This is a genomic window from Pseudomonas sp. PSPC2-3 (assembly GCF_049898265.1).
GTDB classification, from domain to species: Bacteria; Pseudomonadota; Gammaproteobacteria; order Pseudomonadales; family Pseudomonadaceae; genus Aquipseudomonas; species Aquipseudomonas veronii.
Window position 1 is genome coordinate 56,889 of record NZ_JAFCXJ010000003.1, and the last position, 224,411, is coordinate 281,299.

General features: G+C 60.7%; 216 protein-coding genes, 7 tRNA genes and 4 pseudogenes (2 of these 227 cut by a window edge). 122 read left to right on the forward strand and 105 right to left on the reverse strand.

All coding sequences use genetic code 11. From position 1 onward, the window contains the following. The 3 genes and pseudogenes from ACP7E3_RS07590 to ACP7E3_RS07600 form a co-directional block, all read right to left on the reverse strand. Positions 1-227 (reverse strand): annotated as a pseudogene (locus ACP7E3_RS07590) (hypothetical protein); its annotated part reaches 277 nt to the left of the window's first position; the annotation flags it as partial. 12 nt (positions 228-239) lie between these two features. Beyond that, positions 240-1,394, reverse strand: a complete 1,155-nt coding sequence (locus ACP7E3_RS07595) for a Fic family protein (protein WP_108525214.1) — start codon at positions 1,392-1,394, stop codon at positions 240-242. Positions 1,395-1,700: 306 nt separating this feature from the next. Then, positions 1,701-2,219 (reverse strand): carboxymuconolactone decarboxylase family protein, encoded by a 519-nt coding sequence (locus tag ACP7E3_RS07600; protein WP_017844477.1) that lies wholly within the window; start codon positions 2,217-2,219, stop codon positions 1,701-1,703. A gap of 129 nt (positions 2,220-2,348) precedes the next feature. On the opposite strand from ACP7E3_RS07600, the gene ACP7E3_RS07605 reads away from it, so the two are divergent. After that, positions 2,349-3,173, forward strand: a complete 825-nt coding sequence (locus ACP7E3_RS07605) for an AraC family transcriptional regulator (RefSeq protein WP_079442785.1) — start codon at positions 2,349-2,351, stop codon at positions 3,171-3,173. Between the two features lie 64 nt (positions 3,174-3,237). Here ACP7E3_RS07605 and ACP7E3_RS07610 read toward each other — a convergent pair whose 3' ends face one another. Beyond that, on the reverse strand, positions 3,238-4,116 hold the full coding sequence (locus tag ACP7E3_RS07610) for a LysR family transcriptional regulator (RefSeq protein ID WP_079442786.1): 879 nt from the start codon (positions 4,114-4,116) through the stop codon (positions 3,238-3,240). A gap of 109 nt (positions 4,117-4,225) precedes the next feature. Here ACP7E3_RS07610 and ACP7E3_RS07615 point away from each other — a divergent pair, with 109 nt between their 5' ends. Both ACP7E3_RS07615 and ACP7E3_RS07620 read left to right on the forward strand, forming a co-directional pair. Further along, complete coding sequence (locus ACP7E3_RS07615; protein WP_046384790.1) at positions 4,226-5,227, forward strand: zinc-dependent alcohol dehydrogenase family protein; 1,002 nt, start codon at positions 4,226-4,228, stop codon at positions 5,225-5,227. 419 nt (positions 5,228-5,646) lie between these two features. Beyond that, complete coding sequence (locus ACP7E3_RS07620; protein WP_426122756.1) at positions 5,647-6,588, forward strand: DHH family phosphoesterase; 942 nt, start codon at positions 5,647-5,649, stop codon at positions 6,586-6,588. A 150-nt stretch (positions 6,589-6,738) separates the two neighbouring features. On the opposite strand, the gene ACP7E3_RS07625 is transcribed toward ACP7E3_RS07620, so the two are convergent. The 3 genes from ACP7E3_RS07625 to ACP7E3_RS07635 form a co-directional block, all read right to left on the reverse strand. After that, positions 6,739-7,227 carry a hypothetical protein gene (locus ACP7E3_RS07625; protein ID WP_102618051.1) on the reverse strand — a complete coding sequence of 163 codons (489 nt, stop codon included), beginning with the start codon at positions 7,225-7,227 and terminating at the stop codon, positions 6,739-6,741. Positions 7,228-7,242: 15 nt separating this feature from the next. Continuing rightward, positions 7,243-7,659: a hypothetical protein gene (locus ACP7E3_RS07630; protein WP_017844470.1), complete on the reverse strand. Its 417-nt coding sequence runs from the start codon at positions 7,657-7,659 to the stop codon at positions 7,243-7,245. A 467-nt stretch (positions 7,660-8,126) separates the two neighbouring features. Next, positions 8,127-8,369 carry a hypothetical protein gene (locus tag ACP7E3_RS07635; RefSeq protein ID WP_169865220.1) on the reverse strand — a complete coding sequence of 81 codons (243 nt, stop codon included), beginning with the start codon at positions 8,367-8,369 and terminating at the stop codon, positions 8,127-8,129. Between the two features lie 214 nt (positions 8,370-8,583). On the opposite strand from ACP7E3_RS07635, the gene ACP7E3_RS07640 reads away from it, so the two are divergent. After that, complete coding sequence (locus ACP7E3_RS07640; protein ID WP_169865217.1) at positions 8,584-8,802, forward strand: hypothetical protein; 219 nt, start codon at positions 8,584-8,586, stop codon at positions 8,800-8,802. Positions 8,803-8,966: 164 nt separating this feature from the next. Here ACP7E3_RS07640 and ACP7E3_RS07645 read toward each other — a convergent pair whose 3' ends face one another. Next, on the reverse strand, positions 8,967-10,181 hold the full coding sequence (locus ACP7E3_RS07645; RefSeq protein ID WP_057005660.1) for an aldose 1-epimerase family protein: 1,215 nt from the start codon (positions 10,179-10,181) through the stop codon (positions 8,967-8,969). A 618-nt stretch (positions 10,182-10,799) separates the two neighbouring features. On the opposite strand from ACP7E3_RS07645, the pseudogene tnpC reads away from it, so the two are divergent. Continuing rightward, positions 10,800-11,753: pseudogene (gene tnpC / locus ACP7E3_RS07650) on the forward strand (IS66 family transposase); the annotation flags it as partial. A 293-nt stretch (positions 11,754-12,046) separates the two neighbouring features. Here tnpC and ACP7E3_RS07655 read toward each other — a convergent pair. The 3 genes from ACP7E3_RS07655 to ACP7E3_RS07665 all read right to left on the reverse strand — a co-directional run bounded on the left by ACP7E3_RS07655 (position 12,047) and on the right by ACP7E3_RS07665 (position 14,420). Next, positions 12,047-13,492 carry a P-loop ATPase, Sll1717 family gene (locus tag ACP7E3_RS07655; RefSeq protein ID WP_426122759.1) on the reverse strand — a complete coding sequence of 482 codons (1,446 nt, stop codon included), beginning with the start codon at positions 13,490-13,492 and terminating at the stop codon, positions 12,047-12,049. A gap of 439 nt (positions 13,493-13,931) precedes the next feature. Continuing rightward, a tRNA-Met gene (locus ACP7E3_RS07660) sits at positions 13,932-14,008 on the reverse strand. A 172-nt stretch (positions 14,009-14,180) separates the two neighbouring features. Then, positions 14,181-14,420, reverse strand: a complete 240-nt coding sequence (locus ACP7E3_RS07665) for a hypothetical protein (RefSeq protein WP_046384782.1) — start codon at positions 14,418-14,420, stop codon at positions 14,181-14,183. Between the two features lie 417 nt (positions 14,421-14,837). On the opposite strand from ACP7E3_RS07665, the gene ACP7E3_RS07670 reads away from it, so the two are divergent. Then, positions 14,838-16,034, forward strand: coding sequence for an MFS transporter (locus tag ACP7E3_RS07670; RefSeq protein WP_046384781.1), 1,197 nt, complete (start codon positions 14,838-14,840; stop codon positions 16,032-16,034). Positions 16,035-16,084: 50 nt separating this feature from the next. On the opposite strand, the gene ACP7E3_RS07675 is transcribed toward ACP7E3_RS07670, so the two are convergent. After that, positions 16,085-16,636, reverse strand: a complete 552-nt coding sequence (locus ACP7E3_RS07675; protein WP_026139726.1) for an RNA polymerase sigma factor — start codon at positions 16,634-16,636, stop codon at positions 16,085-16,087. Next, the gene (locus ACP7E3_RS07680; RefSeq protein WP_426122761.1) at positions 16,612-17,121 is read right to left on the reverse strand and encodes a hypothetical protein; all 510 of its coding nucleotides are present in this window, start codon (positions 17,119-17,121) and stop codon (positions 16,612-16,614) included. The genes ACP7E3_RS07675 and ACP7E3_RS07680 overlap by 25 nt, the downstream gene beginning before the upstream one ends. Here ACP7E3_RS07680 and ACP7E3_RS07685 point away from each other — a divergent pair. From ACP7E3_RS07685 to sctU, 11 genes are read left to right on the forward strand one after another with little or no spacing between them, the layout of a single operon-like run. Further along, positions 17,095-17,958, forward strand: a complete 864-nt coding sequence (locus ACP7E3_RS07685; RefSeq protein ID WP_232591228.1) for a TyeA family type III secretion system gatekeeper subunit — start codon at positions 17,095-17,097, stop codon at positions 17,956-17,958. The genes ACP7E3_RS07680 and ACP7E3_RS07685 overlap by 27 nt on opposite strands. Then, entirely contained in the window at positions 17,955-20,048 is a 2,094-nt protein-coding gene (gene sctV, locus ACP7E3_RS07690; protein WP_017844429.1) for a type III secretion system export apparatus subunit SctV, read from the forward strand. The genes ACP7E3_RS07685 and sctV overlap by 4 nt, the downstream gene beginning before the upstream one ends. A gap of 37 nt (positions 20,049-20,085) precedes the next feature. Next, positions 20,086-20,988 carry an FHA domain-containing protein gene (locus tag ACP7E3_RS07695; RefSeq protein WP_288076726.1) on the forward strand — a complete coding sequence of 301 codons (903 nt, stop codon included), beginning with the start codon at positions 20,086-20,088 and terminating at the stop codon, positions 20,986-20,988. Next, positions 20,985-22,343: a FliI/YscN family ATPase gene (locus ACP7E3_RS07700; protein WP_046384778.1), complete on the forward strand. Its 1,359-nt coding sequence runs from the start codon at positions 20,985-20,987 to the stop codon at positions 22,341-22,343. Before ACP7E3_RS07695 ends, ACP7E3_RS07700 begins: the two co-directional genes overlap by 4 nt. Continuing rightward, on the forward strand, positions 22,330-22,758 hold the full coding sequence (gene sctO / locus ACP7E3_RS07705; protein ID WP_169885995.1) for a type III secretion system stalk subunit SctO: 429 nt from the start codon (positions 22,330-22,332) through the stop codon (positions 22,756-22,758). The genes ACP7E3_RS07700 and sctO overlap by 14 nt, the downstream gene beginning before the upstream one ends. Then, positions 22,755-23,210, forward strand: a complete 456-nt coding sequence (locus ACP7E3_RS07710; protein ID WP_046384776.1) for a type III secretion system HrpP C-terminal domain-containing protein — start codon at positions 22,755-22,757, stop codon at positions 23,208-23,210. The genes sctO and ACP7E3_RS07710 overlap by 4 nt, the downstream gene beginning before the upstream one ends. Continuing rightward, entirely contained in the window at positions 23,207-24,220 is a 1,014-nt protein-coding gene (locus tag ACP7E3_RS07715) for a FliM/FliN family flagellar motor switch protein (protein ID WP_057005747.1), read from the forward strand. Before ACP7E3_RS07710 ends, ACP7E3_RS07715 begins: the two co-directional genes overlap by 4 nt. Beyond that, on the forward strand, positions 24,217-24,870 hold the full coding sequence (gene sctR / locus ACP7E3_RS07720) for a type III secretion system export apparatus subunit SctR (protein ID WP_046384774.1): 654 nt from the start codon (positions 24,217-24,219) through the stop codon (positions 24,868-24,870). The genes ACP7E3_RS07715 and sctR overlap by 4 nt, the downstream gene beginning before the upstream one ends. Before the next feature lie 7 nt (positions 24,871-24,877). Next, on the forward strand, positions 24,878-25,141 hold the full coding sequence (gene sctS / locus ACP7E3_RS07725) for a type III secretion system export apparatus subunit SctS (RefSeq protein ID WP_017844422.1): 264 nt from the start codon (positions 24,878-24,880) through the stop codon (positions 25,139-25,141). A gap of 9 nt (positions 25,142-25,150) precedes the next feature. Then, positions 25,151-25,939: a type III secretion system export apparatus subunit SctT gene (sctT, locus tag ACP7E3_RS07730; RefSeq protein WP_017844421.1), complete on the forward strand. Its 789-nt coding sequence runs from the start codon at positions 25,151-25,153 to the stop codon at positions 25,937-25,939. Next, the gene (gene sctU / locus ACP7E3_RS07735) at positions 25,936-27,033 is read left to right on the forward strand and encodes a type III secretion system export apparatus subunit SctU (protein ID WP_046488028.1); all 1,098 of its coding nucleotides are present in this window, start codon (positions 25,936-25,938) and stop codon (positions 27,031-27,033) included. The genes sctT and sctU overlap by 4 nt, the downstream gene beginning before the upstream one ends. Here sctU and ACP7E3_RS07740 read toward each other — a convergent pair whose 3' ends face one another. The 11 genes from ACP7E3_RS07740 to ACP7E3_RS07790 all read right to left on the reverse strand — a co-directional run bounded on the left by ACP7E3_RS07740 (position 27,034) and on the right by ACP7E3_RS07790 (position 34,203). Beyond that, positions 27,034-27,405 carry a hypothetical protein gene (locus ACP7E3_RS07740; RefSeq protein WP_017844419.1) on the reverse strand — a complete coding sequence of 124 codons (372 nt, stop codon included), beginning with the start codon at positions 27,403-27,405 and terminating at the stop codon, positions 27,034-27,036. Further along, positions 27,402-27,605: an HrpT family type III secretion system protein gene (hrpT, locus tag ACP7E3_RS07745; RefSeq protein ID WP_017844418.1), complete on the reverse strand. Its 204-nt coding sequence runs from the start codon at positions 27,603-27,605 to the stop codon at positions 27,402-27,404. The genes ACP7E3_RS07740 and hrpT overlap by 4 nt, the downstream gene beginning before the upstream one ends. Next, positions 27,602-29,743 carry a type III secretion system outer membrane ring subunit SctC gene (gene sctC, locus ACP7E3_RS07750; protein WP_017844417.1) on the reverse strand — a complete coding sequence of 714 codons (2,142 nt, stop codon included), beginning with the start codon at positions 29,741-29,743 and terminating at the stop codon, positions 27,602-27,604. Before sctC ends, hrpT begins: the two co-directional genes overlap by 4 nt. A gap of 14 nt (positions 29,744-29,757) precedes the next feature. Continuing rightward, entirely contained in the window at positions 29,758-30,150 is a 393-nt protein-coding gene (locus ACP7E3_RS07755) for a hypothetical protein (RefSeq protein WP_046384772.1), read from the reverse strand. A 1-nt stretch (position 30,151) separates the two neighbouring features. Then, positions 30,152-30,370, reverse strand: coding sequence for a hypothetical protein (locus tag ACP7E3_RS07760; protein WP_026139725.1), 219 nt, complete (start codon positions 30,368-30,370; stop codon positions 30,152-30,154). Positions 30,371-30,456: 86 nt separating this feature from the next. Continuing rightward, positions 30,457-31,053, reverse strand: a complete 597-nt coding sequence (gene sctL, locus ACP7E3_RS07765) for a type III secretion system stator protein SctL (RefSeq protein WP_046384771.1) — start codon at positions 31,051-31,053, stop codon at positions 30,457-30,459. A gap of 2 nt (positions 31,054-31,055) precedes the next feature. Further along, complete coding sequence (locus ACP7E3_RS07770) at positions 31,056-31,613, reverse strand: hypothetical protein (protein WP_046488039.1); 558 nt, start codon at positions 31,611-31,613, stop codon at positions 31,056-31,058. After that, positions 31,606-32,412 carry a type III secretion system inner membrane ring lipoprotein SctJ gene (sctJ, locus tag ACP7E3_RS07775; protein ID WP_426122771.1) on the reverse strand — a complete coding sequence of 269 codons (807 nt, stop codon included), beginning with the start codon at positions 32,410-32,412 and terminating at the stop codon, positions 31,606-31,608. The genes ACP7E3_RS07770 and sctJ overlap by 8 nt, the downstream gene beginning before the upstream one ends. Before the next feature lie 6 nt (positions 32,413-32,418). Then, a complete protein-coding gene (locus ACP7E3_RS07780; protein WP_232925850.1) occupies positions 32,419-32,781 on the reverse strand; it encodes a hypothetical protein in 363 nt (120 codons plus the stop codon). Between the two features lie 111 nt (positions 32,782-32,892). Beyond that, on the reverse strand, positions 32,893-33,096 hold the full coding sequence (locus ACP7E3_RS07785) for a hypothetical protein (RefSeq protein WP_017844410.1): 204 nt from the start codon (positions 33,094-33,096) through the stop codon (positions 32,893-32,895). Between the two features lie 180 nt (positions 33,097-33,276). Beyond that, entirely contained in the window at positions 33,277-34,203 is a 927-nt protein-coding gene (locus tag ACP7E3_RS07790) for a sigma 54-interacting transcriptional regulator (protein ID WP_017844409.1), read from the reverse strand. A gap of 559 nt (positions 34,204-34,762) precedes the next feature. On the opposite strand from ACP7E3_RS07790, the gene ACP7E3_RS07795 reads away from it, so the two are divergent. The 7 genes from ACP7E3_RS07795 (at position 34,763) to ACP7E3_RS07825 (ending at position 43,062) form a co-directional block, all read left to right on the forward strand. After that, positions 34,763-36,040, forward strand: a complete 1,278-nt coding sequence (locus ACP7E3_RS07795) for a cystathionine gamma-synthase family protein (protein WP_426122774.1) — start codon at positions 34,763-34,765, stop codon at positions 36,038-36,040. A gap of 151 nt (positions 36,041-36,191) precedes the next feature. Further along, positions 36,192-37,622 carry an amino acid permease gene (locus tag ACP7E3_RS07800; protein WP_046384766.1) on the forward strand — a complete coding sequence of 477 codons (1,431 nt, stop codon included), beginning with the start codon at positions 36,192-36,194 and terminating at the stop codon, positions 37,620-37,622. Positions 37,623-37,673: 51 nt separating this feature from the next. Next, complete coding sequence (locus ACP7E3_RS07805; RefSeq protein ID WP_046384765.1) at positions 37,674-38,564, forward strand: LysR substrate-binding domain-containing protein; 891 nt, start codon at positions 37,674-37,676, stop codon at positions 38,562-38,564. A 16-nt stretch (positions 38,565-38,580) separates the two neighbouring features. Further along, a complete protein-coding gene (thrC, locus tag ACP7E3_RS07810) occupies positions 38,581-39,960 on the forward strand; it encodes a threonine synthase (protein ID WP_046384764.1) in 1,380 nt (459 codons plus the stop codon). A gap of 22 nt (positions 39,961-39,982) precedes the next feature. After that, entirely contained in the window at positions 39,983-40,420 is a 438-nt protein-coding gene (locus ACP7E3_RS07815; RefSeq protein WP_046384763.1) for an Lrp/AsnC family transcriptional regulator, read from the forward strand. Between the two features lie 175 nt (positions 40,421-40,595). Continuing rightward, positions 40,596-41,639: a homoserine dehydrogenase gene (locus tag ACP7E3_RS07820; RefSeq protein WP_046384762.1), complete on the forward strand. Its 1,044-nt coding sequence runs from the start codon at positions 40,596-40,598 to the stop codon at positions 41,637-41,639. A gap of 10 nt (positions 41,640-41,649) precedes the next feature. Then, positions 41,650-43,062: an aldehyde dehydrogenase family protein gene (locus tag ACP7E3_RS07825; RefSeq protein WP_128191612.1), complete on the forward strand. Its 1,413-nt coding sequence runs from the start codon at positions 41,650-41,652 to the stop codon at positions 43,060-43,062. Between the two features lie 183 nt (positions 43,063-43,245). Here ACP7E3_RS07825 and ychF read toward each other — a convergent pair whose 3' ends face one another. The 8 genes from ychF to ACP7E3_RS07865 form a co-directional block, all read right to left on the reverse strand. Then, a complete protein-coding gene (gene ychF / locus ACP7E3_RS07830) occupies positions 43,246-44,346 on the reverse strand; it encodes a redox-regulated ATPase YchF (RefSeq protein ID WP_046384760.1) in 1,101 nt (366 codons plus the stop codon). Between the two features lie 22 nt (positions 44,347-44,368). After that, entirely contained in the window at positions 44,369-44,953 is a 585-nt protein-coding gene (pth, locus tag ACP7E3_RS07835) for an aminoacyl-tRNA hydrolase (protein ID WP_017844407.1), read from the reverse strand. Between the two features lie 166 nt (positions 44,954-45,119). Beyond that, positions 45,120-45,719 (reverse strand): 50S ribosomal protein L25/general stress protein Ctc, encoded by a 600-nt coding sequence (locus ACP7E3_RS07840; RefSeq protein ID WP_017844406.1) that lies wholly within the window; start codon positions 45,717-45,719, stop codon positions 45,120-45,122. Positions 45,720-45,857: 138 nt separating this feature from the next. Next, on the reverse strand, positions 45,858-46,799 hold the full coding sequence (locus ACP7E3_RS07845) for a ribose-phosphate pyrophosphokinase (protein ID WP_017844405.1): 942 nt from the start codon (positions 46,797-46,799) through the stop codon (positions 45,858-45,860). A 46-nt stretch (positions 46,800-46,845) separates the two neighbouring features. Next, positions 46,846-46,920 (reverse strand) — tRNA-Gln (locus ACP7E3_RS07850). 37 nt (positions 46,921-46,957) lie between these two features. Further along, the gene (ispE, locus tag ACP7E3_RS07855) at positions 46,958-47,761 is read right to left on the reverse strand and encodes a 4-(cytidine 5'-diphospho)-2-C-methyl-D-erythritol kinase (protein WP_186354582.1); all 804 of its coding nucleotides are present in this window, start codon (positions 47,759-47,761) and stop codon (positions 46,958-46,960) included. Between the two features lie 49 nt (positions 47,762-47,810). Continuing rightward, a complete protein-coding gene (lolB, locus tag ACP7E3_RS07860) occupies positions 47,811-48,428 on the reverse strand; it encodes a lipoprotein insertase outer membrane protein LolB (protein ID WP_017844403.1) in 618 nt (205 codons plus the stop codon). A 4-nt stretch (positions 48,429-48,432) separates the two neighbouring features. After that, the gene (locus tag ACP7E3_RS07865) at positions 48,433-50,157 is read right to left on the reverse strand and encodes a tetratricopeptide repeat protein (RefSeq protein WP_108525293.1); all 1,725 of its coding nucleotides are present in this window, start codon (positions 50,155-50,157) and stop codon (positions 48,433-48,435) included. 182 nt (positions 50,158-50,339) lie between these two features. Here ACP7E3_RS07865 and hemA point away from each other — a divergent pair, with 182 nt between their 5' ends. From hemA to ACP7E3_RS07895, 6 genes are all read left to right on the forward strand, one after another. Next, positions 50,340-51,626 carry a glutamyl-tRNA reductase gene (gene hemA / locus ACP7E3_RS07870; protein WP_017844401.1) on the forward strand — a complete coding sequence of 429 codons (1,287 nt, stop codon included), beginning with the start codon at positions 50,340-50,342 and terminating at the stop codon, positions 51,624-51,626. Then, the gene (gene prfA, locus ACP7E3_RS07875) at positions 51,626-52,708 is read left to right on the forward strand and encodes a peptide chain release factor 1 (RefSeq protein ID WP_017844400.1); all 1,083 of its coding nucleotides are present in this window, start codon (positions 51,626-51,628) and stop codon (positions 52,706-52,708) included. The genes hemA and prfA overlap by 1 nt, the downstream gene beginning before the upstream one ends. Further along, the gene (prmC, locus tag ACP7E3_RS07880; protein WP_017844399.1) at positions 52,709-53,539 is read left to right on the forward strand and encodes a peptide chain release factor N(5)-glutamine methyltransferase; all 831 of its coding nucleotides are present in this window, start codon (positions 52,709-52,711) and stop codon (positions 53,537-53,539) included. Continuing rightward, a complete protein-coding gene (locus tag ACP7E3_RS07885; RefSeq protein ID WP_017844398.1) occupies positions 53,533-54,288 on the forward strand; it encodes a molybdopterin-synthase adenylyltransferase MoeB in 756 nt (251 codons plus the stop codon). Before prmC ends, ACP7E3_RS07885 begins: the two co-directional genes overlap by 7 nt. Next, complete coding sequence (gene murI, locus ACP7E3_RS07890; RefSeq protein ID WP_046384756.1) at positions 54,281-55,075, forward strand: glutamate racemase; 795 nt, start codon at positions 54,281-54,283, stop codon at positions 55,073-55,075. Before ACP7E3_RS07885 ends, murI begins: the two co-directional genes overlap by 8 nt. A gap of 113 nt (positions 55,076-55,188) precedes the next feature. Continuing rightward, positions 55,189-55,707, forward strand: coding sequence for an acyloxyacyl hydrolase (locus ACP7E3_RS07895; protein WP_046384755.1), 519 nt, complete (start codon positions 55,189-55,191; stop codon positions 55,705-55,707). A gap of 255 nt (positions 55,708-55,962) precedes the next feature. On the opposite strand, the gene ACP7E3_RS07900 is transcribed toward ACP7E3_RS07895, so the two are convergent. From ACP7E3_RS07900 to ACP7E3_RS07950, 11 genes are all read right to left on the reverse strand, one after another. After that, positions 55,963-56,268: a YkgJ family cysteine cluster protein gene (locus ACP7E3_RS07900; protein ID WP_026139835.1), complete on the reverse strand. Its 306-nt coding sequence runs from the start codon at positions 56,266-56,268 to the stop codon at positions 55,963-55,965. 75 nt (positions 56,269-56,343) lie between these two features. Further along, on the reverse strand, positions 56,344-57,615 hold the full coding sequence (locus ACP7E3_RS07905; protein WP_017845512.1) for an SAM-dependent methyltransferase: 1,272 nt from the start codon (positions 57,613-57,615) through the stop codon (positions 56,344-56,346). Next, entirely contained in the window at positions 57,602-58,411 is an 810-nt protein-coding gene (locus ACP7E3_RS07910; RefSeq protein ID WP_108525297.1) for a DUF1365 domain-containing protein, read from the reverse strand. The genes ACP7E3_RS07905 and ACP7E3_RS07910 overlap by 14 nt, the downstream gene beginning before the upstream one ends. Then, a complete protein-coding gene (locus tag ACP7E3_RS07915; protein ID WP_232566226.1) occupies positions 58,408-59,655 on the reverse strand; it encodes an NAD(P)/FAD-dependent oxidoreductase in 1,248 nt (415 codons plus the stop codon). Before ACP7E3_RS07915 ends, ACP7E3_RS07910 begins: the two co-directional genes overlap by 4 nt. Beyond that, a complete protein-coding gene (locus tag ACP7E3_RS07920) occupies positions 59,652-60,434 on the reverse strand; it encodes an SDR family NAD(P)-dependent oxidoreductase (protein ID WP_046384752.1) in 783 nt (260 codons plus the stop codon). Before ACP7E3_RS07920 ends, ACP7E3_RS07915 begins: the two co-directional genes overlap by 4 nt. Continuing rightward, a complete protein-coding gene (locus ACP7E3_RS07925) occupies positions 60,431-60,853 on the reverse strand; it encodes a nuclear transport factor 2 family protein (protein ID WP_017845508.1) in 423 nt (140 codons plus the stop codon). The genes ACP7E3_RS07920 and ACP7E3_RS07925 overlap by 4 nt, the downstream gene beginning before the upstream one ends. Then, the gene (gene phrB / locus ACP7E3_RS07930; protein ID WP_426122784.1) at positions 60,846-62,291 is read right to left on the reverse strand and encodes a deoxyribodipyrimidine photo-lyase; all 1,446 of its coding nucleotides are present in this window, start codon (positions 62,289-62,291) and stop codon (positions 60,846-60,848) included. Before phrB ends, ACP7E3_RS07925 begins: the two co-directional genes overlap by 8 nt. After that, positions 62,292-63,221: a MerR family transcriptional regulator gene (locus tag ACP7E3_RS07935; protein WP_261753671.1), complete on the reverse strand. Its 930-nt coding sequence runs from the start codon at positions 63,219-63,221 to the stop codon at positions 62,292-62,294. 15 nt (positions 63,222-63,236) lie between these two features. After that, the gene (locus tag ACP7E3_RS07940; protein WP_017845505.1) at positions 63,237-64,202 is read right to left on the reverse strand and encodes a YbgA family protein; all 966 of its coding nucleotides are present in this window, start codon (positions 64,200-64,202) and stop codon (positions 63,237-63,239) included. A 112-nt stretch (positions 64,203-64,314) separates the two neighbouring features. Beyond that, entirely contained in the window at positions 64,315-64,530 is a 216-nt protein-coding gene (locus tag ACP7E3_RS07945) for a TIGR02450 family Trp-rich protein (protein ID WP_017845504.1), read from the reverse strand. Continuing rightward, the gene (locus ACP7E3_RS07950; RefSeq protein WP_017845503.1) at positions 64,530-65,513 is read right to left on the reverse strand and encodes an NAD(P)/FAD-dependent oxidoreductase; all 984 of its coding nucleotides are present in this window, start codon (positions 65,511-65,513) and stop codon (positions 64,530-64,532) included. The genes ACP7E3_RS07945 and ACP7E3_RS07950 overlap by 1 nt, the downstream gene beginning before the upstream one ends. 211 nt (positions 65,514-65,724) lie before the next feature. Between ACP7E3_RS07950 and ACP7E3_RS07955 the strand changes: the two genes are divergently transcribed. Beyond that, the gene (locus ACP7E3_RS07955; protein WP_046384748.1) at positions 65,725-66,624 is read left to right on the forward strand and encodes a TIGR01777 family oxidoreductase; all 900 of its coding nucleotides are present in this window, start codon (positions 65,725-65,727) and stop codon (positions 66,622-66,624) included. 14 nt (positions 66,625-66,638) lie between these two features. Next, positions 66,639-67,664 carry a ferrochelatase gene (gene hemH / locus ACP7E3_RS07960; protein ID WP_426122788.1) on the forward strand — a complete coding sequence of 342 codons (1,026 nt, stop codon included), beginning with the start codon at positions 66,639-66,641 and terminating at the stop codon, positions 67,662-67,664. 102 nt (positions 67,665-67,766) lie between these two features. On the opposite strand, the gene ACP7E3_RS07965 is transcribed toward hemH, so the two are convergent. Together ACP7E3_RS07965 and algW are read right to left on the reverse strand one after the other, a co-directional pair. Beyond that, positions 67,767-69,863 carry a TonB-dependent siderophore receptor gene (locus tag ACP7E3_RS07965; protein WP_426122790.1) on the reverse strand — a complete coding sequence of 699 codons (2,097 nt, stop codon included), beginning with the start codon at positions 69,861-69,863 and terminating at the stop codon, positions 67,767-67,769. A 114-nt stretch (positions 69,864-69,977) separates the two neighbouring features. Continuing rightward, on the reverse strand, positions 69,978-71,132 hold the full coding sequence (algW, locus tag ACP7E3_RS07970; RefSeq protein WP_017845499.1) for a Do family serine endopeptidase AlgW: 1,155 nt from the start codon (positions 71,130-71,132) through the stop codon (positions 69,978-69,980). A gap of 102 nt (positions 71,133-71,234) precedes the next feature. On the opposite strand from algW, the gene ACP7E3_RS07975 reads away from it, so the two are divergent. The 3 genes from ACP7E3_RS07975 to cysN all read left to right on the forward strand — a co-directional run bounded on the left by ACP7E3_RS07975 (position 71,235) and on the right by cysN (position 74,999). After that, positions 71,235-71,993: a Nif3-like dinuclear metal center hexameric protein gene (locus ACP7E3_RS07975; RefSeq protein WP_017845498.1), complete on the forward strand. Its 759-nt coding sequence runs from the start codon at positions 71,235-71,237 to the stop codon at positions 71,991-71,993. A gap of 180 nt (positions 71,994-72,173) precedes the next feature. Beyond that, positions 72,174-73,091, forward strand: coding sequence for a sulfate adenylyltransferase subunit CysD (gene cysD, locus ACP7E3_RS07980; RefSeq protein WP_010565604.1), 918 nt, complete (start codon positions 72,174-72,176; stop codon positions 73,089-73,091). 9 nt (positions 73,092-73,100) lie between these two features. Beyond that, the gene (cysN, locus tag ACP7E3_RS07985) at positions 73,101-74,999 is read left to right on the forward strand and encodes a sulfate adenylyltransferase subunit CysN (protein ID WP_046488067.1); all 1,899 of its coding nucleotides are present in this window, start codon (positions 73,101-73,103) and stop codon (positions 74,997-74,999) included. Between the two features lie 175 nt (positions 75,000-75,174). Here cysN and ACP7E3_RS07990 read toward each other — a convergent pair whose 3' ends face one another. From ACP7E3_RS07990 to ACP7E3_RS08000, 3 genes are all read right to left on the reverse strand, one after another. Further along, positions 75,175-76,074, reverse strand: a complete 900-nt coding sequence (locus tag ACP7E3_RS07990) for an acyltransferase (RefSeq protein ID WP_046384745.1) — start codon at positions 76,072-76,074, stop codon at positions 75,175-75,177. Next, positions 76,075-78,174, reverse strand: a complete 2,100-nt coding sequence (pta, locus tag ACP7E3_RS07995; RefSeq protein ID WP_046384744.1) for a phosphate acetyltransferase — start codon at positions 78,172-78,174, stop codon at positions 76,075-76,077. A 79-nt stretch (positions 78,175-78,253) separates the two neighbouring features. Further along, the gene (locus tag ACP7E3_RS08000) at positions 78,254-78,544 is read right to left on the reverse strand and encodes a DUF3565 domain-containing protein (RefSeq protein WP_046384743.1); all 291 of its coding nucleotides are present in this window, start codon (positions 78,542-78,544) and stop codon (positions 78,254-78,256) included. Between ACP7E3_RS08000 and ACP7E3_RS08005 the strand changes: the two genes are divergently transcribed. Beyond that, positions 78,543-79,028, forward strand: a complete 486-nt coding sequence (locus ACP7E3_RS08005) for an FKBP-type peptidyl-prolyl cis-trans isomerase (RefSeq protein WP_017845493.1) — start codon at positions 78,543-78,545, stop codon at positions 79,026-79,028. The two genes, ACP7E3_RS08000 and ACP7E3_RS08005, sit on opposite strands and share 2 nt — an antisense overlap. Before the next feature lie 164 nt (positions 79,029-79,192). Here the strand turns inward: ACP7E3_RS08005 and rpsT are convergent, their stop codons facing one another. Next, positions 79,193-79,471 carry a 30S ribosomal protein S20 gene (gene rpsT, locus ACP7E3_RS08010; RefSeq protein ID WP_003215870.1) on the reverse strand — a complete coding sequence of 93 codons (279 nt, stop codon included), beginning with the start codon at positions 79,469-79,471 and terminating at the stop codon, positions 79,193-79,195. Positions 79,472-79,724: 253 nt separating this feature from the next. Between rpsT and murJ the strand changes: the two genes are divergently transcribed. The 6 genes from murJ (at position 79,725) to ispH (ending at position 87,200) form a co-directional block, all read left to right on the forward strand. Continuing rightward, positions 79,725-81,263 (forward strand): murein biosynthesis integral membrane protein MurJ, encoded by a 1,539-nt coding sequence (murJ, locus tag ACP7E3_RS08015; RefSeq protein WP_169865178.1) that lies wholly within the window; start codon positions 79,725-79,727, stop codon positions 81,261-81,263. 120 nt (positions 81,264-81,383) lie between these two features. Continuing rightward, positions 81,384-82,322 (forward strand): bifunctional riboflavin kinase/FAD synthetase, encoded by a 939-nt coding sequence (gene ribF, locus ACP7E3_RS08020; RefSeq protein WP_017845491.1) that lies wholly within the window; start codon positions 81,384-81,386, stop codon positions 82,320-82,322. A gap of 14 nt (positions 82,323-82,336) precedes the next feature. Beyond that, on the forward strand, positions 82,337-85,168 hold the full coding sequence (gene ileS, locus ACP7E3_RS08025) for an isoleucine--tRNA ligase (RefSeq protein ID WP_126588907.1): 2,832 nt from the start codon (positions 82,337-82,339) through the stop codon (positions 85,166-85,168). Further along, on the forward strand, positions 85,161-85,670 hold the full coding sequence (gene lspA / locus ACP7E3_RS08030; protein WP_017845489.1) for a signal peptidase II: 510 nt from the start codon (positions 85,161-85,163) through the stop codon (positions 85,668-85,670). The genes ileS and lspA overlap by 8 nt, the downstream gene beginning before the upstream one ends. A 7-nt stretch (positions 85,671-85,677) precedes the next feature. After that, complete coding sequence (gene fkpB / locus ACP7E3_RS08035; RefSeq protein ID WP_169850802.1) at positions 85,678-86,115, forward strand: FKBP-type peptidyl-prolyl cis-trans isomerase; 438 nt, start codon at positions 85,678-85,680, stop codon at positions 86,113-86,115. A 137-nt stretch (positions 86,116-86,252) separates the two neighbouring features. Continuing rightward, positions 86,253-87,200 carry a 4-hydroxy-3-methylbut-2-enyl diphosphate reductase gene (ispH, locus tag ACP7E3_RS08040; protein ID WP_017845487.1) on the forward strand — a complete coding sequence of 316 codons (948 nt, stop codon included), beginning with the start codon at positions 86,253-86,255 and terminating at the stop codon, positions 87,198-87,200. On the opposite strand, the gene ACP7E3_RS08045 is transcribed toward ispH, so the two are convergent. Next, complete coding sequence (locus ACP7E3_RS08045; protein WP_426122796.1) at positions 87,154-87,735, reverse strand: GspH/FimT family pseudopilin; 582 nt, start codon at positions 87,733-87,735, stop codon at positions 87,154-87,156. The two genes, ispH and ACP7E3_RS08045, sit on opposite strands and share 47 nt — an antisense overlap. Positions 87,736-87,939: 204 nt before the next feature. Between ACP7E3_RS08045 and pilV the strand changes: the two genes are divergently transcribed. The 5 genes from pilV (at position 87,940) to thiO (ending at position 91,252) form a co-directional block, all read left to right on the forward strand. Beyond that, a complete protein-coding gene (gene pilV, locus ACP7E3_RS08050) occupies positions 87,940-88,425 on the forward strand; it encodes a type IV pilus modification protein PilV (RefSeq protein WP_128191603.1) in 486 nt (161 codons plus the stop codon). Beyond that, entirely contained in the window at positions 88,422-89,129 is a 708-nt protein-coding gene (locus tag ACP7E3_RS08055; RefSeq protein ID WP_046384737.1) for a PilW family protein, read from the forward strand. The genes pilV and ACP7E3_RS08055 overlap by 4 nt, the downstream gene beginning before the upstream one ends. A gap of 46 nt (positions 89,130-89,175) precedes the next feature. Next, positions 89,176-89,667, forward strand: coding sequence for a pilus assembly PilX family protein (locus ACP7E3_RS08060; RefSeq protein WP_233098929.1), 492 nt, complete (start codon positions 89,176-89,178; stop codon positions 89,665-89,667). An 11-nt stretch (positions 89,668-89,678) separates the two neighbouring features. Beyond that, the gene (locus ACP7E3_RS08065; RefSeq protein WP_017845482.1) at positions 89,679-90,080 is read left to right on the forward strand and encodes a type IV pilin protein; all 402 of its coding nucleotides are present in this window, start codon (positions 89,679-89,681) and stop codon (positions 90,078-90,080) included. Between the two features lie 62 nt (positions 90,081-90,142). Next, a complete protein-coding gene (gene thiO / locus ACP7E3_RS08070; RefSeq protein ID WP_017845481.1) occupies positions 90,143-91,252 on the forward strand; it encodes a glycine oxidase ThiO in 1,110 nt (369 codons plus the stop codon). On the opposite strand, the gene ACP7E3_RS08075 is transcribed toward thiO, so the two are convergent. After that, positions 91,239-91,472 (reverse strand): PP0621 family protein, encoded by a 234-nt coding sequence (locus ACP7E3_RS08075; protein WP_026139830.1) that lies wholly within the window; start codon positions 91,470-91,472, stop codon positions 91,239-91,241. The genes thiO and ACP7E3_RS08075 overlap by 14 nt on opposite strands. A 125-nt stretch (positions 91,473-91,597) precedes the next feature. Further along, the gene (locus ACP7E3_RS08080) at positions 91,598-92,623 is read right to left on the reverse strand and encodes an outer membrane protein assembly factor BamD (protein WP_017845480.1); all 1,026 of its coding nucleotides are present in this window, start codon (positions 92,621-92,623) and stop codon (positions 91,598-91,600) included. 149 nt (positions 92,624-92,772) lie between these two features. Between ACP7E3_RS08080 and rluD the strand changes: the two genes are divergently transcribed. The 7 genes from rluD to ACP7E3_RS08115 all read left to right on the forward strand — a co-directional run bounded on the left by rluD (position 92,773) and on the right by ACP7E3_RS08115 (position 97,872). Further along, positions 92,773-93,735, forward strand: a complete 963-nt coding sequence (gene rluD, locus ACP7E3_RS08085) for a 23S rRNA pseudouridine(1911/1915/1917) synthase RluD (protein WP_017845479.1) — start codon at positions 92,773-92,775, stop codon at positions 93,733-93,735. Then, complete coding sequence (gene pgeF, locus ACP7E3_RS08090; protein WP_256823102.1) at positions 93,732-94,457, forward strand: peptidoglycan editing factor PgeF; 726 nt, start codon at positions 93,732-93,734, stop codon at positions 94,455-94,457. The genes rluD and pgeF overlap by 4 nt, the downstream gene beginning before the upstream one ends. 131 nt (positions 94,458-94,588) lie before the next feature. After that, complete coding sequence (clpB, locus tag ACP7E3_RS08095) at positions 94,589-97,153, forward strand: ATP-dependent chaperone ClpB (RefSeq protein WP_017845477.1); 2,565 nt, start codon at positions 94,589-94,591, stop codon at positions 97,151-97,153. Positions 97,154-97,457: 304 nt separating this feature from the next. Continuing rightward, positions 97,458-97,533 (forward strand) — tRNA-Asn (locus ACP7E3_RS08100). A 10-nt stretch (positions 97,534-97,543) separates the two neighbouring features. Beyond that, a tRNA-Pro gene (locus tag ACP7E3_RS08105) sits at positions 97,544-97,620 on the forward strand. Positions 97,621-97,625: 5 nt separating this feature from the next. Beyond that, positions 97,626-97,701, forward strand: a tRNA-Lys gene (locus ACP7E3_RS08110). A gap of 94 nt (positions 97,702-97,795) precedes the next feature. Beyond that, positions 97,796-97,872, forward strand: a tRNA-Pro gene (locus ACP7E3_RS08115). 115 nt (positions 97,873-97,987) lie between these two features. On the opposite strand, the gene ACP7E3_RS08120 is transcribed toward ACP7E3_RS08115, so the two are convergent. From ACP7E3_RS08120 to ACP7E3_RS08135, 4 genes are all read right to left on the reverse strand, one after another. Continuing rightward, complete coding sequence (locus tag ACP7E3_RS08120; RefSeq protein ID WP_017845476.1) at positions 97,988-99,286, reverse strand: NAD(P)/FAD-dependent oxidoreductase; 1,299 nt, start codon at positions 99,284-99,286, stop codon at positions 97,988-97,990. A 60-nt stretch (positions 99,287-99,346) separates the two neighbouring features. Continuing rightward, on the reverse strand, positions 99,347-99,520 hold the full coding sequence (locus ACP7E3_RS08125) for a DUF3094 family protein (RefSeq protein ID WP_016976295.1): 174 nt from the start codon (positions 99,518-99,520) through the stop codon (positions 99,347-99,349). Positions 99,521-99,610: 90 nt separating this feature from the next. Beyond that, complete coding sequence (locus tag ACP7E3_RS08130; protein ID WP_017845475.1) at positions 99,611-100,240, reverse strand: DUF1780 domain-containing protein; 630 nt, start codon at positions 100,238-100,240, stop codon at positions 99,611-99,613. A 164-nt stretch (positions 100,241-100,404) separates the two neighbouring features. Continuing rightward, positions 100,405-101,307, reverse strand: a complete 903-nt coding sequence (locus ACP7E3_RS08135; RefSeq protein ID WP_126587497.1) for a GntR family transcriptional regulator — start codon at positions 101,305-101,307, stop codon at positions 100,405-100,407. Between the two features lie 167 nt (positions 101,308-101,474). Between ACP7E3_RS08135 and ACP7E3_RS08140 the strand changes: the two genes are divergently transcribed. The 4 genes from ACP7E3_RS08140 to ACP7E3_RS08155 all read left to right on the forward strand — a co-directional run bounded on the left by ACP7E3_RS08140 (position 101,475) and on the right by ACP7E3_RS08155 (position 103,841). Then, a complete protein-coding gene (locus ACP7E3_RS08140; protein ID WP_102617159.1) occupies positions 101,475-102,224 on the forward strand; it encodes a hydroxypyruvate isomerase family protein in 750 nt (249 codons plus the stop codon). Positions 102,225-102,395: 171 nt separating this feature from the next. Further along, a complete protein-coding gene (locus ACP7E3_RS08145) occupies positions 102,396-102,863 on the forward strand; it encodes an FAD/FMN-containing dehydrogenase (RefSeq protein WP_426122803.1) in 468 nt (155 codons plus the stop codon). Continuing rightward, positions 102,860-103,549, forward strand: a complete 690-nt coding sequence (locus ACP7E3_RS08150; RefSeq protein ID WP_426122805.1) for an energy-coupling factor ABC transporter permease — start codon at positions 102,860-102,862, stop codon at positions 103,547-103,549. Before ACP7E3_RS08145 ends, ACP7E3_RS08150 begins: the two co-directional genes overlap by 4 nt. Positions 103,550-103,625: 76 nt before the next feature. After that, positions 103,626-103,841 (forward strand): hypothetical protein, encoded by a 216-nt coding sequence (locus ACP7E3_RS08155; RefSeq protein WP_003171680.1) that lies wholly within the window; start codon positions 103,626-103,628, stop codon positions 103,839-103,841. On the opposite strand, the gene yacG is transcribed toward ACP7E3_RS08155, so the two are convergent. The 4 genes from yacG to ACP7E3_RS08175 are packed head-to-tail and all read right to left on the reverse strand — an operon-like array spanning position 103,838 to position 106,726. Further along, a complete protein-coding gene (gene yacG, locus ACP7E3_RS08160; RefSeq protein ID WP_017845472.1) occupies positions 103,838-104,038 on the reverse strand; it encodes a DNA gyrase inhibitor YacG in 201 nt (66 codons plus the stop codon). The genes ACP7E3_RS08155 and yacG overlap by 4 nt on opposite strands. Beyond that, the gene (gene coaE, locus ACP7E3_RS08165) at positions 104,035-104,658 is read right to left on the reverse strand and encodes a dephospho-CoA kinase (protein WP_046384731.1); all 624 of its coding nucleotides are present in this window, start codon (positions 104,656-104,658) and stop codon (positions 104,035-104,037) included. Before coaE ends, yacG begins: the two co-directional genes overlap by 4 nt. Further along, positions 104,655-105,521 (reverse strand): prepilin peptidase, encoded by an 867-nt coding sequence (locus tag ACP7E3_RS08170; RefSeq protein WP_426122808.1) that lies wholly within the window; start codon positions 105,519-105,521, stop codon positions 104,655-104,657. Before ACP7E3_RS08170 ends, coaE begins: the two co-directional genes overlap by 4 nt. After that, a complete protein-coding gene (locus ACP7E3_RS08175; protein ID WP_426122810.1) occupies positions 105,518-106,726 on the reverse strand; it encodes a type II secretion system F family protein in 1,209 nt (402 codons plus the stop codon). Before ACP7E3_RS08175 ends, ACP7E3_RS08170 begins: the two co-directional genes overlap by 4 nt. Before the next feature lie 201 nt (positions 106,727-106,927). Here ACP7E3_RS08175 and ACP7E3_RS08180 point away from each other — a divergent pair, with 201 nt between their 5' ends. The 4 genes from ACP7E3_RS08180 (at position 106,928) to ACP7E3_RS08195 (ending at position 109,340) form a co-directional block, all read left to right on the forward strand. Beyond that, positions 106,928-107,341 carry a pilin gene (locus tag ACP7E3_RS08180; RefSeq protein ID WP_017845468.1) on the forward strand — a complete coding sequence of 138 codons (414 nt, stop codon included), beginning with the start codon at positions 106,928-106,930 and terminating at the stop codon, positions 107,339-107,341. Positions 107,342-107,376: 35 nt separating this feature from the next. Then, complete coding sequence (locus ACP7E3_RS08185) at positions 107,377-108,786, forward strand: O-antigen ligase family protein (RefSeq protein WP_426122812.1); 1,410 nt, start codon at positions 107,377-107,379, stop codon at positions 108,784-108,786. 39 nt (positions 108,787-108,825) lie between these two features. Then, positions 108,826-108,901, forward strand: a tRNA-Thr gene (locus ACP7E3_RS08190). 133 nt (positions 108,902-109,034) lie between these two features. Further along, a complete protein-coding gene (locus tag ACP7E3_RS08195) occupies positions 109,035-109,340 on the forward strand; it encodes a DUF6388 family protein (RefSeq protein WP_426122814.1) in 306 nt (101 codons plus the stop codon). A gap of 43 nt (positions 109,341-109,383) precedes the next feature. Here ACP7E3_RS08195 and nadC read toward each other — a convergent pair whose 3' ends face one another. After that, entirely contained in the window at positions 109,384-110,232 is an 849-nt protein-coding gene (nadC, locus tag ACP7E3_RS08200; RefSeq protein ID WP_046384727.1) for a carboxylating nicotinate-nucleotide diphosphorylase, read from the reverse strand. A 242-nt stretch (positions 110,233-110,474) separates the two neighbouring features. On the opposite strand from nadC, the gene ACP7E3_RS08205 reads away from it, so the two are divergent. From ACP7E3_RS08205 to ACP7E3_RS08230, 6 genes and pseudogenes are all read left to right on the forward strand, one after another. Continuing rightward, positions 110,475-112,625, forward strand: coding sequence for a DUF1631 domain-containing protein (locus ACP7E3_RS08205; protein WP_426122817.1), 2,151 nt, complete (start codon positions 110,475-110,477; stop codon positions 112,623-112,625). A 61-nt stretch (positions 112,626-112,686) separates the two neighbouring features. After that, positions 112,687-113,250 (forward strand): 1,6-anhydro-N-acetylmuramyl-L-alanine amidase AmpD, encoded by a 564-nt coding sequence (gene ampD, locus ACP7E3_RS08210; protein ID WP_017845463.1) that lies wholly within the window; start codon positions 112,687-112,689, stop codon positions 113,248-113,250. Then, positions 113,247-114,083 carry a regulatory signaling modulator protein AmpE gene (gene ampE, locus ACP7E3_RS08215; protein WP_046384724.1) on the forward strand — a complete coding sequence of 279 codons (837 nt, stop codon included), beginning with the start codon at positions 113,247-113,249 and terminating at the stop codon, positions 114,081-114,083. The genes ampD and ampE overlap by 4 nt, the downstream gene beginning before the upstream one ends. A gap of 1,132 nt (positions 114,084-115,215) precedes the next feature. Continuing rightward, positions 115,216-115,419: pseudogene (locus tag ACP7E3_RS08220) on the forward strand (HAMP domain-containing protein); the annotation flags it as partial. 153 nt (positions 115,420-115,572) lie between these two features. Continuing rightward, positions 115,573-116,277, forward strand: coding sequence for a methyl-accepting chemotaxis protein (locus tag ACP7E3_RS08225; RefSeq protein WP_370737529.1), 705 nt, complete (start codon positions 115,573-115,575; stop codon positions 116,275-116,277). A gap of 126 nt (positions 116,278-116,403) precedes the next feature. Then, positions 116,404-116,832, forward strand: a complete 429-nt coding sequence (locus tag ACP7E3_RS08230; RefSeq protein ID WP_017845460.1) for a hypothetical protein — start codon at positions 116,404-116,406, stop codon at positions 116,830-116,832. Here ACP7E3_RS08230 and ACP7E3_RS08235 read toward each other — a convergent pair. Then, positions 116,779-117,555 carry a TatD family hydrolase gene (locus tag ACP7E3_RS08235; RefSeq protein WP_169863699.1) on the reverse strand — a complete coding sequence of 259 codons (777 nt, stop codon included), beginning with the start codon at positions 117,553-117,555 and terminating at the stop codon, positions 116,779-116,781. The two genes, ACP7E3_RS08230 and ACP7E3_RS08235, sit on opposite strands and share 54 nt — an antisense overlap. Positions 117,556-117,557: 2 nt before the next feature. Beyond that, positions 117,558-118,553 carry a catabolite repressor/activator gene (gene cra, locus ACP7E3_RS08240; RefSeq protein ID WP_017845458.1) on the reverse strand — a complete coding sequence of 332 codons (996 nt, stop codon included), beginning with the start codon at positions 118,551-118,553 and terminating at the stop codon, positions 117,558-117,560. 295 nt (positions 118,554-118,848) lie between these two features. On the opposite strand from cra, the gene ptsP reads away from it, so the two are divergent. The 4 genes from ptsP to ACP7E3_RS08260 all read left to right on the forward strand — a co-directional run bounded on the left by ptsP (position 118,849) and on the right by ACP7E3_RS08260 (position 126,051). Continuing rightward, complete coding sequence (gene ptsP / locus ACP7E3_RS08245; protein ID WP_193058802.1) at positions 118,849-121,707, forward strand: phosphoenolpyruvate--protein phosphotransferase; 2,859 nt, start codon at positions 118,849-118,851, stop codon at positions 121,705-121,707. Continuing rightward, positions 121,708-122,649 carry a 1-phosphofructokinase gene (gene pfkB, locus ACP7E3_RS08250; RefSeq protein ID WP_046384720.1) on the forward strand — a complete coding sequence of 314 codons (942 nt, stop codon included), beginning with the start codon at positions 121,708-121,710 and terminating at the stop codon, positions 122,647-122,649. A gap of 11 nt (positions 122,650-122,660) precedes the next feature. Continuing rightward, the gene (locus ACP7E3_RS08255; protein ID WP_017845455.1) at positions 122,661-124,379 is read left to right on the forward strand and encodes a PTS fructose-like transporter subunit IIB; all 1,719 of its coding nucleotides are present in this window, start codon (positions 122,661-122,663) and stop codon (positions 124,377-124,379) included. Between the two features lie 130 nt (positions 124,380-124,509). Further along, positions 124,510-126,051, forward strand: coding sequence for an alkaline phosphatase D family protein (locus ACP7E3_RS08260; protein WP_046384719.1), 1,542 nt, complete (start codon positions 124,510-124,512; stop codon positions 126,049-126,051). A 178-nt stretch (positions 126,052-126,229) separates the two neighbouring features. Here ACP7E3_RS08260 and ACP7E3_RS08265 read toward each other — a convergent pair whose 3' ends face one another. Continuing rightward, positions 126,230-128,755, reverse strand: a complete 2,526-nt coding sequence (locus ACP7E3_RS08265; RefSeq protein ID WP_426122822.1) for a PepSY domain-containing protein — start codon at positions 128,753-128,755, stop codon at positions 126,230-126,232. A 134-nt stretch (positions 128,756-128,889) separates the two neighbouring features. Further along, entirely contained in the window at positions 128,890-131,175 is a 2,286-nt protein-coding gene (locus ACP7E3_RS08270; RefSeq protein ID WP_426122824.1) for a TonB-dependent receptor, read from the reverse strand. A 204-nt stretch (positions 131,176-131,379) separates the two neighbouring features. Between ACP7E3_RS08270 and ACP7E3_RS08275 the strand changes: the two genes are divergently transcribed. Both ACP7E3_RS08275 and ACP7E3_RS08280 read left to right on the forward strand, forming a co-directional pair. Then, positions 131,380-132,060: a Fe2+-dependent dioxygenase gene (locus tag ACP7E3_RS08275; protein ID WP_108525355.1), complete on the forward strand. Its 681-nt coding sequence runs from the start codon at positions 131,380-131,382 to the stop codon at positions 132,058-132,060. Positions 132,061-132,062: 2 nt separating this feature from the next. Beyond that, positions 132,063-132,812, forward strand: a complete 750-nt coding sequence (locus ACP7E3_RS08280) for a tetratricopeptide repeat protein (protein ID WP_057005150.1) — start codon at positions 132,063-132,065, stop codon at positions 132,810-132,812. 49 nt (positions 132,813-132,861) lie between these two features. Here ACP7E3_RS08280 and ACP7E3_RS08285 read toward each other — a convergent pair whose 3' ends face one another. From ACP7E3_RS08285 to ACP7E3_RS08305, 5 genes are all read right to left on the reverse strand, one after another. After that, positions 132,862-134,025, reverse strand: a complete 1,164-nt coding sequence (locus ACP7E3_RS08285; protein ID WP_017845449.1) for a type III PLP-dependent enzyme — start codon at positions 134,023-134,025, stop codon at positions 132,862-132,864. A gap of 474 nt (positions 134,026-134,499) precedes the next feature. Next, the gene (locus ACP7E3_RS08290; protein ID WP_017845448.1) at positions 134,500-135,657 is read right to left on the reverse strand and encodes a betaine/proline/choline family ABC transporter ATP-binding protein; all 1,158 of its coding nucleotides are present in this window, start codon (positions 135,655-135,657) and stop codon (positions 134,500-134,502) included. Beyond that, entirely contained in the window at positions 135,654-136,307 is a 654-nt protein-coding gene (locus tag ACP7E3_RS08295; RefSeq protein ID WP_017845447.1) for an ABC transporter permease, read from the reverse strand. Before ACP7E3_RS08295 ends, ACP7E3_RS08290 begins: the two co-directional genes overlap by 4 nt. A gap of 11 nt (positions 136,308-136,318) precedes the next feature. Further along, positions 136,319-137,212, reverse strand: a complete 894-nt coding sequence (locus ACP7E3_RS08300; protein WP_261753682.1) for a glycine betaine ABC transporter substrate-binding protein — start codon at positions 137,210-137,212, stop codon at positions 136,319-136,321. 20 nt (positions 137,213-137,232) lie between these two features. Continuing rightward, positions 137,233-137,949: an ABC transporter permease gene (locus ACP7E3_RS08305; RefSeq protein ID WP_046384714.1), complete on the reverse strand. Its 717-nt coding sequence runs from the start codon at positions 137,947-137,949 to the stop codon at positions 137,233-137,235. A gap of 331 nt (positions 137,950-138,280) precedes the next feature. Here ACP7E3_RS08305 and ACP7E3_RS08310 point away from each other — a divergent pair, with 331 nt between their 5' ends. Next, positions 138,281-139,864 (forward strand): peptide chain release factor 3, encoded by a 1,584-nt coding sequence (locus ACP7E3_RS08310; protein ID WP_017845444.1) that lies wholly within the window; start codon positions 138,281-138,283, stop codon positions 139,862-139,864. 233 nt (positions 139,865-140,097) lie between these two features. Then, positions 140,098-140,364, forward strand: coding sequence for a hypothetical protein (locus ACP7E3_RS08315; protein WP_046488130.1), 267 nt, complete (start codon positions 140,098-140,100; stop codon positions 140,362-140,364). 82 nt (positions 140,365-140,446) lie between these two features. Here ACP7E3_RS08315 and ACP7E3_RS08320 read toward each other — a convergent pair. Further along, positions 140,447-140,551: pseudogene (locus ACP7E3_RS08320) on the reverse strand (dipeptide ABC transporter ATP-binding protein); the annotation flags it as partial. A 188-nt stretch (positions 140,552-140,739) separates the two neighbouring features. Between ACP7E3_RS08320 and ACP7E3_RS08325 the strand changes: the two are divergent. Next, positions 140,740-142,152 carry a DUF6861 domain-containing protein gene (locus ACP7E3_RS08325; protein ID WP_426122829.1) on the forward strand — a complete coding sequence of 471 codons (1,413 nt, stop codon included), beginning with the start codon at positions 140,740-140,742 and terminating at the stop codon, positions 142,150-142,152. A gap of 8 nt (positions 142,153-142,160) precedes the next feature. Further along, the gene (locus ACP7E3_RS08330) at positions 142,161-142,778 is read left to right on the forward strand and encodes a GAD-like domain-containing protein (RefSeq protein WP_108525359.1); all 618 of its coding nucleotides are present in this window, start codon (positions 142,161-142,163) and stop codon (positions 142,776-142,778) included. Positions 142,779-142,951: 173 nt separating this feature from the next. Here the strand turns inward: ACP7E3_RS08330 and ACP7E3_RS08335 are convergent, their stop codons facing one another. The 11 genes from ACP7E3_RS08335 to ACP7E3_RS08385 form a co-directional block, all read right to left on the reverse strand. Then, complete coding sequence (locus ACP7E3_RS08335) at positions 142,952-143,923, reverse strand: peptide ABC transporter ATP-binding protein (RefSeq protein ID WP_017845442.1); 972 nt, start codon at positions 143,921-143,923, stop codon at positions 142,952-142,954. Then, a complete protein-coding gene (locus tag ACP7E3_RS08340; RefSeq protein ID WP_046488134.1) occupies positions 143,923-144,891 on the reverse strand; it encodes an ABC transporter ATP-binding protein in 969 nt (322 codons plus the stop codon). Before ACP7E3_RS08340 ends, ACP7E3_RS08335 begins: the two co-directional genes overlap by 1 nt. A 10-nt stretch (positions 144,892-144,901) precedes the next feature. After that, positions 144,902-145,813: an ABC transporter permease subunit gene (locus ACP7E3_RS08345; protein WP_026139829.1), complete on the reverse strand. Its 912-nt coding sequence runs from the start codon at positions 145,811-145,813 to the stop codon at positions 144,902-144,904. A gap of 10 nt (positions 145,814-145,823) precedes the next feature. Further along, a complete protein-coding gene (locus ACP7E3_RS08350; protein ID WP_046384710.1) occupies positions 145,824-146,834 on the reverse strand; it encodes an ABC transporter permease subunit in 1,011 nt (336 codons plus the stop codon). Positions 146,835-146,910: 76 nt separating this feature from the next. After that, positions 146,911-148,509 carry an ABC transporter substrate-binding protein gene (locus tag ACP7E3_RS08355; protein WP_079442851.1) on the reverse strand — a complete coding sequence of 533 codons (1,599 nt, stop codon included), beginning with the start codon at positions 148,507-148,509 and terminating at the stop codon, positions 146,911-146,913. Between the two features lie 80 nt (positions 148,510-148,589). After that, positions 148,590-149,984 carry an OprD family outer membrane porin gene (locus ACP7E3_RS08360; protein WP_057004239.1) on the reverse strand — a complete coding sequence of 465 codons (1,395 nt, stop codon included), beginning with the start codon at positions 149,982-149,984 and terminating at the stop codon, positions 148,590-148,592. A 169-nt stretch (positions 149,985-150,153) separates the two neighbouring features. Next, positions 150,154-151,698, reverse strand: a complete 1,545-nt coding sequence (locus tag ACP7E3_RS08365; RefSeq protein ID WP_371928142.1) for an ABC transporter substrate-binding protein — start codon at positions 151,696-151,698, stop codon at positions 150,154-150,156. A 363-nt stretch (positions 151,699-152,061) separates the two neighbouring features. Next, positions 152,062-153,690: an ABC transporter substrate-binding protein gene (locus ACP7E3_RS08370; RefSeq protein WP_057004240.1), complete on the reverse strand. Its 1,629-nt coding sequence runs from the start codon at positions 153,688-153,690 to the stop codon at positions 152,062-152,064. Between the two features lie 258 nt (positions 153,691-153,948). After that, the gene (locus tag ACP7E3_RS08375; protein ID WP_426122834.1) at positions 153,949-155,550 is read right to left on the reverse strand and encodes an ABC transporter substrate-binding protein; all 1,602 of its coding nucleotides are present in this window, start codon (positions 155,548-155,550) and stop codon (positions 153,949-153,951) included. 98 nt (positions 155,551-155,648) lie between these two features. Further along, positions 155,649-158,330, reverse strand: a complete 2,682-nt coding sequence (locus ACP7E3_RS08380; RefSeq protein WP_126585821.1) for a hypothetical protein — start codon at positions 158,328-158,330, stop codon at positions 155,649-155,651. Positions 158,331-159,147: 817 nt separating this feature from the next. Then, positions 159,148-159,858, reverse strand: a complete 711-nt coding sequence (locus tag ACP7E3_RS08385) for an SIMPL domain-containing protein (RefSeq protein ID WP_017845432.1) — start codon at positions 159,856-159,858, stop codon at positions 159,148-159,150. Between the two features lie 204 nt (positions 159,859-160,062). Here ACP7E3_RS08385 and ACP7E3_RS08390 point away from each other — a divergent pair, with 204 nt between their 5' ends. The 3 genes from ACP7E3_RS08390 to ACP7E3_RS08400 all read left to right on the forward strand — a co-directional run bounded on the left by ACP7E3_RS08390 (position 160,063) and on the right by ACP7E3_RS08400 (position 163,703). Next, positions 160,063-161,325 (forward strand): ATP-binding protein, encoded by a 1,263-nt coding sequence (locus ACP7E3_RS08390; protein ID WP_017845431.1) that lies wholly within the window; start codon positions 160,063-160,065, stop codon positions 161,323-161,325. Further along, on the forward strand, positions 161,318-161,878 hold the full coding sequence (locus ACP7E3_RS08395) for a response regulator transcription factor (RefSeq protein WP_004372278.1): 561 nt from the start codon (positions 161,318-161,320) through the stop codon (positions 161,876-161,878). The genes ACP7E3_RS08390 and ACP7E3_RS08395 overlap by 8 nt, the downstream gene beginning before the upstream one ends. A 100-nt stretch (positions 161,879-161,978) precedes the next feature. Further along, a complete protein-coding gene (locus tag ACP7E3_RS08400; protein ID WP_057004242.1) occupies positions 161,979-163,703 on the forward strand; it encodes an ABC transporter ATP-binding protein/permease in 1,725 nt (574 codons plus the stop codon). A 198-nt stretch (positions 163,704-163,901) separates the two neighbouring features. On the opposite strand, the gene ACP7E3_RS08405 is transcribed toward ACP7E3_RS08400, so the two are convergent. After that, the gene (locus tag ACP7E3_RS08405; protein WP_003171734.1) at positions 163,902-164,339 is read right to left on the reverse strand and encodes a YhcB family protein; all 438 of its coding nucleotides are present in this window, start codon (positions 164,337-164,339) and stop codon (positions 163,902-163,904) included. Positions 164,340-164,486: 147 nt separating this feature from the next. On the opposite strand from ACP7E3_RS08405, the gene ACP7E3_RS08410 reads away from it, so the two are divergent. From ACP7E3_RS08410 to zapE, 3 genes are all read left to right on the forward strand, one after another. Beyond that, entirely contained in the window at positions 164,487-165,116 is a 630-nt protein-coding gene (locus ACP7E3_RS08410; RefSeq protein ID WP_026139827.1) for an alpha/beta hydrolase, read from the forward strand. A 24-nt stretch (positions 165,117-165,140) separates the two neighbouring features. After that, positions 165,141-166,496, forward strand: a complete 1,356-nt coding sequence (locus tag ACP7E3_RS08415) for a tryptophan--tRNA ligase (RefSeq protein WP_057004243.1) — start codon at positions 165,141-165,143, stop codon at positions 166,494-166,496. Positions 166,497-166,575: 79 nt separating this feature from the next. Next, on the forward strand, positions 166,576-167,670 hold the full coding sequence (zapE, locus tag ACP7E3_RS08420) for a cell division protein ZapE (protein WP_046384701.1): 1,095 nt from the start codon (positions 166,576-166,578) through the stop codon (positions 167,668-167,670). Positions 167,671-167,799: 129 nt separating this feature from the next. On the opposite strand, the gene ACP7E3_RS08425 is transcribed toward zapE, so the two are convergent. Beyond that, a complete protein-coding gene (locus ACP7E3_RS08425) occupies positions 167,800-168,720 on the reverse strand; it encodes a GlxA family transcriptional regulator (protein WP_169850558.1) in 921 nt (306 codons plus the stop codon). 220 nt (positions 168,721-168,940) lie between these two features. Between ACP7E3_RS08425 and ACP7E3_RS08430 the strand changes: the two genes are divergently transcribed. Then, complete coding sequence (locus ACP7E3_RS08430) at positions 168,941-170,077, forward strand: acyl-CoA dehydrogenase family protein (protein ID WP_017845424.1); 1,137 nt, start codon at positions 168,941-168,943, stop codon at positions 170,075-170,077. Positions 170,078-170,191: 114 nt separating this feature from the next. Here ACP7E3_RS08430 and ACP7E3_RS08435 read toward each other — a convergent pair whose 3' ends face one another. Further along, positions 170,192-171,232 (reverse strand): NADP(H)-dependent aldo-keto reductase, encoded by a 1,041-nt coding sequence (locus ACP7E3_RS08435; protein WP_426122840.1) that lies wholly within the window; start codon positions 171,230-171,232, stop codon positions 170,192-170,194. A gap of 248 nt (positions 171,233-171,480) precedes the next feature. Between ACP7E3_RS08435 and rplM the strand changes: the two genes are divergently transcribed. From rplM to ACP7E3_RS08475, 8 genes are all read left to right on the forward strand, one after another. Continuing rightward, positions 171,481-171,909, forward strand: coding sequence for a 50S ribosomal protein L13 (rplM, locus tag ACP7E3_RS08440; protein WP_010568039.1), 429 nt, complete (start codon positions 171,481-171,483; stop codon positions 171,907-171,909). A gap of 14 nt (positions 171,910-171,923) precedes the next feature. Then, positions 171,924-172,316, forward strand: a complete 393-nt coding sequence (rpsI, locus tag ACP7E3_RS08445; RefSeq protein WP_003171743.1) for a 30S ribosomal protein S9 — start codon at positions 171,924-171,926, stop codon at positions 172,314-172,316. Positions 172,317-172,582: 266 nt separating this feature from the next. Continuing rightward, a complete protein-coding gene (gene petA / locus ACP7E3_RS08450) occupies positions 172,583-173,176 on the forward strand; it encodes a ubiquinol-cytochrome c reductase iron-sulfur subunit (RefSeq protein WP_026139825.1) in 594 nt (197 codons plus the stop codon). Further along, a complete protein-coding gene (locus tag ACP7E3_RS08455) occupies positions 173,176-174,387 on the forward strand; it encodes a cytochrome b (RefSeq protein ID WP_017845421.1) in 1,212 nt (403 codons plus the stop codon). The genes petA and ACP7E3_RS08455 overlap by 1 nt, the downstream gene beginning before the upstream one ends. Further along, a complete protein-coding gene (locus tag ACP7E3_RS08460) occupies positions 174,387-175,166 on the forward strand; it encodes a cytochrome c1 (RefSeq protein ID WP_046384697.1) in 780 nt (259 codons plus the stop codon). The genes ACP7E3_RS08455 and ACP7E3_RS08460 overlap by 1 nt, the downstream gene beginning before the upstream one ends. A 146-nt stretch (positions 175,167-175,312) precedes the next feature. After that, positions 175,313-175,930: a glutathione S-transferase N-terminal domain-containing protein gene (locus ACP7E3_RS08465; protein ID WP_010568030.1), complete on the forward strand. Its 618-nt coding sequence runs from the start codon at positions 175,313-175,315 to the stop codon at positions 175,928-175,930. Between the two features lie 17 nt (positions 175,931-175,947). Beyond that, positions 175,948-176,367 carry a ClpXP protease specificity-enhancing factor gene (locus ACP7E3_RS08470; RefSeq protein WP_017845419.1) on the forward strand — a complete coding sequence of 140 codons (420 nt, stop codon included), beginning with the start codon at positions 175,948-175,950 and terminating at the stop codon, positions 176,365-176,367. A 158-nt stretch (positions 176,368-176,525) separates the two neighbouring features. Continuing rightward, positions 176,526-177,275 (forward strand): FadR/GntR family transcriptional regulator, encoded by a 750-nt coding sequence (locus ACP7E3_RS08475; protein ID WP_017845418.1) that lies wholly within the window; start codon positions 176,526-176,528, stop codon positions 177,273-177,275. On the opposite strand, the gene ACP7E3_RS08480 is transcribed toward ACP7E3_RS08475, so the two are convergent. The 3 genes from ACP7E3_RS08480 to ACP7E3_RS08490 all read right to left on the reverse strand — a co-directional run bounded on the left by ACP7E3_RS08480 (position 177,272) and on the right by ACP7E3_RS08490 (position 179,255). Continuing rightward, entirely contained in the window at positions 177,272-177,466 is a 195-nt protein-coding gene (locus ACP7E3_RS08480; protein ID WP_227778786.1) for a hypothetical protein, read from the reverse strand. The two genes, ACP7E3_RS08475 and ACP7E3_RS08480, sit on opposite strands and share 4 nt — an antisense overlap. Before the next feature lie 139 nt (positions 177,467-177,605). Next, the gene (locus ACP7E3_RS08485) at positions 177,606-177,968 is read right to left on the reverse strand and encodes a hypothetical protein (protein ID WP_057004246.1); all 363 of its coding nucleotides are present in this window, start codon (positions 177,966-177,968) and stop codon (positions 177,606-177,608) included. Between the two features lie 114 nt (positions 177,969-178,082). Beyond that, positions 178,083-179,255 carry a phospholipase gene (locus tag ACP7E3_RS08490; protein WP_177030191.1) on the reverse strand — a complete coding sequence of 391 codons (1,173 nt, stop codon included), beginning with the start codon at positions 179,253-179,255 and terminating at the stop codon, positions 178,083-178,085. A 223-nt stretch (positions 179,256-179,478) separates the two neighbouring features. On the opposite strand from ACP7E3_RS08490, the gene kdgD reads away from it, so the two are divergent. The 5 genes from kdgD (at position 179,479) to ACP7E3_RS08515 (ending at position 186,331) form a co-directional block, all read left to right on the forward strand. Next, entirely contained in the window at positions 179,479-180,390 is a 912-nt protein-coding gene (gene kdgD / locus ACP7E3_RS08495; RefSeq protein WP_017845414.1) for a 5-dehydro-4-deoxyglucarate dehydratase, read from the forward strand. A 54-nt stretch (positions 180,391-180,444) separates the two neighbouring features. Then, positions 180,445-181,890 carry an aldehyde dehydrogenase family protein gene (locus ACP7E3_RS08500; protein WP_426122845.1) on the forward strand — a complete coding sequence of 482 codons (1,446 nt, stop codon included), beginning with the start codon at positions 180,445-180,447 and terminating at the stop codon, positions 181,888-181,890. A 316-nt stretch (positions 181,891-182,206) separates the two neighbouring features. After that, a complete protein-coding gene (locus ACP7E3_RS08505) occupies positions 182,207-183,571 on the forward strand; it encodes an MFS transporter (protein ID WP_046384693.1) in 1,365 nt (454 codons plus the stop codon). Positions 183,572-183,583: 12 nt separating this feature from the next. Next, entirely contained in the window at positions 183,584-185,137 is a 1,554-nt protein-coding gene (gene garD / locus ACP7E3_RS08510; RefSeq protein WP_426122848.1) for a galactarate dehydratase, read from the forward strand. A gap of 252 nt (positions 185,138-185,389) precedes the next feature. Next, a complete protein-coding gene (locus tag ACP7E3_RS08515) occupies positions 185,390-186,331 on the forward strand; it encodes an AEC family transporter (protein WP_046384691.1) in 942 nt (313 codons plus the stop codon). Positions 186,332-186,358: 27 nt separating this feature from the next. Here ACP7E3_RS08515 and ACP7E3_RS08520 read toward each other — a convergent pair whose 3' ends face one another. From ACP7E3_RS08520 to gatC, 6 genes are all read right to left on the reverse strand, one after another. Continuing rightward, entirely contained in the window at positions 186,359-186,742 is a 384-nt protein-coding gene (locus ACP7E3_RS08520; protein WP_017845409.1) for a carboxymuconolactone decarboxylase family protein, read from the reverse strand. Then, positions 186,739-187,785 carry a calcium/sodium antiporter gene (locus ACP7E3_RS08525; protein ID WP_017845408.1) on the reverse strand — a complete coding sequence of 349 codons (1,047 nt, stop codon included), beginning with the start codon at positions 187,783-187,785 and terminating at the stop codon, positions 186,739-186,741. The genes ACP7E3_RS08520 and ACP7E3_RS08525 overlap by 4 nt, the downstream gene beginning before the upstream one ends. Positions 187,786-187,843: 58 nt before the next feature. Beyond that, the gene (locus tag ACP7E3_RS08530) at positions 187,844-188,215 is read right to left on the reverse strand and encodes a septal ring lytic transglycosylase RlpA family protein (RefSeq protein ID WP_026139824.1); all 372 of its coding nucleotides are present in this window, start codon (positions 188,213-188,215) and stop codon (positions 187,844-187,846) included. A gap of 157 nt (positions 188,216-188,372) precedes the next feature. Beyond that, on the reverse strand, positions 188,373-189,818 hold the full coding sequence (gene gatB / locus ACP7E3_RS08535; protein ID WP_128191586.1) for an Asp-tRNA(Asn)/Glu-tRNA(Gln) amidotransferase subunit GatB: 1,446 nt from the start codon (positions 189,816-189,818) through the stop codon (positions 188,373-188,375). Between the two features lie 10 nt (positions 189,819-189,828). Continuing rightward, positions 189,829-191,280 carry an Asp-tRNA(Asn)/Glu-tRNA(Gln) amidotransferase subunit GatA gene (gatA, locus tag ACP7E3_RS08540; protein WP_057004249.1) on the reverse strand — a complete coding sequence of 484 codons (1,452 nt, stop codon included), beginning with the start codon at positions 191,278-191,280 and terminating at the stop codon, positions 189,829-189,831. 16 nt (positions 191,281-191,296) lie between these two features. Further along, positions 191,297-191,584 carry an Asp-tRNA(Asn)/Glu-tRNA(Gln) amidotransferase subunit GatC gene (gene gatC / locus ACP7E3_RS08545; protein ID WP_017845404.1) on the reverse strand — a complete coding sequence of 96 codons (288 nt, stop codon included), beginning with the start codon at positions 191,582-191,584 and terminating at the stop codon, positions 191,297-191,299. A gap of 210 nt (positions 191,585-191,794) precedes the next feature. On the opposite strand from gatC, the gene mreB reads away from it, so the two are divergent. The 8 genes from mreB (at position 191,795) to tldD (ending at position 202,981) form a co-directional block, all read left to right on the forward strand. Further along, positions 191,795-192,832, forward strand: a complete 1,038-nt coding sequence (mreB, locus tag ACP7E3_RS08550; protein ID WP_002555108.1) for a rod shape-determining protein MreB — start codon at positions 191,795-191,797, stop codon at positions 192,830-192,832. Positions 192,833-192,972: 140 nt separating this feature from the next. After that, positions 192,973-194,070 carry a rod shape-determining protein MreC gene (gene mreC, locus ACP7E3_RS08555; RefSeq protein ID WP_079442865.1) on the forward strand — a complete coding sequence of 366 codons (1,098 nt, stop codon included), beginning with the start codon at positions 192,973-192,975 and terminating at the stop codon, positions 194,068-194,070. Beyond that, entirely contained in the window at positions 194,070-194,558 is a 489-nt protein-coding gene (mreD, locus tag ACP7E3_RS08560) for a rod shape-determining protein MreD (protein ID WP_046384686.1), read from the forward strand. Before mreC ends, mreD begins: the two co-directional genes overlap by 1 nt. Positions 194,559-194,609: 51 nt before the next feature. Then, entirely contained in the window at positions 194,610-195,206 is a 597-nt protein-coding gene (locus ACP7E3_RS08565; protein ID WP_126587533.1) for a Maf family protein, read from the forward strand. 70 nt (positions 195,207-195,276) lie between these two features. Further along, on the forward strand, positions 195,277-196,734 hold the full coding sequence (gene rng, locus ACP7E3_RS08570; protein WP_046384684.1) for a ribonuclease G: 1,458 nt from the start codon (positions 195,277-195,279) through the stop codon (positions 196,732-196,734). A gap of 75 nt (positions 196,735-196,809) precedes the next feature. Next, positions 196,810-200,625, forward strand: coding sequence for a YhdP family protein (locus ACP7E3_RS08575; protein ID WP_426122853.1), 3,816 nt, complete (start codon positions 196,810-196,812; stop codon positions 200,623-200,625). A gap of 48 nt (positions 200,626-200,673) precedes the next feature. After that, the gene (locus tag ACP7E3_RS08580; RefSeq protein WP_301555796.1) at positions 200,674-201,522 is read left to right on the forward strand and encodes a carbon-nitrogen hydrolase family protein; all 849 of its coding nucleotides are present in this window, start codon (positions 200,674-200,676) and stop codon (positions 201,520-201,522) included. A 16-nt stretch (positions 201,523-201,538) separates the two neighbouring features. Then, positions 201,539-202,981, forward strand: coding sequence for a metalloprotease TldD (tldD, locus tag ACP7E3_RS08585; RefSeq protein ID WP_046384681.1), 1,443 nt, complete (start codon positions 201,539-201,541; stop codon positions 202,979-202,981). Between the two features lie 45 nt (positions 202,982-203,026). On the opposite strand, the gene yjgA is transcribed toward tldD, so the two are convergent. Then, positions 203,027-203,548, reverse strand: coding sequence for a ribosome biogenesis factor YjgA (gene yjgA, locus ACP7E3_RS08590; RefSeq protein WP_010567685.1), 522 nt, complete (start codon positions 203,546-203,548; stop codon positions 203,027-203,029). Positions 203,549-203,656: 108 nt separating this feature from the next. On the opposite strand from yjgA, the gene pmbA reads away from it, so the two are divergent. The 6 genes from pmbA to ACP7E3_RS08620 all read left to right on the forward strand — a co-directional run bounded on the left by pmbA (position 203,657) and on the right by ACP7E3_RS08620 (position 208,912). Continuing rightward, on the forward strand, positions 203,657-205,003 hold the full coding sequence (gene pmbA / locus ACP7E3_RS08595) for a metalloprotease PmbA (protein WP_426122856.1): 1,347 nt from the start codon (positions 203,657-203,659) through the stop codon (positions 205,001-205,003). A gap of 148 nt (positions 205,004-205,151) precedes the next feature. Continuing rightward, positions 205,152-205,547: a hypothetical protein gene (locus ACP7E3_RS08600; protein WP_017845991.1), complete on the forward strand. Its 396-nt coding sequence runs from the start codon at positions 205,152-205,154 to the stop codon at positions 205,545-205,547. After that, positions 205,540-206,916, forward strand: coding sequence for a class II fumarate hydratase (locus ACP7E3_RS08605; RefSeq protein ID WP_301555797.1), 1,377 nt, complete (start codon positions 205,540-205,542; stop codon positions 206,914-206,916). Before ACP7E3_RS08600 ends, ACP7E3_RS08605 begins: the two co-directional genes overlap by 8 nt. A 27-nt stretch (positions 206,917-206,943) precedes the next feature. Then, a complete protein-coding gene (locus tag ACP7E3_RS08610) occupies positions 206,944-207,372 on the forward strand; it encodes a hypothetical protein (RefSeq protein ID WP_426122859.1) in 429 nt (142 codons plus the stop codon). A 1-nt stretch (position 207,373) separates the two neighbouring features. Further along, positions 207,374-207,985 carry a superoxide dismutase gene (locus tag ACP7E3_RS08615; RefSeq protein ID WP_126587537.1) on the forward strand — a complete coding sequence of 204 codons (612 nt, stop codon included), beginning with the start codon at positions 207,374-207,376 and terminating at the stop codon, positions 207,983-207,985. Positions 207,986-208,018: 33 nt separating this feature from the next. After that, positions 208,019-208,912, forward strand: a complete 894-nt coding sequence (locus ACP7E3_RS08620; protein ID WP_057004256.1) for a ZIP family metal transporter — start codon at positions 208,019-208,021, stop codon at positions 208,910-208,912. A gap of 38 nt (positions 208,913-208,950) precedes the next feature. Here the strand turns inward: ACP7E3_RS08620 and ACP7E3_RS08625 are convergent, their stop codons facing one another. The 10 genes from ACP7E3_RS08625 to ACP7E3_RS08670 form a co-directional block, all read right to left on the reverse strand. After that, complete coding sequence (locus tag ACP7E3_RS08625; protein WP_017845986.1) at positions 208,951-209,223, reverse strand: HPr family phosphocarrier protein; 273 nt, start codon at positions 209,221-209,223, stop codon at positions 208,951-208,953. 16 nt (positions 209,224-209,239) lie between these two features. After that, positions 209,240-210,097 (reverse strand): RNase adapter RapZ, encoded by an 858-nt coding sequence (gene rapZ, locus ACP7E3_RS08630; RefSeq protein WP_017845985.1) that lies wholly within the window; start codon positions 210,095-210,097, stop codon positions 209,240-209,242. A gap of 2 nt (positions 210,098-210,099) precedes the next feature. Next, positions 210,100-210,564 carry a PTS IIA-like nitrogen regulatory protein PtsN gene (ptsN, locus tag ACP7E3_RS08635; protein ID WP_057004257.1) on the reverse strand — a complete coding sequence of 155 codons (465 nt, stop codon included), beginning with the start codon at positions 210,562-210,564 and terminating at the stop codon, positions 210,100-210,102. A 12-nt stretch (positions 210,565-210,576) separates the two neighbouring features. Beyond that, positions 210,577-210,882: a ribosome hibernation-promoting factor, HPF/YfiA family gene (gene hpf, locus ACP7E3_RS08640; RefSeq protein WP_017845983.1), complete on the reverse strand. Its 306-nt coding sequence runs from the start codon at positions 210,880-210,882 to the stop codon at positions 210,577-210,579. A gap of 75 nt (positions 210,883-210,957) precedes the next feature. After that, positions 210,958-212,451 carry an RNA polymerase factor sigma-54 gene (locus tag ACP7E3_RS08645; RefSeq protein ID WP_026139902.1) on the reverse strand — a complete coding sequence of 498 codons (1,494 nt, stop codon included), beginning with the start codon at positions 212,449-212,451 and terminating at the stop codon, positions 210,958-210,960. 197 nt (positions 212,452-212,648) lie between these two features. Then, the gene (lptB, locus tag ACP7E3_RS08650) at positions 212,649-213,374 is read right to left on the reverse strand and encodes an LPS export ABC transporter ATP-binding protein (RefSeq protein ID WP_017845981.1); all 726 of its coding nucleotides are present in this window, start codon (positions 213,372-213,374) and stop codon (positions 212,649-212,651) included. After that, positions 213,374-213,907: a lipopolysaccharide transport periplasmic protein LptA gene (lptA, locus tag ACP7E3_RS08655; protein WP_046384676.1), complete on the reverse strand. Its 534-nt coding sequence runs from the start codon at positions 213,905-213,907 to the stop codon at positions 213,374-213,376. The genes lptB and lptA overlap by 1 nt, the downstream gene beginning before the upstream one ends. Further along, on the reverse strand, positions 213,894-214,466 hold the full coding sequence (lptC, locus tag ACP7E3_RS08660; RefSeq protein ID WP_126587539.1) for an LPS export ABC transporter periplasmic protein LptC: 573 nt from the start codon (positions 214,464-214,466) through the stop codon (positions 213,894-213,896). The genes lptA and lptC overlap by 14 nt, the downstream gene beginning before the upstream one ends. An 8-nt stretch (positions 214,467-214,474) precedes the next feature. Next, positions 214,475-214,999 carry a KdsC family phosphatase gene (locus tag ACP7E3_RS08665; protein ID WP_017845978.1) on the reverse strand — a complete coding sequence of 175 codons (525 nt, stop codon included), beginning with the start codon at positions 214,997-214,999 and terminating at the stop codon, positions 214,475-214,477. Beyond that, positions 215,000-215,974 carry a KpsF/GutQ family sugar-phosphate isomerase gene (locus ACP7E3_RS08670; RefSeq protein WP_017845977.1) on the reverse strand — a complete coding sequence of 325 codons (975 nt, stop codon included), beginning with the start codon at positions 215,972-215,974 and terminating at the stop codon, positions 215,000-215,002. A gap of 314 nt (positions 215,975-216,288) precedes the next feature. Here ACP7E3_RS08670 and ACP7E3_RS08675 point away from each other — a divergent pair, with 314 nt between their 5' ends. The 10 genes from ACP7E3_RS08675 to hisC form a co-directional block, all read left to right on the forward strand. Next, on the forward strand, positions 216,289-217,098 hold the full coding sequence (locus ACP7E3_RS08675; RefSeq protein WP_003171811.1) for an ATP-binding cassette domain-containing protein: 810 nt from the start codon (positions 216,289-216,291) through the stop codon (positions 217,096-217,098). After that, positions 217,098-217,895 carry a lipid asymmetry maintenance ABC transporter permease subunit MlaE gene (gene mlaE / locus ACP7E3_RS08680; RefSeq protein ID WP_017845976.1) on the forward strand — a complete coding sequence of 266 codons (798 nt, stop codon included), beginning with the start codon at positions 217,098-217,100 and terminating at the stop codon, positions 217,893-217,895. The genes ACP7E3_RS08675 and mlaE overlap by 1 nt, the downstream gene beginning before the upstream one ends. Further along, entirely contained in the window at positions 217,895-218,362 is a 468-nt protein-coding gene (gene mlaD, locus ACP7E3_RS08685; protein ID WP_017845975.1) for an outer membrane lipid asymmetry maintenance protein MlaD, read from the forward strand. Before mlaE ends, mlaD begins: the two co-directional genes overlap by 1 nt. Before the next feature lie 11 nt (positions 218,363-218,373). Beyond that, positions 218,374-219,021 (forward strand): MlaC/ttg2D family ABC transporter substrate-binding protein, encoded by a 648-nt coding sequence (locus tag ACP7E3_RS08690; protein ID WP_046384674.1) that lies wholly within the window; start codon positions 218,374-218,376, stop codon positions 219,019-219,021. Then, complete coding sequence (locus ACP7E3_RS08695) at positions 219,018-219,323, forward strand: STAS domain-containing protein (protein WP_017845973.1); 306 nt, start codon at positions 219,018-219,020, stop codon at positions 219,321-219,323. Before ACP7E3_RS08690 ends, ACP7E3_RS08695 begins: the two co-directional genes overlap by 4 nt. A gap of 114 nt (positions 219,324-219,437) precedes the next feature. Continuing rightward, positions 219,438-219,677 (forward strand): BolA family protein, encoded by a 240-nt coding sequence (locus tag ACP7E3_RS08700; RefSeq protein WP_017845972.1) that lies wholly within the window; start codon positions 219,438-219,440, stop codon positions 219,675-219,677. A 23-nt stretch (positions 219,678-219,700) separates the two neighbouring features. Next, the gene (murA, locus tag ACP7E3_RS08705; RefSeq protein WP_017845971.1) at positions 219,701-220,966 is read left to right on the forward strand and encodes a UDP-N-acetylglucosamine 1-carboxyvinyltransferase; all 1,266 of its coding nucleotides are present in this window, start codon (positions 219,701-219,703) and stop codon (positions 220,964-220,966) included. A gap of 156 nt (positions 220,967-221,122) precedes the next feature. Then, on the forward strand, positions 221,123-221,758 hold the full coding sequence (hisG, locus tag ACP7E3_RS08710) for an ATP phosphoribosyltransferase (protein WP_017845970.1): 636 nt from the start codon (positions 221,123-221,125) through the stop codon (positions 221,756-221,758). 379 nt (positions 221,759-222,137) lie between these two features. Beyond that, entirely contained in the window at positions 222,138-223,463 is a 1,326-nt protein-coding gene (gene hisD / locus ACP7E3_RS08715; protein ID WP_017845969.1) for a histidinol dehydrogenase, read from the forward strand. Between the two features lie 3 nt (positions 223,464-223,466). Continuing rightward, a protein-coding gene (gene hisC / locus ACP7E3_RS08720) for a histidinol-phosphate transaminase (RefSeq protein WP_057004259.1) crosses the window boundary here: on the forward strand, positions 223,467-224,411 show its 5' portion. Its footprint extends 108 nt past the window's final position; the window shows 945 of its 1,053 coding nt (coding positions 1-945); its start codon is at positions 223,467-223,469; its stop codon lies beyond the right edge, outside the window.

Genomic DNA, 224,411 nt, shown 5'->3' on the forward strand with positions numbered 1-224,411 from the left:
TCTTCTAAATCGTGTTTTAAGTCCAGAAGAGGATCGATTGCCAGATTCCAGAGCTCACGATGGGTGGACGACGTGCTTTCCAGCGAGTCATGGAATTCGTTTACCTTCGCTGGTTCCCAAGGCGACGTCTGCGGGTCGGCTGTAGTTTTCTGATGAGCGTAAAATGCGCTCCAGGGGCGTAATAGCTTCGCCGGGTGGGTCTGTACGATCTCCTGCAGTTCTAGAAATGTAATCGATGCTCAGGGTCTTTCCAGCGGCTCAGGTATGAAGCCTTGCTCCCTGAGGGACTTGATTACACCTCGAATGAGATAGTTGTTGGAAAAACCGATCGTGTACTGCCTCGCGCCGGCGTTCAGCGGTAGAAGCATCCCTTGGTCCACCAGCTTTTTGATCAGGTAAGTCCGTTGATTGCTCGACTGCTGTGGGAGTACGGCTGCTACATCTGCCGATTTTACGACCTTCAGTTTTATTGCGGCCAATAGCACTGCTTCCTCTGTCTCCGTGATCCATTTGCGTTCGCGTGCGAAGGCCACGGCAGGCACGAGTATGCATTTGGTCAGGTATGCGTAGTCTGTGAGGCGATCGACTTTCTCCAGCTCCTCACGAACCCCTTCCAGCACGTAGGTACACCACGCCTCCAGTCCGTCCTTTGTTCCTTTGTCGGCGGTGGCAAGCATTGCGTAATAGCGCTCACGATCGTTGCAGAATACGGCCGTAGGATTCAGGACACGGCCGCCGGCGTTGACGTTGAAACCATACTTGATCAGGAGTGCGTAGGTTAGCAGCCTGACCACGCGGCCATTGCCATTGCCGAATGGATGTATCCATCCAAATCTATGGTGAGCGAGCGCAACCTTCATGAGGTCGTATTTCGGGGGGGCTTCGTGATTCACGAATGCGACAAGTTCCTGCATATACGCTTGAACGTGGATGAAGTCAGGAGGCTGGTGATCAGACTGAGATATTCTGACCTCTCCACTGCGATAGGCTCCGGGCGTTTTGTCGCCCTCACGCACCAGATCGTCGACGGTCATCGCGTGCAGCTCTCGAATCATCTGCTCGGTCAGCGCTGCGCCGGGCGCCATGATCCGCTCAATGTAGTCCATCGCCTTTTCAATATTGGCCACCTCGCGCAACGGGTCCGTGTCCTGGGCCTTACCTTCGACCTTGCTGTCTATATAGTCCGCCAACGTCGTGTGGTTGCCTTCTATGCGGGCAGAACCGAGGCTTTCCAGTGCATGGAAAAGCGATTTGAGTTGGTAGAACACCTGCGGCGGCGTATCACCTTCAAGCCTTAGGCGACGCAGATGCTCCAGTTCGCTCAGTACATCGACAAGGTCCGAGTCAAAGGACGGATTGAGAAGCTCAAGGTCGTGATGGATAAATGTAGGCATATGGAAAGATATCTCAAGCCGGCCGAAAGGTTATCTTGAAAAAAATCAGGGAAGCTACCGTAATTAAGGGTGTTTGCTTAGAGTGCGCTAAACATTATCTTGAATTCAGGCTTAAGCTAACTCAAAAATGAGCAATGATTAAGTGAGAAGTCTCGATGGTTAGCGGAGGGCATGGCGAGGATGTGCTTTCGGCAGGTCTGACTGATGGGGCCTTTGAGCGTCATGAATCGCCGCCAGGCCTTCAAGGTCAGCAGCAAGGGCTGACCTTGGTATTGCAGGTGCTGGAAACTGCTACGGAAATAGCCGTTAGTTTGACGATGGCGGGAAGTCGATATCGGTAGCGGCGATGTTGTTCAAATAGTTGGTCAGGGTTAACAGCGTGATCTGTGCCACCACCTCCACGATCTTGCTATCGGTAAGACCGGCGTTGTGCGCTGCGGTGATCTGGGCATCACTCAATTGTCCGCGGCTTTCGGTGATTTGATGCGCCAGAGCCGCGACCGCGCTGAGTGTGCCCATGCGTGCTTTGCCAACGGCCTCCTCGCTCAAGCCAGCCTTGGCACCAAAGAATGCATGTGCGGCCACGCAGTAGTCGCAACCGTTGACCTCTGACGCAGCGAGGGCAACGACCTCACGCTCAACGGCACTCAGTGAGGTTTTACCCAAGGCCTGAGCGAGGCTCTGGTAACCACTCAATGCGGCCGGGGAGTGAGCCAGGGTTTTAAATACGTTGGGAATAAACCCAAGACCTTTTTGGATACCTTCAAGAGCAGCGCGCGAGCCAGCAGGGGCTTGGTCCAGCGAGAGAGCCGCGATACGAGTCATGGTAATTCTCCAGTAGATTGATTAGCCGGCTTGTCGATCAAGCCTGGTGTCAATATTAGGGAGGCAGACTTTCCTTTCGGATTCAGATCGTCGAACTTATGCAACAGATCGTCTAAATTTGAGCGAGCTATGGACCGATTATCGACACTGCTTAAACACTTCAATCTGCATGCGTCCACGTTTCACCAGGGTGGTTTTTGCGGAACAACCAACCTCTATGGGCAGGGCAGTTTCGGACACGCACATTTACTGCGTTCGGGACGCCTGGCCCTAAGGGACAAGCGCGGCCAGCTCATTGAGTTGACGGAGCCCAGCCTGATTCTGGCGGTGCGCCCGCAGGAGCATCAGTTGCTGGCGATCGAAGCAGATGAAGCGGAGTTGGTCTGTGCAACCTTGCAATTTGATGGCGGGGCGAATAATCCCCTGACTCTGGCTTTACCGGACTTCATCATCAAGCCACTTCGTGAACTGCAGGGGCTGAGTGGCACCCTCGACTGGCTATTTGAAGAAGCCTTCGGCGACGAGTGTGGCCGTGATGTCATCCTCAATCGTCTGTTCGAGCTGATGGTGATTCAACTGCTTCGCCACCTCATCGCCAGTCGTAGCATTGCGTCAGGGATGATGGCCGGATTGGCTAATGCTCAGCTGTCCCGCGCGCTCGTAGGCATCCACAACGAACCACAGCGCAATTGGTCCGTGGCGCAATTGGCGGATCGTTCAGGTATGTCACGCGCCAGCTTTGCTGCGCACTTTCGCGAGACGGTGGGTAGTACCCCGGCAGATTATCTGGCGAACTGGCGAATCAGCTTGACGCAGAAACGCCTGCGTGAAGGGCGCCCCATCGCGTTGATTGCCGATGAGGTTGGCTATGAAAGTCCGTCTGCGTTAGCCCGTACTTTTCGGCGCAAAGTTGGTGCAAGCCCGAAGGAATGGCTCCAGCACACTAGGGGATGACGTCTAACCGATTGGTGGCGCAATCGCGGGAATGATCACGGTCCTGGGCTCAGTGTGGAGACCCTCACAGGTGTGCCCGGAGAAAATCGATGAACGCCATCGTCCGCGCTGAATGTCGCCGCTCACGACTGAACACGGCGCTTACAGGCAGCGCGGTGTTCTGATAATCGTTGAGCACACTACGAACGTTGCCTTGTTCGACGTCAGCTGCGAACAGCCATTCTGGAGAAAGAGAAATGCCCAGGCCGCAGAGGACCATTTCACGGATGGCATCGCTGCTGTTGCTGGTGACGTTGCCTTTGATTGCCACATCGAACTCTCCTGCACCGTGCTTGAAGTGCCAGGTGTCATAGTGCTCCAGCAACGTGAAACCGATGCAGTTGTGGCTTGTCAGGTCATCGGGCTCGCGTGGCAGACCGTGTAGATCCAGATAGGCGGGCGCGGCATAGACCCGCCGCGTGCTGGTACCCAGAGACATTGCCACCAATCCCTCGCTCTTGACCGTCCCGATCCGGATCGCAAGGTCGATGTTTTCCTTGAGCAGGTCTTCATTGTAATCGCTCAGCCGCAGGTCAATCCGGACATCGGGATAGCGCTGCAGAAACGTCCCTACCAGCGGCGCTATGCACAACCTCCCGTAACTGACCGGTGCCGTTACTCTCAGGGGGCCTGCGATCTGCTCCTGGCCGCAGGCAAAGCTAAGCGTGGCGGTTTCGAGGTGGCCGAGAATTTCTTGGCAGTGGCTGTAGAAGCGTTGCCCTTGGTCGGTCAGGGCCAGGTGCCGGGTGCTGCGGGCGAACAATGGCCCGCCCAGATACTGTTCCAGTGCGCGGACTTGCTTGCTCACTGCCGGCTGCCCCATGTTCAGCTCTCGAGCTACCGCAGAAAACGACCCGCGCTCCACGACGCGTACAAAGATGTGCATGTTGTCGAACAGGTCCATCGGCAATTAGGCCTCTTTGTGGAATAAGTCATATGCAAATTCAGTTTCTTATCGGAACAATGAAAGCGCGGCAACCTGTAAGCGTCCATTCAATCATAGGGTTTGCGTCATGAATCACACCATGCTTGCCGCTATCGCCGAATCTGCCCAGGTCCCTCTGACCGTCCGCCACATCGCTCGCCCTGTTCCAGGTAAAGGGCAGGTCCTGATCAGGGTTCACGCCGCGGGGGTCAATCCTCTCGATACCAAGATCGCGATCGGCGCAGGCGCCCACGCCCGTCAGGCGCTGCCGGCAGTACTCGGCCTGGACCTCGCCGGAACGGTCATCGGACTGGGCGAGGCGGTTGAAGGCTTCACCCCTGGCCAGGAAGTCTTCGGTATGGCCGGCGGGATCGGCGGCGCCCAGGGCACTATGGCCGAGTACATTGCTGTGGATGCACGTCTGATCGCGTTAAAGCCGCACAGACTCGACATGCGTGAGGCGGCCGCATTGCCTTTGGTATTCATTACTGCGTGGGAAGGGTTGGTGGATCGCGCCAATGTCCGTGCAGGTCAACGTGTGCTGATTCATGGCGGCGCAGGCGGGGTCGGCCAAGTGGCTGTGCAACTGGCAAAGGCTCGCGGTGCCGAAGTCTATGCCACCGGTTCGGCGGCGAGTCTCGACTTCATTCGCTCACTGGGTGCAACGGCTATTGACTACCGTGCGCAGCGCGTAGATGACTATGTCGAGCAGCATACGGCGGGGGAAGGTTTCGACATCGTCTACGACACGGTGGGAGGCAGCACCCTGGATGCGGCGTTCAAGGCAGTGAAGCCTTATACCGGGCACGTACTGAGCTGCCTGGGTTGGGGGCAGCACAGCCTCGCGCCGCTGTCGTTTAAAAGCGCAACCTACTCGGGCGTATTTACTCTGACGCCGTTGCTCACAGGCAAGGGGCGCGAAAACCACGGGGCTATCCTGCGCGAGGCCGCCGCGCTGGCAAATGCCGGGCAACTGACGATCCGGATAGATCAGCAGCCATTTGGACTGAATGAAGTCAACGAAGCGTTTCGCCAGGTCGCGGAAGGCCGCGGCAAGGGCAAGACGGTAATCCATTTGGTGAGCGAATAGTCCCCAACGACTTCAACGGTGTGCAGCCCTCCGTGAATGGTTCATACCGCATTACGCACTCACATTCGCCGGTCTTCAAAATGCCTTTATTTTGTCATGTTTTTGCAATCAACCCATGCGAGTTTGGTCGCCGGAAAATAGGACGCAACCGAGTGTTTCAGTGCGCTAATACGCTGTTTTAAATATGGAAAATTGATTTTAATGTCGATGTTTTGTCAGCGCATGGATAAGTCTGAGAGTGGTGGGGGCGGGTGCAAAATCCCATCCAGTGTATTGACGAAGATTCTGTCGCAAACAGCCGCGGCCACGCTGCGCATTTCCATCGACGAAGAACCGTGTCAATTGGCGTATGAACGGTTTCTGGAGGGGATCGCCCAAGCGCTGAAGCGGCCTTCGACTGTCTCGGCAGCTCACGTGTCATGAAGGTGGTGACCTCAGGCTCGGCCTACCTGGACATCGACGCGTATGCCTGTTGCATTGCGTACGCCGAGCTGTTGAATCTCCAGGGCGTTGATGCTCGGGCCGTCAGTAGCGCCCCGCTCAATGCCAGCATCTCCAAGACCGTGCTTGGATGGCAATCCTCTCTGGACGATTATCTGCCGAGGGCGGGTGATGAGTTCGTGTTGGTGGATGTCTCCGACTACCAACATTTCGACCCGGCGGTGGTGCTTGAACAGGTGGTGGAGGTCATTGACCATCACCCAGGCTTTGAAAACTATTGGGCGCAGAAGCTCGGATCTGCGGCGGACATCCTGCCGATCGGCGCAGCGGCGACTCTGATTTTTCAGCGTTGGGAGTCGGCAGAGCTGTTGCCGCTGATCAGCAAAAAAAGTGCGGTGTTGCTGGCCACGGCGATTCTGGACAACACCCTGAATTTCACCGGGCAGTTGACCACCCAATCGGATATTCGGGCTTATGAAGTCCTCGCACAGCGGGCGAAACTGGAAGCGGACTGGCCTGAGCGGTATTTCGCCGAGTGCCAAGCCACTATCGAGTCGGACCTGATTAGCGCATTGGCGGTGGATATGAAGCGGCTGAAAGCCGATAGCAACCTGCCGCAGGTTTTTGCGCAGATGGCGGTGTGGGATGCCAGTGCGCTGATCCGAACGCATCGTTCAACGATCGGTCACTGGTTGGCGGCGCAGGGGGGCGACTGGCTGTTGAACGTCATCAGCATCCGCGAGTGCAGAAGCTACTTTCTGGCTGAGCCCTTGGTCAGTCAACAAAAGTTGAGCCAATTGCTGTCGATCGAATGGCATGCCGGAATGGCTGTGCTTGAGCGCGCGCTGCTACGTAAGGAACTGTTGAAGTTGGGCTTGGAGCGCATCTCGGTTATGAGTAAACCCCCTCTGGTTTTGTAGCCACGTCGAAGGGCTGTTTCTGGCTGTTTTCTGCCTGTCGTAACTGCTTGAATCCACCGCCAAAAGACGTCATTCAAAGGTGTCTGGGAACTAGGGGCTATTAGGGGTAGGGGACGGAAGGAGCCACGCTCCTTCCGCGGGTTCAGCTAATCAGTTCGTACCAATGTAGGGGTCCCATTGGATGAAACGTGTCGATGGCCGAAGCCCTCCAGAGGTCACCTTGACCTGGATCTGGTAGGTGGTCTGAGACGATGCGTTGCGAGCCAGGCCCACCCAATAGTTACCTGCGGCACCGACTTGCATCGGGTAGCCATCGCTGCCGAACACACTGCCCTGGGAAATTTGGAAGCCGGTGATGGACACCGTGTCGCCAGCGTTCGGATCGATCGGAACCACCTCGAAGCCGAGGTAGTCCCCGATGTTGCAGTGGGTGCGCAGTTCCAGCGTTCCTTCGCCGCTGCTGTCATTGCTCAGACGATTGTCGAACATGTACACACCGGTGGAAATGTCCCCGCCACCAGTGCCGAGTACATATGCGGTATCGATGGCAATGGTGATTGCGGTTTGCGGATTGGCGATGCCGGCAAGCACCTGCGAATCAGCCGTCCACACCTGGGCAGTACTTTTTTGGCCACTCATTGTCGTGCTCCTTCCTTAGGCAGAGACAGTCACGCTGGGGTTGAGCTTCACGGTGATACCGGAGCCGCCCGCCACCTGTACGTTGAGGGATACCGGGTAGGACGCAGTACCTGCGTTCTGCACGGTGCCGGTGTACGCGCTCGCGTTATCCGAAGCGGTTTGCGGCTGGCCACTGAAGCCCCAGGCGCTCGAGTTACCGAAGGCGGCAATGGAGACCTGCGAGGTCGACTTGGGATTGATCAGGAACACTTGCCAGCAGACATTGCTGCCTTTGGACGCAGCAGTATTCAGGTTGGCGGTGCCTTCGTGGGTGGTGCCAGCAGAGATACGGTTATCGACCAGATAGACCCCAGCGGTGGAGCCATTGGTCACTGCATTGTCGTCGACCCAGATTTGCACCTGGACGTCACAACTGGTGGTAGGAATTGCCATGAGAGAACTCCTTGTAAGGTTTCGACGCAAGCGTCGGGCGTGCCCTATGTCGACCCCACACGCTTACCTGCAGGCGTGGTGCCGAACCACCTTGAGCCTCGTGGTCGCGAGGACCTTGGCAAAGCATCTCGGTCAGGCGAGTGGGAGGATAGACAAAGCAAATAAAGGCAACTTGCCATTACGCTATTAGCAGTAGAGCCATTCGAAATAACTGCCGCGACAGCAGCCTCAAATCGCCTTGGCGAAACCACGGAGTAAAAGGTTCTCGAGATTGCAGGCATGGCAACCTCAATGCCGAAACGGCTGGCGATGACCTTGCACCCGCTCCTCGGCGGGTCAGTGCATGGCTGTCGAGGTTCTGGGTTAGTCACTGGGGATTGATGGCTAACTTCTGTCGATCGCGACGGTAGAAATCGACCCAAAGCGGACGTCGAGGGCGAGCTTCTGAGAATGCTCGCTAAGACGATTTACGCGGCAAAAGTAAGTACTCTTGCCTCTTGAGTATCCGCTATGAACGCATTGACTTGCTCTTGCGGATGCGGGGAAAGTTCTGGGTATTCATCTGCAAGGTATTCGATGACCGTATCTTCTTCCCAAGGGCCGAGCGAAGCCATGTAGTCAGAGTACTGATTTTGAATTTCTCTCCATGATTGGTAAGGATGCTTGGAGAGCAACATGACTGTTCGGGTGTAGATAATATGAATCTGCACTAATCTATTTCCGTATGTTGACGTCTGGGACACCACCAGGCGAGTTTAAATCCTTTTCAAGATTGCCTTCCTGTTTGCAGCTTCTGCCTGAAGAAAAGTGGTGGGCTGGACGTCCGCTCCTGGCTGAAAGGCGCCTGTCCGTGTGAAAGGGTCGAGCTTGAAGGATTGACAGACCGTTTGTACGCTTAAGTCCCTTTAATGTGGCTGCCTGAAGATGGAAAGCAATTTGTCGTTGCAGATCGAACGCGCCGCCTATGAGGAGTTCATCCGGCTGTGGGCCATAGGGAGCTTCGAGCATCAGCGATTGGGCCAAGCGTTCTATAACCATTTCAACCTGCACAAACTCACCGATCAAGCTTCATTGCGCGGCCTCTACGAGGCCGACGGTGAGAAAGCTTCGGGCCTGATCTTAAAGCTCTTCCATCTTCACTAAGCGTCAGCTCTCGGCCAACCGCAGACAGTGACCGAATCGTTGCGAGCAGCCCATCGCCGCTCAAGGTCGCGCGCTTGCTGGTGGACCTTGAACAAGCCGACGGGCTCAGACGCGAACATATGGCCGAGGGGCTGCAATATCGGCCGACAATGCTCCAGCCCGTGTCACCCCTTGGTAAGATCAACCAACGGCGTCTGCCGCACCTCAGTCTCCCGCCCATCCTGAATCTCGCTAACCTGCTTCAAGGCTCTATCCACCGCCGCCTTATCCGCCAACAAGCTATAGCTGATGCGGAACTGCTTGTGTTCCTTGGGCCCAATTGTCGGTACCAGATTCAGTGGCCGCTGATAACGGCGGTTGTAGGAAAAACTTGTCCCCGGCTCCAGCCCCGTGACATAGCCCTGGCCTTGGGTGTCGGTGTTTTTCCACAGGGAAAACACGGGCAGTGTCTGAGTATTGAAGCCGACCGAAACGCCCAGGCTGCCGGCCTTGTTATGCAACACGGTCAACGTATCGCCCTTGGCATCGGCATACGGCACCACGTTGTACACCGTTTCGTCGTAGTCTCTGGTCGGTGCGCGGTAGGTTTGCCAGTCGGGGAGATCGTCCTTGGCCTTGTCGTTGAACGGCGACACCTGTTTCACCGGCGCGGCGAAACGAGCGCCCTGCTCCAGGAACGGGGTGCTGAAGTTGCTGTGATACAGCGCCTGGTATTCCTTCGGATAGTCGCCGTTGTTGGTCAGGGTGTCGTTGAGGGCGAACACGACGCTGCCGGGTTCGGTGACCAGTTCGGTCGCGACCGAGAAGTCGACCTTCTTGAACGCCTGCTCTTTCAGCTCGCCGCGCAGGGTGATGGCGTACGGTGGTTTTTCATCGATATGCAGCGTGACTTTATTCGCAGGAATGTTGGCGGCCCGACCGTGCAGGGTCAGCAGTTCGCCGTTGTCGACGCCGGGGTGGCCGACCCATTCGTATCCGCAGCGGGTGACCAGCTCATTGAAACCTTCCAACCAGCCCAGACCACCGCGGCCATTGAGTTCGATGAAAGACGGATTGACCACTTCCTTGACCGGCGAATCCCAGCCCATGCGTACATTGCCAACCGAGGCCTGCAAGACGTTCATTCCGCGAGTCGGCACTACCGAGAGTTTCATCGTGCCGTTATCGATGTCGACGATGCTGACGCCCTCCTGCCGACCGCCGTGCAAGGTGCGCAAGGTAACGCTGAAGGGTTTGTCGGTTTTTATTCCGAGTTGCTGACTGGTGATCTGCCAGCTCTGGGCGGCTTTGTCAGTGTCGAGCAGAACGTAATCCCAGGCCATGGCGTGGGAGGCAGCGGACAGTGCGCTGATGGCAACAAAAAGTTTGAGCGGGGTCATGGCGGCAGCCTTTCTTGGAGTTGTGCCATTTTTATAAACGTGATGAAACGTTTCAGCAAGCTAAAAGATCGACACGGTAATGTCGCTGATAGCCCATTTCTGCCTTCTGTGACCGGCTAAAATCGACCCTAAGTTGCTCTTCGCGAAAGGCAGCGATCGGCCGATTCTGTTGAAAAAGTCGGCCTTAGTTTCCATGGAAAAAAATAAGCGCCTGAGATTGAAATCCAGAATTTCCGCAGAAGCATTCGAACTGAGAATTCACGTAGCAGCGTGCAAGAAGGAGCTTTCACCGATCAATTTTTCGGCAGTTTGAGAAAACCGACTTTTTCAACACAATCGGCCCAAGCCGGTCAGTCGTGACAGGCAGAAAACGCCCCAGACGTTGAAAACCGCGGGCACAGTCTTGAAGAATGCGTTGCTACGTAAAATCTGTCGGCGTGGGTTGACCAGCAGACACAAAAAATTGTGTAGAAGCGCGATTTTCGTCCCGATCTGACAGTCGAACTGGTCTTAGGCCCCATTGTGTGTCTGGGGGCTCGCGGTCAATCGCGAGCGGGGCGTCAAGGCGGAAATAGGGGGCAGACCACTATTAATAAAAGTGGTCTGACCCCGTTTTTACTGCATCGCTTCGAAAAAGTACTCGGTCGCCACGGCGTCGATATTCCACGAAAAACCTTGGCACGCTGGGTTATCCAGTGCGGCGAACACCTGCAACCCTTGCTCAACTTGATGCGTGATCGACTGCTGGAAAGTCGCGTCATCCACTGCGACGAAACGGGCGTGCAGGTGCTGAAAGAGCCTGATCGAGAGCCGACCAGTCAATCCTGGATGTGGGTGCAAGCCGGCGGGCCGCCGGATCAGCCTGTCATCCTTTTTGACTACTCGACCAGCCGGGCGCAGGAGGTTCCATCGCGCCTGCTCGAAGGTTATCGCGGCTACCTGATGACCGATGATTACGCTGGTTATAACGCCTTGGGCGCGCAATCCGGTGTCGAACGTTTAGGCTGTTGGGCACATGCGCGACGCAAGTTTGTCGAGGCGCAAAAGGTGCAGCCTAAAGGCAAAACCGGGCGTGCTGATATCGCCCTGAATCTGATCAACAAGCTTTACGGTATCGAGCGAGATTTAAAAGAAGTCGGCGATGAACATCGCTACGAAAGCCGCCAGCAAAGCAGCCTGCCGGTGTTGGCGCAGTTGCAAACATGGCTGGAGAAAACCCAGCCACAAGTGACGGCGCAAAATGCACTGGGCAAAGCCATCAGCTACCTGGCCAGCAACTGGATCAAGTTGGTTCGCTACACCGAAGCCGGTTACTTGCCGATCGACAACAACGCCGCCGAGCGTGCGATCCGGCCCTTCGTGATCGGGCGCAAGAATTGGCTGTTCAGCGACACGCCCAAAGGCGCGACGGCCAGCGCTCAACTTTACAGCCTGGTCGAGACGGCTAAAGCCAACGGCCAAGAGCCCTATGCGTGGCTGCGCCACGCACTTGAGCGCCTGCCACAAGCCTTGATCGTAGAAGACTTCGAGGCCTTGCTGCCGTGGAACTGCACGCCGCAAATTCCAAGATAGCCATAGATCCCACCTTTAAAATGTGGGGTTCATGGAGCGCTTACTAAAATCTAAGGCCGTTATCAGTTCATCAGTGGAAGTTAATCACTTCCGGTTTTAAATCCATTTTTGCTTCGTCAGGTAGATTGAAAACTGTCCTCGACGATTCACCGCCTTGGTTTGGAAGCGATCGGTCAAGAGCGTCCGCTGTTGGCCGACTCCTGACCATCGTGATAGGCAGTGAGCGGCCAAAATCTGAGGTTCTACCTCTTCTCCTTTCGACCAATATATGGCCACTTGGATATGATCAGAGATTACTCTTTTAGAGCCAAATGCTCCTTTAATCCTAGGTGTACTTTGAATAAATTGCCCGAACTGTCCCACGCTTCACCTGGTTCGGAGTACCTATAGACCCACTTCTTACCACCATAACCAGATGCCCTGTACGCGCCTAGTACTGAGTACTCGTAAAGCGTCTCCAACGCTTGTTCAGATGTATAATTATTTTCTGCAGTAACGGACTGAGGATAACGATCCTCAAAGCTAACGCGAGCAAATGACAATCGACCCATCTTAGAAATTGCTTTAAGAGAATCTTCCCACTCCGCCCAATGAGGAGATATTTCATCGTGCAACTCTAGCCTAAGATATGTAGAATATTCACGCCTCGACGCCACAATATCTTTGTTTGTAAAGACTGTTACACCACCTTTGGTACTAATACGTTCCTTCGCCTTTGAAAGCAAAATATTTAAAAAGCTGATCACATCGCGCGGACGTAAGAATGTTCTAGCTACTATATAAGAAAATTTTTGCTGACGACCTCGCATAGTAGCTGCATCATGGATCGCATCCCAATTTTTTCCAGCGATACTATTCACCCGAGAGTTCACAACACTCAAGAGAGATTTTTCATCCCAGGAAATATCTAAAACTGAAGTTGTGGTGATTTTGTTTTTATCTGAGAAATTTATTTGGTTCCATAAATCAGTGCGAAGATATACTACTGACTTCAACTTGACGGAGTTCTTGGCCGCCTCTCGGTTAATTGACCTTGTAGCCAAAATCAAACCTGTCAGCATTTGTTGCCGAGGACGATCGAACTTCGACATCCCCTGATCGAGTTCATCAAAGTGAATCAGAACTTTTTCAATTCCTTCACGGCCGCATAGGTACAATGCATTTTTAAGGATGAGATCAGATAGAAGATTTAGCTCTCTTGCCAAACCTCCTTCCTCGCTTTTACGTTCAAGTGTTATGCCCCCTAGTTTAACTCCTAACAGTTGAGGTTCGAATGACGCCTTGGAAAGGCTCAGTTTTTCGGGTCGCAAAAAATCGCCCAAACCTACATCGATGCCTCCATAATTCTGAGAAAAAAACTCGATTAGATTCTTTGCCTCGTCCGTCCATTTCGATTGCCCAGTTAGTCTCTTAGCTACTACTTGGGCAAATTCTACAACTATGAGATAACGCCAGCTAGCCTCATACCGTTCTGACTCGTCTACATCAGAGTCAGAACGCTTGGCATGCAGAGTCCAAGGGTATCCTCGTAGGTTAAGAGCAATTGAAACAAGCCCATTTTGCTTTTTCTCATTAAAATAACGCACAAGGGCTGTCTTTCCAGATCCCTTCCTGCCCAACACTAAAAATTTCTCGCCATCACTAATTTCAGTGACAGCGCTTGTTTCCACAAAGTAATTCAACACGGGCTCATCTTCTGCAGCAACAGCTCCAAAAGTACTGATCGCTCTAACGTCCATGCCTTATCCCTAATTGACCTTAATTTTGAAGCATCTTAACCTTGATAAGCACACGCGTGATAGCCATCTGCCTGTGCTCATAACGGTGTCGAGACTGACCAAAACGGCCAGTGATTGCGAGTGAGCTCGCTTGGCTCGCGAGGCTGATCTAAGGCGCGCCCTTTTCATTGATACGTTCGCATGACTGCTTCTGGCCGATTTCTGCCGGTCATGCCCACGAATCGTGCTGGTCAAATCCGATGCAAATGACTGGTCCGGTCGAATGCAAATGGGTGGGCAAGTCCGTGCACTAACCCCGCTCAGCAATGATCGCCGTTATTTTTGCAGCATGGCCGGATAGGCGTAGACAGAGGTGAACAGCCAGAAACAAGAAAGCCCGCACGAGGCGGGCTTCTTGAGGTGATTCATAGACTGCTGTAGACGTCTATGGATCGGTACTTGGTGGCTACACAGGGACTTGAACCCCGGACCCCAGCATTATGAATGCTATGCTCTAACCAACTGAGCTATGTAGCCAAGTGGCGCGCATTATTCGCGGAGAACGACAAAGCGTCAAGCGTTTTTATTGAATTTTTATCTACGCTTTCAATTGTTTAACGAAAAGCCCTGGCTGGGCCGACGGGTGGCAGGGGGATTTGCAGGTCTTTATGGCACGCCCCGGTCTCCCACATTTGATCGGCGTTGGCTGTCAGGACGTGCGGGGCATGCAGTCGATGGAGCGGTCGACCACGGTCTTGGCCATTTCCAGCAGGTGCCACACGGCGTGGATCTTGGCGCGGTCGTGGGGGGGCAGGTGGTCGCCGCAGTCCAGCACGGTGGCCGAGGCGCTGTGGATCAGGTGGGCGATGTAGAGCTGGGCGTCTTCGAAGCTGAGGTGTTCGTTGACGGCGAGGCAGTCGCTAGGCGGATCGGGGAGTGCTTTGGTCATGGTGTAACTCCTGATTAAGTCAGAAGCCGGCCCCGTCGCGACTAAACGAATGGGTGGCGGCTGTACGCAGGTTAGTCGACCGGCTAATCAGGAAAATCCGGCGCACCCGAAGGTGCCCTGCGCACAACCACCATAAAACTCATGGAGGTGCATGCGCCTGATTAAGAATCCGGGCGACTAAACCCGATCACTGATTCCAGTGACGGATCGAAGACTAGCCAGCGGTTTCCACAGGCACAAGGCGCCGGGGATTGTCTAGGAAACATCCTTCAAATTAAAGCGATCCACCCTGCTGGCCTTTTACAAAGCGTGACCGCTACAGTCGTTAGCTCCCTAACGGGATAGCCTTGCCATGGGCAAAAGTGGCACATTGTCGCACCTGCACCTGTGCATTCCCCCGCTGTACGGAACCCTCTTATGGCTCTTAGCAATTCCCCCGCCGCCGGGCAGACCAGCCCGCTGGTCATGCGGATCATCGGCGCGGTGGCGCTGGCGCATTTGATCAATGACTTGATCCAGTCGGTGCTGCCCTCGATCTACCCGATGCTCAAGGCCAGCTATGGCCTGACGTTCACCCAGGTCGGGCTGATTACCCTGACGTTCCAGCTCACCGCGTCGCTGTTGCAGCCGTGGGTGGGTTATTACACCGATCGGCATCCCCAGCCGTTTCTGTTGCCGTGCGGGATGGTCTGCACCCTGGTGGGGATTGTGATGATGTCCCAGGTCGGCAGCTTCCCGCTGATTTTGCTGGCGGCGGCGTTGATCGGGATCGGTTCGTCGACTTTTCACCCCGAGGCGTCCCGCGTGGCGCGGCTGGCGTCGGGTGGGCGCTATGGCCTGGCGCAGTCGACGTTCCAGGTCGGCGGCAACGCGGGCTCGGCGTTCGGCCCGTTGTTGGCGGCGGCGATCATCATTCCGTTCGGCCAGGGCAATGTGGCCTGGTTCGGCCTGTTCGCGGTTTTCGCGTTGGTGCTGCTGTATGCGATCAGCCGCTGGTATCGCACGCACTTGAACCTGTTCAAGCTCAAGGCCGGTCAGGCGGCGACGCATGGCTTGTCGAAACGGCGCGTGATGGCGGCGCTGGTGGTGCTCGGGCTGCTGGTGTTTTCCAAGTATTTCTACATGGCGAGCATCACCAGTTACTTCACGTTTTACCTGATCGAGAAGTTCGACCTGTCGGTGGCCAGCTCGCAGTTGCACCTGTTTCTGTTCCTCGGCGCGGTGGCGGCGGGCACGTTCTTTGGCGGGCCGATTGGCGACCGCATCGGGCGCAAGGCGGTGATCTGGTTTTCGATCCTCGGCGCGGCGCCGTTCACGTTGTTGATGCCCCATGTGGACCTGTTCTGGACCAGCGTGCTCAGCGTGATCATCGGCTTTGTACTGGCCTCGGCGTTCTCGGCGATTGTGGTGTACGCGCAGGAGTTGGTGCCGGGCAATGTGGGGATGATCGCCGGGGTGTTCTTCGGGCTGATGTTCGGGTTTGGCGGGATCGGGGCGGCGCTGCTGGGGCACCTGGCGGACAGTCACGGCATCGAGTACGTGTACCGCTTATGCGCGTTCTTGCCGTTGTTCGGGCTGCTGGCGATCTTGCTGCCGCGCACGAAAAAGGTCTGATACGGTTGGGCAGATATCCCTCTCGCCCAACGGTTGCCAGCTAGGCTGGACTACGGTTGCAACGGGTTGCGGGTGGCGCGCTTGAGGTGTTCGCGGGCCCGGGACAGGCGTGAACGCACGGTGCCGATGGGGATGTCCAGGGCGTCGGCGGTGTCCTGATAGCTGCCGTCGGTTTCCAGCGAGGCGTACAGGGTTTTGCGCATCTCGGTGGGCAGGTCCTTGATGGCGACCAGGGTTTTTTCCAGGCGGCGGTTGACCTCGAACTCCCAATCCAGGTTCTGGCTGTCTTCCTGGCCGTGCCACAGCGCTTCATCGAATTCACAATGCACCGGTTTGGCGTACATGCGCCGGAAGTGGTTGCGGATCAGGTTCTGCGCAATGCCGCACATCCAGGTGCTAAGGGTTGCCTGGCCGCTGAAACGCTCCCTGCTGCGCCAGGCCTCCAGGTACGTCAACTGCAGAATATCGTCCGCATCTTCCGGGTTGAGTACGCGCTTGTGGATGAAGCGCCGGAGTTTTTTTTGCTGGTCGTCCGTCAGGTGGAGCATGAATTGAGGCGAGTCGCCAACAAAGTGAGCTAAAGCACCAATAGGGATATCCATGATTTTTTCCTCAGGGTGGGCGCGATCGAAATGGTTTCGATGGGAACCCCTTTAGCACCGGCTGTGCCAAACAGAAAAAAATCGCAAGGTGTTGATTTATATAAATAAATATTTTTTGTTCTGAGGGTTTTGTGCGGTTTCTTGCAAAAGCCCAGGCGGGTTTGTGCCGGTAATTTCAAAACACTGCAGAGGGGAAATTTGTTGGAACCGTAAAGCCAGCGTTTGCCACATAGGGACACAATCTCTTTGTCCTGGCCTGCCCCATGAAAGTCGAATCGATCAACGATGTGCAACCGCTCCAACGCGTGGACCCACCCCGCGTCAGCCCTGAAAAAACAGCGGCCGTGGCGACGGGTTTCGATGAGGTTGCGCAGGTTTTCAATCAGGAAGTCGCGCTCAACAATCAAGCGTTGAACCGGCGCTCGATGGGCCTGGCCGTGCCTGCCGTCGAGCAGCTCGTGCGGCTCTATGATCAGCTTGGCCATCCGGCCCAGGAGACCATCGCGTCCATGGCGCGCCGGGTGCGTTCGCAACTGGCGCACAACGTCAGCGCGGACAAGTGGCTGGCGCTGACCGGCGGCGACCCGGCGCGGGCGTTCGTGGTGCTCAAGTATGTGGCCGCGCAAGCCGAAGCCCGCGCCGCCGACGTGGCCTTGGCGCAAGAGGCAATCGATCGGTTGCAGGTGCGCTACAGGGGCGAGATCCAGGCCGGCCTGAACATTGCCGCCGTGCTGGAGCAGGCCGCCGGCGACCCGCAAGAGCGTCAGGCCGTGCGTGGGCTGTATTACGCCAGTGTGGTCACGCGCCAATCCCTGACTTCGATGATGCAATCGTTGTTGGGGCTGTTCGGCGGGGACCGCTTCGCAGACGGCCTCAACGTGATGCGCCGGGCCCTGGCCGATGACATCGCCGCCCACTCGCCTTCGGTGCCCACGGCGCAGTTGCGCACGCTGCTGTTGGGGTTGCAAAGCTGCGCTCAGTTGGGCGGGGCGTTAGCCAATTGCCAGGCATTGCTGCAGCGCCTGAGCACCGATCAGGACTCGGTGAGTCTGTTGCAGCGCCTGTTGGGGTATACCGCCACGGGTGTCGATTCGGGCGAGGTATTGCGCCTGGCCGAAGACCTCGGTGGCGAGCTGGCGAGCGGCCAACTGGTGTCCCTCAACGCCCTGTACCCGGTGATCCAGCGCCTGCCGCAGACCTTGTGGCGTGACAGCCGGGGGCGCCAGGAGGCGCTGCACAAATTCTTGTTGGTGATGGACGAGTTCGCGCGCGTGGAGCGGGGCAGCCCCCGCATTGCCGGCGAGTCGAGGGGGAACGCATGACGGTGCTGGCGACCATCAACGCTGCGTTGCTCAAGGTGGCGCGGCGTGCCGAAGTCTTGGGCGCGGTGGTGGTCATGGCCATTGTGTTCATCTTCATCGTGCCGTTGCCGACCTGGCTGGTGGATATTCTGATCGCGCTGAATATCTGTATTTCCTGCCTGTTGATCGTACTGGCGCTGTACCTGCCCGGGCCGTTGGCGTTCTCTTCCTTTCCCTCGATTCTGCTGCTGACCACCATGTTTCGCCTGGCGCTGTCGATTGCCACCACGCGCTTGATCCTGTTGGAGCAGGACGCGGGCGATATCGTGGAAGCGTTCGGCAACTTCGTGGTGGGCGGCAACCTGGCGGTGGGGCTGGTGATTTTCATGATCCTCACGCTCGTCAATTTCCTGGTGATTACCAAGGGCTCGGAGCGGGTGGCCGAAGTGGCGGCGCGCTTCAGCCTCGACGCGATGCCGGGCAAGCAGATGTCCATCGACAGCGATCTGCGCGCCGGCTTGATCGACGGCGGCCAGGCCCGCGACAAGCGTGAACAACTGGGCCGCGAGAGCCAGTTGTTCGGCGCAATGGACGGCGCCATGAAGTTCGTCAAGGGCGATGCGATTGCCGGGCTGGTCATCGTGGTGATCAACCTGTTGGGCGGGTTTTCCACCGGCATGTTCCAGCACGGCATGAGCGCCGGCGATTCGATGGCGCTGTATTCGGTGCTGACCATCGGTGACGGCCTGATTGCGCAGATCCCTGCGCTGCTGATCTCCCTGACCGCCGGCATGATCATCACCCGTGCGGCGCCGGATGGGCGCAAGGGTGCCAATAACATGGGCGCGGAAATTGCCCGGCAGATGACCAGCGAGCCCAAGAGCTGGATGATCGCGTCGGTGGGCATGCTGGCTTTCGCCGCCTTGCCTGGCATGCCGACCGTGGTGTTCATCCTCATTTCGCTGATGACCGGCGCCCTCGGTTACTACCTGATGCGCCAACGCCAACGCGAGGAACAGCCCGAAGCCGAAGCCACCGAGGCGGTGCGCCCCGAGGACAACGGCGACGAGGATTTGCGTGGGTTCGACCCGTCGCGGCCCTACCTGTTGCAGTTCTCCCCGGTTCTGCAAGGCTCGCCAGAGGTCACGGAACTGATCCACGGGATCCGCCAGGCGCGTAACGCGATGGTGGCCCATATCGGTCTGACGCTGCCGCCGTTCGAGGTCGAACTCGATGCCTCGCTGGCCGACGATGAGATGCGTTTTTGCGTTCACGAAGTGCCGATGATCAAGGCGTCGGTGGTCACGCTCGTGGCGGTGGAGCGCAAGGCGCTGGCGTCCGAGCCGGCCCACGCGGTGCCGGGGTTGCCCGAGCGCGACGAGCAGGACTGGCTCTGGCTGCCGCCCGACGATCCGCTGCTGGATGACCCGCAGTTGGAACGCTTCAGCGCCACCAGCCTGATCATCGACCGCATGAAGCAGGCCATGATGCTCAGCGGCCCTCAGTTTCTCGGGATTCAGGAGAGCAAGGCGATCCTCGGCTGGCTTGAACACAACCAGCCGGAGCTGGTGCAGGAGCTGCAACGGATCATGCCGCTGTCGCGCTTCTCGGCGGTGCTGCAGCGCCTCGCGGGCGAAGGCGTGCCGTTGCGTGCCGTGCGCCTGATCGTCGAGTCGCTGATCGAGTACGGCCAGCATGAACGTGAGCCGGACGCCTTGGCGGACTACGCGCGCATCGCCCTTAAATCGCAGATTTTCCACCAGTACAGCGAGGCGGACGGTCTGCATGCCTGGCTGTTGTCGCCGCAGACCGAAAACGTGCTGCGCGAGGCACTGCGCCAGACCCAGACCGGGGTGTTCTTCGCCCTCGATAACGACAGCAGCGCTTCGCTGATCAACCTGCTTAACCAAGCGTTTGCCGTGCGGCCCAAAAGCAAGCGCGTGATGTTGGTCGCCCAGGATCTGCGCAGCCCCTTGCGGACCTTGCTGCTGGAAGAGTTCAGCCATGTGCCGGTGCTGTCGTTTGCTGAGCTGGGAAGTGCATCGAAGGTCAAGGTGCTGGGGCGCTTTGACCTGGGCCAGGACGAACTGATGCGAGGAGCGGCAGCATGAGTGCAACGTACATACCCACGCCAGGGAGGGCTTGCTGATGTTTGAACTGCGCGTGTTGGAGGGGTTGAATCAGGGCGCTGCGTTGCCGTTGTTTGGCGAGCAGTGGAGCCTGGGTTGTCACACGGACGCCGACCTGCTGCTGACCGACGCCGGCGTGGTCGAGCATCATGCGCGGCTGCGGTTGATCGACGGGTTCTGGTCGGTGCAGGCGGAAGCCGGGCTGTTGCAAAGCAGCACCGGACAGGCGCTGGCACAGATCGCCGACCTGGCGCTCAATACGCCTTTTTCGCTGGGCAGCATTCGCCTGTGCGTCGCCTTGGCCGACCAGCCTTGGCCCCGGGCGGCGGCCGCGCAGGTCACGCCAGCCGCCGAGCCGCGCCAGGAGACGCCGCCCGCGCTGGTGCTGTCGTCCATCCCGCCGTTTCAGCAGAAGCGCCTGATCAGTCTGGTGCTGGTGTGTGCGGTGATTATCGTGGCGGTCGGCATGGCGTCCACCGGCGAGCATGAGGCCCAGGCGTCGTTGATGCCCGTCGAGCCGCAAAAGCCCAACCTCGGTTCGCCGCTCGAGGTGCGTCAGCAGTTGCTCAAGATGCTCGGCGAGCGCGAGCTGGACCATCGCGTCGGCTTGCAGGTGATCAATGGGCAGATCGCCCTCAATGGCGATGTGTCCCAGGAAGAGGTCGAACTCGTGGCGCGCATGCTCAGCCGCTTTGCTGAACAGTTCGATACCGCCGTGCCGGTGATCAGTCGTGTACGGGTACGTGACAGCATCCTGCCGTTCAAGATCTTGCAGATCGTCGGCGGGCCGAGCGGTCATGTGGTGTTGGAACACGGCGACCGTTTGTTCGTCGGCGATGAGGTGGATGGCCTGCGGCTGGTGCTGATCGACAACAGCAAGGTGGTGTTCGACGGCGCGCAACGCTATGAGGTGCGCTGGTGAGCGGCACGGTGCAGGAGCGTCTCGACGCGTGGCAATTGATTCAGTCCCAGGGCCTGGCCCGTTTCGCGCCGGTGTCGATGCGCGGGCGTATCCAGCGTGTCAACGGCATGCTGTTGCAGTGCCGGCTGCCCCAGGCGCGTATCGGTGATCTGTGCCAGGTCGAAAAAAAGCCTGGCGATTACATGCTGGCCGAAATCATCGGGTTCGATCAGCAGGATGCGGTGCTCAGTGCCCTGGGCAATCTGGAGGGGGTGCGCGTCGGCGCCGCGGTGGAGCGCCTGGGGGTGCCGCACCGGGTGCGGGTCAGCGACGAGCTGTTGGGCCAGGTGCTGGATGGTTTTGGTCGGCCGATTGCCGGCGAGGGCCCCAGTGCGTTCGTCGAGGCGGATACGCCCGACGCGACCACGGTGTTGTGCGAGGCGCCATTGCCCACGGAGCGCCCGCGCATCAGTCGCGCGTTGGCCACTGGCGTGCGCTCGATCGATGGCTTGCTGACGTTGGGCGAGGGCCAGCGTGTCGGGCTGTTCGCCGGCGCCGGTTGTGGCAAAACCACGTTGTTGGCCGAGATCGCCCGTAATGTGGAATGCGATGTGATTGTGTTCGGCCTGATCGGTGAACGGGGCCGCGAATTGCGCGAGTTCCTCGATCACGAACTGGATGACCAGTTGCGTGCCAAGGCCGTGCTGGTGTGTGCCACGTCCGACCGCTCCAGCATGGAGCGCGCGCGTGCCGCGTTCACGGCGACGGCGCTGGCCGAAGGTTTCCGGCGCAAGGGCAAGCGGGTGTTGTTGCTGATCGACTCGTTGACCCGTTTCGCCAGGGCCCAGCGTGAAATCGGCCTGGCCGCCGGTGAACCGTTGGGCCGCGGTGGTTTGCCGCCGTCGGTGTACAGCTTGTTGCCGCGCTTGGTGGAGCGCGCCGGGTTGACGCGCGAAGGCGTGATCACCGCGATCTACACCGTGCTGATCGAGCAGGACTCGATGAGCGATCCGGTGGCCGATGAAGTTCGCTCGCTGCTCGACGGCCATATCGTGCTGTCTCGCAAGCTGGCCGAGCGGGGCCACTACCCGGCAGTGGATGTGCTGGCTAGCCTTTCACGAATTTTGAGCAACGTTGCCGAGCCTGGGCACATCCAGTCGGGCACGGCGTTGCGCCGCCTGTTGTCGGCTTACCAGCAGATCGAGTTGATGCTCAAGTTGGGCGAGTACCAGCCCGGCAACGATGCGCTGACCGATCTGGCCGTGGACAGCCGCCAGGCGGTGGATGACTTCCTGCGCCAGGACCTGCGTGAACCCTCGCCCATCGCCTCGACCCTGGATCACCTGATGGAGCTGACTGCCTATGTCCCTTTCTGACGTATTGCCGAGTGACATCGACACCTTGCGGCGCTTGCGTCGATACCGCGCAGACCGCGCCGAGCGGGCGCTGCGCGAGGCCAAGCGGGCGCACCAAACGCTGGTGGTGCATATCCAGCAGGCCCAGGAGACGCTGGAGCAAACGCGCCAGGAAGAGGCCCGGCAATGCGCGCAACTGTTGAGTGAACACCAGGGCCAGGTGGTGACCTTCAAGGCGCTGAAAACCTGGAGCGCCAAGGAGCAGCACTTGTCGGCCGGCACCCGCCGCGAAGAAAGCCAGTTGAAGACCCTGCAAGGGCAACGCGAAGAGCAGGCGGTGCAGGTCGGCAGTGCGCAAAAGCACGTGACCTTGTGTCTGCGCCAGGTGGAAAAAATCCAAGAACTCTCCCATTTACTCGCGCAGGAACCGCTATGAACCACGTTTCAGTCAACCCGTCTGAGCGCCAGTACCCGCTTGAGTTCTGGGGCGACCGTGTGCCGGCAATCGACGCGCTGGCGCCTTGGGAGCAACGGCTGTTTGCCCAGTTGTTGAATGATGACAGCGACGACGCGAGCCAATGGCAGTTCCTGGCCGGAATCAAGGCTTCGGGGGAAACCGCCAGGGTCGATGCGTTGAGCGAGCAATTGGTTTCGCGGATGGACGGCGTGTCGCAGTGGCCGCTGACGGCGGTCTTGTATTTGCCGCACCTGGGGCGGATCGACAGCAGCATCGGCCGAGAGCAGGGCGCCTGGAGGGTTGAGTTGCGCGCCGAGCGAGAGGGCACGACGCGCTGGCTCAGCGGGGTACGGCAACAGTTCGAGCAAAGGCTCGCCGCGAGCCTGGCACGGCCGGTCAGCGTGCATTTGGCACATACGGCGCTGGCATGATGATGCCCTCCCTGGCGTTACCCACGGTCAAGGGCGATGTGGTGGCGGCCCGGCAACGGTTGGGGCGCGGATTGCGCATGTCGTACCAGGTTGGCGAGCTGCGCGGAGAGTTGCGGCTGGAACCCGGGGCGGCCCCCATGGGCGTCCAGCCGCTCTGTTTCGAAACAGCCTGCGGCGTATTGGGGTTCAGTGAGCCGGGGCCGCAATTCAGCTTGCTGGGCGAATGCCCGGTGACGTTGGCGCAGGCGGGCAACGATCCGGACTCCTGGTTCTGGGCCCTGTTTCAACATCATTTGAGTGCCCAGGTGCGGGCGCTGTTGGGGCATCTGCGGCTATTGCCCTCTGCCCGGCCGTTGAACTTCGGTTGCCGGTTGTGCGTGACGCTCGGCGCTTCCCACGTGGTGGGCTATCTGTGGCTGTCGACCGAGAGCTTTCTGGCGTTGTGCGAGGCCGGGCCGTGGCGCCGCATGGCCAGCCCGATGCCGACGCGTTTTCAGTTGGCGCTGCCCGTGACGATCGGGCGCCTGCGCGTGCCCCTCAGCCAATTGCGCGGCCTGCGCGCCGGCGATGTGCTGATGTTCGAGCAGGTGTATTTCCAAGCCCATGGCAACGGCCATGTGCAGGTCGGCAGGCAACGCCTGTGCGTGTTTATTGATGATGAATCCGGGCCTGTCTGCCTGACCCTTACTTCGATCGAGGAAGCGCCTTTGGAAGAGGATTTCGCAACACCGCCCTATGCAGGGCATGAAGACGACACGCCGGTGGTGGATGTCTTCGGGCATGAACCGTTCGACGAACTGAGCATGGCGCTCAATGTGCGATGCGGCACGCTCAACCTGACCCTCGGCGAGCTGCGCAACCTGGCGCCCGGCGCGGTGCTGGGCATTTCCGGGTATGCGCCGGGCATGGCCGGGTTGTATTACGGCGACCGCCCGCTGGGCGTGGGGCAATTGGTGGAGGTGGACGGTCGCCTGGGGTTGCAGATGTCTCGTGTGATTTTTTCCCGATGAGTTTTCAAGGCGTAGACCCGATTGTCCTGGCCGTGTTCGTGGGTGCCTTGTCGTTGATGCCCATGCTGTTGATCGTCTGCACCGCGTTCTTGAAGATCGTGATTGTGCTGATGATTACCCGCAACGCGATCGGTGTGCAGCAGGTGCCGCCCAGCATGGCCATCAACGGCATCGCATTGGCGGCGACGCTGTTCATCATGGCGCCGGTGGGCTATGAGATCGCGGAGGTCGTCAAGGTATCGCCCCTGGACTTGAGCAACGTGAGCACGCTGCAACAGACCGGGCTTGAGGCGGTGCAGCCGTTGCGGACGTTCATGGTGCGTAACAGTGACCCGGACATCCTCACCCACCTGCTGGAAAACACCGCGCGCATGTGGCCGCCGGCCATGGCGCAGGAGGTCCAGCGCGAAGACCTGATCCTGCTGATCCCGGCGTATGTGTTGTCGCAGTTGCAGGCGGGGTTCGAGATCGGCTTCTTGATCTACATCCCCTTTATCGTGATCGACCTGATTGTCTCCAACCTGCTGCTGGCGCTGGGGATGCAAATGGTTTCGCCCATGACCATTTCCCTGCCGCTCAAATTACTGCTGTTTGTGATGGTGTCCGGCTGGTCGCGGCTGCTGGACAGCCTGTTCCTTTCCTATCTCTGAGCTGCCTATGGAACCGATCGTACTGTTCAAACAGGGCATGCTGCTGGTGGTGGTGCTGACGGCGCCGCCGCTGATTGTCGCGGTGATCGTGGGCGTCCTGACGTCACTGATCCAGGCGCTGATGCAGATACAAGACCAGACGCTGCCTTTCGGCGTCAAGCTGGTCGCCGTTGGCGTCACGTTGGTGGTGACCGGGCGTTGGATTGGCCTGGAGTTGGTCCAGTTGATCAACCTGACGTTCGACATGATCGCCCGTTCGGCCTTGAATTGAGGCGTGCCCATGCTGCTCTATCTTGATTTACTGCCAAGCCTGCTGATCGGCATGGCACGCATCTACCCCTGCGCTTTTCTGGTCGCGGCGTTCTGTTTCCAGCACATTCGCGGCATGCCCAGGCACGCCGTGGTGATGGTCATGGCGTTGATGCCCGCGCCGGGTATTCATGCGGCGCTGATGGGGCAGGAACTCTCCGCGATGATGTTGGGCGCGCTGGTGCTCAAAGAGGCGATCCTGGGCGTTTTGCTGGGGGTGTTGCTGTCGATGCCGTTCTGGATGTTCGAGTCGGTCGGGGCGCTGTTGGACAACCAGCGCGGGGCTTTGGCCGGCGGTCAGCTCAACCCGTCGCTGGGCCCCGACGCCACGCCGATCGGGCATTTGTTCAAGCAACTGGCGATTTTTTTATTGATGGCCAGCCTGGGCCTGGGCGCACTGACCCAGGTGATCTGGGACAGCTACCTGATCTGGCCGCCGACCGTGTGGTTTCCGTTGCCGGCGGCCAATGGCCTCAGTGTGTTTGTCGAGTTGGTCGGCGACACCTTCACTCACATGATGCTGTACGCCGCGCCCTTTATCGCCGTACTGCTGTTGCTCGAGTTCGGCGTGGCACTGTTGGGGATCTACAGCCCGCAACTGCAGGTGAGTACGCTGGCCCCGCCGATCAAATGCCTGGCCGGCATCGGTATTCTGCTGCTGTATTTCGCCCTGCTGCAGGACTTGATCGTCGGGCGCATGGCGCTGCTGAGTGACCTCAAGCATTCCCTGGGCCTGCTGTTCAAGGGGCCTTTTACATGAGTGACTCAGGGGAAAAGAAACACCCCGCCAGTGCCAAGAAACTGCGTGACCAGCGCAAGAAAGGCCAAGTCGCGCAGAGCCAGGACGTGGGTAAGTTGCTGGTACTGACGGCCTTGAGTGAGATCGCCTTGTTCACGGCCGACACCAGCATGCAGCGCTTCCAGCAGATGATCGCACTGCCGCTGGCGCGCATAGGGCAACCCTTTGCGCGCGCCCTGGAAGAAGTGCTGACGGAGGCGCTGGTGTTGTTTTTCTCCTTCGGCCTGCTGATGGTCGGGGTCGCGATCGGGGTGAAGCTGATCAGCAGTTGGATGCAGTTCGGCTTGCTGTTCGCCCCCGAATCCCTGAAGTTGGACTTCAACCGGCTGAACCCGCTCACCCAGCTCAAGCAGATGTTCTCCGCCCAATCCCTCATGAACTTGTTGATGGGCATCGGCAAGTCATTGCTCCTGGGCTTGATACTGTACGTGGTGATTGGCCCGTCGCTGGGCGCCCTGATCAACCTTGCCAACAGCGATCTGCAAACCTACATCCTCGCGCTGATCACACTCTTTCGGCACTTGTTGCACGCGTGTCTGGGGGTGCTGCTGGTGCTGGCGCTTATCGACCTGACGTTGCAGAAGTACTTTTTTGCCAAGCGCATGCGTATGACTCAGGTCGAGGTGGTCAAAGAGTACAAAGACATGGAGGGCGATCCCCACGTCAAGGGCCAGCGGCGCTCGTTGGCTTATCAGTTGGCCCAGGAAGAACCCAAGGTCAAGCTGCCCAAGCTGGAGGAGTCGGACATGCTGGTGGTCAACCCGACGCACTTTGCCGTCGCGTTGTATTACCGCCCCGGCCAAACGCCGCTGCCGAAACTGGTGGCCAAGGGCACGGACGCGAATGCGCGTAAGCTGATTGATCGAGCCAAGGCGGCGGATGTCCCGGTGATTCAATGCGTATGGTTGGCCCGCACGCTGTACGAGGCAAAACTGGGGGCGGGCATTCCGCGCGAGACCTTGCACGCGGTGGCGTTGATCTACCGTACCTTGCGCGACCTCGACGATGAGGCCAAGCGTGAAACCCTCGAGTTGCCGGAGCTGGAGCAGCGCTGATCAGCGGTTGGCGAAACCATCCAAGGCGTCGAGGTCGGCCAGCGACAGCATTCGGCTGAGGACTTGATCCACGGCCTGAAGCTCGGCGGGCAGGGCGTGCCAGATCACCAGTGCGCCCTGGGCATCGAGGTAGATATAGCAGCCATCAAATACCACTGCCTGATCGAAACGGCGTTCCAGCACGCGTTGCAGTTGCCCGGCTTGCAAGGCCGCCTGGCTGATGTGCAATGCCAACCCCGGGCGGGCGTTGGCGTGCCGTGTGTGCAGGGCGATGCCCAGGCACAACGGCAGGTGAGCGGCATCGCCGCTCACCAGGCTATCGAAGAATGCCTGCCGATGCCGCTCATCGTCCGGCACCCTCCCGGCGTTCATCGTTCCAGCGACACCGTTTGATAGTCCGAACGCTCCCCGGCCGGGCCGGGTTCGACGCGCATGTGCGGCGGCCACCAGATCACCAATTTATTGCTGGTCGATTGTGGGCGTGAGCAGGAGTCCCCTTTGCAGGTCGGGGTGCAACCGCTGATGAACAACGCGGTAATCATCAGGGTGGCACACAACAGTCTTGGCTTCATGGCGTGGTCTTCCGGGTTGGCGTGAGCAGGGACGGGCGCGGCACACTCAGGTGTTCGTCCTTCACCACCGGGCGCATGGCGATGAACACTTCGGCTTCTTCGCCCGGCTTGAGCCAGGCGCGTGGCCAGACGGTGACCGCCAGGGTCTCGGAGTTGCTGCATTCTTTTTCATCGATGCGGACATTGCGCTTGTACTGATTGCGCAGCACCACCACTGCCACGTTGAACTGCGGGCCGGCATACCACTGGCTGCGCTCGGTATTGAGCGCCAACAGCTCGCGAGGGGTACACAACGTGTTCAGCGCCAGCGGCATCGGTGCGGCCTTGAAGGCTTTGGGCACTTGCCCGCTGACCAGATGCGCCAGGATGCTGGTGATGTCGCTGCGGTTGATCACCGGCTGATGTGGGGCCAAGCGCCGTGCCAGGGGTTTGAGTGCGGCCTGCAACTCGCTCTGGTCGGCCTGCGGCAAGTAACGCGATGGGTCGGACTGATCGCCGATCACGCGCGGGGTGAGAATGAACAAACGTTCGCGCCGGTTGTTCTGGCGTTCCGTCGAAGAGAACAGCGCTTTGCCCAGCAACGGAATGTCCCCCAGCAAGGGGATCTTGTTTTGCTTGTCCGCGCTGTTCGTTACATGGAAACCGCCCACCACCAGGGAGCGTTTTTCCGCCATGACGGCCTGGGTGCTGACCTTGCCCCGACGCACATCGGGGCCGATGCGTTCGGGGTTGGACTCGTCGAAGTTACCGTCTTCGATGTCCACCGCCAGGTGGATCTGATGGCCACCGCGGCTGGTGATGACGCGAGGCACGACCTGGAAACTGGTGCCGACGGTGATCGGCAGGATGGTCGCGTTCTCGTTGCCGGCCGTCAGGTACTGGGTGCGGTTGAAGTCGATCACCGCCGGTTGGTTTTCCAGGGTGAGCACCGATGGGTTGGAGACCATGGTTGCCAGCCCGCGCGCTTCCAGGGCGCGCACGTCGGCGTAAAAGCGGTCGCGGTTTTCGATCGACAATTGTGATGAGGTGCCGGGCGCCATGTTGACCCCGCCGCGGAAGCGACTGTTTTGAAAGCCCCAGTTGACGCCGAACTCACGTAATTGGGTGCGTTCGATGTCGAGGATGATGGCGTCGATTTCCACCAGTTTACGCGCCACGTCGAGCTGACTGATCAGCTCGCGGTACATCCCCTGACGCTCCGGCAGGTCATAGATCAGAATTGCGTTGTTGCGCACATCGGCCTCGACGCGGATTCGGCTGGGGTTGACCGGCGCCCGCGACGTCAGCGCTATGCCGGCGTCCACCGGCCCGGTTGGCGCGGGTGTGCCGAGCATCTGCCCCAGCAGCGGGTTGCTCAGGCGCGGGAACGCCGGCGTCAGGGGCGCGGGCTGGGACTGCGCGGGGGAGCGCTGAGTCATGCCGGTGAGCATCGCGGGATTGCGTGGGTCGAGCAGCCCGCGCAGCATGGTAGCCACGCCGGGGATGGTGATTCTTTCGTTGCGGTATTCCATTTGGCGGTCCGCGGCGTTGGCGAACTTGAGCGGATAGCTCAACACGCTCTGCTTTTCGTCCGGTGAACGGCGCTGGCTGCTGAACTGCTTGATCTGTTCGATATAGCGCCGGGGGCCGGAGACCAGGACGACACCGTCCTCCGGCAATTCGCCCCAGCCGAAACGACTGTCGAGCAGGCCGATATCGGTCAGCGCCTGCTTGAGGTCGGCAATGGTTTCGGACGACACCTCCAGGCGTGCGGACTCTTGCTGATCGAGGGTGCTGATGTGCAGGGTGTTGTTGTAGAGATACCACTGGAAGCGGTGTTCAACGCCCAGCCTGTCGAGCAGCGACTGCGGGGTATTGGCGCGTATCTTGCCGTTGACGTTGCCCTCCAGCAGGCCCTCGATCTGGAGTTGGGTGCCGAAGGTCTGGGCAAAATCTTCCAGGACTTCACGTAACGGCTTGTGCTGGGCTTCATAGGCGTATGCCGTGTTCTTCCATTCGGCGGGGATGGCGGCGAGGGCGCCTGGCGCCGGGGCCAGCAAGCAGGTCAGGGCGATCAGGCACCGCCAATCGGCGCGTCTGGATGAAGTTTCGGGCGGGTCAATGCGCAAGCTGTCGCGCTTGTGGATCTTGTTATGCATAGAAGCTTCTCTGATTAGTACAGCAACGAACGTAGGGAGGTGGGGTTGCGTCGAGGCGCCGATCTGTGGAGGCGCGCGACGGTGGCGCGCCAGGTATCGCGTTGGTTGAGCAGGGACTCGAGGCAGAGCTGCAGCTGCTGTTCGTCGTGCTTGTCATGCAGGCAATGCATCAGCCAGAGCGCGCCACTGGCCGGCGCCTGGGCGAGAGCGCCTGGAAAGTGTTCCAGGCTGACCTCGCCCAGTCGCAGCCAGCTCAGCAGCAATGATTTGTCCGGGCGAAGTGGCGTCAACTGGACACTGAGCAACAGGCTGTTCGAACAATGACGCAGGATAATTTCGTCATTGTTTTCGAATAACCTCAATTCTCCGGAGCCGCGTTTCAAACACTCGGCCAGCAGCGCGTTCAAGTTACTGACCGCTGTCCAGGCCTGACTTCAGGAGCATATGTTTGACGCGGGCATGCTCATTGAAGACGTATTCGGAAGTTCGATGCTTGGCGACAAGATCGAAAAAAAAGGCAAGGTCTTCTTCAGACCCGGAATTGGTTTCTGCGGCGAGGTTGAGGTCACGTTTAACCTCCCTTGCGTCGTTTAAAAGCCGATTGCTGTAACCGTCGTAATAGTTCATGGATTCACTCCGTTGGGATGTTCTCCTTTTTGGTTTGTATTTCGAATTGGTTCCATGTGCGGCAATTTTTATTTCATGAAGTGTGTTTAAAACCCGTTGTCTGAAGGGCTGTCATCGGGCTTCATGAAAATATTGATCAAGGACGTCCAGTCAATCCGGAAGTCCCCTTCTTCGGTGGTCAATATGAGCGATTGCAGTTTGATCGTATCGTCGGCGCGCAGTGTCCAGTGCGTGCTGCCGCGGTTGGTCAGGCATGCCCGCACCGCCTCCAATTCGAGCGGGTGGCAAACCAATGTTGCCTTCACCGCTGGCACATGGCTCGCCAGTAATTGCTTGATCAGGGCGGCCATGCGTTGGGGCGCGGGGGTGTCTTCAAGCAGCAGGTGAATCGCCTGGTTGGCGATCGAGGTGGCGTATTGTTCAAGGCTGTCGCACAGGGCCTGACGCTCGATTTCCCAGCGTTTGAGTTGTGCATTGGCACGTTGCCATACTTCAACGCTGACTTTTTCCAGCAGCGCTTCACGTTGGGTGTGTGCCGTCTTCAGCAACTGCCTGGCCTCGGCTTTTGCCTGGTCCACCACATTGCTGGCCTGGGTATAGCTCGCCAGTGTTTCGCAAGAGATCAGGCTCCCCGGCAGGGGCGGCGCGCCCCCGGGCGAGCTGATTTTATATCGGCATAACATCGTTAATCTCCGTGCCCCTCTGAGGCGGCAGCGCTACTGTTCCTGTTCATCGCGCCAATGCGCCACGCCACCGCATGCCAAAGGGTATCGAGGCGGCTATGGGAGTCGCCGAGCGACAGGGCTTTTTCGTCCAGATCCAAAATGCGCCGGCGCGCAAAACGCAACCGGATGCGCTGCCAGGTGGCCGGCGTGACCCAGGCGCGGAGCAATTGCAGCGGGTCATTATCGGGTTGCACCATATCCAGGGGCAGGGCCTTGGCCAGCCTGTTGCACCACTGTCGATGGTTGTCATCGAGTGCGGTGGCATAGGCGGGACGGCAGATGCCGTCAATCAGGGCGAGCCCCAGGTCGAGTTGATCCGTGGGGGCGAGTGCCAGTTGCAGGAGTGCGGGGTCGGGCATTGGCGGCAGGCAAGGGGCAACGCCATAAGGCGTGCCCGTGACGACCTGCCGGCTGCGGTGCAGCTCATTCAGCGCGGCGTGTTGAACGGGGGCTTTCCAGTCTTCGTGGGCACACAACCAGGGCGCGGACCACCATTGGGCCCATGAGAGATTACTCATTGCGGGCCTGGACAGGCGCATCCGGGGATGGGCCGTCTGACAGCGCGTCTGCGGCTCTTTGTGTGCGTTTATGCCAGAACATGCCCGCCGCGATTATCAGCGCCAGGGCGATCAGCCCGAATGTCACACTGGCCCGCCAAAAACCGATGTCATCTCCCGGAACCAGGAACGGCCCGAAGTAAGCCAACCGTTGCTGCTCTAAGTAAGCGGTTGCCGGCACGAAGACGACCGTCAGCTTTTGCGGGTTTTCCACCGCGGCGGTCATCCCCGGAATACTGCTTGCAACCATCCTGCGCACCCGGGCCCTGATATTGTCGGGGTCGAGTCGCGGGTCATGCTTGATGAACACCGAGGCGGAGGCGGGTTGTACCGGTTCCCCCGGAGCGACGCGCTCGGGCAGCACCACGTGTACGCGAGCCACGATGACGCCATCGATGTTCGACAGCGTGGTCTCCAGCTCCTGGGACAGGGCATAGATGTAGCGTGCTCGTTCTTCAAGCGGGGTGGAAATAACCCCCTCTTTGCGAAAGGTGTCGCCCAGCGTCGCGCGCGCGACCCGCGGGAGGCCGGCGGCCTCCAGCGTTCGCACAGCGCGGCCGATATCGGTTGAGTTGACCACCACCACAACGCCATCTTTCGCGGGAACCTTGGTGGCGCGGATATGTTTGTCCGCCAGTTCCGCAACGACCTCATTGGCCTCTTGTTCGGTTAACTGACGATGAAGTTCGACACGGTCACTGCAGGCATTGAGCAAGAATGAGAGCGACAGGATTACTAGGATAAGCCACGGGCGAGTCATGTTGGCCTACTGGAGGTTGCTGATTTTATCGATGCACTGCGCGGTTTTACCGACGCTCTTCGACAACATGTGCGTCAGCAGGAGTGCGTCGGAAAGTTGCCCCGGATATTTTCGCGCCTCTTCCAGTTTGTTCTTGCTGCTTAATGCCCGCAGGCTTTTGGTCATACGCTCAGTCATGGAATTGAGCTTGCCTGCGGCTTCGGAAAGCACATTCGGTGGCAGCGCATGATCGACCGCGGTATTCGCAACTGGGGAAGGCATGAGCGTTGAGTTGAAAAAGCTGACATCGGTGGCCGAGTGGGAGGCCTCCTGTATGCCCGAGGTGCCAGGGAGTTGATTGATTTCAGTCGTGCGGATGCTGCCTATCATCATGTTGCCCTGTCAGATAAGGGTTAGAAGATGAGCGTGTATATGACAACGCTCGTGGCGGTATGGCCTTCCCGGCATCGACTGTCGAGAAGGCCAGCAAGCGTTCAGCTATTACAGGCGGAGCATGTCAGCGGCTGCTTTAATACCGTTGGTATTAGCGTTCTCTGCTGCTTTATATGCGTTTTTTACGCCATCTTTGCGCTTCTTTGATTCTACAGCCTCCATACCAGCATCTGCCTCATCAGCAGACATATTGTTGGCGTCACCGCCACCATAGGAGGCGCCAGAATACGAGCCAATCGAACCGATAGTCATGTTGTTTTCTCCGTGCTTGACGTTAGTTTTACTGGAGTCAGCGATACATCAAAAGACGCTGTTGCACACCTGTATCGCTGTTCCATGACTTATGTGGCTAAACGGATTCATGCGTTCCATATGTTGCGGGAAGGTATGTTTCAAAAGATGTTATTGCGTTAACAGGGGCGGCACCCTGTTTCAGTTGAGTGATATTCCCAAATGCTTTATTCGGTGGTACAGCGTTCGCTTGGCGACGCCTAAAGCGATTGCCACACTGTCCACACAGTGGTCGTGTTGACGAAGCGATTCTTCAATCAACGATTTCTCCATCTGTTGCAATCGTGTCTTCAGGTTCAATTCAAGTTCATGTCGGTTGATCACCGCGGTGGATAACGGCGGCAGGCCCAACACGAATCGCTTGGCCGTCGAGCGCAGTTCGCGCACGTTGCCCTTCCACGGGTGGCACAGCAGTTGTTGCAATAACTGCTTGCTGGGGGGCGACGGCGCGGCGAGCCGGAAGTGATCGGCCTCTTGCTCAATCATGTCCAGGAACAAGGGAATGATCCGCTCTCGCCGATCCCGTAAGGCTGGAAGGTGGATATTGACCACATTCAGACGGAAGTAGAGGTCGCGTCGGAAAGTGCCTTGCTCGACCATTTCGTGCAAGGCGTGCTGGGCCGAGGCGATCACACGCATGTCTACCGGGATAAATCGTGTAGACCCCAGGCGTTCGACCCCGCGTGATTCCAGTACACGTAACAGCTTGGCTTGCAGCGACAGCGGCATGCTGTCGATTTCGTCGAGGTATAGGGTGCCCAGATGAGCGGCTTCGACAAACCCCGCGCGAGATTGCATGGCGCCCGTGTAGGCGCCGCTGTTGACGCCGAACAGTTGGCTTTCGGCCAGGGTTTCCGGGATGGCGGCACAGTTAACTGCAACGAAGTTTCCTTTGCGACGAGACAGCTGATGGATGCGTTGCGCCAACGTATCTTTACCTGTGCCGGTTTCTCCCAAGAGGAGAATATCGATATCGAGAACGGCCGTATTGTTCACGGTCGTTTCGATGGCCGGGCAATCGCTAAAGGTCATGTCCGTTATAAGAACGTTTTCGCAGAGCGTCGACATCGTGTTGTGCTCCGATACTGTTGCCACGTCAGGAGGGCAATTAACCTATGGGCCGGCACGCAGTTAAACAGGAAAGCTTAGTGTTGTCATGATGCGCTGCTTGAGCTGTAGAGTCGCTCGGGTACTTGAATCGCAAGAACTATAAAGTTGCAAGCGCTGCTCGGGGTAGTTGCCCGTGGTTGGTGTAAGATAAATCTTAGAGTGATGAGGAATAGTTGGGATGTTTGATGAGGGTGCAGTTATGTTGCGGTGTGTGTTCTAGAATTCTCGTTATTTTATAATGTGTGGCGATGTTTCACTATCTTGATGCATCGCCCTTTATAGTTCGGCTTCTACCGCAATCAACGTTTGCACGTTAAATCAGCCAGCTAGACAGCCCACTGCCCGCACAAAAAACCACCAGGGCTGGACCCCCTCACCCCGCACATGGATAGCCATTAAAAAAAACAGCCCTTTGGCACCGATAACATCGTTTCTCGGGCGCATGGGTTTTCAATATATTGGCCGCCAGATCCGATTAATGATTCAACATTCACCACTCTCAGTGCGAGTAGTCTTAATGAACAATAAACCTGACAGCACAAGGCTTGAAAATGCCGGAGCGGGGACCCGGGCGGTCTGGGGTGGGGAGCAAGTCAGGCACCCCTACAATGCCACTCAAACACCTATCGTGGTCAGTGCCGCTTACGGTTACGACGACATCGACGTCTGGTACGACGTTGCTCAGGGCAATGCTCCGGGCTTTATCTACAGCCGCATGAGCAACCCGACGGTCGAGACCCTCGAAGCCAAAATCCGCGAGTTGGAACATGCTGAGTCCGCCGTGGCCTTCAGCAGTGGCATGGCGGCGATCAGCAGTGTGCTTTACACCTTCCTGGCCCACGGCAATCGTGTGGTGTCCACTAAGGACAGCTATGGCGGAACCAACAAGATTTTCGAAGAGTTCCTGCCGCGCATGGGCGTCGAGGTGACCTTGTGCGAGACGTTCGATCACGAGGAGATCGAGCGTGAAATCGCCAAAGGCTGCCAGTTGGTGTACCTGGAAACACCGACCAACCCGACCCTGAAAATCCTCGATATCCAGCGTCTGGTGGCTGCGGCCAAGCGCGTCGGTGCCGTGGTGGTGGCGGACAACACCTTTGCCACGCCGCTGAATCAAAACCCACTGGCGCTGGGCGTGGACGTGGTCATCCACAGCGCGACCAAGTTCCTCAGTGGTCATGGCGATGTGCTCGGCGGCCTGGTATGCGGCAGCGAATGGTTGATGGCCAAGGTTCGTCATTACCGGGAAATCAACGGTGCGACGCTCGATCCCTTCTCGGCCTACATGATCATCCGCGGCATGAAAACGCTGGTGCTGCGCCTGCGTCAGCAGCAACACAGTGCCCGTGCCCTGGCAGAGTTCCTCTGCACCGAACCGTTGGTGGCGTCGGTGAATTATCCCGGCTTGACCAGCCACCTTAACCACGCTGTGGCGTGTGCGCAAATGTCCGGTTTCGGTGCCATCGTCAGTTTTGTCCTGGTCGGTGGCATGGACACGGTCAAGTTGCTGTTGCCGCGCCTGCGCTTTGCTCACTGCGCGGGCAATCTGGGCGCGGTGGAAACCATTTACGGTCCGGCGCGGACCACCAGCCATGTGGAGAACACGCTGGAGGAGCGTCTGGCCCTGGGTATCTCCGAAGGGCTGGTACGCGTCTCCGTCGGCATCGAAGACACCGATGATTTGCTCGACGATCTGCAGCAGGCGTTTGCCTTTGTCAGGCATTCACGGGATGAACAGCTACCAGCAAGCAAACAGCCCTCAATCAATGAAACATGCACTGAGGTAGCCAGTTGAAGTTTTAACGTTACTCCCTCACGACAGGGCCGTTAGTGAGGCGTTCATGAAGCGGAATAATAATAAAACCCAGTGGCGACATTTTTTGACTCTGCCCAGTAACTCAGCGCAGACGTTAATGCGTGCCCCGCCAACTTTCATGAGAACAACCATGTCCATACAAGAACAGCAAATCAACCCGCGTGCCAGTTTCAAACAGGAAATGCAGACGCGCCATATTGTCATGTTGGCATTGGGCGGTGTGATTGGTACCGGGCTGTTTCTCACGTCCGGATACACCGTTAACCAGGCCGGTCCGTTAGGTGCGGTCATTGCTTACATCATCGGCGCCCTCATGGTCTACATGGTCATGATGTGCCTGGGCGAGTTGGCGGTGCAGATGCCGGAAACCGGCTCCTTCAGCACCTACGCCACGCGCTTTCTTGGCCCAGGTACCGGCTACACCGTGGCCTGGCTGTATTGGCTGACGTGGACCGTGGCCATCGGCTCGGAATTCACCGCCGCCGGTATTCTTATGGTGCGCTGGTTCCCGGACACGCCGGTGTGGATCTGGAGTGCGCTGTTCGCTGGCGTGGTGTTCCTGACCAACGTGATCTCGGTGCGTTTGTTTGCCGAGACTGAGTTCTGGTTGTCCTTGATCAAAGTAGTGACGGTGGTGGTGTTCCTGATAATCGGCGGCGGGGCGATTCTCGGCCTGTTGCATATCGATCAGGCGCACAGTGCCGGCCTGGGTAACTTCACCCGCGAGGGCTTGTTCCCCACCGGTTTCATGTCGATTGCCATGACCCTGTTGGCGGTGTCCTTCGCCTTCTCCGGTACGGAGTTGATCGGTATCGCTGCCGGTGAAACCAAGGACCCTCAGCGCAATGTGCCGCGGGCCATTCGCACTACCGTGTTGCGTCTGGCGATCTTTTTCGTCGGCACCATTTTCGTCCTGGCGACGCTGTTGCCCCGCGAGCAGGCCGGTTTGGTGGAGAGTCCGTTCGTCACTGTATTTACCTACATCGGCATTCCTTACTCCGCCGACATCATGAACTTCGTGATCATCACGGCGCTGTTGTCTGCGGCCAACTCCGGGTTGTACGCCGCTTCGCGGATGCTCTGGACCTTAAGCGATCAGGGACACCTGCCTAAGCAGTTCTCTAACCTGACCCGCACGGGGACGCCGTTGAATGCCATCGTATTGAGCATGTTCGGCGGCGGTGCCTCGTTGCTCAGTAGTGTGTTTGCCGCTGACACCGTCTATCTGGCGCTGGTGTCGATTTCCGGGCTGGCGGTAGTGGTGGTGTGGATGAGCATCGCCGCGAGCCAGATCGCATTCCGCCGTCACTATGTGGCCAATGGCGGTGATGTCCGCGACCTCAAGTTCCGCGTCCGGGGTTATCCGTGGGTACCTCTGGGAGCGCTGGCCTGCTGCAGCCTGGCCTGCGTCGGGATCGCTTTCGACCCCGAGCAGCGGGTGGCGCTGTACTTCGGTTTGCCATTCATCGCCTGGTGCTACTTCGTGTATTACATTACCCGCAAGAGCCGCGAGCGACGCTTGTCGCTTGCCCCCTTGGCACAACCGTCCGATGCATTCTAGGCAGGGTGGGCAAGCGTGCTCGGTGCGGGGGGCGTCAATGAGGTCCAGACCATGAAACAAAAGCCGTTACCCCCATTGAACTGGCTGCGGGCATTCGAGGTGTCTGCCCGCTGTCTGAACTTTACCCACGCCGCCGAGGAACTGTTTTTGACCCAGGGCGCGGTCAGCCAGCAGATCCGCCAATTGGAAAGCCATCTGGGGGTGGCGCTGTTCAAGCGCTTGCCCCGTGGCTTGGGGCTGACCGAGGAAGGCCAAGCCTATCTGCCGGTGGTGCAGGATGCGATCACTCGGCTGGCGGTGGGGACCAACGAGATTTTCGGCCAACACAAACGCCGGCCGATCAAGGTGCGTGGCAGCCTGGCGTTTTTCGTACATTGGCTGGCGCCCAAATTGGTCGACTTTCGTCAGGCTCATCCCCATGTCTACATCCGCTATATCAGCAACATTTGGGTCAAGGAGTTGGATGGCGAAGACGATATGGAAATTCGTTGGGGTCATGGTCAATGGCCCGGCCTGGTCTCGCAACGCCTGACCTGGGACACCTTGTTTCCGGTCTGCTCGCCCGCCCTGATGGCGCGCTCGCCGCTGAAGGTCGCGGCCGACGTGGCTCACCATCCGTTGCTGCACGTTCTGGGTTACGAAGAGGGCTGGGGTTACTGGTTGAACATGGTCGGAGCGGACACCGTCGATTCGTCGACCGGCATGCAGTTCGACACGCTGATCTGCACCTTGCGCATGGCCGAGTTGGGGCAGGGGATTGCCCTGGCCCGCTCCTCGATGGTCGACGAGATGCTCCAGGACGGGCGTCTGGTTGAACCCTTCGCCCAGCGCATCGAAGCCAGCGAATCGTTTTATCTGGTACGCGGTTCGGGGGCCGACCAGCATCCCGACGCGGTCATGTTTTCTACCTGGCTGGTCGAGCAGGCACATCGTTACAAATGAATGGCCGGAGTCAACCATGCACTATGTGAGTACGCGAAGTTCGGCCATGCAGGTCGATTTCGAAAAGGTCGTGTTATCCGGTATTGCCGAGGACGGCGGACTGTTCGTGCCCTTCGAGTTGCCGCTGTTCGAACCCCAGGACATGGCCAATTGGTCGATCTTGCCGTATGACGAACTGGCCTATCGGGTCATGAGTCCGTTTGTGGGTGGGGCCATCCCTGAGGTGGATCTCAAGCGCATGCTCAAAGAGGCGAGCAGCCGCTTCAGTCATCGCTCCGTGGCGCCCTTGCATCAGGTCGACCGCAACGAGTGGGTGCTGGAGCTGTTCCACGGACCTACCCGTTCCTCGAAGGATTTTGCCGCCCAGTTGCAGGCGCAGTTGGTGCAGTATTTTCTGCACAAACGCCAGCGACGCGCGGTGGTGCTCGGGGCTACCAACGGTGATACCGGGCTGGCGGCCATCGAGGCGTTCAAGCACTGTAACGACACCGTCGTGGTGGTGCTCTATCCGGCATCCGGCGTACCACAGAATCAGTTGCAGCATCTGCAGGCGGTGGCTCACCCGAATGTCCACACGTTCGCGGTCAACGGTAGCTTCGATGAGTGCCAGACCATCGTGAACCGGCTGTTCCGGCAGTGGCCATGCACGCAGCACGAGGCAGTCAGTTTCAACTCCAGCAACTGGGTCAGTGTGTTGGCGCAACTGGTGTTTTATTTCCACGCCGTGCTGCAACTGGGAGGCGCTCAGCGTCTGATTGGTTTCAGCGTGCCCGCCGCGAGTTTTGCCGAGGTATATGCCGGTTACATTGCGCAGAAAATGGGCCTGCCGATCACCCAGATGATCGTTGCGACCAATCAGAACGACGCATTGCATCAGTTGTTTCTGAAGAACCACTACTCCAGGTTGCGAACCAACAAGACGTTGTCGCCGGCCATGGACCTGTCGATTTTTTCCAACCTTGAACGTTTCCTCTGGGAGCTTTACGGGCATGACGATCAGGCGGTGAGCGCGCTGATGGCAGCGTTCGAATCCAGCGGCGAGATGACCATCGCCAACGAGTTCTGGTTGCAGGCGCGGATGATCATCGACTCCTACGCGGTCAGCGATGACGAAACCCTGCAGGAAATGACCTCGCTGTACCGTGACACCGGTTACGTCATTGATCCTCACACCGCCACCGGCGTCCTGGCAGCTCGACTGTACCGCCGCAGCCTGGTCGCGCCGATGGTCACCCTGGGGGAAATCTCACCGGCCAAATCTACCGTGCTGCTCGGCGAGCTGGGGATCGGTGCGCCGGCGCAACACAGCCCGCTCGCGGAGCAGGGATCGGCACAGCATTACCGGATTCAACCGGACGACCTCGACACCATCCATCAGCTGCTCGGCGCGCTGTGATGGCGTTGCCGCAGGAGGTCAAGTGAAGCGCATTCTGGACCCGCTCGATGAACGTATCATCGCTGAGCTGCGGCTCAATGCCCGGGCGGCCCACGCCGAGCTGGCGACCAAGGTCAATCTGTCGCGCAATGCCGTGCGCCAACGGATCGAACGGCTCGAGCGCGACGGTGCGATACAGGGGTATACGGTGCGAACGGGGGAGGGGCGACAAGCCTCTTCGAGCATCAATGCGGTGATTTTTGTCTATCGCTACGACCGCATGCGCGGCGCGGATGTGCTGCAGGCTTTGCGGGCAATACCGGAAGTCATCGAGTGCGATGTCATGAGCGGCGAGTTCGACCTGATGCTGCGCGTCGGCGCTGCGAGCCCGGAGCGGGTGCATAAGGTCTGGAATGAAATCTCCGCGCTGCCGGGCGTGGAAAACACGGTGACTTCATTCGTTTTATCGTCTGTTGTCTAGCCGGTTTTTTGCTGTGAAAAAGTCAACTTCGGTTGGCTTTTTTTATGCCCGGACGCTTTGCCCAGGCACTGGTCAAAACGCCCATGAAATAGAGCAAATTGGCATATTTCACTGCCCAGGACGTGTCCCTAATCTAGTGCCCAACAACCCATCACCCAGATCAAGGACAATAAAAATGACTGAATACAAACTGGCGCTGGTCGGCTTCGGTGGTGTCAACCGGGCGCTGGCCCAGCTGATTGCCGAGCGTAACGACAGTTGGAAAAACGAACTGGGTTTTACCCTGAAAATCGTCGGCGTCACTGATCTGTTCCTCGGTTCGGTGATCGGTCGCGACGGGTTGGATGCCGCGTTGCTGGCCAATCTTCCAGCGGTCAAGGGCGCTTTCGCGCAACTGCCGGGGGGCGAAGCCGTAGCCCTCAACGAAGCGGTGATCAAGGCGTCCGGTGCGGACATCATTGCCGAAGCGACCTTTACCAACCCGGTGGATGGTGAGCCGGCTACTTCGTTCTGCCGCTGGGCGCTGGAGAACGGCAAACATGTGGTCACCACCAACAAGGGACCGATTGCCCTGCACGGTGGCGAGCTGAAAGACCTGGCCCAGCGCAATAACGTCGTCTTTGAATACGAAGGTTCGGTGATGAGCGGCACACCGGTGATCCGCCTGGCCAGGCAGTTGCTGGCGGGCAGTTCGGTTGTCGGTTTCGAGGGGATTCTCAACGGCACGTCCAACTTCGTCCTGACCCGCATGGAAGGCGGCCTGGGTTTCGCCGAGGCGGTCAGTGAGGCGCAGGCATTGGGGTATGCCGAAGCCGACCCAACGGCGGACGTCGAGGGGCATGATGTACGTCTGAAGGTGGTGATTCTGGCCAACGAGTTGCTGGACGCCAAGCTGAACGTCAACGATGTCAGTTGCAGCGGTATTTCCTCACTCGGCCTTGGCGACATCGAAAAAGCCCGGCAGGACGGAGCACGCTGGAGGCTTATCGGCGCGGCCACGCGTCATGCCGATGGTTCGGTCAGTGCCAGTGTCGAGCCGCGCCTGTTGAACCATGATCATCCGCTGGCCGGTATCTGCGGCGCCACCAATGCCGTGTCGTTCGCCACCGATCTGCTCGGCGCTGTGACGGTTTCGGGGCCGGGAGCTGGGCGCACGGAAACAGCGTTTGCGTTGCTGTCGGACATCATCAGCATCCATCAGTCTGTTGCGCACAACTAGGAGAACGCCTGTGAAACTATCGAGTCTTGCGCTGGCTGCCGTGGCGCCGCACATCGAAGTCTTCAACCCCTTTGACGGGACTGTTATCGGGACCGTAGCGGATGTTTGTGCATCGCAGGTGCCGCAGTTGCTGGTGCAGGGTCGCAGCGGTGCGCAAGCCTGCGCCGAACTGCCGCGTCATCGTCGGGCACGCATTCTCGAACAGGCCGCCTTGCACATCGAACGCGATGCCCCGGCATTTGCCCGGCTGATTGTCGACGAAGCCGGCAAGACCCTCAAACAGGCGGAAAAAGAGGTCAAACGCTGCGTCAACACCCTCAAGCTTTCTGCCGAAGAGGCCAGGCGCAATGCCGGGGAAGTGGTGCCTTTCGATGCCTATGAGGGCTCCGAGTCGCGCCAGGGCTGGTTCTCCCGCGAGCCGCTGGGCCTGATCGTCGCGATCACCCCGTACAACGATCCATTGAATCTGGTGGCGCACAAGCTCGGTCCGGCCATTGCCGGCGGCAACGCGGTGATTCTCAAACCGTCTGAGCTGGCGCCGTTGTCGGCCATCAAATTGGTCTCGTGTCTGGTTAAGGCCGGGTTGCCCGAGTCGGTGGTCACCGTCGCCACCGGCGGCGCGGAACTGGGCAAGGCCTTGGTCGCCTCCCGTGAGGTGCGGATGATTTCCTTTACTGGCGGCTTCGTCACCGGCGAGCAGATTGCCCGCACGGCCGGCCTGAAGAAGCTCGCCATGGACTTGGGCGGCAATGCGCCGGTGATCGTCATGGCGGACTGCAACCTTGCGGCCGCCGTCGACAGTTGTCTGTCCGGGGCCTTCTGGGCGGCGGGACAGAACTGCATCGGCACTCAGCGCCTGCTGATCCAGGCGTCGATCTACGCGCGTTTTCGCGAGCACTTCGTCAGCCTGGCGCAGAAACTGGTGACCGGAGACCCATTGCTTGCCAGCACCGACATCGGCCCGATGATTACCCCCCAAGCGGCGCAGAAGGCCGAGCAGGTGGTCAACGAAGCGTTGGAGGAGGGCGCCAGGTTACTTTGCGGCCACCGGCGCGGGGGCTCGTGCTACGCCGCGACCGTGCTGGAAAACGTCGATCATGCCAGTCGCCTGTGGCGCAACGAAGTGTTTGCCCCAGTGGTCGTGTTGCAGCCTTTCGAAACCTTCGATGAGGCCATCTCGTTGGCCAATGAACCCGATTACAGCCTGCACGCGGGTATCTTCACCAATGATCTGGCGACGGCGATGAGTGCGGCGCGGCGGATCGAGGCGGGTGGCGTGATGATCAACGATTCGTCCGACTATCGTTTCGATGCCATGCCGTTTGGCGGCTCCAAGTACGGCAGCCTCGGGCGGGAAGGGGTGCGCTTTGCCTATGAGGAAATGACCCAGCCCAAGGTGGTGTGTCTGAACACCCTGGGTTAAGCGATTCAAGGCAAATTAAATCAGGTCGTTTGGCATTGGGAAGGTCTGGTCACCCGCCCAATGCCTTTTTCTAGCGTTAGCCATGCATTTATTGCCGAGAGTTCAGATCGAATGGCTCGCATGCCTTCAAAGCGCCCACAAAAAAGCCGCGAATAAACGCGGCTTCTTTGATTCCGACAACGCTTACACGTTGAAGCGGAAGTGCATCACATCGCCGTCCTTGACGATATATTCCTTACCTTCCAGGCGCCATTTACCGGCTTCCTTGGCACCGGCTTCACCCTTGTACTGGATGAAGTCGTTGTAGGCGATCACTTCGGCGCGGATAAAGCCTTTTTCGAAGTCGGTGTGGATCACGCCGGCGGCCTGTGGCGCGGTGGCGCCGACCTTGACGGTCCAGGCGCGGACTTCTTCGACACCGGCGGTGAAGTAGGTCTGCAGGTTGAGCATTTCGTAACCGGCGCGGATCACGCGATTCAGGCCAGGCTCTTCCAGGCCCAGGGCCTCGAGGAACATGTCTTTTTCTTCGCCGTCATCGAGCTCGGCGATTTCCGCTTCGATCTTGTTGCACACCGGAACCACGATCGCGCCTTCTTCGTCGGCGATGGCCTTGACCACGTCGAGCAGCGGGTTGTTCTCGAAGCCGTCTTCGGCGACGTTGGCGATGTACATCACCGGCTTGGTGGTCAGCAGGTGGAAGCCCTTGACCGCGGCCTTCTCGTCAGCACCCATGGTCTTCATCAGGCTGCGTGCCGGCTTGCCCAGGGTGAAGTGGGCGATCAGCTGCTCCAGCAGGCCTTTCTGGACCACGGCGTCCTTGTCGCCACCCTTGGCGTTACGCGCGACTTTCTGCAGTTGCTTCTCGCAGCTGTCGAGGTCGGCGAAGATCAGTTCCAGGTCGATGATCTCGATGTCGCGTTTCGGGTCGACGCTGTTGGAGACGTGAATCACGTTCTCGTCTTCAAAGCAGCGGACCACGTGGGCGATGGCATCGGTTTCGCGGATGTTGGCCAGGAACTTGTTGCCCAGGCCTTCACCTTTCGACGCACCGGCCACCAGGCCGGCGATGTCGACGAATTCCATGGTGGTCGGCAGGATGCGCTTGGGGTTGACGATCACCGCCAGGGCGTCCAGGCGTGGGTCCGGCATCGGCACGATACCGCTGTTGGGTTCGATGGTGCAGAAGGGGAAGTTCTCCGCCGCAATACCGGACTTGGTCAGCGCGTTGAACAGGGTGGATTTGCCGACGTTGGGCAGGCCGACGATGCCGCAATTGAATCCCATGGTGTTTCCCCTCGGAAAAGAGTCAGGCCTTCTGGCTGTGCAGGTTTTTCATCGCGCGGTTCCATTCCCCGGCGAGGATATCCGGCAGCACGCCGAGGGCAAAGTCGATGCAGGCATCGAGTTTTTCCTGTTCGGCGCGTGGCGCACGACCCAGGACGAAATTTGAAACCATACTGGCAACGCCTGGGTGGCCAATGCCGAGCCGCAGACGGTAAAAGGTATTCTGATTGCCCAGCTGCGCGATGATGTCGCGCAGGCCATTGTGCCCGCCATGCCCGCCGCCTTGCTTGAGCTTGGCAACGCCGGGTGGCAGGTCCAGTTCGTCATGGGCCACCAGGATTTCTTCGGGTTTGATCCGGAAGAACCCCGCAAGCGCCGCGACAGCCTGGCCGCTGCGGTTCATGTAGGTGGTGGGAATCAACAGACGAACATCCTGACCCTGATGCGAAAAGCGTCCGGTCAGGCCGAAATACTTGCGATCGGCCACCAGGTTTACACCTTGGGCGTGGGCGATGCGCTCAACAAAAAGGGCCCCCGCGTTATGCCGGGTCTGTTCGTATTCTGCGCCTGGATTTCCCAGGCCAACGATCAGTTTAATGGCAGTCACGACAGGGGCCCTTCCTTTGGAGTTGTGGATAACAATGCCGACCTGAGTGCGGCGAAAGTGGACGACAAGGGATCATTTACTCAAGAGTAAACGTCGCGTTATCGCCCGCTTTCTCGCTACGTTTCGGTCCGCGATGTTTCCTCAAGCTCCGGCAATACAGAGTGAATTACTCTGCAGCGCCTTCTTCAGCTTCTGGAGCAACGCGTGGAGCGTGAACGTTGGCAACCGCTTTGTCATCACCGTGAACCAGTGCGACAAACTCAACGCCTTTAGGGGCTTTGAGGTCGGACAGGTGCAGGATTTCGCCGATTTCCAGAGCCGACAGGTCGACTTCGATGAACTCAGGCAGGTCTTTCGGCAGGCAGGTCACTTCGATCTCGGCAACAACGTGCGAAACTTCGCCGCCTTTTTTGATCGGAGCTTCTTCACCAACAAAGTGCACAGGCACGACGGCAGTCAGTTTCTGGCCGGCAACGACGCGAACGAAGTCAGCGTGCAGCACGTGGCCTTTAGCTGGGTGACGTTGCAGGGCCTTGATGATGACGTTCTGCTTGGTGCCGCCGACGTTCAGCGAAATGATGTGGCTGTAGGCCGCATCGTTTTCCAGCAGTTTGGCAACTTCTTTGGCCAGCATGCTGATGGATTCAGGGGCTTTGTCGCCACCGTAAACTACAGCTGGAACCAGGCTTGCGAGACGACGCAGGCGGCGGCTCGCACCTTTCCCCAGGTCGGAACGCACTTCAGCATTCAGAATAAATTCGTTCATGTTGTATCTCCAAAATAACCACATTCGCCCCAGCGTTTGCGACCAGCGCTAAAGGCGATATGGGCAAAAAAGCCCCGCCCCGACAATATGCCGGGGCGGGGCGCTTTTCGTCAGTGAGGTGATCCGAAGGTTTGACCCTTAACGGAACATCGCGCTGATCGATTCTTCGTTGCTGATGCGGCGAACCGCTTCGGCAACTACCGGTGCGATATCCAGTTGGCGGATACGCGGACAGGCTTGAGCTGCAGCGGACAACGGGATGGTGTTGGTCACCACCAGTTCGTCCAGCATTGAGTTCTCGATGTTCTCGATCGCTCGGCCCGACAGCACAGGGTGTGTGCAGTAGGCGAAGACTTTTGCCGCACCGTGCTCTTTCAAGGCTTTCGCCGCGTGGCACAGGGTGCCGGCGGTGTCGACCATGTCATCAACCAGAATACAGGTACGCCCTTCGACATCACCGATGATATGCATCACTTCAGAGTGATTGGCTTTCTCGCGGCGTTTGTCGATGATCCCGAGATCAACGCCCAGGGATTTGGCGACAGCCCGTGCACGCACGACGCCACCAATGTCCGGGGACACGATCATCAGGTTTTCAAAGCGCTGGTCTTCGATGTCATCCACCAATACGGGGGAGCCGTAGATGTTATCTACCGGAATATCGAAGAACCCCTGGATTTGGTCAGCGTGCAGGTCAACCGTGAGAACACGGTCGATGCCTACCACGGTGAGCATGTCAGCCACGACTTTCGCGCTGATAGCCACACGTGCGGAACGCGGACGGCGATCCTGACGGGCATAACCAAAGTAAGGGATTACAGCTGTGATTCGAGTCGCTGAGGAGCGGCGGAAGGCATCAGCCATCACGACGAGTTCCATCAGGTTATCGTTGGTCGGAGCGCAGGTCGGCTGGATAATGAAGACGTCTTTACCGCGGACGTTTTCATTGATCTCGGCGGTAATTTCGCCGTCGGAGAATTTACCGACAGAGATGTCACCGAGAGGGATATGCAGCTGACGAACAACACGTCGAGCCAGATCGGGGTTGGCGTTCCCCGTAAAGACCATCATCTTGGACACGCGCAGTACCTAGAGGCTGAGGGTAACCTGGATGAGTAAAGGAAAATGGCAGGGGCGGCTGGATTCGAACCAACGCATGGCAGGATCAAAACCTGCTGCCTTACCGCTTGGCGACGCCCCTGTATCTGTTGCAACGAGTACCCAGTACTCGGTTCCTTTTAGAGCAGACTTTGCAGCTTGCGATGCAACATCGAAACGTTGCTTCCTTTCGCTACAAACCCTGTAAGGGTCTCTGTAAGAAGGGCCGAGACTTTATCAGCTTCAGCTTTGTTTGGGAAGCCCCCAAACACACAACTTCCAGTGCCGGTTAATTTTGCTTCGGTAAATTTACCTAACAAATTCAAAGCGTTACGTACTTCTGGATAACGCCTTGCTACAACCGGTAAGCAGTCATTTCGACTGTTTCCCTTGGGAACGGGGCGCACTTTAATGGGAGGAGAGTTACGTGTCAACAGTGGATCTGAAAAAATTTCTGCTGTACTTACAGATACTTGCGGGACAAGCACGACATACCAAGGCTCTTCGGGGTTTTCCGGGGTGAGTTTTTCTCCCACGCCCTCGGCAAAAGCCGCGTGCCCACGCACGAAAACCGGGACGTCGGCGCCCAGTGTCAGGCCCAGTGCGGCCAAGCGATCGAGGTCCCAGCCGAGCTTCCACAAGTGGTTCAGGCCCAGCAGTGTGGTCGCGGCATTCGAGCTGCCGCCACCGATGCCGCCGCCCATGGGCAGGATTTTATCGATCCAGATGTCGATGCCCAGGGCGCAACCCGATTGCGCCTGAAGTTTTTTCGCGGCCTTCACGATCAGGTTGCTGTCGTGGGGCACCCCTTCGAATTCGGTGTGCAGTCGGATCACGCCATCGTCGCGCACGGCGAATGTCAGTTCATCGCCGTAGTCGAGAAATTGAAACAGCGTCTGCAACTCGTGGTAGCCGTCTTCGCGGCGTCCCAGGATGTGCAGCATCAGATTGAGTTTGGCCGGGGAGGGCAGGGTCAGTTTCTCTACGGTCACGTTATTGCCCCAGCTTGCGTGGTTGCCAGTCCTTGATCACCAGCGTGATATCAAGGTCGGTGCCGTGCAGTTTGATCCGCTCGGGCAGCCAATAACCGCTCTGTTGCACGTAGCTCAGGTATTCGACCTGCCAGCCGTCCTGCTCCAGGGAAGCCAGGCGGCTGTCGCCATTGAGGCTCAGGCGGCTTTTGCTGTCGGGGGCGGGCAAGCCGCGTACCCACCAGACCAGGTGCGACACCGGCAGTTTCCAGCCGATCTGCTCTTCCAGCAGCGCCTCCGGGGAGACGGCTTCGTAGCGACCCTGGTTGGCCACTTCGAGGCTGACTTGCCCCGGTCGGCCGGTCAGGCGGGCGGCGCCGCGCCCCAATGGGCCGGACAGGCGGATATCGAAGTAGTCCTGGCGTTGCAGCCAGAACAAGGTGCCGCTGCCGGAATCTTTCGGCGCGCGTACCCCGACTTTTCCTTCGATCTGCCAGCCATCGATGCTGCTGAGCTGGGCCTTGTGCTGTTTCCATTGCGCCGGGTTGCCCTGGCCCTCAACGGATTCGCGGGCACCGAAGCCCGCGCAACCGGCGAGCAAGGCGATGAAGCTGAAAACGATAAAGTGGCGCAAGAACATAAACTTAAAGGGTCTCGGAACCGGTCAGGCGCTTGATGGTGCCGCGCAGGATGGGGCTTTCGGGTTGTTCCTTGAGGAACTTTTCCCAGATTTGTCGGGCTTCGCGCTGTTTGCCATTGGCCCAGAGCACTTCGCCCAGGTGGGCGGCGACTTCCTGGTCGGGGAAGCGCTCCAGCGCCTGGCGCAGCAGGCGCTCAGCCTCGTCCAGGTTGCCCAGACGGTAGTTCACCCAGCCCAGGCTGTCGAGTACGGCCGGGTCTTCCGGGTTGAGCTTGTGGGCCTGTTCGATCAGCACCTTGGCTTCGGCGTAACGCGTGGTGCGGTCGGACAGGGTGTAGCCCAGGGCATTGAGCGCCATGGCGTTGTCCGGGTCGCGCTTGATGATCAGGCGCAGGTCTTTTTCCATCTGCGCCAGGTCATTGCGTTTTTCCGCCTGCATCGCACGGGTGTAGAGCAGGTTCAGGTCGTCGGGGTATTGCAGCAAGGCTTGTTGCAAGACTTTCCAGGCGCGCTCGGCCTGATTGTTGGCCGACAAGGTTTCGGCCTGGATCAGGTACAGCTGGATCGCGTAGTCCGGTTCCGCCTCGCGCGCCGCGACCAGGCGTTTTTCCGCCTCGTCGGTGCGCCCGTTGCTCATCAGGATGTCGGCCTGGCGCAACTGGGCGGGCAGGTAGTCGTTGCCGGGGCCGACCTTGGCGTATTCGAGCAGGGCGGCCTGGGGGTCGTTGTTTTCTTCGGCGATGCGGCCGAGGTTCAGGTGCGCCGAGTCCACATGGCTTTCGCGCTCGATCAACTCTTCCAGATAGCCCTTGGCCTCGTCCCAGGCCTTGGCTTCCAGGCACACCAGCGCCAGGGAGTAGCGCAATTCGTCATCGTCCGGGTATTGCTGGACCAGGTTGGCGAACTGCACTTTGGCGTCCTCCATGCGGTCCTGCTCCACCAGCGTGCGCGCGTAAGTCAGGCGCAGGCGCTTGTCTTCCGGGTACTTCTTGATGCTTTTTTCCAGCAGCGGAATCGCTTCCTTGCCGCGGTTGAGGTTCTGCAACAGGCGTGCGCGCAGCAGGATCGGCGCGATCTCGCCTTCTTCCGGTGGGTTCTGTTCCAGCAGCTTCAGCGCGGCTTCGGCTTCGTCGTCCTGTTGCAGCAGCAAGGCCTTGCCGAACACGAGCTGGCTGTTCTTCGGGTGTTTTTGCAGCAGGCGGTCGAAACTCTTCATCAGCCCGTTGCGCGTGTCCTGGTCGGTATCGGCCGCCGACAGCGCAAGAAAGTCGAAATGCGTGTCGCCCTTGCCCTGCAGGACTTTCTCCATATAGGTCATGGAGTCGTCGTAGCGCCCCGAGCGCGCCAATTGAATGGCTGCCGCCCGTTGTGCCTCCAGGTCGTCCGGCGCGTTTTTCGCCCAGATCAGCGAGGTGTCCAGCGCAGCCTGGTCGGCCCCCAGGTACTCGGCGATGCGAAACGCCCGCTCCGAGATGCCCGGATCTTGCGTATTGATGGCCTGGGTCACGTAATTATCCAGCGCAATATCGAAACGATTGCGCTGGCCGGCCAGTTCTGCGGTCAGCAGGCTGTACACCGTATCTTCAGTGAACGAGGAGTAAACCTTGGGCTTTTCAGGGGCTGGGGTGCTCTCTTCCACCGGCGGTGTACCGTCGGTCGACACGGGGGCCATGGCCTGGCAGCCGTTGAGGAAGACAAAAGCGAGGAGCAACGCGGAGGATCTATTCATATAGGAAGAGGACGACTAACCTGCGGTCGGATCATCATGACACAAGCCTTCGGCCAAACATAACCGAGTCTCAGTGGATGCCTTTATAGGCACAACGTATAGGGACAATAGACGACGGTGGTTGTTCTGAATCTATCGAAGTAGGACAATTGTCGGCTTCCCGACATCATCAGCGATATTGAATGGCCTTCCTCGCACTCGGTATTAACCACAAGACTGCCTCCGTAGACGTGCGCGAGCGCGTGGCGTTTACGCCTGAGCAGTTGGTTGAGGCCTTGCAGCAGCTCTGCCGACTCACCGACAGCCGCGAAGCTGCGATCCTTTCCACCTGCAATCGCAGCGAGCTTTATATAGAGCAGGAGCATCTTTCAGCGGATGTCGTGCTGCGCTGGCTGGCCGATTACCACCATTTGGACTTCAATGACCTGCGCGCGAGCGCTTATGTGCATGAGGACGATGCGGCAGTTCGTCACATGATGCGTGTGGCGTCCGGTCTCGATTCGCTGGTCCTGGGCGAGCCGCAGATCCTCGGCCAGATGAAATCCGCCTACGCCGTGGCGCGTGAGGCTGGCACCGTGGGGCCGCTGCTGGGGCGCCTGTTCCAGGCCACGTTCAATTCCGCCAAGCAGGTACGCACCGACACCGCCATCGGGGAAAACCCGGTGTCCGTGGCGTTTGCCGCCGTCAGCCTAGCCAAACAGATTTTCAGCGACTTGCAGCGCAGCCAGGCCTTGCTGATCGGTGCCGGCGAGACCATCACCCTGGTCGCCCGTCACCTGCACGACCTCGGCGTGAAGCGTATCGTGGTGGCCAACCGCACCCTGGAGCGTGCCAGCATCCTCGCCGAACAGTTCGGCGCCCACGCCGTGCTGCTGGCCGATATCCCGGCCGAGTTGGTGCGCAGCGACATCGTCATCAGTTCCACCGCCAGCCAGTTGCCGATCCTGGGTAAAGGCGCGGTAGAAAGCGCGCTGAAGCTGCGCAAGCACAAGCCGATCTTCATGGTGGATATTGCCGTTCCCCGGGATATCGAGCCTGAAGTCGGCGAGTTGGACGACGTTTACCTGTATAGCGTCGACGATCTGCACGAAGTGGTCGCCGAAAACCTCAAGAGCCGTCAGGGCGCAGCCCAGGCCGCCGAGGAAATGGTCAGCGTCGGCGCCGAAGACTTCATGGTGCGCCTGCGCGAACTGGCGGCGGTGGACGTGCTCAAGGCGTATCGTCAACAGGGCGAACGCCTGCGCGACGAGGAGTTGAGCAAGGCCCAGCGCTTATTGGCCAATGGCGGCAACGCCGAAGACGTGCTGATGCAACTGGCCCGCGGCTTGACCAACAAGTTGCTGCACGCTCCCAGCGTACAACTGAAAAAACTCACTGCCGAAGGCCGCCTCGATGCGCTGGCCATGGCGCAGGAACTCTTTGCCCTCGGTGAGGGCGCGTCAGATAGCTCTTCGGATAAAAAACCGTAATGAAAGCGTCACTGCTCAACAAACTGGACGTGCTCCAGGACCGTTTCGAAGAACTGACTGCGTTGCTCGGCGACGGCGAGGTCATCTCCGATCAGGCCAAGTTCCGCGCTTATTCCAAGGAATACGCCGAAGTTGAGCCCATTGTGCTCACCTATCAGAACCTGTTGAAAGTACAGGCCGACCTGGAGGGCGCCCAGGCCCTGCTCAAGGACAGCGACCCGGACATGCGTGAAATGGCCGTGGAAGAAGTCCGTGAAGCCAAAGACAAACTGGCCGAGCTCGAAGGCGACCTGCAACGCATGCTGCTGCCCAAGGACCCCAACGACGGGCGCAACGTCTTCCTCGAAATCCGCGCCGGCACCGGCGGCGACGAGGCGGCGATTTTCTCCGGCGACCTGTTCCGCATGTACTCGCGGTATGCCGAGCGGCGTGGCTGGCGCGTCGAGATCCTGTCCGAGAACGAAGGCGAACACGGCGGCTATAAAGAAGTCATCGCCCGCGTCGAAGGCGACAACGTGTACGGCAAGCTGAAATTCGAGTCCGGCGCGCACCGCGTGCAACGGGTGCCGGCCACCGAATCCCAAGGCCGTATCCACACCTCGGCGTGTACCGTGGCGGTGTTGCCCGAGCCGGACGAGCAGGAAGCCATCGAGATCAACCCGGCGGACCTGCGCGTCGACACCTACCGTTCATCCGGTGCCGGTGGTCAGCACATCAACAAGACCGACTCGGCGATCCGCATCACGCACTTGCCGTCGGGCATCGTGGTTGAATGCCAGGAAGAGCGTTCGCAGCACAAGAACCGGGCGCGGGCCATGTCCTGGCTGTCGGCCAAATTGAATGACCAGCAGACCAGCGCCGCCGCCAACGCGATTGCCAGTGAACGCAAACTGCTGGTGGGCTCGGGCGACCGTTCCGAGCGCATCCGCACCTACAACTTTGCCCAGGGCCGGGTCACCGACCACCGGGTCAACCTCACGCTCTACTCCCTGGACGAGATTCTCGCCGGTGGCATCGACGCGGTGATCGAGCCGTTGCTCGTCGAATACCAGGCCGACCAATTGGCGGCGATAGGTGAATAAATGACCATCATCGCCAGCCTGCTGCGCGCCGCCGACCTGCCCGACTCGCCCACCGCACGCCTGGACGTGGAGCTGTTGCTCGCGGCTGCCCTGGGCAAGTCCCGTAGCTACCTGCACACCTGGCCGGAAAAAATCGTCAGCAGCGAAGCCGCGCTGACCTTCGCCGATTACCTGCAACGCCGCCGCGCCGGTGAGCCGGTGGCCTACATCCTCGGCCAGCAAGGTTTCTGGAAGCTGGACCTGGAAGTCGCGCCCCACACGCTGATCCCGCGCCCGGACACCGAACTGCTGGTCGAGGCGGCCCTGGAATTGTTGCCCGCCACGCCGGCCAAGGTGCTCGACCTCGGCACCGGCAGCGGCGCCATCGCCCTGGCCCTGGCCAGCGAGCGCCCGGCCTGGCACGTCACCGCCGTCGACCGCGTACTCGAAGCCGTGGCCCTGGCCGAACGCAATCGCCAGCGCCTGAACCTGCACAATGCCACTGTGCTCAACAGTCATTGGTTCAGCGCGTTGCAAGGCCACACCTACGACCTGATCATCAGCAACCCGCCCTACATCGCCGCCAACGATCCGCACCTGGCGGCTGGCGACGTGCGTTTTGAGCCGGCCAGCGCGCTGGTGGCGGGCCATGATGGGTTGGACGACCTGCGGCTGATCATCGCCGAGGCGCCGGCCCACCTCAACGCGGGCGGTTGGTTGTTGCTGGAACACGGTTACGACCAGGCCGCGGCGGTGCGTGACCTGCTGCTGAGTCAGGGCTTTGAAGGCGTCCACAGCCGCATCGACCTCGGCGGCCACGAACGCATCAGCCTGGGGCGCCGGCCATGCTGAGCGACCAGGAGCTGTTGCGCTATAGCCGACAGATTCTGTTGAAACAGGTCGACATCGACGGCCAATTGCGCCTGAAAAACGGTCGCGCCTTGATCGTCGGCCTCGGCGGCCTGGGCGCGCCGGTGGCGCTGTACCTGGCGGCGGCCGGGGTCGGCGAGTTGCATCTGGCGGATTTCGACACCGTCGACCTGACCAATCTGCAACGCCAGATCATCCATGACACGGACAGTGTCGGCCTGAGCAAGGTCGATTCGGCCATCCGCCGTCTGACCGCGCTCAACCCCGAGGTCAAACTGCTCACCCATCGCACTGCGCTGGATGCCGACTCCCTGGCCGCGGCAGTGGCGGCGGTGGATGTGGTGCTCGACTGCAGCGACAATTTTTCCACCCGCGAAGCGGTCAACGCCGCCTGCGTGGCCGCCGGCAAGCCGTTGGTCAGCGGCGCGGCGATCCGCCTGGATGGGCAATTGTCGGTGTTTGACCCGCGTCGCGCCGACAGCCCGTGCTACCACTGTTTATACGGGCACGGCAGCGACACCGAACTGACCTGCAGCGAAGCCGGCGTGGTCGGCCCGCTGGTCGGTCTGGTCGGCAGCCTGCAGGCCCTGGAAGCATTGAAGTTGCTCGCCGGTTTCGGTGAGCCCCTGGTCGGACGCTTGTTGCTGATCGATGCCTTGACCACGCGTTTCCGTGAGTTGCGCGTCAAGCGCGATCCCGGTTGCAGTGTGTGTGGGACGCAGCATGGTTAAGGATGCACCGATCGGTGTGTTCGACTCCGGTATCGGCGGGTTGACGGTGCTCGAGGAAATCCAGCAACTGTTGCCCCATGAGTCGCTGCTGTACGTCGCCGATTGCGGGTACATCCCCTACGGCGAGAAAACGCCGGCCTTTATTTGTGAGCGTTTACACCGGGTTGCGGCGTTTTTCCGCGAGCGCGGCGCCAAAGCCTTGGTGATTGCCTGCAACACAGCGACCGTTGCTGCCGTGGCCGACTTGCGCAAGAGCTACCCCGACTGGCCGCTGGTGGGGATGGAACCCGCCGTCAAACCCGCTACCGCTGCGACCCGCAGTGGCGTGGTCGGCGTACTCGCCACCACCGGCACCCTGCAGAGCGCCAAGTTCGCCGCGTTGCTCGACCGTTTCGCCACCGATGTGCGGGTGATCACCCGGCCGTGCCCAGGCCTGGTGGAACTGATTGAAACCGGCGACCTGGGCAGTCCGGCCCTGCGCCAGTTGTTGCAAAGCTATGTCGAACCGTTGCTCAGCGCCGGCTGCGACACCATCATCCTCGGTTGCACCCACTACCCCTTCCTCAAGCCGCTCCTGGCGCAGATGCTGCCCCCCGGCATCAGCCTGATCGACACCGGCGCCGCCGTGGCCCGCCAACTCAAGCGCCTGCTCGGCGAACGCGATCTGCTGGCCGCCGGCACTCCGGGCCCTGCCCAGTTCTGGACCAGCGGCGATGTGTGTCATCTAAGAAATATCCTACCGACACTATGGAAACATCCCGGAGTTGTGAGAAGCTTCGGCTCGTGAAAATTTCGTCAAAATTCGCCGTTAGACGCTGAATTTCTGACAGTGAGTCGGCTTCTATAAGCGAGATTTCCCTGTGTAAAAACCTATAACTTCGTTCGGAAAGGATGTTTCTTATGAAGCGCTTGTTCTGTTTGGCCGCGATTGCGGCCGTTGTGGTGGGACACTCTTTTTCGGCGCAGGCCGCCGGCCTTGAGTTTGGCCTGGGGGCCACCGGTGATTCGACGCTCACCTATCGATTGGGGCTGACGTCGGATTGGGATAAGAGCTGGATGCAGAGCGACGTCGGTCGCCTGACCGGCTATTGGAGTGGTGCATACACCTATTGGGAAGGTGATCACCGTGCAGGCGCGAGCAGCCTGTCGTTCTCCCCGGTATTTGTGTATGAGTTCGCCGGGGAATCGGTAAAACCTTACATCGAGGCCGGGATCGGGGTGGCGGCATTCTCCCGCACGCGGTTGGAAGACAACAACCTCGGCCAGGCCTTCCAGTTCGAAGACCGCCTGGGTTTCGGTTTGCGCTTTAACGGCGGGCATGAAGTGGGCATTCGTGCCATGCACTACTCCAACGCCGGGCTCAGCGACCATAACGACGGCATCGAAAACTACTCGTTGCACTACACGATGCCGCTGTAACTTCAGAACCCTGCAAAACCCTGTGGGAGGGGGCAAGCCCCCTCCCACATTGAGATATTTGTCGGCCTGAGATCAGCGGTAAGCGGTCGCAATCCGTTCGCGTTCGGTGGCATCGAAAACTACTCGTTGCCCTGCAAAACCCTGTGGGAGGGGGCTTGCCCCCGATAGCGGAGTGTCAGTCGCAGAATTTGCCAACTGACCCACTGCTATCGGGGGCAAGCCCCCTCCCACATTGAGATATTCGTCGGCCTGAGATCAGCGGTAAGCGGTCGCAATCCCTTCGCGTTCGGTCAGGCATTCCGGCGCGCCCATCTCGAATTCCCGGCAGATCAGCGGCCGACGCGTATAAATCGTACACATCATCGTGTCCCGGTCCAGCGCTGCGCACCAGCCGTCGTCCAGGCGCAGCATGACTTCGCCGCCCCAATCGTCGGTGTCGATATAGCGCTCGGGCACGCCCGTGTCGGTGATCAGCATGACTTCCAGCTGGCAGCAGCAGGCCGCGCACGTCGAGCAGGTGACGGCGGGGGTGGTGATTTGGGTGTGGGGGATGTTGGTCATAGGCACGCAGTGTAAGGCAAGCGGGTGACACAGGTGTGAAAGGGCTGACAGACGTTAGCGTACCCGGCGCATTGGTTAAGCACTGAAACGCCCAAGCAACGGCGGGTTGATGGCTGCCGGCTTGGCCAGCAGCAACTGCGCGGTGCCGATGGTGCGCTCCATAAAGCCGCCTTCGCAGTAGCACAGGTAAAACTCCCACAACCGCAGGAAGTATTCGTCGTAGCCCAATTCCATGAGACGGCCGTGAGCGCGGCGAAAGTTCTCATGCCACAAGCGCAGGGTTCGCGCGTAATGCAGGCCGAAATCTTCCATGTGCAGCAGGTTCATGTCGGTGTCGCGGCTGATGATCTGCAGCATGTTCTGCACACAGGGCAAGGCGCCGCCGGGGAAGATATAGCGCTGGATGAAGTCGACGCTGTTCTTGGCCTGTTCAAAGCGTTGCTCACGGATGGTGATGGCTTGCAGCAGCATCAGCCCATCGCTCTTGAGCAGGCGCGCGCACTGTTTGAAGTAGGTCGGCAGGAAGCGATGGCCCACCGCTTCGATCATTTCGATGGACACCAGCTTGTCGTATTGGCCGCTCAGGTCGCGGTAGTCCTGCAACAGCAGCGTCACCTGGTCTTGCAGCCCCATGGCGGCGATGCGTTGCTGGGTGTAGACAAACTGTTCCCTGGACAAGGTCGTGGTGGTGACTTTGCAGCCATAGTGCCGCGCCGCGTACAACGCCATGCTGCCCCAGCCGGTGCCGATCTCCAGCAGATGGTCGGTGGGTTTAAGCGCGAGTTTCTGGCAGATGCGTTCCAGCTTGTTCAGTTGCGCCTGTTCCAGGGTGTCTTCGGCGCTCAGGAACTGCGCCGCCGAATACATCATGGTCGGGTCGAGGAATTCTTCGAACAGGTCGTTGCCCAGGTCATAGTGGGCGGCGATGTTCTTCTGCGAACCCTTGCGCGTATTGCGGTTGAGCCAATGCAAGCCTTGGGTGAACGGCCGCGCCAGCTTGGCCAGGCCGCCCTCCAGCGCGTCGAGCACTTCCAGGTTGCTGACCATCACACGCACCACGGCGGTCAGGTCCGGGCTGCTCCAATAACCATGGATAAACGCTTCGCCCGCACCGATTGAGCCGTTGGCCGCCACCAGGCCCCACACCGCCGAATCGAGGATCTGGATCTCGCCCAGCAGATGCGCTTCGCGGGCGCCGAACACTTGGCGTTCGCCGTCTTCGATCAGCACCAGTTGGCCGTGGCGCAATTGGCTGAGTTGCCGCAGCACGGCTTTGCGCAGCAGTGCGGTGGTCACGCCGTTGACGTTCAGGCGGTTGGCCTTGACCGATAAGCTAGGGGATTTCATGGCGGCGATCCTTGGTGTACCCGACGGCGGTGCGAGAGGCGCCATCGGCGACCTGATGGGGAAAAATCGGTGTGCGTTTGAGCAACAGGCGCAGGGCCTGCCAATAGATCGCCAGGCAGGTCTTGGCGGTCATCCACGGAAAGCGCCACAGATAGCGGTGCAGGCTGGCGCGGCTGAGGGCTTCGCGCTGCAGGCTCAAGGTGGCGTCGAAGACTTTCCGATCGCCCTGCCAGTCGGCCATGTGGACCCCAAGCCTGGCGGCGGGCGGGCTGAAGCTCATGCGGTATTCCAGGTCGGGCGGCAGGAACGGCGATACATGAAACGCCTTGGCCACGGCGAAGTGCTGATGCTCGTCGGCGCCCAGCGCCAGGGCCGGCAGCACGTAGTGATAGCGCTCGCGCCATGGGGTGTTGGTCACTTCACACAGGATCGCGGCCAATTGTCCGTCGGCCTCAAAGCAGTAGAAGAAACTCACCGGGTTAAACGCCAGGCCCCAACTGCGGGCCTGAGTCAGTAGGCAGATAGCGCCCTGGGGTGTACGCCCCAGCGCCTTGCCGACTTGCTGGCGCACGGCATCGCTCAGGCTCATGCCGTGACGGGTGAATTCACGCAGGTAATCCTGCTGGCGAAAGCCGAAGGCGGCCAGGCGACCTGCGCCGGCCAGGGGCGACAGCCCGAGCACTGCGTCCTGTTCGCTCAAGTCCAGGTACAGCAAGCCGATGCGGTAGCGAAAGGCGTGGGCCTTGGGCGCAAACCGGCGATGGGCGATCCAGCCGCTGTACAAGGCGCTGTTCACAGGGCTTCTCCAAACGCCTGGGCCACGCGCAAGGCGCTGATCACGCCGTCTTCGTGGAAGCCGTTGGCCCAATAGGCGCCGCAATAATAGGTATGCTGCGCACCGCTCAACTCTTCCCAACGCGCTTGCGCGGCCACGGCCGCCAGGCTGTATTGCGGATGGGCATAGGTGTAGCGGGCGAGGATCTTCAGCGGGTTGATCATCGATGTCTGGTTGAGGCTGACGCAAAAGGTCGTGGCGCTGTCGATGCCTTGCAGGATGTTCATGTCATAGGTCACCGCCGCCTGGCTCTGTGCATTGCCGCTGAGCCGGTAGTTCCAGCTGGCCCAGGCCAGTTTGCGGTCTGGCAGCAGGCGCGTGTCGGTGTGCAGCACCACGTCATTGTCGGCGTAGGGCAGGGCGCCGAGGATCTGCTGCTCGGCACTGCTCGGCTCGCCCAGCATGGCTAGCGCCTGGTCGCTGTGGCAGGCGAACACCACTTTGTCGAAGGTTTCGGTGCCCGCGGCGCTGTGGATCGTCACGCCCTGTGGATCGCGCTCGACCCGATGCACGGGGCAATCGAGGCGAATCCGTTCACGAAAGCCGCGGGTCAGCGGTTCGATGTAGCGGCTTGAGCCGCCCTCGATCACGCACCATTGCGGGCGGTTGCTCACCGACAGCAAGCCGTGGTTCTTGAAGAAGCGCACAAAGAACTGCAAGGGGAAACCGAGCATGTCCGCCAGGGACATCGACCAGATCGCTGCGCCCATCGGCACGATGTAATGCCGGATGAATCGCGGGCCGTAGCCGCCAGCGTCGAGGTAGTCACCCAGGGTCATGTCGGCACTGATGCGTTGCGCTTGCAGGTCCGCCGGCGCCTCGCGGTTGAAGCGCAGAATATCGCGCAACATGCCCCAGAACCCCGGCGACAACAGATTGCGCCGCTGCGCAAACAGGCTGTTGAGGTTATTGCCGTTGTACTCGAACCCGCTGCGGCGGTCGCACACCGAAAAGCTCATCTCGGTGGGTTTGAACTTCACGCCGACCTGACCCAGCAGGCGGATGAAGTTGGGGTAGGTCCAGTCGTTGAATACGATAAAACCGGTGTCCACCGCATAGCTTTTACCCTCGACGGTGACGTTGACCGTGTGGGTATGCCCGCCGATGCGATCGCCCGCTTCGAACAGGGTGATGTCGTGGCGACGGCTGAGCAGGTAGGCGCTGGTCAGCCCGGCAATGCCGCTGCCGATAATCGCGATCTTCACAGGTCGTCCTTTTTTGGCGGCGGGCTGCGCAGCATGCGTTTGCCGATGATCAGTTGCGCGCGATTCGGCAGTTTCGACAACGGCCACAGGGTGGCGATGAACATCGCCGGGAAGGCGATTTCCAGTGGGCGTTTGTCCAGCTTGGCGAAGATATGCCGGGCCGCCTTGTCGGCAGACCAGGCCAGGGGCATCGGGAAGTCATTGCGCTCGGTCAGCGGGGTGTCGACAAAGCCCGGGCTGATCACGGTGACGTCGATGTTTTCCGGCGACAGGCTGATGCGCAGGGATTCGAACAGGTAGCGCAAACCGGCCTTGGACGCGCCATAGGCTTCGGCGCGCGGCATCGGCAGGTAGGTCACGGCGCTGGCCACGCCCACCAGGTGCGGTGCGCGCCCGGCGCGCAACAGTGGCAGTGCGGCTTCGATGCAATAACTGCTGGCGAGCAGGTTGGTGCGTACCACGTGTTCGACGATCGACGCGTCGAATTGCTTGGCATCGACATATTCACAGGTGCCGGCATTGAGGATCACGGTGTCCAGCGACCCCCAGACCTGGGCGATGTGTTCGCCGATTTCGCGCACGGTCTGGCTGTTGGTCAAGTCGCCCGCCACGACCAGCACTTGGCCGGGAAAGCGTTGGGCGAGCGCTTGCAGCGGGCCTTTGGAGCGCGAACTGAGGGCCACGTGGGCGCCGCTGTTGAGCAGCTCCACGGCTAGGGAGGCGCCGATGCCACTGCTGGCGCCGGTCAGCCAATAACGACGGGGCGGTGTGAGGTTCATCCGACTCTCCTTTTCAGCCAACTGATCACACGGCCGAACACCGGCAAGTGTTCGTAAAGCATTGCGCCGGCATCGAAATAATCCCGATGGCGGTACACCTTGTCGCGCCACATCAGGTGCGAGCAGCCTTCCACTCGGATCACCTTGCCCTTGGCCAGGCGCGGGTGGCAAAAGCTCATTTTCCAGCGCAGGTAACCTTCGCCTTCGGCCACCTGGTCGAAGCCGTGGAAGTCGAAGCGCAACTGGCTGACATTACCGTACAACTGCGCGAAGTAGTGGTGCAGCGGCGTGAGCCCGTGGACCTCGTGCAGCGGGTCGGTGAAGACGATGTCCTTGCTGTACAGGCTGTCGAGCAGGTGCAGGTTGTGCTTGTCCAGAGTGGCGAAGGCCTGGGCGAAGCGGCGCAGGAAGTCACTCATGTTCGGCTCCGACGGTCTGGCGCGACGGCAGGCTGCGGAATGCCGCCAATGCACGTTCGCGGGAGTGTTTCAGGTCGACGATCGAGCGCGGGTAGTCGGCCACGCCGAACAGGCCGCCAGCGGCCTGCGGGTCGTGTACGTCGTTTTTATTCAGCGTCGCCAGTTGCGGCAGCCAGTGCTTGATGAACACGCCGTCGCGGTCAAATTTCTGCGACTGGCTCAGCGGGCTGAAAATCCGGAAATACGGCGCCGAATCGGTGCCGGTGGAGGCGCTCCACTGCCAGCCGCCATTGTTGGCTGCCAGGTCGCCGTCGATCAGGTGGCGCATGAAAAAGCGCTCGCCTTCGCGCCAGTCGATCAGCAGGTTCTTGGTCAGGAACATCGCCACCACCATGCGCAGGCGGTTGTGCATCCAGCCGGTTTCCAGCAGTTGGCGCATGGCCGCGTCGATGATCGGCAAACCGGTGCGCGCCTGCTGCCAGGCGGCGAGGTCGTTGGGCGCGTCGCGCCAGGCCACCGCCTCGGTTTCGGGGCGGAAGGCGCGGTGACGGGACACCCGCGGGTAGCCCACCAGGATGTGCTTGTAGAACTCACGCCAGAGCAGTTCGTTGACCCAGGTGATCGTGCCGATATCGCCGCTTTCGAACTCGCCCTGGTTGCGCTGCAGCGCGGCATGCAGGCACTGGCGCGGCGAAACCACGCCCGCCGCGAGGTACGCCGACAGCTGGCTGGTGCCGGGCTTGGCCGGGAAGTCGCGCTCATCCTTGTAGTAGCTGATCTGCTGCGCGGCGAACGCGTCGAGGCGGCGGCGCGCTTCGTCTTCACCGGCGGGCCAGAGGGCGCGCAGCGTTTCGCTCGGCGTTTCGAAACCGTCGACCTGTTGCGGTACCGGGTCGCTGGTCAGCGCGAGGGCCGCTTGAGCCTTGGGCGTGGCCACCCGGCGCGGCAGGGCGCTGTGCAGGCGGGCGTAGCAGACTTTGCGGAACTGGCTGAACACCTGGAAGTAGGTGCCGGTCTTGGTCAGCACGCTGCCGGGCTGGAAAAACAATTGGTCCAGGTAACGGTGGAAGCTCACGCCGTCGGCTTCCAAAGCCTTGGCCACCGCCGCATCGCGACGGCTTTCGTGGATGCCGTATTCCTCGTTGACGTGGACCGACTCGACCGATAGCTCGCGGCACAGTTGGCCGAGTACGGCGGGCGCGTGGTCCCAGGTCGCGGCGCGGCGGATCAGCAAGGGAATATTCAGCGCGCCGAGGGCCTGGCTCAAGTGCTGCAGGTTGCGCAGCCAGAAGTCGACTTTGCACGGTGCATCATCGTGGGCCAGCCATTGCTGCGGGGTGATCAGGTACACGGCCGCCACCGGGCCGCGCTGGCTCGCGGCGGTCAGGGCGGTGTTGTCATGCAGGCGCAGGTCGGTGCGCAGCCAGATCAAGTGCATTTAAACAAGTCCCTGCTGGATCAGTATCTGGTGAGCCGACAATGGGTCTTCGGCGACGAACAATTCAGGGGTGTCGCCAGCTAATGCCGTCAGCTCGGCCTGGTGGATGCATACCGTTGGTCCGACGATCAACTTTGGGCAAGCGATGCCGCCCAGAAGTTTTGCGAGTGCCGACAAATGGAGCGCCTGGCTGGAATACAGCAGCACCGCGCGCGGTTGCAGGTGTTCCACGGCCAGCGCCAGTTCACCGGTCGGCAGCGGCCAGTCGAAGACTTCCACCGGGCAGTCGGCGCTGCTGGCCAGCCAGGCGCTGAGCCACAGGTGCGGTGCCAGGGGCAGGTCGGAATGATTCACCAGCAGCAGCGGTGCGCCGTGCAACTGGCGATTGTTGTGATAGATCCGCGCGCCGAACTTGCTGCGCAACCAGGACAGGAAGAATACCCGTTCCATCTGCGCGCCGAATTGGCCCTGCCAGCGTTGCTCCAGTTCGCGGAGCAGCGGCAGCAGCAGTTGTTCGCACAGGGTGCGCGGCGGGTAGAGCGCCATGGCCTGGTTGAAGGCATCGTCGACCCGGCGTTCGGCCAGTTCGCTGATGGCCTGCACCAGGGTCTGGCGCAGGGTGTGCCATTCGTTTTCGACGGCGTCGGGAGCGACGTGCGCGGAGTCGATCAGGTTTTTCACCTGGCTGACCGGCACGCCGCGATTGAGCCAGGTGAGGATGGTGTGGATGCGCTGCACATGGTCGCGGCTGAACAGCCGGTGACCCTTGGGCGTGCGCTGCGGCACGATCAGGCCATAGCGGCGTTCCCAGGCGCGCAGGGTCACGGCGTTGACGCCGGTCTGGCGCGCCACTTCACGGATCGGCAGCCAGCCGTCTTCGAGGGCTTGGGCGATATCTTCGCCGGGTTCGTCTTGCAAGGCTGCGGTCATGAGGTTTTTCATGGTTCAGATCGCATTGCGCAGGCTGAGATTTTCCGGGTGTGGCTGCAAGTAAGCCTGCTGCGCGATGTAGCGGTCCGGGTGGAGGCGAAAGTGGTGCTTGAGCAAGGTCAGCGGCACCACCAGCGGCACGATGCCTTGGCGGTATTGGCCGATCACGGTTTGCATTTCCTGTTTGTCGTCGGCGCTGATGGCCTGCTTGAGGTAACCGCTGATGTGTTGCAGCACATTGGTGTGGGTGCCGCGGGTGGCGCACTTTTTCAGGCCGCTCATCAGCGCGCTGAAATAGCCGCTGCCCAATGCGTCGAGGTCCTCGCCCTTGGCCATGCCGCCGAGCAGGTTGCCGAGGCTTTTGTAATGCGCCGGGCTGTGGGCCATCAGCAGGTATTTGTAGCGCGCGTGAAAGGCCAGCAGGCGATGGCGGCTCAGGCCTTCGCCGAGCAATTGTTGCCAGCTGGCGTAGACGAAGACGCGGGTCAGGAAGTTTTCCCGCAGCACCGGGTCATTCAGGCGGCCGTCTTCTTCCACGGGCAGGTTGGGGTGGCGCGCGCAAAAGGCCTGGGCATAGATGCCACGCCCGCCGCCGTCCACCGGTGCGCCGTTTTCACGGTAGACCTTGACCCGTTCCAGGCCGCAGGACGGCGATTTCTGCATGAAGATATAGCCGCACAGGTCGCTGTGCTCGGCGGCCATTTTTTCGCCGTATTCACCCAGCGGCGCGGTGACGTTCAGCTCGCGATGCACGCTGCCGACGGCTTGAGGGGACGCGGCATCGCCCACCAGGCGAATGGTCTCTCGGGGAATGCCCAGGCCGATCGCCACTTCCGGGCACAACGGCACAAAGTCGAAGTACGCAGCGAGCACTTCGCTGCAGAGTTGCGATTGCTTGTGGCCGCCGTTGAAACGGACGTTCTCGCCCAGCAGGCAGGCGCTGATGCCAATCTTCGGCTTGAAGGACGGGGTGCTGGACATGGGCAAACCTCTGCAAGATTCCTGTACAAGCGTAAAAGCATGTACAGCTAAATCTCATCATAGGTTTGATGCTGTACAAGTCAAATGGTTTGTACAAGTATTTGTGCGAGGGCTATTTCCAGCCGATTCGCCAGTCCTCGGCGCTTTGCAGGGTTTGCCAGGGCAGGCGTTCACCGCGCCGGGTCATGACGGCTTGCAGCTCGATGTCGAGCACGTTGCCTTCTTCATCACAAAACAGTTCGGTGACCAGGAAGTGTTTTTCCTTGTTGCGCGGGTGTGCTGCTGTCCACTTCGACAGCAGCAATTTAGCGGGGTTTATGCGGTTCATTACAGGTGCTCGATCAAGCGTCGCGCGGCTTCCTGGCCACTGAGCCAGGCGCCTTCCACGCGGCCCGACAGGCACCAGTCGCCACAGACGTACAAGCCCAGGTCGGCGTCGGCCAGCACGCCGAATTCATGGGCGCTGGACGGTCGTGCGTAGAGCCAGCGGTGCGCCAGGCTGAACGAAGGCGCGGGCATGGCGCTGTGCAGCAGTTCGGCGAAGGCGCCGTGCAGGTGTTCGATCACTGCTTCTTTGGGCAGGTCCAGATGTTCTTTGCTCCAGGCGCTGGTGGCGTGCAGCACCCAGGTGTCGAGGACGGTGTCGCGCCCCGGTTTGCTGCGGTTGCGGGCCAGCCAGTCGAGGGCGCTGTCTTGCACGAAGCAGCCTTCCATCGGGGTTTCCAGCGGCTTGTCGAAGGCCAGCGCGATGGCCCAGGTCGGGTCCATCTTCACGCCGGCGGCGGCACTTGCCAGCTTCGGTGCGGCGGCCAGCAGGGCGGTCGCTTGCGGGGCGGGCGTGGCGATGATGACGTGGCTGAACGGACCATGGTTGCCGCCGTCGGCGTCCAGCAGGTTCCAGTGCCGTTTGCCTTGGAACACTTCGGTGATACGGCAGCTGAACTGCACCGGCAGGTCGTCAAGCAGGGCGCGGGTGATGGCGCTCATGCGCGGCGTGCCGACCCAGCGGATCTGTTCATCGGGGGAGGGCGTGAGTTCGCCGGACTTGAAGTTATACAGCTGCGGCTTCCATTGCTCGGCCCAGCCATTACCTTGCCAGCGCTGCACTTCGTTGACGAAGCGGCGGTCGCGGGCGGTGAAGTACTGCGCGCCCATGTCCAGTGCGCCGGCGTCGCTGCGCTTGCTGGACATGCGGCCACCACTGCCGCGGCTTTTATCGAAGAGTTGTACAACATGCCCGGCGTCTCGTAACGCTCGGGCGGCGGAGAGACCGGCGATGCCGGTGCCGATGATCGCGATGGGGACAGTCATGGGAGGCCTCGTTTTACCGTTGGGTACAGACTACGCCGACACCAATAGCTGTACAATATTGTTTTTTGGTATAAGTTTTGGCGTACCTGATCGTTTGGCGTGACCTATGGTTAAAGCTGAGGCTTAAATCAATGTCACGCCCGATTGCAAATGATCCCTGCTTATAAAATAGACCAGTGATCGGTGGCGAACGTTACATGAGGAAGATCCCATGCATATTTTGCTGACCGGCGGTACCGGCCTGATCGGCCGTCAACTCTGCCAACATTGGCTGGCGCAAGGGCATCGCCTGACGGTGTGGAGCCGTCGCCCTGAACAGGTCGCCCGGTTATGTGGCGATGCGGTGCGCGGTGTCGCCAGCCTGCAAGAGGTTATCGGCCCGGTGGACGCCGTCATTAATCTGGCCGGCGCGCCGATCGCCGATCGCCCCTGGACGCATAAACGCAAGGCGCTGCTGTGGAGCAGCCGCATCAGTCTGACCGAAACCCTGCTGGTGTGGCTGGAAGGCCTGGCGGAGAAACCGGCGGTGTTGATTTCCGGTTCTGCCGTGGGCTGGTACGGCGACGGCGGCGAGCGCGAACTGACCGAAGCCAGCGGCCCGGTGCAGGACGATTTCCCCAGCCAGTTGTGCGTCGCCTGGGAAGAAACCGCCCAGCGCGCCGAAGCCCTGGGCATTCGCGTGGTGCTGGTGCGTACCGGGCTGGTGCTGGCGGCCGAGGGCGGCTTTTTGTCGCGGCTGTTGCTGCCGTTCAAGCTGGCACTGGGCGGGCCGATTGGGAATGGTCGGCAGTGGATGCCGTGGGTGCATATCCACGATCAAATCGCGCTGATAGATTTTCTTCTGCACCAGCACGACGCCCGCGGTCCCTATAATGCCTGCGCGCCGCACCCGGTGCGTAACCGCGAGTTTGCCAAGACGTTGGGCCAGGTGCTGCACCGCCCGGCGTTCATGCCCATGCCGGCCTTCGTGTTGAAGGTGGGGTTGGGCGAGTTGTCCGGTTTGTTGCTGGGCGGCCAGAAAGCTTTGCCCGAACGCCTGTTGGCGGCCGGTTTCACTTTCCAGTTCACTGAGTTGAAGGCGGCCTTGGACGACTTGTCCAGCCGCCTCTAGAGATAGGATGTTGCATGACGGATCACGCGTTGTTACTGGTCAACCTGGGGTCACCGGCGTCTACTTCGGTGGCCGATGTGCGCAGCTACCTCAATCAGTTCCTGATGGACCCTTACGTGATCGACCTGCCGTGGCCGGTGCGGCGCTTGCTGGTGTCGCTGATCCTGATCAAGCGTCCCGAGCAGTCGGCCCATGCGTATGCCTCGATCTGGTGGGAGGAAGGCTCGCCGCTGGTGGTGCTCAGCCAGCGCCTGCAACAGAAAATGACTGCGCAGTGGACCCAGGGTCCGGTGGAGCTGGCGATGCGTTATGGCGAGCCGTCCCTTGAAACGACCCTGACGCGCCTGGCCGCCCAGGGCGTTCAGAAAATCACCCTGGCGCCGTTGTACCCGCAGTTCGCCGACAGCACCGTGACCACGGTGATTGAAGAAGCCCAGCGGGTGGTGCGCGACAAGAAGCTCAAGGTGCAGTTCTCGATCCTGCAACCGTTCTACGATCAGCCGGAGTACCTCGATGCGTTGGCGGCGAGCGTGCGGCCTTACGTAGCGCAGGAGTACGACCACCTGCTCCTGAGTTTCCACGGCCTGCCCGAGCGCCATCTGACCAAGCTCGACCCCTCCGGCGCGCATTGCTTCAAGGATGCCGATTGCTGCCGCAACGCTTCGCCGCAGACGCTTGCCACGTGTTACCGCGCGCAGTGCTTCAGCGTCGCCCGCAATTTTGCCGAGCGCATGGGGCTGCCGGACGGCAAATGGTCGGTGGCATTCCAGTCGCGCCTGGGCCGGGCGAAGTGGATCGAACCCTACACCGAGGCACGCCTGGAAGCGTTGGCCCAGCAAGGCGTGAAAAAGCTGCTGGTGATGTGCCCGGCGTTCGTGGCCGACTGCATCGAGACGCTGGAAGAGATCGGCGACCGTGGCCGGGAGCAATTCCGCGCAGCGGGCGGCGAGGAGTTGGTGCTGGTGCCGTGCTTGAATGACAGCGAGCAGTGGGCGGTGGCGCTTAACACCCTGTGCGAGCGGGCCCCCGTGGCACTGTAATGTGGGAAGGGGCGTGCTCCCGATAGCGGTTTGCCAGTCACTGGGTGAGGTGACTGTTGTAGCGCTATCGGGGGCAAGCCTCCTCCCACAGGTTTGACCGCGTTACAGGTTGAGGGTCAGGCTGACCGTGAAGTTGCGCGGTTCACCGGGGCTGACCCAATAGTTGCTGTAGGCGCGTTCGTAGTACTTTTCATCAAACAGGTTGTTAAGGTTCAGGCCCACGGTGACGTTGTCGGTGGCTTTGTAATGCGCCAGCAGGTCCACGGTGTGATAAGCGGGCAGTTCGAAACTGCCGCCGGCTTCACCGGAGCGATCACCGACATAGGTGAACGCCGCGCCCACGTCTGAACCGCGCAACGTGCCGTCCTGGAATTCATACACGCCCAACAGGCTGCCGCTGCGCTTGGCCACGCCGAGAATGCGGCTGCCGGTGGGGATGGCTTTATCGCCCTTGGTCACTTCGGCATCGATGTAGGCGAACGCGCCGATCACGCGCACCGCCTCGCTCAGTTGCCCGCTCAGTTGCAGGTCAAACCCTTGGCTGCGTGCCTTGCCCATGGCGCGTTGGGTGTCGGTGGCCGGGTCCACGGTCAGCACGTTTTCCTTCTCGATGTGGAACGCGGCGAGGGTGGCGCTGAGGCGCTCGTCGAACAGCTCGCTCTTGATCCCCACTTCATACCCCACGCCCTCTTCAGGCTTGAAGGATTGGCCGCCAGCGTCCAGGCCGTTGTTCGGCTTGAATGAGGTCGAGGCGTTGGCGAACACCCCGACTTCAGGCGTGAGCTGGTAGAGCAGGCCGGCGCGCTGGGTCAGGGCGTCGTGGGTCTGGCGGCTCTTGGCGTGATGACGGGTGAAGTCGTCGGTGTGTTGCTCGAAGTGCTCGAAGCGCGCGCCGAGCATGCCGCGCAGGCGTTCGGTGAAGACGATCTGGTCTTGCAGGTTCAGTGCCTGGCTTTTTACCTGTTCGGAGAAGTCAGTGCCGGAGCGCTCGCCATTGGGTTTGGGCTGGCCGTAGACCGGGTTGTAGATGTCGATCGCGTAGGGGCTGCCGGCGATGGCGGTCACGCGTTCCTTCTTGCGGTAGTCCTCGTACTCGGTGCCGATCAGCAACTCGTGTTGCCAACGACCGATGTCGAACAGACCGCGCAGTTCCAGTTGGGTGATGCTGTCGTGCCAACCCATGGAGCGTTCGCGGTAGCGGCGGTTGACGGTGTGGCCGTCGCTGTTCAGCGCGCGGTTTTCCGAAGCGTCGCCCCACAGGCTGCCTTGTTTGTAATGGCTGGCCAGGCGCAGGGCCCACGTGTCGTTGAGGTGATGTTCGAGGGTGGCTTGGAGGCGGTTGTTGTGGTTGTTGATGTCGCCGTCGTTGGGCTCGCCGAGGAAGGTGGAGCGCGACATGCCGCGCGGCGCGACGATGCCGCGGTCAAAGGTGGAGCGGTGGCGCACGAATTCGCTTTCCACCAGCAGGTGCGTGTCGGGGGCCAGTTGCCAACTGAAGGACGGCGCGACGAACACCCGCTTGGCGTCTACATGATCGCGGAAACTATGGTTGTCTTCCACCGCCAGGTTGACCCGTGTCAGCAGTTGCCCTTCGCTGTCGAGCGGGGTGTTCACGTCCAGCGCGGTGCGATAGCGGTCCCAACTGCCGGCGCTGGTTTGCAGGGTGGTGAACGCGTCGGGCTGGGGTTTCTTGGTGACGATATTCACCGTGCCGCCGGGATCGCCGCGCCCGTACAGGCTGGCGGCGGGGCCTTTGAGCACTTCGATGCGTTCGAGATTGGCGGCGTCCGGCGTGCTCGGGTAACCGCGGTTGGCGCTGAAGCCGTCCTGGTAGAACTCCGACGTGGTGAAGCCGCGCACGCTGTATTCGTAGAGGGTGAGGCCGCCGAAGTTGTTCTGCTTGGAGACGCCGCCGGCAAATTCCAGGGCGCGTTCCACGTCGGTGCTGCCCAGGTCCTTGAGCACGTTGGCGGGAATCACGCTGATGGATTGCGGGATGTCGCGCAGCGCGGTGTCGGTCTTGGTTGCGCTGGCGGAGCGGGTGGCGCGATAGCCGTTGACCGGGCCGGTGGCGGATTCGTAGGCGTCGGTGGTGACGCTGATGGCGTCCAGTTCAATGCGGGTGTCTTCGGCGCAGGCGGGGTCCAGCAGCAAACCCAAGGCCAGGCCGGCCAAAGGGGGAAACGTGCGAGGCGACATGATAGAGCGTTCCAATAGCGATATTGAAACAATATAACATGTCATTATGTCAGCGGTTCGGTTCTGAAATATGTGCTTACAGGTGCCCGCGAACGGGCACCCGGAGGGCGCGGGTTATTCCTCTTCCGTCACCGGCGCGGGCGGTGGGCGCAGGCCGATTTCCGCCGTCAGGTTGAGCTCTTTACCGTTGCGCATCACCTGGATCGTGACCTTGTCGGTCGGCTTGATCCGCGCCACTTGGTTCATCGACTTGCGGCCATCACCGGCCGGTTCGCCGTCGATGCTGAGGATCACATCGCCCAGTTGCAGGCCGGCCTTTTGCGCCGGGCCGTCGCGGAAGATCCCGGCGACCACGATGCCCGGGCGCCCGGTCAGGCCAAACGACTCGGCCAGTTCCTTGCTCAGCGGCTGCACTTCGATCCCCAGCCAGCCACGGATCACCTGGCCGTGCTCGATGATCGACTTCATCACTTCCATCGCCAGCTTGACCGGGATCGCGAAACCGATGCCCTGGGAGCCGCCGGACTTGGAGAAAATCGCCGTGTTGATGCCGGTCAGGTTGCCGTTGGCATCCACCAGCGCGCCGCCGGAGTTGCCCGGGTTGATCGCGGCGTCGGTCTGGATGAAGTCTTCGTAGCTGTTGAGGCCCAACTGGTTACGCCCGGTGGCGCTGATGATGCCCATGGTGACCGTCTGGCCGACGCCGAACGGGTTGCCGATGGCCAGCGCGACATCGCCGACCCGCAGCCCTTCGGAGCGGCCGATGGTGATCGCGGGCAGGTTTTTCAGGTCGATCTTCAATACCGCGAGGTCGGTTTCCGGGTCGCTGCCGACCACGCGGGCCAGGGTTTCGCGGCCGTCGCGCAGGGCTACCACAATCTGGTCGGCACCGGTGGTCACGTGGTTGTTGGTGAGGATGTAGCCTTCCGGGCTCATGATCACCCCGGACCCCAGGCTGGATTCCATGCGTCGCTGCTTGGGGCTGTTGTCGCCGAAATAGCGGCGGAACTGCGGGTCTTCGAACAGGGGGTGCGCCGGCTTGTTGACGACCTTGGTGGTGTACAGGTTGACCACCGCAGGGGCGGCGATGACCACGGCGTCGGCGTAGGTCACCGGGCCTTGCACCATCGTATTGGTTTGCGGGGCCTGTTGCAGGTTCACATCAAGGCTCGGTAAGCCCACCCACTGGGGGTAACGCTGAATAATCATCATCGCGATCAGCACGCCAGCCAGCAATGGCCATCCAAAAAAACGCAGTGCCTTGAGCATCAAGTAAGTCCTGACAGGTTGCAGGGGGCGGGGGAGCGCCCATAATGTCGCGCATTATACGAGGCTGCGAGCGCCTCGGAACGGGATATTTAGGAGTCTTTTATGGCCGTTGCTTTGAGCACCCTCGTCGAGGAAGCGGACCGCTACCTTGGCAGCGCAAAAATTGCCGATTACTGCCCCAACGGCCTGCAGGTCGAGGGGCGCCCGCAGGTGATGCGTATCGTCAGCGGCGTCACCGCCAGCCAGGCATTGCTCGACGCCGCCGTCGAAGCCCAGGCCGACCTGGTGCTGGTCCACCACGGTTATTTCTGGAAGGGCGAGAACCCGTGCATCACCGGCATGAAGCAGCGCCGCCTGAAGACCCTGCTCAAGCACGACATCAGCCTGCTGGCCTACCACCTGCCGCTGGACCTGCACGCCGAGGTCGGCAACAACGTACAGCTTGCTCGGCAGTTGGACATCACCGTCGAAGGCCCGCTGGACCCGGCCGACCTCAAGATCGTCGGGCTGGTCGGCTCCCTCGCCGAGCCGCTGTCGCCGCGTGACTTCGCCCACCGCGTGCAGAGCGTGTTGGGGCGCGAGCCGCTGCTGATCGAAGGCAGCGAGATGATCCGCCGCGTCGGCTGGTGTACCGGCGGTGGCCAGGGTTACATCGACCAGGCGATTGCGGCCGGCGTCGACCTGTACCTGAGCGGCGAAGCCTCCGAACAGACCTTCCACAGCGCCCGCGAAAACGACATCAGCTTTATCGCCGCCGGCCATCACGCCACTGAGCGTTACGGTGTGCAGGCGTTGGGCGATTACCTGGCGCGGCGTTTCGCCCTGGAGCATTTGTTCATCGATTGTCCCAACCCGATCTAACGCACACCACCCTCCCACATTTGGTAGGGTTCGGCCGCCCATCGCCGCCAAACCTCGGGGCATATCCATATACCGTTTCGATCTAGTCGGCGCCCTGAATAGAAGCAGGTGCTGTGCTAGCATGCCTCGCTCGAACACGGCCCGCTGGCCGTCCATAAGATCGTTTTTCCGTGAGTAGCCATGGTCGACAAACTGACGCATCTGAAACAGCTGGAGGCGGAAAGCATCCACATCATCCGCGAGGTCGCCGCCGAGTTCGACAACCCGGTGATGCTCTACTCGATCGGTAAAGACTCCGCCGTGATGCTGCACCTGGCACGCAAGGCCTTCTTCCCGGGCAAGCTGCCGTTCCCGGTGATGCACGTCGACACCCAGTGGAAATTCCAGGAGATGTACACGTTCCGCGACCGCATGGTTGAAGAACTGGGCCTGGACCTGATCACCCACGTCAACCCGGACGGTGTGGCGCAGGGCATCAACCCGTTCACCCACGGCAGCGCCAAGCACACCGACATCATGAAGACCGAAGGCCTCAAGCAGGCCCTGGACAAGTATGGTTTCGACGCGGCCTTCGGCGGTGCCCGTCGCGATGAAGAGAAATCCCGTGCCAAAGAGCGCGTGTACTCGTTCCGCGACAGCAAGCACCGCTGGGACCCGAAAAACCAGCGCCCGGAGCTGTGGAACGTCTATAACGGCAACGTCAACAAGGGCGAGTCGATTCGTGTGTTCCCGCTGTCCAACTGGACCGAACTGGACATCTGGCAGTACATCTACCTGGAAGGCATCCCGATCGTGCCGCTGTACTTCGCCGCCGAGCGCGATGTGATCGAGAAGAACGGCACGTTGATCATGATCGACGACGACCGCATCCTCGAGCACCTGTCCGACGAAGACAAAGCCCGCATCGTCAAAAAGAAAGTCCGTTTCCGTACCCTTGGCTGCTACCCGTTGACGGGCGCGGTGGAGTCCGAAGCGGAGACGCTGACGGACATCATTCAGGAAATGCTCCTGACGCGAACTTCCGAGCGCCAGGGCCGGGTCATCGACCACGATGGTGCCGGCTCGATGGAAGATAAAAAACGTCAAGGCTATTTCTAAGGGGTTGTCATGTCGCATCAATCTGATTTGATCAGCGAGGACATCCTCGCCTACCTGGGCCAGCACGAGCGCAAGGAAATGTTGCGCTTCCTGACCTGCGGCAACGTCGACGACGGCAAGAGCACCCTGATCGGGCGCCTGCTGCACGACTCCAAGATGATCTACGAAGATCACCTGGAAGCCATCACCCGCGATTCGAAGAAGGTCGGCACCACCGGTGACGACATCGACCTGGCTCTGCTGGTCGACGGCCTGCAGGCCGAGCGCGAGCAAGGCATCACCATCGATGTCGCCTACCGCTACTTCTCCACCGCCAAGCGTAAATTCATCATCGCCGACACCCCCGGCCATGAGCAGTACACCCGCAACATGGCCACCGGTGCGTCCACCTGTGACCTGGCGATCATCCTGGTCGACGCGCGCTACGGCGTGCAGACCCAGACCCGTCGCCACAGCTTCATAGCCTCGTTGCTGGGCATCAAGCACATCGTGGTCGCCATCAACAAGATGGACCTCAACGGTTTCGACGAAGGCGTATTCGAGCAGATCAAGGCCGACTACCTGAAGTTCGCCGACGGTATCGCCTTCAAGCCGAGCACCATGGCGTTCGTGCCGATGTCGGCGCTCAAGGGCGACAACGTGGTGAACAAGAGCGAGCGTTCGCCGTGGTACACCGGCCAGTCGCTGATGGAGATCCTCGAGACCGTCGAGATCGCCAACGACCGCAACTACACCGACCTGCGTTTCCCGGTGCAGTACGTCAACCGTCCGAACCTGAACTTCCGCGGTTTCGCCGGCACCCTGGCCAGCGGCATCGTCCACAAGGGCGACGAAGTCGTGGTGCTGCCGTCGGGCAAGAGCAGCCGCGTCAAATCCATCGTCACCTTCGACGGTGAACTGGAACACGCCGGTCCCGGCCAGGCCGTGACCCTGACCATGGAAGACGAGATCGACATCTCCCGTGGCGACCTGCTGGTGCATGCCGACAACGTGCCGCAAGTGACCGACGCCTTCGACGCCATGCTGGTGTGGATGGCCGAAGAGCCGATGCTGCCGGGCAAGAAATACGACATCAAGCGCGCCACCAGCTATGTGCCGGGTTCCATCACCAGCATCGTGCATCGCGTGGACGTGAACACCCTGGCCGAAGGCCCGGCGAGTTCGCTGCAGTTGAACGAAATCGGCCGGGTCAAGGTCAGCCTCGACGCCGCCATCGCCCTGGACGGTTACGCGAGCAACCGCACCACCGGCGCGTTCATCGTCATCGACCGCTTGACCAATGGCACCGTGGCCGCGGGCATGATCATCGCGCCGCCGGTCAGCCACGGCAGCGCCGCGCAGCACGGCAAGTTGGCCCATGTGGCCACCGAAGAGCGCGCCCAGCGCTTCGGCCAGCAGCCGGCCACCGTGTTGTTCAGCGGCTTGTCGGGCGCCGGCAAAAGCACCCTGGCCTATGCGGTTGAACGCAAGTTGTTCGACATGGGCCGCGCGGTGTTTGTACTGGATGGCCAGAACCTGCGCCACGACCTGAACAAAGGCTTGCCGCAGGATCGCGTCGGGCGTACCGAGAACTGGCGTCGTGCGGCTCACGTCGCACGCCAGTTCAACGAAGCCGGCCTGCTGACCCTGGCCGCGTTCGTTGCGCCGGATGCCGAAGGGCGTGAACAGGCCAAGGCACTGATCGGTGCCGACCGCTTGTTGACGGTCTACGTGCAGGCTTCGCCGCTGGTGTGCGCCGAGCGCGATCCACAAGGCTTGTACGCGGCCGGTGGGGATAACATCCCTGGCGAGTCCTTCCCCTACGACGTGCCGTTGAATGCCGATCTGGTGATCGACACCCAGGCCCTGTCGCTGGAAGACAGCGTCAAGCAAGTGCTGGAGCTGTTGCGTCAGCGCGGCGCGATCTAAACCTCGCTGCTACAAAAAGCCCGCCACCGAGTGATCGGTGGCGGGCTTTTTCACATCCTCAAGATCGGGCTCGGTCAAATGTGGGAGGGGGCTTGCCCCCGATTGCAGAGTGTCAGTCAGAGCATCGGGTGACTGAACCACCGCTATCGGGGGCAAGCCCCCTCCCACCTTTTGATCAGTGGCGGCCTGGGTAGTCGGTGTGCAACTGTTTCAGCAGCGCATCCTTGTCTTCCCACAACCGGTTGATCCAGGCCTGGAACGCCAGCCGATACTCGCTATCCTGCTCATAATTCTTGCCAATGAACTCGGCCGGAATCTGCACCTCTTCGAACTGCACCACCACGTCCTGCACATTCCCACACAACAAGTCCCAGTAGCCTGGGCGCCCGGCGGGGTAGTGGATGGTCACATTGACCAATGACTTGAGCTGCTCACCCATGGCATCCAGCACAAACGCGATACCGCCAGCCTTGGGCTTGAGCAGGTAGCGAAACGGCGACTTCTGCTGCGCATGCTTGCCGACGGTAAACCGCGTGCCTTCGGCAAAGTTGAAAATGCCCACAGGGTTGGCGCGAAACTTCGCGCAGGTCTTGCGGGTGGTTTCCAGGTCCTTGCCTTTCTTCTCCGGGTGTTTTTCCAGGTAGGCCTTGGAGTAGCGCTTCATGAACGGAAAGCCCAACGCCCACCAGGCCAGGCCAATCACCGGCACCCAGATCAGTTCCTGCTTGAGAAAGAACTTCAGCGGGCGAATGCGGCGATTGAGCACGTATTGCAGGACCATGATGTCGACCCAGCTCTGGTGGTTGCTGGTCACCAGATAAGAGTGCTGGTAGTCCAGCCCTTCCAGGCCTTTGAGGTGCCAGCGGGTGCGCCGCACCAGGTTCATCCACGCCTTGTTGTTGCTGATCCAGGCTTCATGGGTGTGGTTCATCAGCCATTCGCTGAAACGTTTGGCGAACGGCAGTGCCTTGAACAGCGCGACGATGAACAGGAACGAACACAGCAGGATCGTGTTCAGCGCCAGCAGCAACGACGCGATTACCCCGCGCACGGCGGCAGGTAGAAAATCCAGCATTTAGATATCCATAGGTCGGTTGGCGGCTTGAATCGCGGTCAGGGCGATGGTGTACACAATGTCGTCGACCTGGGCGCCGCGCGGCAGGTCGTTCACCGGTTTGCGCAGGCCCTGGAGCATCGGCCCGAGGCTGACGCAATCGGCGCTGCGTTGTACCGCCTTGTGGGTGGTGTTGCCGGTGTTCAGGTCGGGGAACACGAAGACCGTGGCCTTGCCCGCCACCAGGCTGTTGGGCGCCAGTTGCCGGGCGACGGTTTCGTTGGCGGCGGCATCGTATTGCAACGGGCCGTCGATCAGCAGCGAACTTTGCTGTTCATGGGCGAGCAGGGTGGCTTCGCGGACCTTTTCCACCTCTTCGCCGCTGGCCGACTCACCGCTGGAATAGCTGATCATCGCCACCCGCGGGGTGATACCGAACGCGGCCGCCGAGTCGGCGCTCTGCAGGGCGATTTCCGCCAGTTCGGCGGCGCTCGGGTGCGGGTTCATCACACAGTCGCCGTACACCAGCACCTGTTCGGGGAACAGCATGAAGAACACCGACGACACCAGGGTGCAGCCCGGCGCGGTCTTGATCAGTTGCAGGGCCGGGCGGATGGTGTTCGCGGTGGAGTGGATAACGCCGGAGACCAGGCCGTCGACTTCATCCAGTGCGAGCATCATGGTCGCGATCACCACGGTGTCTTCGAGCTGCTGTTCGGCCATCGGCGCGTTGAGGCTTTTGCTTTTGCGCAACGCGACCATCGGTTCGACATAACGCTCGCGGATCAGGTCCGGGTCGAGAATCTCCAGGCCTTCGGGCAATTCGATGCCCTGGGCGCGGGCGACCGCTTCGACGTCCGCCGGCTTGGCCAGCAACACGCAGCGGGCAATGCCACGGGCCTGGCAGATCGCGGCGGCTTGCACGGTCAACGGCTCGCTGCCTTCGGGCAGGACGATGCGCTTGTTGGCGGCCTGGGCGCGTTGGATCAACTGGTAGCGGAACACTGCCGGCGACAGGCGCATCTCCCGTGGCGTGCCGCAGCGTTGGTGCAGCCAGCGCGCATCGAGGTGGCTGGCGACGAAATCGGTGATGATCTCGGCGCGCTCACGGTCATCGATGGGGATTTCCTTGTTCAGGTTGTTGAGCAGGTTCGCGGTCTCATAGGAACCGGTACTCACCGACAGCACCGGCAGCCCGGCCTGGAACGCGCCTCGGCAGAGGTCCATGATGCGCGGGTCGGGCAGGGTGTCGCTGGTCAGCAGCAGGCCGGCCAGGGGCACGCCGTTGATCGCCGCCAGGCTGACGGCGAGGATGATGTCGTCGCGGTCACCCGGTGTCACCACCAGCACGCCCGGCTTGAGCAGTTCCACGGTGTTGCGCATGGTGCGGGCGCAGATGATGATCTTGGTCATGCGCCGGGTTTCGTAATCCCCGGCGTTGAGGATCTGCGCGCTCATCAGGTCGGCGACGTCACGGGTGCGCGGCGCGTTGAGTTCGGGCTGGAAAGGAATGCAGCCGAGCAGGCGGAAATCCCCGCTGCGCAGCAACGGCGAATGCTCCTTGAGGCGCGCCGAGAAGGCCTCCATGCTTTCATCGGTGCGTACCTTGTTGAGGATCACGCCGAGCACTTTCGGGTCCTTCGGGCCGCCGAACAGTTGGGCCTGCAGCTCCACGCGGCCGGAGAGCTCGGTGAGCACTTCGTTTTCCGGCGCCGAGACCAGGATCACTTCCGCATCCAGGCTCTTGGCCAGGTGCAGGTTGACCCGCGCCGCATAGCTGGCGCTGCGGGTCGGCACCATGCCTTCGACGATCAGCACGTCCTTGCCCACGGCGGCCTGCTGATACAGGGTGATGATTTCTTCGAGCAACTCGTCGAGCTGGCCGTCGCCGAGCATCCGCTCGACATGGGCCAGGCCCAGGGGCTGCGGCGGTTTGAGGCCGTGGGTGCGCGCCACCAGTTCGGTGGAGCGTTCGGGGCCGGTGTCGCCGGGGTGCGGCTGGGCAATCGGTTTGAAGAAGCCGACTTTCAACCCGGCACGTTCAAGGGTGCGGACCAGCCCAAGGCTGATAGAGGTCAGACCCACACCAAAATCGGTGGGCGCGATAAAAAAAGTCTGCATGCGAATTCTCTGGAGGTGCATGGCTTCGGTGGCGCTCTATGGTTGAGTGCCTACCGGGAATCAGGCGCCAAGGTTATCGTTATTCGCGCTCCTGCGCACACCAGCCGCAGGCAAAGGGCTGGCCTATTTTTTCCAGGCGGCGTGCGGGGTCGAGCACCCAGGCGCGCGATTGCCAGGGCGGCTGGTGGCGCAGGTGCTGGGTGTGGCCGCAGGACAGCTCGGCAACCCAGTGCCGGTCGTCGTCCTGGTGGAATCCGATGATGACGACGGCCGTTGATTGGTCCCGTCCGTCCGGGTTCTGTTCGCTTTCGGGCAAATCCTTGTTTAGACTTGTCCGTTCTTCATTCTTATGCAAAAGGTCTCGCCCCATGACGATCGCCGCTAACAAGGCTGTCTCCATCGACTATACCCTGACCAACGACGCTGGTGAGGTCATCGACAGCTCAGCCGGCGGCGCGCCGCTGGTCTACCTGCAAGGCGCAGGCAACATTATCCCGGGCCTGGAAAACGCCCTGGTCGGCAAGAGCGTCGGTGATGAACTGACCGTTGTCGTAGAGCCTGAAAATGCTTACGGCGAATACTCCGCCGAACTGGTCAGCACCCTGAGCCGCAGCATGTTCGAAGGTGTCGACGAACTGGAAGTGGGCATGCAGTTCCACGCTTCCGCGCCGGACGGCCAAATGCAGATCGTCACCATCCGTGATCTGGACGGCGACGACGTCACTGTCGACGGTAACCACCCTCTGGCAGGCCAGCGCCTGAACTTCCAAGTGAAGATCGTTGCCATCCGCGACGCTTCCCAGGAAGAAGTCGCTCACGGCCACGTCCACGGTGAAGGCGGTCATCACCATTGATCGATGTTTTGATCAGGTGGTAGCAAAAACGCCCCGACTGGTTCGGGGCGTTTTTTTGTGCGTGCAATAAAGATGTATGGCGCCCAAACAAAAATGCCCCGGACCTTTCGGTACGGGGCATTTCTTAACTGTTACGCAGGTAAACCTGCGTGGCAGTTTATCGCTTAGGCTGCAGCAGCAAGGTTCAGAGCCTTGATGTGGCCGTTCAGGCGACCTTTATGGCGAGCAGCTTTGTTCTTGTGGATGATGCCTTTATCGGCCATACGGTCGATAACTGGCACAGCCAGAACGTAAGCAGCTTGAGCTTTTTCAGCGTCTTTTGCGTCAATGGCCTTAACTACATTCTTGATGTAGGTACGAACCATGGAACGCAGGCTGGCGTTGTGGCTGCGACGCTTCTCAGCCTGTTTTGCACGTTTTTTGGCGGAAGGTGTGTTGGCCACCGTCGAGCTCCTCGAAAGACTTTTTAGGAAATAGCAAACAAAATAGGCCGCGAATCATGCCGATGAGTTGATGGGTTGTCAAGGGCGGTTGATGCGAACTGCTGAGTGGTCGATCTGAAGAGGCGGGTGATTTATTTCCGGCGCTTGACCTGTAAACTCGCGAGCTTTGGCGCTGTGCTGTTGCAGGCGCGCAGTATCGCATAAGTAGGCGCGTAGTTCGCCTGCTCTTTATCTATAGGCGCAAACTCTTTCAATGAATCTGCTCAAATCGTTGGCTGCCGTCAGCTCAATCACGATGATTTCCCGGGTATTGGGGTTTGTGCGTGACACCTTGTTGGCACGCATTTTCGGCGCCAGCATGGCCACGGATGCGTTCTTCATTGCCTTTAAACTGCCCAACCTGTTGCGGCGGATCTTCGCCGAGGGCGCGTTTTCCCAGGCGTTCGTGCCGATTCTGGCGGAATACAAGACGCAGCAGGGCGAGGAGGCGACCCGCACATTCATTGCCTATGTCTCGGGCTTGCTGACCCTGGTGCTGATGCTGGTGACTGTGATCGGCATGCTCGCCGCGCCGTGGGTGATCTGGGCCACGGCGCCCGGTTTTGCCAATACGCCGGAAAAATTCGCGCTGACCACTGATCTGCTGCGGGTGACTTTCCCCTACATATTGCTGATTTCCCTGTCATCCCTGGCTGGCGCCATCCTCAATACCTGGAACCGTTTCTCGGTGCCGGCGTTCGTGCCGACCCTGCTTAACGTCAGCATGATTATTTTCGCGCTGTTCCTCACGCCTTACTTCGATCCACCGGTCATGGCCCTGGGCTGGGCCGTCCTGGCCGGCGGCCTGGCGCAATTGCTCTACCAACTGCCGCACCTGAAAAAGATCGGCATGCTCGTGTTGCCGCGCCTGAACCTCAAGGACACCGGCGTCTGGCGCGTGATGCGCAATATGCTGCCAGCGATCCTCGGGGTGTCGGTCAGCCAGATTTCGCTGATCATCAACACCGCGTTCGCCTCATTGCTGGTGTCCGGTTCGGTGTCGTGGATGTACTACGCCGATCGCTTGATGGAGCTGCCGTCCGGCGTCCTCGGCGTGGCCCTGGGCACGATTCTGCTGCCGACGCTGGCGCGTACTTACGCGAGCAAGGACCGCCATGAATACTCGCGCATTCTCGATTGGGGCCTGCGCCTGTGCTTCGTGCTGGTGTTGCCGTGCTCGCTGGCCCTGGGAATCCTCGCCGAGCCACTGACGGTGTCGTTGTTCCAGTACGGGCAATTCGGCGCGCACGATGCCTTGATGACTCAGCACGCGCTGATCGCTTACTCGGTCGGTCTGCTTGGGATTATCGTGATCAAAGTGCTGGCGCCGGGGTTCTACGCCCAGCAAAACATCCGCACGCCGGTGAAGATCGCGATCTTCACGCTGATCGTCACGCAACTGCTCAACCTGGTGTTCATCGGTCCGCTGGCGCATGCCGGCCTGGCCCTGGCCATCAGCGCCGGTGCCTGTATCAATGCCGGCCTGCTGTTTTACCAACTGCGCAAACAGCAGATGTTCCAGCCGCAGCCTGGCTGGGGCATGTTTGCCCTCAAGCTGCTGGTGGCGGTGGCGATGATGTCGGCGGTATTGCTGGGTCTGATGCACTTCATGCCGGCCTGGGATCAAGGCCATATGCTCGAGCGTTTCTTGCGCCTGGGCGTGCTGGTGGTGGCGGGCGTGGTGGTGTACTTCGGGATGTTGCTGCTGCAAGGTTTCCGCCTGCGGGATTTCAATCGCAAGGCGCTGGGTTAGCGAGTTTGCCGCGATAAAACCGGTGTTTTATCGATTCCATCCATTTTGCCCTGCGCTGTTGCCTGTGATCCGGGGCCGGGTGTGGTTATAATCGACCACTTTATGAGCAAGAAGCGCGTTATGCAGCTGGTTCGAGGTCTCCACAACCTGCGCCCCCAGCATCGGGGCTGCGTCGCCACTATTGGCAACTTTGACGGTGTACACCGTGGCCACCAGGCTATCCTGGCCCGGCTGCGCGAGCGTGCGGTCGAGTTGGGCGTGCCCAGCTGCGTGGTGATTTTTGAGCCACAGCCGCGGGAATTCTTTACCCCGGAAACGGCGCCAGCGCGCCTGGCCCGCTTGCGCGACAAGCTGCAACTGTTGGCCGAGGAGGGCGTGGACCGTGTGCTGTGCCTGGCCTTCAACCAGCGTTTGCGCAGCCTCAGCGCCGCCGAGTTCGTCGACCGTATCCTGGTGGATGGCTTGGGCGTACAGCACCTGGAGGTCGGCGACGACTTCCGTTTCGGCTGTGATCGGGTCGGCGATTTCGATTTTCTGCAGCACGCCGGCGTAACCCAGGGTTTTACCGTCGAAGCCGCGCAAACCGTCGAACTGGACGGCCTGCGCGTGAGCAGTACCCAGGTGCGTAATGCCCTGGCCGCTGCCGACTTCGCCTTGGCCGAGCGTTTGCTCGGTCGCCCGTTCCGCATTGCCGGGCGGGTATTGCACGGCCAGAAGCTGGCGCGCCAACTGGGCACGCCAACCGCCAACGTGCAGCTCAAGCGCCGTCGTGTGCCGCTGACCGGGGTTTACCTGGTGAGCGTCGACATCGACGGCCAATCGTGGCCGGGAGTCGCCAATATAGGCGTCAGGCCCACGGTTGCAGGTGATGGCAAGGCCCACCTGGAGGTTCACCTTTTGGATTTTGCCGGTGATCTGTATGACCGGCGTTTGACGGTGGTTTTCCACCAAAAGCTGCGTGAAGAGCAGCGTTTCGCCTCCCTCGAGGCGTTGAAAACGGCGATCAATGCGGATGTCGCCGCCGCCCGTGCCCTAGCCGCACCTAGCGCCCATCGCTAACCGAAGAGCCTTAAATGACCGACTATAAAGCCACGCTAAACCTTCCGGACACCGCCTTCCCAATGAAGGCCGGCCTGCCACAGCGCGAACCGCAGATCCTGCAGCGCTGGGACAGTATTGGCCTGTACGGAAAGTTGCGCGAAATTGGCAAGGATCGTCCGAAATTCGTCCTGCACGACGGCCCTCCTTATGCCAACGGCACGATTCACATCGGTCATGCGCTGAACAAGATTCTCAAGGACATGATCGTCCGCTCGAAGACCCTTTCGGGCTTCGACGCGCCGTATGTCCCGGGTTGGGATTGCCACGGCCTGCCGATCGAACACAAAGTCGAAGTGACCCACGGCAAGAACCTGGGCGCCGATAAAACCCGCGAACTGTGCCGTGCCTACGCCACCGAGCAGATCGAAGGGCAGAAGTCCGAGTTCATCCGCCTGGGTGTCCTGGGCGACTGGGCCAACCCGTACAAAACCATGGACTTCAAGAACGAGGCCGGTGAAATCCGCGCCTTGGCCGAAATCGTCAAGGGCGGTTTCGTGTTCAAGGGCCTCAAGCCCGTGAACTGGTGCTTCGACTGCGGTTCGGCCCTGGCTGAAGCGGAAGTCGAGTACGAAGACAAGAAGTCCTCGACCATCGACGTGGCCTTCCCGATCGCCGACGACGCCAAGCTGGCCGCGGCCTTTGGCCTGGCAAGCCTGGCCAAGCCAGCCGCCATCGTGATCTGGACCACCACCCCGTGGACCATCCCCGCCAACCAGGCGCTGAACGTCCACCCGGAATTCACCTACGCCCTGGTGGATGTCGGTGATCGCCTGCTGGTGCTGGCCGAAGAGATGGTCGAAGCCTGCCTGGCGCGTTACGCGCTGGAAGGTTCGGTGATCGCCACCACCACCGGTTCCGCGCTGGAACTGATCAACTTCCGTCACCCGTTCTACGACCGCCTGTCGCCGGTGTACCTGGCTGACTACGTTGAACTGGGCGCCGGCACCGGCATCGTTCACTCCGCGCCTGCTTACGGCGTAGACGACTTCGTGACCTGCAAGGCCTACGGCATGGTCAACGACGACATCTTGAACCCGGTGCAGAGCAACGGTGTTTATGCGCCGTCCCTGGAATTCTTCGGTGGCCAGTTCATCTTCAAGGCCAACCAGCCGATCATCGACAAGCTGTCGGAAGTCGGCGCGCTGCTGCACACCGAGACCATCAAGCACAGCTACATGCACTGCTGGCGCCACAAGACCCCGCTGATCTACCGCGCCACTGCGCAGTGGTTCATCGGCATGGATAAAGAACCGGCCAGCGGCGACACCCTGCGCAACCGTGCGATCAAAGCCATCGAAGACACCAAGTTCGTCCCGGCCTGGGGCCAGGCGCGCCTGCACTCGATGATCGCCAACCGTCCGGACTGGTGCATCTCCCGCCAGCGCAACTGGGGCGTGCCGATCCCGTTCTTCCTCAACAAGGAAAGCGGCGAGCTGCACCCGCGTACCGTCGAACTGATGGAAGTCGTGGCCCAGCGCGTTGAGCAGGAAGGCATCGAAGCCTGGTTCAAGCTGGACGCCGCCGAGCTGTTGGGCGACGAAGCGCCGCTGTACGACAAGATCAGCGACACCCTCGACGTGTGGTTCGACTCCGGCACCACCCATTGGCACGTGCTGCGCGGTTCGCACCCGATGGGTCATGCGGCCGGCCCGCGCGCCGACCTGTACCTGGAAGGTTCGGACCAGCACCGTGGCTGGTTCCACTCGTCGCTTTTGACCGGTTGCGCCATCGACGACCACGCACCGTACCGCGAACTGCTGACCCACGGTTTCACCGTCGACGAAAACGGCCGCAAGATGTCCAAGTCCCTGGGCAACGTGATCGCGCCGCAAAAGGTCAACGACACCCTGGGCGCCGATATCATGCGTCTGTGGGTGGCCTCGACCGATTATTCGGGCGAGATGGCCGTGTCGGAGCAGATCCTGCAGCGTAGCGCCGATGCCTACCGCCGTATCCGCAATACCGCACGCTTCATGCTGTCGAACCTGACCGGTTTCAACCCGGCCACCGACATCCTGCCGGCCGAGGACATGCTCGCCCTGGACCGTTGGGCCGTGGACCGTACCCTGTTGCTGCAGCGCGAGTTGCAAGAGCACTACGGCGAATACCGCTTCTGGAACGTCTACTCGAAGATCCACAACTTCTGCGTGCAGGAGCTGGGCGGTTTCTACCTCGACATCATCAAGGACCGCCAGTACACCACCGGCGTCAACAGCAAGGCGCGCCGCTCGGCGCAGACCGCGCTGTACCACATCTCCGAAGCGCTGGTGCGCTGGATCGCACCGATCCTGGCCTTCACCGCCGACGAACTGTGGGAATACCTGCCGGGCGAGCGCAACGAATCGGTGATGCTCAACACTTGGTACGAAGGCCTGACCGAACTGCCGGCCGACTTCGAACTGGGCCGCGAGTACTGGGACGGCGTGATGGCGGTGAAAGTGGCCGTGAACAAGGAGCTGGAAGTGCAGCGCGCGGCCAAGGCCGTCGGTGGCAACCTGCAAGCCGAAGTCACCCTGTTTGCCGAAGAAGGCCTGAGCGCCGACCTGGCCAAGCTGAGCAACGAACTGCGCTTCGTGCTGATCACCTCCACCGCGAGCCTGGCGCCATTCGCCCTGGCCCCGGCGGATGCCGTGGCCACCGAAGTGCCTGGCCTGAAGCTCAAAGTCGTCAAGTCGGCCTTCCCCAAGTGCGCCCGTTGCTGGCACTGCCGTGAAGATGTCGGCGTGAACCCTGAGCATCCGGAAATCTGCGGTCGTTGCGTCGACAACATCAGCGGTGCCGGCGAGGTTCGTCACTATGCCTAACGCCAGTCGTTTCGGACGTCTTGGCTGGCTCGTATTGAGCGTGCTGGTCCTGGTCATCGACCAGGTCAGCAAGGCTCACTTCGAGGGCTCCCTGGAGATGTTCCAGCAGATCGTGGTGATCCCGGATTACTTCAGCTGGACGCTGGCCTATAACACCGGCGCGGCGTTCAGCTTCCTGGCCGATGGCGGCGGCTGGCAGCGCTGGTTGTTCGCCCTGATCGCCGTGGTGGTCAGTGCGGTGCTGGTGGTCTGGCTCAAGCGCCTGGGGCGCGATGACACCTGGCTGGCCATCGCCTTGGCGCTGGTGCTGGGTGGCGCGCTGGGCAACCTGTACGACCGCATCGCCCTGGGCCATGTGATCGACTTCATTCTGGTGCATTGGCAGAACCGCTGGTACTTCCCCGCGTTCAATTTTGCCGACAGCGCCATCACCGTCGGTGCAATCATGCTGGCACTCGATATGTTCAAAAGTAAGAAAACCGGAGAGACCGTTCATGACTGATCAGGTATTGGCTGAACAACGCATCGGCCAGAACACGGAAGTCACCTTGCATTTCGCATTGCGCCTGGAGAATGGCGACACGGTCGACAGCACGTTCGACAAATCCCCGGCGACCTTCAAGGTGGGCGATGGCAACCTGCTGCCGGGTTTTGAAGCGGCCTTGTTCGGCTTCAAGGCCGGCGACAAGCGCACCCTGCAGATCCTGCCGGAAAACGCCTTTGGCCAGCCCAACCCGCAAAACGTACAGATCATTCCGCGTTCGCAGTTCCAGGACATGGAACTGTCGGAAGGCCTGCTGGTGATCTTCAACGATGCGGCGAACACCGAGCTGCCGGGTGTGGTCAAAGCCTTCGATGACGCGCAAGTGACCATCGACTTCAACCACCCGTTGGCCGGTAAAACCTTGACGTTTGACGTAGAAATCTTCGACGTTAAAGCGCTCTAACTGACAGAACCGGCTCCTGCGGGCGCTGGCTTGTGTGGGAGCTGGCTTGCCTGCGATGGCATCACCTCGGTGTACCTGATACACCGAGTCGACCGCATCGCACGCAAGCCAGCTCCCACAAAGACACGAGGCACAGCATGCAAATCAAACTCGCCAACCCCCGTGGCTTCTGCGCCGGCGTGGACCGCGCGATCGAAATCGTCAACCGTGCCCTGGAAGTCTTCGGGCCGCCGATTTATGTGCGCCATGAAGTCGTCCACAACAAATTCGTGGTCGAAGACTTGCGCGCTCGCGGCGCCATCTTTGTCGAAGAGCTCGACCAGGTGCCGGACGACGTTATCGTTATCTTCAGCGCCCACGGCGTATCCCAGGCGGTGCGGACCGAAGCAGCAGGCCGCGGCCTGAAAGTGTTCGATGCCACCTGCCCATTGGTTACCAAGGTGCATATCGAAGTCGCGCGCTACAGCCGCGATGGCCGTGAATGCATCCTGATCGGCCACGCCGGCCACCCGGAAGTCGAAGGCACCATGGGCCAGTACGATGGCAGCAACGGTGGCGCAATCTACCTGGTGGAAGACGAAAAAGACGTCGCCAACCTGCAGGTACGCAACCCTGAGCGTTTGGCCTTCGTCACCCAGACCACGTTGTCGATGGACGACACCAGCCGAGTGATCGATGCCCTGCGCACACGCTTCCCGGCAATTGGCGGCCCACGCAAGGACGACATCTGCTACGCCACGCAAAACCGCCAGGACGCAGTCAAGCAACTGGCCGATGAATGTGATGTGGTGCTGGTTGTCGGCAGCCCTAACAGCTCCAACTCCAACCGCCTGCGTGAACTGGCTGAACGCATGGCCACGCCGGCGTACCTGATCGACGGCGCCGAGGACATGCAGCGCAGCTGGTTCGACGGCGTCGAGCGCATCGGCATCACTGCGGGCGCCTCGGCGCCGGAAGTGCTGGTGCGCGGTGTGATCCAGCAGTTGCAGGCCTGGGGCGCCACCGGTGCCGATGAGTTGGCCGGTCGTGAGGAGAACATCACTTTCTCCATGCCCAAGGAGCTGCGGGTGCGTTCGCTGCTCTGAGTCCCAGGGTGTTGAGCGAGCCCCGGCATAATGCCTGCTCGGTTTTATCCCGGCGCAGGCTGATGCGTCCGCTGGGGGCCAGCACCACTTGAAACAGGCTTTGTGCCTGATCCGTGGCGCATACATGCACGGTGCCGGCACGAAAGCCCCCGCCGGCAAAGACCGGCTCGCCCAGCCCGCTGAAGCGTACCTGGCTCCTGACCGGGCCATTGCCCACGATCGGTACGCGCCCATTGTCCTGATGCTCCAGCAATACGGGATTATCGTCGTCCAGATGGCCGCGCCCATTCAGGTCCACGATCACCCGCCAGCCCCGGCTCCAATCGTCGTCCAAGGCATGAATGACTACCGCCCGGTTGCGTGCGATGGCTTCGCTGCGCGCATAGCGCAGGCCGCCAACCAGAGACTGGGCCGCACTGTGTCGCTGCTGGGATTCCAGCAGCCCCTTGAAACTGGGGACCGCCAGCTGCGTGAGGATGCCGCTCAGGATCAGCCCGAGCAGTAGTTCGATCAGGGTGAAGCCTCGTTGTGTCATGTGCGGTCCCTCCGTGGACGCGATGAATATTCAGGTGGCATGCCTAGGTATAGCGCTCCGGTCGTGGCGTTGAGTGCTGGCCTTTATGTCCAAAGTATTTCCCTTTGTTCCGGGAGCGGCACAGGCCGAAAACCGCCGCTAGTCTTGGGCCGCACAGCAGGTTTTTCCTGCTTTTTCCGGCCTTTGACAGGGATGACGACGGTAATGCTTGCTTGCTCGACTGCTTTGTTTCGACCGGTGACTTCCCGCCACCAAACCGGCATCACCCTGATCGAGGTGGTGGTGGCGGTGCTGATTCTGGTGATCGGCCTGCTGGGCGCTGCGGTGGTCCAGCTCAATGCGCTCAAGTACACCGACAGTACGCGGATGACCAGCCAGGCCAGCTTCATCGCCTACGACATGCTGGACCGCATTCGCGCCAATGCTGGCGCCGACTATTCGTGGGTGCGAACCGAGCGCGCGCCACTGTTCACGTCGACGGGCAGCGTGCGCGACCTCGACCTGCACGATTTCGAGGCCAATATCATCGGTTTCGCCGGCGACAGCGGCAGTGGCTCGGTGCTCGTTCGTGCCGATGAGGTGACCGTGAGCATCAGTTGGGATGATGCCAGGGGGGCAAAAAAAGCCGGGGCGAGGGAAACGCTCACACTCACCAGCCGCATCGCCGATGAATCGCAGGTGTCGCAATGAATCGGCGGGTGCGGGGTTTCAGTGTGTTGGAGCTGCTGCTGGCGTTGACGCTCGGGTTGGTGCTGAGCCTTGGGTTCAGCCAAATCGCCATCAGCGCTCGAACCACCGATGCCAGCCAGCAGGCCGCCATGCTGCTGCAGGATGATGCGCGGTTTGCGCTCGGCAAGCTGATTCAGGACATTCGCCTAGCGGGCATGTTCGGTTGCCTGGCTACGGCATCGATCGAAGGTGCGCCGTTGGCTTTCGATCGACCAATCAGCTGGAGTGCCACGGGTGACGCAAGGTCGCTGACGCTGGTCAGCGCTGAGGTCGGCGAGGACGGCGGCGCGCCGGATTGGACCGTATTGTCCGACTGCTCCGGCTCTGCCCACGCTTATGCCGGTACGCCACCACCCGCCGTGCCGGGGCAGATACGCTTTGCGATACGCCAGCTCACCTACACCTTCGAGGCTGGCCAGCTGAAAGTCAGTACCCCGTCAGCCCCGGCCAAGGCGGTGCTGGTGGACAACGTGCAGGCGTTCGAGATCAGTTTCGGCGTGGCAGCCAAGCCTGACTCGACTCCGGTGGTGGGTTATGACCCCGGCCCGGCCGACAATTCGCTGATACGCAGTGTACGCATCCGTTTGACGCTGCAAGACCCGGACGGGTTGGTGAAGGCGCAAACCTGGAGCGTGGTTGCAGCGCTGCGCAACCGGCTGGGGTAGGGCGACCATGGCAGGGTTTCGTGTTGTTGAACGACGGCAGGCGGGCATGGTGCTGCTGATCAGCCTGGTGTTCCTGTTGCTGTTATCGCTGATCGCGTTGTCTTCGATGCAGGGTGCGGTGTCCCAGCAGAAGGTCGTTGGCAGTGTCTGGCATCGCAACCAGTCGCTGCAAAGTGCCGAAAGTGGCCTGAGGCTGGGGGAGGCGGCCGTGCGGCGGGCAGGCGCCGCGTGGCCTGTGTGCGCGTCGATCATCACCTGTGCGCCGCCGCGCGAGTCGTCTTCGGTGATAGCTCCCGGAACCGATCCCGTTTCGAGGGTGAACTGGGCCGCCATGGACGGCGGTCTTTACGCGGTTCAAGCGCTCGGGCCTGTCGTGGGGCTGGCTCATTTGCCTGCGCAGATGCCGGCAATGCTCTATCGGGTTACGGCGGTGGGGCTCCGTGGCCAATCGCGCACGGTGCTGGAGGCCATGTATGCGCGGGTGGACGAGGGAGGGCGCTCGCGGTTTCAGCGAGTGATGTGGCGACAACTTTACTGAGGAGCGGCGCAATGGGCATGGATAGCCAGGGTTTTACATTGATTGAGTTACTGACTGCCGTGGCGATCGTCGCGGTGCTGGCCGGTGTCGTTTATCCGGCGTATGTCGGCCATGTGAACAAGGCCTATCGCGCGGAAATTGTCGTGCTGTTGACCGAGCAAGCTCAGTCTCTGGAGCGGTATTACACGAGCAATGGCAGTTTTATTGATGCAAGCGGCGTCAGCGTCGGCAATGATCGCTATAGAATCACGGCTGCGCTGAACCCTCAGGATTTCAGCCTGCTGGCCACACCAGGCGTCGACTCTGTCATGGCAGGCGACGCTTGCGGGGCATTCAGCCTGACCAGTAGCGGTGCGCGGACCAACCCCGGAGCGGCCCCAGGCATGTCACGCAAGACATGCTGGGGGCAGTGATGGGTGTACTCCATGAGTGGGCGCCGAGTGCGCTTTTCCCTTTTTATCGGCTGGATCAAATGATGGCTAAGCAACAGCGAGTGGTGGTGGTCGGTGGAGGAGTAATCGGCTTGTTGACGGCGTTCAACCTGGCGACCCAGGGCCTGGCAGTCGTACTGCTGGAGCGCTCGGGGCTCGGGCAGGAGTCCTCGTGGGCAGGTGGCGGCATTGTCTCGCCGCTGTACCCGTGGCGCTACAGCCCGGCAGTCACGGCTTTGGCTCATTGGTCCCAGGACTTTTATCCACAACTGGCCGAGCGCTTGTTTGCCGATACCGGCGTTGATCCGGAGGTCCACACCACCGGGCTCTACTGGCTGGACCTGGAGGATGAAGCCGACGCATTGGCCTGGGCCGCGCGCGAAGGACGGCCATTGAGCAAGGTGGATGTGTCGGTCGCCCATGATGCGGTTCCGGTGCTGGGCGGTGGTTACTCCCAGGCGATCTACATGGCGAATGTGGCGAATGTGCGCAACCCGCGCCTGATCAAATCCCTCAAGGCGGCGCTGCTGGCGCTGCCAGGCGTGACGATTCATGAACAGTGCGAAGTTGACGGCTTTGTGTTGGACGGCGACAACGTCGTCGGCGTGAATACGCCTGCCGGGCCGGTGCTCGGTGATCAGGTCGTGCTTGCGGCGGGGGCCTGGAGTGGGCAGTTGCTGGACAAGCTGGGCCTGTCGCTGCCGGTTGAGCCGGTCAAGGGCCAGATGATTCTGTACAAATGCGCCTCGGACTTTCTGTCGAGCATGGTCCTGGCCAACGGGCGTTATGCGATCCCGCGGCGTGACGGGCACATTCTGATTGGCAGTACCCTGGAACATGAAGGGTTCGACAAGACGCCGACCGGATCGGCGCTGGAGAGCCTGAAGGCTTCGGCCGTGGAGTTGATTCCCGCCTTGGCGGATGCCGAGGTGGTTGGCCATTGGGCGGGCCTGCGGCCAGGCTCGCCGGAAGGTATTCCCTACATCGGTCCTGTCCCCGGTTTCAACGGGCTGTGGCTCAATTGCGGGCATTACCGCAACGGCCTCGTGCTGGCGCCGGCGTCGTGCCAGTTATTCGCCGATTTGTTGCTGGGGCACACGCCGATCATCGACCCTGCGCCCTACGCGCCCGCAGGTCGGATCAACGTTGGATAGCTTTCGGCCCTTGCTCCAGATGCGCCTGGGTGCAATACCATTCTTGCCGTGAGCTCAGTGCTCGGTCCTGCGGCAGATGTACGCCGCAGTGAGCGCAGCGCACCATTGGCGTTGCGTCGGGTTCGCCGGAGCGTTGTTGTTTGACGGCCGGGTTTTTGAATTTGCGCCAGAACCATACCGCGGCAGCAATGACGGCAATCCAGAACAGTAGACGAACCATGATGGGCAGTTTCTCGACAAGGAATGCGCCAGTTTAGCCAAGGACGTGGCAGGCGCACAGCGCAATAACGCTTGCGCATAAAAAAGGGAGCCCCGAGGGCTCCCTTTTTACGTTGCGTCGGATGATCAGTCGAACACACCGAAGGTCATGTAGCTGAACCACGAGCGGTCCTGGTTGTTGCCCAGGGCTTGCGGCGCTTGTTCTTCGATCACATCGCCATTTTCATCATGGGGCTTGAGGTCCGCAGGGATGGCTTCCTTGGCGTCCTGGAACTGTTTCATCACGTCCTGGTTGGCGCGGGTTTCACCCGGCGGCAGCGGTGGACGCGACTCGATCAGGCCCAGGGTGTACTTGCTCAGCCACGAACGGTTGTCCGCTTCGGCAACCTGAGGCACGAACTGGCCGTCTTTCAGGCTTGGGTGATCCGGGTAGTTGAGCTTCAGGGTTTCCAGGCTGGTGGCCGCCAGGGCGTCCAGGTGCAGGCGCTGGTAGGCCTCGGTCATCACCGCCAGGCCGTCACCCACGGAAGGGGTTTCCTGGAAGTTTTCCACGACATAGCGACCACGGTTGGCGGCTGCCACGTAAGCCTGACGGGTCAGGTAGTAGTGGGCCACGTGGATTTCGTAGGAGGCCAGCAGGTTACGCAGGTAGATCATGCGCTGCTTGGCGTCCGGCGCGTAGCGGCTGTTGGGATAGCGGCTGGTCAGCTGGGCGAACTCATTGTAGGAGTCGCGGGCAGCGCCCGGGTCACGCTTGGTCATGTCCAGCGGCAGGAAGCGCGCCAGCAGGCCAACGTCCTGGTCGAACGAGGTCAGGCCCTTGAGGTAGTAGGCATAGTCGACGTTCGGGTGCTGCGGGTGCAGGCGGATAAAACGCTCGGCGGCGGACTTGGCGGCTTCCGGCTCGGCGTTCTTGTAGTTGGCGTAGATCAGCTCGAGCTGGGCCTGGTCGGCGTAGCGCCCGAACGGATAGCGCGACTCCAGGGCCTTCAGCTTGGCTGTGGCACTGGTGTAGCTATTATTGTCCAAGTCTTTTTGAGCTTGTTGATACAGCTCGACTTCGCTCAGGTTTTCGTCGACGACTTCCTTTGTTGACGAGCAAGCAGCAGTCATGGCGAGGATGGCGATCAGCAGCAGGTGTTTCACTTGCATGGCGGCTTGCGTCCCTATGACGGCCGCTGTCTTGGGCGGGGCCGTCCTGTTATGATGAGCGCCCCGTTGAAAGCATCGGGGCAAAAGACGCCGTATTTAACCACAAGCGCGCAGCCGAAACCAAAGGCTGTGCCACGCCTAGTCTGAGCATGTCCGATAAAATTGAACTTCGCGCAGAGGTGCCGTCCGAATTGGGCGGCCAACGCCTCGATCAAGTCGCCGCACAATTATTCGCTGAGCACTCGCGCTCGCGCCTTTCCGCCTGGATCAAAGACGGCCGCCTGACTGTGGATGGAGCGGTTATCCGCCCGCGAGACATAGTCCATGGCGGTGCGATTCTTGAGCTGACTGCCGAGCAGGAAGCCCAGGGAGAATGGATCGCCCAGGACATCGAGCTGGACATCGTCTATGAAGACGACGACATCCTGGTCATCAATAAACCCGCAGGCCTGGTGGTTCACCCGGCGGCCGGGCACGCTGATGGCACCTTGCTCAATGCTCTGTTGCACCATGTGCCGGACATCATCAATGTCCCGCGCTGCGGCATCGTACACCGCCTGGACAAGGACACGACCGGCTTGATGGTGGTGGCCAAGACCATTCAGGCCCAGACGCAGCTGGTTACACAGTTGCAGAGCCGCAGCGTCAGCCGGATCTACGAGTGCATCGTGATCGGCGTCGTGGTGGCGGGTGGCAAGATCAATGCGCCTATCGGTCGTCACGGCCAGCAGCGCCAGCGTATGGCGGTGATGGAAGGCGGCAAGCAGGCCGTCAGCCACTACCGTGTGCTGGAGCGTTTCCGGTCCCACACCCATGTGCGGGTCAAGCTGGAAACCGGCCGTACCCACCAGATTCGCGTACACATGGCGCACATCAACTTCCCGTTGGTCGGAGATCCGGCCTACGGCGGTCGCTTCCGTATTCCGCCGGCGGCCAGTGTCACCATGGTTGAATCGCTGAAGTCCTTCCCGCGTCAGGCGCTGCATGCGCGGTTCCTGGAGCTGGATCATCCGACGAGCGGTAAGCGGATGAGCTGGGAATCGCCTCTGCCGGACGATCTGGTCTGGTTGCTGTCGCTGCTCAGGCAGGATCGCGAGGCATTTATCGGATGAGTGACTGGCTGATTCCTGACTGGCCCGCGCCGGCTCAGGTCAAGGCCTGCGTCACCACCCGTGCGGGCGGCGTCAGCCTGGCGCCGTTCGACAGCCTCAACCTGGGCGATCACGTCGAGGACAGCCCCGAGGCGGTGCTTGAAAATCGCCGTCGCCTCACCGAAGTCTTTCATGTCCGGCCGGCCTGGCTCCGCCAGGTCCACGGCGTGAACGTGGTCGAGGCCGACCCCGAGCGCATTGCCGAAGCTGATGGCAGTTGGGCCAGCACGCCGGGCATCGCCTGCACCTCCATGACCGCCGATTGCCTGCCTGCGTTGTTCTGCAACCGCGCCGGCACACGCGTCGCCGCCGCTCACGCGGGTTGGCGTGGCTTGGCCGCGGGCGTGCTGGAGGCCACCGCCGAAAGCCTGCAAGCCGAGCCTGCCGACATATTGGTCTGGCTGGGCCCGGCCATTGGCCCGCAAGCCTTCGAAGTCGGCCCGGAAGTGCGGGAAGCGTTCGTGCAGCAACTGCCGGGCACCGCCCAGGCCTTTGTGCCCAGCCGCAACCCTGGCAAGTTCATGGCCGACATCTACCAGCTGGCCCGTTTGCGCCTGGCTGCCCGCGGTATCACTGCCGTTTACGGTGGCGGGTTCTGCACCGTGAACGATCCGCGCTTCTTTTCTTTCCGCCGCAGTCCACGCACGGGTCGGTTCGCCTCCCTTATTTGGCTGGAGCGCTAGACTCTTCTGATCTACGTCAACTGTCCGACGCTTGAATCTCCCAGAATCGACCACATCTATAGGGCTATCTGGCAGGTTTCTTCATTCAGGATGTGTTTGTAGCTCCGGCCTGCTCAAAAGGAAGGTGACTAATGCGTATTGATCGTTTAACCAGCAAACTGCAATTGGCCTTATCGGACTCCCAGTCCCTGGCAGTCGGCCTCGACCACCCGGCCATTGAGCCTGCGCACTTGATGCAGGCGCTCCTGGAACAGCAAGGTGGTTCTATCAAGCCCTTGCTGATGCAGGTGGGCTTCGACGTCAACAGCCTGCGCAAAGAGTTGAGCAAAGAGCTCGACCAACTGCCGAAAATCCAGAATCCTACCGGCGACGTGAATATGTCCCAGGACCTGGCGCGCCTGCTCAATCAAGCGGACCGCCTGGCTCAGCAGAAGGGCGACCAGTTCATCTCCAGCGAGCTGGTGCTGCTCGCCGCCATGGACGAAAACAGCAAGCTCGGCAAATTGTTGCTGGGCCAGGGCGTCAGCAAAAAAGCCCTGGAAAACGCCATCAACAACCTGCGTGGCGGCGAAGCGGTGAACGACCCCAACCACGAGGAGTCGCGCCAGGCCCTGGATAAATACACTGTCGACCTGACCAAGCGCGCCGAAGAAGGCAAGCTTGACCCGGTGATCGGCCGTGACGACGAGATTCGTCGCACCATCCAGGTCCTGCAGCGCCGTACCAAGAACAACCCGGTGCTGATCGGTGAGCCTGGCGTGGGTAAAACCGCGATTGCCGAGGGCCTGGCCCAGCGCATCATCAACGGTGAAGTGCCGGACGGCCTCAAGGGCAAGCGTCTGCTGTCCCTGGACATGGGGTCGCTGATCGCCGGCGCGAAATTCCGCGGCGAGTTCGAAGAGCGTCTCAAATCCCTGCTTAACGAGCTGTCGAAGCAGGAAGGGCAGATCATTCTGTTTATCGACGAGTTGCACACCATGGTCGGCGCCGGTAAAGGCGAAGGCTCGATGGACGCCGGCAACATGCTCAAGCCTGCCTTGGCGCGGGGTGAGTTGCACTGCGTGGGTGCCACCACGCTCAACGAATACCGCCAGTACATCGAGAAGGATGCAGCCCTTGAGCGGCGTTTCCAGAAAGTGCTGGTGGAAGAGCCGAGCGAAGAAGACACCATCGCGATCCTGCGGGGCCTGAAAGAACGCTATGAGGTCCACCACAAGGTAGCGATCACTGACGGCGCGATCATTGCGGCGGCGAAATTGAGCCATCGCTATATCACCGACCGGCAGTTGCCCGACAAGGCCATCGACCTGATCGACGAAGCGGCCAGCCGTATCCGCATGGAGATCGACTCCAAGCCGGAAGTGCTCGACCGTCTGGATCGGCGCCTGATTCAACTGAAAGTCGAATCCCAGGCACTGAAAAAAGAAGAGGACGAAGCGGCGAAAAAACGTCTGGAAAAACTTCAGGAAGAAATCCTCCGCTTGGAGCGCGAGTACTCGGACCTCGAGGAAATCTGGAACGCGGAAAAAGCTGAAGTACAGGGTTCGGCACAGATCCAGCAAAAGATCGAGCAGTCGCGCCAGGAGCTGGAAACCGCACGCCGTAAGGGCGACCTGAACCGCATGGCCGAGTTGCAGTACGGGGTGATCCCGGACCTGGAACGCAGCCTGCAGATGGTCGACCAGCATGGTCACAGCGAGAACCAATTGCTGCGCAGCAAGGTGACCGAGGAAGAAATTGCCGAAGTTGTCTCGAAGTGGACCGGTATCCCCGTGTCGAAAATGCTCGAAGGCGAGCGCGACAAGCTGATGAAGATGGAAAGCCTGTTGCACCAGCGCGTCATCGGCCAGGAAGAGGCGGTGGTGGCGGTGTCCAACGCGGTACGGCGTTCCCGTGCCGGGTTGTCCGACCCGAATCGCCCAAGTGGCTCGTTCATGTTCCTCGGCCCGACCGGTGTGGGTAAGACCGAGTTGTGCAAGGCCTTGGCCGAGTTCCTCTTCGACACCGAAGAAGCCATGGTGCGGATCGATATGTCCGAGTTCATGGAGAAACATTCCGTGGCTCGCCTGATCGGGGCGCCACCGGGCTACGTAGGCTACGAGGAAGGCGGTTACCTGACCGAAGCGGTACGGCGCAAGCCCTACTCGGTGATCCTGCTGGATGAGGTCGAGAAGGCCCACCCGGACGTGTTCAACATCTTGCTGCAGGTGCTGGAAGATGGCCGGCTGACGGACAGCCACGGGCGTACTGTGGATTTCCGCAACACGGTGATCGTGATGACCTCCAACCTGGGGTCGGTGCAGATCCAGGAACTGGTGGGCGATCGTGAAGCCCAGCGCGCAGCGGTGATGGATGCGCTGACCACGCACTTCCGCCCGGAATTCATCAACCGGGTCGATGAAGTGGTGATCTTCGAGCCTTTGGCACGGGATCAGATCGCGGGCATCACCGAGATCCAGTTGGGCCGCCTGCGCAGCCGTCTGGCCGAGCGCGAGCTGGCGCTGGAGCTGAGCCCCGAGGCGTTGGACAAGCTGATCGCGGTCGGTTACGACCCGGTGTATGGCGCACGGCCGTTGAAGCGTGCGATCCAGCGCTGGATCGAAAACCCGCTGGCCCAGCTGATTCTGTCGGGCAGCTTTATGCCGGGCACCAGCGTCAAGGCCACGGTGGAAAACGACGAAATCGTCTTCCACTGAGTTCGGTCGGTCGGGCTATAAAGAGAGGGCCTCGCGTTGCGAGGCCTTTTTTTTCGATAGGGCGTTGAACTGTAAGGCAAAGGCTTGTAAAGTGCGCCCCGCAGCAACGTCAGCCCACGGGTTTCTTCTCCCCAAGAAGAAATCAGAAAGAAGCGCAAATCATTGTCTTAAAAGCAATTTAAAGGGTTGACAGGGGTTTTTAAGATTGTAGAATAGCGCGCCTCAGAGACGCGAACGTAGCGATACGGACGCATCGAAGAGAAGGTTACACCGCAGTAAAAGTTGTACATTTGAAATGTGTAGTTCCGTGATAGCTCAGTCGGTAGAGCAAATGACTGTTAATCATTGGGTCCCAGGTTCGAGTCCTGGTCACGGAGCCAATTTCAAAACCGGGGTATAGCGCAGTCCGGTAGCGCGCCTGCTTTGGGAGCAGGATGTCAGGAGTTCGAATCCCCTTACCCCGACCATTTTTGGGTCGTTAGCTCAGTTGGTAGAGCAGTTGGCTTTTAACCAATTGGTCGTAGGTTCGAATCCCACACGACCCACCATTTTTGAAACCAGTTAACGCTGGAATCAGATCTTAAGATCAGCGGCCAAAAGCCATGATCGAAGAAGGCGGCTGAGAGGTCGCCTTTGTTTTACCGGGGTATAGCGCAGTCCGGTAGCGCGCCTGCTTTGGGAGCAGGATGTCAGGAGTTCGAATCCCCTTACCCCGACCATATTAAAAATCCTCGTATCGAAAGATACGGGGATTTTTTTTGCCTGAAATTATCCCAAATCCAACACAACACCAATGTGGGAGGGAGCAAGCCCCCTCCCACATTGATCGCGTGTTTAGTGAAGTTTGAGACGTGGCTCAGTTCCGCGCCCAATCCGGCTGCCCAGCATCAGCATCGCCGTGCGGAAGACCCCATACAGCGCCATCTGGTGCATGCGGTACAGCGACACATAGAACATCCGCGCCAACCAGCCTTCCAACATCACACTGCCTGTGAGGTTGCCCATCAGGTTACCCACCGCCGAGAAGCGCGACAGCGAGATCAGCGAGCCATAGTCGGTGTACTTGTACGATGGCAGGTCCTTGCCTTCGATCCGCAGCTTCAACGATTTGGCCAACAATGAAGCCTGCTGGTGCGCGGCCTGGGCGCGTGGCGGTACGTTGCGGTCGGTGCCGGGTTGCGGGCAGGCGGCGCAGTCACCGAAGGCGAAGATGTTTTCGTCGCGGGTGGTTTGCAGTGTCGGCAGCACCTGCAGTTGATTGATGCGGTTGGTTTCCAGGCCGTCGATGTCCTTGAGGAAGGCGGGCGCACGGATGCCTGCGGCCCACACTTTCAGGCTGGCCGGAATCACTTGGCCGCTGCTGGTGATCAGCGCGTCGGCCGTCACTTCGCTGACCGCCGAGTTGGTCAGCACCGTCACGCCGAGCTTCTCCAGGGTTTTATGCACCGGTCCGCCGATCCGCTCTGGCAGGGCAGGCAGGACCCGTGGGCCGGCTTCGATCAGGGTGATGTGCATGTTTTCCGGTTTGATCCGGTCCAGCCCGTAGGCTGCCAGTTCATGGGCGGCGTTATGCAGTTCGGCCGCCAGTTCAACCCCGGTGGCGCCAGCGCCGACGATGGCCACGCTGATCTTTTCCACCACGTCGGTTTGCCCGGCATGGGCGCGCAGGTAGTGGTTGAGCAACTGCTGATGGAAGCGCTCCGCCTGTTTGCGCGTGTCGAGGAACAGGCAGTGTTGCGCCGCGCCTTCGGTGCCGAAGTCATTGGTGGTACTGCCGACCGCGATCACCAGGCTGTCGTAGCCCAGCACGCGCGCAGGCACCAGTTCGCGGCCTTCTTCGTCGAGGGTCGCGGCCAGTTGGATTTTCTTCTGTTCACGGTCGAGCCCGCTCATGCGCCCCAGCTGGAACTCGAAGTGGTTCCATTTGGCCTGGGCGACATAATTGAGTTCGTCTTCCGAAGAGTTCAGCGAGCCTGCGGCCACTTCGTGCAGCAGCGGTTTCCAGATATGGGTCAGGTTGGTGTCCACCAGCGTGATGCTGGCGGTGCCGCGCTTGCCCAGAGTCTTACCCAGGCGGGTAGCCAACTCCAGGCCGCCGGCGCCGCCGCCGACGATAATAATACGATGGGTCATGGGGATATCTCGCAAGGCTAAAAGAAATCGGAGCGGTTACCCCCGCGAGCGCCAGGCAGCTCATAGCGTCAGGTAACTCAAAAGGCGGCTCAGCAGGCCGAGCCCGATCACCACCACCAGCACCACACCAAGGAGCAGCCACGGCCGGAAAGGCTTGCGCTCGACTCGGTTCTGGGAGAGTTGCAGGTACTCTTCGACATGCTGTTGGTCGTCGGGGTTCAGGCGGCTGGTCATATAAGGCCTCGTCAGGTAGACGTTGCAAAAGGGCGCCACGTTACAGTCAGGGGGTTGGCGGTATCGCCATAAGCGTAGCCTGTGCTCGCGTCACAGGCTGATGCCCACGTCGAACACGATGCTGCGCCCCAGATTGTTGCGCAAGAAATCCGGCGCGTCCGGGTGGGCGAACAGTACCCGGGCAAACGTCGGCCCCACCAGCGACAGCGAGCGCCAGCCCTGGCGCAAGTATTCGGTGGGCGGTGGGAAATGACTGTTGAGGTCCAGCACCTCGCGCTTGAGGCTGGCGAAGGCGACGATATCCAGCTCGCCCAGGTCCATCCCGCGTTCTTTGTAGTTGTGCGCTTTTTTGCGCAGGGTCGGCGCCAGGCGCAGCAGGAATTCATGGGCCGGAATCCGCCGCGGCTTGGCTTCGCGCCTGACCAGTTGGCTGAGGGAAAACGCACTGCGTCGACGCAGCAATTCGTCGCGCCATTCATCGTTCAGGCGGCGTCCTTCGTCCAGCACGAAAAACACTTCGAAACTGGCGTCACGAAACAGCACGTCCGGCGGTTCTTGCCCGGCGGCATGAAACTCTTCGGCGCGGTACGGCACGTTCAAGCCTTGCAGCAGGCGCTGGCAGACCCAACGCTCACGCTCCCATTTACGGGCATTGGACAGGAACGCATTGGCTTGTTCGGCTGCCACGGTGAGCAGGCGCAAATAATCTGAGTCATCCATGCGTGCAGCTTAGCGCCCAAATGTGATCTTAAAAACATACTCCGTCGCGAAAAAATAAAGTCTGTCGTTCGCCATTTTGTATTTTGTTATCGTAGAGAACAATCATGCTAAGCTGATGTGCGAATTTCAGAGCGCGCGCGGTTCATCGATGCCAGCGGTGCTCTCTAGATCCCATCATTTTTTGGCAGGATGCCCTGATGAGTTTTGAGCCGGCCCACTTCGTCCAGGTGCCTCCAGAGAAACTGCGCGGCTTCTTCGCGGCGACCGGACTCGATGAGGTTGAGCAAATGGATGTGCTCCTGGCATTGCGTCACAAGGCGACTGCGATCGACGTTCGCTTTGTAGCTCATGAAGCGCCGGAGCTGGTTCTGCTGGCGGAGAGCATCAATGAAAAAGACATTCCCCGAGCACTGCACGATCAGTTCGTGGAACTGGGCGCCGATTTGGAACAGTTGGGCGCGGGACAGCGTGTTGATGCCCCCGTCGATCAGGGCCTGTTGTTGCTGCCTGGCTTGGGCAAATGCGGTTTGGTTGACCTGATAGCCGGGCTCGAGCAGGGCCGCCGGCTCGATAGCCATGCGGAAACGGTAGCTCTGGATGTGAGCCGTCGTGCTATGCACGAAGTCTTTGAGCTCCCATCCTTGCCCCGGTTTGCGCTCCACCATGGCTTCGCCAGCCAGTCGGTTCAATACCTTGAGCAATTGCCCTCGAGGCACGTCGTAACGCCGCAACAGTTGGGCTTCGAAAAACTGGGCGGGTATTTCACCAGCCAAAATATCGTCGACTACGCGAAGATAAAAGTCTTCGAAAGGGTCGCTGGCCAGAGGGAATGCGGACTCCTGGATATCCCCAGCGTCTTGCTTCAGAAAGTAGCCGCGATTGGGTTCTTGAGTCGCAAGATCCCACTCGGCAAGCAAGGCAAACACTCGTCGGATAGGCGAGCGCGAAACGCCCAGCGCTTGAGCGAACGTCTGCTCGCGCAATGGCTCGCCGGCCCGCATCGAGCGGGCGCGAACCATGCCGATGACCTTCGGTGCCAGCTGCAAGGCAAGGTCTTTCTTGATCACAGGCTCTCTCTTGAATGGTCGGCGTCAGTCCGTGCCTGTCGGGGCAGGGCCACATCGAACTGGGGTGGGAAAATACCATACCCGGCAGTGCCGAGTATCTGCGCCGAAGACGCAGGAACTTGTGGAACAACTTTTTAAAGCTCCTTTCCTGGACGGATACCTGCCTTATGCTGAAATTCAACGCTCACCTTGGCTTTCAATTCAATGAATTGCCATTCCTGCAACGCATCGAAGCCGCCGCCGCCGCTGGTTTTCGTGCGGTTGAGTTCCCGTCGCCTTATGAGTTCGACGCGAGTCTGCTTGCAGATCATTTGGCTCAACACAACTTGCCGTTGATTCAATTTTCCGCTCCGGCGGGCCTGACCAAAGGCATCGCGGCCTTGCATGGCAAGGAAGGCGATTTTCGCAGTGGCTTGCTCCAGGCCGCCAACTATGCAAAGGCGCTGGGTTGTTCGGACGTCCACATCATGTCGGGCATTACCACTCGGGATGACGCGGCGCTCATCTACGAGAGCAACCTGGAATACACCGTCAAGTATTTTGAAGACCAGGGTTTGCGGCCATTGATCGAAGTCATCTGCGCGCAGGAAATGCCGGGCTATTACATGTCCGACTTCAGCAAGGCGCAGCACGTTCTGGAGACGTTCCCGAGTGTCGGGCTGATTCTTGATCTGTACCACGCTCAGCGCCTGACTGGAGACGCGGCGGATGTCCTGGCGCGGTTTTACGAACGAACCGCGCATGTGCAAATCGCCGACTGTCCGGGGCGTCATCAGCCGGGCACGGGGAGCATGGATTTCTGCGCGCTGTTCACCACATTAGAACAGCGCGGTTATCAGGGATGGATCGGCTGTGAATACCGCCCGACCGGCGTCACGGTTGAAAGCTTGGATTGGATCAAGCCGTTCACTGCTTAGTTGGCGATGCGTCGGAGGCGCAACCAGGGGCGGCGAGAGCATCCTGAGGCTCAGTGTTCTCCTGCTGCCCGCGCTGTGGTTTTTCCGCATTCGTTCAGACTGCAGGAGGTCCCAGGGAGAAAGCCCGGTGTAGACTGTCGACTCGGTTTTTTCCCAAGCATGAGGTGTGCAGTGAAGTTTTTCGCCGTGCTGTTGTTGAGCCTGTTGCCCGTGTGGGCCCAGGCGGTTGAAGTGGGTGAGCGCGTGGCGCCCTGGACTCTGCTGGATCAGTTCGATCAGGCCTACACCCTGGATGACCAGGCACAGGTCCTGTTGGTGGCCCGCAGCATGGATGCCGCCAAGCTGGTGGACGCCGCCCTGCAAGGCCAGCCCAAAGGCTATCTCGAAGCGCGGCATGGGGTGTTTGTCGCGGATATCCAGCGCATGCCTCGGCTGGTTGCCAAGCTGTTCGCGGTGCCGGCCATGCAGTCCTACAACTACCGGGTCATGCTGGACCGGGACGCACGCATCGCTCCGCGTTATCCCGCGCCTGTGGATAAGGTGCTGTGGCTGCAACTGAATAACGGCAAGCTGACAGCGCGCCACGAGTACGGCTCTTCGGCTGAACTGCGCGAGGCCCTGGAGCAGGTGAAACCGTGATCAGTGCCGCGGTGCTGGCGCCGGGAACCCTCGGCATCGGCTGGCTGTTGTACGCGCCGGTGCTGTTGTGGGCGATCTTGCGTTCGCCGTGGGTCGAGCTGTTTACTGACCGGCGGCGCCAGCATTTGCTGTTCGGTACGGTGTTCGCGTTATTCATGTTGTGGTTGGTGAGGCGGGACTTCGATACCGGGGTCTCCTACCACTTTATCGGCATGACGGCCGTGACCCTGCTGCTCGACTGGCCGCTGGCAATCGTCGGCGGTTTCGCCGCGCAGTTGGGCTTGCTGTTGCTGGGTCGCCAGGACCTGGCCGCCGTGGGCATCAACGGCCTGCTGCTGATCGTGCTGCCGGTGCTGGTCACTGAAACCTGCGCGGTGCTTGTCGAGCGGGCACAACCGCGTAACCCGTTCGTCTATATCTTCTGTTCCGGCTTTTTCGCCGCTGCATTGTCGGCCTTGCTCTGCCTGTTGGCCGGGCTGGGGTTGCTGTGGTTCGACGGGCGTTTCGCGATGCCGGAATGGCTGGAGGATTTTATCGGTTACCTGTGGCTGATCATCTTCCCCGAGGCCTTCATCAACGGCATGGTCATCAGCGCCCTGGTGGTGTTTTGCCCGGAATGGCTGGAGACATTCAACCGCACGCGCTACCTCTCGGCGCCCTGGAAAGACGACAATTCGCAGACTTGACTCAGATCAAATCGCGCCCAGCGTGGCGGGCCCATGCTTTGCGAAACTTTTCCTGAGCAAGATGGGAGCACGGATCATGAGTGTGTATGAATGGGCACGTCAGGAGTTGCGCAGAAGCCAGGACGCGGCACAAGAAATCGGCTTTGATCCAGGCTTGACCTTGCGCGCGATGCTCAGCGCGGTGGTGCAGCAGAGCAAGGGCGTGCGCAGTTTCGAAGACCTGGCCGACGAGTTGCAATACCTGGCAGAGAACCTCGACGACCAGCAGGAATATGCCTTTATGCGGCCTTAATGGCGCGGTGGCAGGTCTTCGGAAAACAGCTCGTCTTCGGCGTCCGGCGCCACGGGGATCTTATGTTCCTCAGCGGCCCAGGCACCCAGGTCGATGAGCTTGCAACGGTCCGAGCAGAACGGCCGGTTGAGGTTGGTCGCTTTCCATTCCACGGGTGCGCCGCAGGTTGGGCATTCGACGGTCAAGGGTTGGCTCATGATCGGCCTCCACGCAAAGTAAGGTAAAAGTGGTGCAGTCGTTCGACCTCGCTGTGCAACCAGGCGAGGTCGCGGTCATTGACCAGCACGTCATCGGCATGGCTCAGGCGCTCTTCGCGGCTGGACTGGGCCTTGAGTATCGCCTGCACCTGTTGTTCGCTGATGCCGTCGCGCTGCAGGGTACGCTGAATCTGCAGGGATTGCGGCACGTCGATCACCAGGATGCGTTGGGTCATGCTGTGCTGGCCGGATTCGATCAGCAGCGGCGACACCAGGATCGCGTAAGGCGAGCGCGCACGCGCCAGGTGGTTGCGAATCTCTTCGCCAATCAACGGGTGCAGCAAGGCTTCCAGCCAGCGGCGTTCTTGCGGCACTTCAAAGATCAACTTGCGCAATGCGGCGCGGTCCAGCTGGCCGTCGGGCTGCAGCACGCCGGCACCGAAGTGTTCGACAATGCTGGCGAGCGCCGGCCGGCCGGGTTCGACCACCCAGCGCGCGGCGTGATCGGCGTCTACCAGGTCTACGCCGAGGTCGCTGAAGTGCTGGGCCGCGGCGCTCTTGCCGCTGCCGATGCCGCCCGTAAGGCCAAGAATCCAGGGTGTTGCAACAGGAGTGGTCATTTGAAACCGACAGACTGCAAATAGAAGTCGGTTATTTGACCACCCCAGAGCACGGCAATCCAGCCGGCAATTGCCAGATAGGGACCAAACGGCATCGGCGTGGCCGCCTGGATCTTGCTCCGACGCAGCAGGATCAGCCCGCCGCACACGCCCACCAGCGATGACATCAGCAGCGTCATCGGCAGGATTTGCCAGCCACCCCAGGCGCCGAGCAGCGCCAACAACTTGAAGTCGCCGTAGCCCATGCCGTCCTTGCCGGTGGCCAGCTTGAACAGCCAGAACACCGTCCACAGGCTCATGTAGCCGATCACCGCACCCCACAGTGCATCGGGCAGGGGCACCAGCAGCTCGACGCTGTTAAGCATCAGCCCCAGCCACAACAGCGGCAGGACCAGCACGTCGGGCAGCAGTTGGTGGTCGACGTCGATCAGGCTCGTCGCCAACAAGCCCCAGCTCAACAGCATCACTGCGCCCGCTTGCCAGCCAAAGCCAAAATGCCAGGCCACCACGGCCGAGATCAACCCGCACGCCAGTTCGGTCAAGGGATAACGCGCACTGATCGCTTCGCGGCAATGGGCACAGCGGCCCCGGAGCATCAGGAAGCTGAGCAGCGGGATGTTTTCCCACGGCCGAATCGGCTGATTGCAGTGCGGGCAGCAGGAATTGGGCTGCATCAGGTTGTATCTCGGCCCGACGGGGTCGCCGGGCAAACCGAGCACTTCATGGGCCTGTGCGCGCCATTCCCGTTCAAGCATTTTCGGCAGGCGCCACACCAGCACGTTGAGGAAACTGCCCACGATCAAGCCCAGCACCATTGCCATGGCGACAAAGGCCCATGGCTGCTGGCTCAACAGCAGGCTCAAAATGCCGTACCGAGTTGGAAGACCGGCAGGTACAGGGCGATTACCAAAGCGCCGACAATCCCGCCGAGCACCACCATGATCAGCGGTTCCATCAGGCTGGTGAGTTGGTCGACCAGCGTGTCGACGTCCGACTCATAGTGGCTCGCGACTTTTTCCAGCATGTGCTCCAGGGTGCCGGATTCTTCACCAATCGCCGTCATCTGGATCGCCATGCCAGGGAACAGACCGCTGGTAGCCATGGCCCGATTCAACGGCATGCCTGTGGATACATCGTGACGCATATGTTCGATAGCCTGTTTGAATAGCTGGTTGCCGGCAGCGGCGGCCACTGAATCCAGGGCCTGCACCAACGGCACTCCGGCCGCGAACGTAGTTGAAAGCGTGCGCGCGTAGCGGGCGACCGCCGACTTTTTCAGCAGTGTGCCTGCCAGGGGCGCTTTCAACAAACCGGCATCCAGCCAATGACGAAAACCGGGCGATACGCGATAGGCCCGGCGCAACCCCAGACCTCCCGCGCCCAGGCTGAGCGCCAGCATCCACCAGGCTTGTTGCAGGAACTCGGACAAGGCAATCACGTACCGAGTAAAACCGGGCAACTCGCTGTCGACGCTGGCGAACAGGTTCTGGAATTGCGGCACCACATGGATCAGCAAGAGACTGCTGACGAGGCTGGCGACCACGATGACCGCGATGGGGTAGGTCATGGCCTTCTTGATCCGGGCCTTGAGCCGTTCGCTCTTTTCCAGGTGATCCGCCACCCGCTCCAGAAGGGTTTCCAGGGCGCCGGCCTGCTCACCCGCCGCCACCAGGTTGCAGTACAGGTCATCGAAGTAGCGCGGCTGTTTGCGCAGGGCCGACGCCAGGGTATTCCCGGCGCCGATCTCCTGTTTCAGGCCTTTTACCAGCCTGTACATGTGACGGTTGTCGAAGCCTTCGCTGATCACGTCGAAGGCTTGCAGCAACGCAATGCCGGCCTTCAGCAGTGTTGCCAGTTGGCGGGTGAACAGGGCAATGTCCGCCGGTTTGATCGGCGCAGCGAGGCTTGGCAGGCCGGCGGATTGTTTGCGCACGCGGCCAGGGCAAATCCCTTGCTGGCGCAGTTGTGCCTTGACCCGCGCGAGGTCGTGGCCGACGGTTTGCCCGGACACCCTGCGTCCCTGGCGGTTGATGCCTTCCCAGGCGTATGTCGTGGCAGCGTTGGTCATGTCTCTGTTCCGCACACAGGTCGTCGAATCTTTATAGCGTAGCCAGGTGACGGATTCGGATTGCTCGGCGTTCAACGATAAAATGTCAGATTGTGCGTCTTGGACGCGATTGGCCGCTCGCGGGTGAGTACACTGGCGCGGCTGCACGATACGGGGCGCAGGACGCGCCTTGTCATGGGTTCTGTTCTGGAGAGGAATGTGATGCGTCAGAAAGGTTTTACTTTGATCGAGTTATTGATCGTCGTGGCAATCATCGGCATTTTGGCCACCATTGGCTTGCCCATGTACACCACGCATCAGGCCAAGGCCAAGTTCACGGCCGGGCTGGCTGAAATCACCGCGTTGAAAGCCGGCTACGAGGATGTATTCAACCAAGGCACAGTGCCAACCGTGGCATTGATCGGTGGCACCAGCCCGACCGCCAATTGCAAGATCGATGTGGCAGGGGATGTCGCCACCGGCGCCGGTTCCATCAGTTGCGAAATCCTCGACGCCCCGGCACCGGTACTGGGCAAGACCATTACCCTGACGCGCAGCGCCACCGCCGGCTGGAAATGCGCCACGACGGCAGAGGCCAAGTACGCCGCCAAAGGGTGTGGCGCCGACGGGGCATGACTGCCAAACCCTGCGCACGGACGTAAAGGTGGCCGATGTCGTTATCCCCGCAGCAGCGCGACAAGACGTTCCTGGTGATTGCAGCGTGCTTGCTCGCGCTGGGTATCTGCGCACCGTTCAGCGGGCATGACTGGCAGCGCGCAATGCAGGTGGCCATGGGCCTGGGCGCGGTGGTGTATGGGCTGACGGTCGCTCCCGTCGAGCGTCTGGTGGACCGGCCGACGGCCCTGGGCCTGGTGCTGATCGTTGGGCTGGGCCTGGTGTCATCGGCACTGGCCCATCAGCCGCTCTGGGCCTTCACCGAGGTCGCGCTGTTCATCAGCTGTGGGGCGATCGCCGTCGCGGTTGCCCTGCTGCGCCGACGCGCGGGTGAGCCGTTGGACCGCGTGCTGATCCTGATGGTGGTGCTGCTGTGCCTGATCAAGTCGATCCAATACCTGTATGCCGGCGCGCTCGCCTTCGCCAGTGGCGCGCGGGTTCTTGATCCGGACGCGTTGCTGTCCGGGTTTTCCAACAAGCGCTTCTACGGTCAATTCCAGACCTTCACCCTGCCATTGCTGGCGCTGCCCTTGCTGATGCCCAAGGTCTCCCGCTCCGTGCGCGGCGCGGTGTTTGCGTTGCTGTGTGTGTGGTGGTTGATCGCGATCAGCGGCGGCACCCGCGGCACCTGGCTCGGCATGGCGGTGGCCGGTGTGGCGTTGGCGCTGCTCGGGCCGTGGGGACGACGCTGGTTGGCCTGGCAATTGGCTGCGGTGTGCGGCGGTTTGTTGCTGTATACGGCGTTGTTCACGCTGTTGACGGGTGCGCTGGGTGTCGAGGTCGGCAGTGGCGTCAGCGATCGCCTCACCACTTCGCTGTCGGGGCGTGGCCCGATCTGGTGGCAGGCCTGGCACATGATCGTCGAGCGTCCGTGGCTGGGGTTCGGGCCGATGCATTTCGCGGATATCGCCAACCCGATCGCCGCGCACCCGCACCAGGCAATCCTGCAATGGGCCAGCGAGTGGGGCGTTCCCTCGGCCTTGTGCGTGGCTGCCTTGGCGTGGCGCGGTGGCTGGGCCACCCTCCGCGTGTTGTGGGCGCGGGCTTGTTCTACAGCGCGCGTGGACTTGCTGCGCGGGTGCCTGTTCGCGGCATTGCTGGGCGCGCTCACGCAAGCAATGGTCGACGGCGTCATCGTGATGCCCAACTCGCAGGTCTGGTTGGCGCTGGTGGTGGGCTGGTTGATGGCGCTGCACGTGTGGCGCGCCGCTCCTGGCGCGTCGCTGCCATGGGCCTGGGCAGGGTGGCGGGTGGCGGCGGTGCTGTCCGTTGGCCTGCTGGTGTGGGTCGTGATGCGTGATGCCCCGCACATCGAGCAAGCCCAGCAAGACTATCTTGAAGGTGGCAACCAACACCTGCAGCCGCGCTTCTGGGCCCAAGGGGTGATTGCCCTGCGACGTCAGTGAGTTGCCGGACGCCCGATGCGGTGCTAGCTTTAGCCCACCGCCCGTGTAGCTCAGCCGGTAGAGCAGCGCACTCGTAACGCGAAGGTCGCAGGTTCGATTCCTGTCTCGGGCACCAAAGCAACACCGTTTTCAGATGATCCCAGAATGGTTCTGAAGGCCAGGCGAGTCGGCATTCGTGCCCGCTCTTTTGTATCTGCGCAACCTTGATGACCCAGATGCATCCCCATTCCTCGATCTAAGAGAACAACATGACCACGACTGAAATGACCCAGGAAGTTCGGCACCAAGCAGCCCTCTACAAATACCTCGGGGAATCGCCGCAGCTTAAAGAAGAGATCAAGGACCTGAGCGCTGACGATCAGCGCGACCAGATCCAGTGGGCATTCGAGGACGAGGCCGAGAGCCAGGGCCTCCAGCCATGGGAGCTGAGCCTCAAGTACACCTCGTCAGCGGACGAGTTCGAAGCCGCACGGCTGGCCTTGCACCAAGAGGCGGCTGAAGTGCTCGGTGTCGAATGGGAAGAGTATTGCGAGATGAATAACCTGGTGGTCTGAACCGCTGTTGCAGGAGCCGGCAACCCGGCTCCTGCAACGGGCTTCAGATACTGAGGCGCATCGACAGGTCCACCGCTTTCACATCCTTGGTCATCGCGCCGATGGAGATGTAGTCCACCCCGGTTTCAGCGATGGGCAGCAGGGTTTTTTCGTTGATCCCGCCGCTGGCTTCCAGCTTGGCTTTGCCGCCGTTCAGGCGCACGGCTTCACGCATGTCGTCCAGGCTCAGTTCGTCGAGCATGATGATATCGGCGCCCGCCGCCAACGCTTCGCGCAATTCGTCCAGGCTTTCCACTTCGACTTCCACCGGTTTGCCCGGGGCGATCTTGTGCGCGGCCGAAATCGCTTGGGCGATACCGCCACAGGCGGCGATATGGTTTTCCTTGATCAGGAACGCGTCATACAAACCGATGCGATGGTTGTGGCAACCGCCACAGGTCACGGCGTATTTCTGCGCCAGACGCAGGCCCGGCAGCGTCTTGCGCGTATCGAGCAACTTGACCTGGGTGCTCGCGACGCTATCCGCCAGGTACTGGGCGCGTGTGGCGACGCCGGAGAGCATCTGCAGGAAATTCAGCGCGCTGCGTTCGCCGCTGAGCAGCGAACGTGCCGGGCCTTCTAGGTGGAACAGTGCCTGGTTGGGGCTGACGCGTTCACCGTCGGCCACCAGCCAATGCACCGCGACCCGCGGGTCCAGTTGGCGGAACACCGCGTCCACCCAGGCCGTGCCAGCGATAACGGCCGCATCGCGGGTGATGATCGTGGCCTTGGCCAGCCGTTCGGCCGGGATCAATTGCGCGGTGATGTCGCCGCTGCCGATGTCTTCGCGCAGTGCGCGGCGCACGTTGGCTTCGATTTCGGCGGTGAGGTCGGCAAGACGGAGATTCGGCATAACAGGCTCCACAAACAAAGTGCGCCGATTATAGGGGCTGTGCGCGTTTGAACCCAGTGGCGTGCTCATTTACAGCGCTATGACAGAGTTCGCTGGCGCAACGACCCCCATTTGCAAGATAATCTCGCGCCTTGCAATTGGCGTCATAGCTTTGACGTCCTGGTGGTAACCGGATATTCGCAGTGCCCAACTGGGCCTGCCCCGACTTTGCCCTACCCACACCGCCGTTTCAGGAGGCCTGGATGCACAACGACGGAAAGGTGGTGCCGATCAATAAGGCACAGACCACGCCATCGCCGCTCGCGCGCCTACCGGTGGTGTTGCTGCAGGTTCGCGACAAGGCTGCGCAGCAACTGCAGCAAGGTTTGCAGGAGCTGTTCGATAACGCCGACGACACCCTGTTCGAAATGGCCGACAAGGCCCTTAACAACGTCGACCACCATATTTTCTTTGAAGCCATGCGCGACCTGCGTCTCAAGCGCAAGAATTTCGAGCGCGTGTTCATGGGGCAACTGTTCGAGGCCTTCGCCAACCTGGGCGGGGCAGGGCGCGGTGAACGGCAGTTGGTGCCGGTGGTGTCCTACGACAAGGTGCCCGGCATCCTCAGGGACGACCTGGAAAAAGCCCTGGCGCTGGAGGCAATGCTCGGGCGGGTGCAGCATCGCGACGGCCTCGCCCTGGGGCAACTGACCACTCGCCTGGGCGCCTTGCTCGGCAGGTCCATGGATGACTGCGAGAACCCCCTGGGGCCGGCGCTGCTGTGCGAGTTTTTCCTGCGCGCGGGGCGCAGCCTGGGCGTGGAAATTCGCGTCAAGCTGGTCATGCTCAAGCTCTTTGAAAAGTACGTGCTCAGCGACGCCGACCACCTGTACGGTGAGGCCAATCAGTTGCTGGTCGCCACCGGCGTGCTGCCTGAACTAAAGGCGGTGCCGGCCCGTCGTTCCGGCGGGCGCGTACCGTGCAAGCAGACGCGTGAAGCCCGGTTGCCAAGCGCCGACCAGCCAGTCGACGAAAATGGCGAGCACGCCTTTTCTACCTTGCGAGCGCTGCTGGGCGCCGTGCGCGGCAGTGTCGCGCCGACCCTGGAAGCCAGCGCCGAGCCCCAGCCCATTGCCACCCGCGACCTGCTGCGGCTGTTGTCCCATTTGCAGCAATACGTGCCGGAGCCGGATGTCGAGGACGACTTCGACCTGCGCAACCAGTTGAAGCAACTGCTGACCCGAGTCAGCGTCAAGAGCGGCAAATCCCGGGTCGTGGAAGAGGCCGACGAAGACGTAATCAACCTGGTCGCGCTGTTGTTCGAATTCATCCTCAATGACCACGCCGTCCCGGACGCCTTCAAGGCCTTGATCGCCCGGTTGCAGATCCCGATGCTCAAACTGGCGGTGCTGGACAAGAGCCTTTTCAGCCGCGCCGGCCATCCGGCGCGGCGGCTGCTCAACGAAATCGCCAGTGCCGCCATCGGTTGGAGCCCGGCTGAGGGTAACCCGCGTGACAGCCTGTACCTGCGCATCGAGCAGGTGGTGCAGCGGTTGCTGAATGATTTTGCCGAAGACCCGGCGATTTTTTCCGAACTGCTGTCGGAGTTCTGCGCGTTTACCGCTGACGAGCGCCGGCACAGTGCATTGCTCGAACAGCACACCCGCGATACCGAGGAAGCGCGCCTGCGTAACGAGGCGGCCCGACAGCGCGTGGCCGACGTGCTGAACCGGCGTTTGCTGGGCAAGGTCCTGCCGCGCTCGGTGGTGCAGTTTGTGCAACAGGCCTGGAGCCAGGTGCTGTTGCTGGCCAGCCTCAAGCACGGTGAGCAATCGGTGCAATGGCAGGCGGGGCTGCGCACCCTGGACGAGTTGATCTGGAGCGTTAGCCTGCACGACGACACCGAGGCCGGGCGGCATCTGCTGGAGCAGTTGCCGGCGTTGCTCAAGGCCTTGCGCGACGGGATGAGCGGCGCGGGGTTCGACCCTTTCAGCACCCGTGAGTTCTTTGTTCGGCTGCAGGCCTTGCATGTTCAGGCGTTCGAGGGCGGCGAGAGGTTGATCGAGGTGCAGGAGCCCTTCGTGTTCGACCCTGGCCTGCCCGATGCCGCGCAGGACCTGGCCGCGGATGATCCCGACCTGCTCAAGGTGCGCCAATTGCGCGTCGGCGTTTGGCTGGAGTTCCTGGAACCCGAGGAAACCGCTCTGCGCGGCAAACTGAACGCGATCATGGCACCGGCCGATCGCTATGTTTTCGTCAACCGCGCCGGGCTCAAGGTACTCGAGCGCAGCGCCGGCCAACTGGCCCTGGCGTTCAAGCGTGGTGCGTTGCGTATCCTGGACGAAGCCCTGCTGTTCGAGCGTGCGCTGGCGACGGTGGCGGGTAACTTGCGTCAACTCAATCGCGGCAAGTGATCGCAACCATAGGGCTGAACGCGGCATACTGGTCAGACTTAGTCACGTTCAAGGAACCTGTATGCAGTTGGACCCCGCCAGCGGTTGGTGCCAGGGTGTTCGTCATTGCCCTTCGCCCAACTTCAACGAGCGCCCCGCAGGTGAAGTCTCGCTGTTGGTGGTGCATAACATCAGCCTGCCGCCGGCGCAGTTCGCCACCGGCAAGGTGCAGGAATTTTTCCAGAATCGCTTGGATGTCACGGAACATCCTTACTTTGCAGGGATTGCCGACCTACGCGTGTCAGCGCATTTTCTGATTGAACGCGACGGAGGGGTGACGCAGTTTGTGTCCTGCCTCGACCGCGCCTGGCATGCCGGGGTTTCCAGCTTCGAGGGGCGCGAAACGTGCAATGACTTTTCCCTGGGGATCGAGTTGGAAGGTACGGATGACCTGCCGTTTACCGATGCCCAATATGCGTCACTGATCGACCTGACACGTCAGTTGCTGGCGACTTACCCGGGCATCACCCGTCAGCGCATTTGTGGTCACAGCGATATCGCCCCGGGGCGCAAGACCGATCCCGGGCCCGCTTTTGATTGGATGCGCTTTCGCAGCGCCCTGCAGGATGGAGGACACGCACAATGAGTTTCCTGGTGTTGGTGCTGGCGGTCTGGATCGAGAAATTCTCGGCCTTGCGCCAAAAGTTGCAGCGCGACGGCAGATGGCTGCGCGAACTGGCCAGATTGGAATCGAGCCCGCGCCTGGGCGAACAGCCCTGGTTGATTCTGGCGCTGCTGGTGTTGCTGCCGGTGGCCGTGCTGGCGTTGTTGCTGCTGGTGCTGGAACCGGTGGCCTACGGCCTGTTGGCGCTGCCGGTGCATTTGCTGGTGCTGATCTACAGCCTGGGGCGCGGTGATCTGCTGGCGGGGCTTGGCCCGTTCCGCGATGCCTGGCGGCGCGGCGACCTGCAGGCCGCCGAGCATGTGGCCGAGCGTGACCTGAAGGTCGCTGCCGACAGTGGCGAGCAGTTGCTGGAACGTGTCCAGGGGTATCTCCTGTGGCAGGCCTATCAGAGCTTCTTTGCGGTGATCTTCTGGTATTTCCTGTTGGGCCCGGTCGCAGCCCTGGCCTATCGCCTGCTGGCGCTGGCCAGCGAACACAGTCAGAACCCTCTGGTGGCCGAGCGTGCCGCGCAACTGCGGCATGCCTTTGACTGGTTGCCGGTGCGCTTGCTGGCGGCGAGTTTCGCCTTGGTGGGCAACTTTGTCGCGGTCAGCCGAGTGATGCTCCACGAGCTGTTGAGCTGGGACATCAGTGCCGCGCAACTGGTGAACAAAGTCGGCCTGGTGGCCGCCGAAATCCCGCCGCCGGTGGTGGGGGCCGACGGCATCAACAGTCTGGATCGCCTGTGGGAACTGCTGCTGCGCGCGGCGGTGCTGTGGTATGCCGGTTTCGCCATCTGGACCGTGTTGCCCTAGCGGTCACGCTCAATCCCTGTGGGAGCAAGCCTGCTCCCACAGCGCGTTAACTTTACGTTACAAAACTCCCTTGCGATTTGAGCTATACAAGTAGAGCGCCAAATAGTGGCTATCTGCCGCCGCCCTGCGCCTCAAATAAAAATAATAGGAAGGGAGTTCACCTGTGAAGAGCTTGCTCTATCCCGCCGTCGCGCTGATGAACCGCCTGAGCTTCGGCATGAAGTTCAGTTTGATCAGCGTGTTGTTCCTGTTGCCGATGCTGGCGACCAACTATTTCCTGGTGCGCGATTCCTGGCGTGAATTCCAGGGCACCCGCATCGAACTGCAAAGCCTGGATTTGCTCGGCAGCAGCCTGGCCTTGCGCCGTGACCTGGAAACCCTCAACAACCAGGTGCAGATCAACGCGACCCTCGGCCAATCCGGCAAGGCGGGCGATCTGGAGGGCACGATCAACACCCTGGAACAGAGTGTGCTGGCGCGCCTGCAAGGCCTGAGCGCGATGGCCTCCGACCCCGAGCAAGTCGCCGTCTTCGACGCCAAGCGCGACGAGCTGGTCGGCGCCTTCAAGGCCCAGCAACAGGAGTCATCGCTACAGAGCAAAAGTGCGCTGATCGGCAAACTGCTGAACAAGGCGCAGATGCTCAGCCAGATCATCGCCAGCCAATCCGGCTTGAGCCGCGACCCCCAGAGTGATCTGCGCCAGCTCAGCGAACTGATCACCGGCGTCACGCCGCAAGTCACCCAGACGTTGGGCGAAGGGCGGGCAATGGGCGCGTACTCCCTCGGCCAGGGTTTTCTCAACTCCTCCTCCAGCACGCGCTTCGACGAGCTGTTGCAGCAGTTGGAAAAACTCCAGGCCGAATACGGCTTGAAGCTGCAGGACGCCCTGGGCTCCAGCAAAGCCGCCCACACAGCGCTCGACAGCCTGGCCAAGGCCAGCAACGCGAGCCTCAAGCAAGGCAGTGAACTGTTTGAAGAGCAGGTGGTGATGGCCGAAACCCTCGACGCACCGTGGCAGGGCTTTTACGACGACGTGAGTCAACTGATGGCCCAGACCTACCAACTCAATGAGGCCACCCTGGGTTTCCTCGGACAGCAGTTGGAGCAACGGCTGACGCAAAACCGCACGCACATGGTCGTACTGGTGTCGGCCCTGGCGGCGGTGTTTTTGCTGATCTTTTATCTGTACGCCGGTTTCTATGCCTCGACGCGTACCACGTTGCGGCGCTTGGGGGCGATGATGGACAAGGTGGCGGCGGGCGATATGACCGTCACGTTTGTCGCCCGCAGCCGCGACGAGTTGGGCGAACTGGGCCAAGTGTTCAATGGCACCGTGGCCAAGATCCACGACCTGATCGAGCGCGTCGGGCACACCGTCAGCCAGGTTGAGTTGCAGGCCGGCCAGGTCGAGGCGGTCTCGGCCCGCAGTAACCAGGCGGTCTCCGGGCAGCGCAGCCAGATCGAACAGGTAGCGACGGCCATGAACCAGATGTCCTCCACCGCCCAGGAAGTGGCACGCAGCGCGGCGGCGGCGGTGAGCAGCGCCCATAGCGTCAACGATGAAACCGTCAGCGGCCGTGGCCTGGTGCAGTCCCAGCAAGGCAGCATTGCGCGGTTGGCATCGGAGATCGATGAGTCGGTACGCGTGATCAATCAACTGGCCACCGACAGCCAATCCATCAGCAGCGTGCTGGAAGTGATCAAGAGCATCGCCGAGCAAACCAACCTGCTGGCGCTCAACGCCGCGATCGAAGCGGCCCGCGCCGGGGAGCAGGGCCGCGGCTTTGCGGTGGTGGCCGATGAAGTGCGGACCCTGGCCCGGCGCACCCAGCACTCCACTGAAGAGATCGAGCAGATGATCAGCCGCTTGCACAGCGGTGTCGGCGCGGCGGTCAAGGCCATGGGCACCAGCCATGCCATGGCTGAAGGCACCGTGGGCCAGTCGGAAAAGGTCCAGCAGGCCCTGGAAAATATTCTCGGCGCCGTCGGCATGATCGTGGATCAGAACCAGCAGATTGCCGCCGCCGTCGAGCAGCAAACCGCGGTCGCCCACGACATTGACCGCAACATCGTCGAAATCAACCGCGCCGGAGAGCATGCGGCCGACGGTGCGTACCAGACCGAAGCGGCCAGCCGGCAGTTGTCGCAGCAGGTGATCGAGCTGAAGCAACTGATCGGCGCATTTCGGGTGTAGGGTCTGTTAGTAGGATTTGTCCTTTGTGGTTGTGGTGTTTGTCTTAATTTTGCGACGTATCTTTTCTGGCGGCGTGAATAGGTGAAAATTTGTTTCACCTGGTCACAGTCCCAAGGAGGCACGGCGATGATCGCTGCATTCGGTATCAGAGGGCGCTGCGCCCGATGCGACATGACGTTTGAACTCAAGCCTTGGCAGTTGAACGCGATTGCCATCGACGAGCCGTTCGAGTGCGTGTATTGCCAGTCGGGCCTGCAGTTGCGGTGTCGCAAACAGCAGCGTCAATTTCGTGCGCTGGACCAGTGGGCGCTGGTTCGCCCGAGCATGATCATCCTGACCTGCGTGACCTTGCTGGTGGCACTGGTGGCGGAGTGGGTGGGGTTACTCAGTGTGATCGAGCAGCTCAACCTTTCACTGGTGACGGTGCTGATCCACTGCCTGGTGCTGCGTTTTGCCCGCCATCGGCAACGCATGACCCTGGACCTGCAGGCCGTCAGCCCGCTACCAATTGAACAGCTCGCACGCGTTGCGTGTGCTCGCCTGCGCCAGCGATAACGGGCTCAGGCCCATGCGCTCGGCCAACGCGGCGCAGATCTCGGGCAGGTGTTCCGGGCTGTTGCGCTGGCCGGGGTGCATGGCGGGGGCCATGTCCGGTGCATCGGTTTCCAGTACCACGGCTTCCAGGGGCAGTTGCGCGAGTACTTTGTGCATGCGCAGCGCCTGTGGCCAGGTGGCCGCGCCGCCCAGGCCCAGTTTGAACCCCAGCTTGATGTACTCGCGCGCCTCTTCGCGGCTGCCGGCGAAGGCGTGGATGATGCCGCCCCGTGGCAGGCGGATGCGCTTGAGGGTGGCGATCACGGCGGCATGGCTGCGGCGCACATGCAGCAGGGCCGGCAGTTGGAAATCCACGGCCATCTTGAGTTGGGCTTCGAACAGGTGTTGCTGGCGTTCACGGTCGAGGTGTTCGAGGAAGTAATCCAGGCCGATCTCGCCCACCGCGCACAATTGCCGATGGCCCCGCAGGCGGGTCAGCCAGTCGCCCAGGGCCGTCAGGTCGGCGGGGCGATGCTCGTCGAGGTACACCGGGTGCAGGCCGAAGGCTGCGAACAAACCTTCATCGTTTTGCACCAGATCCCACAGTCGTTGCCAATTTTGCTGATACACCCCCAACACCACCATGCGCTGTACGCCGAGTTGGCGGCTGTGCGCGAGGACTTGCCGGCGATCGCTGTCGAAGTCCGGGAAGTCCAGGTGGGTGTGGGTGTCGATCAGCTCCACGCTCAAACCTCGTGAATGCGCTGCTTGAAGGTGCGGCCGATGGCGTTTACGCCGGGTTGATACTGTTGTTCTTCAATCGCAGCCAGGGCCAGGCGCAGCGCGGTGTCGGCGATCAGTTGATGTTGCTGGGCCATGGCATTCACCGGCAGTGGCAGGAAATCCAGCAGTTGGGTATCACCGAAGGTGCCCAGGCGCAGCGGCCGCGTCTTGAGCGGGAAGTCATGCAGTGCGTCGAACACGCCTTGCAGCAGCACGTAGGACGTGGTCACCAGCGCGTCAGGCAAATGCCCCAGGCGCTGCAGTAATTGCTCCATCAGTTGCCGGCCGCAGTCGCGGCTGAACGCCTCGCCGTGTTCGACGATCACTTCACCGCCGAACCCCTGCAGCGCTTCACGGAAACCGGCGGCGCGCGCCTGGCTGATGCTCAGCTCGGGCCGCGCGCCGATCAGCGCGATCTGCTTGGGCAGCGGTTGCAACAGGCTGCTGGTCAGTTGCTGGCAGGCCTGGCGGTCGTCGCTGACCACCGAGCAGAACTGCGCGGGGTCCATCTCCCGGTCGATGGCGATGACCGGCAAACCCTTGGCTTGCAGCTCGCGATAACTGTCGTCGCTGGCCGGCAGGCAGCTGGCAACGAACAGCGCGTCGCAGCGTCGGGCGCGGAACAGTTGCAGCAACTGGCGCTCGCTGTCGGCGTCATCGTCGGAGCTGGCGATCAGCAATTGATAGCCGCGCGCGCGCGCGCCCTGTTCCAACAACTTGGCAATTCGTGCGTAACTGGGGTTTTCCAGGTCTGGCAGGATGAAACCCAAGGTGCGCGTATGCCGGCTGCGCAGTCCCGCAGCCTGGGGGTTGGGCGTGAAACCATGGGCTTGGACCACCGCACGCACGCGCTCGACGGTTGCGCTGCTGATGCGTTGTTGTTCGGCTTTGCCATTGATGACATAGCTGGCGGTGGTCACGGACACACCGGCGAGACGGGCGATATCACTGAGTTTCAAACCGGGATTTCCTTGTTTTCTGGAGCTTGCCCCGACATTTTGTCCAATCGTAACCGATTACTGCAGACGACCAATGTCTCAGCTCAAGTGCCGAGTGGGTCTTCAAGGATGCGCAATTAACGCGTAATCTGCCACGAATTCTAGATTAAACGTTTCAGCAGGCGTATTTTTGCGATGTTCGCTACTGAGTGGCTACTGCCAACCGACTGCTCAGTCAGTTTGTTCATGAACGACTTTAGACTGATTTATTCAAAACAATACCTAGTGCGCCCGACGCACTAACTAGGAGAACGGCATGCTTGAGCTCACCATAGAGCAGATTTCCATGGGCCAGACGGCTGTGGATAAATCTGCTGCCTTGCACCTGCTCGCTGACAAACTGGTGGCCGACGGCCTGGTCGCCGAGGGTTATCTCAGCGGCTTGCAAGCCCGTGAAGCCCAAGGTTCGACCTTTCTCGGTCAAGGCATCGCGATCCCTCACGGCACCCCCGAAACCCGCGATCAGGTATTTTCCACCGGCGTGCGCCTGCTGCAGTTCCCCGAAGGGGTGGACTGGGGCGATGGCCAGATCGTCTACCTGGCCATCGGTATTGCCGCCAAATCCGACGAACACCTGCGCCTGCTGCAATTGCTGACCCGCGCCCTCGGGGAAACCGACCTGGGCCAGGCACTGCGCCGCGCCGCTTCCGCCGAGGCCCTGCTGAAACTGTTGCAGGGCGCGCCGCAGGAACTGGCATTGGACGCGCAAATGATCGGGCTCGGTGTGTCCGCCGATGATTTTGAAGAGCTGGTGTGGCGTGGCGCCCGCCTGCTGCGCCAGGCCGATTGTGTGAGCAATGGCTTTGCCGCCGTGTTGCAGCAGGTCGATGCGCTGCCCCTGGGCGATGGCCTGTGGTGGTTGCACAGCGAGCAGACCGTCAAGCGCCCGGGGCTGGCGTTTGTCACCCCGGACAAACCCATGCGTTACCTCGGCCAGCCCCTCAATGGCCTGTTCTGCCTGGCCAGCCTCGGCGAAGCGCACCAGACCTTGCTCGAACGCCTGTGTGCGCTGTTGATTGAAGGGCGTGGCCAGGAACTGGGCCGCGCCACCAGCAGCCGTGCGGTGCTTGAAGTATTGGGCGGCGAGCTGCCACCCGACTGGCCCAGCGCACGCATCGCCCTGGCCAATGCCCATGGCCTGCACGCGCGGCCGGCGAAGATCCTCGCGCAACTGGCGAAAAGTTTTGACGGCGATATTCGTGTACGCATCGTCGATGGTGCGGTGGGCGCCGTGTCGGTGAAAAGCCTGAGCAAGCTGCTCAGCCTCGGCGCCCGGCGTGGCCAGGTGCTGGAGTTTGTCGCAGAGCCGACGATTGCCGACGATGCGCTGCCCGCCTTGCTGGCCGCGGTACAAGAGGGGCTTGGCGAAGAGGTCGAGCCGCTGCCTGTCGCGAGTGCACAAGCCGCCGCCGTGGTGCTCGAACCGACGCTCAGCGCGCCCCTGGCCGGCAGCCAGATCCAGGCCATCGCCGCCGCACCGGGCATCGCCATCGGCCCGGCGCATATCCAGGTGCTGCAACCGTTCGACTATCCGCTGCGTGGCGAGTCCTCGGCCATCGAGCGCCAACGCCTGCACGCCTCACTGGCCGATGTGCGCGGCGATATCCAGGGCCTGATCGAACGCAGCCAGGCCAAGGCGATCCGCGAGATTTTCATCACCCACCAGGAAATGCTCGACGACCCGGAACTGACCGACGACGTCGACACCCGCCTCAAGCAGGGTGAAAGCGCCGAAGCCGCCTGGATGAGCGTGATCGAAGCCGCCGCCAAGCAGCAGGAATCGTTGCAGGACGCCTTGCTCGCCGAGCGCGCCGCCGACCTGCGCGACATCGGTCGCCGTGTGCTGGCGCAGTTGTGCGGTGTCGAAACCGTCCAGGAACCGAACGAACCCTACATCCTGGTGATGGACGAAGTCGGCCCGTCGGATGTGGCGCGCCTCGACCCGGCCCGCGTCGCCGGCATTCTCACCGCCCGTGGCGGCGCCACCGCCCACAGCGCCATCGTCGCCCGCGCCCTGGGCATCCCCGCCTTGGTGGGCGCCGGCCCGGCCGTGTTGCTGCTGGCCGCCGGTACGCCGTTGCTGCTCGACGGTCAGCGCGGCCGCCTGCATGTCGACGCCGACGCCGCGACCCTGCAACGCGCCAGCGTCGAACGCGACACCCGTGAACAACGCCTGCAAGCCGCCTCGGCGCAGCGCCATCAGCCGGCCCTGACCCGGGATGGGCACGCCGTGGAAGTGTTCGCCAACATCGGCGAAAGCGCCGGCGTGGCGAGCGCGGTGGAGCAGGGCGCCGAAGGCATTGGCCTGCTGCGCACCGAACTGATTTTCATGGCCCACCCCCAAGCGCCGGACGAAGCCACCCAGGAAGCTGAATACCGCCGCGTGCTCGATGGCCTCGGCGGTCGCCCGTTGGTGGTCCGCACCCTGGATGTGGGCGGCGACAAACCGCTGCCGTATTGGCCGATCGCCGAGGAAGAAAACCCCTTCCTCGGCGTGCGCGGCATTCGCCTTACGCTGCAACGCCCGCAGATCATGGAAGCGCAATTGCGCGCACTGCTGCGCTCGGCGGATAACCGGCCGCTGCGCATCATGTTCCCCATGGTTGGCAGCGTCGATGAGTGGCGCGCTGCGCGGGACATGACCGAGCGCCTGCGCCTGGAAATCCCGGTGGCCGACCTGCAACTGGGGATCATGATCGAAGTGCCGTCCGCCGCGTTGCTCGCGCCGGTGCTGGCCAAGGAAGTCGACTTCTTCAGCGTCGGCACCAACGACCTGACCCAGTACACCCTGGCCATCGACCGTGGCCACCCGACGCTGTCGGCCCAGGCCGATGGCCTGCACCCCGCCGTGTTGCAACTGATCGACATCACCGTGCGCGCCGCCCATGCCCATGGCAAATGGGTCGGTGTGTGCGGTGAACTGGCCGCCGACCCGCTGGCGGTGCCGGTGCTGATCGGTCTCGGCGTGGATGAGTTGAGCGTGTCGGCCCGCAGCATTCCCGAGGTGAAGGCGCGGGTGCGAGAATTCAGTCTGAGCGAGGCCCAGGGCCTGGCGCAACAAGCACTCGCGGTGGGTTCGCCCGCTGAAGTGCGAGCCCTTGTGGAGGCCGTGTAGATGGCAAGGATTTTGACCCTGACGCTGAACCCGGCGTTGGACCTCACGGTACGCCTGGCGCGCCTGGAACCCGGTGAAGTCAATCGCAGCGAGACGATGCTGACCCACGCGGCCGGCAAGGGCGTGAACGTCGCCCAGGTGCTGGCCGACCTCGGTCATCAGGTCACCGTCGGTGGTTTTCTCGGCGCGGACAACCCCCAGGCCTTTGACGCGCTGATCGCGCGCCGTGGGTTTGCCGATGCGTTCATCCGCGTGCCCGGCGAGACCCGCAGCAATATCAAGATCGCCGAACAGGATGGCCGCGTCACCGACATCAATGCGCCGGGGCCGCTGGTCAGCGAGCAGGCGCAGCAGGCGTTGCTCAACCAACTCACGCTGATCGCCCCGGGGCACGATGCGGTGGTGGTCGCCGGCAGCTTGCCGTGCGGTGTCAGCCCGCAGTGGTTCCAGGGCTTATTGGTGCTGCTGAAAGACCTCGGCTTGAAAGTTGCCCTGGACACCAGCGGCGCTGCCCTGCGCGCCGGGTTGCAGGCCGGCCCGTGGTTGATCAAGCCCAATACCGAAGAACTTGCCGAAGCGCTGGACTGCCCGACCGACTCCGTCGACCAACAGGCCCAGGCCGCCGCGCGTTTGCATGCCAGCGGCATCGAGCATGTGGTGATTTCCCACGGTGCCGACGGCGTCAACTGGTTCAGCCCCGGCACGGCGCTGCATGCTACGCCGCCGAAAGTCAGCGTCGCGAGTACGGTCGGCGCGGGCGATTCGCTGCTGGCCGGGATGCTCCACGGTTTGCTCGGTTTCGATCTGCCCGAGACCACCTTGCGCCGCGCCACGGCGATTGCCGCGATGGCCGTCACGCAGATCGGGTTTGGCATCAGCGATGATGCGCAATTGGCGCGTCTCGAAAGCGGCGTCCATGTGCGCCCGCTGACAGAACAATAAGAGGGTTTGTGATGAATTTAGCCATTGTTACCGCCTGCCCGAACGGCATGGTCACCAGTGTGCTGTGCGCCCGTTTGCTCGACGCCGCCGCGCAGCGCCAGGGCTGGAGCACCAGCGTCGAAGTGGTAGACGTGCAGCGCCCGGAACGCCAGTTGTCCCAGGCCACGCTCGATGCTGCCGAGTGGGTGTTGCTGGTCAGCAGCACGCCGCTGGATATGCAGCGGTTTGTCGGCAAGCGTGTGTATCAGAGCACCCCGGCCCAGGCCTTGCAGGACGTCGAGGCGGTATTGCGGCGCGGCGCCGAAGAGGCTCAGGTGTATGTCGCCAGCGAAGCCCCGGTGGCGGCCAAGCAAGCCCCGCGTATTGTCGCGATCACCGCCTGCCCGACCGGCGTGGCCCACACCTTCATGGCCGCCGAAGCGTTGCAGCAGACCGCCAAGCGCCTGGGCTATGACTTGCAGGTAGAAACCCAAGGTTCGGTCGGCGCGCGCACGCCGTTGAGCCCGCAAGCGATTGCCGAGGCGGATGTGGTGCTGCTGGCGGCGGATATCGAAGTCGCCACCGAGCGTTTCGCCGGCAAGAAGATCTACCGCTGCGGCACCGGCATCGCCCTCAAGCAAGCCGAAGCGACCCTCAACAAGGCCCTGGCCGAAGGCACCGTGGAAAGCGCGGCGAGCGGGGCGGTGGCCAAGTCGGAAAAAACCGGGGTCTACAAACACCTGCTGACCGGCGTGTCGTTCATGTTGCCGATGGTGGTGGCGGGCGGTCTGTTGATCGCCTTGTCGTTCGTGTTCGGCATCCATGCCTTTGAAGAAAAAGGCACCCTGGCGGCGGCGCTGAAAACCGTCGGCGACCAGGCCTTCATGCTCATGGTGCCGCTGCTCGCGGGCTATATCGCCTATTCGATTGCCGACCGCCCCGGCCTGGCCCCCGGCATGATCGGCGGCTTGCTGGCCGGGACGTTGGGCGCGGGCTTTATCGGCGGGATTATTGCCGGTTTCCTCGCCGGTTACTGCGTCAAGCTGATCACCGGCGCGGTGCGCCTGCCGCAAAGCCTGGAGCCGCTCAAGCCGATCCTGATCATCCCGTTGCTGGCGAGCCTGTTCACAGGCCTGGCGATGATCTATCTGGTAGGCCCGCCGGTGGCGCGGCTGCTCACCGGGCTGACCGACTTCCTCAGCACGATGGGCACCACCAATGCCGTGCTGCTCGGCATCCTGCTCGGCGGCATGATGTGCGTTGACCTGGGCGGGCCGATCAACAAGGCCGCGTATGCGTTCTCTGTCGGCTTGCTGGCGGCGTCCAGCGGTGCGCCGATGGCGGCGACCATGGCGGCCGGCATGGTGCCGCCGATCGGCATGGGCATCGCGACCTTCCTGGCCCGGCGCAAGTTTGCCCAGACCGAACGCGAGGCCGGCAAGGCCGCGATGATTCTGGGCCTGTGCTTTATCTCTGAAGGCGCGATCCCGTTTGCTGCCAAGGACCCGCTGCGGGTGATCCCGGCCAGCATCGCCGGTGGCGCGTTGACCGGTGCGCTGTCGATGTACTTCGGCTGCAAACTGGCGGCGCCCCACGGCGGCTTGTTTGTGCTGGTGATCCCGAATGCGATGAACCATGCGCTGCTGTACTTGCTGGCGATTGCCGCCGGTAGCGTGTTGACGGGGTTGGTGTATGCGCTGATCAAACGCCCGGAAGCGGTGGAACTGGCGGTCACACCCGCCCAAGCCTGACACCGTTGAACATGTGGGAGGGGGCTTGCCCCCTCCCACATTAAGATCTGCGAGGCTTTGAAGGCGGTGTCATATCGGCTTCATCCCTGCATGTTCTAGTTGCCCTTTTGATACTCAAGAGGGCACTTGCATGAGCCATTTCGATCTCGGCCGTCGCCGCGTGATGCAAGCCGTCGGCGCGGGCCTGTTGCTGCCGGGGCTGGCACCGGCGGTGATTGCGTCGGTGAAGGACCGGCCGCAACTCACCGATGGCGTGCAGTCCGGCGACCTGCTCGGCGACCGCGCGATGATCTGGAGCCGCAGCGACCGCCCGGCGCGGATGGTGGTGGAATGGGACACCCGCAGTGTGTTCAGCAACCCACGTCGATTCGTCTCGCCGCTGGCCGACAACCGCAGCGACTTTACCGCCCGCGTCGAACTCACCGGCCTGCCCGCCGACCAGGCGATTTTCTACCGCGTGCATTTCGAAGACGCCCAGACCGGCGTCGCCAGCGAGCCCTGGTTCGGCCACCTGCGCAGCGTGCCGCAACAGCGTCGCGATATTCGTTTTGTGTGGAGCGGCGACACCGTCGGCCAAGGCTTCGGCATCAACCCGGACATCGGCGGCATGCGGATCTACGAAGCCATGCGTTTGCGCCTGCCGGACTTTTTTATCCACAGCGGCGACACCATCTACGCCGACGGCCCGGTGCCGGCGCAACTGACCACCGAAGGCGGGCGCATCTGGCGCAACATCACCACCGAGGCCAAGAGCAAAGTCGCTGAAACCCTCGATGAGTATCGCGGCAATTACCGCTACAACCTGCTGGATGAAAACGTGCGGCGCTTTAACGCCGAAGTGCCGCAGATCTGGCAGTGGGACGACCACGAAGTGGTGAACAACTGGTCGCCGAGCAAGCAGCTCGATGAGCGTTACCAGACCAAGGACATCAACACCCTGGTCGGCCATGCGCGTCAGGCCTGGCTGGAATATTCACCCATGCGTCGGCAAAGCGCCGACGGCGGCGGGCGGATTTATCGCAAGCTCAGTTACGGCCCACTGCTGGATGTGTTCGTGCTCGACATGCGCAGCTATCGCGGGCCCAACGATGACAACCTGGGCGGCGCCAAACCCTTCCTCGGCCGAGAGCAACTGGACTGGCTCAAGCGCGAACTCAAGGCGTCCCAGGCCCAATGGAAGGTGATCGCCGCCGACATGCCGATCGGCCTCGGCGTGCCCGACGGCGAAGTCAGCCCGGGCGTACCGCGCTGGGAAGCGATCGCCAACAACGACCCCGGCCCGGCGCAAGGGCGCGAGTTGGAAATCGCCGAGCTGCTCGGGTTTCTGCGCGCGCAGCAGGTGCGCAACCATGTGTGGTTGACGGCGGATGTGCATTACTGCGCGGCGCATCACTATCATCCGGATCGGGCGGCGTTCCAGGACTTCGAGCCGTTCTGGGAGTTTGTCGCGGGGCCGTTGAATGCGGGAAGCTTCGGGCCCAATCCGCTGGATAAAACCTTTGGTCCGCAGGTGGTGTTCGAGAAAGCACCGCCGGCGCAGAACACCTCGCCGTTTGCCGGTTTCCAGTTTTTCGGCGAAGTGCAGATCGATGGGCAGACGGCGGAGTTGACGGTGATGCTGCGTGATCTGGATGGGGTTTCAGTGTTCGAGCAAAAGCTGCAACCGGTCTGATTGAGGGTGCAGTCAAAAACTGATTGGAGTGCAGTCAAAAACTGACTTGGAATACAGTCAAAACTGTGGGAGGGGGCTTGCCCCCGATAGCGGTGTGTCAGTAACCCATGAGTTGACTGATCCACCGCCATCGGGGGCAAGCCCCCTCCCACATAAGTTCTTCAGTGGTTAGAGGATCTCAGTAGACATCGCGGCGATAGCGGCCCTGTTCGATCAAGCGCTCCACCGCCTCACTCCCCAGCACCTCATGCAGCACCTGATCCACCCCTGCGGCCATCCCCTGCAAACTGCCGCACACGTAAATCGCCGCGCCGTCCGCCAGCCATCGACGCAACACGTCCGCCGATTCGCGCAGGCGATCCTGCACGTAGATCTTTTCCTCCTGGTCGCGGGAAAACGCCAGGTCCAGCAGCGCCAGGTCACCGCTGGCCAGCCAGCCTTGCAGTTCGTCCTGGCACAGGTAGTCGTGGGCGATGGTGCGTTCGCCGAACAACAGCCAGTTGCGCTGCTGGCCGTCGGCAATGCGTGCCTTGAGCAAGCTGCGCAAACCCGCCAGGCCAGTGCCGTTGCCCAGCAGGATCAACGGCGCAGGCGCGTCCGGCAGGTGGAAAGCGCTGTTGCGGCGCAGGCGCAGGCTGATGCTCGAGCCGAGGGCCGCGTGTTCGGTCAGCCAGCCCGAGCCAAGGCCGAGGGTGCCGTCCGGATGACGTTCCTGGCGCACGATCAACTCCAGCACGCCGTCGCTGGGAATCGAGGCGATGGAGTATTCGCGCATGCCCAGGGGCGCCAGCGCGTTCACCAGCGCCTGGGCATGCAGGCCCACCAGATGGGCGCGGTTGTCCGGCAATTGGCGGGTGGCCAGGGCCTGGTCGAGGGTGTGCGCCAGGCCGTCGATCAGCACGCTCTCGCTGCCGGCCAGGCCCAGGCCCCCGAGGAACTGCGCGATGGCCCGGCTGCCGTTGCGCGGCAGGATTTCCACCAGGTCGCCGGCCGTCCAGCGTTGCCCTGACGGCACGCTCAGCTCCAGCAGGTACACAGCCGAACCGATACTGCCAGGGTTGAGCAAGGTGCGTTGGTTCAAGCTGCAGTTTTCATACTGTGCGCTCGGCCACGCCGCTGTCGGTGCGTGCCCGGTGAGTTGCCCCAGCTGTTGTTGCCAGTGCTGCAGGGCATGGGGGTCGCCGCTGTCGACTTCCACGGGGGCGAACAACGGGGTGCCGCCCTGGTTGGTCAGCCAGAAGTGCAGGCGCCGCGCAAAGCCGCAGAAGTGCTGGTACTGGCGATCGCCGAGGGCCAGTACCGAGTAGTTCAAGCCTTTGAGGGACAGGTCCTGCCCGAGCACGCTGCGCTCGAAGCCACGGGCGCTGTCGGGGGCTTCGCCGTCGCCGAAGGTGCTGACCACGAACAGCGCATTTTCTGATTGGCGCAGTTGGTCCTGGCTGACGCTGCCCAGCGGCTGCACATTCACTGGCAAGCCCGCGGCCTGCAGTTGCCCGGCGGTCTGCCAGGCCAGTTGTTCGGCAAAACCGCTCTGGCTGGCGAAGCCGATCAGCCAGGCCGGCGCATGGCTGTGATTGGCGCTGAGGCGCTCGCGGGCATCGCGTACCTGGCGCTTTTTACGGCGACGGTCGAGGTACAGCAGCCAGCCGGTGATGAAGAACAACGGCATGCACAGCGCGCTGATGGTGAGGATGATCCGCCCCACCAGGCCGAAGTAACTGCCGGTGTGCAGCGCGTAGAGGCTGGTCAGCAATTGAGCCTTGAGGCTCTTGCTGGCGTAGCGCTCGTGGGATTTCACCGCGCCGGTGGCCGGGTCCAGGTTGATCTGGTTCAGCGCGCGGTCGTGGGGCGAGTTTTTCAGCAGGTAAAACACCGTGGCCGGCTGCCCGGCGACTGCCGGCATGCGGATGTTGTAGGCACTCAAGTCGGGGCCGGCGCTGCTGTAGATGCTGCTCCAGATCGCCGCGTAGTTGGCTTCCGGCGTCGGGCCCGAGGGCGGTGGGCCGCGTTTGCGCATCCGTTCGTTCTGCGGGGCGTCGGACAGCAGCTTGTTCAGGCCCTGGTTGTACCACTCGTAGGACCACGACAGGCCGGTCAGCGCCGCCAACAGATAGAACAACAGGCACCAGGTGCCGAACACCGAGTGCAAGTCCCAATTGAAGCTGCGACCTTTTTTGCGCCAGTCCAGAGTCAGCCACACGCGCCAGTTCGCCACCTGGCGCGGCCAGCGCAGGTACAGGCCGGACAGGCAGAAGAACAGCAGGATCAGCGTGCAGGCCCCGGTGATTTGCCGGCCGGTGTCGCCCATGGCCAGGAAACGGTGCAGTTGCAGGAGAAACCCGAACACGTCCTGGCCGACGGCGTCGCCCATGTAGTCGCCGGTGTAGGGGTCGAAGTAACGCATCTGGCCGCGCCGTTCACCCGGCGGCGGGGTGAAGAACACGCGTGCGGCGGTGCCGCTGTCGGTTTCCACCCACAGCATCGACACGCGCTTGCCTTCGCTGGCTTCGAGCTTGCGCACTAGTTCGGCGGGCGGCAGTACCCCGGCGTCGCGTTTTGCCACGCTCAGCACGCTGGGGTTGAGCGCGCGCAGTATTTCATCCTGGAACGACACCGCCGCCCCGGTGATCCCCATCAAGGCCAGCACCAGCCCGGCAGTGATGCCGAAGAACCAGTGCAACTGGAACAGGGTTTTCTTCAACACGTCGGACCGCCTCGCTCATCTGGATATCTGTAGCACGGCGCGCATTATGCCGTGGGTTGTCGAGAAACTTTGTTGTTTAACACGCAAAAGCCCCACGCATCGATGCGTGGGGCTGTTGGCTGCGGGTTGACCGTTTAGAAGTGGAAGCTGGTGGTCAACAGTGCGGTGCGCCCGGCCGCCTGGTTGGCGAAGTGGGTCGAGAAGGCCTTGTCGTAGTAGGTTTTGTCGGTCAGGTTCTGCACGTTCAGTTGCAGATCGACGTTCTTGGTCAGCTTGTAGCTGGCCATGGCGTCGTAGCGCGTGTAGGACGGTACATACACGGTGTTGCCGGCATCGCCGTAGACCTCGTCGACATAGAACGCACCGCCGCCGATGGTCAGCTTCGACGTGATGTCGTAGGTGGTCCACAGGCTGAAGGTGTTCTTCGGCGTATTGGGCATTTGGTTGCCCTCGCTGGAGCCGGCGCTGAGCACCCCGTTGCGCCCGTTGCGTCCGGATTTGACCAGCTCGCTGTCGAGGTAGCTGTAGCCGGCGAACACTTGCCATTGATCCGTGAGTTTGCCGCTGGCCGAGAGTTCGAGGCCATCGACGCGGGATTCACCGGCGTTCTCGTAGGTCAGGGCATCCACCAGAATGCGCGTGTTCTTCTTCTCGGTGCGGAACACGGCAGCCGTCAGCGAAAGGCGGTCGTGGAACAGATCCCACTTGGTGCCCAGCTCGTAGTTGACGGTTTCTTCCGGTTGCAGGTCGCTGGTGGCGGCGCCGGCGGACAGTGGGTTGCCGTCGGAGCCTTCACCGACCAGACCACCGGCCGGCGTGGCCGAGGTAGCGTAGGACGCATAGATGCTGGCGTTCTCCACCGGCTTCCAGACCAGGCCGGCCTGCCAGTTGAAGAACTGGCTGTCGTCTTTGATCTTGGTACGCCCGGTGGTGGCGTTGGTGTTGGCCTCGGTGTCGAAGGTGTCGTAGCGCAGGCCGACGTTCAGCAGCCATTTCGGGTCCAGTTCGATGGTGTCGAACACGTAGGCGCCGCGGCTGGTGGCTTTGGTGTTGGTGCCGTTGTAGTTGCGCGCGATGCTGCCGGTCCAGGCGTCGTCCGGGTTCGGGTTGCTCAGCGAGGTGCATTGGCCGCCCAGGCTGCCTTTGGCCACGGTGCAGACCGGGTTGGCGTTGGGGCTGATGGTGTAGCTGCTGACACGGGTTTCTTCGCCGGTGAACTCGAGGCCGGTGGAGTAGGTGTGCTTGAAACCCAGCGCGTGGAAGTTGCCGAACAGATCGGTCTGGTTGGTGGTGGTCTCGGTGGTCGACACGCGGCTGTTGGCGCGGCGCCACACGGTACCGAACTTGTTGACGTTGAGTTTGCTGTCGTCCGGTTGCGTGAGGATATAGTCCTGGCCGGTGTTGCCATGGCGCAGGGTGTTTTTCAGCGTCATGTTGTCGTTCAGGTCGTGTTCGACGGAGACCGTGCTGATATCGGCGCGGGTCTTGCGGAAGTCGCGACTCTTCAGGCCGTAGAAGTTATTGCTGTTGCCGCCGTCGTTGGGTTTGTCGTGTACGTGGGCGGTGGCGGTCGCGGAGCCGTAACCGTAGGGGATCCCCGAATCCGGCAGGTCGTCGCTTTCCATGTGGTAGTAGCTGACGTTGACGCGGGTCGGCGTGCCCAGGCCAAAGGTCAGCGACGGCGCCACGCCCCAGCGGTCGTAATTCACCGCGTCGCGGCCGGCGACGTTTTGTTCGTGGCTCATCAGGTTCAGGCGGAACGCGGCGCTGTCGTCGAGGAATTGGCGGTTGACGTCGAGCACGTAGCGGCGGGTCTGGTCGGAGCCGTAGGTGAAGCCGCCGTTGGTGAAGTCGCGCGCCTGGGGTGTCTTGCTCACCAGGTTGAGGCTGCCGCCGGCCGAGCCACGCCCGCCGAACGAAGAGTTCGGGCCTTTGCTGACTTCGATCGATTCGATGTCGAAGATCTCACGGCTCTGGCCGCCGGTATCGCGCACGCCGTCCAGGTAGGTGTCGCCCTGGGCGTCAAAACCGCGGATGAACGGGCGGTCGCCCTGGGGGTTGCCGCCTTCACCGGCGCCGAAGGTAATGCCGGGCACGGTGCGCAAGGCATCCTGCAACGAGGTGGCGGCGGTGTCCTTGAGCACTTGCTGTGGCACCACGGTGACCGAGCGCGGCGTGTCCACCAGCGGCGCGGTGTACTTTTGCGAAGAGGCTTTTTCGACCTGATAGGAGGCGGCGTCCTGTGCTTCCCCGGTGATGCTGGTGGCGCCCAGGGAGATGCTGTTGCGCTGGCCTTTCTGTTCGGTGTCGTCGGCCGCTTGCGCCAGATGGGCGACAGAGCTGGCGCCGAGTGCAACGCCGATGGCCGAAGCCAGCAGGCGTGGTGAACTGGCAGGTGTTTTTATGCAAGTGCGCGACATGACGTGTCCTTTCCCCAAGGATGTGAGGCCGCGGAATATAGGCTGAACAAGACTTTGTATCAATTGCGACTTATTGCTATTCGTAGCTAATTTACATTCTTTACACTTTTTCCTTACGGTTTTTACGATCTCGTTCGTCTTCGGGTTTTACAGAGAGGATAAGAATCAATACCATTAACGTCTTTCCGCTCTCAGGTAGTGCTCATGTTGCTGCATATTCCCGGCCTGTTCTCTCGTGAGGAAGTGCAGCGCATTCGCCAAGCCCTGGAAACCGCCGACTGGGCCGACGGTAGAATCACCGCCGGGCACCAGTCCGCCAAGGCCAAGCACAACCTGCAATTGCCCGAAGGCCACCCGCTGGCCAAGGAAATCGGTACGGCGATGCTGGAGCGGTTGTGGCAAACCCCGTTGTTTATGTCGGCGGCGTTACCGCACAAAGTCTTCCCGCCGCTGCTCAACTGCTACACGGCCGGGGGCAGTTTCGACTTTCATATCGACAATGCCGTGCGCCAGCCCAAGGGCAGCCAGGAGCGGGTGCGTACCGATCTGTCGTCCACGCTGTTCTTCAGCGACCCGGAGGACTATGACGGCGGCGAACTGGAGATCCAGGACACCTTCGGCGTGCAACGGGTCAAGCTGCCCGCCGGCGATATGGTGCTGTACCCCGGCTCCAGCCTGCATAAAGTCAACGCCGTGACCCGTGGTGCGCGCTACGCCTCGTTTTTCTGGACCCAAAGCCTGGTGCGCGAAGACAGCCAGCGCACCCTGCTGTTCGAGATGGACGGTGCGATCCAGCAACTGACCGCGGCGGTCCCGGACCACCCGGCGTTGATCCAGCTCACCGGCACTTACCACAACCTGTTGCGTCGCTGGGTCGAGGTCTGAGCATGGGCTTTTTATTGCGCCGTGAAGAAGTGCTCAACGTCGAGCAGTTGCAGCGCATGCTCGACGACTCGCCAGTGCGCGCGGCCCAGGCGATCCTGATCGCGGCCAGGGAGGGCGTGGCGGATGCCCAGGCCTTGCTCGGGCAGATCCTGCTGGAAGGGCGCGGCATCGAGCGCGATGAAGCGCTGGCACTGCGCTGGTTCCAGATCGCGGCGCAGGGCGGGCACCTGATGGCGCGCAATATGCTGGGGCGTTGCCGCGAGCATGGCTGGGGCTGCGTCGCCGACGAAGCGGCGGCGGCGCGGGACTATCGGCTGGCGGCCGAAGCCGGGTTGGATTGGGGGCAATACAACTACGCCAACCTGCTGGCCACCGGTCGCGGTGTCGCCGAGGACCAGGCGCACGCGCTGAGGTGTTATCGCCAGGCGGCGGAGCAGGGCCACGCCAAGTCGATGAACCTGTTGGGGCGCTATCTGGAAGAGGGCCGGTTTTGCCCGAGGGATCCGGACGCTGCCGTGGCGTGGTATCGACGCTCAGCCGAAGCCGGGGATTTCCGTGGGCAGTTCAGTTACGCGGCGGTGCTGGCCGACAGCGGCCAGATCGAGGCGGCGCTGGCGTGGTTGCGCAAGGCCTTGGCCGGCGGCAATCTGAAGTTTTTGCGGGTGGCGCACAAGGCGCTGGCGCAGGCGAATGATCCGCGGATTCGGGCGATGGCCGATGCCTATGAGCAACATGCCATGACCTGTTTCTGAGCGATAAAAAAACCCATGACAGGTCATGGGTTTTTTGTTCGCCGCCGTCTTACACGTAATACGACTTCAACGGCGGAAAGCCATTGAACTCAACCGCGCTGTAGCTGGTGGTGTACGCACCGGTCGACAACCAGTACAACCGATCACCGATCGCCAGGTTCAGCGGCAGGCCGTACTTGTAGTTTTCGTACATGATGTCGGCGCTGTCGCAGGTAGGACCGGCGATCACCACTTCTTCCATCTCGCCTTTCTTCTCGGTCCAGATCGGGAACTTGATGGCTTCGTCCATGGTTTCGATCAGGCCGGAGAACTTGCCCACGTCCGTGTACACCCAACGCTCGACGGCGGTGCGCGATTTACGTGCCACCAGCACCACTTCGCTGACCAGGATGCCGGCGTTGGCGATCAACGAACGGCCCGGTTCCAGGATGATTTCCGGCAGGTCGTCGCCGAAGTCTTCCTTGAGGAAACGGATGATTTCCTCGGCATAGGTTTCCAGGCTGTTGGTGCGGGTGATGTAGTTGGCCGGGAAGCCGCCGCCCATGTTGATCAGCTTGAGGTGGATGCCGTCTTCTTCCTTCAGGCGCTCGAAGATCACTTTGACCTTGGCGATCGCCGCGTCCCACACGCTGATGTCGCGCTGTTGCGAGCCGACGTGGAACGAGAGGCCATACGGCACCAGGCCCAGGTCGCGGGCGAGGATCAGCAGGTCCATGGCCATGTCGGTCTGGCAGCCGAATTTGCGCGACAGAGGCCAGTCAGCCGTGGTCGAGCCTTCGGTGAGGATACGCACATAGATTTTCGAGCCCGGCGCGGCCTTGGCGATGTTGCGCAGGTCGGCTTCGGAGTCGGTGGAGAACAGGCGCACGCCCTTCTCGTAGAAGTAGCGGATGTCCTTGGATTTCTTGATGGTGTTGCCGTAGCTGATACGGTCGGGGCTGACGCCGCGGGCCATGACCTTGTCCAGCTCGTAGATCGAGGCGATGTCGAAGCTCGACCCCTTGTCTTTCAACAGGTCGATGATCTCGACGGCCGGGTTGGCCTTGACTGCGTAATAGATTTTGGCGAATTCGAAACCGGCGCGCAGGTCATCGTAGGCCTGGCTGATCATCGCGGTGTCGATCACCACGAACGGGGTTTCTTGCTTGTCGGCGAACGCCTTCATTTTGTCAAAAGTGGCGCGCGCGAAATAATCTTCGACGTTGATCGACATGCTGGGAACTCCTAAGGGCAAACTAAATTGATCAATGGGTGCAAATGAACGTCCTCCGTATCCCCACTTTGGTTCGCCTACTTCCCAAGGCATGTCGCCGAAAGCAAAAAGGCCATGGGATAAGCTTCCCTTGGCCTTGCTGTCTCGTCGTCAGTACTTGAGCCGGATGGATCGTTTCCAGCATGGACGTTCGGCGCGAACTTTAGGGCGTGAGGGGCTTGAGATCAACTAAAAATGTCGCGTTTTTGCACGCGTTCGTCGCGGGACCGGGTGCAGCTACTTATGTAACCGACCGGTGTGACGGATTGATGTTCCCCGCAGGCGGATAATCAGGGGGATTTCCCTGACACACCACGGACCAAATGTGGGAGGGGGCTTGCCCCCGATGGCAGTGTGTCAGTCATGAATATATTGACTGATACACCGCCATCGGGGGCAAGCCCCCTCTCACAGTTTTAGGCGTGTTGTGTCAGATCAGGCCAGGGCGGTCTCGGCGGGCGAAACGATACTGGTCTTGCCCCCGCGCGACTTGCCGGAGCTCAGGTACTCGGCAATCGATTCCTGGGTCACTTCACCCAAAAACACCCGCTCGGCGTCCATCACCGGCAACCATGAACGGTTGAACTCGTACATGCGCGACAACAGGATGCGCAAGTGCTCGTCATACGCGGCCGTGGCGTTGAATTCGCGCAGGTATTGACCGCAAGTGCCGGTCTGACGGTGCAGGTCGCGACGGCGCACATAGCCCAGCGCTTTGTTGTCGGCGCAGGTGACCACCACATAGCGGCGGTCGAGTTCGTCCATCAGCTCCAGGGCATCGGCCACCGGGGTTTCCGGGCTGACCGACGGGGCGTTGTCTGCCGCGTCTTCGGCTTTTACCAGCAGCAGACGCTTGAGGGTGCTGTCCTGGCCGACGAAGTTGCTGACGAACTCATCCGCCGGGTGCGCCAGCAGGGTGTCCGGGTGGTCGATCTGCAGCAGTTTGCCGGCGCGGAAGATGGCGATCTTGTCGCCCAGTTTGATGGCTTCGTCGATGTCGTGGCTGACCATGATCACGGTCTTGTTCAGCGCGCGCTGCATTTCGAAGAACTCGTTCTGGATCATCTCGCGGTTGATCGGGTCGACCGCGCCGAACGGCTCATCCATCAGCAGTAACGGTGCATCCGCCGCCAGCGCACGGATCACGCCGATGCGCTGTTGCTGGCCACCGGACAGCTCACGCGGGTAGCGGTGCAGGTACTGTTTGGGCTCGAGCTTGATCATGCTCATCAACTCGCGGGCGCGGTCGTGGCATTTCTGCTTGTCCCAGCCCAGCAACTTGGGCACGACCACGATGTTTTCCTCGATGGTCATGTTCGGGAACAGGCCGATCTGCTGGATCACGTAGCCGATGTTGCGACGCAGGGTCACTTCGTCGAGGTCGGTGGTGTCTTCGCCGTTGATCAGGATCTTGCCCGAGGTGGGCTTGATCAGGCGGTTGATCATTTTCAGCGTGGTGCTCTTGCCGCAGCCCGAGGGGCCGAGGAATACGCAAATCTCGCCTTCGTTGACGGTCAGGCTTACGTCGTTCACGGCGGAGACAGTCTTGCCGTTGCTTTGGAAAGTCTTGGTCAGGTGTTGAAGTTCGATCATTTGAGCAGTCCTTTTGGAGTCAGCGAGCGTTGCAGCCATTGCAGAAGCAGGTCGGCGAAGATGGCCAGGAGACTGACCAGCACGGCGCCGACGATCAGCATCGACATGTCGCTGCGGCTGATGGAAGCCAGAATAAGTACACCCAGGCCGCCGGCGCCGATGGTGGCGGCGATGGTCATCACGCCGATGTTCATCACCACGGCGGTGCGTACACCGGCGAGGATCACCGGTACGGCGATGGGCAGTTCGACCATGCGCAGGCGCTGGCCGAAGGTCATGCCGATGCCTTTGGCGGCTTCGCGGATGCCCGGTTCCACGCCGGTCAGGGCCAGGTAGGTGTTACGCATGATCGGCAGCAGGGAGTAGAGGAACACGGCGGTGATCGCCGGCATTGGCCCCAGGCCCTGGCCGAATTTGGAGTAGAACGGCAGCAGCAGGCCAAACAGAGCGATGGACGGCACGGTCAGCAGCACAGTGGCGCTGGCTTGCAGCGGGCCGGCCAGGCTCGGGAAGCGGGTCATCAGCACGCCGAGGGGCACGCCGACGACAATCGCGAGGATCACGGCAATGCCGACCAGGGTGATGTGCTGCCAGGTCAGGTGCAGGACTTGGGCCCAATCAAGATGGGAAAAGGCGTTTAAAAATTCCATGTCTTCTCCTCTTAGTTGAGTGGATGCTGGCGCAGGAAAGCGGCGGCGACGGCGGATGGGCTTTCATGGTCGACGTCGACCCGCGCGTTCAGCTCGCGCATGGTTGTATCGTCAAACAGTGCGGCCAGTGGCTTCAGATCGGCGGCCAGTTGCGGATGAGCGTCCAGGTACACCTGACGCACCACCGGCGCGGCGGTGTAGTCCGGGAAGTAGTGCTTGTCGTCTTCGAGCAGCTTCAATTTGAAGGCATTCAGGCGCCCGTCAGTGGTGTACACCAAGCCGGCAAACACCTGGCCGTTACGCAACGCGGTGTAGACCAGCCCGGCGTCCATCTGCCGGGTGTTTTTGCGGGTCAGGTTCATGTCGTAGAGCTTGACCATGCCGCCCATGCCGTCGGAACGGTTGGCGAACTCGGTGTCCAGGGCCACCAGGCGCGTGGCCTTGGTTTTTTCCGCGAGGGCTTGGGTCAGATCGCTGATCGTGTTGATCTGCGGGAATTCCTGGGCCACGTTCTCAGGCAATGCCAGCGCGTAGGTGTTGCTGAATTTCGATGGCGACAGCCAGACCAGGCCTTTTTTCGCGTCGAGTTCTTTTACCCGAGCGTAGGACTGTTCGCTGTCGAGCTTCTCGTCCACATGGTTGTAGGCCACCAGCGACACGCCGGTGTATTCCCAGATCAGGTCCAGTTGCCCGCTTTCCTGGGCACTGCGCGCCAGGTTGCTGCCCAGGCCGCCGGTCACGCGGGTGTCGTAACCCTTGGTGCGCAGGTACTGGGAAGTGATTTCGGCGAGCAGGGTCTGTTCAGTGAACACCCGTGCGCCGATGCGGATGACCGGTTTTTCAGCGGCTTGCGCAACCCCTGCAAACAGCAGGACGCAGCTCAATATCAATGTCAGTTTTTTCATGTGAATTCCTTTGCCGAGCCTTAAGACGCACGCACTCCGCGTTCCAGCCAGAGGCGGCTGCCCATGGTCACCAGACCGTCGAGCAGCAGGGCCAACAGCGCGGTACACGCGGCGCCGAGCAGCAATTGCGGCTGATTGTTCAGGGCGATGCCGGGGAAGATCAGGCTGCCCAGGCTGTTGGCGCCGATCAGGAATGCCAGCGGCGCGGTGCCGACGTTGATCGCCAGGGCCACGCGCACGCCGCCGATGATGATCGGCACGGCGTTCGGCAATTCGACGCGAAACAGCACCTGGCGCGGGGTCATGCCGATGCCGGTGGCGGCTTCTTTCAGCGAGCCCTGGACGTTTTTCAGGCCTTCGTAGGTGTTGCGCACGATGGGCAGCAATGAAGCGAGGAACAGCGCGAAGATCGCCGGGCCGCTGCCGATGCCGAGGACGCCGAGGGCGATGGCCAGTACGGCCAGGGGAGGGACGGTGTTGCCGATGTTGAAGATCTGCATGAAGCGTTCGGCGCGCCCGACCATGTTCGGGCGGCTGAGCAGGATACCGGCGGGGAGGCCCACAATCAGGGCGGCCAGCATGGAGACTAGGACGAGAATCAGGTGAGCTTGCAGGTAAAACAACAAATCGTCGCGGTACAGTTCGATGGTGTTGATGCCGATCCAGTGGATCAGCAGGGCCAGGAGAGCGACGACAACCGCTCCTCCTATCAGCCCTTTGCCATAGCGAATAGCCACAGGCGGACTCCTTTTTTCTTCTGTCGGCGAACACATTCCTGCATGGCATGCCACTGCTGGCTGCCGTTGAATGTGGTCGCGAAAAGCAGCTCGCCCATGCCGGCAAAAGCGGCATGAGGTCAAGCCATGAGCGCAGCCTCGTCAGGCTAACTTGCTGATTTTTCAGCCCCTGTTTCGAGTGCGGTTGCAGGGGAGTGGACGTCTCTACCTTTTAAAAGGTTCCATACTTGGCAGTATTTAGCCACCCCCAACCGGGTGAACGGTGGTCCGGCACCCTGGGTTTGCGCTATACTCGCCGCCCTTTTTTGACTCACCTGCCAGGCGATTTCCCATGACCCACCAGGCCGCCGAAGTCGCGAAACGCCGCACTTTCGCCATTATTTCCCACCCCGATGCCGGTAAAACCACCATCACCGAGAAGCTCTTGCTGATGGGCAAGGCGATCGCAGTGGCCGGCACGGTGAAATCCCGCAAATCCGACCGCCATGCCACCTCCGACTGGATGGAAATGGAAAAACAACGGGGTATTTCCATTACCACGTCGGTCATGCAGTTCCCGTATCGCGATCACATGATCAACCTGCTCGACACCCCGGGCCACGAAGACTTCTCCGAAGACACCTACCGCACCCTGACCGCGGTGGACTCGGCCTTGATGGTCCTCGACGGCGGTAAGGGCGTCGAGCCGCGCACGATTGCGTTGATGGACGTCTGCCGCCTGCGCGACACGCCGATCGTCAGCTTTATCAACAAACTCGACCGCGACATCCGCGATCCGATCGAGCTGCTCGACGAAATCGAAGCGGTGCTGAAGATCAAGGCGGCGCCGATTACCTGGCCGATCGGTTGCTACCGCGACTTCAAGGGCGTGTACCACCTGGCCGACGACTACATCATTGTCTACACCGCCGGCCACGGTCACGAACGCACCGATGTGAAAATCATCGAGAAGCTCGACTCCGACGAAGCCCGCGCCCACTTGGGCGATGAGTACGACCGCTTCGTCGACCAGCTGGAACTGGTGCAGGGCGCCTGCCACGAGTTCAACCAGCAGGAATTCCTCGACGGCCAACTGACCCCGGTGTTCTTCGGTACCGCATTGGGCAACTTCGGTGTCGACCACGTGCTCGACGCCGTGGTGGACTGGGCCCCGCGCCCGCTGGCCCGGGTCGCCAACGAGCGCACCGTGGAGCCGGTGGAAGAGAAATTCTCGGGCTTCGTGTTCAAGATCCAGGCGAACATGGACCCCAAACACCGCGACCGTATCGCCTTTATGCGAATCTGCTCCGGCAGGTACGAAAAAGGCATGAAGATGCGCCACGTTCGCACCGGCAAGGACGTGCGAATCGGCGATGCCCTGACGTTCTTCTCCTCCGAGCGTGAACAGCTCGAAGAAGCCTACGCCGGCGACATCATCGGCTTGCACAACCACGGCACCATCCAGATCGGCGACACCTTCACCGAAGGCGAAACGCTGGGCTTCACCGGCATCCCGCACTTCGCCCCGGAACTGTTCCGCCGCGTGCGCCTGCGCGACCCGCTGAAATCCAAGCAACTGCGCCAAGGCTTGCAGCAACTGGCGGAAGAGGGCGCGACCCAGGTGTTCTTCCCCGAGCGCAGCAACGACATCATCCTCGGCGCCGTCGGTGTGCTGCAGTTCGATGTGGTCGCCAGCCGCCTGAAAGAGGAATACAAGGTCGAATGCTCCTACGAGCCGATCACCGTGTACTCCGCGCGCTGGATCGAGTGCAGCGATAAGAAGAAGTTGGAAGAGTTCTCCAACAAAGCCGTGGAAAACCTCGCGGTCGACGGCGGCGGTCACCTGACCTACCTGGCGCCGACCCGGGTCAACCTGGCGCTGATGGAAGAGCGCTGGCCGGATGTGAAATTCCGGGCTACTCGCGAGCACCATTAAGCTCTGAGCGGTGAACAATAGGGCGAAGCTGTCATGGCTTCGCCCTTTTTCATGGGCGCTGCAAAACCAGAGGTGGGAGAGGCGGTGCGACGGTTCGACTTGCCCCCCTCAGATTTTTTGATCTCCACCCGATGTGGGGATTGGCGAGAACCCGGCATCGGGACTAGCTTCAACGCTGGCGGCGCTAAACAGCGGTCGTGCGGGATTCACCTACTGACTGGAGGGGATCAACCATGAGTATTGTTCAACGAGTCGTGCTGTTACTGAAGGTGCTGGTGCTGTTGTCATTGGGAATGTCGACGGCCTGGGCACATAACCCGGTGCAGAGCGGGGCGGCGGTGTCTGCTCTGCAGAGTGGGCAGGCCAAGGGCCTGCAACTGGCCAAGTCTGAAGCGGAGCCCGGCGATGAGGACCAGGGCGGCAGCAAGGGCGATGACGACTCCACCACCGACGAACCGGGCGATGACAACCCGGATGATGAAGGCGATAGCCAGACGTAGACCCTGCAAAAAGCCCCTCCCGCCAGGCTGATGCGCAACCTGACGGGAAGGGCTGTAGAACGCTGTGTCACCGCGCCCCCACAGGGGAGCGCTTGTGGAAAGCGCAGCCGGACGGCGGGTTCAGCGGGTTGGGCAGTTCGCCGACGATCTTGATCTTCGGCTTGTTCGGGTCCGGGTGGATGGTCGGTTCATCCGCCACCAGCACTTTCGGTTGTAGCATCAAGGCGCGGGCCTTTTTCCGTTACTCGTGGATGGGGGATAGTAATTTCTGTAAGTTTTTTCCAGAAAGAAGTCGGACCGTTCCTGATTTAAGACATCCCCACAATTGCTCGTACTAGATCGTTAGCCTCCCCTGAAAAGCAACGGGTTATACCCATGCAGGCAGATTGGGGAGCAAGAAAAATGGATGGTTGGCATTACGTACCGTCATGGAAACAGATTGAAAACCACCTTCTTAGCCCCTTCCCCAGCCACCTACAAACTCAGCACTCTGCCCAAGCACCATTCTGCGGGAACTATGAGCAACACGCGTTCAATCCACGGCTTATCCCGCAACGCCTCAAATTCGTTGACCGAGCGTTCTTTCTCGCCCGTACAAAGACAGTGCGGAACTTGCACGATCGCTTCGCCGATATCGATTTAAATGCCGTTATTGACGACCTGATCAGCACTGTGACCGATATGGCAATGATCCTGGTTGGCGCTGCATTAACCGGAGCGGCTATCGGCGGCGGGATTGGAGCACTGGGTTTTGGCGCAGGTGCGCTCCCTGGTGCGATAGTCGGGGCTAGCCTTGGCGCACAGGCGGGCACTTGGATACTGGCGATTCTTGGACTTCAATCCATCGCCGAGTTTTTTCTAGAGGGTCTGCCTACCATCATTGAGCAGTACTTGCGAGGCATCAAAATCGCTTGGGAAGGTTCTCGAGCGCCGGCAACTGGTGTGTTGGGAGGCATGGGGCCGGGGTGCGAATACGGCAGTGTGCATCATGCTTCTACAGAAATTGCCAGTGCCCACACCGCCGTCATTCTTTTGCTCTTGAGCGCGATTGTCGCCTATCTGACCCGAGGACGGGGCGAGGCCACACTACTCGCCAGCCAAATGAGCAATAGCCGTCGAGGAGGCCGATTAGCGCAATGGATGCTCAAGCATGAAGAACGATTGAAACAGCATCCAGACTTACAGCCGCGGGAGCCTCGTAAGGGGGTATTGGGGACACCGGAGCAGTCGACGCCTTCTCGGCGCGCGAATACCGATCAGCCATCACCTAAACCCAAGGTCATGCCGCTCGTCAAAGTACCCTGCTTTAGCGCCGCCAATATGCCTTCTTCAAAGATTCCGGAGTTTGATCGGCAATTGGCAGGACAAGAAAAAGGGCTTAACAATCTGACGGTGGCGGAATATCTTAAAACGCGGGAGGCGTTCAAAGATCGGCTTAGTGTACGTGATCCAAGAGTCGCCAAAGAGGCCCGTATAGACCTTCAAAATAATGTTCAAAGTCAACTATTCGAGAAATTTCGCTCGGAAGGTCTTTCACCCGCTAGCGCTATGTCAAAGGCATCAGAAGTGGCGAGCGAAAAAATGAAAAAATTAGCCGCTCTTCATAATCCGGATCTTTATTCAGGTGGCAAGGATGTTATTGGTGGGTTTGGCGATCGGCAAGTAAATTCAAGTATTGGTGCTCAATGGCGAAGTAGGGTTTCTGAGTTGGATAAGGTTGCGGGTAGTATTGCTCAGATGGAGCAGGAGCGTATAAAAATCAATACCCAGTTGAAACGGTGTAAATAGGTGATTTTATGGACGAAGATTTCGATTTTTTTCTAAGTACTTTCGGTCCCGGTTTTGATCGAAGGTCCGTTTCCTCCTCGACCATCGAGCAGTATAGGGGGAAATTGCCTGACCAGCTATTAACCTATTGGGAAGTCTATGGGTGGTGTGGGTATGCAGGCGGTATTTTCTGGAGCGTAAATCCACAAGAGTATGAATCTATTGTCAGTGAATGGCTTAAAGGAACAAAGCTATGGGGCACCGATGTGTACCATGTCATTGCTCGAAGCGCTTTTGGCACTTTGTATTTGTGGGGGGAGCAGTCAGGATACTCTCTAAAAATATCTTCGGTAGATGCTTATTACATTTGTCGAGAGTCAATGTTTACAGGCGATCAGCTTGACTTTGGGGTGCGGTGTTTTTTTAGTGGCTTGACGGTTAAAAGTAACGACTATGAGAATTTGTTTGCTGTCGCAAAAAATAAATTGGGCAGATTGCATGAAGGCGAAATGTACGGATTCACGCCCGCTCTTGCATTAGGCGGTCAACGTACACTTGCGGGGATAGAAAAAGTTGGCGCTGTTGAATATCTGACTTTTCTATCTCAGGTGTCTGAGTTAGAAGAACTGATAGCTCCCAACATATAGCTATGCCGTTTCAGATACATCCAGTGCACAGGATGTATCGTCAATTTCAGAAGTGGCACTTTTGGTCTCACAGGCAAAAAAAGCCCCTCCCGCCAGGCTGATGCGCAACCTGACGGGAAGGGCTGTAGAACGCTGTGTCACCGCGCCTCCCACAGGGGAGCGCGACGCTCGTTTCAGGCGACGAACTGCTCCGCATAGTGGCAAGCCACCTGGCGGTTATCCAACGCCCGCAACTGCGGCTCCTCGCTGCTGCACCGCGCCGTCGCATACGGGCAGCGCTTGTGGAAAGCGCAGCCGGACGGCGGGTTCAGCGGGTTGGGCAACTCGCCGACGATCTTGATCTTCGGCTTGTTCGGGTCCGGGTGGATGGTCGGTGTGGCCGACAGCAGCGCCTGGGTGTACGGGTGCAGGGGGCGCGCGTAGATGTCGCCCTTGGGGCCGACTTCCACCGGGCGCCCGAGGTACATCACCATCACGTCGTCGGCGACGTGTTGCACCACCGCGAGGTTGTGGGAAATGAACACGTAGGCGGTGTTGAATTCCTGCTGCAAATCCATGAACAGGTTGAGCACCTGGGCCTGGATCGACACGTCCAGTGCCGAGGTCGGCTCATCCGCCACCAGCACTTTGGGTTGCAGCATCATCGCCCGGGCCAGGGCGATCCGTTGGCGCTGGCCGCCGGAGAACATGTGCGGGTAGCGCTGATAGTGCTCAGGGCGCAGGCCCACCTGCTTCATCATCGCCTGGACCTTTTCGCGGCGTTCGGCGGCGGACAGGTGGGTGTTGATCAGCAGCGGTTCAGCCAGTTGGTCGCCGACTTTCTGCCGCGGGTTCAACGAGGCATACGGGCTCTGGAACACCATCTGCACGTCTTTGCGCAATTGCTTGCGCTGCGCCTTGTCGGCGCCGGCGACTTCCTGGCCGGCGATTTTCAACGAGCCCGACGACGGCTCTTCAATCAGCGTCAGCGCACGGGCCAGGGTGGATTTGCCGCAGCCCGACTCGCCCACCACGGCGAGGGTCTTGCCGGCTTCCAGTTCGAAGGACACGCCATTGAGGGCGCGCACGGTGGCGTGGCCCTTGAACAGGCCTCGGGACACTTCGTAGTGACGGGTCAGGTCGCGGGCGGTAAGAACGACGGCCATTACGCCACCTCCTGGTTCAAGGGGTAGAAGCAGCGCGCGAGGCTGTTCGATTTAGGGTCCAGGCCCGGGCGGGTCTGGCGGCAGCTGTCTTGCACGTAGGGGCAACGCGGCGACAGCAGGCAGCCTTGCGGGCGGTCATAACGGCCGGGCACGATGCCGGGCAGCGTGGCCAGGCGCGCGGCACCGAGGCTGTGTTCCGGAATCGCCTTGAGCAGTGCTTCGCTGTAAGGATGCGCCGGAATGTCGAACAGTTGCGGTACCTGGCCGACTTCCACGGCTTGGCCGGCATACATCACACACACGCGCTGGGCGGTTTCCGCGACGACCGCGAGGTCGTGGGTGATCAGCACCAGGCCCATGTTCTGCTCTTTCTGCAGGGCCAGCAGCAGGTCCATGATCTGGGCCTGGATGGTCACGTCCAAGGCGGTGGTCGGTTCGTCGGCGATCAGCAACTTCGGCTCGCCGGCAATCGCCATGGCGATGGCCACGCGTTGGCTCATACCGCCGGACAGTTGGTGCGGGTAGGCATCCATCCGGCTGGCGGCGCCGGGGATCTCGACTTTTTCCAGCAGTTCGATGGCACGCTTGCGCGCTTGCTTGCCGGACATCTTCAGGTGCAGGCGCAGCACTTCTTCGATCTGGAAACCCACGGTGTAGCTGGGGTTCAGCGCGGTCATCGGGTCCTGGAACACCATCGCCAGGTCTTTGCCGACGATCTGCCGACGCTGGCGGTTGCTCAGCTTGAGCATGTCCTTGCCGTCGAAGTTCAGGGCGTCGGCGGTGACGATGCCGGGGTGTTCGATCAGGCCCATCAGCGCCATCATGGTCACGGATTTACCCGAGCCCGACTCGCCCACGATCGCCAGGACTTCGCCTTTGTCGACGCAAATGTCGAGGCCATCGACCACCGGCACGGCGGTCTTGTCGCCGAAGCGCACGTTGAGATTCTTGATTTCTAACAGTGACATGGGAATCTCCTCAGGCGGCGTTCTTGAGTTTCGGGTCCAGCGCGTCGCGCAGGCCGTCGCCCATCAGGTTGATTGCCAGCACGCTGAGCAAAATGGTCAGACCCGGCAGGCTCACGACCCACCAGGCGCGTTCGATGTAGTCACGGGCCGAAGCCAGCATGGTGCCCCACTCCGGCGTTGGCGGTTGCACGCCCAGGCCGAGGAAGCCCAGCGCGGCGGCATCGAGGATCGCCGAAGAGAAACTCAAGGTCGCCTGCACGATCAGCGGCGCCATGCAGTTGGGCAGCACGGTGATGAACATCAGGCGCGGCAGGCCGGCACCGGCGAGGCGGGCGGCGGTCACGTAGTCGCGGTTGAGTTCGCCCATCACCGCGGCGCGGGTCAGACGCACGTAGGACGGCAGCGACACGATGGCGATGGCGATCACGGTGTTGATCAGGCCAGGGCCGAGGATCGCGACAATGGCGACGGCCAGCAGCAGCGATGGCAGGGCCAGCATGATGTCCATCAGGCGCATGATGGTCGGGCCGAGCAGGCGCGGGAAGAACCCGGCGAACAGCCCGAGCAGGATGCCCGGAATCAGCGACATCACCACCGACGACAAACCGATCAGCAGCGACAGGCGCGAGCCTTGGATCAAGCGCGAGAGCAAGTCACGGCCGAGTTCGTCGGTGCCGAGCAGGAACTGGATCTGCCCGCCTTCCAGCCACGACGGCGGGGTCAGCAGGAAGTCGCGATATTGTTCGCTGGGGTTATGCGGCGCCACCCACGGGGCGAACAGCGCGCAGAACACGATCAGCAACATGAACAGCAGGCCGGCAACCGCGCCTTTGTTCTTGGAGAAGGCTTGCCAGAATTCTTTGTACGGCGACGGGTACAGCAGGCTCTGATCGACTGCTGACACTGGAGTAGGTGTGGTCATGGTCATGATCTCAGCGCTGGTGACGGATACGTGGGTTGACGAAGCCGTAGAGGATATCCACCACGAAATTCACCAGGATCACCAGGCAGGCGATCAGCAGGATGCCGTTTTGCACCACCGGGTAGTCCCGCGCGCCAATGGCTTCGATCAGCCATTTGCCGATGCCGGGCCACGAGAAGATGGTTTCGGTCAATACCGCACCGGCCAGCAGGGTGCCGACTTGCAGGCCGACCACGGTGAGCACCGGGATCAGCGCATTCCGCAGGCCATGCACGAACACCACACGCGCCGGCGACAGGCCTTTGGCCTTGGCGGTGCGGATGTAGTCTTCGCGCAACACTTCGAGCATCGACGAACGGGTCATCCGCGCAATCACCGCCAGCGGGATGGTGCCGAGCACGATGGCCGGCAGGATCAGGTGGTGCAGGGCGTCCCAGAACGCATCTGGCTCGTTGGCCAGCAGGGTGTCGATCAGCATGAAGCCGGTGCGCGGCTCGATGTCGTAGAGCAGGTCGATACGCCCGGAAACCGGGGTCCAGCCCAGGCTCACCGAGAAGAACATGATCAGGATCAGGCCCCACCAGAAGATCGGCATCGAATAGCCCGCGAGGGAGATGCCCATCACCCCATGGTCGAACAGCGATCCTCGCTTCAAGGCCGCGATCACCCCCGCCAACAGGCCCAGGATACCGGCGAACAACAGGGCGGCCATGGACAGCTCCAGGGTCGCCGGGAAGAGTGCGGTGAACTCGGTCCACACGCTGGTGCGCGTGCGCAGGGATTCGCCAAGGTCGCCTTGGGCCAGCTTGCCGATGTAGTCCAGGTACTGCGCATACAACGGCTTGTTAAGGCCAAGGCGTTCCATTGCCTGTGCGTGCATCTCGGGGTCGACCCGGCGTTCGCCCATCATGACTTCTACGGGGTCGCCTGGAATCATGCGGATCAACGCAAACGTCAGCAACGTGATGCCGAAGAAGGTGGGGATCAATAACCCCAATCGGCGGGCAATAAAACTAAACATCTTGTGGTGTACCTCAATCAGCCGGTTAGGCAGGTTCGACACCGTCAACGTCGACGGTGTCGAGCGTTCTTCTTATTTACTTCACCTGGGTGGTGGCGAAGTTATTGGTCGTCAGTGGGCTTTGGGTATAACCCTCGACGTTTTTGCGCATGGCGGTGAACATTTTCGGATAAGCCATGGGGATCCACGGTTGATCCTTGCCAAAGACGTCCAGTGCTTGTTCATAGAGTGCAGCGCGCTGGGTGGGTTCAGCGATGGCGCGCGCCTTGTCGATCAGGTCCTGAAATTCTTTATTACACCAACGGGCGTAGTTTTCGCCGTTCTTGGCCGCATCGCAACTCAGGTTCGGGGTGAGGAAGTTGTCCGGGTCACCGTTATCGCCGGCCCAGCCTGCAGAGACCATGTCGTGCTCGCCCGCTTTGGCGCGTTTGAGCATCTCGCCCCACTCCATCACCTTGATGTTGACCTTCAGGCCGATCTGGGCCAGGTCCGCTTGCATGCGCTGGGCGCCGAGCATCGGGTTGGGGTTGGTCGGGCCGCCGCCGTTACGGGTGAACAGGGTGAACTCGGTGCCCTCCGGCACGCCGGCTTCCTTGAGCAGGGCGCGGGCCTTGTCGAGGTCGCGTGGCGGGTTTTTCAACGTGTTGTTGAAACCCAGCAAAGTCGGCGGATACGGACCGGTGCCGACAACTGCGTTGCCTTTGCCGTACAGGGCCTCAGTGTAGCCGGCCTTGTCGAACGCGATGTTGATCGCGTGACGCACCCGCGCGTCGCTCATGTATTTGTGGGTGGTGTTCAAGGCAGTGTAGCTGGTGGTCATGGCCGCCAGTTCATCGACTTTCAGGTTCGGGTCTTTCTTGATGCTCGGGATGTCGTCGGGCTTCGGATACAGCGCGATCTGGCATTCGTTGGCCTTGAGCTTCTGCAGGCGCACGTTGTTGTCGGTGGTGATCGCCAGGATCAGCGGGTCGGCCGGCGGCTTGCCGCGGAAGTAGTCCGGGTTGGCCTTGAAACGCACCTGGGCGTCCTTGGCGTAGCGGGTGAAGATGAACGGGCCGGTGCCGACCGGCTTGGCGTTGAGGTCATCGGTCTTGCCGGACTTGAGCAACTGGTCGGCGTATTCGGCCGAGTGAATCGACGAAAACGCCATGGCCAGGTCGGCCAGGAACGGTGCTTCCGGACGGGTCAGGGTGAAGACCACGGTGTGATCGTCGGTCTTCTCGACGCTCTTGAGCAGTTCCTTGAAGCCCATGCTTTCGAAGTACGGGTAGCCCACGTTGGACTTGGTGTGCCACGGGTGTTTCGGGTCCAGCTGGCGCTGGAAGCTCCAAAGCACGTCGTCGGCGTTCAGGTTGCGCGTGGGTTTGAAGTAGTCGGTGGTGTGGAACTTGATGTCGTCACGCAGGTGGAAGGTGTAGGTCAGGCCATCGGCGCTGATTTCCGGCAGGGCCTTGGCCAGCGCCGGGATCACTTCGGTGGTGCCGGGCTTGAAGTCCACCAGGCGGTTGAACAGGGTTTCGGCGGCGGCGTCGGCGGTGACGGCCGTGGTGTACAGGACCGGATCGAAACCTTCCGGGCTGGCTTCGGTGCAGACCACCAGCGGTTTGGCCGAAATGCCGACCGCCACGCTCAACAGCGCAGCGGCAATGGCAGCTTGTAACGGGAGCATGTTCATTCGGAGCCCTCTGCAATCGATGGGACCAGACGAGCATAGAGGGCGGGCTCGTCCTGAGCCCGCCGTCTACCTGGCGCTGATTAAAGGATGTTGAACGGGATGGTGGTGACCAAACGGAACTCTTTGATGCTGCCGTCGGACTGGAACTCACTGCCACGGTGCTCAACGTAGGTCGCACGAATGGCCGTGGCTTTGAGTGGGCCGCTCTGGATTGCGTAAGAGGCGCCTACACCGTATTCCTGGTGTTTTTCGCCGTCTTGGCTCTGGATGCCGTCATAGGCGAACTTGGCCCGACCACCGTTGCCGGTGTAGTGGGTGCCGTCGATGCCCCAGCCGCGCGCCGAGTAAGCGTTGAACTTCAGGCCTGGCACGCCGTATTCGGCCATGTTGATGGCGTAGGCGATCTGGAAGGACTTTTCGTTCGGGCCGTTGAAGTCCGAGGTCAGGGAGTTGGCCAGGTAGATGCCGTTGGTTTCGTGCAGGTAGTCGAAGTACTCGTTACCGTTCACTTCCTGGTACGCGAAGGTCAGACTGTGCGCCTGGTGGGTCAGGCCGAGCGACAGCGAGTAGGTGTCGTTGTCGATTTCGCCCATCAACTTTTTGCCTTCGTCGACGGTCTTGTAGTAGTTCAGGCCGGTGGTCAGGCCCAATACCGAGCTGTCGCCCAGTTCATGGGTCGCGCCGAAGTAGTACTGGTTCCAGAAGTCTTTGACGTTGGCGGCGAAGATGCTGGTTTTCAGGCTTTTCAGCGGTTGGTAGTTCAGGCCCAGGGTCGACACCTTGTCGGTTTCAGCGCCGTTGCCGTATTCACTGCGGAATTTCGACAGGCTCTGTTCGGTACGTGGCGAAACGCGGTCGAACACGCCGCCCTGGAACGACAGGTTACTGAACTCTTCGCTGTTGAAACTCACCCCTTCGAAGCTCGAAGGCAGCGCACGGTTGCCGATGGTATCGACGATGCCGCTGCTGAAGTTCTGGCGACCGGCGGTCAGGGTGGTGTTGGAGACGCGGAACTGCACGTTGGCCAGGCCCAGTTTGCTCCACTGGTCGACTGCATCGCCGTTGGAGTCGGCCAGGGTACGGTTGGAGCCGCCCTTGATGTCACGCTTGCTGCGGTCCAGGACCAGTGCGTTGTAGACCGCCAATTCGGTCTTGACGCCCACGGTACCCTGGGTGAAACCCGAGCTGGCGTTGAGGATGGTGCCCTGTACCCAGTTGGTACGATTGCGGTCGGTGCGGGTTTCGCCGTGCTTCTTGTACTCGAAGGTGCCCCCACGGTACTTGCTTTCATGGGAGTACCAGTTACGCGTGGTGCCGCCCAGGCTGAAGTCCTCGATAAAACCCTTGGCTTCGCTTTGAGCGCTGGTGCCGGCCAGTGTGGTGGGAACGAAGTCCTGGCTCTGGGTTTCCGCGTAAGCGGTCGCCGTGATGCTGCTGATGGCCAGGGCCAGAAGCGCTTTGCTGCTCAGTTTCATGGGTGAAGCTCCTTTGGTTCTCTTTTTTTATGCCGGTCTTTTAGGTGATCCGGCTATTGGTGTGTAACTCGTTCAAGCATTTGCAAACGTTTGCTGTAGGAAATTTCCCAACAGAAGGCTGCAAGTTTGCCGGAGAGTGTTATCCACTCCCCGCAATCCGGTTATTTTCTTATGGGGTGATACTGACGCCCGAGAACACGTTGCGGCCGAAGGGGCTCACTTGGAAACCTTCGACTTTGGCGCTTAACGGCTGGTTGACCGTCGAGTGGGCGACTGGCGTGATCGGCACCTGCGCTTTGAGCAGTTGCTGTGCCTGTTTGTACAGAACAGTCCGTTGTTCGCGGTCGGTGACGACCTTGGCTTGCTTGATCAGCTTGTCGTATGCCGGGTCGCACCACATGGAGTAGTTGTTCCCGCCGATGGCGTCGCAGCTGTAGAGGGTGCCCAACCAGTTGTCCGGGTCGCCGTTGTCGCCGGTCCAGCCGATCAGACTGATATCGTGCTCACCGTTCTTGGTGCGCTTGATGTACTCGCCCCACTCGTAGCTGACGATCTTGACCTTGAGGCCGATCTTGGCCCAGTCGTTCTGCAGCATCTCGGCCATCAGCTTGGCGTTGGGGTTGTACGGCCGTTGTACCGGCATCGCCCACAGGGTGATCTCGGTGCCTTCCTTCACGCCGGCGGCCTTGAGCAGTTCCTTGGCTTTTTCCGGGTTGTAGGCGGCGTCTTTGATGCTGTCGTCGTAAGACCACTGCGTCGGTGGCATGGCGTTGACCGCCAGTTGCCCCGCGCCCTGGTACACGGCGTTGAGGATGCTTTGCTTGTTCACCGCCATGTCCAGCGCCTGGCGCACTTCGAGCTGGTCGAACGGTTTGTGGCGCACGTTGTAGGCGATGTAGCCGAGGTTGAAACCTGGTTTGGTCAGCAGTTGCAGCTTGGGGTCGGCCTTGAGAGCGTCGACATCCGCCGGACGCGGATGCAGGGTGATCTGACATTCGCCGGCCTTGAGCTTTTGCACCCGCACCGACGCGTCGGTGTTGATGGCGAAGATCAACTGGTCGAGTTTGACCCGGCTCGGGTCCCAGTACTGTTTGTTGCCGGCGTAACGGATCTGCGAGTCTTTCTGGTAGCGCTGGAAGACGAACGGGCCAGTGCCGATCGGCTTCTGGTTGATGTCGCTGGGCTTGCCCTGCTTGAGCAACTGCTCGGCGTATTCGGCCGACAGAATGGAGGCAAAGCTCATGGCGATATTTTGCACGAACGCCGCGTCGACCGTGTTCAGTGTCATCACCACGGTGTGCGGGTCGGTTTTCTCGACCTTGGCGATGTTCTTGTTCAGGCTCATCCCGTTGAAGTACGGAAACTCGGTGGGGTAGGCCTTGCGAAATGGATGGTCGGGGTCAAGCATGCGGTTGAAAGTGAACAACACGTCGTCGGCGTTGAAGTCCCGCGTGGGCTTGAACTCTTTATTGCTGTGGAATTTCACCCCTTCGCGCAGGTGGAAGGTGTAGGTCAGGCCATCTGGCGAAATATCCCACTTGGTTGCCAGCCCCGGTACGACGCTGGTCGCGCCCTTTTCAAACTCAACCAGGCGGTTGTACAGCGGCTCGGCCGCATCGTTGTCGGTGGCGGTGGTGTACTGCGCGGTGTCAAAGCCCGCCGGGCTGCCTTCAGAGCAAAACACCAGGCTCTTTTTTTCGGCGGCGTGGCCCATCGTGGCCACAGCCAGCAGGCTGGTGCCAAAAATTGCGGATAGAACGGTGGTATGGCGCATGACGATCCCGATCCTTGTTTGTAGTTGTCATCAGCGAGCAATCCCCCCGGCATACGGCCAGGGGGACATCACTGATTCCACGCACAGCAAGTGCCCATCAGATTGGAGCCTCTGCTGTCCTACGACGTTAGGGGTCGAGGACTTCGCAGTAAATGCGCAAAATCTGACTGACCTTGTAGGCAACGGAGCCGCGAATCGAAGTTCATTGCCGTAGGACGGCAGCGAGCGCGAATGTGGTCTGTTTCCTACTGGCCTGGCGGATGCAATAACGGCGACGTTATGAAACGTCGCCGCCATCGTTCCTTACTTGCCGCTCACGCTCACGCCGTAGAACGAGTTCAGGCCAAACGGGCTGATCTTGAAGTCCTGTACGGTGTTGCGCATGGGTTGATACACCGTCGAGTGCGCGATAGGTGTCATCGGGACTGCATCTTTGAGGATGTGTTGCGCCTGCTTATACAGCTCGGTGCGTTTGGCCACATCCGAGGTGGCCTTGGCTTCTTTCACGATGCCGTCGAATTTCTTGTCGCACCATTTGGAGAAGTTGTTACCGGACAGCGAGTCGCAGCCGAACAGCACGTTCAGCCAGTTGTCCGGGTCCCCATTGTCGCCGCTCCAGCCAATGATCATGGCCTGGTTCTCGCCGCCTTTGGAACGCTTGATGTACTCGCCCCATTCGTAGCTGACGATGTTGACCTTCAGGCCGATCTGTTTCCAGTCGTTCTGCAGCATCTCGGCCATCAGCTTGGCGTTCGGGTTGTACGGACGCTGGACCGGCATGGCCCACAGGGTGATCTCGGTGCCGTCCTTGATCCCGGCTTCCTTGAGCAGTTCCTTGGCTTTGGCCACGTCGTGCGGGGCATCTTTGATGGTGGTGTCGTAGGACCACTGGGTCGGCGGCATGGCGTTGACCGCCAATTGGCCCGCGCCCTGGTACACCGAGTCGATGATCTGCTGCTTGTTCACCGCCATGTCCAGCGCCTGGCGCACGCGCAGGTCGGACAGCGGGTTAGGCGCGGTCTGGCCCTTGAGCACCGGCATGACGTTGTAGGCGATGTAGCCCAGGTTGAAACCGGCCTGGTTCGGCAGTTTCAAGTCCTTGTCGTCGCCCAGTGCCTTGAGGTCGGCCGGACGGGGGAACAGGGTGATCTGGCATTCGTTTTTCTTGAGCTTCTGGATACGCACCGACGGGTCGGTGGTGATGGCGAAGATCAGGTTGTCGATCTTCACGTCTTCAGGTTTCCAGTAGTCCTTGTTGCCGGTGTAACGAATGTTCGAGTCTTTCTGGTAGCTCTTGAACACGAACGGGCCGGTGCCGACAGGTTTCTGGTTGATGTCCTGCGGCGTGCCGTTTTTCAGCAGTTGCGCGGCGTACTCGGCCGACTGGATCGACGCGAAGCTCATCGCCAGGTTCTGGATGAAGGCGGCGTCCACGGTGCCAAGGGTGAACTTGACGGTGTGGGCATCGACTTTCTCGATGTTCTTGATGTTGGTGTCCATCCCCATGTCCGTGAAGTACGGGAACTCGGTGGGGTAGGCCTTACGGAACGGATCGTCTTTGTTGATCATCCGGTTGAAGGTGAACAGTACGTCGTCGGCCGAGAACTCGCGAGTGGGCTTGAAGTACGGGGTGGTGTGGAACTTGACGCCTTCGCGCAGGTGGAAGGTGTACGTCAGGCCATCCGGGGACACGTCCCAGCTGGTGGCCAGGCCAGGAACGACGGCGGTGCCGCCACGTTCGAACTGGCTCAGACGGTTGAACATGGTTTCGGCCGAAGCATCGAAGTCTGTTCCGGTGGTGTACTGGCCTGGATCAAAACCGGCCGGGCTCCCTTCGGAGCAGAACACCAGGTTAGTCGCCGCTTGGGCGAAAGGCGCTGCGGCCATAAGGCCAGCGCTAACAAGTAACGGAATGACTGCGTGTTTAAGCATGTTGGCCTCATGATTTGTTGTCATTTTTGGTAGTGAGGGCGACCTCGTGAGTCGGCCTGCGGATACTTATGCAGGGGCCATACCCATTGCAAGATGCTGAACGGTTGCAAGGATGAAAGAGTGGTACGAACGTACAAGAATGTCGCAAATATGAAAGTTTCGACATAAATGCGTACATTTGGAGGGCTTTTTCGGTGCCGCATGAGCACCAAAAAGACCCAATCGAGGCGTGTTATGCACTCGATTGGGGCGTTGCTGTTACTTATCGAGACTCACGCCGTAGAACGGCGTCAGGCCAAAGGGGCTGATTTTGAAGTCCCGCACTTCCTTGCGAAGTGGCTGGAAAACCGTCGAGTTCGCAATAGGCGTTATAGGTGCTTGTTCTTTAAGTATTTTTTGTGCCTGCTGATACCACTTGATACGCTGCTCGCGGTCGCTGCTGACCTTGGCCTGTTGCACCAGCTTGTCGTAGGCCGGGTTACACCATTTGGCGTAGTTGCTGCCCTTCACCGCGGCACAGCTGTAGAGCACGCCGAGCCAGTTATCCGGGTCGCCGTTGTCGCCGGTCCAGCCGTAAATCATCGCATCGTGCTCGCCATTCTTGGCGCGCTTGATGTATTCGCCCCACTCATAGCTGACGATGTTGGCCTTGATGCCGATGTTGGCCCAATCCTGTTGGATCATTTGTGCCGACATTCGCGCATTCGGATTGGACGCGCGTTGTACGGTCATCGCCCACAAGTTGATGGTCGTACCGGGTGCAACCCCTGCTTCTTTTAGTAGCGCCCGCGCTTTGGCCGGGTCGAACGGGGCATCCTTGATCGTCGGGTCATAAGACCACTGCGCCGGAGGCAAGGCGTTCTGCGCCAGTTGTCCGGCGCTCTGGTACACGGCCTTGATGATCGCCGGTTTATCGATGGCCATGTCCAGGGCCTGGCGCACCTTGAGTTGATCCAGCGGCGGATGCGTCACGTTGTAGGCCAGAAAACCCAGGTTGAACCCTGCTTGCTGCAACACGCGCAGGTTGGGGTCTTGTTTCATCACCTCGATGTCGGCAGGGCGCGGGTAACCGCTGACCTGGCATTCGCCGGCCTTGAGTTTCTGCAGGCGCGACGCGGCGTCCGGGGTGATCGCGAACACCAGGTTGTCGAGCTTCACATCCTCGGGTTTCCAATACTGTTTATTGGCGACGTAGCGAATCTGCGAGTCCTTTTGGTAACGCTTGAACACAAAAGGCCCGGTGCCCACCGGTTTTTGGTTGATGTCTGCGGCGTTGCCGGTCTTCAGCAGTTGCGCGGCGTACTCGGCCGATTGCACTGAGGCGAAACTCATCGCCAGGTTCTGTACGAACGAGGCATCGACGTTGTTCAGGCTGAAGCGCACGGTGTGCTCGTCCAGTTTGTCGACGCTTTTGATCGTGGTGTTCAAACCCATGTCGGTGAAATACGGCGACTCGGACGGGTAGGCCTTGCGAAACGGGCTGTCGGCATCCAGCAGGCGGTTGAAGGTGAACAACACGTCATCGGCGTTGAAGTCGCGGGTGGGCGTGAAGAAATCGGTGGTGTGGAACTTGACGCCGTCACGCAGATGGAAGGTGTACGTCAGGCCGTCGTTGGAGACCTCCCAACGGGTCGCCAGCCCGGGTTCGACCTCGGTGCCGCCGCGCTTGAACTGGGTCAGGCGGTTGAACACGGTTTCGGCGGAGGCATCGAAATCGGTGCCGCTGGTGTACTGGCTGGGGTCGAAGCCGGCGGGGCTGGCTTCGGAGCAGTAGACCAGGGTGCTGGCCGCCTGGGCCATGGGCATAAAGGCCAGCAGGCCGGCAGCGAGGAGCAGCGGTTTGAAGATGGTTCTTTCCATGGAGACCCCTGAAGTGGCAGGCATATAAAGCTGCGCGCACGAAAAAACGGCGGTCACCGAGGTTACCGCCGTTACGTGTTATCAGAAAGTCGCCGGTGTTATTTCACCTCGACGATACTCGAGGCGGTCAGGGTGAAGGGGGCCTTTTTATTGATGGCGTAAGGATTTGCGTCTGGGTCCAGTTCATTGGATTCAGCAATCTCGAAGGTGCGTTGTGCGCTGACCTCCATATTGGGAATTTCAGCCGCATCTTTATCCAGATCGAGTAATGTCATTTTCGCGTCAAATTGAACCTTGGCCGTATTTGTTTCTGGATCGTAGGTGATGATGTAATGGGTGTCCTTGCCTTTGAAGCCGACATGCTCTTGCAGTTGGTTCATTTTTAACTCGACCGATGTGGGAGCGACACTGCCCTGATGAGCCACTTCAGATATGCGCGAGCGTAGGAGCGGGTCGGGGATGGCCTCTTCGAACTGCTTGAGTCGCTGGCGCAGCGTTTCACCATCCGCGCTGCCTGAGGCATCCAGCTCCACGGTCGTATAACCGTCTGGTTGTTTTATCCTTACGCTGTAATGGTCGCGGTTCAAGTCCTTCAGGAAGTTTGGCGAGTAGGGCGTTGTACTGTACTCATTAGGCTGCGACTTTTCGCTGGAATAAACTTCGAAGTTGTCTTCGTCGACGGTCCAGGAAATATTGAGTTTACGTTTAAGTACGTCCCCTTCTTTATAATTGCTGACGGATTGTTGGTAGGTGGTGTCGTTGTTGTAGTTAAAGACTTCGTCAAACTTATCGGCACCACTTGTCTTGGGATCGCCCAACGCTTCGAATCCATCCGAAAGTTTTGGCGGTATCTTGGCAGCCTCTGTGGGAGGGGACGAAGGGGCGCGATTCCAAGGCCAGCCGCCTTGGCCTCTGGCGGTGGACCACTGTCCGTCACCGTTGGCATATACGGTCAATACAGGCTTCCTGGTATTGGGGTCAATGATCTGGACATAGTTATCACTGAGTTTGAAATCACTTCTGATCTCATACACTTTTTGCAAACCCGTATCGTCGGCATAGCGGATGAACCAGCGTTTTTCGTCGGTGGCCTGATAAATGCCTTTGGTGTTGGGCACTGCGTTCTCAATGAGTTTCTCGCCATTGGGCAGCGCATATTTGCTGATGTCCCCCGACTGGCTGGGGCGCAACCGGTTGATTGGCGGAATTCCATTCTGAGCGTCGTCGCTCGGCGGTAACTGTGGGTGACCCGCATCGCCTTTGTTTTTCCAGACGCCCGCCTCATCAGGCTTGGCAATAATGCCGCTATTGGCCAGCTTGGACGGATCTTCTGGGTGCTGAACACGCAGTATGTAATGCGCCCCATCCCCGGCGTCCGGCGTATTGCTGGCGAAGTATTTTCTCCCGTTAAACTCCACCTCTTGCATACCCGGAAAGGAGGCTGACGGAGGCGGCGCTGGATTTACGTTTACTTCAGGCGCGCCTCCCATTGAAACGGGAGCTTGATTTGCGGTAGATGGAAGTTCGGGGGCCCGCACCAACTCAAAATCGCTTGTCGCTGCGTTGTATCGCCAGTTGTAATTCAGGCCGATAGCCGCGGTGCCGGTATTTTCGCCCAGCCCGGCTTCTATCCCGATCGGTGTAAGTTCATGTGCAAGTTGCAGGCTGGATATAACCGCCGCGGCATTGCCGCCAACGCGATCCTGCGCCGTCATGCCATAGATGCCGTCATGTATGCCGAAGGCAATAATACCTACGTTGCCCAGGACGGGAACGTAGCCGAAGGTATTGCCCCAAAAATCTTTCGCACCCTTCCAACCTTGTTGTGAGGAGCCAAATACTTGGGTTTGGTCACTCCATACCGCATTCTTGGCATTTAAGTCTTGGTAGCTGGTAGCAATGCTGTCATTGAGGTTGCCATATTTCAAATGATAGTCGCTACCTCGTGATCGCGTGTAATTAAATACCTCGCGAACTGGTATGGCTTGATCCTTGACGAGGTTTTGATAGCCTGGGTAGTTGGCGTGATTACCCTCAATCAAGTTATCGAGTACTTCCCCCGCCTTGGGCCAATGTGCATCTATGCCGCCTTGTCTGTCGCGGGCATTGAAACTTTTTTGCAAGTTGTCACGATTGCTTTTAGCCCAGTTGGCGAAATCATCATCGCCTTTTATTTCGTGGGCGGCACCGTTCTTCAAGTCGACCATCACACCCTTGTTGGGTCTGTGCTCATAATTGCCGTCGTAGGGCGTGTAAGGAATAAATGCATACCCCGCCATTGGGTAGCCGTAAATGTTGGGGACGATGACTTGTCCATTTTGCTCAAGCGTGCGCTTGATGGCGGTTTGAGCTTCGGGGCTTAACAGTTTAAAACTTTCACTGTCGTTGGACAGGCTCTGCAAGGTTCCCTTCAATACATAGGCGTCCGCTTTTCCGGAGCGTTTTGCCAGGATGCCGGAAGCGTCCCGCATCGAGCTGGCTATTTCATTTTCCCAATGATCTTGGAGTGTCTGGCCGACGGATTCCAGATTATTGATTTTACCCCGGTCGCTTGACGCGATTTCCATTTCTTGGAAGTTGATCGGGCCGCCACGTTGGACTTTATCGTGCGCAAGAGAGCCCGCAGCAATTTCCCACGCAAAGTAAGTGCGCTTTTGAGTGTTGGTCAATGTCTCGGGTTTCCCCTTGCCTGTATAAGAGCTGAACGTCACCGTGAACTTTTCGTGCGGGTCGTAGCCGGCGGATAATAAACCACCACTAAAGTATCCTGCGGGTTCCATAAACTGGCGCGCGCGCTGGAATTTGATATTTCTTTCACCTTCGCTACCGTTTTCTATTTGGCCAATCTGCGTATTTACGCGATTGGCATAGCCGTCGATACGCTGTTCTCGTTGCGTAAGTGTGTAGTTCGCGTTGGGGGCGGAAACGGTGGTTGACCCATAAATGGTGGTCGTGCGGGCCTCAAGTTCCGGATCAGGGGAAGAGGTTGCAATCGGTTTTTGTTCAACCCCTGTCTTTTTTGACTCTGGCTCACTCTCCTCTCCCGACCATTTTTTTTGTGGAGCGGATGAGTCATTAATCGACCTGGCGTGACGACTTTGTACGGAGAGTGGGGGGATTAACGAGGGTGGCTGGAGGAACGGATTGATATTCATGATCGGCTCAATGTAGGCGTGAAGTTCATAAACACTGTTCGTTTTTCGAAACGCATATGCCCGAATTAAGCCCGGATTAATCGGCGGGCGGGCAATTAAGTCAGACGTGAAATTGACCTCTGTTATGGGCTGTTGCGTAACTTCTTAATCTAGGTTGGGAGAATGATGAAAATAGGTGGTTATATAAGACTGAACAGTTCCACGTCATTGCATGGGGCTCGGGCTAGACGTCTGTATTAAAGAAAGGCTTGCAGTATTCTGAAAAAATCCTACGTTAAAGTGATTCGAACCATCATCGCGTCCCTTGCTTTGAGCCGGTTGGCTGCGGTTGTGTCTGCTTCAGGTCACGCCTGCCTCGGCTCCATTCCCATGGCTGATCGACCGTCCAAAAAAACGGCGCAAGCCCTTCGGGGCCGCGCCGTTTTCGTGTGCTTCAAAAGGCTTATTGCAGGACTTCGATCACCCCATCGGCACTCATGCTTACCTGACTGGTACCGGCTTCCACTTCCGGCGTCGGCGCCGAATCCATCATGGCGGCTTTCATCATCATCCCGCCGCGTGCGTAAGGTTGTGGATAACCATTGGTGTTGAAGTTCAGGTTGACGATCTTATAACCCTTGCCGCCCAACGCATCGGTGGCCAGTTGGGCGCGAGCCTTGAATGCGCTGACCGCGTCCTTGAGCAGGGCGTCTTCGCTGGACCTGCGCGTGGTGTCAGCGATGGCGAATTCCATGTTTTGCATTTTCAGGGTGTTGAGCAACTCGCCAGTGAGCTTGGACAGCGCCGGGAAGTCTGCGCTCTCCAGGCGCAGTTCGGCGCGTTCACGCCAACCGGTGATCTTCTGATTCTTATTGTCGTAGATCGGGTAGCTGTTGCGGCTGCCCTGACGCAGGGTCACGGCCTTGACTTCGCGGGCCTGGCCCAGGGCCTGGTTCATGGTGGTGGTGATGTCGGCGGCGAGCTTGGCGGGGTCGGCGTTCTGGGATTCGGTATAGAGCGTCACGATCATCTTGTCGCGGGCCACTTCCTGGCTGACTTCGGCGCGCAGGGCGATCTGGTTGTAATGCAACTCATCGGCGGCGACGGCCGGGAGGCTGGCCAGGGTGCTGGCGCTGAGGGTGAGAGCGGCTGCGTTGCGAATGAAACGGGACATGGAAGCTCCTTGGATTGTTCGTATCGGTATGACTGTAGACGGTGGTGCCGGGTTCTTCGGGTTTACACATTCACTACAAGTTGTCGCAGTGCCGACGAACGGTCATTCAGCGCGCCTGCGTCAAAGAGCCACACGCGCCGTGTCTGCCGGTCGGCTTCGTTTATACTCCTGCCGATCCGCCTGCAGCGCTCACCGGGAGAGCTCATGCTCGCCGCCGTAAAACTGACTTCCGCCACCCGCCAGAACCTCTGGCGCCTGACGTTCATTCGCACCTTGGTATTGGCCGCGCAGGCCGGTTCCGTCGGGCTTGCCTATTGGTTCGACCTGCTGCCGCTGCCGTGGCTGCAACTGAGCGTGACCCTGGGTTTTTCCACCGTGTTGTGTGCGTTTACCGCCATCCGGTTGCGTACCACCTGGCCGGTGACCGAGCTGGAATACGCCCTGCAGTTGGCCTGCGACCTGTTTATCCACAGTGTGTTGCTGTATTTCTCTGGTGGTTCCACCAATCCGTTCGTTTCGTATTACCTGGTGCCCTTGACCATCGCGGCCGTGACCTTGCCGTGGCGCTACTCGGTGATACTCTCCGGCATTGCCCTGACCCTGTACACCTTGCTGCTGGCGCAGTTCTACCCGTTGCAGACGTTCCCCATCGCCCGGGAAAACCTGCAGATCTACGGGATGTGGCTGAGCTTCGCGCTGTCGGCCGCAGTCATCACCTTTTTTGCCGCGCGCATGGCCGAAGAACTGCGCCGCCAGGAAGAATTGCGCGCCATCCGCCGCGAAGAAGGCCTGCGCGACCAGCAACTTCTGGCCGTCGCGACCCAGGCCGCCGGTGCGGCCCATGAGTTGGGCACGCCCCTGGCGACCATGAGCGTGCTGCTCAACGAAATGACCCAGGACCATCACGATCCGGCGCTGCAAGAAGACCTCGGCGTGCTGCGCGAACAGGTCAAGCAGTGCAAGCAAACCTTGCAGCAACTGGTGCGCGCCGCCGAAGCCAACCGCCGCCTGGCGGTGGAGATGCAGGACGTGACCCAGTGGCTCGACGAAGCCCTGAACCGCTGGCACCTGATGCGTCCCGAAGCCAGTTACCGTTTCCACCTGCTGGGGCAGGGCAGCGTGCCGCGCATGGCGCCGCCGCCGGACCTGACCCAGGCCCTGCTCAACCTGTTGAACAATGCCGCCGATGCCTGCCCCGAAGGCCTGGAAGTGCAGCTGGACTGGGACACGGAAAACCTCACCATCAGCATTCGTGACCACGGCGCAGGCGTGCCGCTGGCTATTGCCGAACAGATCGGTAAACCTTTCTTTACCACCAAGGGCAAAGGCTTCGGCCTCGGCCTGTTTTTGAGCAAGGCCAGCGTGACCCGCGCGGGCGGCTCAGTGAAGCTCTATAGTCATGAGGAAGGCGGCACGCTCACCGAGCTGCGCCTGCCCCGTGTCGCACGAGGAGATATCGATGAGTGATGAGATCCAAGTCGAAGGCGAAGAACTGCCGCACCTGTTGCTGGTAGATGATGACGCTACCTTTACCCGCGTCATGGCGCGTGCCATGAGCCGTCGCGGTTTCCGCGTCAGCACCGCGGGCTCCGCGGAAGAGGGCCTGAGCATCGCCCAGGCCGACCTGCCGGACTACGCCGCGCTCGACCTGAAAATGGACGGCGACTCCGGCCTGGTGCTGCTGCCCAAGCTGCTCGAACTCGATCCGGAAATGCGCGTGGTGATCCTCACCGGTTATTCCAGCATTGCCACCGCTGTCGAAGCCATCAAGCGTGGCGCCTGCAACTACCTGTGCAAACCGGCGGACGCCGACGACGTGCTGGCCGCCTTGCTCTCCGAGCATGCCGACCTCGATACCCTGGTGCCGGAAAACCCGATGTCGGTGGACCGCCTGCAGTGGGAACACATCCAGCGCGTGCTGACCGAGCATGAAGGCAATATCTCGGCCACCGCCCGCGCGCTGGGCATGCACCGGCGTACCCTGCAACGCAAGCTGCAGAAGCGCCCGGTACGGCGCTGAACGCCGGCTGAACAATCTACTTCAGGCCGCACGGCGCCTTGAACCGATGCTCTATGATCGGTTCAAACGCCTGCCATCTATTTCCTACCGAGCCTGAACGATGAATCAGAACGCTGAGTATTCCGCGGTCAACGACGCGGTGCGTGGGCACTTTTTTCGCCGAACCTGGGCGATGATCACGCCCTATTGGCGCAGTGAAGAAAAGGGCAAGGCGTGGTTGCTGTTGTTGGCGGTGATTGGTTTGTCGCTGTTCAGCGTCGCGATCTCCGTGTGGATCAACCACTGGTACAAGGATTTCTACAATGCCCTGGAACATAAGGACACGGCGGCCTTCTGGCAACTGATCGGCTATTTTGGCGGCATTGCTGCGGTGGCCATCCTCGGTGCGGTTTATCGCTTGTACCTGACCCAGATGCTGACCATCCGCTGGCGGGCCTGGTTGACCGAAAAACACTTCGCACGCTGGCTCAGCGACAAAAACTACTACCAGTTGGAGCAGGGCGGTTATACCGATAACCCGGACCAGCGGATCTCCGAAGACCTCAATAACTTCACCTCCAGCAGCTTGAGCCTCGGCCTGGGCCTGCTGCGCAATGTGGTCAGCCTGGTGTCGTTTTCGATCATCCTGTGGGGTGTGTCGGGCAGCATCGAAGTGTTCGGTATCACCATTCCCGGCTACATGTTCTGGTGTGCATTGCTCTATGCCGCTGTGGGCAGTTGGCTGACGCACCTGATCGGGCGTCGCTTGATCGGGCTGAACAATCAACAACAACGCTTCGAGGCGGATTTGCGCTTCTCGATGGTCCGGGTCCGCGAGAATGCCGAGAGCATTGCCTTGTACAACGGCGAGCCCAACGAAAATCGCCGTTTGAGCCAACGCTTCGGCCGGGTCTGGCATAACTTCTGGGACATCATGAAAGTGTCCAAGCGCCTGACTTTCTTCACCGCCGGCTACAGCCAGATCGCAATCATCTTCCCGTTCATCGTCGCCGCGCCGCGCTACTTCACCGGCAAGATCGAGCTGGGCGAGCTGATGCAAATCAACTCGGCGTTCGGCAACGTCCAGGAGAACTTCAGCTGGTTTATCGGCGCGTACACGGAGCTGGCCAGTTGGCGCGCCACCAGTGATCGTCTGCTGAGTTTCCAGCAGGCCATGAGCGATAACGAGCAGCGCCCCGCGGCCATCGACGTGCGCCCGGAAGGCGAGCGCCTGGTGGTAGAGAAGCTCGGCATGGACCTGGCCGATGGCCGCCACTTGCTCGCCGGCGCCGACATGGTCGTCGAGCCGGGCCAGCGCCTGATGCTCAGCGGGCGTTCCGGCAGCGGTAAAAGTACGTTGCTGCGTGCCATGGGCCAGCTGTGGCCGGCGGGCCATGGCAGCATCCGCCTGCCGGCGGCGCGTTACCTGTTCCTGCCGCAGAAGCCGTATCTGCCGATCGGCACGTTGAAGGCCGCGTTGAGTTATCCACAGGACGACGGCGTGTACATGGACGAACGTTATGCACAGGTCCTGGAAACCTGCCGCTTGCCGCATCTGGTCGCGCGGCTGGACGAAGCCAACCACTGGCAGCGCATGCTCTCGCCCGGCGAGCAGCAGCGCCTGGCCTTTGCCCGTGCGTTGTTGTTCGCACCGCAGTGGCTGTACATGGACGAAGCGACATCGGCCATGGATGAAGAGGATGAGGCGACGTTGTACCAGGCGTTGATCGATGAGCTGCCGGGGCTGAGCATCGTCAGCGTCGGCCATCGCAGCAGCCTCAAGCGCTTCCATGGGCGGCATGTGCGGATCGAAAGCGGCCACCTGCAAGAACAACCCGTGTCCTGAGGGCCGTACTCGGTCAGTGTGGGAGGGAGCTTGCTCCCGATAGCAGTGTGTCAGTCAGCCTATATATCAACTGATCCGCCGCTATCGGGAGCAAGCTCCCTCTCACAATGGCATCCCCGCTGGTCTGGAGATTGAGGCCCAACAAAAAGCCCGGCTGATCATCGATCAGCCGGGCTTTTTTACAGCGCCTGAAAAGACTTACTTCTTCAAGCCGTAATGCTCATCCAGCATGCCAGGGGCGTTCGGCGTTTTTGGCGCGTAGTCCCGTGGCGGCTCCTGGTTTTCCCGTGGCGGGGTCAGGCGTTCCCGTGGAGTTTGCGGTGCATCGGAATGCAGCGCGGCCAGCAGGCGCTGACGGGTGATGTCGTCGAGCGCCAGGCGGTTGGCGCCGTCGGCGAGGTGATCCTGTACTTCCTGGTAGCTCTGGGTGAGCTTCTTGACCAGGGTCGCGGTGCTGTTGAAGTGGGTAACAACCTCGTTCTGATAACTGTCAAAACGTTCCTGAATGTCATCCAACTGACGCTGCGTGCGGTTAGGCGCGGCATTCGGCAGCAAGCGAGCAACCAGGAATCCAATGGCGACACCGGCAACCAGGGCAAGAGTCGGCAACAACCAAACTAAGAGCGAGTGTTCCACGAGTCCTTCCTCTATAAACGGCTTTGCTTTACGTTAACGGCTCGGACCTGCGCTGTATACCGCGATTAAGCTCGCAATGATGCCATGCACAGACTTTTAGCTAGACGAGTCGACCCTTTGAGAGGTCACGGAGTTCATTCCTTGCTCATGCGTGAAACCCCTGTTTTGATCGATGGCCCGGTAGGCCAATTGGAAGCCCTGTACCTGGATCAGCCCGCGCCACGTGGCCTGGCGCTGATCTGCCACCCTAACCCGGTGCAGGGTGGGACCATGCTCAATAAAGTTGTTTCGACCCTGCAACGCACCGCCCGCGATGCCGGTTTGATCACCTTGCGATTCAATTACCGTGGCGTCGGTGCCAGCGCCGGCACCCATGACATGGCCAGCGGTGAAGTGGACGATGCCGAAGCGGCCGCCACGTGGTTGCGCAAGAAACACCCCGACCTGCCGATCACCTTGCTCGGTTTTTCGTTTGGTGGCTATGTCGCCGCCAGCCTCGGCGGTCGTCTGGAAGCCAAGGGCGAAAAGCTCGCGCACCTGTTCATGGTCGCCGCCGCGGTGATGCGCCTGGGCGATGCCGACCTGCTGCCGCAGAACTGCCCGCTGACCCTGATCCAGCCGGAAACCGACGAAGTGGTCGACCCGCAATGCGTCTACGACTGGTCCGCCGCCCTGAAACGCCCCCATGAGCTGCTGAAAGTGGCAGAATGCGGACACTTTTTTCATGGCAAGCTCACCGATCTCAAGGATCTGGTGCTGCCGCGCCTCTCGAATTGATAGCAGTCTGATAAGCGATTACCCATGACGACTCGTACCCGTATCCTCACCGGCATCACCACCACCGGCACGCCGCACCTGGGCAACTACGCCGGTGCGATCCGCCCGGCGATCCTTGCCAGTCAGGACGCCAATGCCGACTCCTTCTACTTCCTGGCCGACTACCACGCCCTGATCAAATGCGATGACCCGCAGCGCATCCAACGCTCGCGTATGGAAATCGCCGCGACCTGGCTGGCCGGTGGCCTGGATGTGAACCGGGTGACGTTCTATCGCCAGTCCGACATTCCCGAGATCCCCGAGCTGACCTGGCTGCTGACCTGCGTCGCCGCCAAGGGCCTGCTCAACCGCGCCCATGCCTACAAGGCGTCGGTGGACAAGAACGTGGAAAACGGCGAAGACCCGGATGCGGGCATCACCATGGGCCTGTACAGCTACCCGGTGCTGATGGCGGCGGACATTTTGATGTTCAACGCGCACAAGGTGCCGGTGGGCCGCGACCAGATCCAGCACGTGGAAATGGCCCGCGACATCGGTCAGCGCTTCAACCACCTGTTCGGCAACGGTAAAGAGTTCTTCACCCTGCCCGAGGCGGTGATCGAAGAAAGCGTCGCCACCTTGCCGGGCCTGGACGGTCGCAAGATGTCGAAGAGCTACGACAACACCATCCCGTTGTTCACCAGCGCCAAGGACATGAAAGACGCGATCTCGCGGATCGTCACCGACTCCCGCGCGCCCGGCGAAGCCAAGGACCCGGACAATTCGCACCTGTTCACCCTGTACCAGGCGTTTGCCAGCAAGGCCCAGGAACAGGAATTCCGCGCCGAGTTGCTGCAAGGCCTGGGCTGGGGCGAGGCGAAGAACCGTCTGTTCCAACTGCTGGACGGGCAACTGGGTGAAGCCCGTGAGCGTTACCACCAATTGATGTCGCGCCCGGCGGACATGGAAGACCTGCTGCTGATCGGCGCCCAAAAAGCCCGCGCCGTGGCCGCGCCGTTCCTCGCCGAGCTGCGTGAGGCCGTTGGCCTGCGTTCGTTCGTCAACCAGGCCGCGGCGCCGGTCAGCACCAAGAAAAAGGCCGCGAAAGCCGCGCGCTTCGTGAGTTTCCGCGAAGACGACGGCAGCTTCCGCTTCCGCCTGTTGGCGGCCGATGGCGAGCAACTGCTGCTGTCGCGCAACTTTGCCGACGGCAAGGCGGCGGGCGCCGTGACCAAGCAATTGCAAAGCGGCGCCGCGCTGGACGTGCGCCCTGAAGCCCTGAGCTTCAGCGTATGGCTGGACGACGCTGCGGTTGCCGACAGCGCGCCATTCGCCGACACCGCGTCGCGCGATGCCGCCATCGAAGCCCTGCGCGTCGCGCTGACCCCCCTCGAGGATTAACCCGACCAAGGGTTGATTGCCATTATCCGGGGCCGTCGTTACAGTGACGGCCCGTTTTTGTTGCCTTGCTAACGAAATTATGACGCCCCTAGAACGATATCAAGCTGATCTGAAACGCCCTGAATTCTTCCATGACGCGGCCCAGGAAACGGCGGTGCGTCATTTGCAGCGTCTGTACGAAGACCTGGTCGCGGCCTCGCAGAGTAAGCCAGGGATGCTCGGCAAGCTGTTTGGCAAGAAAGATCGCACGCCGGTCAAGGGCCTGTACTTCTGGGGCGGCGTGGGTCGCGGCAAGACCTACCTGGTGGACACCTTCTTCGAAGCGCTGCCGTTCAAGGAAAAGGTCCGCACGCACTTCCACCGCTTCATGAAGCGCGTCCATGAAGAGATGAAAACCCTGCCGGGCGAGAAAAACCCGTTGACCATCATCGCCAAGCGGTTCTCCGCAGAGGCGCGGGTGATCTGCTTCGATGAGTTCTTCGTCTCCGACATCACCGACGCCATGATCCTTGGCACCCTGATGGAAGAGCTGTTCAAGAACGGCGTGACCCTGGTCGCCACCTCGAACATCGTGCCCGATGGCCTGTACAAGGACGGCCTGCAACGCGCGCGCTTCCTGCCAGCCATTGCGCTGATCAAGCAGAACACCGAGATCGTCAACGTCGACAGCGGCGTCGATTACCGCCTGCGGCACCTGGAGCAAGCGGAGTTGTTCCACTTCCCGCTCAACGACGCGGCGCAAGATAGCCTGCGCAAAAGCTTCCGCGCCCTCACGCCGGAATGCACCCAGGCGGTGGAAAACGACAAGTTGATCATCGAAAACCGCCAAATCATCGCGCTGCGTACCTGCGATGACGTGGCCTGGTTCGACTTCCGCGAACTGTGCGACGGCCCGCGCAGCCAGAACGACTACATCGAACTGGGCAAGATCTTCCACGCCGTGATCCTCAGTGGCGTGGAGCAGATGAGCGTCAGCACCGACGACATCGCGCGCCGCTTTATCAACATGGTCGACGAGTTCTACGACCGCAACGTCAAGTTGATCATCTCGGCGGAAGTCGAGCTCAAGGACCTCTACACCGGCGGTCGCTTGAACTTCGAGTTCCAGCGCACCCTGAGCCGCCTGCTGGAGATGCAATCCCACGAGTTCCTGTCGCGGGCGCACAAACCCTAAGCACGACGCAGTAAAAAGTGTGGGAGGGGGCTTGCCCCCGATAGCGGTGTATCAGTGCCAGATGTACTGACTGATACACCGCTATCGGGAGCAAGCTCCCTCCCACATTTTGTCTCTGTACAGCCCTGATTACGCGGCTTGCTGGAATTGCTGGCGGTACTGGTTCGGTGACAGCTCGGTGTGCTGCCTGAACAGCCGCGCAAAGAAGCTCGCATCGTCGTAGCCCACCTCATAACTGATGGTCTTGATGCTCTTGCGGCTGCCCGAGAGCAGCCCTTTCGCCGTCTCGATGCGCAAACGTTGCAGGTAATGCAGCGGCTTGTCGCCGGTGGCGGTCTGGAAGCGGCGCATGAAGTTGCGGATGCTCATGCCGTGCTCCCGGGCCACGTCCTCGAAGCGGAACTTGTCGGCGAAATGCTCTTCGAGCCAGTGCTGGATCTGCAGGATGATCACATCCTGGTGCAGCTTCTGCCCGCCGAAACCGATCCGTCCCGGCGAATAGTTGCGCTGCACTTCGTAAAGAATATCGCGGGCCACGGCCTGGGCGATGTTGGCGCCGCAGAAGCGTTCGATCAGATAGATATAGAGGTCGCAGGCCGAGGTGGTGCCGCCGGCGCAGTACAGGTTGTCGGCGTCGGTCAGGTGCTTGTCCTGGTTGAGCTGGACCTTGGGGAAGCGCTCGCTGAAGGCCGTGAAGAAACGCCAGTAGGTGGTCGCCTCCTTGCCATCGAGCAGCCCGGCTTCGGCCAGCCAGAACACCCCGGTCGCTTCGCCGCAGAGCACCGCGCCGCGGGCGTGCTGTTCGCGCAGCCACGGCAGCACTTGCGGGTAGCGCGTACTCAGGGCATCGAAGTCATCCCAGAAGGCCGGCAGCACGATGATGTCGGCGTCTTCCAGGCCGCCGTCCACCGGCATGATCACATCACTGAAGCTGCGCACCGATTGCCCGTCGGGGCTGACCAGGCGCGTTTCGAACGCTGGGGTCAGGCCCAGGCCTTGTTGTTTGCCGTAACGCAGGCTGGCGAGGTGGAAGAAATCCTTGGCTTGCATGAGGGTGGAAGCGAACACCCGATCAATGGCCAAAATGCTGACGCGCCGCAAGGGCGTGGAGATTTGGTTAGACATAATTTCATTTATTCTTATAGGGGAAAGTGGTCACCAGACGGCTGGATCGTCTTATTTTTTGTCGCATGTGTCCAGTGTCCTGTGACGCCTTCGCGGCATAGGCTCTGTGGTTCGTCTTTGTCCGACAATCCACGCAGGTGACCTCATGATCCCCAGAACGTTGTTCAGCCCGGAACACGAACTCTTCCGCCAGAGCGTGCGTACCTTCCTTGAAAAAGACGCTGCGCCGTTCCATGCGCAATGGGAGAAGCAGGGCTATATCGACCGTGCGCTGTGGAACAAGGCCGGCGAGGCGGGGATGTTGTGTTCCCATCTGCCGGAGGAGTACGGCGGCCTGGGCGCGGACTTTCTCTATAGCGCGGTGGTGATCGAAGAGATCAGCCGCCTGGGCCTGACCGGCATCGGCTTCTCCCTGCATTCGGACATTGTCGCGCCGTATATCCTGCATTACGGCAGTGAAGCGCTGAAGCACCAATACCTGCCCCAATTGATCTCCGGCGAGAAGGTCACGGCCATCGCCATGACCGAGCCGGGCGCCGGGTCCGACCTGCAAGGGGTCAAGACCACGGCGGTGCTGGACGGTGATGAGTATGTGATCAACGGCTCCAAGACCTTTATCACCAACGGTTTTCTCGCCGATCTGGTGATCGTGGTCGCCAAGACCGACCCCAAGGCCGGCGCCAAGGGCACCAGCCTGTTCCTAGTGGAGGCCGCTACGCCAGGCTTCGACAAGGGCAAGCGCCTGGAGAAGGTTGGCATGAAGGCTCAGGACACTTCGGAGCTGTTCTTCCAGGATGTCCGTGTGCCCAAGGAAAACCTGCTGGGCCAGGCGGGCATGGGCTTCGCCTACTTGATGCAGGAGCTGCCGCAGGAGCGCTTGACCGTGGCGATTGGCGCGCTGGCGTCAGCCGAAGCGGCGCTGCAATGGACCCTCGACTACACCCGTGAGCGCAAGGCCTTCGGCAAGGCGATTGCCGACTTCCAGAACACCCGCTTCAAACTGGCGGAGATGGCCACCGAGATCCAGATCGGCCGCGTGTTCGTCGATAAGTGCCTGGCGTTGCACCTGGAGGGCAAGCTCGACGTGCCCACCGCCGCGATGGCCAAGTACTGGGCCACGGACCTGCAATGCAAGGTGCTCGACGAGTGTGTGCAATTGCACGGCGGCTACGGCTTCATGTGGGAATACCCGATCGCCCGCGCCTGGGCGGATGCGCGGGTGCAGCGGATTTATGCGGGGACCAATGAGATCATGAAGGAGATTATCGCGCGGGCGCTTTGATTTCGATGGTGTGGCTGAGGGCCTCATCGGGGGCAAGCCCCCTCCCACGTTTTACTGGGTTCACACGGCTAAGTGTGGGAGGGGGCTTGCCCCCGATAGCGGTCTAGAGATCAATCAAGGTGCTGGATTAGGATGATCCTTCTGAATCGCCTCAATCCCCTCCAGCACCTCTTTCGACAGTTTCAGGTCAGCGCTGGCAAGGTTGCTGTCCAGTTGCTCCAGGCTCGTCGCACCAATGATGTTGCTGGTCACGAACGGCTGTTGCGTGACGAACGCCAACGCCATCTGCGCCGGGTCCAGGCCGTGTTTGCGGGCCAGGGCCACATAACGGCTGCACGCTGCTTCCGACTGCGGGTTGAAATAGCGGCTGAAGCGGCTGTATTCGGTCAGGCGGGCTTTTGTCGGGCGCGCACCGCCTTCGTATTTGCCGCTGAGCATGCCGAATGCCAGGGGCGAATAAGCCAGCAGACCGCACTGTTCGCGAATGGCGATTTCCGCCAGGCCCACTTCAAAGCTGCGGTTGAGCAGGTTGTAGGGGTTCTGGATCGACACCGCGCGGGTCCAGCCGCGGGCTTCGGCCAGGGCGAGGAACTTCATGGTGCCCCACGGCGTTTCGTTGGACAGACCGATGTGGCGGATCTTGCCGGCCTTCACCTGCGCGTCCAGCGCTTCGAGGGTTTCCTCCAGCGGCGTCAGGTCGTCTTCGTCCTTGTGCTTGTAGCCCAACTGGCCGAAGAAGTTGGTGCTGCGCTCCGGCCAGTGCAACTGGTAGAGGTCGATCCAGTCCGTCTGCAGGCGCTTGAGGCTCGCATCCAGGGCTTCGACGATGTGCTGGCGGTTGTGGCGCAGGTGGCCGCCGCGGATATAGTCGATGGTGTTGCCGGGGCCGGCGATCTTGCTGGCGAGAATCCAGTCGGCGCGGTCGCCGCGGCTTTTGAAGTAATTCCCGATGTAGCGCTCGGTGGTGGCATAGGTGTCGGCCTTGGGTGGCACCGGGTACATTTCCGCCGTGTCGAGGAAGTTGATCCCCGCGGCCTTGGCCCGTTCGATCTGCGCGAAGGCCTCTGCCTCGCTGTTCTGCTCGCCCCAGGTCATGGTGCCCAAGGCTATCGCGCTTACGTGCAGATCGGTACGGCCCAGCTGTCGATAATCCATCGGGTGCTCCTTCGGGGAAAACAATCATAAAAGCAGGTTGAATTTTTTTTCGCAATCTGCATAATTGCCCACCTCTTTCTGCAGTGGAAGTGATGCGCCGCCTGCCGAAGAATCTTGCCGTTGAACGGACGCGCCGACCCGAGCCCCCGATAGCGTCTGTATCCGGCTGCCTTTGACTTGTCAAAGTACGCACTATTCAGTAAGATCCGCCGTCTAATTTACAGGGCGGCCCCTGAGGCTATTAAAGAATGACAACTTTTACTGCAAAACCGGAAACAGTTCAGCGCGACTGGTTTGTCGTCGACGCCGCTGGTCAGACTCTGGGTCGTCTGGCCACTGAAGTCGCCAGCCGTCTGCGTGGCAAGCACAAGCCTGAATACACCCCTCACGTTGACACCGGTGACTACATCGTGATCATCAACGCTGAGCAGGTACGTGTTACCGGCAACAAAGCGCAAGACAAAATGTACTACCGTCACTCCGGTTTCCCAGGCGGCATCAAGTCTTCCAATTTCGAAGGTCTGATCGCCAAGAAGCCTGAGGCCCCGATTGAAATCGCGGTTAAAGGCATGCTGCCGAAGGGCCCACTGGGTCGCGATATGTTTCGCAAGCTGAAAGTCTATGCGGGCGCTGCTCACCCTCATGCTGCTCAGCAGCCCCAAGAACTGAAGTTTTAACGGAATAGTTCATTATGTCGGCGACTCAAAATTACGGCACTGGCCGTCGCAAAACCGCAACCGCACGCGTTTTCCTGCGTCCGGGCACTGGTAACATCTCGATCAACAACCGCACTCTGGACAACTTCTTCGGCCGCGAAACTGCCCGCATGGTAGTTCGTCAGCCGCTGGAATTGACCGAGACTGTTGAAAAGTTCGACATCTACGTCACCGTTATCGGTGGCGGTGTAAGTGGTCAAGCTGGCGCAATCCGCCACGGTATCACTCGCGCTCTGATGCAGTACGACGAAACCCTGCGTGGCGCTCTGCGCAAAGCTGGCTTCGTGACTCGTGATGCTCGTGAAGTTGAACGTAAGAAAGTCGGTCTGCGTAAAGCGCGTAAGCGTCCGCAGTACTCGAAGCGTTAATTCGCTTTACGTTCCAAAAAAACGCCCAGCCTCCTTACGGAGCTGGGCGTTTTTTATTGCCTGCTATTTATGCATAAATTTCGGCGTGACAACTTGCCACAGCCGTAGACCCCCTATACTACAAGGCTTGGAGCTGGAGCTCCGGGTAATTCCCTTGTCAGGGGTGGGGCTTTTCATTACCATTCGGCAAAATTTTTATAAGTTCAGATTTAATACTTAGTAGACGCCTGATTTAACAGGCCAAAAAGCTGATGGGAGAGGACTGAATGAGCAATGACGGCGTGAATGCAGGCCGGCGTCGCTTCTTGGTAGCAGCCACATCCGTGGTGGGTGCTGCAGGAGCGGTGGGGGCTGCGGTCCCGTTCGTGGGGTCATGGTTTCCCAGTGCCAAGGCGAAAGCCGCAGGTGCACCGGTGAAGGTGAATATCAGCAAGATCGAGCCAGGCCAGCAGATGATTGCTGAGTGGCGCGGTCAGCCGGTCTTCATTGTTCGTCGAACGGAGGAAATCCTGGGAAATCTGAAAAAGATCGAAGGCCAGTTGTCTGACCCCAAATCTGAGTTTTCCGACCAACCCGCCTACGCCAAAAACGAAGCACGTTCGATCAAGCCAGAGATTCTGCTGCTGGTCGGGCTGTGTACCCACCTGGGATGCTCACCTACTTTCCGCCCTGAAGTGGCGCCGGTCGACCTGGGCAAAGATTGGGTCGGCGGCTATTTCTGCCCCTGCCACGGTTCGCACTACGACCTGGCCGGACGCGTCTACAAGTCGCAACCTGCTCCACTGAACCTACCCGTGCCTCCGCATAACTACGAATCTAACGACATCATTGTCATTGGCCTCGACAAGGAGAACGCGTGATGAGTAAGTTCATGGATTGGGTGGATGCGCGCTTCCCCGCCACCAAAATGTGGGAAGACCATCTCAGCAAGTATTACGCGCCAAAAAACTTCAACTTCTTCTACTTCTTCGGCTCCCTGGCACTGCTGGTGCTGGTCAACCAGATCGTCACCGGCGTCTGGCTGACCATGAGCTACACCCCGTCGGCGGAGGAGGCATTCGCTTCCGTCGAATACATCATGCGTGACGTCGAGTACGGCTCGATCCTGCGCCTGTTGCACTCCACCGGCGCCTCGGCGTTCTTCATCGTGGTCTACCTGCATATGTTCCGTGGTTTGCTCTACGGTTCGTACCAGAAGCCTCGTGAGCTGGTGTGGGTGTTCGGCATGCTGATCTACCTGGCGCTGATGGCTGAAGCCTTCATGGGCTACCTGCTGCCGTGGGGCCAGATGTCGTACTGGGGCGCCCAGGTGATCATCTCGCTGTTCGGTGCGATCCCGGTGATCGGCAACGACCTGACGCAGTGGATCCGTGGTGACTACCTGATCTCGGGCATCACCCTGAACCGCTTCTTCGCCTTGCACGTAGTGGCCTTGCCGATCGTGATTCTCGGCCTGGTGGTGCTGCACATCCTGGCGCTGCACGAAGTGGGTTCCAACAACCCCGACGGTGTGGACATCAAGAAGCACAAGGACGAGAACGGCATCCCGCTGGATGGCATCCCGTTCCACCCGTACTACACCGTGAAAGACATTGTCGGTGTCGTCGTGTTCCTGTTCGTGTTCTGCTCGATCGTGTTCTTTTTCCCGGAGATGGGTGGTTATTTCCTGGAAAAACCTAACTTCGAACAGGCCAACGCCTTCAAGACACCTGTGCATATTGCCCCGGTCTGGTACTTCACGCCGTTCTACGCGATCTTGCGGGCGATCCCCGACAAGCTCATGGGCGTAATCGCCATGGGTGCGGCCATCGCGGTGCTGTTCGTGCTGCCTTGGCTCGACCGAAGCCCGGTCAAGTCCATGCGCTACAAGGGCTGGCTGAGCAAGATCTGGCTGTGGGTGTTCTGCATTGCGTTCGTGATCCTGGGTGTGCTGGGCGTCCTGGCGCCAACCCCTGAGCGCACGTTGCTGTCGCAGGTCTGCACCTTCCTGTACTTCGCCTACTTCATTCTGATGCCGTTCTATACCCGGCTAGAGAAGACCAAACCGGTTCCGGAAAGGGTGACTGGCTGATGAAAAAATTATTCGTTGCATTGATGCTTGCGGCGCTGCCGCTACTGTCCTTCGCTTCCGAGCAAGGCCCTGAGTTGGAAAAAGTCGCTATCGACGTGTCTGACAAAGCGGCCATGCAGGACGGCGCACGCACGTTCGCCAACTATTGCATGGGTTGCCACAGCGCCAAGTTCCAGCGTTACGAGCGTGTTGCCGATGACCTGGGCATCCCGCACGAGGTGATGCTCGACAAGCTGGTGTTCACCGGCGCCAAGATTGGCGACCACATGAATATCGGCATGCAGCCAGCGGACGCCAAGAACTGGTTCGGCGCTGCGCCGCCCGACCTGACTTTGGTGGCGCGGGTTCGCGGCACCGATTGGCTCTACGGCTACCTGAAATCCTTCTACGAAGACCCTGCGCGTCCATGGGGCGTGAACAACGTGGTGTTCCCGAACGTCGGTATGCCTAACGTTCTGGTCGGCCTGCAGGGTCGCCAAGTGATAGGATGCAAGCAGGTTCAGGTAGTCGAGGGCGGCAAGAAGCAATTTGACCCGTTGACCGGCACGCCGCTGACACATGAAGCGTGCGATCAACTGACCATCGTGCCCAAGTCCGGCGCGCTGAACGAAGAGCAGTTCGACGAGAAGGTCAAGAATCTCGTGACCTTCCTGGCCTACTCGGCCAACCCGGTCAAACTGCAGCACCAGCGCATTGGTACGTATGTCTTGCTGTACCTGGCTTTCTTCTTCGTATTCGCTTATCTGCTCAAGCGCGAATACTGGAAGGATGTGCATTGATCCAACCGTAAGCAATTGCTGTTAATCTTGCGCGCCCAGCGGCATCTCTAACCCGTAGCGACCTGGTCATCAGGTACTACTGAGATGCTCTCTGGGCGCGCTCGTTTTTGAGCTTTCGATAATTTCAACAAGCGAGGAGGACCGCCATGGGCGTGACCAATCGGTTGGCCTGTTACTCCGACCCCGCCGACCACTATTCCCACCGAGTACGCATCGTGCTCGCAGAGAAGGGTGTCAGCGCCGAGATCATCAGTGTGGAGGTGGGTCGTCACCCGCCGAAGCTGATCGAAGTGAACCCTTACGGCAGCTTGCCCACCCTGGTCGATCGTGACCTGGCGTTGTGGGAGTCAACCGTGGTGATGGAATATCTGGATGAGCGTTACCCGCATCCGCCTTTGCTGCCGGTGTACCCGGTGGCGCGTGCCAACAGCCGCCTGCTGATCCATCGGATTCAGCGCGACTGGTGCGGGCTGGTGGATTTGATTCTGGATTCGCGCAGCAAAGAGGCGGCCCGTGTCGTGGCGCGCAAGGAATTGCGCGAGAGCCTGACGGGCGTTTCGCCATTGTTCGCCGACAAGCCTTTTTTCCTCAGTGAGGAACAAAGCCTGGTGGATTGCTGCCTATTACCCATACTCTGGCGCTTGCCGATTATGGGCATTGAACTGCCGCGGCCGGCCAAGCCGCTGCTTGATTACATGGAGCGCCAGTTTGCGCGTGAGGCTTTCCAGGCGAGTCTGTCTGGTGTCGAACGCGATATGCGCTAAGGCTTAAGGAGCCGTTGATGAACTCCAGTCGACCCTACCTGGTTCGCGCGCTCTATGAGTGGATTGTGGACAACGATTGCACCCCGCACATGCTGGTCAATTCCGAGTTTCCTGCGGTTCAGGTTCCGCAGGGTTTTGCCAGCGACGGGCAGATTGTGCTGAACGTATCGCCCAGCGCAGTGCGCCACCTGCACATGGACAACGAGGCCGTCAGCTTCGAAGGGCGTTTCGGCGGTGTGCCGCATACGCTGTACGTGCCGATTGGTGCCATCCTCGGGATCTACGCCCGGGAAAATGGCCAAGGCATGGTGTTCGATCTGGAGTCGCCTTTCGAGGATGACGAAGCGATCGACGGGGAAGACGGCGATGATGTGCCGCCACCGGATACCGAGCCACCGCGTCCAAGCGGCCGGCCGAGTCTGAAAGTGGTGAAGTAAGCGGCTTTTGCCTTCGGGCGCGGCTGAAAAATGCCTCGGCGGTTGCCGGGGCATTTTTTTGCCTGGCCGTTGTAGATGAAAGTCATGCCTGGAACGGTGATCGTACAACCGCCATGGGCTATGATGCCTGTTCAGTTCACCAAGAAAGATGACCCAACATGGAAAACACCAACACCGCCCCTCGTCTTCCCCGCAAGCGCCGCAGCCTTGCCCAGGAATTGGTCACGGTGTTGTCCGAGCAGATCCGCGACGGCCAACTCAAGCGTGGCGACAAACTGCCTACCGAATCGGCGATCATGGACGCCCATGGCGTCAGCCGCACGGTGGTGCGTGAAGCCATCTCACGCTTGCAGGCGGCGGGGCAAGTGGAAACCCGCCACGGTATCGGCACCTTTGTCTTGGATACGCCAAGCCCCAGCGGTTTCCGCATTGACCCGGCCACCATCGTGACCCTGCGCGATGTGCTGGCGATCCTGGAGCTGCGTATCAGCCTGGAAGTGGAATCCGCGGGCCTGGCCGCGTTGCGCCGCAGCGACGAACAACTGGCCGGCATGCGTGCCGCCCTCGACGCCTTGAATGAAAGCGCCGCCCATGCCGGCGATGCGGTGGCGTCGGACTTCCAGTTCCACCTGCAGATTGCCCTGTCCACCGGCAACCGTTACTTCACCGACATCATGACGCACCTGGGCACCAGCATCATTCCGCGTACCCGCCTGAACTCGGCACGCCTGGCCCAGGATGACCAGCAGCACTACATGAAGCGCTTGAGCCGCGAGCACGAAGAAATCTACGAAGCGATCGCGCGCCAGGATTCGGACGCGGCGCGGGCGGCGATGCGCTTGCATTTGACCAACAGTCGCGAGCGGCTGCGCCATGCTCACGAAGAAGCAGAGGCGCAACGGGGTTAAGGGTAGGTCACGACCTCAAGCGCCACATCAGTGATGGGCTCGTTAAGATCGAACGGGACGGTGAGGAATCGTTTAACTACCTCGTATTGGGTAGCGGCACCTTCAAATTCGAGAATGTCTCCTTTGTAAATCACGCCATCAAAGGTGATCTGCTGTTTTTTGCCGTCCGGCATATTGAGCTCGTATTTCATGGTCTTCACACGCCAGTGTTGAAAGGTGGAGTGTTGCTTTATCTGCATGCGCAAACGGCCGTGAATACCGGTCCAGACACGTCCCCGGGGCAGGTCTGGTGCCTGCGACGAGAGCGATGCGGTGCGGATAAGCGCTGTGTCACTGCGAGACCGTTATCATCAACGGATCAGAATAGAACCTTCCCGATTCGCTGTTTATCGCGTATCGCACCTGCACCGTTTGGTTGACGAATTTCTTCAAGTCATCGGCAGCGATATCGAGCTTGAGATTCGACTCCTTCACGTAATCTTCCTTGTTGGGGTCGTACTGTCCGGCGTTCTTTTCCTGCCCTTCGGCTTCCGGGGACTCGGGGTCCGGTCCTACGATGATAGATACCTGGGCGCTTGCGGAAACCTCATTGGGCTCGGGGATGGAAAACTCTATGCGTGCGCCGCTTGCCAGGCTCACTTGAGCCGGGCAAGAAGCGTCGCCGCCGACAAGGCTCGGGGCTTTAATGGCCATGATTGAGTGCTCCTTTGCACAGAAGCCAGAGAGCCTGGCTCCTATGCGGGGTTATCGCCCTCGTTGAAAATCGGCGTAACTGTTAGAAATCACAGTCACGACAAACGGTACGGCTCAAGCCGGCGTATTGGGTGTGTAGTCCTTCAGCAGCAAGTACGTACTCCACCCCCACCAATCAGCGGTCCAGTGTTTGTCGTTCAGGTCATTCACGTCCTTGCGTCGCAGCACCTTGTCGCCTTCCATCTTGAACAGCGGCGAAAAGTTATTCGCCGGGTTCTGTGCTGCATTCAGGTCCGGCACATACAGCGGCGCCTTGAAGGTGGCCGGGGAGGGCGCGACACCGCTGATAAACGCGTCGAAGACCTCATCGGCCGACGCCTGCACGGCGCGTTTGACCTGCGCCCGGTTGGCCGCGTCGCCGGCGTCGAAATAGCGTTTATCGCCGTAGGCATGCCATTCGTCACCGACTGCATTGCGCACCTTGAGCCCGAACTTGCTGTCTTCATCGTGCATGAAGCGACTGATCAGCGAGCCCAGCTCCCCAGGCGTCACCACGGCGGCCAGCTGTTTGCGCGGCACGCGCAGGTGGCCGGCGGAAAACAGATCGGTCAAGAAGTGATCGGCAAAACTGTTCATCGCATAGGCCAGCTCCAGCGCCTGGTCGGTGCCGCTTTGATGGGCGATGACGGCTTGTTGCAGCGCCGCCGTATGCCCGGCCAGGTAAGCCGACAACGCCCATTCGCCAAAGTGGTCGGCGTTGTCCGCCGCCAGCTTCAAGTAGCGGCCCAGGGGGAACAGTGCCGAGACCGCGCTGCCGCCGCCGGTGATGCGGTTCCACTCTTCAGACAACGTATCTCCGAGCAAGGCGTAGGCGTCGTGGGCGGATTTGCCGTCCTTGATCGCCTGGTTGACCGCGTTGATCTCCTTTTGCATCACCGCCAGGATCTTGTGTGCTTCCTCCCGTGACGCCGGCAGTCCTGCCAGTGAGTTGAATGCGGCGTTAAAGCGTTGCACGCGTTCGGCAGGCGAGGCGCCATCACTGATGGGTTGGCCCGGGATGCCATAAAAGTCACCGCCCAGGGCGATCACTTGCCCGTAAGTCAGCGCCAGGCCGTTGGGCAGGTGCAGCTCGACGAGTCGGGCGGCAATCGCCGGGGCGTCTTTGGCGAAGCGCAACAGTGTGTCGTCGCCGATGGCAGTGTGTTCACCGCCTTCGAAACGCAGGGAGGGTAGGTTTTTTGCGGGTGCTGCGGGTGCTGCGGGTGCTGCGAGTTCAAGACCGGACATGTTAGCTCCTTGCTATGTCGTAGGAATCTTCCTTTATTGCTGTATGTATATACAGCTATTCGAGCATAGAGGAAAAAACTCCTACGTCAATGCGCTCTCTCTCAACAGGCGGTTCGATGAATTGCAGTTGACGAAATATTTTATAGTTGTACGATGACGTATGACATAAGCAAAACCAACAACAACCTTTCGCCAGAAAGTCTTTGCCCAGGGTGTTCGAATAATGAATCCACAAGAACTGAAGTCCATCCTCTCCCACGGTCTGCTGTCTTTTCCCGTGACCGATTTCAACGCCCAGGGTGATTTTCACCAGGCCGGCTATATCAAACGTCTGGAGTGGCTGGCCCCCTACGGCGCCACTGCGTTGTTCGCCGCCGGCGGCACCGGTGAGTTTTTCTCCCTCGCGGCCAGCGAATATTCCCAGGTTGTGAAGACCGCGGTGGATACCTGCGCCACCAGCGTGCCGATCCTCGCCGGTGTCGGCGGTTCGACCCGCCAGGCCATCGAATACGCTCAGGAAGCCGAGCGTCTCGGTGCCAAAGGCTTGCTGCTGCTCCCGCACTATTTGACCGAAGCCAGCCAGGACGGGGTTGCCGCCCACGTGGAAGCGGTGTGCAAGTCGGTCAAGATCGGCGTGGTGGTTTACAACCGCAACGTCTGCCGCCTGACTGCGCCTTTGCTGGAGCGCCTGGCCGAACGTTGCCCGAACCTGATCGGCTACAAGGACGGCCTGGGTGACATTGAATTGATGGTGTCGATCCGCCGTCGTCTGGGCGACCGTTTCAGCTACCTGGGCGGCCTGCCGACTGCAGAGGTTTACGCCGCTGCCTACAAGGCCCTGGGCGTGCCGGTGTATTCCTCGGCGGTGTTCAACTTCATCCCGAAAACTGCGATGGACTTCTATCACGCCATCGCCCGCGACGATCACGCCACCGTCGGCAAGATCATCGATGACTTCTTCCTGCCGTACCTGGACATCCGTAACCGCAAGGCCGGCTACGCGGTGAGCATCGTCAAGGCGGGCGCCAAAATCGTCGGCTATGACGCCGGCCCGGTTCGCACGCCACTGACCGATCTGCTGCCGGAAGAATACGAAGCCCTGGCCGCGCTGATCGACAAGCAAGGCCCGCAATAACTTATCTATAAGGCCGCTGAGCAATCAGCGGTCTTTTGCGTCAGGAGAAGATTCGTGTCCCAAGCCAAACGTTTTGAAAACTACATCAACGGCCAATGGGTGGCTGGCGCTGATTATTGCGTCAACCTCAACCCGTCGGAGTTGTCCGATGTCATTGGCGAATATGCCAAGGCGGATGTCGCCCAGGTCAACGCTGCCATCGATGCCGCCCGCGCTGCGTTCCCGGCCTGGTCGACGTCCGGTATCCAGGCTCGCCACGACGCACTCGATAAAGTCAGCAGCGAAATCCTCGCCCGGCGCGAAGAGCTCGGCACGCTGCTGGCTCGGGAAGAGGGCAAGACCCTGCCTGAAGCCATTGGCGAAGTGACCCGCGCCGGTAATATCTTCAAGTTCTTCGCCGGCGAGTGTCTGCGCCTGTCCGGCGACTACGTGCCGTCGGTGCGACCGGGCGTCAATGTCGAAGTCACCCGCGAAGCCCTCGGCGTGGTCGGCCTGATTACCCCGTGGAACTTCCCGATTGCCATCCCCGCGTGGAAAATCGCTCCGGCCCTGGCCTACGGCAACTGCGTGGTGATCAAGCCGGCGGAGCTGGTGCCGGGCTGTGCCTGGGCCCTGGCAGAAATCATCTCCCGCGCCGGCTTCCCCGCCGGTGTGTTCAACCTGGTGATGGGCAGCGGGCGGGTAGTGGGCGATGTGTTGGTCAACAGCCCGAAAGTCGACGGCATCAGCTTCACCGGTTCGGTCGGCGTCGGGCGTCAGATCGCGGTCAGTTGTGTCTCGCGCCAGGCCAAGGTGCAGTTGGAAATGGGCGGCAAGAACCCGCAGATCGTTCTCGATGACGCCGACCTCAAGCAAGCTGTCGAGCTGTCGGTACAGAGCGCGTTCTATTCCACCGGCCAGCGTTGCACCGCCTCCAGCCGCTTGATCGTCACCGCCGGTATTCACGATCAGTTCGTCGCGGCCATGGCCGAGCGCATGAAGTCGATCAAGGTCGGCCACGCGTTGAAAAGCGGCACCGACATTGGCCCGGTCGTCTCCCAGGCCCAGTTGGACCAGGACTTGAAATACATCGACATCGGCCAGAGCGAAGGTGCGCGGCTGGTGAGCGGTGGCGGCCTGGTGACCTGCGACACCGAAGGCTACTACCTGGCGCCGACGCTGTTCGCCGACAGCGAGGCGGCCATGCGGATCAGCCGCGAAGAGATCTTCGGCCCGGTGGCCAACGTGGTGCGCGTGGCGGACTACGAGGCGGCGCTGGCCATGGCCAACGACACCGAGTTCGGTTTGTCGGCGGGCATCGCCACCACCTCGCTGAAATACGCCAACCACTTCAAGCGCCACTCTCAGGCCGGAATGGTGATGGTCAACCTGCCGACTGCCGGCGTGGACTATCACGTTCCGTTCGGTGGGCGTAAAGGTTCATCCTACGGTTCGCGTGAGCAAGGTCGCTATGCGCAAGAGTTCTACACCGTGGTGAAAACCAGCTACATCGGTTCGTAACACTGTAGGAGCGAGCTTGCTCGCGAAAAATTTCAACGAATACGCAGGTATTCAGGGGGGCACGCGGTGCCTTTGAGTTTTTCGCGAGCAAGCTCGCTATGCGCAAGAGTTCTACACCGTGGTGAAAACCAGCTACATCGGTTCGTAACACTGTAGGAGCGAGCTTGCTCGCGAAAAATTTCAACGAATACGCAGGTATTCAGGGGGCATGCGGTGCCTTTGAGTTTTTCGCGAGCAAGCTCGCTCCTACAGGGGCAGCGTCCAGCAACACATAAATATCACCCGCAAAAAAAATAATTAGTGGGAGTACTTCTACATGCAAGCGACCAAACCGACCCATGTCCGCTATTTGATCCTGCTCATGCTGTTTCTGGTGACCACGATCAACTATGCCGACCGGGCCACCATCGCAATTGCGGGTTCCAGCCTGCAAAAAGACCTCGGCATCGACGCGGTCACCCTCGGTTACATCTTCTCTGCATTCGGTTGGGCCTACGTGGCCGGGCAAATCCCCGGCGGCTGGCTGCTCGATCGGTTCGGCTCGAAAAAAGTCTATGCCCTGAGCATCTTCACCTGGTCACTGTTCACCATATTGCAAGGCTATGTCGGTGAGTTCGGTGTCTCCACGGCAGTCGTGGCGCTGTTCATGCTGCGCTTTATGGTGGGCCTGGCCGAAGCGCCATCCTTCCCGGGTAACGCGCGCATCGTGGCCGCCTGGTTCCCCACCGCCGAACGCGGCACGGCCTCGGCGATCTTCAACTCGGCGCAGTACTTCGCCACGGTGCTGTTCGCGCCGCTGATGGGCTGGATCGTCTACAGCTTCGGCTGGCAGCACGTGTTTATCGTGATGGGCGTGATCGGCGTCCTGTTCTCACTGGTCTGGCTGAAAGTTATCCACAGCCCGCGCCAGCATCCGCTGATCAACGAAGCCGAGTTCAATCACATCGCGGCCAACGGTGCGATGGTCGATATGGACCAGGACAAGGGCAAGGGTAAGAAAACCGACGGTCCGAAGTGGGATTACATCCGCCAGTTGCTGACCAACCGCATGATGCTCGGCGTGTACCTGGGCCAGTACTGCATCAACGGCATCACCTACTTCTTCCTGACCTGGTTCCCGGTGTACCTGGTGCAGGACCGCGGCATGACCATTCTCAAGGCCGGGTTCATTGCCTCATTGCCGGCGATCTGCGGGTTTATCGGCGGTGTGTTGGGCGGGGTGATCTCCGACTACCTGCTGCGCAAAGGTCATTCCCTGACCTTCGCCCGCAAGGCGCCGATCATTGGCGGCCTGCTGATCTCCAGCAGCATCGTGGCCTGCAACTACGTGGATATCGAGTGGATGGTGGTGGGCTTCATGGCCTTGGCCTTCTTCGGCAAAGGCGTTGGCGCACTGGGTTGGGCGGTGGTGTCCGACACCTCGCCGAAACAGATCGCCGGGCTCAGTGGCGGCCTGTTCAACACCTTCGGTAACCTGGCGTCGATCACCACGCCGATTGTCATCGGTTACATCATCAGCACCACCGGTTCGTTCAAATGGGCGCTGGTGTTTGTCGGCGCGAACGCGCTGGTGGCCGTGTTCAGTTACCTGGTGATTGTCGGCCCGATCAAACGCGTGGTGCTCAAAGAGCCGCCAAGCCAAGGGCCTGAGTTGACCAACCTTACCCAAGCGCATTCCTGAAGGGGCCGTGTGATGCAGTTGATTGAACATGCCGACTCGCCGCGCTCGATTCGTTTGCACGAGCGCGACAACGTGGTGATCGTGGTCAATGACCAGGGTGTACCGGCCGGGACCGAGTTCCCGGACGGCCTGGTGACCGTGGATTTCATTCCACAAAGCCACAAAGTGACCCTCGAAGATATCCCCGAAGGCGGTCGGATCATTCGCTACGGCCAAACCATCGGTTACGCCCTGGCGCCGATCCCGCGTGGCAGTTGGGTGCAGGAAGATCAACTGCGCATGCCCACCGCGCCGCCGCTGGACAGCTTGCCGCTGTCCACCGAGGTGCCAGCGGCCCAGGCGCCGCTGGAAGGCTTTACCTTCGAGGGCTATCGCAATGCCGACGGCACCGTGGGCACGCGCAATATCCTCGGCATCACCACCACCGTGCAGTGCGTCACCGGTGTGCTGGACCATGCGGTCAAGCGCATCAAGGACGAGTTGCTGCCCAAGTACCCGCATGTCGATGACGTGGTGGCGTTGACCCACAGCTACGGCTGCGGGGTGGCGATCACCGCGACGGATGCGTATATCCCGATCCGCACCGTGCGCAACCTGGCACGCAACCCGAACCTGGGGGGCGAAGCCCTGGTGATCAGTCTGGGCTGCGAGAAATTGCAGGCCGGGCAGGTGATGCACGACAACGACAGTTCCGTCGACCTGAGCGAACCGTGGCTGTATCGCCTGCAGGATTCCAGCCACGGGTTTAGCGAGATGATCGAGCAGATCATGGCCCTGGCCGAGGTGCGCCTGAAGAAGCTCGACCAGCGCCGCCGGGAAACCGTGCCGGCGTCCGAGCTGATCCTGGGCATGCAGTGCGGCGGCAGTGATGCGTTTTCCGGCATCACCGCCAACCCGGCGCTGGGGTTCGCTTCGGACTTGTTGCTGCGAGCGGGGGCGACGGTGATGTTTTCCGAAGTCACGGAGGTGCGTGATGCCATCTACCTGCTGACTTCTCGTGCGCAAACCAAGGAAATCGCCGAGGAACTGGTACGGGAAATGGACTGGTACGACCGTTATCTGGCCAAGGGCGAGGCGGATCGCAGCGCCAATACCACGCCGGGGAACAAGAAGGGCGGGTTGTCGAACATTGTCGAGAAGTCCCTGGGCTCCATCGTCAAGTCCGGCAGCAGCGCGATCAACGGCGTGCTCAGCCCGGGTGAACGCTTCAAGGGCAAAGGCCTGATCTTTTGCGCCACGCCGGCCAGCGACTTCGTGTGTGGCACCTTGCAACTGGCGGCGGGGATGAACCTGCATGTGTTCACCACCGGGCGCGGCACGCCTTACGGGCTGGCGATGGCGCCGGTGGTGAAGGTCTCGACCCGCACGGAGCTGGCGCAGCGCTGGCCGGACCTGATCGATATCGACGCCGGGCGCATCGCCACCGGGCGTGCGAGCATTGAGGAGTTGGGGTGGGAGTTGTTCCACTTCTACCTGGATGTAGCCAGCGGCAGGAAGCAGACGTGGGCGGAGCAGCACAAGCTGCATAACGACATTACGTTGTTCAACCCGGCGCCGATTACCTGAGACCGAGTCGCCGTTATCGGGGGCAAGTCGAGTCGTCGCACCGCCCCTCCCACATAGGGTCTGCGGTGTTCATCCGTTGTGTGTCTGACGCAGATTCAGTGTGGGAGGGGCGGTGCGACGACTCGACTTGCCCCCGATAGCGGCGACCCTATGTGGGAGGGGGCTTGCCCCCGATAGCGGTCTATCAGGCGCCATTGGGCCGTATGGCTTATCATTAGCCCCCTAACGACGCCCACCAAGGTTCTCCCCGGCATGCTGGCTATCTTCCTCACCACCCTCACCATCACCGCGCCGGTGTTTGCCATGTTGTTCCTCGGTGTGCTGCTCAAGCGCATCAACTGGATCAACGACAGCTTTATCCACACGGCATCGTCCCTGGTGTTCAACGTCACCATGCCGGCGCTGCTGTTTCTCGGCATCCTGCATGCCGACCTGCATTCGGCGCTCAAGCCGGGTTTGCTGATCTACTTCGCCGTCGCTACGCTGTTGAGCTTTGCCCTGGCCTGGGGCTGGGCGATTTTGCGCTGCAAGCGTGAAGACCGGGGCATCTACACCCAGGGCGCGTTTCGCGGCAACAACGGGGTGATCGGCCTGGCGCTGGCGGCCAGTATGTACGGTGATTACGGCATCTCCCTCGGCGCGATCCTCGCGGCGCTGGTGATCCTGTTCTACAACACGCTGTCGACCATTGTGCTGGCGGTGTACAGCCCGGTGATCAAGTCCGACCCGTGGAGCATCTGCAAAAGTGTGCTGGCCAACCCGCTGATCATCAGCGTGATTGCGGCCGCGCCGTTCGCCTATTTCCAGATCGGCTTGCCGGGCTGGCTGGAAAAATCCGCGCAGTACCTGGCCGACATGACGTTGCCGTTGGCGCTGATCTGCATCGGCGGCACCTTGTCGCTGGCGGCGTTGCGCAAGAGCGGCAACATGGCGCTGAGCGCGAGCTTGATGAAGATGGTCTGGCTGCCGGTGGTCGCCACCCTGGGGGCGTGGTTGCTCGGGTTTCGCGGGCCGGAACTGGGGATTCTGTTCCTGTACTTCGGCGCACCGACGGCGGCCGCGAGCTTTGTGATGGCCAGGGCGGCGCAGGGGAATCATGAGCTGGCGGCGGCGATTATCGTGATCACCACCTTGATGGCGGCGGTGACCACGAATATCGGGATTTTTGTGTTGCAGGCGGGCGGGTGGATCTGAGCTGTGCCGGTGATAGCTACCTGACCATCACTGCTTGTCCGCCTGATACGCCTCAATCACTTCCTGCGCCGCGCGAAACGCCTCGATCGCCGCCGGCACACCGGCATACACCGCGCAATGCAGCAGTGCTTCGCGGATTTCTTCGACGGTGCAGCCATTGTTCAGCGCGCCGCGCACATGGCCTTTGAGTTCCTGCGGGCACTTGAGCGCGGTGAGGGCGGCGAGGGTGATCAGGCTGCGCGTCTTCAGCGGCAAGCCTTCGCGGTTCCACACGCTGCCCCAGGCATGTTCGTTGACGAAGTCCTGCAGCGGCTGGGTGAATTCGGTGGCGTTGCCCAGGGCGCGATCGACGAACGCATCGCCCATCACCTGACGACGCATTTCAACTCCGGGCTTTTTCTGATCGGTCATTGCGATTCCCTCTTGTGTTGGCGGCGCCAGGCTCGCAGCGTGCTGAACAACAGGAAAGCCACCAGCACTGGCAGGACGTAATACAGCATCAGTTGTTCAAGTTTGTTGGCCAGGCGCATGCCGGTGGTGAACGCCATCACATGCAGCCCATACGCCAGGTACAAGCCCAGCAGCACCAGGCCTTCGGCACGGGTCACGCGGTAGCCGGTATAAAACACCGGCAGGCACAACACCACCACGCCGAGCATCACCGGCAGGTCGAAATCCAGGGCATTGGGCGACACCGACAGCGGCGAGGGCGCGAGCAGGGCGGTCAGCCCCAGTACGCCCAGCAGGTTGAACAAGTTGCTGCCGATCACGTTACCCACGGCGATATCCCGCTGACCGCGCAGGGCCGCGATCAGCGAGGTGGCCAGGCACGGCAGTGAAGTGCCGACGCCGATCAGCGTCAAGCCGATGATGCGTTCCGACAGGCCCAGGTCGCTCGCCACATCCACCGCCGCACCCAGCAACAAATGCCCGGCCAGCACCAGCACCAGCAAGCCGCCGAACATCAGCAATACGCTGCTCAACCAGGGCGCCTTGGCCACCGTGTCCAGCGTGCGCGGGCGCCGTGAATGGCGGGTCTGGTAGTGCAGCACGCCGAGGTAGGCCAGCAGGGCCGCGAGCAGCAGCGAACCGTCGAGTGGCGTCAGTTCTTCATTGGCTGCCAGGGTAAACACCAGCAGGCCGGCGAGGATCATCACCGGGATATCCAGGCGCACCAGTTGCCGCGAGACCCGCAGCGGAATGATCAGCGCCGACAGGCCCAGGGTGACGAGGATGTTGAAAATGCTGCTGCCGATCACACTGCCCACGGCAATGTCGGTATTGCCGGCGAGGGTGGCTTGCAGGCTGACGGTCATCTGCGGCGCACTGCTGCCGAAGGCGACGATTGTCAGGCCGATGATCAGCGGGCGGACCTTGAGGCTGGCAGCCAGGCGCACCGCGGCGCGCACCAGGATTTCGGCGCCGACGATCAGCAGCACCAGGCCACTGATCAATTCGATCAGGCTCCAGGGCGAGAGGGCGGTTAATCCGAAAATGGCCAGGGCTCCGTCGTCAATTGCTCAGGGCTTGCACACGAACCCGTGCGGTGCCGCTGCTCAGCATGCCCAGTTGCGCGGCGGCCTGGCGCGACAGATCGATCAGCCGCCCACGGGTGTGCGGGCCGCGATCGTTGATGCGTACCACCACGGATTTGTCGGTATTGAGATTGGTCACCTTGACCTGCGTGCCGAAAGGCAGGCGCCGATGGGCGGCGGTCAGGGCGTTCTGGTTGAAAGGTTCACCGCTGGCGGTTTTTTTGCCATGGTGCTTGGCGCCGTAGTAAGACGCGGTGCCGGTTTCGTCGTAGCCGTTGGGGTCGATGAGGCTGCTGGCGCAACCGGCCAGCAAAGAGAACACGGCTAAAAGGCCAAGTAAGCGCTTCATTCAAGGTATCCCCTTATCAAATGTGGGAGGGGGCTTGCTCCCGATAGTGGAGTGTCAGTCATTGGTGTTTTGACTGAATCACCGCTATCGGGAGCAAGCCCCCTCCCACAGGAGGTCCGAGTCGAGCATGAAATCTCACTCGGCCCTTTCATCGCGATCAGCCTTCGAGCTTGCTTTTCAGCAGTTCGTTCACCTGTTGCGGGTTGGCCTTGCCCTTGGAGGCTTTCATGGCCTGGCCGACAAAGAAGCCGAACATTTTGCCGCGCTTGGCTTCGTCTGCCGCGCGGTACTGTTCGACCTGCTCCGCGTTGGCCGCGAGCATTTCATCGAGCACCGCCGAGATGGCGCCGCTGTCGGTGACTTGCTTGAGGCCGCGCTTCTCGATGATCTCGTCGCTGCTGCCCTCACCGCTGGCCATGGCTTCGAACACAGTCTTGGCGATTTTGCCGGAGATGGTATTGTCTTTGATGCGCAGCAGCATGCCGCCCAACTGCTCGGCCGAGACCGGTGCTTCGTCGATTTCCAGGCCCTGTTTGTTCAGCAGGCTGCCCAATTCCACCATCACCCAGTTGGCCGCCAGCTTGGCGTCCCCGGCGATGCTCACGACTTTTTCAAAGTAGTCGGCTTGCTCACGGCTCGACGCGAGGACGCTGGCGTCGTAGACCGACAGGCCGAACTGCGCCTGGAAGCGCTCGCGTTTCTGCGGCGGCAATTCCGGCAGGGTGGCGCGCACGTCATTGAGGAACGAGTCCTCGATGACCACCGGCAACAGGTCCGGATCGGGGAAGTAACGGTAGTCGTTGGCTTCCTCTTTGCTGCGCATGGCGCGGGTTTCGTCTTTGTTCGGGTCGTACAGGCGGGTTTGCTGGATCACCTTGCCGCCGTCTTCGATCAGTTCGATCTGGCGACGCACTTCGGTGTTGATCGCCTTCTCGATGAAACGGAACGAGTTGACGTTCTTGATCTCGCAGCGGGTGCCGTACTCGGCCTGGCCCTTTGGCCGGACCGACACGTTGCAGTCGCAGCGCAGCGAGCCTTCGGCCATGTTGCCGTCGCAGATGCCCAGGTAGCGCACCAGCGCGTGGATCGTCTTGACGTAGGCCACGGCTTCCTTGGCGCTGCGCATGTCTGGCTCGGACACGATCTCCAGCAACGGCGTGCCGGCGCGGTTCAGGTCGATGCCGGTGGCACCGTTGAACTCTTCATGCAGGCTCTTGCCGGCGTCTTCTTCCAGGTGCGCGCGGGTTACGCCGACACGCTTGATGGTGCCGTCTTCCAGCGGGATATCCAGGTAGCCTTTGCCGACAATCGGCAACTCCATCTGGCTGATCTGATAGCCCTTGGGCAGGTCCGGGTAGAAGTAGTTCTTGCGCGCGAACACGCTGTGCTGGCCGATCTCGGCGTCAATCGCCAGGCCGAACATCACCGCCATGCGTACCGCTTCCTGGTTCAGCACCGGCAACACACCGGGCATGCCCAGGTCTACCAGGCTCGCCTGGGTGTTGGGTTCTGCGCCGAACGTGGTGGCGCTACCGGAGAAAATCTTCGATTGGGTGGCGAGCTGGGTATGAATCTCCAGCCCGATCACGACTTCCCATTGCATAGTGTTCTCCTCAGAAGCCGGTAGGGGTGCGAGTGTGCCAGTCGGTGTTCAACTGGTACTGGTGCGCCACATTGAGCAGGCGGCCTTCCTGGAAGTACGGGGCAAGCAATTGCACGCCGACCGGCAGGCCATCGACGAAACCGGCGGGCATGGACAAGCCCGGCAAGCCCGCGAGGTTGGCGGTGATGGTGTACAGGTCTTCCAGATACTCGGCGATCGGGTCGCCGGTCTTGGCGCCGATCTTCCAGGCCGGGTTCGGCGTGGTTGGGCCGAGGATCACGTCGACTTCTTCGAACGCCGCCATGAAGTCGTTCTTGATCAGGCGACGGATTTTTTGCGCCTTGAGGTAGTACGCGTCGTAGTAACCGGCCGACAGGGCGTAGGCACCGACCATGATCCGGCGCTGCACTTCGACACCGAAGCCTTCGCCACGGGAACGTTTGTACAGGTCGTTGAGGTCTTTCGGGTTTTCGCAGCGGTAACCGAAACGCACGCCGTCGAACCGCGACAGGTTGGAAGACGCTTCGGCCGGCGCGATCACGTAGTACGCCGGAATCGCGTGCTGGTTGTTCGGCAGGCTGATTGGCTTGATCACGGCGCCGAGCTTTTCCAGCTCCTTGACGCTGTTGTGGACCAGTTCGGCGATACGCGGGTCGAGGCCGGCGCTGAAATATTCGTTCGGTACGCCGATGCGCAGGCCTTTGAGCGAGGTATTGAGGCTGGCGCTGTAGTCCGGCACCGGCTCGTCGACGCTGGTGGAGTCCTGTGCGTCGAAGCCTGCCATACCTTGTAACAATATTGCGCAGTCTTCGGCAGTGCGTGCCAGGGTACCGCCCTGATCAAGGCTGGAGGCGTAGGCGATCATGCCCCAGCGGGACACGCGACCGTAGGTCGGCTTCAGCCCGGTGAGGTTGGTGAACGCGGCGGGCTGGCGGATCGAGCCGCCGGTGTCGGTGGCCGTGGCCGCCGGCAGGAAGCGCGCGGCAACCGCCGCCGCCGAACCACCGGACGAGCCGCCTGGCACGCAGTCCAGATTCCACGGGTTTTTCACCGCGCCGTAGTAGCTCGACTCGTTGGCCGAGCCCATGGCGAATTCGTCCATGTTGGTCTTGCCCAGGGTCACGGCCCCGGCGGCGGCCAGCTTGGACACCACGGTGGCGTCGTAGGGCGCCTTGAAGTTGTCGAGCATCTTCGAGCCGCAGCTGGTGCGAATGCCCTGGGTGCAGAACAAGTCCTTGTGGGCGATCGGTGCGCCCAGCAGCGCGCCGTTCTCACCGTTGGCGCGACGTGCGTCGGCGGCCTTGGCCTGGCTCAAGGCCAGCTCCTCGGTGATGCTGATGAAGCTGTTGACCTTGGGGTCGAGCTCGGCGATACGCGCCAGCAAGGTCTTGGTCAGCTCTTCGGAAGAAAACTTTTTGTCGGCGAGACCGCGGGCGATCTCGGCCAGAGTCATGTGATGCATGAAAGGCTCTTTCCCTTTAGTCGATGACTTTCGGAACCAGATACAGGCCGTTCTCGACCGCTGGCGCGATGGACTGGTAGGCCTCGCGATGATTGACTTCGGTCACGACGTCTGCACGCAGGCGCTGGGTGGCTTCCAGCGGGTGAGCCAGGGGCTCGATGCCGTCGGTATTCACGGCCTGCATTTGGTCAACCAGCCCGAGAATGCTGTTCAGGGCTGCGGTGGTCTGTGGAAGATCGGCATCATTCAGGCCAAGCGAGGCCAGATGTGCGATTTTTTCCACGTCGGAGCGTTCAAGCGCCATGGGATTCTCCAGTGGAAAACAGAACGGAGGGCGTCCGTGTGTTAGATTGTCGGAACACTACCGCATTTCTACGGTCATATGGCCGCGATTGTGGGGGTTGGTGCGTAGAAAGTCGGCCAATTTAGCACATTGGCGCCTTGCCCAAAATCCCTGTCGTTGTTAGAGTTTGCCGCACTTTTTTACCCACGCGTTGCCTAGGGTCCTTTCCCCATGTTCAAGAAACTGCGTGGCATGTTTTCCAGCGATCTTTCCATTGACCTGGGCACTGCCAACACCCTTATTTACGTGCGCGAGCGCGGTATCGTCCTGAATGAGCCATCGGTTGTGGCTATTCGGACCCATGGTAATCAGAAAAGTGTCGTTGCCGTCGGCACCGAGGCCAAGCGCATGCTCGGCCGAACACCAGGCAATATCGCGGCCATTCGTCCGATGAAAGACGGCGTGATCGCCGACTTCAGTGTCTGCGAGAAGATGCTGCAGTACTTCATCAACAAGGTTCACGAAAACAGTTTTCTGCAGCCCAGCCCTCGTGTGCTGATCTGCGTACCGTGCAAGTCCACCCAGGTGGAGCGTCGTGCCATCCGTGAATCGGCCCTTGGTGCCGGTGCCCGTGAAGTGTTCCTGATCGAAGAGCCGATGGCTGCTGCGATCGGTGCCGGCCTGCCGGTTGAAGAAGCGCGCGGTTCGATGGTGGTGGATATCGGTGGTGGTACCACTGAAATCGCCCTGATTTCCCTGAACGGTGTGGTGTATGCCGAATCCGTCCGTGTGGGCGGTGACCGCTTCGACGAAGCGATCATCACTTATGTGCGTCGCAACTACGGCAGCCTGATCGGCGAATCCACCGCCGAGCGCATCAAGCAGGAAATCGGTACCGCTTATCCGGGCGGCGAAGTGCGCGAAGTTGATGTGCGCGGTCGCAACCTGGCCGAAGGCGTGCCACGTGCCTTCACCCTGAACTCCAATGAAGTGCTCGAGGCTCTGCAAGAGTCCCTGGCCACCATCGTTCAGGCGGTGAAGAGCGCGCTGGAGCAATCGCCGCCGGAGCTGGCTTCCGATATCGCCGAGCGTGGCCTGGTACTGACCGGTGGTGGCGCCTTGCTGCGCGACCTCGATAAGTTGCTGGCCCAGGAAACCGGCCTGCCGGTGATCGTCGCCGAAGACCCGCTGACCTGCGTCGCCCGTGGCGGTGGCCGTGCACTGGAAATGATGGATAAACACACCATGGACCTGCTCTCCAGCGAATAAGTGATTGCTGGTAAGCCCATGTTTCGCCCGCAGGCAGCACTTTGCAGTGCTGCCTGTTGGCGTTTATCTTCTTCAATCTGCATCCAGGCCGGTTAGATGCCGTATGAATAGAGAGAACATTTGCCTGGGAGGAGCGGCCTATTAAACCGCTTTTCGCCAAAGGCCCCTCATTGGGCGTGCGCTTATTGGTGCTGGTCGTGCTTTCGGTCGCGCTGATGGTGGTCGATGCTCGCTTTGCACTGCTCAAGCCCGTGCGTAGCCAGATGTCGCTGGTGTTGATGCAGACTTACTGGATCACCGACCTGCCGCAACGTCTCTACCAGGGCGTGGCCAGCCAATTCGGCAGCCGCACCGAGCTGGTCGCCGAGAACGAAAAACTCAAGACTGAAAACCTGCTGCTGCAGGGGCGCATGCAAAAGCTGGCGGCCCTCACCGAGCAGAACGTTCGGCTGCGCGAGTTGCTCAACTCCTCCGCACTGGTCAACGAGAAGGTCGAAGTCGCCGAGTTGATCGGCATGGACCCCAACCCCTTTACCCATCGCATCATCATCAACAAGGGTGAGCGCGACGGTGTGGTTCTTGGCCAGCCGGTACTCGATGCCCGTGGCCTGATGGGGCAGGTGGTCGAGTTGATGCCCTACACATCGCGGGTATTGCTGCTGACGGACACCACCCACAGCATTCCGGTGCAGGTCAACCGCAACGGCCTGCGCGCGATTGCCAGCGGTACGGGTAACCCGGAGCGGCTGGAACTGCGTCATGTGGCCGACACCGCGGATATCAAGGAAGGCGACCTGTTGGTCAGTTCCGGCCTGGGTCAGCGCTTCCCGGCGGGTTATCCGGTGGCGACGGTCAAGGAAGTGATCCACGACTCCGGCCAGCCTTTCGCGATTGTCCGCGCCGTGCCGACGGCCGCGCTGAACCGCAGCCGCTACCTGTTGCTGGTCTTCAGCGACAACCGCACCCCGGAAGAGCGCGCCAACGACGCCGCTCAGGCCCAGGAAGCGGAAGACAAACGCAACGGCACCGCGCCGATCATCCCGGCGACCGTACCCAAGCCCGCGCCAGCCACACCGCCTGCAACAGCGCCGGCGGTGACTGCGCCCGTGGCCACGCCAGCCAAGCCGGCCGCTCACAGCGCTCGCCCGGTGAAACCGGCGGCGACCAAACCGCCGGCCGCCGCGCCTGCGCCCGCGACGCCCGCCGCCCGGGCAACCACGCGGCAGAGGGAGGAATAATGGCCGGTACTCATTCGCGCAATGGCTGGATCGTCTGGCTGACCTTTGCTCTCGGCTTGCTGCTCAGTGTTTCACCGCTGCCGCAGTTCATGGAAATCCTGCGTCCGCTCTGGCTGGCCCTGCTGCTGGCATTCTGGTCGCTGAACCTGCCGCATAAAGTGGGCATGGTCACCGCTATGTTTCTGGGCTTGGCGGAAGATGTGCTCTATGGCACCTTGCTGGGGCAGAACGCGTTGATCCTGACCTTGATCACCTTCCTGGTGCTCTCATTGCAGCAGCGCCTGCGCATGTTCCCGATGTGGCAACAGTGCCTGGTGATCCTGGTGATCTTCGGCCTGGCGCAGTTGGTGCAGCTGTGGCTCAGTGCCTTGACCGGCAACCGACAGCCGACCTTGGCACTGGTGTTGCCGGCCCTGGTCAGCGCGTTGCTGTGGCCGTGGGTCAGTTTCGGTCTGCGCGGGTTATGTCGCCGCTATAAAATCAATTGAATGGATTGCGAGGCTCTGCCTGGTTATCGAACCCCACAGGGAGAGTCTGCAATGAATTCGCTTTATCTGGCCTCGGGCTCCCCAAGGCGGCGTGAACTGCTGACCCAGATCGGTGTGCCGTTCACTGTGGTCAGCGCCGCGATTGATGAAACGCCTCTTACCAACGAATCTCCCGTTTCCTACGTCGAGCGCCTGGCGCGCGCCAAGGCCGCGGCGGGTTTCGCTGCCCTCGGGGAAACCTCCGGGGCCTGTGTGCTGGGCGCCGACACGGCGGTGATCGTCGACGGCCAGATCCTTGGCAAACCGGTGGATCAGGCCGACGGCCTGGCCATGTTGCTGGCGCTGGCAGGGCGTGAACATGAAGTGCTGACGGCCATTGCCCTCACGGACGGTCAGCGCTGTGACACCCGATGTGTAAGCAGTCGCGTACTTTTTCGTGGGATTTCTGTCGAGGAGGCTACAAGCTACTGGCACAGTGGCGAACCTCAGGACAAGGCCGGGGGTTATGCTATCCAGGGGCTGGGCTCGGTGTTCGTGGCCGGGCTCAATGGCAGTTATTCCGCCGTGGTCGGCTTGCCGGTGTGCGAAACCGCGCAGTTGCTTGGACAATTCGGCATACCCTGTTGGCAAAACCTTACCGCGCGCTGAACGCCGTACACCAGCGCCCAGCCTTAAGCGACCGGCCACTATTGTGAAAACGCCTGAACGAGACCCAGCCATGAGTGAAGAGATTCTGATCAATATCACGCCGATGGAATCGCGCGTGGCGGTGGTAGAGAACGGTGTTCTGCAGGAAGTTCACGTCGAGCGCACCCAGAAGCGCGGGATCGTCGGCAACATCTATAAAGGCAAGGTCGTGCGCGTATTGCCCGGCATGCAGGCCGCCTTCGTCGATATCGGCCTGGATCGCGCCGCGTTTATCCATGCCTCGGAAATTTCCCTGCGTGAAGGCCCGGCGGTGGAAAGCATCAGCGCCCTGGTGCATGAAGGGCAGAGCCTGGTGGTGCAAGTCACCAAGGACCCCATCGGCTCCAAAGGTGCGCGGCTGACCACGCAACTGTCGATTCCTTCGCGCTACCTGGTGTACATGCCGCGCACCGCCCATGTCGGCATTTCCCTGAAGATTGAAGACGAAGCCGAGCGCGAGCGTCTGAAAAAAGTGGTCAGCGACTGCGTTGCCGCCGAGGGCATCAAGGAAGCGGGTGGGTTTATCCTGCGCACCGCCGCCGAAGGCGCCGGTGCCGATGAAATCCTCATGGATATCCGCTATCTGCGGCGCCTGTGGGACCAGATCGGCACACAGATCAAGACCGTCGGCGCCCCCAGCGTGATCTATGAAGACCTGGGCCTGGCCCTGCGCACCTTGCGTGACCTGGTCAGCCCCAAGATCGAGAAAATTCGCATCGACTCGCGGGAAACCTTCCAGCGCACCACGCAATTTGTTGCCGAACTGATGCCGGAAATTGCTGACCGCCTGGAGCATTACCCTGGCGAGCGGCCGATCTTCGACCTGTATGGCGTCGAAGACGAAATCCAGAAAGCCCTCGAACGCAAAGTGCCGCTCAAGTCCGGTGGCTACCTGGTGGTGGACCCGGCCGAAGCCATGACCACCATCGACGTCAACACCGGTGCGTTCGTGGGGCACCGCAACCTTGAAGAGACCATCTTCAAGACCAACCTCGAAGCGGCCACTGCGATTGCCCGCCAATTGCGCCTGCGCAACCTGGGCGGGATCATCATCATCGACTTCATCGACATGGAAGATGAAGAGCACCAGCGTCAGGTGCTGCGCACCCTCGAAAAGCAGCTGGAACGTGATCACGCCAAGACCAACATCATCGGCATCACCGAGCTGGGCCTGGTGCAGATGACCCGCAAGCGCACCCGCGAAAGTCTTGAGCAAGTGCTGTGCGAGCCGTGCAGCAGTTGCCAGGGGCGCGGTAAATTGAAGACCCCTGAAACGGTTTGCTACGAGATTTTCCGGGAAATTCTACGAGAGGCACGAGCCTACCAGGCTGAAGGTTATAGAGTGCTTGCCAACCAGAAAGTGGTCGACCGCTTGCTGGATGAAGAGTCCGGTAACGTAGCTGAACTGGAAGGGTTTATCGGGCGCACCATTCGTTTTCAGGTCGAAACCATGTACTCCCAGGAACAATACGACGTGGTGCTGCTCTGATTTTCATTCATTGGCTTTCCCTGAACCCGACAGACCTGGATCTGCGGTCCGACTACTGCCTGAGGGTCGCTTGACATGGAGCGTCTGACACGCTTTTTTGCCGCTTTGACCCGCTGGGGCCTGGGCCTGTGCGCCCTGCTGCTGGTATTGGCGGCGGTGTACGTGAGCCTGGGGCGTGAATTGACCCCGCTGGTCGCCGAATACCGCGCAGAAATCGAAGCCAAGGCCCAGGCCGCGGTGGATATGCCGCTGCAGATCGGTCGCCTTGAAGGCCGCTGGAGCGGTTTCGCCCCTGTGTTGCTGGCCCATGACGTGATGGTGGGCGAGGGCAGCAATGCCTTGCGCCTAGATCAGGTGCAGGTGGTGCCGGACATCTGGGCCAGCCTGATGGCGCGCGACGTGCGTATTGCCCACCTGGAAGTCAGCGGCCTGCAACTGAGCGCCAGGGAAGACAAGGATGGCCACTGGGCGCTGCAAGGCCTGCCGGTGCAGGACGACCAGCCGCTGGACCCGGAACAGTTGCTCAAGCGCATGCAGAGTGTCCAGCGCGTGTCGTTGCTGGATAGCCAGGTCACGTTGCAGCCGTTCGACCAGGCGCCGCTGACCTTCACGTATGTGGGCCTGAGCTTGCAAACGGGCGCGACCCGCCAACGCCTGGACGCCCGCCTGACCCTGCCGGATGGCCAACCCCTGGCCCTGAGCCTGCGCACGCAGATCCGCGCCAGTGCCTGGAAAGACGCTGAGGTCCAGGCCTACCTGAGCCTGCCCCAGAGCGATTGGGCCAAATGGGTCCCGGCCAGGTTGACCCAGCAGTGGAAACTCACGCAGTTCAAGGCTGGCGGTGAATTCTGGCTGACCTGGGCCAAAGGCACCGTGCAAAGCGCGGTGGTGCGCCTCAACTCGCCGCAAGTGAAGGGCAGCTACGCCGACCGCAAGCAGGTCCACATTGAAAACCTCGCCCTGACCGCCTACCTGCAACGCAGTGAGAGCGGCCTCAAGGTGCTGTTCGATTCGTTGGCGATGAACATCGGCGATAGCCGTTGGGAATCGCGTTTGCAATTGCAGCAACGCCTGGCCACCGACAAGGCGCAGGAAGTCTGGAACCTGCAGGCCGACCGCCTCGACCTGACCCCGATCACCCCGTTGCTCAATGCCTTGGCGCCGTTGCCGGAAGGTTTCGCCAAGACGATCGAACACCTCAAGGCCACCGGCCTGCTGCGCAATGTGCTGGTGGATTTTCGTCCGCAGGACACGACCGATCAGAAAGTCAGCTTTGCCGCCAACCTCGAGCGGGTAGGCTTTGACGCCTACTTCGGCGCCCCTGCCGCACGCAACGTTTCCGGCAGCATCAGCGGCGACCTGGGGCAGGGCGAGCTGCGCATGGACAGCAAGGACTTTTCCTTGCACCTCGACCCGATCTTCGCCAAGCCCTGGCAGTACATCCAGGCCAATGCGCGCCTGACCTGGAAGCTCGATCAGCAAGGTTTCACCCTGATCGCGCCGTATATCAAGGTGCTGGGCGAGGAAGGCAAGGTCGCCGCCGACTTCCTGATTCGCCTGCATTTCGACAATAGCCAGGAAGACTACATGGACCTGCGGGTCGGCATGGTCGATGGCGATGGACGTTTCACGCCTAAATACCTGCCGGCGGTGCTGAGCCCGGCGCTGGATGAATGGCTGCGTACCGCGATTCTCAAAGGCGCGGTCGATGAAGGCTTCTTCCAGTACCAAGGCTCGCTGAATCACGGTGCGTTGCCGGCTTCGCGCAATATCAGCCTGTTTTTCAAGGTGCATGACGCTGAGTTGGCGTTCCAGCCGGGCTGGCCCCATGTGAGCAAGGTCAGCGGCGAAGTGTTTGTCGAGGAGAGCGGTGTCCGCATCCTGGCCAGCAAGGGCCAACTGCTCGATACCGGCGTCAAGGACATCTACGTCAATATCCCCCACGCGCCCGCGGGCAAGGACAGCCACTTACTGCTCACCGGTGAGTTTGCCGGCGGCCTGGGTGATGGCCTGAAAATCCTCCAGGAAGCGCCGATAGGCACCGCTTCGACCTTTGCCGGTTGGAAAGGCGAGGGCGATCTACAGGGCAAGCTGGACCTGGATATCCCGCTGGTCAAGGGCACCGAACCGAAGATCGTGGTGGATTTCCAGACCGACAAGGCGCGCCTGCAATTGGCTGAGCCGCCTCTGGACCTGAGCCAGCTCAAGGGGGATTTCCGCTTCGACAGCGCCAAGGGCCTGAGTGGGCAGAACATCACAGCGCAAGCCTTCGATCGGCCGATCACCGCGCAGATCTTCGCGGATGGCAAGCCGGGCAGTATCAGCACCCGCGTTACCGCCAAAGGCCAGGTCACGGTCAAGCGCCTGACGGACTGGTTGAAAATCAGCCAGCCGCTGCCGGTGTCCGGTGATATTCCGTACCAGTTGCAGCTCAATCTGGACGGTGCCGACAGCCAGTTGAGGGTCAGCTCCAACCTCAAAGGCGTGGCCGTGGACCTGCCGGCACCGTTCGGCATGGCGGCCAGCCAGGGCCGTGACAGCGTGTTCCGCATGACCTTGCAGGGCGCCGAGCGCCGCTACTGGTTCGATTACGGCGACCTGGCGAACTTCACCTTTGCTGCGCCGCCGGATAAATTCAGCGACGGCCGCGGCGAGTTGTTTCTCGGCGATGGCGATGCGCTGCTGCCCGGTGGCAAGGGCCTGCGCATTCGCGGTGTGCTGTCGGAACTGGATATCGATCCGTGGAAGAAACTCATCGATCGCTACGCGGGCAACGACCCGGGAGGCAGCGCGAAACAGCTGTTGAGCGGCGCCGACTTCAAGGTGGGCAAGTTGACTGGCTTTGGGCAGCAGTTCGACCAGGTCAGCCTCCAGCTTGACCGCAAACCCTCGGCTTGGGGCCTGCAGTTCGACAGCCAGCAGGCCAAGGGCACGGTCAACCTGTCGGACGCCAAGGGCGCCCCCATCGCGGTCAACCTGCAGTACGTGAAGCTGCCGGCGGTGGACCCGACGGTACAGGCGGATGAAAATGCGCCGGACCCATTGGCCGACATCGATCCCAAGGATATTCCAGCGCTGGACATCAGCATTGATCAGCTGTTCCAGGGGCCGGACCTGATCGGCGCGTGGTCGCTGAAGATCCGACCGACCGCCAAGGGCCTGGCCTTCAACAACCTGGACCTGGGCCTCAAGGGCATGCTGCTCAAGGGCGCTGGTGGTTGGGAAGGCGCGCCGGGCGACAGCAGCAGTTGGTACAAAGGGCGCCTGGATGGCAAGAATATCGCCGATGTCCTCAAGGGCTGGGGCTTTGCGCCTACCGTGACCAGTGAAGATTTCCACCTGGACGTGGACGGTCGTTGGCCGGGCTCCCCCGCCTGGGTCGGGCCCAAGCGTTTTTCCGGCAGCCTGGATGCAACATTCCGCAAAGGCCAGTTCGTTGAAGTGGAAGGTGGCGCCCAGGCGCTGCGGGTGTTCGGCCTGCTTAACTTCAACTCCATCGGCCGTCGGTTGCGCCTGGACTTCTCCGACCTGCTCGGCAAAGGCTTGAGTTATGACCGGGTCAAAGGCTTGCTCGCGGCCAGCAACGGGGTGTTCGTGACCCGCGAGCCGATCACCCTGACGGGGCCGTCGAGCAACCTGGAGCTTAATGGCACCATGGACCTGGTGGCTGATCGCGTGGATGCCAAGCTACTGGTGACACTGCCGGTGACCAACAACCTGCCGATCGCTGCGTTGATTGTCGGCGCGCCGGCCATTGGCGGCGCGCTGTTCCTGATCGACAAGCTGATCGGCGACCGGGTTTCGCGGTTTGCCAGCGTGCAGTACAAAGTCGAAGGGCCATGGAAAGACCCGAAAATCAGCTTCGACAAGCCATTTGAAAAACCAAACTGAGAGCCTGTGGAGTAGCATGGCTGCATGCCATTTATGGAGTGTCGGCCCATGTCCTTTGCGGTAATTCAAATGGTCAGCCAGAGCGATGTGCTGGCCAACCTGGCCCAGGCCCGGCGCCTGCTGGAGCAAGCGGCGGCAAAGGGCGCGCGGCTGGCGGTGCTGCCGGAAAACTTCGCCGCCATGGGCCGCCGCGATGTGGCTGACATCGGCCGCGCCGAGGCGTTGGGTGAAGGACCGATCCTGCCATGGTTGAAACAGACCGCCCGCGACCTCACCTTATGGATAGTGGCTGGCACTTTGCCGCTGCCGCCCAAGGATCAACCGAACGCCAAGGCCAACGCCTGCTCGTTGCTGATCGATGAGCATGGCGAGATCGTCGCCCGCTACGACAAGCTGCATTTGTTCGATGTCGACGTGGCGGACGCGCGCGGTCGCTATCGTGAATCCGATGACTATGCTTTCGGGAGCAACGTTGTGGTGGCGGATACGCCGGTCGGCCGCTTGGGCCTGACGGTGTGTTACGACCTGCGCTTCCCGGAGTTGTACAGCGAGTTGCGCGCGGCGGGGGCTGAACTGATTACCGCGCCCTCGGCCTTCACCGCGGTCACCGGCGCCGCCCATTGGGATGTGCTGATTCGCGCACGGGCCATCGAGACCCAGTGTTATCTGCTGGCGGCCGCCCAGGGCGGGGTGCATCCGGGGCCACGGGAGACTTATGGCCACGCGGCGATTGTCGACCCCTGGGGGCGCGTACTGACGCAACAGGATCAAGGCGAAGCGATGTTGCTGGCCGAACGCGACAGCAGTGAACAGGCGTCGATACGGGCGCGCATGCCGGTGGTCAACCACCGGCGCTTTTTCTCGCAGGGCGCGCAGCGGCCTGCTTCAGAACGATGAATTTAAGGCCAAACCTATGAGCGAGTTGTTGTCCTCAGTCAGCGAACACCTCCTGGCACCCGGTGGCGTGACCATCGAAAGCCTGCAAACCGTGCTGGGCGATCTGGCCGGGCCGGGCATCGACGCGGCCGACCTGTATTTCCAGGGGCAGATTTCCGAGTCGTGGGCTTTGGAAGACGGGATCGTCAAGGAAGGCAGTTTCAACCTCGACCAGGGTGTCGGCGTGCGCGCGCAATCCGGTGAGAAAACCGGTTTCGCCTACAGCAACGCGATCACCCTGGAAGCCTTGGGCCTGGCCGCCCGGGCTGCCCGTTCGATTTCCCGCGCCGGCCAGAACGGTACGGTGCAGGCATTCAGCACCCAGGACGTGGCCCAGTTGTACGCGCCGGATAACCCCCTGGAAGTGATCAGCCGCGCAGAAAAAGTCGATCTGCTCAAGCGTATCGATGCCGCGACCCGCGCCCTCGACCCGCGTATCCAGCAAGTCACGGTGAGCATGGCCGGGGTGTGGGAACGCATCCTGGTGGCGTCCACCGACGGCGGCCTGGCGGCGGATGTGCGGCCGCTGGTGCGTTTCAACGTCAGCGTGATCGTCGAACAGAACGGCCGCCGCGAGCGCGGTGGGCACGGCGGCGGCGGGCGTACCGACTACCGTTATTTCCTCGCCGAGGACCGCGCCATGGGTTATGCCCGTGAAGCGCTGCGCCAGGCGCTGGTCAACCTGGAAGCCATCCCCGCACCGGCTGGCACCTTGCCGGTGGTGTTGGGTTCGGGCTGGTCTGGCGTACTGCTCCACGAAGCCGTGGGCCATGGCCTGGAAGGCGACTTCAACCGCAAGGGCAGTTCGGCCTACAGCGGGCGCATGGGCGAGATGGTCGCCTCCAAACTGTGCACCATTGTCGATGACGGCACCCTGGCCGGTCGCCGTGGCTCGTTGAACATCGATGACGAAGGCACGCCGACCGAATGCACCACGCTGATCGAAAACGGCGTGCTCAAGGGTTACATGCAAGACAAGCTCAACGCCCGCCTGATGGGCGTGGCGCGTACTGGTAACGGCCGTCGCGAATCCTACGCGCACCTGCCGATGCCGCGCATGACCAACACTTACATGCTCGCTGGCGAAAGTGACCCGGCGGAAATCATCGCCTCGGTCAAACGCGGGATCTATTGCGCCAACCTCGGCGGCGGCCAGGTGGACATCACCAGCGGCAAGTTCGTGTTCTCCACCAGCGAGGCGTACCTGATCGAAGACGGCAAGATTACCGTGCCGGTCAAAGGCGCGACGTTGATTGGTAACGGGCCGGAAGCGATGAGCAAGGTGTCGATGGTCGGTAACGACCTGGCACTGGACAGCGGCGTGGGTACGTGCGGCAAGGATGGGCAGTCGGTGCCGGTGGGCGTGGGTCAGCCAACCTTGAAAATTGATGCGATCACCGTGGGTGGCACGGGGTCGTAAGAGCGGGAGCTTCGGGTGGCGAAGACCGCCACCCGGGGAAGAGGATCAACGCAGGCCGCGTTGAGTCTCGTCCAGCTCACGGATGTACTTGAAGATTTTACGGCTGGTGGCCGGCGCCTTGTTTTGCGCCAGTTCGTGCTGGGCCTGACGGATCAGGGAGCGCAGTTGCTGGCGGTCCGCGTCCGGGTAGTCCAGTACGAATTTCTCCAGCACCGCGTCATCGCCCGAGATCAGGCGGTCACGCCAACGTTCCAGGTTGTGGAAGCGTTCGTTGTACTGGCGAGTGGAGGCATCGAGTTGATCGAGCAGAGTCAGAATCGCGTCAGTGTCCTGATCGCGCATCAGCTTGCCGATGAACATGATGTGCCGTTTACGCGCGATATTCGCGGTGTGCTTGGGTGCATCCGCCAGAGCCCGGCGCATTTCGTCGGTCAGAGGCAGTTTTGCAATCAAGTCCGGCTTGAGCGTTGTAAGGCGCTCGCCGAGGTCAACCAGAGCATGCAGCTCGCGTTTGACCTGGGTTTTGCTTTTCTCCCCATCGAGGGAGTCGTCGTAAGAATCAACCATGGTGGCAGTCCGCAAAGAAACGCCGCCATGATAACCAGTCGGGGGCCGCTTGTCCGGCCCGGTCGCTCGATGGCCTTAACCGAAAGCAGAATTTGAGTGGAGAAAACCATGAGTGCAGCCCAAAGCGTCGGTCCGCAAGCGTTACCGGCACTGCAGGAACAAGTCGAGCAGATCCTTGCCGAGGCCAAGCGCCAGGGGGCCAGTGCCTGCGAGGTGGCTGTGTCCCTGGAGCAGGGGCTGTCGACGTCGGTACGTCAGCGGGAAGTCGAAACCGTCGAATTCAACCGCGACCAGGGGTTTGGCATCACCTTGTACGTCGGCCAGCGCAAAGGCTCGGCCAGCACCTCGGCGAGTGGGCCGGAAGCGATTCGCGAGACGGTGGCCGCCGCATTGGCGATTGCCAAGCACACGTCCGAGGATGAAAGCTCGGGCCTGGCCGACAAGGCGTTGATGGCCAAGAATCTGCAGGATTTCGACCTGTTCCATGCCTGGGACATCACCCCGGAACAAGCCATCGAACAAGCGCTGACCTGCGAAGCGGCGGCGTTCGATGCCGACCCGCGGATCAAGAATGCCGATGGCACCACCTTGAGCACCCACCAGGGCTGCCGCGTGTACGGCAACAGCCATGGTTTTATCGGCGGTTATGCGTCGACGCGTCACAGCCTGAGTTGCGTGATGATCGCCGAAGCCAACGGCCAGATGCAGCGCGATTACTGGTACGACGTGAATCGTCAGGGCGAGTTGCTGGCCGACCCGGTCAGCATTGGCCGGCGTGCCGCGCAACGTGCCGCGAGCCGCCTGGGCGCGCGCCCGGTGCCGACCTGTGAAGTGCCGGTGCTGTTTTCGGCGGAGCTGGCCGGCGGTCTGTTCGGCAGTTTCCTGGGGGCGATTTCCGGCGGCAACCTGTACCGCAAATCGTCGTTCCTCGAAGGTGCGATTGGCCAGAAGCTGTTTCCGCAGTGGCTGACCATCGACGAGCGTCCACACCTGATGCGGGCCATGGGCAGTTCGTCGTTCGACGGCGATGGCCTGGCGACCTATGCCAAGCCGTTCGTCGAAAACGGTGAGTTGGTCTCCTACGTGCTGGGCACGTATGCCGGGCGCAAACTGGGCCTGCCGAGCACCGCGAACGCTGGCGGCGTGCATAACCTGTTCGTGACCCACGGCGAGGAAGACCAGGCGGCGCTGTTGCGACGCATGGGGCGTGGCCTGCTGGTGACTGAATTGATGGGTCAGGGCTTGAACATGGTCACCGGTGATTATTCCCGTGGCGCGGCGGGTTTCTGGGTAGAAAACGGTGAGATTCAGTTTGCTGTCCAGGAAGTGACCATCGCCGGCAATATGCGCGACATGTTCAAGCAGATCGTTGCCGTGGGTAACGACCTGGAGCTGCGCAGCAATATCCGTACAGGTTCGGTCCTGATCGAGCGGATGACAGTCGCCGGCAGTTAATCCTTCCGACGCTTCACCAAAAGGCGCGCCATCTGCAGGATGGCGCGCCTTTTTTTGTGGCTGCATTCCCGGTTGATTGGCTTGTCACTCTTGTGTTGATTATCAATATCATTTAATAATAAATATCATTATCGAATGAGTGCGGATCATGAATGCTGTCCTGCATGAGGACCCCTACCTGGAAAGCTGGCGTTGGATGAGTCGTCAGATTCGCTGCTGCCTCGATCCCAATGAACCGCGCCTGATCGAACATTACCTCAATGAAGGTCGATACCTCGCCTGTTGCACCGCGACTCATCCATGGACGATCGCTGAAACGGCTTTCCGCCTGCTGATCGACACCGCCACGGACATTGCCTTGCCGTGGCATTGGCGGTCCCAGTGCCTGGACCAGGCCTGGCGCCCGCTGCGCGACCTGGAAACACTCTCCCACTGTGCCTGCCGCCTCAAGCGCTGGCAGGCCTTTGCCTGGCAATTGGCGACGTGCGAATTGCTGCCTTCGATTTCCGTTTCTGACTGGGTGCAAGGATCTTCCGATGAGTAATAACCGTATCGAACGCGACAGCATGGGTGAACTGCAAGTCCCCGCCGAGGCCTTGTACGGCGCGCAAACCCAGCGCGCGGTGAACAACTTTCCGATCAGCCACCAGCGCATGCCGGCGCCGTTCATTCGTGCGCTGATCCTGGCCAAAGTGGCAGCGGCCAAGGTCAACGTCGACCTCAAGCAGATCAGCGAAGGGCAGGGCAAGGCCATTGTCGATGCTGCCCTGGGCTTGCTGGACGGTGACTTCATGCCGCACTTTCCGGTGGATGTCTTTCAGACCGGTTCCGGCACCAGTTCCAATATGAACGCCAACGAAGTGATCGCGACCCTGGCCAGCCGTTTGCTCGGTGAGGCGGTCAACCCCAACGATCACGTGAACTGCGGCCAAAGCAGCAACGACATCATCCCGACCACCATCCACGTCAGTGCGGCGTTGGTGCTGCATGAGCAAACGCTGCCGGCGTTGCTGCATCTGGTGCAGGTCATCGAACGGAAGGCCGAAGAGGTCCACCCCTTCATCAAGACCGGTCGCACGCACCTGATGGACGCCATGCCCGTGCGTATGAGCCAGGTGCTCAATGGCTGGGCGCAGCAGCTCAAGGCCAATATCGCGCACCTGCAGGACCTGTTGCCCAGCCTGCAAGCCCTGGCCCAGGGCGGCACGGCTGTCGGTACCGGGATCAACGCGCATCCGGAGTTTGCGCTGCGTTTCAGCCAACAACTGAGCAGCCTGACCGGCGTGCAATTCACGCCGGGCAAGAACCTCTTCGCGTTGATCGGCTCCCAGGACACCGCCGTCGCCGTCTCCGGCCAGTTGAAAGCGATCGCTGTGTCATTGATGAAAATCGCCAACGACTTGCGCTGGATGAATTCCGGGCCCCTGGCGGGCTTGGGCGAAATCGAACTGGAAGGGTTGCAGCCCGGTTCTTCGATCATGCCGGGCAAGGTCAACCCAGTGATTCCGGAAGCGACGGCCATGGTCGCCGCACAGGTCATCGGCAATGACACGGTGATCACCATTGCCGGGCAATCCGGCAACTTCGAGCTGAACGTGATGCTGCCGATCATCGCCCAGAACCTGCTCGGCAGCCTCGAACTGCTGGCCAATTCCAGCCGCCTGCTGGCGGACAAGGCCATTGCCAGTTTCAAGGTCAACGAGGCCAAGCTCAAGGAAGCGTTGTCGCGCAATCCGATCCTGGTGACCGCACTCAACCCGATTATTGGTTACCAAAAGGCCGCTGAAATCGCCAAGCAAGCCTATCAGCAAGGTCGCCCGGTGATTGATGTCGCCCTCGAGCACACCGACTTGCCGCGTAGCCAACTGGAAGTCCTGCTGGACCCGGAAAAGCTCACAGCCGGCGGCGTGTAATCACCGACCCTGCTTTGGAGGCTGACCATGGAGCATTGGAAACGCACGATCGAACGGGCCAATCGCTGCTTTATGCAGGGCGAGTTGGTCGACGCTCGCGAAGCCTATTTACAAGCCCTGGCCCTGGCTCAAGTGTTGTTCGAGCGCTGGGCGAACGCCGACGAAGCAGTGGCGGCTTGCGTCATTTCCCATCACAACCTGGCGGACCTGCACCTGCGCCTGAACCAGCCGGAAGAAAGCGCGGAATACCTCTGTGCCATCCACCAACGGCTGTTACAGGCGCTGCAGGACCAGCGCCTCAGCCCGCAACTGCGCGACGCGGCGTTGCGCCAGAGCAGCAAGACCTACGTCGAACTGTTGAATTTCATCAGCGATCACGGCGAATACCCCCGTACCCATCGCTTGCTGGACGGTACTGCGGCGCAACCAACCCCTCCTCAATACGGAGCACACTGATATGCCCTACACCTTGCCTGCCTTGCCTTACGCCTACGATGCCCTGGAACCGCATATCGATGCACAAACCATGCAAATTCACCACACCAAGCACCACCAGACTTACATCAACAACCTCAATGCCGCCGTGGAGGGCACCGAGTTTGCGGGCTGGCCGGTAGAGAAGCTGGTGTCGAGCGTCCAGCAACTGCCCGAGCAACTGCGCGCCGCGGTGATCAATCAGGGCGGTGGGCATGCCAACCACTCGTTGTTCTGGGCGGTGATGTCACCCAAAGGCGGCGGCAAACCCGATGGCGCGCTGGGCCAGGCGATCGATGAGCAACTGGGCGGTTTCGACAGCTTCAAGGAGGCCTTCACCAAGGCCGCATTGACCCGCTTCGGCAGCGGCTGGGCCTGGTTGAGCGTGACCCCGCAGAAGACCCTGGTGGTGGAGAGCAGCGGCAATCAGGACAGCCCGCTGATGAGCGGCAACACACCGATCCTCGGCCTGGATGTGTGGGAACACGCCTACTACCTGCTGTACCAGAACCGGCGTCCTGAATACATCAATGCCTTCTACAGTGTCATCAACTGGCCGGAAGTCGCCGCCCGCTACCAGGCCGCCCTGGCCTGATGTCACGCCGTATAACACGACCTAAGGCCGACCATGGGTACTGAAACACTGGCGATCAGCAGCGTGCGAATGTTTCGTTACGCATTTGGCTCGCTGCTGCTATTGGCAGGTATTGCATTGCTGGTGGCTCAAGGATTCGCCTGGCTGGACCTGGAGCCGCGCATCCTGCGGGCCCTGCAAGGTGGGGCGATCTGTGCGCTCGGCACCGCGTTGGGCGCCGTACCGGTGTTGGTTATCCGGCGCATGCCAGCAGCAGTGAGCGATACCTTGCTGGGCTTTGGTGCCGGCGTGATGCTCGCGGCCACGGCGTTTTCGTTGGTCGCGCCGGGCATTGCCGCCGCTGAAGGCCTGGGGCTCAGCCCTTGGGGCGCGAGTGGCTTGATCAGCATTGGCATCATGCTGGGAGCGTTCGGCTTGTACCTGGTCGATCGCAAGGTCTCCGGGGCCAGCCCGGAAATGCTGGTCGGTACGCCGGAGCATCCGGTGATCCCGCCACGTATCTGGCTGTTCGTGTTTGCCATCATCGCGCACAACATCCCGGAGGGTATGGCGGTTGGCGTGTCGGCGGGCGGCGGCATGCCGGATGCCGACAGCCTGGCCATGGGCATCGCTTTGCAGGATGTGCCCGAAGGCTTGGTGATTGCGTTGGTGCTGGCCGGAGCAGGGATGTCGCGGTTCAAGGCGTTCCTGATCGGTGCGGCTTCGGGCTTGGTCGAGCCGATATTCGCAGTGCTTTGTGCCTGGTTGGTGAGTCTGGCGCAGGTGCTGCTGCCGTTAGGCTTGGCGTTGGCTGCTGGCGCGATGCTGCTGGTGGTCACTCACGAGGTGATCCCCGAATCGCGGCGCAATGGCCATGAAAAGCTCGCCAGCCTGGGACTGTGCATCGGGTTTTGCTTGATGATGGTGATGGATACTGCATTGGGCTGAAGCTGTTGCGGCTTCAGCCTCTGTCTCGTCGGGTGGGTTTATTCACCCTCATCAAAGAAGTTATTGATCAGCTTGGTCAAGGCGTCCATCGCTTCCTGCTCTTGCTCGCCTTCGGTCTTCAAATGAATCTTGGTGCCCTTGCCGGCGGCGAGCATCATCATCGCCATGATGCTCTTGCCGTCGACCATGGTTTCCGGAGTGCGTCCAGCGCGAACCTGGCAGGGGAACTGCCCGGCAATGCCGACGAACTTGGCTGAGGCGCGGGCGTGCAGGCCCAGCTTGTTGATGATTTCAATTTCCAGAACGGGCATCGCGGGGGTGTTCCTTTCAGCTAAGGTCGCGGTGGCGAACCTGGACGTTCTTGAGGGTTTGTTGCAGCATCTGGCCCAGGCGTTCGGTCAGGTAGACGGAACGGTGGTGGCCGCCGGTGCAGCCGATGGCAATGGTGACATAGGCCCGGTTGCTGGCGGCAAAGCGTGGTAGCCATTTGAGCAGGTAGCTGGAGATGTCCTGGAACATCTCCTCGACATCCGGTTGCGCGGCCAGGTAGTCCGCCACCGGCTGATCCAGCCCCGACTGGTCCCGCAACTCCGGCTTCCAGTAAGGATTGGGCAGGCAGCGCACATCGAATACCAGATCGGCGTCCACCGGCATGCCGCGCTTGAAGCCAAACGACTCGACCAGAAAGGCCGTGCCGGGCTCGGGCTGGTTCAGCAGGCGGAGCTTGATGGCATCGCGCAGTTGGTACAGGTTGAGGCTGGTGGTGTTGATCTTGAGGTCGGCGAGGTCAATGATCGGCCCCAACAGCTTGGTCTCGTCCTCGATGGCTTCGGCCAGCGAACGATGCGGGCTGCTGAGGGGGTGACGTCGACGGGTCTCGGAGAAGCGTTTGAGCAGGGTTTCTTCGTCTGCGTCCAGGTACAGCACATCACAGTGAATGTGCTTGGCACGCACTTCCTCAAGCAGTGCCGGGAACCGCGAGAGGTGGCTGGGCAGGTTGCGGGCGTCGATCGACACGGCGACCAGTGGCTGTGCCAGTTCGGTGTGGATCAGCGCGCGCTCCGCCAACTCCGGCAGCAGGCCGGCGGGCAGGTTGTCGATGCAATAGAAGCCGTTGTCCTCAAGAACGTTGAGGGCGGTGCTTTTACCTGAGCCGGAGCGGCCACTGACGATGATCAAACGCATGATTACTGCTCGATTTGTTCAGCCAGGACAACCTGATACAACGCCTCATTGCTGCTGGCACTGCGCAGTTTGTCGCGTACTTCCTTGCGGTCAAGCATGCTGGCGATCTGCCGGAGCAGTTCCAGGTGTGCATCGGTGGCGGCTTGCGGGACCAGCAACACGAACAGCAGGTCGACCGGGGCACCGTCGATGGCGTCGAAATCGATGGGAGCGTCCAGGTGCAGCAGGGCGCTGACAGGTGTCTCGCAGCCTTTGAGGCGGCAGTGAGGAATGGCGATGCCGTTACCAAAACCGGTCGAGCCGAGTTTTTCACGGGCAATCAGAGCCTCGTAGACATCTTGCATCTCCAGCTCAGGCACTTGTTTGCTGATCAGGTTGGCAATCTGTTCGAGGGCTTTCTTCTTGCTGCCCCCCGGCGCGTTCACAAGGGAACGGCCGGGAGTCAGGATGGTTTCAAGTCGGATCATGGGTGGGGAGTGTTAGCGGCCGGTGCCCTGTAGGAGGCTCTGCTGCTTTTCCTTATGCTTTTTGATTTGGCGATCCAGCTTGTCGGTCAGGTCGTCAATGGCGGCATACATATCAGAATGCTCAGCATTGGCGACGACTTCTCCGCCGGGTATACGCAAGGTGGCTTCGATTTTCTGCTTCAGCTTTTCGACAGTCATAATGACTTGCACGTTGGTGATCTTGTCGAAATGCCCCTCAATTCGTTTGAGTTTTTCGCCGATATAGGTGCGCAGCGCGTCGGTCACTTCCAGTTGGTGTCCACTGATATTGACTTGCATACAGCTTCTCCTTCGTTGCCAGTGCATAAAGCGGCAGGCAGAGATGCCTGCCACTGGAACGCTGTGGCCTGCCCGTCACATCAAACGCTTACGCTCGCTGGAAGGCGCGATCCCAAGGGACTCGCGGTACTTGGCGACGGTTCGACGGGCGACCTGAATGCCTTGTGCCTCCAGTAAACCAGCGATCTTGCTGTCACTCAACGGCTTTTTCTGATTTTCCGCGGCAACCAGTTTTTTGATGATTGCGCGGATCGCCGTGGACGAGCATTCGCCGCCTTCGGAGGTGCTGACATGGCTGGAGAAAAAGTATTTCAGCTCATATATACCCCGTGGGGTATGCATGAATTTTTGCGTCGTTACCCGGGAAATCGTCGATTCGTGCATGCCCACCGCTTCTGCGATGTCGTGCAGGACCAGCGGTTTCATCGCTTCGTCGCCGTACTCAAGGAAGCCGCGCTGGTGCTCGACGATTTGCGTGGCCACTTTCATCAGGGTTTCGTTGCGGCTTTGCAGGCTCTTGATGAACCAGCGCGCTTCCTGCAACTGGTTGCGCATGAAGGTGTTGTCGGCGCTGGTGTCGGCGCGACGCACGAAACCGGCATATTGCGGGTTGACCCGCAGGCGCGGCACCGATTCCTGGTTCAGCTCCACCAGCCAGCGTTCGTTGTCTTTGCGCACGATCACATCGGGGACGACGTATTCGGCTTCGCTGGACTCGATCTGCGAGCCCGGGCGCGGGTTGAGGCTCTGCACCAGCTCGATGATGTGGCGCAGGTCGTCTTCCTTGAGCTTCATGCGGCGCATCAGCTGGCTGTAGTCGCGGCTGCCCAGCAGGTCGATGTAGTCGGTGACCAGGCGTTGGGCTTCAACGAGCCAAGGGGTCTTGGCGGGCAGCTGGCGCAATTGCAGCAGCAGGCACTCGCTGAGGTTGCGCGCGCCAATGCCGGCGGGCTCGAACTGCTGGATGCGGTGCAGGACGGCTTCGATCTCGTCCAGTTCGATGTCCAGTTCCGGGTCGAAGGCTTCAAGAATCTCTTCGAGGGTCTCGTCCAGATAACCCTGGTTGTTGATGCAGTCGATCAGGGTCACAGCGATCAGGCGATCGGTGTCGGACATCGGCGCCAGGTTCAATTGCCACAGCAAGTGGCTCTGCAGGCTCTCGCCGGCGGAGGTGCGGGTGGTGAAATCCCACTCGTCGTCATCATTGCTGGGCAGGCTGCTGGCGCTGGTCTGGTAGACGTCTTCCCAGGCGGTGTCCACGGGAAGTTCGTTGGGAATACGTTCGTTCCATTCGCCTTCCTCCAGGTTGTCCACCGTAGGGGCGGTTTCCTGGTAAGAGGGTTCCTGCACGTCGGAATTGGGTTTTTGCTCGATGTTGTCGGCCAGCGGGTCTGCATTATCGAAGTCGTCGCCTTCTTCCTGGCGTTCGAGCATCGGATTGGACTCCAGGGCTTCCTGGATTTCCTGTTGCAGGTCCAGTGTCGACAATTGGAGCAGGCGGATGGCCTGTTGCAGCTGCGGTGTCATCGTCAGCTGCTGGCCCATTCTCAGGACTAGCGATGGTTTCATGGCAGGGGCTTAACACCTTATTCGCCGGCGCAATGCGCCATCCACGACAGGGCGCGTGAGCGCCAAACATAAGCAAATTATATGCCTGATATCGGGGGCTTTGCCTAGAGCGCGGTAACAATAAAAATCCGGAGGTTTTCATTGACTCCCGCGCACCTTGGCGAACGGCCTGCCACCGCCTTTTTTTCCAGGCAGGCTTACAGGCGGAACTCGTGGCCCAGATACACTTCCTTGACCAGTTCGTTGGCCAGGATCGTGGCCGAATCGCCTTCGGCAATCAGTTGCCCATCGTTGACGATATACGCAGTTTCGCAGATATCGAGGGTCTCGCGGACGTTGTGGTCGGTGATCAGTACACCGATGCCCTTGGCCTTGAGGTGATGGATGATCTGCTTGATGTCGCCGACCGAGATCGGGTCGACACCGGCAAACGGTTCGTCCAGCAGGATGAACTTCGGTGCAGTGGCCAGGGCGCGGGCAATCTCCACGCGGCGGCGTTCACCACCGGACAAGCTCATGCCGAGGTTGTCGCGAATGTGGTTGATGTGGAATTCCTGCAGCAGGCTTTCCAGCTCCTTGCGGCGGCCGTCGCGGTCGAGTTCCTTGCGGGTCTCGAGGATCGCCATGATGTTATCGGCAACCGACAGTTTGCGGAAGATCGACGCTTCCTGGGGAAGATAGCCGATACCGGCGCGCGCACGGCCGTGCATCGGCTGGTGGCTGACGTCGAGGTCGTCGATCAGGATGCGACCTTGGTCCGCCTGGACCAGGCCGACGATCATATAGAAACAGGTGGTCTTGCCGGCACCGTTGGGGCCAAGCAGGCCGACGATCTGGCCGCTGTCGATCGACAGGCTGACGTCGCGCACGACCTGACGGCCTTTATAGGCCTTGGCCAGATGCTGGGCTTTCAGGGTTGCCATTACTCGGCCTTCTTCTTCGGCTGGATAACCATGTCGATACGTGGACGCGGTGCGGTGACCTTGGTGCCGTTGGCGCGACCGGCGTTGGCAACTTGCTTCACGGTGTCATAGGTGATTTTTTCACCTTCCGTGGAGTTGCCGTCGGGGCTGAGTACCTTGGCCTGGTCGATCAGCACGATGCGATTTTGCTGGGCGTGATACTGGATGGTTTTGCCGTAGCCCTTCATCGGGGCGGTGTCGGTGGCAGCCTGCTTCTGTTCGAAGTAGGCCAGGTTGCCCACCGAGGTCACGACGTCAATGTCGCCAGCAGGGGTGCGAGTCAGTGTCACCGTGTTGCCGGTGATCTTCATCGAGCCTTGGGTAATGATCACACCGCCGGTGTAGGTCGCGACGCCTTGCTTGTCATCGAGCTGTGCATCGTCGGCCGAAATGTGGATCGGTTGCTGGCTATCGTTCGGCAGAGCCCAGGCGCTCACGCTTCCCAGTGCTGCGCCCAGACTGAGCAAAATAGGGAGGGTTTTAACGAGCCTCATACTGTCCTCTTACGTTCGATAGCAGGTGTATCCTGCTTTCTTTCAAATACGCTTTCATTCCCTTGCCAGTCGATACACCGCCAGCGCCGTCGATTCTAACGTCTTGCTCGGTCTGCGCATATTGCTTCTGTGGGAATACGGTCATGCGACTGCTGGTGATGATGGTGTCGCGGTTCTGTGCGTCGGTCCGTGCGACGCGTACCGAGTCGATCAGTTCCACTTCGGTGCCGTCCGGGTTGACTTCGCCATGCTTGCTGGTGACGTGCCAGGGGAATTCGGTGCCGCGATACAGATTCAAATCGGGGTTGGTCAGCAGGGTCACTTCGGACGCTTTCAGGTGCTCGACCTTGTCCGAGTTCATTTCATACTGCACCTTGCCATCGGGCAGGAACTGCACGCTGTAGGCATTGGTGGCGTAATAGTCGATAGCGCCTTGGTCAACCTGCGCCACAGGCTGGTCGAGAAAGCGCTCCGGGCTGATATTCCAGTAGCCAACCGCCAGGAGCAGCGCGGCGATGACCCCGAATAGCAGGAAGTTGCGAATCTTTTTGCTCAGCATAAAACGCTCTATAGGTAGGCGGCGTGGGCCGCTTCAAGGCTGCCCTGGGCACGCAGGATCAACTCGCAGAACTCGCGGGCGGCGCCTTCGCCGCCACGGGCCGTGGTGATGCCGTGGGCATGCTCGCGAACAAATGCCGCCGCATTGGCGACAGCCATGCCCAGGCCCACCCGGCGGATCACCGGCAGGTCGGGCAGGTCGTCGCCCAGGTAGGCAACCTGCTCATAGCTTAGGTTCAGTTGGCCAAGAAGCTCGTCCAGAACGACTAGTTTATCCTCCCTGCCTTGATACAGGTGAGGAATCCCCAGGTTTTGTGCGCGGCGTTCCACAACCGGGGTTTTCCGACCGCTGATAATCGCGGTTTGCACGCCCGCCGCCATGAGCATCTTGATGCCCTGGCCGTCGAGGGTGTTGAACGACTTGAATTCGCTGCCGTCCTCGAGGAAGTACAGGCGGCCATCGGTCAGCACGCCGTCAACGTCGAAAATCGCCAATTTGATGTGCTTGCCGCGTTGCAACAGGTCGCTGGTCATTTACATCACTCCCGCACGCAGCAAGTCGTGCATGTTCAGGGCGCCGATCGGGCGGTCATTGCCATCGACCACCACCAGCGCGCCGATCTTATGGTCTTCCATGATCTTCAGGGCTTCGGCCGCCAGCATTTCTGCGCGTGCGGTCTTGCCGTGGGGAGTCATCACCGCATCAATGGTGGCGGTGTGGATATCGATAGTGCGGTCCAGGGTGCGGCGCAGGTCACCGTCGGTGAATACGCCGGCCAGGCGTCCGTCGGCTTCCAGGATCACGGTCATGCCCAGGCCCTTGCGGGTCATCTCCATGAGTGCGTCCTTCAGCAGGGTGCCGCGCTGTACGTGGGGCAGTTCATCGCCGGAATGCATGACGTTTTCCACTTTCAGCAGCAGGCGTCGGCCCAGTGCGCCGCCCGGATGGGAAAACGCGAAGTCTTCCGCCGTAAACCCACGTGCTTCCAGCAGCGCCACGGCCAGGGCATCGCCCATGACCAGCGCGGCGGTGGTGGAAGAGGTTGGCGCCAGGTTCAGCGGGCAGGCCTCAGCGGTCACATGAACATTCAGGTTCACTTCGGCGGCCTTGGCCAGCGTCGACTCCGGGTTGCCGGTGATGCTGATCATCTGGATGCCCAGGCGTTTGATCAACGGCAGCAAGGTCACGATTTCGTTGGTGGTGCCGGAGTTGGACAGTGCGAGGATGATGTCATCCTTGGTGATCATGCCCATGTCGCCGTGGCTGGCTTCGGCCGGGTGGACGAAAAACGCCGTGGTCCCGGTGCTTGCCAGGGTGGCGGCGATCTTGTTGCCGACGTGACCGGACTTGCCCATGCCGACCACGACAACGCGGCCTTTGCTGGCCAGAATCATCTCGCAGGCGCGTACGAAATCCACGTCGATATGGGCCAGCAAGCCTTCTACGGCTTCAAGCTCGAGGCGGATGGTGCGTTGTGCGGATTGGATAAGATCGCTGGATTGGCTCATGTCTGAAATCGTATAGCCTGACGAAAAGTCGGCGATTATAGCGGTAATGATCAATTCCCTCACGCAAGTTCGTCAGCCTTTAGTCGTCAGGCGCTTCAGATTCATTCCTCGGTAACATAGTCGGCAACTATTTTTCCCTGTCTCCAATCTGAACAAGCGCTGTTCCGGCCTTGGGGGCTCCGCACCAGCAGTGATATAGTTCGCCGCCAGTTCGGTCCGCCCAGCCCATGTGGCTAACTGTTGTTGCGCAACCGTTGCAAACGTTTGTCGCCAACGTGGTGTCTGAGTGAGAGGCTGCATCCCAAGGAGTTTAGATGAGTGCCGATAACGCCTACGCGGTCGAGCTGAAGGGCCTTACCTTCAAGCGCGGGACGCGCAGCATCTTCAATAACGTCGATATTCGCATTCCCCGCGGTAAGGTCACGGGCATCATGGGGCCTTCCGGTTGCGGCAAGACCACCCTGTTGCGCTTGATGGGCATGCAATTGCGCCCCAGTGCCGGCGAAGTGTGGGTCAACGGCCAGAACCTGCCGACGTTGTCGCGCAGCGATCTGTTCGATGCGCGCAAGCACATGGGGGTGCTGTTCCAGAGCGGTGCGTTGTTCACCGACCTCGATGTGTTCGAGAACGTAGCGTTTCCGCTGCGGGTACACACCCAACTGTCCGACGAGATGATTCGTGACATTGTGTTGCTGAAGCTGCAGGCCGTGGGCCTTCGCGGCGCCATCGACCTGATGCCGGATGAACTGTCCGGCGGCATGAAGCGTCGTGTCGCCCTGGCGCGTGCCATTGCCCTCGATCCGCAGATTCTCATGTATGACGAACCCTTCGTGGGCCAGGACCCGATCGCCATGGGCGTGTTGGTGCGCCTGATCCGCCTGCTCAACGATGCGTTGGGGATCACCAGTATCGTGGTCTCCCACGACCTGGCCGAAACCGCGAGCATCGCCGACTACCTCTATGTAGTCGGTGATGGCCAGGTGCTGGGGCAGGGTACGCCGGAAGAACTGATGAACGCTGACAACCCGCGCATTCGCCAATTCATGACCGGCGATCCCGATGGCCCGGTGCCTTTTCATTTTCCGGCAGCGGACTACCGCTCAGATCTTCTGGGGAAGCGCTGATGCGCAAGACATCTCTTATCGAAAAGGTGCGCCTTTTCGGGCGTTCCGGCATCGACATCATCGAAGTGCTCGGCCGTTCGACGATATTCCTGTTCCACGCCTTGCTCGGCCGTGGCGGCATTGGCGGCAGCTTCGGCCTGCTGATCAAGCAACTGCACTCCGTTGGTGTGATGTCCCTGGTGATCATCGTGGTTTCCGGGGTTTTCATCGGCATGGTGCTGGCGTTGCAGGGCTTCAATATCCTGTCCAGCTACGGCTCGGAGCAGGCGGTGGGGCAGATGGTCGCCCTGACGCTGTTGCGTGAGCTCGGCCCGGTCGTCACGGCCCTGTTGTTCGCCGGGCGCGCCGGTTCTGCGCTGACCGCCGAAATCGGCAACATGAAGTCCACCGAGCAGTTGTCCAGCCTCGAGATGATCGGCGTGGACCCGCTCAAGTACATTGTTGCCCCGCGCCTGTGGGCCGGCTTCATTTCCCTGCCGCTGCTGGCGATGATCTTCAGCGTGGTGGGTATCTGGGGCGGTTCGTGGGTGGCGGTGGACTGGCTGGGGGTCTATGAAGGCTCCTACTGGTCCAACATGCAAAACAGCGTGAACTTCAGCGGCGATGTGTTCAATGGCATCATTAAGAGCATTGTCTTCGCCTTTGTCGTGACCTGGATCGCCGTATTCCAAGGCTATGACTGTGAGCCCACTTCAGAAGGGATCAGTCGCGCCACCACCAAGACCGTTGTGTACGCCTCGCTGGCGGTACTGGGCCTTGACTTTATTTTGACCGCCTTGATGTTTGGAGATTTCTGATGCAAAACCGCACTGTGGAAATCGGTGTCGGCCTTTTCTTGCTGGCTGGCATCCTGGCTTTACTGTTGCTGGCCCTGCGAGTCAGCGGCCTTTCGGCCAGCCCCACCGCCGATACCTATAAACTTTACGCGTACTTCGACAATATCGCGGGTTTGACTGTCAGAGCTAAAGTGACCATGGCCGGTGTAACCATCGGCAAGGTCACGGCGATCGATCTGGACCGCGACAGCTTCACCGGGCGTGTGACGATGCAACTGGACAAGAAGGTCGATAATCTGCCGACTGACTCCACGGCATCGATCCTCACCGCAGGTTTGCTGGGCGAGAAATACATCGGTATCAGCGTAGGCGGGGAAACCGCTCTGCTCAAGGATGGTTCGACCATCCACGACACACAGTCGTCGCTGGTGCTTGAGGACCTGATCGGTAAATTCCTGCTCAATACGGTCAATAAAGACGCTAAATGAGGAATCTGTTCATGATCTCTACCTTGCGACGTGGTCTGCTGGTACTGCTTGCAGCACTGCCGTTGATGGCCAACGCGGCAGGTTCTGCGCACGAACTGGTGCAGGACACGACCAGCAGAATGCTGGCTGACCTGAAGGCCAATAAAGAACAGTACAAGCAAGACCCTACCAAGTTCTACGACTCGCTCAACACCATTGTCGGCCCGGTCGTGGATGCCGAAGGCATTTCGCGCAGCATCATGACGGTGAAGTATTCGCGCAAGGCGACGCCTGCGCAGATGCAGACATTCCAGGAAAACTTCAAGAAGGGCCTGTTTCAGTTCTACGGCAACGCCCTGCTCGAGTACAACAACCAGGGGATCACTGTCGACCCTGCCAAGGATGAGTCGGGCGATCGCACCAGCGTCGGCATGACCGTCAAGGGCAGCAACGGCGCCATCTATCCAGTGCAATACACTCTGGAGAAGGTCAGCGGTGAGTGGAAGCTGCGTAACGTGATCATCAACGGCATCAACATCGGCAAACTGTTCCGTGATCAGTTCGCCGACGCGATGCAGCGCAATGGCAACGACCTCGACAAGACCATCAATGGTTGGGCCGGTGAAGTGGCCAAGGCCAAGGAAGAGACCGATAAAGCCGCCGGGAAGCCCGCGCAATGACCGAGGCGGCTGTTCGTATCGGCGATGCCGGCGAGTTGTTCCTCAGCGGCGTGCTGGATTACCGCACCGGGCCCGACCTGCGCAAGCAGGGGCAGGCGCTGATCCAGGCGAGCACCGCACCGTCGCTGGTGCTCGATTGCTCGGCGGTGACCAAGTCCAGCAGCGTCGGCTTGTCGTTGCTGCTGTGCTTCATGCGCGACGCCGAGGCGGCCAAAAAGCCGGTGAGCATTCGTGCGTTGCCCGACGACATGCGTGAAATTGCCGACGTTTCCGGTCTGACCGAGCTGTTGGCGCATCCTTAATACACATATTCAAGAAAGCCCCCCGTCAGAGTCCTGCTATGCGGGGTTCGCAGGCGCGGGGCTTTTTTGTATGATGTGCGACCCGCGCGCACTGGGCGCCGATAGAGGTTGAGCATGCAGGCCCTAGAAGTTAAGAGCTTCCTTGAAGGAAAGCTGCCGGAAACGAACGTAGAAGTTGAAGGCGAAGGCTGCAACTTCCAGCTGAATGTGATTAGCGATGAACTGGCGGCATTGAGCCCGGTCAAGCGTCAACAGCAGGTCTATGCCCATTTGAACCCGTGGATCACCGATGGCAGCATCCATGCGGTCACTATGAAATTTTTCAGCCGCGCGGCCTGGGCCGAGCGCACCTGAGCCCCCAAGGCGTCGAGATTCTTATGGATAAATTGATTATTACCGGTGGTGCCCGCCTTGATGGCGAGATCCGCATTTCCGGTGCGAAAAACTCCGCCTTGCCGATCCTGGCAGCGACCTTGCTGTGTGATGGCCCTGTGACCGTGGCCAACCTGCCGCACCTGCACGACATCACCACCATGATCGAACTGTTCGGTCGCATGGGCATTGAGCCGGTGATCGACGAAAAACTGTCGGTTGAAATCGACCCGCGCACCATCAAGACCTTGATCGCCCCGTATGAGCTGGTGAAAACCATGCGTGCGTCGATCCTGGTGCTCGGCCCGATGGTTGCCCGTTTCGGCGAAGCCGAAGTGGCCTTGCCTGGCGGTTGCGCGATCGGTTCGCGTCCGGTCGACCTGCACATCCGTGGCCTTGAAGCCATGGGCGCCACCATCGACGTCGAAGGCGGCTACATCAAGGCCAAGGCGCCGGAAGGCGGCCTGCGTGGCGCCAACTTCTTCTTTGATACCGTCAGCGTGACCGGTACCGAGAACATCATGATGGCCGCTGCCCTGGCCAACGGCCGCAGCGTCTTGCAAAACGCCGCGCGCGAGCCGGAAGTGGTCGACCTGGCCAACTTCCTGATCGCCATGGGCGCCAATATCAGCGGCGCCGGCACCGACACCATCACCGTCGAAGGTGTAAAACGCCTGCATTCGGCCACCTACAAGGTGATGCCGGACCGCATCGAGACCGGGACCTACCTGGTTGCCGCCGCCGTCACCGGTGGCCGCGTCAAGGTCAAGGACACTGATCCGACGATCCTTGAGTCCGTGCTGGAAAAACTCAAGGAAGCCGGCGCTGAAATCACCACCGGTGAAGATTGGATCGAGCTGAACATGCACGGCAAGCGGCCAAAAGCCGTCAACGTGCGGACCGCTCCGTACCCGGCGTTCCCGACCGACATGCAAGCGCAGTTCATCTCCCTGAACGCGATTGCCGAAGGCACCGGCGCTGTGATCGAGACCATCTTCGAAAACCGCTTCATGCACGTGTACGAACTGCACCGCATGGGCGCGAAGATCCAGGTCGAAGGCAACACGGCCATCGTGACCGGCATCGACAAGCTCAAGGGCGCGCCCGTCATGGCCACCGACCTGCGGGCTTCGGCCAGCCTGGTGATCTCCGCGCTGTGCGCAGAGGGCGACACCCTGATCGACCGCATCTACCACATTGACCGTGGCTACGAGTGCATCGAAGAAAAACTGCAGATGCTCGGCGCGAAGATCCGCCGCGTACCGGGCTAGTCCCCGCTGCACGGGCGCAGGGATGCGCCCGCCCGGGGTGTGCAATTGCGTATTCCGGCTGAATGTGTTTCAAATCGAGGCTGTAATGGCCTCGATCTGTGTCTGGCGCCGTTTGCGACCAGACCGCAATAGCCTGATGAAGGACTGACGTTTCCCATGTTGACCATCGCACTGTCCAAGGGCCGCATCCTTGACGACACTTTGCCGCTTCTGGCTGAAGCGGGCATCGTGCCGACCGAGAATCCGGACAAGAGCCGCAAGCTGATCATCCCTACGACCCAGGACGACGTTCGCCTGCTGATCGTGCGGGCTACCGATGTGCCGACCTATGTTGAACACGGTGCCGCCGACCTGGGTGTCGCCGGTAAAGACGTATTGATGGAATACGGCGGCCAGGGCCTGTACGAGCCGTTGGACCTGCGTATTGCCCTGTGCAAGCTGATGACCGCCGGCCGTGTCGGTGATGTCGAGCCTAAAGGTCGCCTGCGGGTGGCCACCAAGTTCGTCAATATCGCCAAGCGTTACTACGCCGAGCAAGGCCGTCAGGTCGATATCATCAAGCTGTACGGCTCGATGGAGCTGGCGCCGCTGATTGGCCTGGCCGACAAGATCATCGACGTGGTCGACACCGGCAACACCCTGCGCGCCAACGGCCTGGAGCCCCAGGATTTCATTGCTGACATCAGCTCCCGGCTGATCGTCAACAAGGCATCGATGAAGATGCAGCACGCGCGTATCCAGGCGTTGATCGACACCCTGCGCAACGCAGTGGAGTCTCGACACCGCGGTTGACTCACCCGCGTAGCCAAACGGCTGCGCCCGTCTATCCGCCTCATAGCCAGAATTCTCAGGTGCCCAAGCGGAAACGACTGCTGGGAAGGTGCGCTGACGTTCAATAACGAATCGCGCCTTACCCCAAAAGGCAAGTTATGTTAGTAGAAGTTTTTTTTTCAATACCTAGCGACGCGTAGCAGCCTGCCTTTTGAGGCAAGGCTCTACGCGTTGGTACTGTGGCCGCGCCATGCCGCGTTGCGGGACTTGGTAAGGAAGCAAACCCTTACCGGCGTCCCGCGCCTTGCCTGGCACGGCCACAGCACCAACGCGATTCGTTATTGAACGTCAGCGCACCTTCGGGCGCCTGAGTTTTTGCCAATCCTATGAGGCCCTCGCTATGACCACGTCCACTGCAATTGCCCGACTCAACGCTGCCGACCCGGATTTCGCCCATCATCTGGATCATCTGCTGAGTTGGGAAAGCGTGTCCGACGACTCGGTCAACCAGCGGGTGCTCGATATCATCAAGGCCGTGCGCGAGCGCGGTGACGCCGCGCTGGTGGATTTCACCCGCCAGTTCGACGGCCTGGACGTCAAGTCCATGTCGGACCTGATCCTGCCCCGCGAACGCTTGGAGCTGGCCCTGACGCGCATCACCGCGCCGCAGCGCGAAGCCCTGGAACTCGCGGCGGCGCGGGTGCGCAGCTACCACGAAAAACAGAAACAGGATTCCTGGAGCTACACCGAGGCCGACGGCACCGTATTGGGCCAGAAGGTCACGCCGCTGGACCGCGCCGGCCTGTACGTGCCGGGCGGTAAAGCCTCGTACCCGTCGTCGGTATTGATGAACGCGATTCCCGCCAAGGTGGCCGGTGTGACCGAAGTGGTCATGGTGGTGCCGACCCCGCGCGGTGAGATCAACGAGCTGGTCCTCGCGGCCGCCTGCATCGCCGGTGTCGACCGCGTGTTCACCATCGGCGGCGCCCAGGCTGTCGCGGCGTTGGCCTACGGCACCGAAAGCGTGCCGATGGTCGACAAAGTGGTCGGCCCCGGCAACATCTATGTCGCCACCGCCAAGCGCCATGTATTTGGCCAGGTCGGTATCGACATGATCGCCGGTCCTTCGGAAATCCTCGTGGTGTGTGATGGCCAGACCGACCCGGACTGGATCGCCATGGACCTGTTTTCCCAGGCCGAGCACGACGAAGACGCCCAGGCGATTCTGGTCAGCCCAGATGCCGAGTTCCTCGACAAAGTCGCCGCCAGCATCAACAAGCTGCTGCCGACCATGGACCGCGCCGAGATCATCGAGAAGTCGATCAATGGCCGTGGTGCGTTGATCCTGGTGCGCGACATGGAGCAGGCCATCGAAGTGGCCAACCGCATCGCGCCGGAACACCTGGAGTTGTCCGTGGCCGACCCACAGGCCTGGCTGCCGTCGATTCGTCACGCGGGCGCGATCTTCATGGGCCGTCACACCAGCGAAGCCCTGGGCGACTACTGCGCGGGCCCCAACCACGTGTTGCCGACCTCCGGCACCGCGCGCTTCTCGTCGCCGCTGGGGGTGTACGACTTCCAGAAACGTTCGTCGATCATCTTCTGCTCGCCACAAGGCGCTTCCGAGTTGGGCAAGACCGCCTCGGTACTGGCCCGTGGCGAATCCTTGAGCGCCCACGCCCGGAGCGCCGAATACCGCATCCTTGAAGACAATAAGGGGAACTGAGACATGAGCAAATTCTGGAGCCCCTTCGTCAAGGAGCTGGTGCCTTACGTACCCGGTGAACAGCCCAAGTTGACCAAGCTGGTCAAGCTCAACACCAACGAAAACCCCTACGGCCCGTCGCCCAAGGCGCTGGCGGCCATGCAGGTCGAGTTGAGCGACAATCTGCGCCTGTACCCGGACCCCAACAGCGACCTGCTCAAGCAGGCCGTGGCCCGCTATTACGGGATCGACGCCGGTAAAGTGTTCCTCGGCAACGGTTCCGACGAAGTCCTGGCACACATCTTCCACGCGCTGTTCCAGCACGACTCGCCGCTGCTGTTCCCGGATATCAGCTACAGCTTCTATCCGGTGTACTGCGGCCTTTACGGCATCAAATTCGACGCGGTGCCGCTGGATGAGCAGTTCCAGATCCGCGCGGCGGACTACGCCAGGCCGAACGGCGGGATCATCTTCCCCAACCCGAACGCGCCGACCGGCTGCGTGCTGGCCCTGGACGCGGTGGAGCAGATCCTCAAGGCCAGCCCGGATTCGGTGGTGGTGGTGGATGAAGCCTACGTCGACTTCGGTGGCGAAACCGCCATCAGCCTGGTGGATCGCTACCCGAACCTGCTGGTCACCCAGACCTTGTCCAAATCGCGCTCACTGGCCGGTTTGCGCGTGGGCCTGGCCGTGGGCCACCCGGACCTGATCGAGGCGCTGGAGCGGGTCAAGAACAGCTTCAACTCCTATCCGCTCGATCGCCTGGCGATTGTCGGCGCAGCGGCGGCGTTCGACGACCGCGAGTACTTCGAGAAGACATGTCGGTGGGTGATCGACAGCCGCAACAAGGTCGTCGCGCAATTGGAAGGCAAGGGCTTTGAAGTGTTGCCATCGGCTGCGAACTTCATCTTCGCCCGCCACCCACGGCACGACGCCGCCGGCCTGGCGGCCAAGTTGCGTGAGCAAGGC

Bases quoted from the DNA above. Each gene is read 5' to 3' on its own strand.
- ACP7E3_RS07595 (WP_108525214.1), bottom strand. From the start codon at position 1,394: ATGCCTACATTTATCCATCACGACCTTGAGCTTCTCAATCCGTCCTTT.
- ACP7E3_RS07600 (WP_017844477.1), bottom strand. From the start codon at position 2,219: ATGACTCGTATCGCGGCTCTCTCGCTGGACCAAGCCCCTGCTGGCTCG.
- ACP7E3_RS07605 (WP_079442785.1), top strand. From the start codon at position 2,349: ATGGACCGATTATCGACACTGCTTAAACACTTCAATCTGCATGCGTCC.
- ACP7E3_RS07610 (WP_079442786.1), bottom strand. From the start codon at position 4,116: ATGGACCTGTTCGACAACATGCACATCTTTGTACGCGTCGTGGAGCGC.
- ACP7E3_RS07615 (WP_046384790.1), top strand. From the start codon at position 4,226: ATGAATCACACCATGCTTGCCGCTATCGCCGAATCTGCCCAGGTCCCT.
- ACP7E3_RS07620 (WP_426122756.1), top strand. From the start codon at position 5,647: ATGAAGGTGGTGACCTCAGGCTCGGCCTACCTGGACATCGACGCGTAT.
- ACP7E3_RS07625 (WP_102618051.1), bottom strand. From the start codon at position 7,227: ATGAGTGGCCAAAAAAGTACTGCCCAGGTGTGGACGGCTGATTCGCAG.
- ACP7E3_RS07630 (WP_017844470.1), bottom strand. From the start codon at position 7,659: ATGGCAATTCCTACCACCAGTTGTGACGTCCAGGTGCAAATCTGGGTC.
- ACP7E3_RS07640 (WP_169865217.1), top strand. From the start codon at position 8,584: ATGGAAAGCAATTTGTCGTTGCAGATCGAACGCGCCGCCTATGAGGAG.
- ACP7E3_RS07645 (WP_057005660.1), bottom strand. From the start codon at position 10,181: ATGACCCCGCTCAAACTTTTTGTTGCCATCAGCGCACTGTCCGCTGCC.
- ACP7E3_RS07655 (WP_426122759.1), bottom strand. From the start codon at position 13,492: ATGGACGTTAGAGCGATCAGTACTTTTGGAGCTGTTGCTGCAGAAGAT.
- ACP7E3_RS07665 (WP_046384782.1), bottom strand. From the start codon at position 14,420: ATGACCAAAGCACTCCCCGATCCGCCTAGCGACTGCCTCGCCGTCAAC.
- ACP7E3_RS07670 (WP_046384781.1), top strand. From the start codon at position 14,838: ATGGCTCTTAGCAATTCCCCCGCCGCCGGGCAGACCAGCCCGCTGGTC.
- ACP7E3_RS07675 (WP_026139726.1), bottom strand. From the start codon at position 16,636: ATGGATATCCCTATTGGTGCTTTAGCTCACTTTGTTGGCGACTCGCCT.
- ACP7E3_RS07680 (WP_426122761.1), bottom strand. From the start codon at position 17,121: ATGGCCAAGCTGATCATAGAGCCGCACGAGCTGCTCGACGGCAGGCAC.
- sctV (WP_017844429.1), top strand. From the start codon at position 17,955: ATGACGGTGCTGGCGACCATCAACGCTGCGTTGCTCAAGGTGGCGCGG.
- ACP7E3_RS07695 (WP_288076726.1), top strand. From the start codon at position 20,086: ATGTTTGAACTGCGCGTGTTGGAGGGGTTGAATCAGGGCGCTGCGTTG.
- sctO (WP_169885995.1), top strand. From the start codon at position 22,330: ATGTCCCTTTCTGACGTATTGCCGAGTGACATCGACACCTTGCGGCGC.
- ACP7E3_RS07710 (WP_046384776.1), top strand. From the start codon at position 22,755: ATGAACCACGTTTCAGTCAACCCGTCTGAGCGCCAGTACCCGCTTGAG.
- ACP7E3_RS07715 (WP_057005747.1), top strand. From the start codon at position 23,207: ATGATGATGCCCTCCCTGGCGTTACCCACGGTCAAGGGCGATGTGGTG.
- sctR (WP_046384774.1), top strand. From the start codon at position 24,217: ATGAGTTTTCAAGGCGTAGACCCGATTGTCCTGGCCGTGTTCGTGGGT.
- sctS (WP_017844422.1), top strand. From the start codon at position 24,878: ATGGAACCGATCGTACTGTTCAAACAGGGCATGCTGCTGGTGGTGGTG.
- sctT (WP_017844421.1), top strand. From the start codon at position 25,151: ATGCTGCTCTATCTTGATTTACTGCCAAGCCTGCTGATCGGCATGGCA.
- sctU (WP_046488028.1), top strand. From the start codon at position 25,936: ATGAGTGACTCAGGGGAAAAGAAACACCCCGCCAGTGCCAAGAAACTG.
- ACP7E3_RS07740 (WP_017844419.1), bottom strand. From the start codon at position 27,405: ATGAACGCCGGGAGGGTGCCGGACGATGAGCGGCATCGGCAGGCATTC.
- hrpT (WP_017844418.1), bottom strand. From the start codon at position 27,605: ATGAAGCCAAGACTGTTGTGTGCCACCCTGATGATTACCGCGTTGTTC.
- sctC (WP_017844417.1), bottom strand. From the start codon at position 29,743: ATGCATAACAAGATCCACAAGCGCGACAGCTTGCGCATTGACCCGCCC.
- ACP7E3_RS07760 (WP_026139725.1), bottom strand. From the start codon at position 30,370: ATGAACTATTACGACGGTTACAGCAATCGGCTTTTAAACGACGCAAGG.
- sctL (WP_046384771.1), bottom strand. From the start codon at position 31,053: ATGTTATGCCGATATAAAATCAGCTCGCCCGGGGGCGCGCCGCCCCTG.
- ACP7E3_RS07770 (WP_046488039.1), bottom strand. From the start codon at position 31,613: ATGAGTAATCTCTCATGGGCCCAATGGTGGTCCGCGCCCTGGTTGTGT.
- sctJ (WP_426122771.1), bottom strand. From the start codon at position 32,412: ATGACTCGCCCGTGGCTTATCCTAGTAATCCTGTCGCTCTCATTCTTG.
- ACP7E3_RS07780 (WP_232925850.1), bottom strand. From the start codon at position 32,781: ATGATAGGCAGCATCCGCACGACTGAAATCAATCAACTCCCTGGCACC.
- ACP7E3_RS07785 (WP_017844410.1), bottom strand. From the start codon at position 33,096: ATGACTATCGGTTCGATTGGCTCGTATTCTGGCGCCTCCTATGGTGGC.
- ACP7E3_RS07790 (WP_017844409.1), bottom strand. From the start codon at position 34,203: ATGTCGACGCTCTGCGAAAACGTTCTTATAACGGACATGACCTTTAGC.
- ACP7E3_RS07795 (WP_426122774.1), top strand. From the start codon at position 34,763: ATGAACAATAAACCTGACAGCACAAGGCTTGAAAATGCCGGAGCGGGG.
- ACP7E3_RS07800 (WP_046384766.1), top strand. From the start codon at position 36,192: ATGTCCATACAAGAACAGCAAATCAACCCGCGTGCCAGTTTCAAACAG.
- ACP7E3_RS07805 (WP_046384765.1), top strand. From the start codon at position 37,674: ATGAAACAAAAGCCGTTACCCCCATTGAACTGGCTGCGGGCATTCGAG.
- thrC (WP_046384764.1), top strand. From the start codon at position 38,581: ATGCACTATGTGAGTACGCGAAGTTCGGCCATGCAGGTCGATTTCGAA.
- ACP7E3_RS07820 (WP_046384762.1), top strand. From the start codon at position 40,596: ATGACTGAATACAAACTGGCGCTGGTCGGCTTCGGTGGTGTCAACCGG.
- ychF (WP_046384760.1), bottom strand. From the start codon at position 44,346: ATGGGATTCAATTGCGGCATCGTCGGCCTGCCCAACGTCGGCAAATCC.
- ACP7E3_RS07840 (WP_017844406.1), bottom strand. From the start codon at position 45,719: ATGAACGAATTTATTCTGAATGCTGAAGTGCGTTCCGACCTGGGGAAA.
- ispE (WP_186354582.1), bottom strand. From the start codon at position 47,761: ATGCTGCACATCCTGGGACGCCGCGAAGACGGCTACCACGAGTTGCAG.
- lolB (WP_017844403.1), bottom strand. From the start codon at position 48,428: ATGTTCTTGCGCCACTTTATCGTTTTCAGCTTCATCGCCTTGCTCGCC.
- ACP7E3_RS07865 (WP_108525293.1), bottom strand. From the start codon at position 50,157: ATGAATAGATCCTCCGCGTTGCTCCTCGCTTTTGTCTTCCTCAACGGC.
- hemA (WP_017844401.1), top strand. From the start codon at position 50,340: ATGGCCTTCCTCGCACTCGGTATTAACCACAAGACTGCCTCCGTAGAC.
- prfA (WP_017844400.1), top strand. From the start codon at position 51,626: ATGAAAGCGTCACTGCTCAACAAACTGGACGTGCTCCAGGACCGTTTC.
- prmC (WP_017844399.1), top strand. From the start codon at position 52,709: ATGACCATCATCGCCAGCCTGCTGCGCGCCGCCGACCTGCCCGACTCG.
- ACP7E3_RS07885 (WP_017844398.1), top strand. From the start codon at position 53,533: ATGCTGAGCGACCAGGAGCTGTTGCGCTATAGCCGACAGATTCTGTTG.
- murI (WP_046384756.1), top strand. From the start codon at position 54,281: ATGGTTAAGGATGCACCGATCGGTGTGTTCGACTCCGGTATCGGCGGG.
- ACP7E3_RS07895 (WP_046384755.1), top strand. From the start codon at position 55,189: ATGAAGCGCTTGTTCTGTTTGGCCGCGATTGCGGCCGTTGTGGTGGGA.
- ACP7E3_RS07900 (WP_026139835.1), bottom strand. From the start codon at position 56,268: ATGACCAACATCCCCCACACCCAAATCACCACCCCCGCCGTCACCTGC.
- ACP7E3_RS07905 (WP_017845512.1), bottom strand. From the start codon at position 57,615: ATGAAATCCCCTAGCTTATCGGTCAAGGCCAACCGCCTGAACGTCAAC.
- ACP7E3_RS07920 (WP_046384752.1), bottom strand. From the start codon at position 60,434: ATGAACCTCACACCGCCCCGTCGTTATTGGCTGACCGGCGCCAGCAGT.
- ACP7E3_RS07925 (WP_017845508.1), bottom strand. From the start codon at position 60,853: ATGAGTGACTTCCTGCGCCGCTTCGCCCAGGCCTTCGCCACTCTGGAC.
- phrB (WP_426122784.1), bottom strand. From the start codon at position 62,291: ATGCACTTGATCTGGCTGCGCACCGACCTGCGCCTGCATGACAACACC.
- ACP7E3_RS07935 (WP_261753671.1), bottom strand. From the start codon at position 63,221: ATGACCGCAGCCTTGCAAGACGAACCCGGCGAAGATATCGCCCAAGCC.
- ACP7E3_RS07940 (WP_017845505.1), bottom strand. From the start codon at position 64,202: ATGTCCAGCACCCCGTCCTTCAAGCCGAAGATTGGCATCAGCGCCTGC.
- ACP7E3_RS07945 (WP_017845504.1), bottom strand. From the start codon at position 64,530: ATGAACCGCATAAACCCCGCTAAATTGCTGCTGTCGAAGTGGACAGCA.
- ACP7E3_RS07950 (WP_017845503.1), bottom strand. From the start codon at position 65,513: ATGACTGTCCCCATCGCGATCATCGGCACCGGCATCGCCGGTCTCTCC.
- ACP7E3_RS07955 (WP_046384748.1), top strand. From the start codon at position 65,725: ATGCATATTTTGCTGACCGGCGGTACCGGCCTGATCGGCCGTCAACTC.
- hemH (WP_426122788.1), top strand. From the start codon at position 66,639: ATGACGGATCACGCGTTGTTACTGGTCAACCTGGGGTCACCGGCGTCT.
- ACP7E3_RS07965 (WP_426122790.1), bottom strand. From the start codon at position 69,863: ATGTCGCCTCGCACGTTTCCCCCTTTGGCCGGCCTGGCCTTGGGTTTG.
- algW (WP_017845499.1), bottom strand. From the start codon at position 71,132: ATGCTCAAGGCACTGCGTTTTTTTGGATGGCCATTGCTGGCTGGCGTG.
- ACP7E3_RS07975 (WP_017845498.1), top strand. From the start codon at position 71,235: ATGGCCGTTGCTTTGAGCACCCTCGTCGAGGAAGCGGACCGCTACCTT.
- cysD (WP_010565604.1), top strand. From the start codon at position 72,174: ATGGTCGACAAACTGACGCATCTGAAACAGCTGGAGGCGGAAAGCATC.
- cysN (WP_046488067.1), top strand. From the start codon at position 73,101: ATGTCGCATCAATCTGATTTGATCAGCGAGGACATCCTCGCCTACCTG.
- ACP7E3_RS07990 (WP_046384745.1), bottom strand. From the start codon at position 76,074: ATGCTGGATTTTCTACCTGCCGCCGTGCGCGGGGTAATCGCGTCGTTG.
- pta (WP_046384744.1), bottom strand. From the start codon at position 78,174: ATGCAGACTTTTTTTATCGCGCCCACCGATTTTGGTGTGGGTCTGACC.
- ACP7E3_RS08005 (WP_017845493.1), top strand. From the start codon at position 78,543: ATGACGATCGCCGCTAACAAGGCTGTCTCCATCGACTATACCCTGACC.
- ACP7E3_RS08000 (WP_046384743.1), bottom strand. From the start codon at position 78,544: ATGGGGCGAGACCTTTTGCATAAGAATGAAGAACGGACAAGTCTAAAC.
- murJ (WP_169865178.1), top strand. From the start codon at position 79,725: ATGAATCTGCTCAAATCGTTGGCTGCCGTCAGCTCAATCACGATGATT.
- ribF (WP_017845491.1), top strand. From the start codon at position 81,384: ATGCAGCTGGTTCGAGGTCTCCACAACCTGCGCCCCCAGCATCGGGGC.
- ileS (WP_126588907.1), top strand. From the start codon at position 82,337: ATGACCGACTATAAAGCCACGCTAAACCTTCCGGACACCGCCTTCCCA.
- lspA (WP_017845489.1), top strand. From the start codon at position 85,161: ATGCCTAACGCCAGTCGTTTCGGACGTCTTGGCTGGCTCGTATTGAGC.
- ispH (WP_017845487.1), top strand. From the start codon at position 86,253: ATGCAAATCAAACTCGCCAACCCCCGTGGCTTCTGCGCCGGCGTGGAC.
- ACP7E3_RS08045 (WP_426122796.1), bottom strand. From the start codon at position 87,735: ATGACACAACGAGGCTTCACCCTGATCGAACTACTGCTCGGGCTGATC.
- pilV (WP_128191603.1), top strand. From the start codon at position 87,940: ATGCTTGCTTGCTCGACTGCTTTGTTTCGACCGGTGACTTCCCGCCAC.
- ACP7E3_RS08055 (WP_046384737.1), top strand. From the start codon at position 88,422: ATGAATCGGCGGGTGCGGGGTTTCAGTGTGTTGGAGCTGCTGCTGGCG.
- ACP7E3_RS08060 (WP_233098929.1), top strand. From the start codon at position 89,176: ATGGTGCTGCTGATCAGCCTGGTGTTCCTGTTGCTGTTATCGCTGATC.
- ACP7E3_RS08065 (WP_017845482.1), top strand. From the start codon at position 89,679: ATGGGCATGGATAGCCAGGGTTTTACATTGATTGAGTTACTGACTGCC.
- thiO (WP_017845481.1), top strand. From the start codon at position 90,143: ATGGCTAAGCAACAGCGAGTGGTGGTGGTCGGTGGAGGAGTAATCGGC.
- ACP7E3_RS08075 (WP_026139830.1), bottom strand. From the start codon at position 91,472: ATGGTTCGTCTACTGTTCTGGATTGCCGTCATTGCTGCCGCGGTATGG.
- ACP7E3_RS08080 (WP_017845480.1), bottom strand. From the start codon at position 92,623: ATGCAAGTGAAACACCTGCTGCTGATCGCCATCCTCGCCATGACTGCT.
- rluD (WP_017845479.1), top strand. From the start codon at position 92,773: ATGTCCGATAAAATTGAACTTCGCGCAGAGGTGCCGTCCGAATTGGGC.
- pgeF (WP_256823102.1), top strand. From the start codon at position 93,732: ATGAGTGACTGGCTGATTCCTGACTGGCCCGCGCCGGCTCAGGTCAAG.
- clpB (WP_017845477.1), top strand. From the start codon at position 94,589: ATGCGTATTGATCGTTTAACCAGCAAACTGCAATTGGCCTTATCGGAC.
- ACP7E3_RS08120 (WP_017845476.1), bottom strand. From the start codon at position 99,286: ATGACCCATCGTATTATTATCGTCGGCGGCGGCGCCGGCGGCCTGGAG.
- ACP7E3_RS08125 (WP_016976295.1), bottom strand. From the start codon at position 99,520: ATGACCAGCCGCCTGAACCCCGACGACCAACAGCATGTCGAAGAGTAC.
- ACP7E3_RS08130 (WP_017845475.1), bottom strand. From the start codon at position 100,240: ATGGATGACTCAGATTATTTGCGCCTGCTCACCGTGGCAGCCGAACAA.
- ACP7E3_RS08140 (WP_102617159.1), top strand. From the start codon at position 101,475: ATGCTGAAATTCAACGCTCACCTTGGCTTTCAATTCAATGAATTGCCA.
- ACP7E3_RS08155 (WP_003171680.1), top strand. From the start codon at position 103,626: ATGAGTGTGTATGAATGGGCACGTCAGGAGTTGCGCAGAAGCCAGGAC.
- yacG (WP_017845472.1), bottom strand. From the start codon at position 104,038: ATGAGCCAACCCTTGACCGTCGAATGCCCAACCTGCGGCGCACCCGTG.
- coaE (WP_046384731.1), bottom strand. From the start codon at position 104,658: ATGACCACTCCTGTTGCAACACCCTGGATTCTTGGCCTTACGGGCGGC.
- ACP7E3_RS08175 (WP_426122810.1), bottom strand. From the start codon at position 106,726: ATGACCAACGCTGCCACGACATACGCCTGGGAAGGCATCAACCGCCAG.
- ACP7E3_RS08180 (WP_017845468.1), top strand. From the start codon at position 106,928: ATGCGTCAGAAAGGTTTTACTTTGATCGAGTTATTGATCGTCGTGGCA.
- ACP7E3_RS08185 (WP_426122812.1), top strand. From the start codon at position 107,377: ATGTCGTTATCCCCGCAGCAGCGCGACAAGACGTTCCTGGTGATTGCA.
- ACP7E3_RS08195 (WP_426122814.1), top strand. From the start codon at position 109,035: ATGACCACGACTGAAATGACCCAGGAAGTTCGGCACCAAGCAGCCCTC.
- nadC (WP_046384727.1), bottom strand. From the start codon at position 110,232: ATGCCGAATCTCCGTCTTGCCGACCTCACCGCCGAAATCGAAGCCAAC.
- ACP7E3_RS08205 (WP_426122817.1), top strand. From the start codon at position 110,475: ATGCACAACGACGGAAAGGTGGTGCCGATCAATAAGGCACAGACCACG.
- ampD (WP_017845463.1), top strand. From the start codon at position 112,687: ATGCAGTTGGACCCCGCCAGCGGTTGGTGCCAGGGTGTTCGTCATTGC.
- ampE (WP_046384724.1), top strand. From the start codon at position 113,247: ATGAGTTTCCTGGTGTTGGTGCTGGCGGTCTGGATCGAGAAATTCTCG.
- ACP7E3_RS08225 (WP_370737529.1), top strand. From the start codon at position 115,573: ATGTCCTCCACCGCCCAGGAAGTGGCACGCAGCGCGGCGGCGGCGGTG.
- ACP7E3_RS08230 (WP_017845460.1), top strand. From the start codon at position 116,404: ATGATCGCTGCATTCGGTATCAGAGGGCGCTGCGCCCGATGCGACATG.
- ptsP (WP_193058802.1), top strand. From the start codon at position 118,849: ATGCTTGAGCTCACCATAGAGCAGATTTCCATGGGCCAGACGGCTGTG.
- pfkB (WP_046384720.1), top strand. From the start codon at position 121,708: ATGGCAAGGATTTTGACCCTGACGCTGAACCCGGCGTTGGACCTCACG.
- ACP7E3_RS08255 (WP_017845455.1), top strand. From the start codon at position 122,661: ATGAATTTAGCCATTGTTACCGCCTGCCCGAACGGCATGGTCACCAGT.
- ACP7E3_RS08260 (WP_046384719.1), top strand. From the start codon at position 124,510: ATGAGCCATTTCGATCTCGGCCGTCGCCGCGTGATGCAAGCCGTCGGC.
- ACP7E3_RS08270 (WP_426122824.1), bottom strand. From the start codon at position 131,175: ATGTCGCGCACTTGCATAAAAACACCTGCCAGTTCACCACGCCTGCTG.
- ACP7E3_RS08275 (WP_108525355.1), top strand. From the start codon at position 131,380: ATGTTGCTGCATATTCCCGGCCTGTTCTCTCGTGAGGAAGTGCAGCGC.
- ACP7E3_RS08280 (WP_057005150.1), top strand. From the start codon at position 132,063: ATGGGCTTTTTATTGCGCCGTGAAGAAGTGCTCAACGTCGAGCAGTTG.
- ACP7E3_RS08285 (WP_017845449.1), bottom strand. From the start codon at position 134,025: ATGTCGATCAACGTCGAAGATTATTTCGCGCGCGCCACTTTTGACAAA.
- ACP7E3_RS08290 (WP_017845448.1), bottom strand. From the start codon at position 135,657: ATGATCGAACTTCAACACCTGACCAAGACTTTCCAAAGCAACGGCAAG.
- ACP7E3_RS08295 (WP_017845447.1), bottom strand. From the start codon at position 136,307: ATGGAATTTTTAAACGCCTTTTCCCATCTTGATTGGGCCCAAGTCCTG.
- ACP7E3_RS08300 (WP_261753682.1), bottom strand. From the start codon at position 137,212: ATGAAAAAACTGACATTGATATTGAGCTGCGTCCTGCTGTTTGCAGGG.
- ACP7E3_RS08310 (WP_017845444.1), top strand. From the start codon at position 138,281: ATGACCCACCAGGCCGCCGAAGTCGCGAAACGCCGCACTTTCGCCATT.
- ACP7E3_RS08315 (WP_046488130.1), top strand. From the start codon at position 140,098: ATGAGTATTGTTCAACGAGTCGTGCTGTTACTGAAGGTGCTGGTGCTG.
- ACP7E3_RS08325 (WP_426122829.1), top strand. From the start codon at position 140,740: ATGCAGGCAGATTGGGGAGCAAGAAAAATGGATGGTTGGCATTACGTA.
- ACP7E3_RS08330 (WP_108525359.1), top strand. From the start codon at position 142,161: ATGGACGAAGATTTCGATTTTTTTCTAAGTACTTTCGGTCCCGGTTTT.
- ACP7E3_RS08335 (WP_017845442.1), bottom strand. From the start codon at position 143,923: ATGGCCGTCGTTCTTACCGCCCGCGACCTGACCCGTCACTACGAAGTG.
- ACP7E3_RS08340 (WP_046488134.1), bottom strand. From the start codon at position 144,891: ATGTCACTGTTAGAAATCAAGAATCTCAACGTGCGCTTCGGCGACAAG.
- ACP7E3_RS08345 (WP_026139829.1), bottom strand. From the start codon at position 145,813: ATGACCACACCTACTCCAGTGTCAGCAGTCGATCAGAGCCTGCTGTAC.
- ACP7E3_RS08350 (WP_046384710.1), bottom strand. From the start codon at position 146,834: ATGTTTAGTTTTATTGCCCGCCGATTGGGGTTATTGATCCCCACCTTC.
- ACP7E3_RS08355 (WP_079442851.1), bottom strand. From the start codon at position 148,509: ATGAACATGCTCCCGTTACAAGCTGCCATTGCCGCTGCGCTGTTGAGC.
- ACP7E3_RS08360 (WP_057004239.1), bottom strand. From the start codon at position 149,984: ATGAAACTGAGCAGCAAAGCGCTTCTGGCCCTGGCCATCAGCAGCATC.
- ACP7E3_RS08365 (WP_371928142.1), bottom strand. From the start codon at position 151,698: ATGGGCCACGCCGCCGAAAAAAAGAGCCTGGTGTTTTGCTCTGAAGGC.
- ACP7E3_RS08370 (WP_057004240.1), bottom strand. From the start codon at position 153,690: ATGCTTAAACACGCAGTCATTCCGTTACTTGTTAGCGCTGGCCTTATG.
- ACP7E3_RS08375 (WP_426122834.1), bottom strand. From the start codon at position 155,550: ATGGAAAGAACCATCTTCAAACCGCTGCTCCTCGCTGCCGGCCTGCTG.
- ACP7E3_RS08380 (WP_126585821.1), bottom strand. From the start codon at position 158,330: ATGGAACCCGCAGGATACTTTAGTGGTGGTTTATTATCCGCCGGCTAC.
- ACP7E3_RS08385 (WP_017845432.1), bottom strand. From the start codon at position 159,858: ATGTCCCGTTTCATTCGCAACGCAGCCGCTCTCACCCTCAGCGCCAGC.
- ACP7E3_RS08390 (WP_017845431.1), top strand. From the start codon at position 160,063: ATGCTCGCCGCCGTAAAACTGACTTCCGCCACCCGCCAGAACCTCTGG.
- ACP7E3_RS08395 (WP_004372278.1), top strand. From the start codon at position 161,318: ATGAGTGATGAGATCCAAGTCGAAGGCGAAGAACTGCCGCACCTGTTG.
- ACP7E3_RS08400 (WP_057004242.1), top strand. From the start codon at position 161,979: ATGAATCAGAACGCTGAGTATTCCGCGGTCAACGACGCGGTGCGTGGG.
- ACP7E3_RS08410 (WP_026139827.1), top strand. From the start codon at position 164,487: ATGCGTGAAACCCCTGTTTTGATCGATGGCCCGGTAGGCCAATTGGAA.
- ACP7E3_RS08415 (WP_057004243.1), top strand. From the start codon at position 165,141: ATGACGACTCGTACCCGTATCCTCACCGGCATCACCACCACCGGCACG.
- zapE (WP_046384701.1), top strand. From the start codon at position 166,576: ATGACGCCCCTAGAACGATATCAAGCTGATCTGAAACGCCCTGAATTC.
- ACP7E3_RS08425 (WP_169850558.1), bottom strand. From the start codon at position 168,720: ATGCAAGCCAAGGATTTCTTCCACCTCGCCAGCCTGCGTTACGGCAAA.
- ACP7E3_RS08430 (WP_017845424.1), top strand. From the start codon at position 168,941: ATGATCCCCAGAACGTTGTTCAGCCCGGAACACGAACTCTTCCGCCAG.
- ACP7E3_RS08435 (WP_426122840.1), bottom strand. From the start codon at position 171,232: ATGGATTATCGACAGCTGGGCCGTACCGATCTGCACGTAAGCGCGATA.
- rplM (WP_010568039.1), top strand. From the start codon at position 171,481: ATGACAACTTTTACTGCAAAACCGGAAACAGTTCAGCGCGACTGGTTT.
- rpsI (WP_003171743.1), top strand. From the start codon at position 171,924: ATGTCGGCGACTCAAAATTACGGCACTGGCCGTCGCAAAACCGCAACC.
- petA (WP_026139825.1), top strand. From the start codon at position 172,583: ATGAGCAATGACGGCGTGAATGCAGGCCGGCGTCGCTTCTTGGTAGCA.
- ACP7E3_RS08455 (WP_017845421.1), top strand. From the start codon at position 173,176: ATGAGTAAGTTCATGGATTGGGTGGATGCGCGCTTCCCCGCCACCAAA.
- ACP7E3_RS08460 (WP_046384697.1), top strand. From the start codon at position 174,387: ATGAAAAAATTATTCGTTGCATTGATGCTTGCGGCGCTGCCGCTACTG.
- ACP7E3_RS08465 (WP_010568030.1), top strand. From the start codon at position 175,313: ATGGGCGTGACCAATCGGTTGGCCTGTTACTCCGACCCCGCCGACCAC.
- ACP7E3_RS08470 (WP_017845419.1), top strand. From the start codon at position 175,948: ATGAACTCCAGTCGACCCTACCTGGTTCGCGCGCTCTATGAGTGGATT.
- ACP7E3_RS08475 (WP_017845418.1), top strand. From the start codon at position 176,526: ATGGAAAACACCAACACCGCCCCTCGTCTTCCCCGCAAGCGCCGCAGC.
- ACP7E3_RS08480 (WP_227778786.1), bottom strand. From the start codon at position 177,466: ATGAAATACGAGCTCAATATGCCGGACGGCAAAAAACAGCAGATCACC.
- ACP7E3_RS08485 (WP_057004246.1), bottom strand. From the start codon at position 177,968: ATGGCCATTAAAGCCCCGAGCCTTGTCGGCGGCGACGCTTCTTGCCCG.
- ACP7E3_RS08490 (WP_177030191.1), bottom strand. From the start codon at position 179,255: ATGTCCGGTCTTGAACTCGCAGCACCCGCAGCACCCGCAGCACCCGCA.
- kdgD (WP_017845414.1), top strand. From the start codon at position 179,479: ATGAATCCACAAGAACTGAAGTCCATCCTCTCCCACGGTCTGCTGTCT.
- ACP7E3_RS08505 (WP_046384693.1), top strand. From the start codon at position 182,207: ATGCAAGCGACCAAACCGACCCATGTCCGCTATTTGATCCTGCTCATG.
- garD (WP_426122848.1), top strand. From the start codon at position 183,584: ATGCAGTTGATTGAACATGCCGACTCGCCGCGCTCGATTCGTTTGCAC.
- ACP7E3_RS08515 (WP_046384691.1), top strand. From the start codon at position 185,390: ATGCTGGCTATCTTCCTCACCACCCTCACCATCACCGCGCCGGTGTTT.
- ACP7E3_RS08520 (WP_017845409.1), bottom strand. From the start codon at position 186,742: ATGACCGATCAGAAAAAGCCCGGAGTTGAAATGCGTCGTCAGGTGATG.
- ACP7E3_RS08530 (WP_026139824.1), bottom strand. From the start codon at position 188,215: ATGAAGCGCTTACTTGGCCTTTTAGCCGTGTTCTCTTTGCTGGCCGGT.
- gatB (WP_128191586.1), bottom strand. From the start codon at position 189,818: ATGCAATGGGAAGTCGTGATCGGGCTGGAGATTCATACCCAGCTCGCC.
- gatA (WP_057004249.1), bottom strand. From the start codon at position 191,280: ATGCATCACATGACTCTGGCCGAGATCGCCCGCGGTCTCGCCGACAAA.
- gatC (WP_017845404.1), bottom strand. From the start codon at position 191,584: ATGGCGCTTGAACGCTCCGACGTGGAAAAAATCGCACATCTGGCCTCG.
- mreB (WP_002555108.1), top strand. From the start codon at position 191,795: ATGTTCAAGAAACTGCGTGGCATGTTTTCCAGCGATCTTTCCATTGAC.
- mreD (WP_046384686.1), top strand. From the start codon at position 194,070: ATGGCCGGTACTCATTCGCGCAATGGCTGGATCGTCTGGCTGACCTTT.
- ACP7E3_RS08565 (WP_126587533.1), top strand. From the start codon at position 194,610: ATGAATTCGCTTTATCTGGCCTCGGGCTCCCCAAGGCGGCGTGAACTG.
- rng (WP_046384684.1), top strand. From the start codon at position 195,277: ATGAGTGAAGAGATTCTGATCAATATCACGCCGATGGAATCGCGCGTG.
- ACP7E3_RS08575 (WP_426122853.1), top strand. From the start codon at position 196,810: ATGGAGCGTCTGACACGCTTTTTTGCCGCTTTGACCCGCTGGGGCCTG.
- ACP7E3_RS08580 (WP_301555796.1), top strand. From the start codon at position 200,674: ATGTCCTTTGCGGTAATTCAAATGGTCAGCCAGAGCGATGTGCTGGCC.
- tldD (WP_046384681.1), top strand. From the start codon at position 201,539: ATGAGCGAGTTGTTGTCCTCAGTCAGCGAACACCTCCTGGCACCCGGT.
- yjgA (WP_010567685.1), bottom strand. From the start codon at position 203,548: ATGGTTGATTCTTACGACGACTCCCTCGATGGGGAGAAAAGCAAAACC.
- pmbA (WP_426122856.1), top strand. From the start codon at position 203,657: ATGAGTGCAGCCCAAAGCGTCGGTCCGCAAGCGTTACCGGCACTGCAG.
- ACP7E3_RS08600 (WP_017845991.1), top strand. From the start codon at position 205,152: ATGAATGCTGTCCTGCATGAGGACCCCTACCTGGAAAGCTGGCGTTGG.
- ACP7E3_RS08605 (WP_301555797.1), top strand. From the start codon at position 205,540: ATGAGTAATAACCGTATCGAACGCGACAGCATGGGTGAACTGCAAGTC.
- ACP7E3_RS08610 (WP_426122859.1), top strand. From the start codon at position 206,944: ATGGAGCATTGGAAACGCACGATCGAACGGGCCAATCGCTGCTTTATG.
- ACP7E3_RS08615 (WP_126587537.1), top strand. From the start codon at position 207,374: ATGCCCTACACCTTGCCTGCCTTGCCTTACGCCTACGATGCCCTGGAA.
- ACP7E3_RS08620 (WP_057004256.1), top strand. From the start codon at position 208,019: ATGGGTACTGAAACACTGGCGATCAGCAGCGTGCGAATGTTTCGTTAC.
- ACP7E3_RS08625 (WP_017845986.1), bottom strand. From the start codon at position 209,223: ATGCCCGTTCTGGAAATTGAAATCATCAACAAGCTGGGCCTGCACGCC.
- rapZ (WP_017845985.1), bottom strand. From the start codon at position 210,097: ATGCGTTTGATCATCGTCAGTGGCCGCTCCGGCTCAGGTAAAAGCACC.
- ptsN (WP_057004257.1), bottom strand. From the start codon at position 210,564: ATGATCCGACTTGAAACCATCCTGACTCCCGGCCGTTCCCTTGTGAAC.
- hpf (WP_017845983.1), bottom strand. From the start codon at position 210,882: ATGCAAGTCAATATCAGTGGACACCAACTGGAAGTGACCGACGCGCTG.
- ACP7E3_RS08645 (WP_026139902.1), bottom strand. From the start codon at position 212,451: ATGAAACCATCGCTAGTCCTGAGAATGGGCCAGCAGCTGACGATGACA.
- lptB (WP_017845981.1), bottom strand. From the start codon at position 213,374: ATGGCAACCCTGAAAGCCCAGCATCTGGCCAAGGCCTATAAAGGCCGT.
- lptA (WP_046384676.1), bottom strand. From the start codon at position 213,907: ATGAGGCTCGTTAAAACCCTCCCTATTTTGCTCAGTCTGGGCGCAGCA.
- lptC (WP_126587539.1), bottom strand. From the start codon at position 214,466: ATGCTGAGCAAAAAGATTCGCAACTTCCTGCTATTCGGGGTCATCGCC.
- ACP7E3_RS08665 (WP_017845978.1), bottom strand. From the start codon at position 214,999: ATGACCAGCGACCTGTTGCAACGCGGCAAGCACATCAAATTGGCGATT.
- ACP7E3_RS08670 (WP_017845977.1), bottom strand. From the start codon at position 215,974: ATGAGCCAATCCAGCGATCTTATCCAATCCGCACAACGCACCATCCGC.
- ACP7E3_RS08675 (WP_003171811.1), top strand. From the start codon at position 216,289: ATGAGTGCCGATAACGCCTACGCGGTCGAGCTGAAGGGCCTTACCTTC.
- mlaE (WP_017845976.1), top strand. From the start codon at position 217,098: ATGCGCAAGACATCTCTTATCGAAAAGGTGCGCCTTTTCGGGCGTTCC.
- mlaD (WP_017845975.1), top strand. From the start codon at position 217,895: ATGCAAAACCGCACTGTGGAAATCGGTGTCGGCCTTTTCTTGCTGGCT.
- ACP7E3_RS08690 (WP_046384674.1), top strand. From the start codon at position 218,374: ATGATCTCTACCTTGCGACGTGGTCTGCTGGTACTGCTTGCAGCACTG.
- ACP7E3_RS08695 (WP_017845973.1), top strand. From the start codon at position 219,018: ATGACCGAGGCGGCTGTTCGTATCGGCGATGCCGGCGAGTTGTTCCTC.
- ACP7E3_RS08700 (WP_017845972.1), top strand. From the start codon at position 219,438: ATGCAGGCCCTAGAAGTTAAGAGCTTCCTTGAAGGAAAGCTGCCGGAA.
- murA (WP_017845971.1), top strand. From the start codon at position 219,701: ATGGATAAATTGATTATTACCGGTGGTGCCCGCCTTGATGGCGAGATC.
- hisG (WP_017845970.1), top strand. From the start codon at position 221,123: ATGTTGACCATCGCACTGTCCAAGGGCCGCATCCTTGACGACACTTTG.
- hisD (WP_017845969.1), top strand. From the start codon at position 222,138: ATGACCACGTCCACTGCAATTGCCCGACTCAACGCTGCCGACCCGGAT.